At 73.4% G+C, this 222,920-nt stretch carries 220 protein-coding genes and 4 pseudogenes (2 of these 224 cut by a window edge); 139 read left to right on the top strand and 85 right to left on the bottom strand.

The window, feature by feature from the left end:
• The 9 genes from ACQEVZ_RS09935 to ACQEVZ_RS09895 all read left to right on the top strand — a co-directional run.
• Positions 1-640: the 3' portion of an HpcH/HpaI aldolase/citrate lyase family protein gene (locus tag ACQEVZ_RS09935; RefSeq protein WP_433364336.1), read on the top strand. It extends 266 nt beyond the left edge of the window; 640 of the gene's 906 nt are visible here — the last part of the coding sequence; the start codon falls outside the window, past its left edge; its stop codon occupies positions 638-640.
• Positions 641-732: 92 nt separating this feature from the next.
• Positions 733-1,767 carry a hypothetical protein gene (locus ACQEVZ_RS09930; RefSeq protein ID WP_433364333.1) on the top strand — a complete coding sequence of 345 codons (1,035 nt, stop codon included), beginning with the start codon at positions 733-735 and terminating at the stop codon, positions 1,765-1,767.
• Between the two features lie 22 nt (positions 1,768-1,789).
• A complete protein-coding gene (locus ACQEVZ_RS09925; RefSeq protein ID WP_354891850.1) occupies positions 1,790-3,148 on the top strand; it encodes an FAD-dependent oxidoreductase in 1,359 nt (452 codons plus the stop codon).
• A gap of 285 nt (positions 3,149-3,433) precedes the next feature.
• The gene (locus ACQEVZ_RS09920; RefSeq protein ID WP_433364330.1) at positions 3,434-4,498 is read left to right on the top strand and encodes a class I SAM-dependent methyltransferase; all 1,065 of its coding nucleotides are present in this window, start codon (positions 3,434-3,436) and stop codon (positions 4,496-4,498) included.
• 69 nt (positions 4,499-4,567) lie between these two features.
• Positions 4,568-4,819 (top strand): hypothetical protein, encoded by a 252-nt coding sequence (locus tag ACQEVZ_RS09915; RefSeq protein WP_363398207.1) that lies wholly within the window; start codon positions 4,568-4,570, stop codon positions 4,817-4,819.
• Between the two features lies 1 nt (position 4,820).
• Positions 4,821-5,609 carry an SDR family NAD(P)-dependent oxidoreductase gene (locus tag ACQEVZ_RS09910; protein WP_433364326.1) on the top strand — a complete coding sequence of 263 codons (789 nt, stop codon included), beginning with the start codon at positions 4,821-4,823 and terminating at the stop codon, positions 5,607-5,609.
• Positions 5,610-5,648: 39 nt separating this feature from the next.
• Positions 5,649-7,016 (top strand): RidA family protein, encoded by a 1,368-nt coding sequence (locus ACQEVZ_RS09905; RefSeq protein WP_354891857.1) that lies wholly within the window; start codon positions 5,649-5,651, stop codon positions 7,014-7,016.
• A gap of 13 nt (positions 7,017-7,029) precedes the next feature.
• Entirely contained in the window at positions 7,030-8,781 is a 1,752-nt protein-coding gene (locus ACQEVZ_RS09900; protein ID WP_433364322.1) for a CocE/NonD family hydrolase, read from the top strand.
• Between the two features lie 5 nt (positions 8,782-8,786).
• On the top strand, positions 8,787-10,049 hold the full coding sequence (locus ACQEVZ_RS09895; RefSeq protein ID WP_344510752.1) for a PucR family transcriptional regulator: 1,263 nt from the start codon (positions 8,787-8,789) through the stop codon (positions 10,047-10,049).
• Here ACQEVZ_RS09895 and ACQEVZ_RS09890 read toward each other — a convergent pair.
• Entirely contained in the window at positions 10,024-11,160 is a 1,137-nt protein-coding gene (locus tag ACQEVZ_RS09890) for a flavin reductase (protein WP_433364318.1), read from the bottom strand. The two genes, ACQEVZ_RS09895 and ACQEVZ_RS09890, sit on opposite strands and share 26 nt — an antisense overlap.
• A 118-nt stretch (positions 11,161-11,278) precedes the next feature.
• Here ACQEVZ_RS09890 and ACQEVZ_RS09885 point away from each other — a divergent pair, with 118 nt between their 5' ends.
• The 20 genes from ACQEVZ_RS09885 to helR all read left to right on the top strand — a co-directional run bounded on the left by ACQEVZ_RS09885 (position 11,279) and on the right by helR (position 33,558).
• A complete protein-coding gene (locus ACQEVZ_RS09885) occupies positions 11,279-12,379 on the top strand; it encodes an LLM class flavin-dependent oxidoreductase (protein WP_344510748.1) in 1,101 nt (366 codons plus the stop codon).
• The gene (locus ACQEVZ_RS09880) at positions 12,372-12,932 is read left to right on the top strand and encodes a carboxymuconolactone decarboxylase family protein (RefSeq protein WP_433364314.1); all 561 of its coding nucleotides are present in this window, start codon (positions 12,372-12,374) and stop codon (positions 12,930-12,932) included. Before ACQEVZ_RS09885 ends, ACQEVZ_RS09880 begins: the two co-directional genes overlap by 8 nt.
• Positions 12,929-13,732, top strand: coding sequence for an alpha/beta fold hydrolase (locus tag ACQEVZ_RS09875; protein WP_433364311.1), 804 nt, complete (start codon positions 12,929-12,931; stop codon positions 13,730-13,732). The genes ACQEVZ_RS09880 and ACQEVZ_RS09875 overlap by 4 nt, the downstream gene beginning before the upstream one ends.
• Positions 13,729-14,679, top strand: a complete 951-nt coding sequence (locus ACQEVZ_RS09870) for an NAD(P)-dependent oxidoreductase (RefSeq protein WP_433364308.1) — start codon at positions 13,729-13,731, stop codon at positions 14,677-14,679. The genes ACQEVZ_RS09875 and ACQEVZ_RS09870 overlap by 4 nt, the downstream gene beginning before the upstream one ends.
• On the top strand, positions 14,676-15,047 hold the full coding sequence (locus tag ACQEVZ_RS09865; protein WP_433364305.1) for a VOC family protein: 372 nt from the start codon (positions 14,676-14,678) through the stop codon (positions 15,045-15,047). The genes ACQEVZ_RS09870 and ACQEVZ_RS09865 overlap by 4 nt, the downstream gene beginning before the upstream one ends.
• A 118-nt stretch (positions 15,048-15,165) precedes the next feature.
• Positions 15,166-16,554 (top strand): amidohydrolase family protein, encoded by a 1,389-nt coding sequence (locus tag ACQEVZ_RS09860; RefSeq protein WP_433364302.1) that lies wholly within the window; start codon positions 15,166-15,168, stop codon positions 16,552-16,554.
• A gap of 52 nt (positions 16,555-16,606) precedes the next feature.
• Positions 16,607-18,169: a class I adenylate-forming enzyme family protein gene (locus ACQEVZ_RS09855; protein ID WP_433364299.1), complete on the top strand. Its 1,563-nt coding sequence runs from the start codon at positions 16,607-16,609 to the stop codon at positions 18,167-18,169.
• Positions 18,169-18,849 (top strand): aspartate/glutamate racemase family protein, encoded by a 681-nt coding sequence (locus ACQEVZ_RS09850; RefSeq protein ID WP_433364296.1) that lies wholly within the window; start codon positions 18,169-18,171, stop codon positions 18,847-18,849. The genes ACQEVZ_RS09855 and ACQEVZ_RS09850 overlap by 1 nt, the downstream gene beginning before the upstream one ends.
• 273 nt (positions 18,850-19,122) lie before the next feature.
• Positions 19,123-20,802, top strand: coding sequence for an ABC transporter substrate-binding protein (locus ACQEVZ_RS09845; protein WP_344510732.1), 1,680 nt, complete (start codon positions 19,123-19,125; stop codon positions 20,800-20,802).
• Positions 20,799-21,368, top strand: a complete 570-nt coding sequence (locus tag ACQEVZ_RS09840; RefSeq protein ID WP_433364292.1) for a carboxymuconolactone decarboxylase family protein — start codon at positions 20,799-20,801, stop codon at positions 21,366-21,368. The genes ACQEVZ_RS09845 and ACQEVZ_RS09840 overlap by 4 nt, the downstream gene beginning before the upstream one ends.
• A gap of 8 nt (positions 21,369-21,376) precedes the next feature.
• A complete protein-coding gene (locus ACQEVZ_RS09835) occupies positions 21,377-22,096 on the top strand; it encodes an alpha/beta fold hydrolase (protein ID WP_433364289.1) in 720 nt (239 codons plus the stop codon).
• A gap of 58 nt (positions 22,097-22,154) precedes the next feature.
• Entirely contained in the window at positions 22,155-22,898 is a 744-nt protein-coding gene (locus ACQEVZ_RS09830) for an alpha/beta fold hydrolase (protein ID WP_433364286.1), read from the top strand.
• Between the two features lie 19 nt (positions 22,899-22,917).
• Positions 22,918-23,952, top strand: a complete 1,035-nt coding sequence (locus ACQEVZ_RS09825; RefSeq protein WP_433364283.1) for an ABC transporter permease — start codon at positions 22,918-22,920, stop codon at positions 23,950-23,952.
• Between the two features lie 2 nt (positions 23,953-23,954).
• Positions 23,955-24,929: an ABC transporter permease gene (locus ACQEVZ_RS09820; RefSeq protein ID WP_433364280.1), complete on the top strand. Its 975-nt coding sequence runs from the start codon at positions 23,955-23,957 to the stop codon at positions 24,927-24,929.
• The gene (locus tag ACQEVZ_RS09815; protein WP_433364277.1) at positions 24,926-26,935 is read left to right on the top strand and encodes a dipeptide ABC transporter ATP-binding protein; all 2,010 of its coding nucleotides are present in this window, start codon (positions 24,926-24,928) and stop codon (positions 26,933-26,935) included. Before ACQEVZ_RS09820 ends, ACQEVZ_RS09815 begins: the two co-directional genes overlap by 4 nt.
• A gap of 75 nt (positions 26,936-27,010) precedes the next feature.
• Positions 27,011-28,450, top strand: coding sequence for an amidohydrolase family protein (locus ACQEVZ_RS09810; protein ID WP_433364274.1), 1,440 nt, complete (start codon positions 27,011-27,013; stop codon positions 28,448-28,450).
• A gap of 2 nt (positions 28,451-28,452) precedes the next feature.
• Complete coding sequence (locus ACQEVZ_RS09805) at positions 28,453-29,361, top strand: NAD(P)-dependent oxidoreductase (protein WP_433364271.1); 909 nt, start codon at positions 28,453-28,455, stop codon at positions 29,359-29,361.
• On the top strand, positions 29,358-30,317 hold the full coding sequence (locus ACQEVZ_RS09800; protein WP_344510715.1) for a Gfo/Idh/MocA family protein: 960 nt from the start codon (positions 29,358-29,360) through the stop codon (positions 30,315-30,317). The genes ACQEVZ_RS09805 and ACQEVZ_RS09800 overlap by 4 nt, the downstream gene beginning before the upstream one ends.
• A gap of 83 nt (positions 30,318-30,400) precedes the next feature.
• Positions 30,401-31,255 carry an IclR family transcriptional regulator gene (locus ACQEVZ_RS09795; protein WP_433364266.1) on the top strand — a complete coding sequence of 285 codons (855 nt, stop codon included), beginning with the start codon at positions 30,401-30,403 and terminating at the stop codon, positions 31,253-31,255.
• 176 nt (positions 31,256-31,431) lie between these two features.
• Positions 31,432-33,558 carry an RNA polymerase recycling motor ATPase HelR gene (helR, locus tag ACQEVZ_RS09790; protein ID WP_433364263.1) on the top strand — a complete coding sequence of 709 codons (2,127 nt, stop codon included), beginning with the start codon at positions 31,432-31,434 and terminating at the stop codon, positions 33,556-33,558.
• On the opposite strand, the gene ACQEVZ_RS09785 is transcribed toward helR, so the two are convergent.
• The 4 genes from ACQEVZ_RS09785 to ACQEVZ_RS09770 all read right to left on the bottom strand — a co-directional run bounded on the left by ACQEVZ_RS09785 (position 33,536) and on the right by ACQEVZ_RS09770 (position 38,289).
• The gene (locus ACQEVZ_RS09785) at positions 33,536-35,590 is read right to left on the bottom strand and encodes a DNA recombination protein RecN (protein WP_433364260.1); all 2,055 of its coding nucleotides are present in this window, start codon (positions 35,588-35,590) and stop codon (positions 33,536-33,538) included. The genes helR and ACQEVZ_RS09785 overlap by 23 nt on opposite strands.
• Positions 35,587-36,081: a hypothetical protein gene (locus ACQEVZ_RS09780; RefSeq protein ID WP_433364257.1), complete on the bottom strand. Its 495-nt coding sequence runs from the start codon at positions 36,079-36,081 to the stop codon at positions 35,587-35,589. The genes ACQEVZ_RS09785 and ACQEVZ_RS09780 overlap by 4 nt, the downstream gene beginning before the upstream one ends.
• Entirely contained in the window at positions 36,078-37,034 is a 957-nt protein-coding gene (locus tag ACQEVZ_RS09775) for a hypothetical protein (RefSeq protein ID WP_344510706.1), read from the bottom strand. Before ACQEVZ_RS09775 ends, ACQEVZ_RS09780 begins: the two co-directional genes overlap by 4 nt.
• A gap of 148 nt (positions 37,035-37,182) precedes the next feature.
• Entirely contained in the window at positions 37,183-38,289 is a 1,107-nt protein-coding gene (locus ACQEVZ_RS09770; RefSeq protein WP_433364254.1) for an endonuclease/exonuclease/phosphatase family protein, read from the bottom strand.
• A gap of 142 nt (positions 38,290-38,431) precedes the next feature.
• Between ACQEVZ_RS09770 and ACQEVZ_RS09765 the strand changes: the two genes are divergently transcribed.
• Positions 38,432-41,119 (top strand): glycoside hydrolase family 9 protein, encoded by a 2,688-nt coding sequence (locus ACQEVZ_RS09765; protein WP_433364251.1) that lies wholly within the window; start codon positions 38,432-38,434, stop codon positions 41,117-41,119.
• A 54-nt stretch (positions 41,120-41,173) separates the two neighbouring features.
• On the opposite strand, the gene ACQEVZ_RS09760 is transcribed toward ACQEVZ_RS09765, so the two are convergent.
• Positions 41,174-42,661, bottom strand: a complete 1,488-nt coding sequence (locus tag ACQEVZ_RS09760; protein WP_433364248.1) for a pectinesterase family protein — start codon at positions 42,659-42,661, stop codon at positions 41,174-41,176.
• 174 nt (positions 42,662-42,835) lie between these two features.
• Here ACQEVZ_RS09760 and ACQEVZ_RS09755 point away from each other — a divergent pair, with 174 nt between their 5' ends.
• From ACQEVZ_RS09755 to ACQEVZ_RS09735, 5 genes are all read left to right on the top strand, one after another.
• Positions 42,836-43,627 carry an endonuclease/exonuclease/phosphatase family protein gene (locus ACQEVZ_RS09755; RefSeq protein ID WP_433364245.1) on the top strand — a complete coding sequence of 264 codons (792 nt, stop codon included), beginning with the start codon at positions 42,836-42,838 and terminating at the stop codon, positions 43,625-43,627.
• Positions 43,628-43,703: 76 nt separating this feature from the next.
• Entirely contained in the window at positions 43,704-44,015 is a 312-nt protein-coding gene (locus ACQEVZ_RS09750) for a DUF3618 domain-containing protein (protein WP_433364241.1), read from the top strand.
• Positions 44,015-44,287, top strand: coding sequence for a DUF4235 domain-containing protein (locus ACQEVZ_RS09745; protein ID WP_344510694.1), 273 nt, complete (start codon positions 44,015-44,017; stop codon positions 44,285-44,287). The genes ACQEVZ_RS09750 and ACQEVZ_RS09745 overlap by 1 nt, the downstream gene beginning before the upstream one ends.
• A gap of 102 nt (positions 44,288-44,389) precedes the next feature.
• Positions 44,390-46,684 carry an MMPL family transporter gene (locus ACQEVZ_RS09740; protein ID WP_433364238.1) on the top strand — a complete coding sequence of 765 codons (2,295 nt, stop codon included), beginning with the start codon at positions 44,390-44,392 and terminating at the stop codon, positions 46,682-46,684.
• A 17-nt stretch (positions 46,685-46,701) separates the two neighbouring features.
• Entirely contained in the window at positions 46,702-47,166 is a 465-nt protein-coding gene (locus tag ACQEVZ_RS09735) for a hypothetical protein (RefSeq protein WP_344510689.1), read from the top strand.
• A 10-nt stretch (positions 47,167-47,176) separates the two neighbouring features.
• On the opposite strand, the gene ACQEVZ_RS09730 is transcribed toward ACQEVZ_RS09735, so the two are convergent.
• Positions 47,177-47,641, bottom strand: coding sequence for a MarR family winged helix-turn-helix transcriptional regulator (locus ACQEVZ_RS09730; protein WP_354891931.1), 465 nt, complete (start codon positions 47,639-47,641; stop codon positions 47,177-47,179).
• Between the two features lie 28 nt (positions 47,642-47,669).
• Here ACQEVZ_RS09730 and pip point away from each other — a divergent pair, with 28 nt between their 5' ends.
• Positions 47,670-48,626 (top strand): prolyl aminopeptidase, encoded by a 957-nt coding sequence (gene pip, locus ACQEVZ_RS09725; protein WP_433376704.1) that lies wholly within the window; start codon positions 47,670-47,672, stop codon positions 48,624-48,626.
• 273 nt (positions 48,627-48,899) lie between these two features.
• Here pip and ACQEVZ_RS09720 read toward each other — a convergent pair whose 3' ends face one another.
• The 7 genes from ACQEVZ_RS09720 to ACQEVZ_RS09690 form a co-directional block, all read right to left on the bottom strand.
• Positions 48,900-50,393, bottom strand: coding sequence for an alkaline phosphatase PhoX (locus ACQEVZ_RS09720; protein ID WP_354891940.1), 1,494 nt, complete (start codon positions 50,391-50,393; stop codon positions 48,900-48,902).
• A gap of 113 nt (positions 50,394-50,506) precedes the next feature.
• Complete coding sequence (locus ACQEVZ_RS09715) at positions 50,507-51,268, bottom strand: DUF4253 domain-containing protein (protein ID WP_433364233.1); 762 nt, start codon at positions 51,266-51,268, stop codon at positions 50,507-50,509.
• A gap of 241 nt (positions 51,269-51,509) precedes the next feature.
• Positions 51,510-52,697 carry an MFS transporter gene (locus ACQEVZ_RS09710; protein ID WP_433364230.1) on the bottom strand — a complete coding sequence of 396 codons (1,188 nt, stop codon included), beginning with the start codon at positions 52,695-52,697 and terminating at the stop codon, positions 51,510-51,512.
• Positions 52,694-53,389 carry a FadR/GntR family transcriptional regulator gene (locus tag ACQEVZ_RS09705; protein WP_363398283.1) on the bottom strand — a complete coding sequence of 232 codons (696 nt, stop codon included), beginning with the start codon at positions 53,387-53,389 and terminating at the stop codon, positions 52,694-52,696. The genes ACQEVZ_RS09710 and ACQEVZ_RS09705 overlap by 4 nt, the downstream gene beginning before the upstream one ends.
• A gap of 100 nt (positions 53,390-53,489) precedes the next feature.
• Positions 53,490-54,191 (bottom strand): hypothetical protein, encoded by a 702-nt coding sequence (locus ACQEVZ_RS09700; RefSeq protein ID WP_433364226.1) that lies wholly within the window; start codon positions 54,189-54,191, stop codon positions 53,490-53,492.
• A gap of 16 nt (positions 54,192-54,207) precedes the next feature.
• Positions 54,208-54,696, bottom strand: coding sequence for a sigma factor-like helix-turn-helix DNA-binding protein (locus tag ACQEVZ_RS09695; protein WP_360563395.1), 489 nt, complete (start codon positions 54,694-54,696; stop codon positions 54,208-54,210).
• A 120-nt stretch (positions 54,697-54,816) separates the two neighbouring features.
• Positions 54,817-55,737, bottom strand: coding sequence for a M56 family metallopeptidase (locus ACQEVZ_RS09690; RefSeq protein WP_433364222.1), 921 nt, complete (start codon positions 55,735-55,737; stop codon positions 54,817-54,819).
• Between the two features lie 90 nt (positions 55,738-55,827).
• Between ACQEVZ_RS09690 and ACQEVZ_RS09685 the strand changes: the two genes are divergently transcribed.
• From ACQEVZ_RS09685 to ACQEVZ_RS09670, 4 genes are all read left to right on the top strand, one after another.
• Positions 55,828-56,217 (top strand): BlaI/MecI/CopY family transcriptional regulator, encoded by a 390-nt coding sequence (locus tag ACQEVZ_RS09685; RefSeq protein WP_344510663.1) that lies wholly within the window; start codon positions 55,828-55,830, stop codon positions 56,215-56,217.
• A gap of 50 nt (positions 56,218-56,267) precedes the next feature.
• Entirely contained in the window at positions 56,268-56,792 is a 525-nt protein-coding gene (locus ACQEVZ_RS09680; RefSeq protein ID WP_433364219.1) for a hypothetical protein, read from the top strand.
• A gap of 191 nt (positions 56,793-56,983) precedes the next feature.
• A complete protein-coding gene (locus ACQEVZ_RS09675; RefSeq protein WP_433364216.1) occupies positions 56,984-58,216 on the top strand; it encodes a glycoside hydrolase family 3 N-terminal domain-containing protein in 1,233 nt (410 codons plus the stop codon).
• 30 nt (positions 58,217-58,246) lie between these two features.
• A complete protein-coding gene (locus ACQEVZ_RS09670) occupies positions 58,247-59,041 on the top strand; it encodes a DUF4184 family protein (protein WP_433364213.1) in 795 nt (264 codons plus the stop codon).
• Between the two features lie 438 nt (positions 59,042-59,479).
• Here ACQEVZ_RS09670 and ACQEVZ_RS09665 read toward each other — a convergent pair whose 3' ends face one another.
• The 3 genes from ACQEVZ_RS09665 to ACQEVZ_RS09655 form a co-directional block, all read right to left on the bottom strand.
• Positions 59,480-62,476 (bottom strand): hypothetical protein, encoded by a 2,997-nt coding sequence (locus ACQEVZ_RS09665; protein ID WP_433364210.1) that lies wholly within the window; start codon positions 62,474-62,476, stop codon positions 59,480-59,482.
• Between the two features lie 214 nt (positions 62,477-62,690).
• Complete coding sequence (gene recD2, locus ACQEVZ_RS09660; protein WP_433364207.1) at positions 62,691-64,892, bottom strand: SF1B family DNA helicase RecD2; 2,202 nt, start codon at positions 64,890-64,892, stop codon at positions 62,691-62,693.
• A gap of 43 nt (positions 64,893-64,935) precedes the next feature.
• The gene (locus tag ACQEVZ_RS09655; protein ID WP_433364204.1) at positions 64,936-65,730 is read right to left on the bottom strand and encodes a methyltransferase domain-containing protein; all 795 of its coding nucleotides are present in this window, start codon (positions 65,728-65,730) and stop codon (positions 64,936-64,938) included.
• 144 nt (positions 65,731-65,874) lie between these two features.
• Between ACQEVZ_RS09655 and ACQEVZ_RS09650 the strand changes: the two genes are divergently transcribed.
• The 8 genes from ACQEVZ_RS09650 to ACQEVZ_RS09615 all read left to right on the top strand — a co-directional run bounded on the left by ACQEVZ_RS09650 (position 65,875) and on the right by ACQEVZ_RS09615 (position 72,859).
• Positions 65,875-66,399: a PadR family transcriptional regulator gene (locus ACQEVZ_RS09650; RefSeq protein ID WP_344510649.1), complete on the top strand. Its 525-nt coding sequence runs from the start codon at positions 65,875-65,877 to the stop codon at positions 66,397-66,399.
• Positions 66,396-67,067 (top strand): ABC transporter ATP-binding protein, encoded by a 672-nt coding sequence (locus tag ACQEVZ_RS09645; protein WP_433364200.1) that lies wholly within the window; start codon positions 66,396-66,398, stop codon positions 67,065-67,067. Before ACQEVZ_RS09650 ends, ACQEVZ_RS09645 begins: the two co-directional genes overlap by 4 nt.
• On the top strand, positions 67,064-69,220 hold the full coding sequence (locus ACQEVZ_RS09640; protein WP_433364197.1) for an FtsX-like permease family protein: 2,157 nt from the start codon (positions 67,064-67,066) through the stop codon (positions 69,218-69,220). Before ACQEVZ_RS09645 ends, ACQEVZ_RS09640 begins: the two co-directional genes overlap by 4 nt.
• Before the next feature lie 58 nt (positions 69,221-69,278).
• Complete coding sequence (locus ACQEVZ_RS09635; protein ID WP_344510645.1) at positions 69,279-70,037, top strand: thioesterase family protein; 759 nt, start codon at positions 69,279-69,281, stop codon at positions 70,035-70,037.
• A 45-nt stretch (positions 70,038-70,082) separates the two neighbouring features.
• Complete coding sequence (gene lexA, locus ACQEVZ_RS09630) at positions 70,083-71,081, top strand: transcriptional repressor LexA (RefSeq protein WP_433364193.1); 999 nt, start codon at positions 70,083-70,085, stop codon at positions 71,079-71,081.
• Between the two features lie 590 nt (positions 71,082-71,671).
• Positions 71,672-72,049: a DUF1622 domain-containing protein gene (locus tag ACQEVZ_RS09625; RefSeq protein ID WP_433376701.1), complete on the top strand. Its 378-nt coding sequence runs from the start codon at positions 71,672-71,674 to the stop codon at positions 72,047-72,049.
• Positions 72,049-72,315, top strand: a complete 267-nt coding sequence (locus tag ACQEVZ_RS09620; protein ID WP_433364190.1) for a hypothetical protein — start codon at positions 72,049-72,051, stop codon at positions 72,313-72,315. Before ACQEVZ_RS09625 ends, ACQEVZ_RS09620 begins: the two co-directional genes overlap by 1 nt.
• Before the next feature lie 43 nt (positions 72,316-72,358).
• On the top strand, positions 72,359-72,859 hold the full coding sequence (locus tag ACQEVZ_RS09615) for a hemerythrin domain-containing protein (RefSeq protein ID WP_344510642.1): 501 nt from the start codon (positions 72,359-72,361) through the stop codon (positions 72,857-72,859).
• 102 nt (positions 72,860-72,961) lie between these two features.
• Here the strand turns inward: ACQEVZ_RS09615 and ACQEVZ_RS09610 are convergent, their stop codons facing one another.
• Positions 72,962-74,188, bottom strand: coding sequence for an MFS transporter (locus ACQEVZ_RS09610; protein ID WP_433364187.1), 1,227 nt, complete (start codon positions 74,186-74,188; stop codon positions 72,962-72,964).
• Positions 74,189-74,247: 59 nt separating this feature from the next.
• Between ACQEVZ_RS09610 and ACQEVZ_RS09605 the strand changes: the two genes are divergently transcribed.
• From ACQEVZ_RS09605 to ACQEVZ_RS09595, 3 genes are all read left to right on the top strand, one after another.
• Positions 74,248-75,096 carry a Rieske 2Fe-2S domain-containing protein gene (locus ACQEVZ_RS09605; protein ID WP_433364184.1) on the top strand — a complete coding sequence of 283 codons (849 nt, stop codon included), beginning with the start codon at positions 74,248-74,250 and terminating at the stop codon, positions 75,094-75,096.
• Between the two features lie 33 nt (positions 75,097-75,129).
• Entirely contained in the window at positions 75,130-76,212 is a 1,083-nt protein-coding gene (locus ACQEVZ_RS09600) for an NAD-dependent epimerase/dehydratase family protein (RefSeq protein WP_433364181.1), read from the top strand.
• 71 nt (positions 76,213-76,283) lie between these two features.
• Positions 76,284-76,838 carry a hypothetical protein gene (locus ACQEVZ_RS09595; RefSeq protein ID WP_433364178.1) on the top strand — a complete coding sequence of 185 codons (555 nt, stop codon included), beginning with the start codon at positions 76,284-76,286 and terminating at the stop codon, positions 76,836-76,838.
• A gap of 11 nt (positions 76,839-76,849) precedes the next feature.
• Here the strand turns inward: ACQEVZ_RS09595 and ACQEVZ_RS09590 are convergent, their stop codons facing one another.
• The gene (locus tag ACQEVZ_RS09590) at positions 76,850-78,436 is read right to left on the bottom strand and encodes a methyl-accepting chemotaxis protein (protein WP_433364175.1); all 1,587 of its coding nucleotides are present in this window, start codon (positions 78,434-78,436) and stop codon (positions 76,850-76,852) included.
• A 128-nt stretch (positions 78,437-78,564) separates the two neighbouring features.
• Between ACQEVZ_RS09590 and ACQEVZ_RS09585 the strand changes: the two genes are divergently transcribed.
• Positions 78,565-79,179, top strand: a complete 615-nt coding sequence (locus tag ACQEVZ_RS09585) for a dihydrofolate reductase family protein (RefSeq protein WP_433364172.1) — start codon at positions 78,565-78,567, stop codon at positions 79,177-79,179.
• A 113-nt stretch (positions 79,180-79,292) separates the two neighbouring features.
• On the top strand, positions 79,293-79,985 hold the full coding sequence (locus tag ACQEVZ_RS09580; protein ID WP_433364169.1) for a class I SAM-dependent methyltransferase: 693 nt from the start codon (positions 79,293-79,295) through the stop codon (positions 79,983-79,985).
• Here ACQEVZ_RS09580 and ACQEVZ_RS09575 read toward each other — a convergent pair.
• Complete coding sequence (locus ACQEVZ_RS09575; protein ID WP_433364166.1) at positions 79,964-80,662, bottom strand: helix-turn-helix domain-containing protein; 699 nt, start codon at positions 80,660-80,662, stop codon at positions 79,964-79,966. The genes ACQEVZ_RS09580 and ACQEVZ_RS09575 overlap by 22 nt on opposite strands.
• 60 nt (positions 80,663-80,722) lie before the next feature.
• On the opposite strand from ACQEVZ_RS09575, the gene ACQEVZ_RS09570 reads away from it, so the two are divergent.
• Positions 80,723-80,965, top strand: coding sequence for a hypothetical protein (locus tag ACQEVZ_RS09570; RefSeq protein ID WP_433364163.1), 243 nt, complete (start codon positions 80,723-80,725; stop codon positions 80,963-80,965).
• Positions 80,966-80,976: 11 nt separating this feature from the next.
• Here ACQEVZ_RS09570 and ACQEVZ_RS09565 read toward each other — a convergent pair whose 3' ends face one another.
• On the bottom strand, positions 80,977-81,615 hold the full coding sequence (locus ACQEVZ_RS09565) for a hypothetical protein (protein ID WP_344510621.1): 639 nt from the start codon (positions 81,613-81,615) through the stop codon (positions 80,977-80,979).
• Positions 81,616-81,626: 11 nt separating this feature from the next.
• Positions 81,627-81,884: a PspC domain-containing protein gene (locus ACQEVZ_RS09560; RefSeq protein WP_344510619.1), complete on the bottom strand. Its 258-nt coding sequence runs from the start codon at positions 81,882-81,884 to the stop codon at positions 81,627-81,629.
• 145 nt (positions 81,885-82,029) lie between these two features.
• Here ACQEVZ_RS09560 and ACQEVZ_RS09555 point away from each other — a divergent pair, with 145 nt between their 5' ends.
• Positions 82,030-82,503, top strand: a complete 474-nt coding sequence (locus ACQEVZ_RS09555) for a molybdenum cofactor biosysynthesis protein (RefSeq protein WP_433364158.1) — start codon at positions 82,030-82,032, stop codon at positions 82,501-82,503.
• Here the strand turns inward: ACQEVZ_RS09555 and ACQEVZ_RS09550 are convergent.
• Both ACQEVZ_RS09550 and ACQEVZ_RS09545 read right to left on the bottom strand, forming a co-directional pair.
• On the bottom strand, positions 82,487-82,909 hold the full coding sequence (locus ACQEVZ_RS09550) for a nucleotide triphosphate diphosphatase NUDT15 (protein WP_344510615.1): 423 nt from the start codon (positions 82,907-82,909) through the stop codon (positions 82,487-82,489). The two genes, ACQEVZ_RS09555 and ACQEVZ_RS09550, sit on opposite strands and share 17 nt — an antisense overlap.
• Before the next feature lie 10 nt (positions 82,910-82,919).
• Positions 82,920-83,285, bottom strand: a complete 366-nt coding sequence (locus ACQEVZ_RS09545; RefSeq protein WP_433364155.1) for an aldo/keto reductase — start codon at positions 83,283-83,285, stop codon at positions 82,920-82,922.
• A gap of 59 nt (positions 83,286-83,344) precedes the next feature.
• Between ACQEVZ_RS09545 and ACQEVZ_RS09540 the strand changes: the two genes are divergently transcribed.
• The 5 genes from ACQEVZ_RS09540 to ACQEVZ_RS09520 all read left to right on the top strand — a co-directional run bounded on the left by ACQEVZ_RS09540 (position 83,345) and on the right by ACQEVZ_RS09520 (position 87,413).
• Positions 83,345-84,205 (top strand): LysR family transcriptional regulator, encoded by an 861-nt coding sequence (locus ACQEVZ_RS09540; RefSeq protein ID WP_433364151.1) that lies wholly within the window; start codon positions 83,345-83,347, stop codon positions 84,203-84,205.
• Positions 84,175-84,327, top strand: coding sequence for a hypothetical protein (locus tag ACQEVZ_RS09535; RefSeq protein ID WP_433364148.1), 153 nt, complete (start codon positions 84,175-84,177; stop codon positions 84,325-84,327). Before ACQEVZ_RS09540 ends, ACQEVZ_RS09535 begins: the two co-directional genes overlap by 31 nt.
• 10 nt (positions 84,328-84,337) lie before the next feature.
• Positions 84,338-85,537, top strand: a complete 1,200-nt coding sequence (locus ACQEVZ_RS09530; protein ID WP_433364145.1) for a D-alanyl-D-alanine carboxypeptidase family protein — start codon at positions 84,338-84,340, stop codon at positions 85,535-85,537.
• 19 nt (positions 85,538-85,556) lie between these two features.
• Positions 85,557-86,435, top strand: coding sequence for an aldo/keto reductase (locus tag ACQEVZ_RS09525; RefSeq protein WP_433364142.1), 879 nt, complete (start codon positions 85,557-85,559; stop codon positions 86,433-86,435).
• 90 nt (positions 86,436-86,525) lie between these two features.
• The gene (locus ACQEVZ_RS09520) at positions 86,526-87,413 is read left to right on the top strand and encodes a pentapeptide repeat-containing protein (protein WP_433364139.1); all 888 of its coding nucleotides are present in this window, start codon (positions 86,526-86,528) and stop codon (positions 87,411-87,413) included.
• On the opposite strand, the gene ACQEVZ_RS09515 is transcribed toward ACQEVZ_RS09520, so the two are convergent.
• Positions 87,391-87,990, bottom strand: coding sequence for a TetR/AcrR family transcriptional regulator (locus ACQEVZ_RS09515; protein ID WP_354892031.1), 600 nt, complete (start codon positions 87,988-87,990; stop codon positions 87,391-87,393). The genes ACQEVZ_RS09520 and ACQEVZ_RS09515 overlap by 23 nt on opposite strands.
• A gap of 93 nt (positions 87,991-88,083) precedes the next feature.
• Between ACQEVZ_RS09515 and mddA the strand changes: the two genes are divergently transcribed.
• From mddA to ACQEVZ_RS09490, 5 genes are all read left to right on the top strand, one after another.
• Entirely contained in the window at positions 88,084-88,815 is a 732-nt protein-coding gene (mddA, locus tag ACQEVZ_RS09510) for a methanethiol S-methyltransferase (RefSeq protein ID WP_433364135.1), read from the top strand.
• Between the two features lie 16 nt (positions 88,816-88,831).
• A complete protein-coding gene (locus ACQEVZ_RS09505; RefSeq protein ID WP_433364132.1) occupies positions 88,832-90,973 on the top strand; it encodes an alpha/beta fold hydrolase in 2,142 nt (713 codons plus the stop codon).
• Positions 90,974-91,004: 31 nt separating this feature from the next.
• A complete protein-coding gene (locus ACQEVZ_RS09500) occupies positions 91,005-91,343 on the top strand; it encodes an Imm51 family immunity protein (RefSeq protein ID WP_433364129.1) in 339 nt (112 codons plus the stop codon).
• Between the two features lie 101 nt (positions 91,344-91,444).
• A complete protein-coding gene (locus ACQEVZ_RS09495; RefSeq protein WP_433364126.1) occupies positions 91,445-91,735 on the top strand; it encodes a DUF4287 domain-containing protein in 291 nt (96 codons plus the stop codon).
• Positions 91,736-91,965: 230 nt separating this feature from the next.
• Positions 91,966-94,362, top strand: a complete 2,397-nt coding sequence (locus ACQEVZ_RS09490) for a penicillin acylase family protein (RefSeq protein WP_433364123.1) — start codon at positions 91,966-91,968, stop codon at positions 94,360-94,362.
• Here ACQEVZ_RS09490 and ACQEVZ_RS09485 read toward each other — a convergent pair.
• Positions 94,343-94,543 (bottom strand): hypothetical protein, encoded by a 201-nt coding sequence (locus tag ACQEVZ_RS09485; protein ID WP_433364120.1) that lies wholly within the window; start codon positions 94,541-94,543, stop codon positions 94,343-94,345. The genes ACQEVZ_RS09490 and ACQEVZ_RS09485 overlap by 20 nt on opposite strands.
• An 81-nt stretch (positions 94,544-94,624) precedes the next feature.
• On the opposite strand from ACQEVZ_RS09485, the gene ACQEVZ_RS09480 reads away from it, so the two are divergent.
• Both ACQEVZ_RS09480 and ACQEVZ_RS09475 read left to right on the top strand, forming a co-directional pair.
• Complete coding sequence (locus ACQEVZ_RS09480) at positions 94,625-95,149, top strand: universal stress protein (protein ID WP_344510589.1); 525 nt, start codon at positions 94,625-94,627, stop codon at positions 95,147-95,149.
• A 47-nt stretch (positions 95,150-95,196) separates the two neighbouring features.
• Complete coding sequence (locus tag ACQEVZ_RS09475) at positions 95,197-95,559, top strand: DUF2203 domain-containing protein (RefSeq protein ID WP_360572591.1); 363 nt, start codon at positions 95,197-95,199, stop codon at positions 95,557-95,559.
• Between the two features lie 7 nt (positions 95,560-95,566).
• Here ACQEVZ_RS09475 and ACQEVZ_RS09470 read toward each other — a convergent pair whose 3' ends face one another.
• Positions 95,567-96,013: an Lrp/AsnC family transcriptional regulator gene (locus tag ACQEVZ_RS09470; protein WP_344510585.1), complete on the bottom strand. Its 447-nt coding sequence runs from the start codon at positions 96,011-96,013 to the stop codon at positions 95,567-95,569.
• Positions 96,014-96,105: 92 nt separating this feature from the next.
• Here ACQEVZ_RS09470 and ACQEVZ_RS09465 point away from each other — a divergent pair, with 92 nt between their 5' ends.
• Genes ACQEVZ_RS09465 through ACQEVZ_RS09455 form a run of 3 tightly spaced genes read left to right on the top strand, consistent with a single transcriptional unit; the run spans position 96,106 to position 98,266 of the window.
• The gene (locus ACQEVZ_RS09465; RefSeq protein WP_433364115.1) at positions 96,106-96,999 is read left to right on the top strand and encodes a PhzF family phenazine biosynthesis protein; all 894 of its coding nucleotides are present in this window, start codon (positions 96,106-96,108) and stop codon (positions 96,997-96,999) included.
• Positions 96,996-97,421 (top strand): nucleoside deaminase, encoded by a 426-nt coding sequence (locus ACQEVZ_RS09460; RefSeq protein ID WP_433364112.1) that lies wholly within the window; start codon positions 96,996-96,998, stop codon positions 97,419-97,421. The genes ACQEVZ_RS09465 and ACQEVZ_RS09460 overlap by 4 nt, the downstream gene beginning before the upstream one ends.
• Positions 97,418-98,266: a hypothetical protein gene (locus ACQEVZ_RS09455; protein ID WP_433364109.1), complete on the top strand. Its 849-nt coding sequence runs from the start codon at positions 97,418-97,420 to the stop codon at positions 98,264-98,266. The genes ACQEVZ_RS09460 and ACQEVZ_RS09455 overlap by 4 nt, the downstream gene beginning before the upstream one ends.
• A 15-nt stretch (positions 98,267-98,281) precedes the next feature.
• Here ACQEVZ_RS09455 and ACQEVZ_RS09450 read toward each other — a convergent pair whose 3' ends face one another.
• Entirely contained in the window at positions 98,282-98,974 is a 693-nt protein-coding gene (locus ACQEVZ_RS09450; protein ID WP_344510577.1) for a response regulator transcription factor, read from the bottom strand.
• Between the two features lie 43 nt (positions 98,975-99,017).
• Complete coding sequence (locus ACQEVZ_RS09445; RefSeq protein WP_433364105.1) at positions 99,018-100,172, bottom strand: sensor histidine kinase; 1,155 nt, start codon at positions 100,170-100,172, stop codon at positions 99,018-99,020.
• Positions 100,173-100,315: 143 nt separating this feature from the next.
• On the opposite strand from ACQEVZ_RS09445, the gene ACQEVZ_RS09440 reads away from it, so the two are divergent.
• A complete protein-coding gene (locus ACQEVZ_RS09440; RefSeq protein ID WP_433364102.1) occupies positions 100,316-102,493 on the top strand; it encodes an MMPL family transporter in 2,178 nt (725 codons plus the stop codon).
• Here the strand turns inward: ACQEVZ_RS09440 and ACQEVZ_RS09435 are convergent.
• The 4 genes from ACQEVZ_RS09435 to ACQEVZ_RS09420 form a co-directional block, all read right to left on the bottom strand.
• Complete coding sequence (locus ACQEVZ_RS09435) at positions 102,468-103,259, bottom strand: inositol monophosphatase family protein (RefSeq protein WP_433364099.1); 792 nt, start codon at positions 103,257-103,259, stop codon at positions 102,468-102,470. The two genes, ACQEVZ_RS09440 and ACQEVZ_RS09435, sit on opposite strands and share 26 nt — an antisense overlap.
• Positions 103,256-104,275, bottom strand: coding sequence for a hypothetical protein (locus tag ACQEVZ_RS09430; RefSeq protein ID WP_433364096.1), 1,020 nt, complete (start codon positions 104,273-104,275; stop codon positions 103,256-103,258). The genes ACQEVZ_RS09435 and ACQEVZ_RS09430 overlap by 4 nt, the downstream gene beginning before the upstream one ends.
• A gap of 133 nt (positions 104,276-104,408) precedes the next feature.
• Positions 104,409-105,260: an alpha/beta hydrolase gene (locus ACQEVZ_RS09425; RefSeq protein ID WP_433364093.1), complete on the bottom strand. Its 852-nt coding sequence runs from the start codon at positions 105,258-105,260 to the stop codon at positions 104,409-104,411.
• 50 nt (positions 105,261-105,310) lie between these two features.
• Positions 105,311-105,874 (bottom strand): DUF7691 family protein, encoded by a 564-nt coding sequence (locus ACQEVZ_RS09420; protein ID WP_344510565.1) that lies wholly within the window; start codon positions 105,872-105,874, stop codon positions 105,311-105,313.
• A 142-nt stretch (positions 105,875-106,016) separates the two neighbouring features.
• Here ACQEVZ_RS09420 and ACQEVZ_RS09415 point away from each other — a divergent pair, with 142 nt between their 5' ends.
• The 4 genes from ACQEVZ_RS09415 to ACQEVZ_RS09400 are packed head-to-tail and all read left to right on the top strand — an operon-like array spanning position 106,017 to position 109,075.
• Positions 106,017-106,646, top strand: coding sequence for an aspartate/glutamate racemase family protein (locus ACQEVZ_RS09415; RefSeq protein ID WP_433364089.1), 630 nt, complete (start codon positions 106,017-106,019; stop codon positions 106,644-106,646).
• A gap of 38 nt (positions 106,647-106,684) precedes the next feature.
• The gene (locus ACQEVZ_RS09410) at positions 106,685-107,521 is read left to right on the top strand and encodes a siderophore-interacting protein (RefSeq protein ID WP_433364087.1); all 837 of its coding nucleotides are present in this window, start codon (positions 106,685-106,687) and stop codon (positions 107,519-107,521) included.
• Positions 107,518-108,306, top strand: coding sequence for a hypothetical protein (locus ACQEVZ_RS09405; protein ID WP_433364084.1), 789 nt, complete (start codon positions 107,518-107,520; stop codon positions 108,304-108,306). The genes ACQEVZ_RS09410 and ACQEVZ_RS09405 overlap by 4 nt, the downstream gene beginning before the upstream one ends.
• A gap of 1 nt (position 108,307) precedes the next feature.
• A complete protein-coding gene (locus tag ACQEVZ_RS09400; protein WP_433364082.1) occupies positions 108,308-109,075 on the top strand; it encodes a hypothetical protein in 768 nt (255 codons plus the stop codon).
• 26 nt (positions 109,076-109,101) lie between these two features.
• Here the strand turns inward: ACQEVZ_RS09400 and ACQEVZ_RS09395 are convergent.
• From ACQEVZ_RS09395 to ACQEVZ_RS09375, 5 genes and pseudogenes are all read right to left on the bottom strand, one after another.
• Positions 109,102-109,268 (bottom strand): annotated as a pseudogene (locus ACQEVZ_RS09395) (GntR family transcriptional regulator); the annotation flags it as partial.
• Positions 109,269-109,299: 31 nt separating this feature from the next.
• Positions 109,300-110,796, bottom strand: coding sequence for an alkaline phosphatase family protein (locus tag ACQEVZ_RS09390; protein ID WP_433364079.1), 1,497 nt, complete (start codon positions 110,794-110,796; stop codon positions 109,300-109,302).
• Positions 110,797-110,837: 41 nt separating this feature from the next.
• Complete coding sequence (locus ACQEVZ_RS09385; protein ID WP_433364076.1) at positions 110,838-112,235, bottom strand: MFS transporter; 1,398 nt, start codon at positions 112,233-112,235, stop codon at positions 110,838-110,840.
• A complete protein-coding gene (locus ACQEVZ_RS09380; RefSeq protein ID WP_433364073.1) occupies positions 112,213-112,824 on the bottom strand; it encodes an ArsR/SmtB family transcription factor in 612 nt (203 codons plus the stop codon). The genes ACQEVZ_RS09385 and ACQEVZ_RS09380 overlap by 23 nt, the downstream gene beginning before the upstream one ends.
• A gap of 81 nt (positions 112,825-112,905) precedes the next feature.
• Positions 112,906-113,109, bottom strand: a complete 204-nt coding sequence (locus tag ACQEVZ_RS09375; RefSeq protein ID WP_433364070.1) for a hypothetical protein — start codon at positions 113,107-113,109, stop codon at positions 112,906-112,908.
• Between the two features lie 227 nt (positions 113,110-113,336).
• On the opposite strand from ACQEVZ_RS09375, the gene ACQEVZ_RS09370 reads away from it, so the two are divergent.
• The gene (locus ACQEVZ_RS09370; protein WP_433364067.1) at positions 113,337-114,452 is read left to right on the top strand and encodes an epoxide hydrolase family protein; all 1,116 of its coding nucleotides are present in this window, start codon (positions 113,337-113,339) and stop codon (positions 114,450-114,452) included.
• A 201-nt stretch (positions 114,453-114,653) separates the two neighbouring features.
• Here the strand turns inward: ACQEVZ_RS09370 and ACQEVZ_RS09365 are convergent, their stop codons facing one another.
• Together ACQEVZ_RS09365 and ACQEVZ_RS09360 are read right to left on the bottom strand one after the other, a co-directional pair.
• Positions 114,654-115,442 (bottom strand): arylamine N-acetyltransferase family protein, encoded by a 789-nt coding sequence (locus tag ACQEVZ_RS09365; protein ID WP_433364064.1) that lies wholly within the window; start codon positions 115,440-115,442, stop codon positions 114,654-114,656.
• A 20-nt stretch (positions 115,443-115,462) separates the two neighbouring features.
• Positions 115,463-116,398 carry an ABC transporter permease subunit gene (locus tag ACQEVZ_RS09360; RefSeq protein ID WP_433364061.1) on the bottom strand — a complete coding sequence of 312 codons (936 nt, stop codon included), beginning with the start codon at positions 116,396-116,398 and terminating at the stop codon, positions 115,463-115,465.
• 23 nt (positions 116,399-116,421) lie between these two features.
• Here ACQEVZ_RS09360 and ACQEVZ_RS09355 point away from each other — a divergent pair, with 23 nt between their 5' ends.
• Positions 116,422-116,616 (top strand): hypothetical protein, encoded by a 195-nt coding sequence (locus ACQEVZ_RS09355; protein ID WP_433364058.1) that lies wholly within the window; start codon positions 116,422-116,424, stop codon positions 116,614-116,616.
• An 85-nt stretch (positions 116,617-116,701) separates the two neighbouring features.
• Positions 116,702-117,280 (top strand): DUF4142 domain-containing protein, encoded by a 579-nt coding sequence (locus tag ACQEVZ_RS09350; protein ID WP_344510529.1) that lies wholly within the window; start codon positions 116,702-116,704, stop codon positions 117,278-117,280.
• Positions 117,281-117,356: 76 nt separating this feature from the next.
• Here the strand turns inward: ACQEVZ_RS09350 and ACQEVZ_RS09345 are convergent, their stop codons facing one another.
• The 3 genes and pseudogenes from ACQEVZ_RS09345 to ACQEVZ_RS09335 all read right to left on the bottom strand — a co-directional run.
• On the bottom strand, positions 117,357-117,554 hold the full coding sequence (locus ACQEVZ_RS09345; RefSeq protein WP_433376698.1) for a helix-turn-helix transcriptional regulator: 198 nt from the start codon (positions 117,552-117,554) through the stop codon (positions 117,357-117,359).
• On the bottom strand, positions 117,530-117,763 hold the full coding sequence (locus ACQEVZ_RS09340) for a hypothetical protein (RefSeq protein ID WP_433364055.1): 234 nt from the start codon (positions 117,761-117,763) through the stop codon (positions 117,530-117,532). The genes ACQEVZ_RS09345 and ACQEVZ_RS09340 overlap by 25 nt, the downstream gene beginning before the upstream one ends.
• Positions 117,764-117,972: 209 nt before the next feature.
• Positions 117,973-118,164: pseudogene (locus ACQEVZ_RS09335) on the bottom strand (AraC family transcriptional regulator); the annotation flags it as partial.
• 44 nt (positions 118,165-118,208) lie between these two features.
• Between ACQEVZ_RS09335 and ACQEVZ_RS09330 the strand changes: the two are divergent.
• A complete protein-coding gene (locus tag ACQEVZ_RS09330; RefSeq protein WP_433364052.1) occupies positions 118,209-118,763 on the top strand; it encodes a class I SAM-dependent methyltransferase in 555 nt (184 codons plus the stop codon).
• A gap of 9 nt (positions 118,764-118,772) precedes the next feature.
• Here the strand turns inward: ACQEVZ_RS09330 and ACQEVZ_RS09325 are convergent, their stop codons facing one another.
• On the bottom strand, positions 118,773-119,612 hold the full coding sequence (locus ACQEVZ_RS09325; protein WP_433364049.1) for a carbohydrate-binding protein: 840 nt from the start codon (positions 119,610-119,612) through the stop codon (positions 118,773-118,775).
• 142 nt (positions 119,613-119,754) lie between these two features.
• On the opposite strand from ACQEVZ_RS09325, the gene ACQEVZ_RS09320 reads away from it, so the two are divergent.
• Both ACQEVZ_RS09320 and ACQEVZ_RS09315 read left to right on the top strand, forming a co-directional pair.
• A complete protein-coding gene (locus ACQEVZ_RS09320; protein ID WP_433364046.1) occupies positions 119,755-120,897 on the top strand; it encodes an RICIN domain-containing protein in 1,143 nt (380 codons plus the stop codon).
• An 11-nt stretch (positions 120,898-120,908) separates the two neighbouring features.
• Positions 120,909-121,100 carry a hypothetical protein gene (locus tag ACQEVZ_RS09315; protein ID WP_433364043.1) on the top strand — a complete coding sequence of 64 codons (192 nt, stop codon included), beginning with the start codon at positions 120,909-120,911 and terminating at the stop codon, positions 121,098-121,100.
• A gap of 53 nt (positions 121,101-121,153) precedes the next feature.
• On the opposite strand, the gene ACQEVZ_RS09310 is transcribed toward ACQEVZ_RS09315, so the two are convergent.
• A complete protein-coding gene (locus ACQEVZ_RS09310) occupies positions 121,154-123,217 on the bottom strand; it encodes a PQQ-dependent sugar dehydrogenase (RefSeq protein ID WP_433364040.1) in 2,064 nt (687 codons plus the stop codon).
• Between the two features lie 172 nt (positions 123,218-123,389).
• Between ACQEVZ_RS09310 and ACQEVZ_RS09305 the strand changes: the two genes are divergently transcribed.
• Positions 123,390-123,665, top strand: a complete 276-nt coding sequence (locus ACQEVZ_RS09305) for a hypothetical protein (RefSeq protein WP_433364037.1) — start codon at positions 123,390-123,392, stop codon at positions 123,663-123,665.
• A 10-nt stretch (positions 123,666-123,675) separates the two neighbouring features.
• On the opposite strand, the gene ACQEVZ_RS09300 is transcribed toward ACQEVZ_RS09305, so the two are convergent.
• The 7 genes from ACQEVZ_RS09300 to ACQEVZ_RS09270 form a co-directional block, all read right to left on the bottom strand.
• A complete protein-coding gene (locus ACQEVZ_RS09300) occupies positions 123,676-124,422 on the bottom strand; it encodes an SDR family oxidoreductase (protein WP_433364034.1) in 747 nt (248 codons plus the stop codon).
• On the bottom strand, positions 124,419-125,285 hold the full coding sequence (locus ACQEVZ_RS09295) for an SDR family oxidoreductase (RefSeq protein WP_433364031.1): 867 nt from the start codon (positions 125,283-125,285) through the stop codon (positions 124,419-124,421). The genes ACQEVZ_RS09300 and ACQEVZ_RS09295 overlap by 4 nt, the downstream gene beginning before the upstream one ends.
• A 26-nt stretch (positions 125,286-125,311) precedes the next feature.
• Positions 125,312-126,424, bottom strand: a complete 1,113-nt coding sequence (locus ACQEVZ_RS09290) for an amidohydrolase family protein (RefSeq protein WP_433364028.1) — start codon at positions 126,422-126,424, stop codon at positions 125,312-125,314.
• Complete coding sequence (locus ACQEVZ_RS09285; RefSeq protein WP_433364025.1) at positions 126,421-127,314, bottom strand: alpha/beta hydrolase; 894 nt, start codon at positions 127,312-127,314, stop codon at positions 126,421-126,423. Before ACQEVZ_RS09285 ends, ACQEVZ_RS09290 begins: the two co-directional genes overlap by 4 nt.
• The gene (locus ACQEVZ_RS09280) at positions 127,311-128,924 is read right to left on the bottom strand and encodes an FAD-dependent monooxygenase (protein WP_433364022.1); all 1,614 of its coding nucleotides are present in this window, start codon (positions 128,922-128,924) and stop codon (positions 127,311-127,313) included. The genes ACQEVZ_RS09285 and ACQEVZ_RS09280 overlap by 4 nt, the downstream gene beginning before the upstream one ends.
• Before the next feature lie 82 nt (positions 128,925-129,006).
• Entirely contained in the window at positions 129,007-129,402 is a 396-nt protein-coding gene (locus ACQEVZ_RS09275; RefSeq protein WP_433364019.1) for a hypothetical protein, read from the bottom strand.
• On the bottom strand, positions 129,402-129,902 hold the full coding sequence (locus ACQEVZ_RS09270; RefSeq protein ID WP_344510508.1) for a nuclear transport factor 2 family protein: 501 nt from the start codon (positions 129,900-129,902) through the stop codon (positions 129,402-129,404). Before ACQEVZ_RS09270 ends, ACQEVZ_RS09275 begins: the two co-directional genes overlap by 1 nt.
• 249 nt (positions 129,903-130,151) lie before the next feature.
• Between ACQEVZ_RS09270 and ACQEVZ_RS09265 the strand changes: the two genes are divergently transcribed.
• The 4 genes and pseudogenes from ACQEVZ_RS09265 to ACQEVZ_RS09250 form a co-directional block, all read left to right on the top strand.
• Positions 130,152-130,640, top strand: coding sequence for a nuclear transport factor 2 family protein (locus ACQEVZ_RS09265; RefSeq protein WP_433364015.1), 489 nt, complete (start codon positions 130,152-130,154; stop codon positions 130,638-130,640).
• Positions 130,640-131,485, top strand: a complete 846-nt coding sequence (locus ACQEVZ_RS09260) for a fumarylacetoacetate hydrolase family protein (protein WP_433364012.1) — start codon at positions 130,640-130,642, stop codon at positions 131,483-131,485. Before ACQEVZ_RS09265 ends, ACQEVZ_RS09260 begins: the two co-directional genes overlap by 1 nt.
• Positions 131,486-131,508: 23 nt before the next feature.
• A complete protein-coding gene (locus ACQEVZ_RS09255; RefSeq protein WP_433364009.1) occupies positions 131,509-131,913 on the top strand; it encodes a hypothetical protein in 405 nt (134 codons plus the stop codon).
• Positions 131,914-132,070: 157 nt separating this feature from the next.
• Positions 132,071-132,235, top strand: a pseudogene (locus ACQEVZ_RS09250) (aldo/keto reductase); the annotation flags it as partial.
• Between the two features lie 17 nt (positions 132,236-132,252).
• Here the strand turns inward: ACQEVZ_RS09250 and ACQEVZ_RS09245 are convergent.
• On the bottom strand, positions 132,253-132,972 hold the full coding sequence (locus ACQEVZ_RS09245; RefSeq protein WP_433364006.1) for a GntR family transcriptional regulator: 720 nt from the start codon (positions 132,970-132,972) through the stop codon (positions 132,253-132,255).
• Positions 132,973-133,108: 136 nt separating this feature from the next.
• On the opposite strand from ACQEVZ_RS09245, the gene ACQEVZ_RS09240 reads away from it, so the two are divergent.
• Positions 133,109-135,442, top strand: coding sequence for a transketolase-like TK C-terminal-containing protein (locus ACQEVZ_RS09240; RefSeq protein ID WP_433364003.1), 2,334 nt, complete (start codon positions 133,109-133,111; stop codon positions 135,440-135,442).
• Between the two features lie 4 nt (positions 135,443-135,446).
• Here ACQEVZ_RS09240 and ACQEVZ_RS09235 read toward each other — a convergent pair whose 3' ends face one another.
• Together ACQEVZ_RS09235 and ACQEVZ_RS09230 are read right to left on the bottom strand one after the other, a co-directional pair.
• Positions 135,447-136,007, bottom strand: coding sequence for a DUF7158 domain-containing protein (locus ACQEVZ_RS09235; protein WP_433364000.1), 561 nt, complete (start codon positions 136,005-136,007; stop codon positions 135,447-135,449).
• Between the two features lie 2,132 nt (positions 136,008-138,139).
• A pseudogene (locus ACQEVZ_RS09230) lies at positions 138,140-140,461 on the bottom strand (glycoside hydrolase family 38 C-terminal domain-containing protein); the annotation flags it as partial.
• Here ACQEVZ_RS09230 and ACQEVZ_RS09225 point away from each other — a divergent pair.
• Complete coding sequence (locus ACQEVZ_RS09225; protein WP_344510492.1) at positions 140,364-140,717, top strand: RICIN domain-containing protein; 354 nt, start codon at positions 140,364-140,366, stop codon at positions 140,715-140,717. The pseudogene ACQEVZ_RS09230 and the gene ACQEVZ_RS09225 overlap by 98 nt on opposite strands.
• Positions 140,718-140,792: 75 nt before the next feature.
• Here the strand turns inward: ACQEVZ_RS09225 and ACQEVZ_RS09220 are convergent, their stop codons facing one another.
• Both ACQEVZ_RS09220 and ACQEVZ_RS09215 read right to left on the bottom strand, forming a co-directional pair.
• Positions 140,793-141,620, bottom strand: a complete 828-nt coding sequence (locus tag ACQEVZ_RS09220; protein ID WP_344510490.1) for a helix-turn-helix domain-containing protein — start codon at positions 141,618-141,620, stop codon at positions 140,793-140,795.
• 40 nt (positions 141,621-141,660) lie between these two features.
• The gene (locus tag ACQEVZ_RS09215; RefSeq protein ID WP_433363995.1) at positions 141,661-142,785 is read right to left on the bottom strand and encodes a hypothetical protein; all 1,125 of its coding nucleotides are present in this window, start codon (positions 142,783-142,785) and stop codon (positions 141,661-141,663) included.
• 39 nt (positions 142,786-142,824) lie between these two features.
• On the opposite strand from ACQEVZ_RS09215, the gene ACQEVZ_RS09210 reads away from it, so the two are divergent.
• From ACQEVZ_RS09210 to ACQEVZ_RS09200, 3 genes are read left to right on the top strand one after another with little or no spacing between them, the layout of a single operon-like run.
• Positions 142,825-143,451 (top strand): YdcF family protein, encoded by a 627-nt coding sequence (locus ACQEVZ_RS09210; protein ID WP_433363992.1) that lies wholly within the window; start codon positions 142,825-142,827, stop codon positions 143,449-143,451.
• Positions 143,452-143,463: 12 nt separating this feature from the next.
• On the top strand, positions 143,464-144,171 hold the full coding sequence (locus ACQEVZ_RS09205) for a glycosyltransferase family 2 protein (protein ID WP_433376695.1): 708 nt from the start codon (positions 143,464-143,466) through the stop codon (positions 144,169-144,171).
• A gap of 14 nt (positions 144,172-144,185) precedes the next feature.
• Positions 144,186-144,755, top strand: a complete 570-nt coding sequence (locus ACQEVZ_RS09200) for a hypothetical protein (RefSeq protein ID WP_433363989.1) — start codon at positions 144,186-144,188, stop codon at positions 144,753-144,755.
• A 40-nt stretch (positions 144,756-144,795) separates the two neighbouring features.
• Here the strand turns inward: ACQEVZ_RS09200 and ACQEVZ_RS09195 are convergent, their stop codons facing one another.
• Positions 144,796-146,370, bottom strand: a complete 1,575-nt coding sequence (locus ACQEVZ_RS09195; protein WP_433363986.1) for a cellulose binding domain-containing protein — start codon at positions 146,368-146,370, stop codon at positions 144,796-144,798.
• Between the two features lie 262 nt (positions 146,371-146,632).
• Between ACQEVZ_RS09195 and ACQEVZ_RS09190 the strand changes: the two genes are divergently transcribed.
• From ACQEVZ_RS09190 to ACQEVZ_RS09180, 3 genes are all read left to right on the top strand, one after another.
• Positions 146,633-147,652: a hypothetical protein gene (locus ACQEVZ_RS09190; protein WP_433363983.1), complete on the top strand. Its 1,020-nt coding sequence runs from the start codon at positions 146,633-146,635 to the stop codon at positions 147,650-147,652.
• Positions 147,653-147,801: 149 nt separating this feature from the next.
• The gene (locus tag ACQEVZ_RS09185) at positions 147,802-148,182 is read left to right on the top strand and encodes an ATP-binding protein (protein ID WP_433363980.1); all 381 of its coding nucleotides are present in this window, start codon (positions 147,802-147,804) and stop codon (positions 148,180-148,182) included.
• A gap of 72 nt (positions 148,183-148,254) precedes the next feature.
• Entirely contained in the window at positions 148,255-148,737 is a 483-nt protein-coding gene (locus ACQEVZ_RS09180) for a DUF6194 family protein (protein ID WP_433363977.1), read from the top strand.
• Between the two features lie 66 nt (positions 148,738-148,803).
• Here ACQEVZ_RS09180 and ACQEVZ_RS09175 read toward each other — a convergent pair whose 3' ends face one another.
• A complete protein-coding gene (locus tag ACQEVZ_RS09175; RefSeq protein ID WP_433363974.1) occupies positions 148,804-149,070 on the bottom strand; it encodes a CsbD family protein in 267 nt (88 codons plus the stop codon).
• Between the two features lie 47 nt (positions 149,071-149,117).
• On the opposite strand from ACQEVZ_RS09175, the gene ACQEVZ_RS09170 reads away from it, so the two are divergent.
• The 6 genes from ACQEVZ_RS09170 to ACQEVZ_RS09145 all read left to right on the top strand — a co-directional run bounded on the left by ACQEVZ_RS09170 (position 149,118) and on the right by ACQEVZ_RS09145 (position 152,803).
• A complete protein-coding gene (locus ACQEVZ_RS09170; protein ID WP_433363972.1) occupies positions 149,118-149,405 on the top strand; it encodes a hypothetical protein in 288 nt (95 codons plus the stop codon).
• On the top strand, positions 149,333-149,689 hold the full coding sequence (locus tag ACQEVZ_RS09165) for a methyl-accepting chemotaxis protein (protein WP_433363969.1): 357 nt from the start codon (positions 149,333-149,335) through the stop codon (positions 149,687-149,689). The genes ACQEVZ_RS09170 and ACQEVZ_RS09165 overlap by 73 nt, the downstream gene beginning before the upstream one ends.
• 84 nt (positions 149,690-149,773) lie before the next feature.
• The gene (locus ACQEVZ_RS09160; RefSeq protein WP_433363966.1) at positions 149,774-149,956 is read left to right on the top strand and encodes a hypothetical protein; all 183 of its coding nucleotides are present in this window, start codon (positions 149,774-149,776) and stop codon (positions 149,954-149,956) included.
• A gap of 81 nt (positions 149,957-150,037) precedes the next feature.
• Positions 150,038-150,370 carry a YciI family protein gene (locus ACQEVZ_RS09155; protein WP_433363963.1) on the top strand — a complete coding sequence of 111 codons (333 nt, stop codon included), beginning with the start codon at positions 150,038-150,040 and terminating at the stop codon, positions 150,368-150,370.
• On the top strand, positions 150,363-151,604 hold the full coding sequence (locus ACQEVZ_RS09150; protein ID WP_433363960.1) for an RNA polymerase sigma factor: 1,242 nt from the start codon (positions 150,363-150,365) through the stop codon (positions 151,602-151,604). Before ACQEVZ_RS09155 ends, ACQEVZ_RS09150 begins: the two co-directional genes overlap by 8 nt.
• A gap of 5 nt (positions 151,605-151,609) precedes the next feature.
• Positions 151,610-152,803, top strand: coding sequence for an amidohydrolase family protein (locus ACQEVZ_RS09145; RefSeq protein WP_433363957.1), 1,194 nt, complete (start codon positions 151,610-151,612; stop codon positions 152,801-152,803).
• A 22-nt stretch (positions 152,804-152,825) separates the two neighbouring features.
• Here the strand turns inward: ACQEVZ_RS09145 and ACQEVZ_RS09140 are convergent, their stop codons facing one another.
• The 4 genes from ACQEVZ_RS09140 to ACQEVZ_RS09125 all read right to left on the bottom strand — a co-directional run bounded on the left by ACQEVZ_RS09140 (position 152,826) and on the right by ACQEVZ_RS09125 (position 156,745).
• Positions 152,826-153,464, bottom strand: coding sequence for a response regulator transcription factor (locus ACQEVZ_RS09140; protein ID WP_433363954.1), 639 nt, complete (start codon positions 153,462-153,464; stop codon positions 152,826-152,828).
• Complete coding sequence (locus ACQEVZ_RS09135) at positions 153,461-154,657, bottom strand: sensor histidine kinase (protein WP_433363951.1); 1,197 nt, start codon at positions 154,655-154,657, stop codon at positions 153,461-153,463. The genes ACQEVZ_RS09140 and ACQEVZ_RS09135 overlap by 4 nt, the downstream gene beginning before the upstream one ends.
• Positions 154,658-154,667: 10 nt before the next feature.
• Entirely contained in the window at positions 154,668-155,234 is a 567-nt protein-coding gene (locus tag ACQEVZ_RS09130; protein WP_433363948.1) for a hypothetical protein, read from the bottom strand.
• 134 nt (positions 155,235-155,368) lie between these two features.
• Positions 155,369-156,745 (bottom strand): CBM96 family carbohydrate-binding protein, encoded by a 1,377-nt coding sequence (locus ACQEVZ_RS09125; protein ID WP_433363945.1) that lies wholly within the window; start codon positions 156,743-156,745, stop codon positions 155,369-155,371.
• A 226-nt stretch (positions 156,746-156,971) separates the two neighbouring features.
• Here ACQEVZ_RS09125 and ACQEVZ_RS09120 point away from each other — a divergent pair, with 226 nt between their 5' ends.
• Genes ACQEVZ_RS09120 through ACQEVZ_RS09105 form a run of 4 tightly spaced genes read left to right on the top strand, consistent with a single transcriptional unit; the run spans position 156,972 to position 160,697 of the window.
• Positions 156,972-158,372 carry an MFS transporter gene (locus ACQEVZ_RS09120; RefSeq protein WP_433376692.1) on the top strand — a complete coding sequence of 467 codons (1,401 nt, stop codon included), beginning with the start codon at positions 156,972-156,974 and terminating at the stop codon, positions 158,370-158,372.
• Complete coding sequence (locus tag ACQEVZ_RS09115) at positions 158,369-159,361, top strand: hypothetical protein (RefSeq protein ID WP_433363942.1); 993 nt, start codon at positions 158,369-158,371, stop codon at positions 159,359-159,361. Before ACQEVZ_RS09120 ends, ACQEVZ_RS09115 begins: the two co-directional genes overlap by 4 nt.
• 13 nt (positions 159,362-159,374) lie before the next feature.
• The gene (locus ACQEVZ_RS09110; protein ID WP_433363939.1) at positions 159,375-159,503 is read left to right on the top strand and encodes an RICIN domain-containing protein; all 129 of its coding nucleotides are present in this window, start codon (positions 159,375-159,377) and stop codon (positions 159,501-159,503) included.
• Between the two features lie 21 nt (positions 159,504-159,524).
• On the top strand, positions 159,525-160,697 hold the full coding sequence (locus ACQEVZ_RS09105) for a S8 family serine peptidase (protein WP_433363936.1): 1,173 nt from the start codon (positions 159,525-159,527) through the stop codon (positions 160,695-160,697).
• 161 nt (positions 160,698-160,858) lie between these two features.
• Here the strand turns inward: ACQEVZ_RS09105 and ACQEVZ_RS09100 are convergent, their stop codons facing one another.
• Together ACQEVZ_RS09100 and ACQEVZ_RS09095 are read right to left on the bottom strand one after the other, a co-directional pair.
• On the bottom strand, positions 160,859-162,379 hold the full coding sequence (locus tag ACQEVZ_RS09100) for a serine/threonine-protein kinase (RefSeq protein WP_433363933.1): 1,521 nt from the start codon (positions 162,377-162,379) through the stop codon (positions 160,859-160,861).
• A gap of 203 nt (positions 162,380-162,582) precedes the next feature.
• The gene (locus ACQEVZ_RS09095) at positions 162,583-163,569 is read right to left on the bottom strand and encodes an AraC family transcriptional regulator (protein WP_433363930.1); all 987 of its coding nucleotides are present in this window, start codon (positions 163,567-163,569) and stop codon (positions 162,583-162,585) included.
• 76 nt (positions 163,570-163,645) lie between these two features.
• Between ACQEVZ_RS09095 and ACQEVZ_RS09090 the strand changes: the two genes are divergently transcribed.
• Together ACQEVZ_RS09090 and ACQEVZ_RS09085 are read left to right on the top strand one after the other, a co-directional pair.
• On the top strand, positions 163,646-164,446 hold the full coding sequence (locus ACQEVZ_RS09090) for an NAD(P)H-binding protein (RefSeq protein WP_433363927.1): 801 nt from the start codon (positions 163,646-163,648) through the stop codon (positions 164,444-164,446).
• Positions 164,443-164,856, top strand: a complete 414-nt coding sequence (locus ACQEVZ_RS09085; protein ID WP_433363924.1) for a DUF4345 domain-containing protein — start codon at positions 164,443-164,445, stop codon at positions 164,854-164,856. The genes ACQEVZ_RS09090 and ACQEVZ_RS09085 overlap by 4 nt, the downstream gene beginning before the upstream one ends.
• Positions 164,857-164,894: 38 nt before the next feature.
• Here the strand turns inward: ACQEVZ_RS09085 and fabV are convergent, their stop codons facing one another.
• From fabV to ACQEVZ_RS09070, 3 genes are read right to left on the bottom strand one after another with little or no spacing between them, the layout of a single operon-like run.
• Positions 164,895-166,091 (bottom strand): enoyl-[acyl-carrier-protein] reductase FabV, encoded by a 1,197-nt coding sequence (gene fabV / locus ACQEVZ_RS09080; protein ID WP_433363921.1) that lies wholly within the window; start codon positions 166,089-166,091, stop codon positions 164,895-164,897.
• Between the two features lie 55 nt (positions 166,092-166,146).
• The gene (gene tnpB / locus ACQEVZ_RS09075; protein WP_433363918.1) at positions 166,147-167,526 is read right to left on the bottom strand and encodes an IS607 family element RNA-guided endonuclease TnpB; all 1,380 of its coding nucleotides are present in this window, start codon (positions 167,524-167,526) and stop codon (positions 166,147-166,149) included.
• Positions 167,523-168,101, bottom strand: coding sequence for an IS607 family transposase (locus ACQEVZ_RS09070; RefSeq protein WP_433363915.1), 579 nt, complete (start codon positions 168,099-168,101; stop codon positions 167,523-167,525). The genes tnpB and ACQEVZ_RS09070 overlap by 4 nt, the downstream gene beginning before the upstream one ends.
• Positions 168,102-168,230: 129 nt before the next feature.
• Here ACQEVZ_RS09070 and ACQEVZ_RS09065 point away from each other — a divergent pair, with 129 nt between their 5' ends.
• From ACQEVZ_RS09065 to ACQEVZ_RS09050, 4 genes are all read left to right on the top strand, one after another.
• The gene (locus tag ACQEVZ_RS09065) at positions 168,231-168,881 is read left to right on the top strand and encodes a hypothetical protein (protein ID WP_433363912.1); all 651 of its coding nucleotides are present in this window, start codon (positions 168,231-168,233) and stop codon (positions 168,879-168,881) included.
• 94 nt (positions 168,882-168,975) lie between these two features.
• Entirely contained in the window at positions 168,976-170,517 is a 1,542-nt protein-coding gene (locus ACQEVZ_RS09060) for a phytoene desaturase family protein (RefSeq protein ID WP_433363909.1), read from the top strand.
• On the top strand, positions 170,514-171,314 hold the full coding sequence (locus tag ACQEVZ_RS09055) for a fatty acid desaturase family protein (RefSeq protein ID WP_344514409.1): 801 nt from the start codon (positions 170,514-170,516) through the stop codon (positions 171,312-171,314). Before ACQEVZ_RS09060 ends, ACQEVZ_RS09055 begins: the two co-directional genes overlap by 4 nt.
• A gap of 21 nt (positions 171,315-171,335) precedes the next feature.
• Entirely contained in the window at positions 171,336-171,947 is a 612-nt protein-coding gene (locus ACQEVZ_RS09050) for a TetR/AcrR family transcriptional regulator (RefSeq protein ID WP_360560073.1), read from the top strand.
• Positions 171,948-172,011: 64 nt separating this feature from the next.
• On the opposite strand, the gene ACQEVZ_RS09045 is transcribed toward ACQEVZ_RS09050, so the two are convergent.
• A complete protein-coding gene (locus ACQEVZ_RS09045; protein ID WP_433363905.1) occupies positions 172,012-172,959 on the bottom strand; it encodes a DUF1861 family protein in 948 nt (315 codons plus the stop codon).
• 119 nt (positions 172,960-173,078) lie between these two features.
• Between ACQEVZ_RS09045 and ACQEVZ_RS09040 the strand changes: the two genes are divergently transcribed.
• Complete coding sequence (locus ACQEVZ_RS09040; protein ID WP_433363902.1) at positions 173,079-174,638, top strand: PP2C family protein-serine/threonine phosphatase; 1,560 nt, start codon at positions 173,079-173,081, stop codon at positions 174,636-174,638.
• A gap of 31 nt (positions 174,639-174,669) precedes the next feature.
• Here ACQEVZ_RS09040 and ACQEVZ_RS09035 read toward each other — a convergent pair whose 3' ends face one another.
• Together ACQEVZ_RS09035 and ACQEVZ_RS09030 are read right to left on the bottom strand one after the other, a co-directional pair.
• Complete coding sequence (locus ACQEVZ_RS09035; RefSeq protein ID WP_433363899.1) at positions 174,670-175,041, bottom strand: ATP-binding protein; 372 nt, start codon at positions 175,039-175,041, stop codon at positions 174,670-174,672.
• Complete coding sequence (locus ACQEVZ_RS09030; RefSeq protein ID WP_433363896.1) at positions 175,038-175,367, bottom strand: STAS domain-containing protein; 330 nt, start codon at positions 175,365-175,367, stop codon at positions 175,038-175,040. The genes ACQEVZ_RS09035 and ACQEVZ_RS09030 overlap by 4 nt, the downstream gene beginning before the upstream one ends.
• Positions 175,368-175,506: 139 nt before the next feature.
• On the opposite strand from ACQEVZ_RS09030, the gene ACQEVZ_RS09025 reads away from it, so the two are divergent.
• The 6 genes from ACQEVZ_RS09025 (at position 175,507) to ACQEVZ_RS09000 (ending at position 182,576) form a co-directional block, all read left to right on the top strand.
• The gene (locus ACQEVZ_RS09025; RefSeq protein WP_344514398.1) at positions 175,507-176,442 is read left to right on the top strand and encodes an acetamidase/formamidase family protein; all 936 of its coding nucleotides are present in this window, start codon (positions 175,507-175,509) and stop codon (positions 176,440-176,442) included.
• A 70-nt stretch (positions 176,443-176,512) separates the two neighbouring features.
• Positions 176,513-178,381, top strand: coding sequence for a molecular chaperone DnaK (gene dnaK, locus ACQEVZ_RS09020; protein WP_433363892.1), 1,869 nt, complete (start codon positions 176,513-176,515; stop codon positions 178,379-178,381).
• Between the two features lie 58 nt (positions 178,382-178,439).
• Positions 178,440-178,913, top strand: coding sequence for a nucleotide exchange factor GrpE (locus ACQEVZ_RS09015; protein ID WP_433363889.1), 474 nt, complete (start codon positions 178,440-178,442; stop codon positions 178,911-178,913).
• Positions 178,906-179,733, top strand: coding sequence for a DnaJ C-terminal domain-containing protein (locus ACQEVZ_RS09010; RefSeq protein ID WP_433363886.1), 828 nt, complete (start codon positions 178,906-178,908; stop codon positions 179,731-179,733). Before ACQEVZ_RS09015 ends, ACQEVZ_RS09010 begins: the two co-directional genes overlap by 8 nt.
• A gap of 37 nt (positions 179,734-179,770) precedes the next feature.
• Positions 179,771-181,372: a sensor histidine kinase gene (locus tag ACQEVZ_RS09005; protein ID WP_433363883.1), complete on the top strand. Its 1,602-nt coding sequence runs from the start codon at positions 179,771-179,773 to the stop codon at positions 181,370-181,372.
• Between the two features lie 43 nt (positions 181,373-181,415).
• Positions 181,416-182,576, top strand: coding sequence for a sensor histidine kinase (locus tag ACQEVZ_RS09000; protein ID WP_433363880.1), 1,161 nt, complete (start codon positions 181,416-181,418; stop codon positions 182,574-182,576).
• Positions 182,577-182,596: 20 nt separating this feature from the next.
• Here ACQEVZ_RS09000 and ACQEVZ_RS08995 read toward each other — a convergent pair whose 3' ends face one another.
• The 3 genes from ACQEVZ_RS08995 to ACQEVZ_RS08985 are packed head-to-tail and all read right to left on the bottom strand — an operon-like array spanning position 182,597 to position 187,399.
• The gene (locus ACQEVZ_RS08995; protein WP_433363877.1) at positions 182,597-185,326 is read right to left on the bottom strand and encodes an ATP-binding protein; all 2,730 of its coding nucleotides are present in this window, start codon (positions 185,324-185,326) and stop codon (positions 182,597-182,599) included.
• Positions 185,327-185,366: 40 nt separating this feature from the next.
• Entirely contained in the window at positions 185,367-186,323 is a 957-nt protein-coding gene (locus ACQEVZ_RS08990; protein ID WP_433363874.1) for a TIGR03885 family FMN-dependent LLM class oxidoreductase, read from the bottom strand.
• A gap of 41 nt (positions 186,324-186,364) precedes the next feature.
• Entirely contained in the window at positions 186,365-187,399 is a 1,035-nt protein-coding gene (locus ACQEVZ_RS08985) for an aldo/keto reductase (protein WP_433363871.1), read from the bottom strand.
• 86 nt (positions 187,400-187,485) lie between these two features.
• Here ACQEVZ_RS08985 and ACQEVZ_RS08980 point away from each other — a divergent pair, with 86 nt between their 5' ends.
• Together ACQEVZ_RS08980 and ACQEVZ_RS08975 are read left to right on the top strand one after the other, a co-directional pair.
• The gene (locus ACQEVZ_RS08980; RefSeq protein WP_344514380.1) at positions 187,486-188,085 is read left to right on the top strand and encodes a TetR/AcrR family transcriptional regulator; all 600 of its coding nucleotides are present in this window, start codon (positions 187,486-187,488) and stop codon (positions 188,083-188,085) included.
• Between the two features lie 207 nt (positions 188,086-188,292).
• Positions 188,293-190,254, top strand: coding sequence for a PAS domain S-box protein (locus tag ACQEVZ_RS08975; protein ID WP_433363867.1), 1,962 nt, complete (start codon positions 188,293-188,295; stop codon positions 190,252-190,254).
• A 3-nt stretch (positions 190,255-190,257) separates the two neighbouring features.
• Here the strand turns inward: ACQEVZ_RS08975 and ACQEVZ_RS08970 are convergent, their stop codons facing one another.
• A complete protein-coding gene (locus tag ACQEVZ_RS08970; protein WP_433363864.1) occupies positions 190,258-190,569 on the bottom strand; it encodes a hypothetical protein in 312 nt (103 codons plus the stop codon).
• Between the two features lie 186 nt (positions 190,570-190,755).
• On the bottom strand, positions 190,756-191,421 hold the full coding sequence (locus ACQEVZ_RS08965; protein ID WP_433363861.1) for an NAD(P)-dependent oxidoreductase: 666 nt from the start codon (positions 191,419-191,421) through the stop codon (positions 190,756-190,758).
• Between the two features lie 48 nt (positions 191,422-191,469).
• Here ACQEVZ_RS08965 and ACQEVZ_RS08960 point away from each other — a divergent pair, with 48 nt between their 5' ends.
• Positions 191,470-191,823 carry a winged helix-turn-helix transcriptional regulator gene (locus ACQEVZ_RS08960; RefSeq protein ID WP_344514372.1) on the top strand — a complete coding sequence of 118 codons (354 nt, stop codon included), beginning with the start codon at positions 191,470-191,472 and terminating at the stop codon, positions 191,821-191,823.
• Positions 191,824-191,831: 8 nt separating this feature from the next.
• Here the strand turns inward: ACQEVZ_RS08960 and ACQEVZ_RS08955 are convergent, their stop codons facing one another.
• Positions 191,832-192,650 carry a hypothetical protein gene (locus tag ACQEVZ_RS08955; RefSeq protein ID WP_433363857.1) on the bottom strand — a complete coding sequence of 273 codons (819 nt, stop codon included), beginning with the start codon at positions 192,648-192,650 and terminating at the stop codon, positions 191,832-191,834.
• 111 nt (positions 192,651-192,761) lie between these two features.
• Complete coding sequence (locus ACQEVZ_RS08950) at positions 192,762-193,844, bottom strand: LacI family DNA-binding transcriptional regulator (RefSeq protein ID WP_433363854.1); 1,083 nt, start codon at positions 193,842-193,844, stop codon at positions 192,762-192,764.
• 76 nt (positions 193,845-193,920) lie between these two features.
• Here ACQEVZ_RS08950 and ACQEVZ_RS08945 point away from each other — a divergent pair, with 76 nt between their 5' ends.
• Genes ACQEVZ_RS08945 through ACQEVZ_RS08910 form a run of 8 tightly spaced genes read left to right on the top strand, consistent with a single transcriptional unit; the run spans position 193,921 to position 203,780 of the window.
• Positions 193,921-194,820, top strand: coding sequence for a carbohydrate ABC transporter permease (locus ACQEVZ_RS08945; RefSeq protein WP_344514367.1), 900 nt, complete (start codon positions 193,921-193,923; stop codon positions 194,818-194,820).
• Entirely contained in the window at positions 194,817-195,662 is an 846-nt protein-coding gene (locus tag ACQEVZ_RS08940) for a carbohydrate ABC transporter permease (RefSeq protein ID WP_433363849.1), read from the top strand. The genes ACQEVZ_RS08945 and ACQEVZ_RS08940 overlap by 4 nt, the downstream gene beginning before the upstream one ends.
• Positions 195,663-195,692: 30 nt before the next feature.
• On the top strand, positions 195,693-197,030 hold the full coding sequence (locus tag ACQEVZ_RS08935; protein ID WP_344514363.1) for an ABC transporter substrate-binding protein: 1,338 nt from the start codon (positions 195,693-195,695) through the stop codon (positions 197,028-197,030).
• A 10-nt stretch (positions 197,031-197,040) separates the two neighbouring features.
• Positions 197,041-199,032: a beta-galactosidase gene (locus ACQEVZ_RS08930; RefSeq protein WP_433363845.1), complete on the top strand. Its 1,992-nt coding sequence runs from the start codon at positions 197,041-197,043 to the stop codon at positions 199,030-199,032.
• The gene (locus ACQEVZ_RS08925) at positions 199,029-199,412 is read left to right on the top strand and encodes a DeoR family transcriptional regulator (protein ID WP_433363842.1); all 384 of its coding nucleotides are present in this window, start codon (positions 199,029-199,031) and stop codon (positions 199,410-199,412) included. The genes ACQEVZ_RS08930 and ACQEVZ_RS08925 overlap by 4 nt, the downstream gene beginning before the upstream one ends.
• Positions 199,409-200,167: a TIM barrel protein gene (locus tag ACQEVZ_RS08920; RefSeq protein WP_433363839.1), complete on the top strand. Its 759-nt coding sequence runs from the start codon at positions 199,409-199,411 to the stop codon at positions 200,165-200,167. The genes ACQEVZ_RS08925 and ACQEVZ_RS08920 overlap by 4 nt, the downstream gene beginning before the upstream one ends.
• Positions 200,164-201,939: a heparinase gene (locus ACQEVZ_RS08915; protein WP_433363836.1), complete on the top strand. Its 1,776-nt coding sequence runs from the start codon at positions 200,164-200,166 to the stop codon at positions 201,937-201,939. The genes ACQEVZ_RS08920 and ACQEVZ_RS08915 overlap by 4 nt, the downstream gene beginning before the upstream one ends.
• Positions 201,939-203,780 carry a DUF2264 domain-containing protein gene (locus ACQEVZ_RS08910; protein ID WP_433363833.1) on the top strand — a complete coding sequence of 614 codons (1,842 nt, stop codon included), beginning with the start codon at positions 201,939-201,941 and terminating at the stop codon, positions 203,778-203,780. The genes ACQEVZ_RS08915 and ACQEVZ_RS08910 overlap by 1 nt, the downstream gene beginning before the upstream one ends.
• On the opposite strand, the gene ACQEVZ_RS08905 is transcribed toward ACQEVZ_RS08910, so the two are convergent.
• Positions 203,743-204,822 carry a substrate-binding domain-containing protein gene (locus tag ACQEVZ_RS08905; protein WP_354903697.1) on the bottom strand — a complete coding sequence of 360 codons (1,080 nt, stop codon included), beginning with the start codon at positions 204,820-204,822 and terminating at the stop codon, positions 203,743-203,745. The genes ACQEVZ_RS08910 and ACQEVZ_RS08905 overlap by 38 nt on opposite strands.
• Positions 204,823-204,945: 123 nt before the next feature.
• Between ACQEVZ_RS08905 and ACQEVZ_RS08900 the strand changes: the two genes are divergently transcribed.
• From ACQEVZ_RS08900 to ACQEVZ_RS08865, 8 genes are read left to right on the top strand one after another with little or no spacing between them, the layout of a single operon-like run.
• The gene (locus ACQEVZ_RS08900) at positions 204,946-205,974 is read left to right on the top strand and encodes a hydroxyacid dehydrogenase (protein ID WP_354903695.1); all 1,029 of its coding nucleotides are present in this window, start codon (positions 204,946-204,948) and stop codon (positions 205,972-205,974) included.
• 27 nt (positions 205,975-206,001) lie between these two features.
• Positions 206,002-207,252, top strand: a complete 1,251-nt coding sequence (locus ACQEVZ_RS08895) for an extracellular solute-binding protein (RefSeq protein ID WP_433363829.1) — start codon at positions 206,002-206,004, stop codon at positions 207,250-207,252.
• Positions 207,253-207,254: 2 nt separating this feature from the next.
• On the top strand, positions 207,255-208,139 hold the full coding sequence (locus ACQEVZ_RS08890) for a carbohydrate ABC transporter permease (protein ID WP_433363826.1): 885 nt from the start codon (positions 207,255-207,257) through the stop codon (positions 208,137-208,139).
• A complete protein-coding gene (locus ACQEVZ_RS08885; RefSeq protein WP_433363823.1) occupies positions 208,136-208,942 on the top strand; it encodes a carbohydrate ABC transporter permease in 807 nt (268 codons plus the stop codon). The genes ACQEVZ_RS08890 and ACQEVZ_RS08885 overlap by 4 nt, the downstream gene beginning before the upstream one ends.
• Positions 208,942-209,556 (top strand): hypothetical protein, encoded by a 615-nt coding sequence (locus tag ACQEVZ_RS08880; RefSeq protein ID WP_433363820.1) that lies wholly within the window; start codon positions 208,942-208,944, stop codon positions 209,554-209,556. Before ACQEVZ_RS08885 ends, ACQEVZ_RS08880 begins: the two co-directional genes overlap by 1 nt.
• Positions 209,557-209,616: 60 nt before the next feature.
• Positions 209,617-211,008, top strand: coding sequence for a ricin-type beta-trefoil lectin domain protein (locus ACQEVZ_RS08875; protein WP_433363817.1), 1,392 nt, complete (start codon positions 209,617-209,619; stop codon positions 211,006-211,008).
• 2 nt (positions 211,009-211,010) lie between these two features.
• Positions 211,011-211,256, top strand: coding sequence for a hypothetical protein (locus tag ACQEVZ_RS08870; protein ID WP_433363814.1), 246 nt, complete (start codon positions 211,011-211,013; stop codon positions 211,254-211,256).
• The gene (locus ACQEVZ_RS08865; protein WP_433363811.1) at positions 211,253-212,668 is read left to right on the top strand and encodes an RICIN domain-containing protein; all 1,416 of its coding nucleotides are present in this window, start codon (positions 211,253-211,255) and stop codon (positions 212,666-212,668) included. The genes ACQEVZ_RS08870 and ACQEVZ_RS08865 overlap by 4 nt, the downstream gene beginning before the upstream one ends.
• 57 nt (positions 212,669-212,725) lie before the next feature.
• Here the strand turns inward: ACQEVZ_RS08865 and ACQEVZ_RS08860 are convergent, their stop codons facing one another.
• The 3 genes from ACQEVZ_RS08860 to ACQEVZ_RS08850 are packed head-to-tail and all read right to left on the bottom strand — an operon-like array spanning position 212,726 to position 215,931.
• Entirely contained in the window at positions 212,726-214,168 is a 1,443-nt protein-coding gene (locus tag ACQEVZ_RS08860) for a serine hydrolase domain-containing protein (protein WP_433363808.1), read from the bottom strand.
• A 29-nt stretch (positions 214,169-214,197) separates the two neighbouring features.
• The gene (locus ACQEVZ_RS08855; protein WP_433363805.1) at positions 214,198-214,671 is read right to left on the bottom strand and encodes an ArsR/SmtB family transcription factor; all 474 of its coding nucleotides are present in this window, start codon (positions 214,669-214,671) and stop codon (positions 214,198-214,200) included.
• A gap of 18 nt (positions 214,672-214,689) precedes the next feature.
• Positions 214,690-215,931 carry an MFS transporter gene (locus ACQEVZ_RS08850; RefSeq protein ID WP_433363802.1) on the bottom strand — a complete coding sequence of 414 codons (1,242 nt, stop codon included), beginning with the start codon at positions 215,929-215,931 and terminating at the stop codon, positions 214,690-214,692.
• Positions 215,932-216,001: 70 nt separating this feature from the next.
• Between ACQEVZ_RS08850 and ACQEVZ_RS08845 the strand changes: the two genes are divergently transcribed.
• Complete coding sequence (locus tag ACQEVZ_RS08845; protein WP_433363799.1) at positions 216,002-216,610, top strand: class I SAM-dependent methyltransferase; 609 nt, start codon at positions 216,002-216,004, stop codon at positions 216,608-216,610.
• Between the two features lie 36 nt (positions 216,611-216,646).
• Here ACQEVZ_RS08845 and ACQEVZ_RS08840 read toward each other — a convergent pair whose 3' ends face one another.
• Complete coding sequence (locus tag ACQEVZ_RS08840; RefSeq protein WP_433363796.1) at positions 216,647-217,573, bottom strand: LysR family transcriptional regulator; 927 nt, start codon at positions 217,571-217,573, stop codon at positions 216,647-216,649.
• A gap of 56 nt (positions 217,574-217,629) precedes the next feature.
• On the opposite strand from ACQEVZ_RS08840, the gene ACQEVZ_RS08835 reads away from it, so the two are divergent.
• Positions 217,630-218,934, top strand: a complete 1,305-nt coding sequence (locus ACQEVZ_RS08835) for an FAD-binding oxidoreductase (protein WP_433363793.1) — start codon at positions 217,630-217,632, stop codon at positions 218,932-218,934.
• 25 nt (positions 218,935-218,959) lie between these two features.
• On the opposite strand, the gene ACQEVZ_RS08830 is transcribed toward ACQEVZ_RS08835, so the two are convergent.
• Positions 218,960-221,773 carry an AAA family ATPase gene (locus ACQEVZ_RS08830; protein ID WP_433363791.1) on the bottom strand — a complete coding sequence of 938 codons (2,814 nt, stop codon included), beginning with the start codon at positions 221,771-221,773 and terminating at the stop codon, positions 218,960-218,962.
• A gap of 112 nt (positions 221,774-221,885) precedes the next feature.
• Here ACQEVZ_RS08830 and ACQEVZ_RS08825 point away from each other — a divergent pair, with 112 nt between their 5' ends.
• Positions 221,886-222,497, top strand: a complete 612-nt coding sequence (locus ACQEVZ_RS08825) for an adenylate kinase (protein ID WP_433363788.1) — start codon at positions 221,886-221,888, stop codon at positions 222,495-222,497.
• Here the strand turns inward: ACQEVZ_RS08825 and ACQEVZ_RS08820 are convergent.
• A protein-coding gene (locus tag ACQEVZ_RS08820) for a GH32 C-terminal domain-containing protein (RefSeq protein WP_433363785.1) crosses the window boundary here: on the bottom strand, positions 222,494-222,920 show its final stretch. The gene runs 1,997 nt beyond the window's last position; the window shows 427 of its 2,424 coding nt (coding positions 1,998-2,424); its start codon lies beyond the right edge, outside the window — the gene reads right to left on this strand; its stop codon occupies positions 222,494-222,496. The two genes, ACQEVZ_RS08825 and ACQEVZ_RS08820, sit on opposite strands and share 4 nt — an antisense overlap.

Below are 222,920 nucleotides of genomic sequence, written 5' to 3'. Positions count from 1 at the left end.
CGAGGCGCTCGCGGAGGTCCTCGCCGACGTCACCGTGCACTCGATCCGGCTGCCCAAGGTCGAGTCGGCCCAGGACGTCGACTCGGTGCGGGCCTACTTCGAGCGGGACGTGCCGGTGTCTGTCCTCGTCGAGACGGCCGTCGGCGTCGAGCGGCTCGGGCAGATCACCGCGGCGCACGGGGTGGCGTCGGTCGCGCTGGGCGAGGCGGACCTGCGCTCGGACCTGCGGCTGACCGGGGACGGCGGGCTGGACTGGGTGCGCTCGCGACTCGTCGTCGCCGCCCGCGCCGCCGGGCTGCCGCCGCCGATGATGTCGGTCCACCCCCGGCTGAACGACGACGAAGGTCTGCTCCGATCCTGCGCGGCCGGGCGTGCCGCCGGGTTTCTCGGGCGTACCGCCGTCCACCCGAAGCAGCTGCCGCTGATCGTGGAGGGCTTCGCACCCGAGCCGGCGCAGGTCGAGAAGGCCGAGAACATGCTCGCGGCGCTCGCCCGGGGCCAGCAGGTCGCGGCGGGAGTCGTCGTCCTGCCCGACGGTCAGATGGCCGACGCCGCCATGGCCGCGGCAGCCGAGCACGTCGTCGCCGTGCACCAGCGAGTTCAGGTGCTCCGGCAGATGTGCGGCGCGGCGCAGGCGTAGACGGAGCAACAGGTAGCTGACAGGTGTCGTGCCGACGGGGCGGCTGCGGTCGGGGAGCACGGCGTTGACGGATAGGAGGCCGCACGATGCGCATGGACGGGTTCCTTCTCGGGCCTGGCCCCGCAGGCCGCTGTGACGACTACCGGGTGGGTGGCGCCGTCGTGCACCGTACCGACGCCGGTTGGCGCATGTGGTACTACTGCCGTGACCGAGCCTATGACCGCCCGGCACCGGGCACGCTGGGGTCCGGGCGGATCGCGTTGGCCACCTCCCCCGACGGCATCGGGTGGGAGAGGTTCGACGGCCCTGAAGAGCTCGGCTCGGTGTTCGCCCCGAGCAGCGACCCGGCGAGCTTCGACGCCTCGCACGTCGGGCTCACCGACGTCACCTTCGACGGGCGGCTCTGGCACCTGTGGTACTTCGGCGGCGACCTGACCGTGCGGGCGAGCCGGACACGGCTCGGGGCGGTGACGGGGCTCGGGATGCGCCCGGGGCACGCGATCAGCCCCGACGGGGTGACCTGGACCCGCGTCCCCGGCCCGGCCACCGGCGGTGCCATTCTCGACTACGACCCGGACCGGCTCTACCGCGCGTGGCCGAACGCCTTCGGTGACGCCGGCGGGACGATCTACGTCCAGACGACCTCACCGACCCTGGACCTCGGCGTGTTCCACACGGACACCTTCGTGTCCGCCGACGGGGTCGTCCTGACCGGCGTGGGTCCGCTCGTCTGGGCCGACGGCGGGCGCCCCTGGGACTCGCACGGCATTGTGACGCGGCAGGTGCTCGAGAACCCGTTCGGCGTGGGCCGCCGCTGGCTCATGCTGTACACGGGGCTCGACGAGCGCCACGGCCGCTCGGTCGCGACCGCCGACTCCGACGACGGCCGGCACTGGCACCACCAGTCCGACGGCCCGGTGCTGACGGCGGGGGAGCCCGGCGCGTGGGACAGCCTCGGCGCGGCGGCGACCCGACTGGTCCCGGTCGAGGACCGTCTGCATCTGTACTACTACGGCTTCAGCTCACTCGCCGACGACGACTCCCCCCGAGGGATCGGCCTCGCGATCGCCCACCGCCGGCCGGGGTCGCCGTTCCGACGCGTGACGACCCCCGATGACCAGTACTGACGCGTCCGAAGGAGAAAACGAGATGGCGGACGTCAACCTGCTCGTGGCCGGTGCGGGCGGCGGCATCGTCGCGGCGCTGCGGGCCCAGGAGCTCGGCCTCTCGGTCGCGGTGATCGACGCGAACGAGCACTTCCTGCGGGCGAACAACACGGCGATGTCGACGGCCATGATTCCGGGTGCCGGATCGCTGTTCCAAAATGAGGCGGGAGTCGAGGACTCGCCGGAGATCTTCGCCGAGGATGTCCGGTACAAGACCAAGGGTCGCGCCAACCCGGTCGTCACCGACGCGCTGAGCCGGATCTCGGCCCCGCTCGTCGAGTGGCTGGCCGGCTCGCTCAAGCTGCCACTCGAGCTCGTCACGGATTTCGAGTACCCCGGGCACACGCGGCACCGTTGCCACACCGTGCCGGGACGGCACGGCACGATCCTGCTCGGCATGCTCCACCGGGTCGCCCGGGAGCGGGGGATCGACATCGTCGTCCCCGCGCGGCTCGTCGCGGCCCGGCACCAGGACGACGCCCTCGTCGCCGTCACCGAGGCGCCGGACGGGACGACCGAGGAGATCTCCTGCGACGCCCTCGTCCTCGCGACGAACGGCTTCGGGGCCGACGCGGCGCTCGTCGCCGAGCACATCCCGGAGATCGCCGGCGCCGTCTACCACGGCAGCGAGGCCTCGCGCGGCGACGCGCTGAGCATCGGGCGGACGTTCGGTGCGGCCGTCGACTGCCTCGACGCGTACCAGGGCCACGGGGCGCTCTCGCTCAGCAGCATCCTGGTCGGCTGGGCGACGGTGATGCACGGCGGGTTCATCGTCAACACGAGCGGAGGCCGCTTCGCCGACGAGACCCAGGGCTACTCCGAGTTCGCCGCGCTCGAGCTCACGCAGCCGGACCACCGCGCGTTCATCATCTTCGACCAGCGGATCCATGACGCGTGCCTCGCCTTCGAGGACTTCCGTCAGACGAAGGCGTCCGGGGTGCTGCGCCAGGGCGACTCGGCCGCCGAGCTCGCCGGGCGGCTCAGCCTGCCCGCGGACCGGCTCGAGGCCTCGTTCGCGCAGGCCGCGGCCGGACGCCGCGGCGCGACCGACCCGCACGGGCGCTCCCGATGGGGCGACGCGGACCTCGCCGCTCCGTTCTACGGGGTCGAGGTGCGTCCCGCGCTCTTCCATACCCAGGGCGGGCTCGCTGTCGACGCGGCGGCCCGCGTCCTCGACGCCGCCGGCGAGCCCATCGCGGGGCTCTACGCGGCGGGTGGCGCCGCCGTGGGCATGAGCGGCCGGGGAGCGGACGGCTACCTGGCCGGCAACGGGCTGCTCGCGGCACTCGGGCTGTCCTTCATCGCGGCCGAGGACGTGGGCCGCCGGCTGGCGGGCCGCTGACCGTAACAAAGCCGCTGACCGTAACAAAGCCGCTGACCGCAGCAAAGCCGCTGACCGCAGCAAAGCCGCTGACCGCAGCAAAGCCGCTGGACGTAACAAAGAGGCCGGTGTTCGTAACAACGGTGCCGGCAACCGAAACACAGGGGCCGGTGACCGTGACGAAGTGGCCGGACGAGTTGTCACAGGCCCCTTGTTCGGCGGATATCTAGATCGCTATGGTGCATCCAATGGAACGGTGTTACGCATAGCGGAATTGATGACCGGCTCACCCATGGAGGGATGAACGTGAAGACAGGTCTCAAACAGCGCGGCCGGGCCAACTTCAACCTGCTGGCGGATCTGGCCGCATGGAGCGGCCGGGAGCTCCAGGCCTCGGCCGAGCGGACGCTGGACGAGCGGCTCGAAGGCCAGACCCTTCCCGAGGGTGACCGCGAGCGGCTGCGTCTCGGCTACGAGCTGCTCGACGGCTCCAGATCCTTTGCCTGGGACCGCTTCTACACCCGTCTCATCGCCGAGCGTCAGTTCGTGGCAGGCCTGGAGGCGTACGAGGACGGGGCGGCGGAGATCCGGGCGGAGTACGAGGCGAACGCCGGCAAGGGTGGCGTGCTCGAGCTCGACCCGGACGTCGAGATCCCCGAATACTGGACGACAGAGTTCCACCTCACGCCCGGCGGCTGGGACGGCCACGAGCACATGGGCTTCATCATCCACGACTACGTCTACGACCTGATCTTCGCGACCGGCGGGATCGGCGCCATCAAGCCGGGCAGCCACTTCTCCGACCTGCGCTACGTCACCGCCGTCGAGGGCAACCGCGACCACTACGACAACATCCTCGAGCTCGGCGTCGGGACCGGCCGTTACGCCCTCGCGCTGCAGCACGCCTACCCGAACGCGAAGATCCACGGCGTCGACCTCGGCCCGAGCGAGCTGCTGCACGCCAAGCTCGTCGCCGCGCGCAACGGCTTCGAGTGGAACCTGCGCCAGGCCCAGGCCGAGGCCACCGGCTACGACGCGGACACCTTCGACCTCACCACGGCCTTCATCCTCTTCCACGAGATCCCGGCCCCGGCCGCCAAGGCCGTGGTCAAGGAGGCGTTCCGGGTCACCAGGCCCGGCGGGGAGTTCCTCGTCGCCGACGTCGCGCCCTACAGCGAGCACGAGAACCTCTTCCGCTCGGTCGTGCTCGACTGGGAGACGGACCACCGCAACGAGCCGTTCTGGCGCGGCGCACTCCTCACCGACCGCAAGGCGCTGCTCGAGTCCGCCGGGTTCGTCGACGTCCAGGAGTACGGCGTGGGCACGGCCAACTACCCGTGGATCACCAAGGGCGTCAAGCCCGCAGCCTGAGACACCACGCTTCGGGCCCGACACGCTGCCCCCGGCGAACGCCCTCGCCCCACCCCCTGAGAGGAAGCCATGGAAGTTCCTAAGTACTTGGAGAAGGCGACGATCGACGATCTCGCCCGGATGATCGAGGGCCTCGTCGAGGAGTTGTGGGTGACCAAGGACCGGCTGTTCGTCCTTGAGGAGGTCCTCGCCGGCAAGGGCACGCTGTCCGACTCGACCGTCGACGAGCACCTGCCCTCCGAGCCGCTGCAGGCCGTGCTCCGGCGGGAGCGGATGCGTCTCATCCAGCGGGTCCTCGGCGCTCCCCAGATGGACCACTGACATGGCCATCCTCATCGCCCCCGCGCTGCGCTCCTCGCTCGGGCAGGCCCTCGGCCTCGCCGGGCGCACCATCGTCGTCACCGGCGCCAACTCCGGCATCGGGCAGGCCGTGGCCCTCGGCCTCGCCGAGCTCGGCGCCAACGTCCTCGGTCTCGCCAGGCGTGAGGAGGGACTGGCCGCGGTCGCCGAGCAGGCCGAGCAGGCCGGCATCTCGTTCGCCTACGCCGTCGCCGACGTCACCGACGAGGCCTCCGTCGAGGCGGCCATGGACCGCGCCGTCGAGACCTTCGGCGGGCTGCACGGTGTCGTCGCGAACGCCGGTATCGCCGTCGTCCAGCCCGCGCTCGAGGTCGGCGCCGACGACTTCCGTTCCGTCGTCGACACGAACCTCAACGGCGTGTTCCTCACGGCCCGCAGCGCGGCCAAGAGGATGACCGACGGCGGCTCGATCGTCCTGACCAGCTCGAGCTTCGCCCGCCGCGGTTTCCCGGACTGGTCGAGCTACAACGCGAGCAAGGCCGCCGTGTCGATGCTCGCCGAGACCCTCTCCGTCGAGTGGGCGCCGCGCGGCATCCGGGTCAACGCGATCGGCCCGACCGCGACGCTGACGCCGGTCAACGAGGCCCTCTTCGCCGACCCGGACTTCACCGCGGCGGTCGTCGCGGGCATCCCGGCCGGCCGCATCCTCGATGCCCGTGAGCTCATCCTGCCCACCGCGTTCCTGCTCAGCCCCGTCAACGGGATGATCCTCGGCCAGACCCTCATGGTCGACGGCGGCCAGACCCTCTGAAAACGCCTTCCGAGCAGCACAACCCCTGGAGGCCTCGCCATGACCCACAACAGCCCCCGCGTCGTCCACGACGTGCCCGACGCGTCCTTTCCTGACTGGTACCCGAGCAGCCCGGTCGTCACCGCCGGCCCGTTCGCATTCACCGCCTCGATGAGCGCCACCGACTTCGACAACGGAGGGCTCGCCGAGGCCGCGCAGGTCGAACCGGGCCTGCCGCTGCACAGCGGCCACCCGGTGAAGAAGCAGGTCCGTGAGGTGTACCGCCGCCTCGACTCCGCGCTCACCGTCGCCGGGTCGAGCCTCGAGCAGGGCGTGTGCATCAACCAGTGGCAGCCGACCTTCCACACCGACGGGCACCTGGAGCCGGGGTGGACGCCGCGATACCAGACCCACTGGGAGGACTGGCGCTTCGTCGCGCACTCGTACATCCAGGGCCGCGACGAGTTCCTCCTGTCCGACCGCCCGGCGAGCTGCCTGCTGCCCGTCGAGCGCCTCGTCGCCACCGACACCCACGTCGAGATCCAGCTCATCTCGTTGCTCGACGGGTCCGGTATCGAGAAGCGCGCCTACGCTCACGACGTCCACAGCCCGCTCGGTGGCTACTCGGTCGGCGTCGAGTCCGGCCCCTACCTGTTCAGCGCGGGCTTCATCCCGACCGACTTCGAGTCCGGCCTGCACCCGAACGCCCGTGTGCCACAGCACATCTGGTACGGCAACCAGGTCGCCGCGGAGACCGACGAGACGTTGCGCCAGATCCGCATCACGATGGAGGCGGCCGGCGGGGACTGGCGTGACGTCGTCAAGGTCGTCATCTACCTCACGCCCGAGGGCGTCCGGCAGCTGCCCGCCATCGACGAGGTCTGGGCCAGGCACTGGCCGACCGAGCCGCCCGCGCGCACCATCGTCCCCGTCTCCGGCATCGGTGGGGTCAAGGGCGGCAACGTCGAGATCTACGTCATCGTCGCGCGTCCCGGGCACGGCGGCGACCGCCACATCATCCGCGCGGACAACGCGCTCGCGCCGATCGGGCACCAGGCCCAGGCCGTGCGCAGCGGCTCCCTGCTGTTCCTGTCCGCGCAGCTCGGACGCACCGCTTCCGGCGCGCCCGGCGGCGCCTTCGCCCGCAGCCTGCCACACACCCGCCGCCACATCGTCGACCAGGTGCGGCGCATCCACGAGGACGTGGCGGCGATCTGCGAGGCGGCCGGCACCTCGATCGAGAACGCGGTCCGCGCCGACCTGTTCCTGTCCGACCTCGAGGACCTGCCGACCGTCTTCCAGGCCTGGCCCGAGCCCTTCACGAACGGGCTGCCCGCGGCCGGGTTCTACGAGGTCCCACGGGACTTCCAGGAGGTACCGGGCTGCGCCCTCAGCGTCGACCTCATCGTCCACATTCCTGAGCAGTGAGGTTCGCAGGCCCGTGACCGAGACCGCCGCCCGAATCAAGGAGGTCCGCGACGGCATGCGGATCCTGTGGGACGTCACCATCACGATGGACGACGGCCTGCCGCTCGCCGCCGACGTGTTCCTGCCGGAGGAGCCCGGACGCTACCCGGTGCTCCTCAGCTACGGTCCCTACGCCAAGGGGCTGCCCTTCCAGGTGGGCTACCCCACGGCGTGGGAGTCGCTGTCGGGCGACCACCCTGACGTCGCCGCGGGCAGCTCCTGCGCGTACCAGAACTGGGAGGTCGTCGATCCGGAGAAGTGGGTGCCGCACGGTTACGCCATCGTGCGGGTCGACTCCCGGGGCTGCGGCCGCTCGCCCGGCTACATCGACCACTTCTCCGCGCGCGAGACGAAGGACTTCGTCGCGTGCGTCGAGTGGGCGGCGGACCAGCCCTGGTCGACCGGCAAGGTCGGCACCTCGGGCGTGTCCTACTTCGGGATGAACCAGTGGCAGGTCGCGGCGGAACGGCCGCGCGGCCTCGCCGCGGTCTGCATCTGGGAGGGCGCGAGCGACTTCTACCGCGACGCATCCCACCACGGCGGCATCCTGTCGACGTTCTGGGAGCACTGGTACGACAAGCAGATCAAGGTCGTCCAGTACGGTCTCGGCGACCGCGGCCCGGTCAACCCCATCACCGGCCTCAACGTCTGCGGCGACGAGACGCTCAGCGAGGAGGAACTCGCCGCGAACCGGTGCGACTTCGGCACCGTCATCCGCTCCCACCCGCTGCTCGACGACTGGCACGGCGAGCGCTCCGGCGTGCTGGAGAACATCGAGGTGCCGTTGCTCAGCGCCGGGAACTGGGGCGGCTCCGGGCTGCACCTGCGCGGCAACGTCGAGGGCTTCCTGCGCGCCGGCAGCGCGCAGAAGTGGCTCGAGATGCACGGCCTGGAGCACTGGACGACCTACTACACGGACTACGGACGGCAGATCCAGCTCGCGTTCTTCGACCACTTCCTCAAGGGCGTCGACAACGGCTGGGACCAGCGCCCGCCCGTGAGCCTGCTCGTCCGCTCACCCGGCGAAGCCTACGAGGAGCGAGCCGCGTCCGCGTGGCCGCTGCCCGAGACGGCATGGCGGCGTCTCGAGCTCGACCCCGACCTGCTCCAGTTCGTCGAGCAGAACGACGCTGAACCGGGATCCGTCGAGTTCTCCGGTGGCCGGGAGGTCACCTTCCGGCTGCCGGCGACCGACGCGGACCGTGAGATCACCGGCCCGGTCTCGGCGAAGCTGTTCGTGTCCACCGACTCGGACGACGCCGACGTCTTCCTCACCGTGCGGCTGTTCGACCCCGGCGGCAAGGAGGTCACCTTCGCCGGTGCCGTCGACCCCAACGCGCCGATCAGCATGGGGTGGCTGCGCCTGAGCCATCGCGAGCTCGACGAGTCCGCCTCCACCCCGTGGCGGCCGATCCACTCCCACTCGCGCACCCTTCCCGTCGAGGCGGGCGAGGTGTACGAGGTCGACGTCGAGGTCTGGCCGACGTGCATCGTCGTCCCCGCCGGCCACACGCTCGCGGTGACCATCGGCGGCCGGGACTACGAGAACCCCGAGCTCGAGGACGCGGTGACGATGTCCAACTTCAAGAACGCCATGAAGGGCTGCGGGCCGTTCCTGCACGACGACCCGGTCGACCGTCCGCAACGGCGGGACGCCGCGCGGGTTCGCGTCCACTGCGGCGGTGACCACCGGTCGAGCGTCCTGCTGCCCTTCCAGGAGCGCTGATCGCCGTGTCCGCGGAGTCCGCCTGCCCCCCGCCGCTGCCCGTGTGGCTGCGGGAGGCCCTCAGGTCCGCCGTCTCGGCCGAGCTCATCGCGGAGGTCGTGGCCGTCGACCTCGACGCGGCGTTCGATCACCTGCGCGACGACGAGGAGTTCGTCGCCGCGCTGACCGCGAGCGTCACGGAGAACGTGCGAACCCTGCACCGGGTCGCGATGGGCGAGGTCGAGCTCGACGAGCTCGACCTCGTGCAGCCCCGGCGCCTCGCCGTCGTCCAGGCCCGGCGGCGCGTCGTGCAGGCATCCCTGCACCTGTCCTACCGCGTCGGGTTCCTCACCATGTGGCGGGACTGGGTGGGCCGCCTCGACGCCGTCGAGGCGGACCCTGCCCGCCGCTGCGAGGGCGCCCGCCTGCTCACCGAGCTCGTCATGGCCTACCAGAACGCGGCGCTGGCCCAGGTGGCCCGCGAGCACATGCTCACCGAGGAGAGCCTGCAGCGGTCGCGGGACCACCTCCGCTTCCGCCTCGTCAAGGACCTGCTCAACAGCGACCACGTCCCGGACAAGTTCGAACTGCTCGGACTCGGCTATGACATCGACGCCGACCACATCGCCGTCGCGTCGCGTGCCGATGCCGGCAGCACCGACTGGGTGCGCCGCGCTCAGGCGACCTGTGCCGTGACGGACGTCCTGCACCACACGGAGCCGGACGGCATCCACGTGCGGTTCCTCGCCCGGCGGGCGTGGACCGCCGAGGCGCGGGCGGGGCTGCGCCGGCTGCTCGCCGAGCACGGTGTCGCCGCCGAGGTGAGCGCGCCCGCGCGTGGCCTGGAGGGACTACGCCACGCCTACGGCCAGTTGGGGCGGCTGCGCCGGATTCGAGGGGCGTTCGCCGGGAAGCATCAGCGGTACCAGCTCGCCCGTGACGGGGTCATCGAGTACGCCGACGTCCGTCTCGAGGCGATCTTCCTCGACGACCTGCCCATCGCGGCCCAGCTCGTCGAGGAGGAGCTCGCGACCCTGAGCGGCACCGGCAGCGGGCTCGACGTGCTGCGCGAGACCCTGTGTGTCTGGCTGCGTGAGCGCAACTACGCCGCGACCGCGAGAGCCCTGCACCTGCACGAGAACACCGTGCGCAACCGCGTCCACCGCATCGAGGAGCTGCTCGGTCACGACCTGCAGTCCCGCCATGCCGAGCTCATGCTCGCGCTGCGCCTGCACGACCTGCTCGCCGGCCTGAACGAGACGGCTACACCGATCCGCCGTGCGATGTGAGCAGCTCCCGGGCCCGCTCGGTCGCCAGCGTGGTGTAGAGCCCGATCGCTGCCTTGACCGCCGTCAGGTCACGCTCACGGTAGCCGCTGACGATCCGCTGGTGGACGTCGACGAACTGCGAGGAGCTCTTCCGGGTCATCCCGAAGCTGTGCGCCATGATCGTCGGCATGGCCAGCGCCTCGTACTGGGCGATGGCGCGCCGGTTGCCCGAGAGCCCGATGAGGAAGCGGTGGAACCGGTCGTTGGCCTCGAGGTAGGCCTCGAAGTCGGTGAACTCGTCGTTGAGGATGAACCGGGACAGCTCGCCGCAGTGCTGGTCGAGGGCGACCAGGTCGTCCTCGGACACGGAGCCGACGGTCAGGTCGGCGACCCCCTGCTCGATGATCGCGCGCGCCTCGAACGCCTCCGCGGCGTCGTCGGCCGTGAAGGGGGCGACCCGATGGCCGTGCCGCGTCGGCATGATGAGCCCTTCACGGCGCAGCGTCGACAGCCCGGCGAGGACGGCGGCCGGCTCGACGTCGAGGCGTCGCGCCAGCTTCGGAACGTCGATGTCGTCGTGCCCGTCGATCTCCCGCGCGAGGATCATGTCGCGCAGCCGCTGGTACACCTGGTTGAAGCGGTCGAGCGTGAGCCCGCCGAACCCGCCGCGGAAGTACGTCAGGGGCAGGCCCTCACGCGCCTGGGCATCCCGCGCCCGGCCGATGAAGATGCTGTGGCTGCCCGCCTGCACCGTGTCCGACACCTCGCACTCGATCGAGGCCAGGGCGTCGGTGAGGACGGGATTGCCGAGGACTCCTTCGTGGACGCGCACCCCGGTGAACTTGTCGTCGCTCGGACGGGCGAACTGCAGTGCGAGCTGTTCCTGTCCCTCGGCGAGGATGTTGAGGCAGAAGGTGCCCGCCTCGGCGACGGTCCGCTCGGTCGGCACCGAACGGTTGACGCAGACCAGGACCATCGGCGGGTCGAGCGACAGTGACGTGAGCGCACTCACCGTCATGCCGGCCCGTGCCTGGACGCCTCGTGACGTGAGGACGGCGACGCCGGTGGCGAAGCGACCGGCGACGTTGCGGAAATGGTCGCGGTCAACGTTTGGCGTCCGAACGACGGTCATGTCCCGAGTCAACCTCCCGCGCCGGCAGCGGGGCAATCACGGCTTCCCACATCCCGGCCCGGTCAGGTTGTGAGAAGCCGTAATTGTTCCGGGGTTGACCAGCGGATTGACTGAGCCGGTGAGACTTGGATACTTCGCGATGCCACTGCACCGCCCCGGACGTCCATGGGCGGAGACGCTCCGCGAGGACCGCGAGGCGGTCATCCTCGCCGATCGGCTCGGATTCCACGACGCCTTCATCGGTGAGCACCTGACGGACACGCTGGAGAACATCACCAACTCGATGCTGTTCCTCGCGACGCTCGTCGGCGACGCTCCCCGGATCAAGCTCGCGACCGGCACGACGAACCTGTCACACCAGCATCCGGCGCTCGTCGCGGCCAACGCGGCGATGTTCGACCACCTGACCGGCGGCCGGCTCATCTTCGGCATCAGCCCCGGGGCGTTGCCGTCGGACGCCGAGGTGCTCGGCATCCTCGACGAGGACCGGGGCGCGATGTTCGCCGACGCCATCGAGGTCATCCTCAAGATCTGGGAGGGTGAGCCGCCCTACGACATCGTGTCCGGGAGCGGGCGCTACAGCGTCTCGACGCGGCGGTCGATGGACCTTCCGCTCGGTGTGGGCGTCCTGCCGAAGCCGCTGCAGAGCCCGCGCCCCGAGGTCGTCGGCACCGTCGTCGCGCCCTTCTCCAAGGGCGTCGTGGAGATGGGCCGCAAGGACTTCCACCCCCTGTCGGCCAACTTCCTGCTGCCGCAGTGGGTGGCCACGCACTGGGGCAAGTACGTCGAGGGCAAGGAGGCCGTAGGGGTCAAGGCGGACACGGCCGACTGGCGGATCGCGCGGACGGTCTTCGTCGCCGACACCGAGCAGGCGGCCCGCGCCTACGGGCGTGACGACCGGAACAGCCCCTACCGGTTCTACTACGAGCAGATGCTGCGCAAGATGACCAAGCTCGGGCGGCTGGGCCTGTTCAAGCGCGACCGCAGTGAGCCGGACGAGGCGATCACCCTTGACCGGGTCCTCGACGACCTCGTCATCTGCGGCACGCCCGAGCAGGTGGCCGAGCAGCTCGTCGCCTTCGAGCAGCAGACCGGACCCTTCGGGGAGCTCGTCTACGCCGGCCTCGACTGGGTCGACGAGGGGCTCGCGCGCCGGTCGATGGAGCTCATGGCGACCGAGGTCATGCCCCTGGTCGAGAGGTACGGCAGCGGTGCGTGACCGGATGCCGCAGTTGCCGGCGACGGCACTGACGCCGGCGCAACAGGAGGCTGTCGCGGCGATCACCGCCGGCCCCCGGGGTGAGCTCTTCGGGCCCTTCGTCCCCCTCCTGCGCAGCCCCGGCGCCATGGTCCGGCTGCAGGAGGTCGGCGCCCACCTCCGGTTCGGGTCCACCCTGCCCAAGGCGGTGCTCGAGATGGCCGTCCTGCAGGTGGCCCGCGCCCGGAACCAGGTCTTCGAGTGGGGCTACCACTGTCAGCTCGCCCTCGACGCGGGCGTCCCCCGGGAGGTCGTGGAGGACATCGCGGCCGGCCGGGAGCCGGGTCCGCCGGCGGAGCCGCTGGCGACGGGCTACGCGGTCGTCGCCGGCGTCCTCGCCGGCAACGACATCCCCGACGAGCTCTACGACCGGGCGCTCGACGTGCTCGGCGAGGAGGGCCTCATCGACGTCATCGTCTGTGCGGGCTACTACACGACCCTCGCCATGGTGATGAACGCGACCCGGACCGACGCGGGTGCGCTCAGCCCGCCCGTCGAGATGAGCCTGTCATGAGCGGGGTGGCCGTCCGCGGCCGGACCCTGCGGGAGGGCCAGGGCCCGACCGTCGTGCTGCTGCACCCGCTCGGCGCGGGCGCCGACTTCTGGCAACCGGCCGCCGCCTCGCTCGACGGCCTCGGCGTGTACGCCGTCGACCTTCCGGGGCACGGCGGCTGCCCGGTCCCCGGCGACCCCTACGGCACGGCGGACGTCGCGGCCGCGCTCGCGACGCACCTGCGCGGTCTCGGTCACGAGCGCGTGCACGTGGTGGGGCTGTCCCTCGGCGGCCTCGTCGCCCTCGAGCTCGCGGCGCACGATCCCGGTCTCGTCGCCGGCCTCGTCGTGGCGGCCACCGTCCCGTCCTACCCCGAGGACTGGCGCGAGAAGTGGCGGGCCCGGGCCGCCGAGGCCGGACGCCTGGGCGTGACCCCGTTCGTCGAGCCCACGCTGCAGCTGTGGCTCACCCCCGCCGCCCTCGCCGCCGACGGGCCCGAGGTCGCCTATGTGCGGCGCACCCTCGGCGGCACCGACCCGCGCGGCTACGCCCTCGCGTGCCTGGCCCTCGCCGATGCCGACGTCACCCCGCGGCTCGGCACGATCACGGCGCCGACCCTGCTCGTCGACGGCGAGCTCGACGCGCCGATGTTCCACGACGGCGCCGCCCGCCTCGCCCGGTCGATCCCCGGCTCCCACCGCGCCGTCATCGCCGGGGCACGGCACGCCAGTGCCCTCGAGTTCGCCGAGCCCTTCGCGCGGCTCGTACGGGACTGGGTGCGGCCTGGGAATGACAGCCCGGACGAAGGGAGCCGGTCATGAACGCGACCGGTCGACCAGTCGTCGGGTTCGTCGGGCTCGGAGTCATGGGCTCGGCCATGGCGGGCAATGTCCTCGCCGGCGGGGCGTTCGAGGTCCACGGCTACGACATCGACGCAGATCGGCGCCGGGCGTTCGCCGACGCCGGGGGCACGGTGCACGACGACCTCGCTTCGCTCGTCGCCGCCTGCGACCTCGTGCTCACCTCCCTGCCGAGCGCGGCGGCCTTCGATTCCGTCCTCGGTGGGCTCGTCGAGCACGCGCGTCCGGGGACGGTCGTCGTCGAGACGAGCACCCTGGATCTGCGCACCAAGCTCGACGGGGCGGCCCGCCTCGCCCGGGCGGGCGTCGAGATGCTCGACTGCCCGTTGAGCGGAACCGGTGCCCAGGCCCGGGCCGGCGACCTCGTCGCCTACGTGAGCGGCGCACCGGAAGCGGTCGGACGGGCCAGGAGCCTCGTCGAGGCGTTCACGCGTGCCCACTTCGAGCTCGGCAAGGTCGGCAACGGCACCCTGATGAAGCTGGTGGCGAACCATCTCGTCGCGGTGCACAACGTCGCCGCGGCCGAGGCGCTCGGGTTCGCCCAGGACCTCGGCCTCGACCTGTGGCAGGTGCTCGCCGCCGTCGGCGACGGCGCGGGAGGCTCGCGGATGCTCGGTGTCCGCGGCCCCGACATGGTGCGGGGGCGCTACGAGCCGGCGAGCATCCGCATGGACGTCTTCGCCAAGGACCTCGAGATCATCGGGGCGGCCGCGGCCGAGGCGGGCACCGTGACGCCCCTGTTCGACGCCGCCCGGGCCATCTACCGCGACGGCCTGTCGGACGGCCTCGTCGCCAGCGACACGGCCGTCGTGTTCGAAGTGCTTCGTGGGCACCCTCGCCCACGCGACCCGGCGCCCAGCGGGCGACGGGTATCGGAATCGGTCGACAACGGAAGGGAACACGCATGATCACCGGAATCCGCGGTGTGAACATCAAGGTTCGTGACCAGGATCGGTCGGCGAATTTCTGGACCGAGCAGGTCGGCCTGGAGGTCGTCAGCGACGTCGTCATGCCCGACTTCGCCCCGCGTCGCTGGTTGGAGACGGCCCCCGCGTCGCGCAACTCAATGATGATCCTGCACTGGCCGGTCTTCGACGAGGTGGAGTTCTTCTCGGGCATCACCTTCACCTGCGACGACATCCACCAGACCTACGAGGAGCTCAAGGCCAAGGGCGTCGAGTTCGTCTCCGAGCCGTTCCTGGCCGGCTTCGGCTGGTGGGCGACCTTCAAGGACCCCGACGGCAACGTGTTCGTCCTGCGGCAGGAAAAGGGCTGAGCGCAGCCATCGTCGCGCGCCCGCCGACGGCGGGCGCGCATCAGCGACAACGAAAACTCACGACGGGGCCGGAAGGCGGTTGACGATGGTGGAACGTTCGGTCATTTTCCCTCGCTGGGTGTACCTCGGTGGCGGTGAGGTGCGCACGGGCGCGGCGGTGGTCGTCGAGGGCGACCGGATCGCCCAGATCCTGCCGGCCGACCAGGCCGAGGGCATCGACGCCCGGCGGATCGAGCTGACCGACAAGGTCCTGCTGCCGGGGCTGGTCAACATGCACACCCACGCGGGTGCCGGCCCCGTCGGCCGGGCCGTGTCGGAGGACTACGAGCTGCCGACGGGCATGCCGTTCTACGTGCCGCTGTCGCGGCTGTGGCGGCACGCCTACCGTGACGAGCTGCGGGAGCAGTTCCGCGCGGTCATCGAGTGGGACGTCCTCGGCATGATGCGGACCGGGACGACGACGATCCTCAACCACGCGTCGACCGACATCGAGGGCTACCTGCACATCGCCGATCGCGTCGGGGTGCGGACCTTCGCCGGTCCGACGATCCCGCTCGACGTCACCGCCCGCCTGGGCCAGCTCTCCGGCGGGCGGGAGGACCGCAAGCAGACCACCTCGGAGGAGGTCCAGCTGGCGGAGCTCGAGGAGCTCGAGCGGATGTTCGGGGAGTGGGACGGTGCGGCGGGCGGGCGGATCACGATGGTCCTCGGGCCGGCCGCTGTGCACACCGACGAGTTCAGCGTGCTGGCCGGGGTAGGCGTGGCGGCGAAGCGGCTCGACTGCCTCGTCACGACCCACCTGTGCCAGGCGCCGAGCGAGCTCGCCGCGACGCAGGAGCGCTTCGGCACGACCCCGCTGCGGGTCCTGCAGCGGGCCGAGCTGGCCAACGAGCGGCTCATCGCCGCGCACGGCACGTACCTGCCGGACGGGGACCGCCAGCTCGCGGCCGACTCCGGGATCACCATCGTCCACTGCGCCTCGCGCAAGGCGAAGGAGGCCGTCATCTCGCCGTCGGTGTCCTTCATGGACTCGGGCATCTCCATCGCGCTCGGCACCGATGGGTTCAACTGCGACATGGTCGAAGAACTGAAGTTCGCCGCGATGCTCGGCAAGATCGGCGTCGCCCAGTCGCACCGGCCGACCGCCGCCGAGGTCCTCGACCTCGCGACGAGCCGCGCCGCCTCGATCCTGCGCCGGTCCGACCTCGGCGTCATCAAGGAGGGCGCACGGGCCGACCTCATCGGCGTCGCCATCACCGACCCGTCGATCGCCCCGGCGCTCGACGTCCTCCAGTCGCTCGTCTACTACGGCAACGGGCGTGACGTCCAGTTCGAGATGGTCGACGGCCGGGTCCTCATCCAGGACGGCGCCTTCCTCGACGTCGACCTCGACGGCGTCCGCGCCCGCGCGGAGGCGGCCCTCGCGTCGATCTGGGAGTCGGCGATCGACGCGGGCGTCATCGCCGAGGTCCTCCCGAGCATCAACCGCACGCGGCCGTTCGCCTAGCCCGTCGGCCCGGGCCTTTCCGATCACACTCAGCACATCCAGGAGGCGATCCATGACCGATCTGCTCCTCAAGGTCAGACAGAACATCAATCTGCTGTCCGGCAGCCCCGCCATCGTCGGCGACGTGACGACCGCGTCGCGCCGCACCCTGACGTGGGGAGAGCTCGGGACACGTCTCGACGGTCTCGTCGGCGGCTTCCGGGAGCGGGGCCGCAAGCCCGGCGACCGCATCGGCATCGCCCACTACCAGGGCACGTTCGGACTCGAGCTCTATCTCGCCGCGCAGGCGGCGGGCCTGCAGCCGGTGCTGCTCGGCATCACGCTGAACAACCACCTCGACGCCGCCGCGCGCGCCCTCGATCTCAAGGAGCTGTTCACCGGCCCGGAGCTGCTGGAGGCGGCCCGGCGGGCGATGGGTTCGGCGCCTGTCTGGTTCACCGAGCCCGGCACCGACACCTACGACGAGGTCGCGCGGCAGGACGGCGACACCGAGTGGGTCGGCCTCCGGGCGCCCGACACGGTGTCCGGGATCCAGTACTCGACGGGCACGACGGGCGTGCCCAAGGGGATGGTCCGCTCCGTCGGGGCGGACTACTGGGACGCCGTCAACCGCTCACTGTGCATGCGGCTGCGGCATTCGGAGCGGTGGCTCGCCGCCAGCCCGACGAACATCAACGTCTCCGTCGGTGCCCTGCGGGGCATGACGCTCATGGGTGGCACGACGATCGCCCTCGACGACGTCTCCATCGCCTCGATCGAGCGCAACAGTCAGGACGGCGTCACCGTCCTGCCGCTGCAGGCGCCCGCCTGGCGGGCGATGCTCGACTCCGGCGCGGCCGAGCGCCTGCTCGACAAGGGCCTGCGGGTCCTCGTCGCGACGGGCCAGCGGACACCGCGCGCGACGCTGCGCCGCCTCGGCGAGCTCGCCGCGGGACGGGGCGAGGTCGTCAACAGTTACGGCCTCACCGAGACCAGCACGCTCGCGATCCTCACGTCCTCGATGCCGGAGTACGGTGACTCGTCCTCGGTCGGGCGTCCCGCACCGCTGAGCACCGTCGACATCGCGCCCCGGCAGGACGCTCGCGGCGACACGCGCGGCGCCGGGGAGGTCCGGGCGAGCGGCCCGGGCATCTCGCCCGGCTACGTTCTGGCGTCCGAGCTCCACCAGACGGCCACGTCCAACGTCGGCGCGGCGGTCGACGGGTGGTTCTACACCGGTGATGTCGGTCGCTGGGACGAGCGGGGCAACCTGCAGATCCTCGGTCGCTGGAAGGACGCCTTCGTCCTCAACGGCGCATACGTCTACCCGTATGAGATCGAGGGGATCCTCGGTGAGATCCCCGGGGTGCTCGACTCCGTCGTGATCGGCCTGCGGACTGACGGGCAGTCCGCCGGCGGCGAGCTTCCCGCGGATTACATGGCCGTCGTCGTCCATTTCAAGGGCGATGTCGCCGAGCAGCGGGCCGCCATCGGGGCCGCCGTCGCCGAGTTCCCGGGCGCGCTGACGCGGCTGTTGCTCATCGACGAGATGCCCCGCAACTCGAGCGCCAAGATCAACCGGGCCGAGGTCGCCGGCCTCGTCGTCGCGGGCGTCCCGTCGGCCCTGGAGCTGTGATGGAAGGCGTCGAAGCGGTGCCGCTGCGCATCTGCATGATCTCGCCGATCCACCTCTCCGAGCCGGTCACCGCGGCCCGGGCGGAGCGGCTGCGCGAGCTCGGCGGGCCGGACCTCGACGTGGATCTCGTCGGTCTGCCTCCCGAGGCGCCGGTCGGTCTCGACCGGCCGGAGGACATCGAGGCCGCGACGGCGCACATCACCGCTGTCGCGGCGGGTCTGGACCCGGCGCGCTACGACGTCGTCGTGCCGGACTGCGTCCTCGACCCCGGCGTGGAGGCCGGTGCCGACTGTGAAATTCCTGTCCTCGGCCTGCTCCGCCTCATCGCCTCGGGTCTGTACGGGCTCGGCAGGCCGTTCTCGGCGGTGACCCGCAACGAGACGATCGCGGCCGAGCTCGAGGCGCGACTGCGTGGCTACGGCCTTGCCGAGGGCTTCAGAGGGACCGACATCCTCAACCTCGGAGTTGAAAAGGTGTTCCACGGAGAGGAATGGTCGAACGCCATGGGTCAGGTCGTGCGCGAGCGCGCCCAGGCCGGCGTCACCATCGTCCTCAACGGGTGCAGCGCTGTCGCGACCGGGCCTTCGCCCTGGTCCGGCAGCTGGGTGGTCGATCCCACCACATACGCGTTTGACCTCATTCGAGCCCGCCTGCACAACGGGGTGCGGCCGGCCGGCTGAGGCCCGAACGGGCCGCCTCGGGAGGTGTCGACGGCACCTCCCGAGGGGGTGGCCGCTGCCCTTCAAGCCATGGTCTTGACGGCCGTTGACATCGCTTCAGCGGCTTCATAATCTCATCTAGAGGAAAACAGTTCCGACAGATGAAACACGAGCGGTCGATCCCCCGCCCGGCGGACCGGAACACCATTCCCGCGACCGGCTCTCGCAGTCCTTTTGAGACACCACCTTCCTTCCCGGCTGCTGAACCGGGCCATCTCCTCATCGGAGGACAGAATGAACGACTTCCCCCCGGCTCGGCTCAGCCGAAGGAGCGCGTTGCTCCTCGGGCTGTCCGGCGCCGCATCCCTCGCCCTCGCCGCTTGCGGCAGTGTCGACGACGCCGCGTCCGGCGCCGGTGACGACATCAAGGCGCTCTCGCCCGACGGTGCGCCGGGCGACACGCCCCCGGCCGGCGTGAAGCTGGCCGCGACCCAGAACGCGACCATCGCCGTGTCGAACCTGCCCTCGTCCATCGACCCGATGGTCGTCGTCAGCGGTGGCGCCCGGCGATTCGACATCTACGAATCGCTCATCGACACCCACCCCAGCACCGGCGAGCCCCGCCCGTTCCTCGCGACGGAGTGGAAGCAGGTCGACCCCAAGACCTGGCAGTTCACCCTGCGTCAGGGCGTCAAGTTCCATGACGGCACGCCGATGACGGCCGAGGACGTCGTCTTCAGCTTCCAGCGGGCCGCGACCCAGGGCTACGGCATCGCCACGCACTTCTCGACGATGGCGAGCGCGCGCATCGTCGACGACAAGACCGTCGAACTGGTCACCAAGACCCCGGACGTGCTCATCCTCAAGCGCCTCGCTCAGGTCGCCATCCTGCCGAAGAAGTACTACGAAGGCCTCGGGACGGACCAGAAGGCGCGTGACGCCGCGTTCGCCAAGGCTCCGATCGGCACCGGCCCCTACAAGTTCGAGTCGTACGCCTCGGACAAGGCGGTCGTGAAGAAGGCCGGCGACACGACGTGGCGCAAGCCGACCCTCGAGAAGATCACCTTCCTGCAGGTCACCGACGCCGGCACGCAGCTGAACTCGCTCCTCGCCGGGGACGTGCACTACATCAACATCCAGCCGCTCAACAACCTGCCGACGCTCAAGAACGCGGGCGCGACGCTCGTCCAGCTGACCAAGGGCAACGACCTCGGTGCCTTCATGGACTCCGTCGACAACAAGGGCAAGCCCAAGACCGGCCCGATGGGTGACAAGCGGGTCCGCCAGGCGATCCAGTACGCGCTCAACAAGGAAGAGCTCGTCAAGTCCGTCCTGCAGGACCGCACCGTCGCCGACGACGGCCAGCTCATCGGCAAGGGCCTGCCGGGCTACACGGAAACCGTGAAGGACTACCCGTACGACGTCGCGAAGGCCAAGGCCATGCTCGACGAGGCGGGCTACCCCGTGAAGGCCGACGGCACGCGCTTCACCATCACGATGGCCTCCGCCTTCGCGGGCACGGGCTCGGTGCGCCGTCTCATCGGCGAGTGGATGCAGTCGTCGATCAGCAAGCTCGGCATCAAGGTCGAGTTCACCGCGCTGACCGACACCGCGCTGCAGCTCGAGTACTTCTACAACACCAAGCAGCGTCCCGACATCTACCACTTCGGTCTGTTCACGCGCCCCTACATGGACGCCGCGCGGGCCTACAGCCGGTTCGTCTCCGACAGCGGCTCGTTCCACATGAACAACCCCGAGTTCGACAAGCTCTACAAGGAGCAGCTCGGTGAGCAGGACCCGGCCAAGCGTCAGGCGATCCTCGCCAAGGTGACCGAGATCTTCCACGAGGAGTCCTGCTTCCTGTTCGCCTGCGCCGACGTCTGGGTGGACGCCGCGGCGAAGAACCTCAAGGGCCTGGTCCAGTGCGACGTCCAGACCGAGCAGTACTACGACCGGCTCTACATCACCGCATGACCTCGATGCCTTCCGGCGGGTCGTCGGCGCTGTTCACCGCGGTCCCCGAGTCCACACAGGACCCGGAGACGATGGAGGCCTACGAGAAGTCCCGCGAGCTGTTCGGGCACGTCTCCGAGCTGTTCTCCATCCTCGCGAACGCGCCGACGGCCCTGTCGGGCTGGATCGACCTGCTCCGCCGGCTGCGCCGTGAGCTGGCGGTCGCACCGCGGCTCACGGAGCCGGCGATCATCACCGTCGCGCGGCTGTACGGCAACGGGCGGGTGGCCGCGTCGCACGAGCGGCTGGCCGCCGCTGCCGGGGTGGACGCACAGGTGCTCCGCGCGGCGGCCTCCGGCGAGACGGATCGGCTCGACGCCGACGAGCGCCTCGCCTGCGACCTCGCCGCGGCGGTCGTCGGCGGTGGGGCCCCGGAGCCGCTCGTGCGGGAGTGCCAGTCGCGCCTCGGGGTCAGGGAGACGGCCGAACTCATCATCCTCACCTCCTTCTACTGCATGGTCTGTCGCGTCAACGCCTCGATGCAGGTCTACGTCGACCTGCCGCCGGCGCAACCGGCCGGGCACTGACGAGCGCCGTGTCAGCTGTACTCGCGTACGACCGGTACCCCGGAGAGGGGCCGCTCGCGGTACTGCTCCACGGCTGGGCCTGTGCCGGAGAGGACCTGCGGCCGCTCGCCCTCGAGCTCGCGGGCCGGCACGACGTCGTCGTCCCCGGGCTGCCGGGCCATCCGCGCACGGGGGCGGCGCTCGGTCCGGCCTACGGGGTCGAGGCGATGGCGCGGTGCGTGCTCGACCTCGTGCGCGCACTGGACCGCGGGCCGGCCCTCCTCGTCGGCCACAGCCTCGGTGGCGCCGTCGCGCTCGCCGCGGCCCGGCTCGAACCGGCGCTCGTCACCCGTGTCGTCACCGTGGAGACGTCGTGGGCCTGGGTCGAAGCATCCATAGGGCCCATCGATCTCGCTGACGCGGAACGCCGTTCCGCAGGTGTGAACCTGAAGCGGGAGCAGCTGGGTCTGTCCGCGGTGACCGGACGGCTCGACCCAGCGGCCATGGCCGAGGCGCTGTCCTCGGTGCTGGAGTGGTCCAGGGAGCCCTCCCGGGACTCGCCGCTGCACGGTCTCGGCATCTTCGGCGACCCCGGCTGGGCGGCAGTGAGCAGCTCAGGAGTGCCTGGCGCTCGGGAGGGTGGAGTCCGGCGCGCCCATCTGGCGGGCTGTGGGCACTGGCCGCACGTCGAGCGTCCGGCCGCGGTGGCCCGGCTGATCGCCGCGACCGGGGGCGACGAAAAGCATTGACCGCCCAGTAGCTCTGGATTACGTTGTGCGGAACGCCGTTCCGACTGATGGAGGTGCCGTGAATCGCCTGAGGGTCGTGCTCGTCCACGGCGCCGGCCGCGGAGCCTGGTGCTGGCAGCGCCTGACCCCGCTGCTCGACGCGGCGGGGGTGGAGTGGGAAGCGCCGACGCTGACCGGACTCGCGGACCGCGCGCACCTGCTCGGTCCCGAGGTCGGCCTGCAGACGCACGTCGACGACGTCCGCGCCGTCGTGGCCCGGCAGGCTCCGGCCGCGGTATGTCTCGTCGGCCACAGCTACGGCGCGGTCGTCGTCGCGGGCGTCGTCGGGGCCGAGGCCGAGCATGTCGCGCGGGTCGTCCTCCTCGACGGTCCCGTCGTCGAGGACGGCGAGAGCGGGGCGGACGTGCACCCGAAGGGCGACGCGATCCGGGCCCGGGCGAGGCGGCACGGAGACACCGACATCATCCCCATCGCCGGCGGGCCCGACGACCGGCTCTCCCCGGCGGACAACGCCTGGATCGCCGGCAGCGTCACCCCTCAGCCCCTGCGGTGCGTGACCGACCCGGTCCGCCTGCCCGGCGGGTGGCCGCTCGACCTGCCCAAGGACTACGTCCTGTGCGGCCGGCCAGGGGAGTCCCCGGACCGTCCGTACCTCTCCCGCGTCCGGTCCGGCGAGGGGTGGTCCACGCATGTCGTCGACAGCCCTCACGACGTGATGATCGCGCGGCCGGACTGGCTCGCGGAGCTGCTCGTCCGTCTGTCCGTGAACCCCATCGACGACTCCCGACGCCCGTGCCCGTAGCGACGGAAAGGCTGATCGCATGACTCTGAACGTCGCGCCCATGGGCACCGCCCCCGCGACGACCCGTGGCGGTGACCGGGCCCCTCAGGCCCCTGTCTGGTCCCGGCTCCTCTCGCATGGCGTCGTCCGCTTCGCGGTGCGCAGTGTCGTGCGGCTCGTCCTGGTCGCCGTCGGCGTCCTCACGCTCCTGTTCGTCCTGCTCCGGATCGCCGGTGACCCGGCCAAGGCCCTCGCCGGGCAGGACGCGACACCTGCCGACCTCGCGCGGATCCGCACCGGCCTCGGGCTCGACCGGCCGATCATGACGCAGTACTGGGAGTTCGTCTCCCGGGCGTTCCTGTTCGACTTCGGCGACTCGTACCGGCTCAACAGCGACGCGATGGCGGAAGTGCTGCACCGGCTGCCCGCCACCCTCGGCCTCATTCTGGCCGCGCTCGCGCTCGCGCCGCTCATCGGCATCCCGCTCGGCATGATCGCCGCGCTCGCCCGCAGCCGGATCTACGACAAGCTGATGGACGTCATCGTCGTGGGCGGCCAGGCCATCCCCGTCTTCGCCGTCGCGGTCCTGCTCGTCTACCTGTTCGGCGTCCAGCTGCGCTGGGTGCCCACACTGGCGACGGCCGGCTTCGCCTCGGACCCACGGGCGATAGTCCTGCCGATCCTCGTCCTCGCCATCCACCCCATCTCCCGCATCCTCGAGGTGACCCGGGCGGGCCTGGCCGACAGCATGCAGGAAGACTTCGTCCGGACCGCGCTGTCCAAGGGCGTCCCGCCCGCCCGGCTCGTGACCCGTCATGCGATCCGACCGGTGCTCAACAGCCTCATCACCGTCCTCGGCGTCGACTTCGCCGGGATGCTCTCCGGAGGCGTCGTCGTCGAGTTCATCTTCGTCTGGCCCGGTCTCGGACACGTGCTCATCTCCGGCGTCTCCAACCGCGACTACCCCGTCGTCGGCGCGGCGACCTTCGTCGCGGCCGTCCTCGTCGTGCTCGTCAACCTCGTCATCGACATCGCCTACCGCCAGCTCGACCCGCGGATCCGAAAGGGGCGCTGACCATGGCTCAGCCACCGCAACCGGCCGGCGTGCCGGGTCCGGCCGACCGCATCGACGCGGTCGCGGCCGCGGCCGAGGTCCCGACGGCCGCGGCAACGCCCGCCGGCCCGTCCGTTCCCGAGCGCCGCGACCCGTCACGGACACTGCTGCGCTCGTTCCTGCGCTCCAAGGCCGGCGTGCTCAGCCTCGTCGTGCTGCTCGGCATCGTCGTGGTGTCCCTGCTGGCCGGCCAGGTCGCGCCCTACGACCCCGGGCAGCTGAACCCGGCGAAGTCGCTGCTCAAGCCGGTGTGGGCCGGCGGCAGCAGCGACCATCTGCTCGGCACCGACGAGCTCGGCCGCGACCTGCTCTCACGGCTCATCTTCGGCGCACGGACGGCGCTCGCCCTCGCCTTCGGTGCCGCCACGATCAGTGCCGTCGTCGGCACCGTGCTCGGACTCGTCGGCGGCATGAACCGCCGGTGGATCGGGCCGGTCGTCGACTGGCTCTGCGACGTGCAGCTCGCGTTCCCCAACATCGTCCTCGCCCTCGTCGTCATCACGTCCCAGGGCAACAGCATCACCTCGCTGCTGGTCGTGCTGTCGATCTTCGGGTGGGTGCACTTCGCCCGCGTCGTGCGCAGCGCGGTGCTCACCCTCCGGCAGGCCGACTTCGTCCTCGCGGCGCGCGGCAGCGGCGGGTCGACCCTCAGCATCACCTTCCAGCACATCCTGCCCAACGTCATGTCGTCCGTGCTCGTCCTGTGGACGTTCGCGGTCGCGACGGTGCTCCTGCTCGTGAGCGGCCTCAGCTTCCTCGGCCTCGGCGTGCAGCCCCCGGCCTCCGACTGGGGCCAGCTGTTCGCCTCCGGGCGCGCCTTCCTCATCCAGAACCCGTGGTACGCGTTCATGCCCGCCGTTGCCATCACCGTCACGGTGCTCTGCGCGACCGTGCTGGGCCGGACGCTCCGCACGACGCTGAACCCGAGGACCCGATGACTGCCACCCCGAACGCGCCCCTGCTCGCGGTGCGCGACGTCACCGTGACGATCACCAAGGGCAAACGCCAGACCGACGCCGTCACGGGCATCGACTTCGACGTCGCAGCCGGAGAGATCGTGGCCATCGTCGGCGAGACGGGGTCAGGCAAGTCCCTGTCGGCGCTCTCGGTGCTCCAGCTGATCCGGAACCCCGTGCGGCTCGCCCGCGGCAGCGTGCTGCTCGAAGGGCGGGACCTCACCGATCTCAAGCCCGCCGACCTGCGCCGGGTGCGTGGCGGCGACATCGGGATGATCTTCCAGGACCCGATGACCGCGCTCAACCCGTTCCACACGGTCGGGCAGCAGATCGGCGAGGCCATGACGGTCCACCGCAAGCTGTCCAGGGAAGCCGTGCGCGAGCGGACCCTGCGCCTGCTCGGCGACGTCGGCATCGTCAACCCCAGACAGCGGATCGACCAGTACCCCCACGAGCTGTCCGGTGGCACCCAGCAGCGAGTCATGATCGCAATGGCGCTCGCCAACGAGCCCAAGGTGCTCATCGCCGACGAGCCGACGACCGGACTCGACGTGACCGTCCAGGCCCAGATCCTGCGCCTGGTCCGCGAGGCCGCCGTGTCCTGGGGGATGGGCGTGCTGCTGATCACCCACGATCTGGGCGTCGTCGCCGGTTACAGCGACCGCGTCGTCGTCATGTACGCCGGCAACGTCGTCGAGAGCGGGCCCACGGAGGAGGTGCTCGCCGCGCCGGCCCACCCGTACACCCGGGCCCTGCTCGACGCGCGACCGGAGAACGGCCGTCCCGGCATGAAGCTCAACGCCATCTCCGGCGGGCCGCCGGAGCTGTTCAAGTTCCCCGGCGGCTGCCGGTTCCAGCCGCGCTGCGCGGTCGCGACGGCCGAGTGCGGCGCGGCCAACCCGGCGCTCGTGCCGGCGCCGGACGCGTCCGAGGACCGCCTCGTACGCTGCATCCACCCCTTCGCCGCGCCCGTGCCGAGCGATCCCGTCCGGAAGTCCGGCGTGTCGATCTCGCTGCCCCCGGCCCCCGCCGAACCCGGCGTCCCGGCCATCCGCGTCGAGGGGCTGCGCCGCGTGTTCGCCGGCGGTGGGCACGTCACCAAGGCGGTCGACGGCGTCGACCTCCAGCTCGCGTTCGGCGAGACCCTCGGCATCGTCGGCGAGTCCGGCTGCGGCAAGTCGACGACGGCACGGATTCTCGCCGGGCTCGACCAGCCGTCCGACGGCCTCATCCGCTACGCCGACGGCAGGGAGCTCACGCACCGGCGCGGCGGCGTCGACCACACCTTCGTCCAGTACGTCTTCCAGGACACCTTCGGCTCGCTCAACCCCCGGCGCACCGTCTGGCAGATCATCGAGGAGCCGCTCAAGCGGCTCACCGGCCTTTCGAAAGCGCAGCGCGCCAAGCGGATCCGGGAGTACATGGCCGAGTGCGGCCTCATGCCGAGCATCGAGTCCCGCTACCCGCACGAGCTCTCCGGCGGCCAGCGCCAGCGCGTCGGCATCTGCCGGGCGCTCGTCGTCCAGCCCAAGGTCGTCGTCATGGACGAGCCGATGTCCGGTCTCGACCTGTCGGTCCAGGCGCAGATCATCAACCTGCTGCAGGACCTGAAGAAGGATCTCGGGCTGACGGCCGTGCTCGTCTCCCACGACATCAGCGTCATCCGGCACCTCTGCGACCGCGTCGCCGTGATGTACCTCGGCCGCGTCGTCGAGGCCGGGCCGGCGAGCAGCCTGCTCACCGACCCCCTGCACCCGTACACGGCGGCCCTGCTCAGTGCCGTCCCGCAACTGGAGACCGAAGAGCGCCGCCCCGAGATCCCGCTGCGCGGGGATGCCGGCGATGTCGACCCGGCGTCCGCCTGTGGCTTCGCGCCGCGTTGCCCGATTGCGCGCCCCGACTGCCGCACCGACGAGCTGCGCCTGACGCCTCGGCGGGACGGCCTGCTCGTCGCGTGCCACTACCCAGGTCAGTTCGACCAAGCCTGATTCCCGTCCTGCGACCGCGGATCGCGTCGTCCGTCACCGGACGGCGCCGCCGTGGCGCCAGAGGAAGGTCCCCACATGAACGAGCCATCACCGTGTGACGTCCTGATCCGGGGCCGGATCATCACCATGGACACCAACCGGCGCGTCCTCTCCGACGGCTGGGTCGCCGTCACCGACGGCGCCATCGTCGGTGTCGGCACCGGGCCGGCCCCCTATCAGCCGCGCGAGACCTGGGGCGGGGACGACCACCTCGTCATGCCCGGGCTCGTCAACACGCACACGCACCTCGTCCAGGGCTGCATCCGCAGCATGGCCGAGGGGACGAGGTTCCAGGAGCGGCTCTTCGGGTTCTACTACCCGATGACCGGTGCCTGCGACGAGGAGCGGTCCTACTGGTCGGCGATGACGCCGACGCTCGACCTGCTGCGTTCGGGCGTGACCACGACGACCGACGACCATTTCACCCACGCGAACAAGCGCTCGATGGACGGCGTGCTGCGCGCCCTGACCGACGCGGGCATCCGCGCCCGCGCCGCGCGCCTGCTCGTCAACGACCCGCTCGCGGTGCCGGAGGAGCTGCGCGAGGACATCGAGACCGCGCTCAGCGAAACCGACCGGCTCGCCGCGGCATACGACTCGGAGACGATGTCGGTGACGGCGAGCACCATCGGCATCACCTACGTCAGCGAGTCCGACCTGCGTGCGCTGTACAAGTGGACCCTCGACAACGACAAGCAGTTCGACATCCACGCACCCTCGATGATGGACGGCGCCTACCTCAAGGACGTGCGCGGCTGGTCCGGCGGCTCCTTCGAGTGGCTGCACGCGGAGGGCATGCTCGACAAGCACGTCATCGGCATCCACGCCCAGAACATCCGGCAGGGCGAGGCCGAGCTGCTGGCTCGCGCCGGCGCCAGTGTCTCCCTCGTGCCGGACATGGAGCTCATCCTCGGCATGGTCACCTTCGACTCGCGTCAGTACCTGGACGCGGGGGTCACCGTCGGTCTCGGTCTCGACGGCCCGGTGGTCTCCTACGGCCACAACTTCTGGCTCGGGATGCGGTCCTACCTCATGGCCCAGCGCATCGGTGACAGCGCGCGCAAGCTCGTCCGGGGCGACAAGGGCCACTTCGGCGACGAACTGCTGTTCGGCAGCGCGGAGGAGGCGCTCGAGCTCGGCACCATCGGCGGCGCCCGGGCGCTCGGCCTCGGCGACCGGATCGGGTCGCTCGAGGTGGGCAAGGAGGCCGACCTGCTCGTCATCGACCTGTCGACCGAGCCGACCGCCGCTCCCGAAGGGGCGCTGCTGGCCAACCTCGTCTGGTCCGGCGGGCCCGCCCCCGACTCCATCGACCGGGTCGTCGTGCGCGGCCGCACCGTGATGCGCCGGGGTCAGCCGGTCCAGGTCGATCTCAAGGAGGCCGTGCGCCGCGCGAACGAGGTCCAGCTCGAACTGTTCCAGGAGACCGGCTGCGACAGCTTCCTCCGGCGCGGCTCGACCTGGCAGTGGTCGTGACCATGAGCGGCGCGACACCGGGAGCCCACGCGGAGCCGGCCATCGGGTGGATCGGGCTGGGTGCCATGGGCGCGGCCATGGCCGCGAGGCTGGTCGACCGGGGCCGTCCCGTCCTCGGATGGAACCGCGGCGCGGCGCGCGCGGCCGACGCCGCCGCGCGCGGGGTCACCGTCACGTCCGACATCGCCGAGGCGGCCTCGCGCGACATCGTCGTGAGCATGCTGCCGGACGACGAGGTCGTGCGGGAGGTGCTCGGCGGCGCCACGGTCCTCGCGGCCGTCAAGCCGGGCAGTGTCCACGTCAACTGCGCGACCATCTCTCCCGGTCTTTCGCGCGAGCTCGACGGGCTGTACCGCTCCCGCCGCGCCCACTATGTCTCGGCGCCGGCCTTCGGCCGGTCCGCGGCCGCGGCCGGAGGTCAGCTCACGATCGTCGCGGGTGGCGACGCCGAGCCGGTGGGCCTGATCCGTCCGGTCCTCGACGACCTCGCGGTCAGCGTCCACGCCTTCCCCGAGCCGGCGCAGGCCAACCTCGTCAAGATCCTGGGCAACTACCTGATCGCGGTGACGGCCGGCTCGCTCGGCGAGGTGGCCGGGATCGCCGAACGTGGCGGGCTCAAGGCGGACCAGCTGCTCGACGTCCTCACCGAGCGGCTGTTCTCCGGGCTGATCCATCGGGCCTACGGTCAGATGGTCGCCGAACAACGGTATGAGCCGGTCGCGTTCACGATGCGACTCGGGAAGAAGGACGTCGACCTCGCCCGGGCGGAGGCCCAGCATCACGGGGGACACCTGCCCCTCGGTGACGTCATCGCCGGCGCGCTCGGCGAGGGGGTCGCGGGTACGGCGGCCGAGCAGGACTGGGCGTCCGTCGCGGAGTGGTTCCGGACGCGGGCCGGAGGTGTGCGATGAGTCGCTGGCTGATCGTCGGTTACGGCCGGGCCGGCGAGGTGCACGCGGCCGCGCTCTCGCGCGTCCCGTCGGCCGTCGTCGCCGGTGTCGTCGACTCCGTGCCGGAGGCCCGCGAGAAGGCCTCCGCCGCCGGCTACGCCGTCCACAGCGATCTCGAGGCGGCGATCGAGCGGACCCGTCCCGACGCGCTCTCGGTGGCGCTGCCGCACGACCTGCACGAGTGGACGGTCGATGTGGCGGCGGCCCACGGGCTCGCCGTCCTCGTGGAGAAGCCACTCGCCCGTGACGCCGAGGAGGCGGAGCGGATGGTGTCCACCGCCAGAGCCGCCGGTGTCGAGCTCGGGTGCCTGATGAACTACCGGGCCTACGCCCAACTGCGTTGGGTCAGGGACCTCATCGCCGGCGGCACGCTCCGGGTGCGCAGCGTCACCGTCGAGGTCAACCTGCCGGCGCCCGTCCAGGTGCCCGGCTGGCAGACGGACAGGGCGCGGGCCGGAGGCGGCCTCCTGCGCACGGTCGGGGTCCATTACCTCGACCTGCTCGTGTGGTGGCTCGGCGTGCCGGAGCGACTCGTGGGCCAGGTGACCGGACCGAACGACGAGGTCGCGACGGCGCTGATCGCGCTGCCCGGCGACGTCAGCGCGGCCGTGTCGGTGGCGGCCGTCGCGGCACGCGGTGCCGGGGTGCGGATGACCCTGTTCGCCGATCAGGGAAACGTCGTCATCGATGGTTCGCGGGTGGTCTCCTCACCCGAGGGGATGATCCCGCCGGCACCTGAGGCCGATGGTGTGGACCTCCTTTACGGCTCAGGTCATCTAGAGTATTTTCGGGCAGCCGACCGGGCCGTCGGGCTGAGGGAACCGTTCCCGGTGCGGGGGGACGAAGGACTGGACGCCGTTCGTCTCGTGGATCTCTGGTATGCCTCCGCGCGGACCGGCGGATGGGTCAGGCTGTAATCTCGCTACCCACCACGACGGGCTTTACCGGCACCGTGCTCGATGCCACTGACGGCGGCCGAGGGGCACGACTTGGAAAGGGAATGACGTTGTCGCAGGACAGCCAGCTGGCCGACCTCGAGCTCGAACTCGGAGCGGGGGCGAAGGTCTCGAGCGCCACCATCGCGACGGTCGTGCGGGCCGTGGATCTGCTGATGTACTTCAAGGACGCCCCGACCCGTGACCTCGGCGTCAGTGAGATCGCCGACGGGCTCGGCATGTCGAAGGCGGCCACGCATCGCATGCTCGCGTCGCTTCGGGTGCGCGGCCTGATCGAGCTCGACGAGACGACCCGCAGGTACACCCTCGGCATCGGCATCATGCAGCTCGGCCTCGCCTACATGGACCAGATCGACATCCGTCGCATGGCTCACCCGGAGCTCGCCCGGCTGTCCAACCGGACGAACGAGACAGCGACCCTGTCCGTCCGGGTGGATCAGCGCCGGCGCATCTACGTCGACGAGGTGCTGCCACGACGCGAGGTCATCATGTCGGTGAGCCTGGGCATCCCCTACCCGCTGCACGCGGGTGCGTCGTCGAAGGCGTTCCTCGCGTTCTTCACGGAGGACGAGGTCGACCGCTACCTCGACAGCACGCTCGAGGCGGTGACCGACGGCACGATCACCGACACGGCGGCCCTGCTCAAGGAGCTCAAGGCCGTCCGTGAGCAGGGCTGGGCGCGATCCATCGGGGAGCGCCGCAGCGGTGCGGCATCGGTCGCCGCCCCGGTCTTCGACCACCACGGCAAGGTCGCGGCCGTCATCAGCGTCTGCGGACCCAAGGAGCGGTTCGAGGCCGAGTTCGACGCCTGCCGCGATGCGTTGCTCGAGGCGACCGCGCGCCTGTCCGTGCGTCTCGGGTGGACGCCGGGGCGTACGGGTGAGGCGACCGCTCGCTGATCACGCGGCCGGGCGCAGCGGGAGCAAGGGGAGCGGTGGGGGAGTTGGGGAAGGGCGCCGCACAGAGCGCGCACTGTTCCCTTTCTAAGGTATAGCGGACCCCGGGGCTTGCGGCAAGAGGTGGGTCAGGGCGCAGAATCGCTGGCCGGAGCCGGAAGCAGAGGATGTGCCTGACCATGCAACCGTTGCGGACCAGTGTGTTCGAGCTTGGGGGGCGGCTTGCCGTCAAGGGCGAGCCGGGGCTGATCGACAGGGACGAGCGGCACTTCGCGGTGATCGCGGAGAGCCTGGACGGGACGATCGCGGAGCTGCGGGAGCGGCTGGACGCGGAGCGGAGAGCGCCCGGGGGGATCGGGCAGGCGGCGATGGACCGCGACGACGAGGTGCGGCGGCTGTCGGGGCGGTTGCGGGCGTTGCGGCGGTTCGGGATGGACCTGTGCCTGGGCAGGATGGTGCCGGAGTCGGGCGAGCCGGTGTACGTCGGGCGGCTCGGGCTGACCGACGGCGGCGGGCGGCGGTTGCTGCTCGACTGGCGGTCGCCCGCGGCGGAGCCGTTCTTCGGGGCGACGCACGCGAACCCGATGGGGCTGGTCAGCCGGCGCCGGTACCGGTGGACGCGCGGCAGGATCACCGACTACTGGGACGAGGTGTTCACGCCGGAGGGGCTCGAGGGGCACGCCGCGCTGGACGACCAGTCGGCGTTCATCGCCACGCTCGGGAGCAGCCGGTCGGCGAGGATGCGGGACGTGCTCGGGACCATCCAGGCGGACCAGGACGCGATCATCCGGGCGGGGTCCGGCGGTGCGCTGGTGGTGGACGGCGGTCCCGGGACGGGGAAGACCGTTGTCGCGCTGCACCGGACGGCGTACCTGCTCTACGCCGATCCGCGGCTCGGGCACAGGCGGGGCGGCGCGCTGTTCGTGGGGCCGCACCAGCCGTACCTGGCGTACGTGGCGGACGTGCTGCCGAGCCTCGGTGAGGAGGGTGTGCAGACGTGCACGCTGCGGGACCTCGTGCCGGAGGGGGCGGCGGCCACGGCCGAGACCGATCCGGAGGTGGCCCGGCTGAAGGCGTCGGCGCGGATGGTGGGGGCGGTCGAGGAGGCCGTCCGGTTCTACGAGCGGCCGCCGGCGAAGGGGATGACCGTCGAGACCCACTGGGCGGATCTCTGGATCGGCGCCGAGGACTGGGCGGAGGCGTTCGAGGCGGCGGAGCCCGGGATCCCGCACAACGACGCGCGGGACCTGGTGTGGGAGGAGCTGGTGCGGCTCCTGCGGGAGAAGGAGGACGTCCCCGAGGCGCAGCTACGGGCGAACCGCGAGCTGGTGACGGCGTTCAACCGGGCGTGGCCGCTGATCGACGCGAAGGACCTCGTCGGTGACCTGTGGTCGGTGCCGGCGTACCTGCGCAGGTGCGCGCCGTGGCTGTCGGTGGAGGAGGTGCGCCGGCTGCAGCGGGCGGACCCGCAGGCGTGGACGGTCAGTGACCTGCCGCTGCTGGATGCGGCCAGGCAGCGGCTCGGCGACCCGGCGGCAGCGGCGCGACGGCGGCGGCGGGCGGCGGACGTGAAGGCGCGGCGGGCGGGCATGGACCGGGTCGTGGACGACCTGATCGAGGCCGCCGACGACGAGTACGGCACGGGCCTGGTGACGATGCTGCGCGGCGAGGACTTCCAGGAGGCGCTGGTCGACGAGGCCGGCCTGGCGGAGCGCGACCCGGACCGGCTGGCGGGGCCGTTCGCGCACATCGTGGTGGACGAGGCGCAGGAGCTGACCGACGCGGAGTGGCAGATGCTGCTGCTGCGCTGCCCGTCGCGGAGCTTCACGATCGTCGGGGACCGGGCCCAGGCGCGGCACGGGTTCGCCGAGTCGTGGCAGGAGCGGCTCGGGCGGGTCGGGCTCGACCGGGTCACCATGGCGTCGCTGAGCATCAACTACCGCACGCCGGAAGAGGTCATGGCCGAGGCGGCGCCGGTGATCCGGGAAGCGTTGCCGGACGCCAACGTGCCGGTGTCGATCCGAAAGAGCGGCCTTCCCGTCGTACACGCGAAGAAAACGGACATCAAGACCATCATCGGCGAGTGGCTCGCGGCGCACGAGGAGGGCACGGTGTGCGTCATCGGCGACCCGGAGTTCGCCGCGACGGAGCGCGTGCGGTCGCTGACGCCGGAGCTGTCCAAGGGGCTCGAGTTCGACCTGGTCGTGCTCGTGGATCCGGAGGCGTTCGAGAGCGCGGTCGACCGGTACGTCGCCATGACGAGGGCGACGCGGCAGCTGGTGATCAGCCGGTCTCGTCGTCGATGAGGCCGTAGGGCGGCTGGTCCGGCCGGCGGGTGAAGCGGACGATGACGTCGTCGGCGGCGGCGGGGGGCGGGGCGTTGTCGGCGACGATGATCTGCGCCCCCACGCCGCGGCCGGCGAGCCACTGCTCCAGGTGCTGGTAGATGCGCTCGATCGTGACGGTGTCGGCGAGATCGCCGGCGACGCCGAGGTTCTTCTGCGGGCTGTCCAGCATGAGGAACCCGGGGTGCGACGAGCGGCTCTCCCACGCGATCTCGAACAGGGCGAGCTGCCAGGCGAGCGCGATCAGCGTCCGCCCGCCCGACGACGCGGCCGTGTAGGGCTCGCCGCGCATGTACGGGGTCAGGTCCTCGGCGAGGTAGGCGTCGGCGACCTTCGGGTAGTGCCACTCCTGCAGGATCTCCCGGTAGCGTTCGCTGACGAGCCGGATGACCGCGGTCCGGTCCGCGCGCCGCGCCTGCGGGCCGGCGGCGGCGAGCTCCTCGCGGTACGCGGCGACCTGGTCCATCTGGTGCAGGATGCCGGCGGCGCGCCGCTCCAGGCTCTGGATCAGCCGCAGCCCGCTCAGCGCCCGTTGCAGCGTCGCGGCGGCCTCCTCGCGGCGCCGGGCGAGGGCGTCGCGCTGGGCGAGGAACGGCGTGATCGTGTGCGCCGTCGCCTCGTCGACCTCCGCGGCGGCGCGGGCCTCGTCGCGCTGGGCGCGTTCCGCGGCGTCCCGCAGCCGCGGCAGCTGCTCCTGCAGCTCCTCGGTGTAGCGGTTCAGCTCGGCGAGGCGGGTCTTCGCGGAGCGCAGCTCGGCGGTCACGTCGACCGAGCCGCCGTCGGTGATCGGCAGCTGGCAGGCGGGGCAGCGGTCCTCGCCGCCGGTGGCGGCAGCTGTCCCACTGCCACCGGTGGCGGCAGCTGTCCCACTGCCACCGGTGGCGGCAGCTGTCCCACTGCCACCGGTGGCGGCAGCTATCACACTGCCATCGGTGGCGGCAGCTGTCCCACTGCCACCGCTGAGCGGCTCCAGGCACGACGGGCACGCCGAGACGCGCATGGGCTCGAAGAGGTGGTCGGCCTCGGTGAGGATCGTCCACTTCGCGACGTCGTCGGCGTAGGTGCCGTGCAGGGTCTGCATCCGCTGCAGCTGGGTCTCCCGGTCGCGCAGCTCCGCCGCCGTGCGGCGCGCCTCGGCGGCCGCGGCGCCGTGCCGCTCGCGCAGCTCCTCGGCGAACATGGTGTCGGCGCGGGCCTGCGCGTCCAGCGCCGCGAGGGCCTGCGCGCACGCGGCCAGCTCGTCCTTCGCGGTGCGGTGCAGGGTCTCCAGGTCCTCGCGGCCGCCGACGTGCTGCTCGTCGACGATCTGCTCCGCCGCCCGGTACGCCGCCCGGGCCGCGGACAGCTCCGCCTCGACCGCGCGGATCCGCCGGCCGATCTCCACGGAGTGGTCGTCGTGCACGTCGAAGACCACGTCGACGACCTGCCGCAGCTTCAGGTGCTTCATCGGCACGCTGCGGAAGAGCAGGTCCTTGCCGTCGAGGCGCTCGTTGGGCAGGAAGCACAGCCACATCAGGTCGCGGAAGCTCAGCGGGTCGGTGTCGACGCCGCTGTCGCGCAGCCGGACGCCCTCGAGCTTGCAGTGCGACAGCAGCATGGTCGACAGGCTCTCCGGGTGGCTCGCCGGGCGCAGCGGCCGCCGTGCCGGGGGAGTGGCGCCCGGCTCGTCGAGGCGGCCCGCTCGCACGTACGCGAACATCGACGGCTCGCCGACGGTCCGCTCGATGAGGTACGGCGAGCCGGACAGCTCGACCTCCAGGGTCGCCGCGCGCACCTTCGGCATGATCTCCGGGTGGCGCGGGTGGTCGGAGGCGCCCAGGCAGTAGTCGACGAACTCCAGGATCGTGGTCTTGCCGGTGCTGAAGGCGCCGGCGAGCACGGACAGCGGCCGGGGCGAGTCGTCGGGCGCCCGGAAGTCGACGTCATAGGTGCGGTCGCCGCTGTGCAGGCGCAGCCGTCTGAGCCGGATGCCGTGTGCTCGCAAACCGATCATGTCAGGTCCTTCAGCGCGGACGAAGGGACCGGAAGGAGCCACAGCCGCAGGCCTTCGCGCAGCCTCCGCGTGCTCAGGCGACGAAGGCGGCGGATGACGATGCGCGCCGCTGTGCGGTACACCTGAGCGTACATCGCGGTGAATCGATCGGCCATCCTCGCGCCCTCCTGGGTGAGCCGGTAGGTCACCCGTCCGGTGGCCGTGACCTCGACGAGCCCCCGCCCGACGAGGGCGGCGAGGTCGTGGGACAGGTGCAGCTGGGCGGTGACGAACCGCTGGCCCGGGCTGGCGTAGGCGACGGCCCGGTCGTCGAACCCGGCGAGCCGCAGCGTGGTCCGGTCGGCGTCGTCGTCGGACCGCGCGAGGAGCAGCGGGTGGGCGGCCAGGAAGTCGTAGACGCCGAGGCGTTCGGCGTCGAGGGGCTCGGCGGCGCTGGCCAGGAGCAGGAGCAGCCTGGTCTGGCGGAAGACGGAGACGTCGTCTGGGGTCATGCGATGTCCCGCCAGTGGATGACCCAGCCCGCGCGGCGGTCCTCGACGACCCGGTGCATGAGACCGCACCGGTGCACCGGCCCGGCCCGCAGCTGGACCGGGAACGCGCCCGACTCGCGGATGTCGTGCATCACCTCGGCGTGCAGCCCCGGCAGCCGCGGGTCGCCGGCGAACGCCATCGCGTTGAACCGCGCCTCCCAGATGCTGTGCACGACCCCGTCGGCCTCGCTCAGCGCCGCGACCTCCGCCGGCACCCGCTTGTCGAGGACCTCACGGGCCAGCAGGTCGGCGTTGAAGTACTCGCGCTTCGCGGCGCCGACCTCGACGTGCCCCGCCGCCCGCAGCTGCCGCACGAACAGCGCCCGGTCCAGGGCCGTGTCGTCGTCCTCGCCGAGGTCCCGCACGGGGGTCCGCTGGGTCTGCGCGGGCACGTACGGGTCGTAGAAGTGCCGGCGCACGTGGGCGCAGTCCGGCCGCACGAGATGGTTGCGCAGCACGTTCTCGTGCCACAGCTCGATCGAGACGCCGGTCTCCCGCTGCCGCCGCGCCCGCCAGTTGTCCCACCACTGGGCGGTCGGCGCGTCCATGCTCGCCGGCACGCACAGCACCCACTGGCTCAGCCGGTACCCGTTGCGGGCGGCCGCGGCGAGCGCCGAGTCGAACGACTCGCGGATCTGCCCCTGCTGCGACCGGCCGACGACCGGCCAGAAGTACTTCGACTGCCAGATGATGACGAGCCCGGACAACTCGCCGAGGAGGATGTCGATGCCCCAGTCGCCGGGGTTGGCGGTGATCGCCCGGGCACCGGGGTAGATCGCCGCGAGCAGCATCGCCAGCATCTGCTCGAAGTCGTCGCGGGCGCCCGCGAGGTTGCCCGCCCGCAGCTGGTGCGCGGCGAAGTTGATCGGGGGCTCTCCGGAGGCAAGACTCATCGCGGCCGCGGTAGCGGTCATCCCCGCTCCTCCCACTCGCGCCCTGACCCCCATTGATCTTCGCGACTTTCAGACTGTCACGCAATGCAATAGATCCGCTACCCAGTGCGCAGTGTTTGTGCACTTTTCACCGTTCGTTTGTCGCTCGAACCGGTGACACGAGCGCCGTTCAGGGCTGGGGGAGGCGGGACAGGTCGATGTCGGCGTAGATGGCGGCGTGGTCGGAGCCGGCGTGGACCGGTTGGGTCATCGTGTCGTAGATCGGCCACAGGGCGCCGCGGCGGCCGCCCCACACGCCCTTGCGCAGGATGCCGCCGCCGGTCGTCGCGGCGAACAGGGCCGGGGACAGCAGGACGTAGTCGAGCTTGTTGGGGGCGGTGCAGTAGCCGTAGGTGCCGGGGCGGCCGCCGTCGTCGAAGCCGGGGTGGGTGCTGACGTCGCGCAGGTCGGTGTCGCGCAGCAGTGGCGCGAGGGGGTCGCCGGCCGGGGTGTCGTTGAGGTCGCCCACGACGGCGACGAGCGGGAAATCCAACGCGCGGTAGATTTCCGCGACCCGGGCGGCCTGCCGGCGGCGGCGGGCGTCGGAGGCGACCTTCCCGCCGTAGCCCTTGCTCTTGAGGTGGTTGACGAGGACCGCGAGGCGCTGGCCGTCCGGCAGCCGGAAGTGGTACTCGGCGCAGTCGCGGCTGAAGACGCGGCCGTGCTCGTCGGTGTCGTCGACGTGGGTGCGCTGGCCGACCGGCGGGTATGCCGCGGTGGACATGACGCCGACGTCGATGCCGCGCTCGTCGTTGCCGTCGACGACCATGAAGTGCTCGTACATGCCGCCGAGGCCGCCCTCGGCGAACCGCTTCAGCGCGAGGCGGCTCTCCGCCTCGATCACGCCGAGGATGTCGGCGCCGACGTCGAGGATGACCCGCGCCGTGTTGAGCAGCGCCAGCTCGTCCACCCGGTCGGTGGTCAGCTCCACCCAGCCGATCCAGTCGGCCCGGCCGCCGGCGACGACCTCGACCACGCCGGTGCGCCGCCGCACCAGCAGCCGCCCGCGGTTCTGCCGCAGGCGGGCGAACTTCGCGGTGTCGCCGTTGCGCAGCCCGAGCCGGCCCAGCTCGCGCAGGATGTCGTGCTTGACCTCGTCGGTGTACACGGGCTCCTCCAGCAGCTCGCAGGCCCGCTGGAACGCCTCGAGGATCGGGCGCCCGGCCGCCCACGTGCGCTGGTCCAGCGCCTTGGCCCGGTTGAACAGGTTCTCGACGTTGTAGCTGGCGAGCCGCATGGGCCGTAAGTTACATGCCCGCGGCACCGGCCGGACGGCATCGACGCGACGGATGCTTTACAGCGTGTCGAAGGTCCGCCTACGGTCCGGCACGCCGGCGCCCGCCAGTGCCGGCACCCTTTGCCGCAGGAGGACTCCCGACATGAGACGCCGTACCGTGGCGATCGCCGCCGCGGGCGCACTGTTCGCACTGTCCGTGTGCGCGCCGCCCGCCACCGCCGCGCCGGACCCCGGGTCGCCGGTCAAGGTGAACCAGGTCGCCTACGTGCCGGGCCTGCCGAAGCAGGCCACGATCGTCAGCTCCGCCACGACGCCGATCGGCTGGACGCTGCGCAACGCCGCCGGCGTGACCGTCGCGAGTGGACAGACGACCGTGAAGGGCGCCGACGCCCTGTCCGGCGACAACGTCCACATCGCCGACTTCTCCGCCTACGACACCCCGGGCAGCGGCTACGTGCTGTCGGCCGGCGGGTCGGACAGCTACCCGTTCGACATCTCCGCCGCGCCGGTGCAGCAGCTGCGGAAGGACTCGCTCGCCTTCTTCTACCACCAGCGCAGCGGCATCGCGATCGAGTCGCAGTACGTCGGCAGCCGCTACGCCCGCCCCGCCGGGCACGTGGGCGTCGCGCCGAACCAGGGCGACACGTCCGTGCCGTGCCGGACGAGCTGCGGCTACTCCCTCGACGTGCGCGGCGGCTGGTACGACGCCGGCGACCAGGGCAAGTACGTCGTGAACGGCGGCATCGCCGCGTGGCAGCTGCTCAACATCTACGAGCGGAGCACCGACCGGGCCGCGCTCGGCGACGGTACCCTCGCCATCCCGGAGCGGGCCAACGGCGTCCCGGACGTCCTGGACGAGGCCCGCTGGGAGGTCGAGTTCCTGCTGCGGATGCAGGTGCCGGACGGCCGTACCGACGCCGGCATGGTCCACCACAAGATCCATGACGAGAACTGGACCGGGCTGCCGATGCGCCCGGAGGCCGACCCGCAACGGCGCCTGCTGTCGCCGGTGAGCACCGCCGCCACCCTCAACCTCGCCGCCGTCGCGGCCCAGGCGGCCCGGATCTGGCGCACGATCGACCCGGCGTTCTCCGCCCGCGCCCTGACCGCCGCCGAGAAGGCGTACGCCGCCGCGAAATCCAACCCCGGACGGATTGCCAGCGGCTCCGACAGCACGGGCGGCGGCGCGTACGACGACAGCACCGTCAGCGACGAGTTCTACTGGGCCGCGGCGGAGCTGTTCACCACGACCGGCGGCGCGTCCTACCGCACCGACGTGACCGGCTCGCCGCTCTACAAGGGCGCCGGCTTCAACCAGGGCGGCTTTTACTGGGGCTGGGTCGCCGGCCTCGGCGACACGACCCTCGCGATCGTCCCCAACGGCCTGCCCGCCGCCGACGTCACGGCGACCCGCGCCAGGATGGCGACGTTCGCGGACGGGCTGCTGAGCCAGATGGCGACGCAGGGCTACCCGGCGCCGAACGGCGGCACCACCTACAACTGGGGCTCCTCCGGGCAGATCGCCGACAACGCCGCCGTCCTCGGCCTCGCCTACGACTTCACCGGCCTCGCGAAGTACCGCACCGGCGCGTTCCAGGCCCTCGACTACCTCCTCGGCCGCAACCCGCTCAACCAGTCCTACATCGCCGGGTACGGCGAGAAGGCCGTCCGCAACGTGCACCATCGGTTCTGGGCCAACCAGGCCGACGCGTCGCTGCCGACCGCGCCGCCCGGCGCGCTGTCCGGCGGCCCCAACAGCGGCCTGCAGGACCCGGTCGCGCAGGCACAGCTCGCCGGCTGCAAGGCGCAGAAGTGCTTCGTCGACGACATCGGCGCGTACTCCGTCAACGAGGTCGCGATCAACTGGAACTCGGGGCTCGCGTCCCTGGCCAGCTGGGCCGCCGAGCACACCGGCACCGTCCCGCCGCAGGACACGACCCCGCCGTCCGCGCCCGGCACGCCGGTCGCCTCCGACGTCACCTCGACCTGGCTGCGCCTCACCTGGGCCCCGTCCAGCGACCCGGAGAGCGGCGTCACCGGCTACGAGGTGCGCCGCGTGTCCGGCTCCACCTCGACGGTCGTGGCGACCACCACCACCGCGTCCGCCTCGATCACGGGCCTGACGCCCGCCACCGCCTACACGTTCGTGGTCGCCGCCCGCAACGGCACCGGCCTCACCTCCGCCGCGTCGGCGCCCGTCACCGTGACCACGGCGGACCCGCCCGCGGATGCCCGGCCCTCCACGCCCGGCCTGCCCGTCGCCTCCGCGGTGACGGCCACCGGCTTCACGCTCACCTGGGCCGCCTCCACCGACGACAACGGCGTCACCGGCTACGAGATCCACCGCCGGCAGGGCGACGCGCTGTCGATCCTCGCCACCAGCACCGGGCCGTCGGTCACGCTGACCGGCCTCACCCCCAACACCGAGTACATCCTCATGGTCCGCGCCAAGGACACCGCGGGACAGTTCTCCCTGTTGTCGTCGCCCGTCACGGTACGGACGGCGGCCGCACCGACCGGCGGCTGCACGGTGGCCTACTCGGCGAACAGCTGGGGCGCCGGCTTCACCGGCAGCGTCACGATCACGAACACCGGCACCACGGCGTGGACCTCGTGGACGCTGGGCTTCACGTTCCCCGGCGACCAGCGCGTCACCCAGGGCTGGTCCGGCCGCTGGTCGCAGACCGGCGCCGCCGTCACCGCCACGAACGAGTCCTGGAACGGCGCGGTGCCCGCCGGAGGCACCGTCAGCCTGGGCTTCAACGGCTCGTACACCGGCAGCAACACCAACCCGACGGTCTTCACCGTCAACGGCACCACCTGCTCCTGACCCGCACCGCCCAGACGCCGGCCACCGCACTGGTGGCCGGCGTCGGTGCGACGGTTACATGGGGTTCCAGCCGTCGGTGCCGGCCAGGTACTTCTGCGGGGTGTAGTTGGCGGCCTGCGAGTCGCTCAGCTGGGGCCGGTTGCCGTTGACCGTGGCACCGGCGCCGGTGTTCTTGTACTCGAAGAACCGCGCCTGCTTCCAGGTGGCGTCGCCCATGTCGTTCCACGGCTGGGCGAGCTTGATGGTGGCGCTGAGGCTCGACTCGCGGTAGAGCACCTGCGCGCCCTGCCGCCACGGCCGGCCCAGCTGAGTGACGTTGTTCGAGGCGCCGGTGATGGTCGACCTGTAGAACAGGAACCCGTAGGTCTTGGCGGGGTCGGTGCTGGCGGCCGTGATCGGGCCGCCGGTGCTGCGCTTCTCGAAGATCGAGCAGGCGTTGAAGACGGCCGTGCCGCCGCTGTAGATGAAGTCGACGGTGCCCTCGATGTAGGAGCCCACCACGTACAGCCGGGCGTGGTCGTTGATCTGGAACGTGTCCTGGTCGCCGAGCAGCCGGACGTTCCTCAGGATCGACCGGTCGGCGTCCAGCTGCAGGGCGACCGCCTGCTGGCCGCTCGTCTGCGTGCTCTCGTCGAAGTCGTTGCTGACGGTCAGGTTCGTCAGCACGCTGTCGTGGCCGTTGACGAACATGGTGGCGCTGCCGCCGGGGAAGCCGCCGCCGGCCCAGTGGTTGTTCACGATGACCGTGCCGGCCGGGGCGGAGCCGAGGCCCTGCAGCGTGATGTACGGCTTGTTCGCCGGGATGGTGACGATCTCGCGGTAGGTCCCCGGCTTGATGGTGATGGTGACCCGGCCGCTGTTGTTCGCCGGCACCGCGTCGATGGCCGCCTGCACCGTCCGGAACGTGCCGGTGCCGTCCGCCGCGACCGTGGGCTTGCCGCTGGTCGGGGGCGGGCTGGCGGTCGCGGTCGCGCCGCCGACGTGGTTGAACGACCACTGCATGCGCGCGATGTCGGCGCACGTCTCCTGCACGATCGGGTTGCCGCCGGCGGTGGAGCCGTCCTTGTCGCTGAGGCAGAGCCCGGAGGAGACGCTCTTCACGATGTACTTGCCCGCGGCCGCCGAGGACGCCGTGAAGGTCCACTGCTGGTTGGTGGAGACGCCGCAGGTGTACTGCCACAGCTGGGTGCCCGAGGTCGTGGACGCGTACGGCACGTCGACGCACTTGCCGCTGTTGGCGTTGACCAGGTTGAACGCGCCGCCCTGGACGATCACGGTGAACCGCTGGTCGGCCGCGGCGCTGTTGCACGCGATCTGGACCAGCAGGGCGCTGTTGCCGGTCGCGGCGCCGGCGACGTCGACGCACTTGCCGCTCGCGCCGCTGGCCAGGGTGTAGACGCCGCCGGCCGCCGGGCTGGCGGCCGCCTCCGACGGCCACACCGACACCGCGAGCACGGCGATCGGCACGGCCAGCGCCGCCGCCGCGACTCCGGCGACCCGGACGGTGAGCCGGCGCCACCGCGCCGATGGTTGTGGATGCACGGGAACCTCCTGAGCGGGGTGTGATCTCGTCGATGCGATAGATGCCTCGCCCGGCGCCCGGATTACGGAAAGTTCGCGGCGGCGGCGCGGGTCCCCGGCCGGCGGCGGAAACTTTCACGCCCCCGGCGAGATACCCCGTGGCGCCCCGCGCGGTGCGGGTGGTGAAATCGGCCGATGATCGACGTGCGGCTGCTGACGTTCAACACGCTCATGCGCGACGACGTCCCGGCCCGGCTGCGGGCGCTCGGCCCGGTGCTGGAGCGGGCCGCGTACGACCTGGTGTGCCTGCAGGAGGTGCTGCACGGCGGCAGCGTGCGCCTGCTGCGGCGGGGCGCCGGCTACCGGCACGTGGCGGTCACGCGGGCGGCGCTGCCGTCGGGCGGGCTGATGCTCATGTCGCGGTGGCCGATCCTGCGGTACCGGTTCGCGCGGTTCCGGATGGCCGGGCCGTTGCGCACCGAGCAGCTCATGCGCAAGGGGGCGCAGCTCGCGGTCGTCGAGACGCCGGCCGGACCTCTCGCCGTCGTCAACACCCACCTGTCCGCGAACCGCGACGACGACTGGTCGGACGGCAACCGGTTCACCCGCGTCATCCGCCAGGAGCTCGACCACCTGGCGCGGCTGGTCCGCGGGTTCGAGCCGGAGCTGCCGGCGGTGGTCGTCGGCGACTTCAACGTGCCCCGCGACTCGGCGGCGTTCACCGGGTTCGCCGCGGCGGCCGGCCTGCGCGACGTCCTCGCCGGCGACCCGACGACGACGTTCCGGCCGACGCCGCGCTGGCCGGCGCCGCCCGCCCTGGACCAGGTCCTCGTCCGCGACGGCGCGGGCCGGCCGGTCGTGGCGAGCGCCCGGACCGTGCTGCGGGACGCCGTCCGCGTCTCCGACGGGCGCGAGCTGTTCCTGTCCGACCACTACGGTCTCGAGGCCGATCTGTCCCTTGCCGGGCCTTCCATAGGGATGGAGTGACCCTCGAACGCTCCCTGCGGGTGTTTGATCGCCGGACGGCAAGGGAACCACGCGTGCACATGAACGGAGGTGCCGCATGGCCATGCCACGATCCGACGGCGACGACCCGCGGCTGCTGCGGGAGCAGATCGCGCGGACCCGCGCCGAGCTCGGCAGCACGGTCGAGGCCCTCGCCGCGAAGGCCGACGTGAAGGCGCGCGCCAAGGACGCCGCGGCGCAGGCCGCCGAGCGCGCCAAGGGCGCCGCCGCCGACGCCGCCAGGAACCTCGCCGGGACCGTCTCGGACAAGGCGGTCGCCGTGCGGCGGCCGCTGCCCCTCGCCGCGATCGGCGCCGCCGTGCTCGCCGTGGTGCTCGTCGCCGTCGCCGTCCGCCGCCGGGGGCGATGATGAGCGGCTGGGGCGCGAAGCTCGCGTACAAGCCGGTCGGGCTCGCCCTGGGCGTCGGCTCCGGCCTGGTCGCCGGGCTGGTCTTCAAGCAGGTCTGGAAGGTGCTCGGCAACGACGACGATGCGCCGAACGCCACCGACGAGGACCGCGGCTGGGGCGAGATCCTCGTCGCCGCCGCGCTGCAGGGCGCGATCTTCGCCGTGGTGAAGGCGACCGTGGACCGGGCGGGCGCGGTCGCCGTCCACCGGGCCACCGGCCGCTGGCCCGGCTGATCCCGCCACGACGTCGCCCGATCAGGGCGCACCGTTTTCCTCTCCCGGCGCCGGGGTACTGCCCGATCCACACAGCGAACTCCTGGAAGAGGGGGCCGGACCGTGACCGACGTCGTGGAGCCTCGCAGCCGGTGGCGGCCCAACGTGCTGATGCGTGGATACGCGGCGCTCGTGGTCGCGCTGCGCTGGCTGATCGTCGGCGGGTGGGCCGTCGCGGTCGTCCTGTCCGTGCAGTACCTGCCGGCCACCAACCAGGGCGGCAGCGACCTGGAGCAGCTGGTGTCCGCCGGCAACCCGGCCGTCGCCAGCGAGGTCCGCTCGTTCGAGAAGTTCGGCTTCCCGCTGCTGAGCCGCGTCGCCGTGGTGCAGCGCAAGGCCGACGGGCTGCCGCAGGCCACCCAGACCGAGGCGGTCGCCCGCGCGCGGGCGGTCAGCGACGGCACGTACACCGACGTCGCGCCGATCCGCGCGGCGGTCCCGGTCATGAACACCCTCGGCCTCTTCCCGGGCTCCGCCGAGGACGGCACCACGATCGTGACGCTGCTCTTCACGGACCCGGACGTCACCTTCGCCGACCAGGTCGCCGCCGCGGAGAAGTTCGTGGCCGCGCACTACAGCGCGGACGACGCCGTCGTCGGGATCACCGGCTCGGTGCCGGCGCGGGTCGAGCAGACCCGCATCCTGCAGTCGAAGGTGCCGACCCTGGAGCTGATCACCGTCGGCGCGGTGTTCCTCATCGTGGCGTTCGCGTTCCGGTCGCTGATCGCCGCGCTGCTCGCGCTCGGCGCCGCCGGGGTCGCGACGCTGCTGACCCTGCACGTCGGCGGCGCGCTCGCGGAGCGGCTCGGGGTGCCGGTGCCGCAGGAGACCCAGCCGCTGCTGGTCGCGCTGCTGCTCGGCGTCGTCACCGACTACGTCGTGTTCTACCTGTCGGCGGCGCGCCGGCAGCTGGCCGCCGGGGAGTCGCGGCTGGACGCCGCGCGGCACGCGACCGCGCGCTACACCCCGATCATCGCGATCGCCGGGGCGACCGCCGCCGCCGGCACCGGCGCGCTCATCGTCGCCGACGCACCGACCTTCCGGGCGTTCGGCCCCGGGATGGCGCTCGCCATCCTCATCGGCGTGCTGGTGTCGGTGACCCTGGTCCCGGCGCTGCTGGCGATCTTCGGCCGGTTCGTCTTCTGGTCGCCGCTGCGCCGCCCGCTCGGCACCCGCGGCGCCGAGCCGGCCCCGGTCGGCGGGCGCTGGTGGGCCAGGCTGCTGACCCGTCGCTGGTTCGCGCTGCCGGTGCTGCTGCTGTGCGTCGGCGGGCTGGTCGCGGCCGCGCTGCCGCTGCAGCACATCCGGCTCGGGGTGTCGTTCGTCGAGGCGCTGCCGCCGGGGCACCCGACCCGGGTCGCGGCCGACGCCGCGGAGACCGGCTTCGCCGACGGCATCCTGTCGCCGACCGAGGTGCTCGTCGAGGGCGCCGGCGTCGCGGGCCGCCAGGCGGAGCTCGCGAAGCTGCAGCAGGCGCTGTCCCGCGAGCCGGGCGTCGCCGCCGTCCTCGGCCCCGGCACCCAGGGCCTGCCGGAAGGGCTCAGCGTCTTCCAGTCCGGCGACGGCTCCGCCGCGCGCTTCCTGCTCGTCCTCGCCGACGAGCCGCTCGGCGCCCGGGCCGTCGACACCGCCGGCCGGCTCGACCGCGACCTGCCGGGCCTGCTGCGCGACGCGGGCCTCGACGGCGCGACGGCGAGCCTCGGCGGCGACACCGCCGTCGCCCATGTCATCGTCGACCAGACCGTGCGCGACCTGGGCCGCATCGCGATCGCGGCGCTGCTGGCCAACCTGCTCTTCCTGGTGCTGTTCCTGCGGGCCCTGATCGCCCCGGTCGGCCTGCTGGTCTGCAGCGTCCTCGCCATCGGCGCCACCCTCGGCCTGACCACGTACGTCTTCCAGGACCGCCTCGGCGGCGACGGCCTCACGTTCTACGTCCCGTTCGCGGCGGCGGTGCTGCTCGTCGCGCTCGGCTCCGACTACAACATCTTCGGCATCGGCCCCGCCTGGCGCGAGGCCCGGACCAGGCCGCTGCGCGAGGCGCTCGCGATCACCCTGCCGCACTCGGCGAAGGCCATCCGCACCGCCGCCTTCACGCTCGCGGTGAGCTTCGGCCTGCTGCTGATCGTGCCGCTGCGCCCATTCCGGGAGCTCGCCTTCGCCCTCGCGGTCGGCGTGTTCATCGACGCGTTCATCGTCCGGTCGCTGCTCGCCCCGGCGCTGCTGAGCGTCCTGGGGTCGACGGTGGCCCCGACCGTCGACCCGCCGCCCTCCGGTGCCGGGGAGCCGCTCGTGGTCGAGCAGCGCGCGCGCTCAAGAGACGCTCAAGACCTGCGCACCGCGGGCTCGTACGACGGCTGAGTGGCTACGCTCGATACATGCTGATCGCGAAGCGGACCAGCGTCTGGCGGGCGCGCTATACAGTCACGCAACAGGGCCACGCCGTCGCCGCGTGGGAGGGCGGGGTCTGGCGCAGCGGCGGCCAGCTGACCGTCGCCGGCCAGTCGTTCCTCGTCCGCGGCAACGCGTGGGGCAGCCGCTTCGTGATGCAGGACAAGGCCGGCGAGTCCGTCGCCGCAGCCGACCGGGTCGGCCGCAAGCAGTGGACGGTCACCGCGGGCGGCGTCACGTACCAGTTCCAGCGCGCCTCGGTGTGGAGCCAGGCCCAGGACCTCTACGCGGGTGGCCGCAAGGTCGGCTCGGTCCGCAAGACCAGCTTCTGGGGCAGTGACGTCGAGGTCGACCTGCCGGGCCTCCCACTGCCGGTGCAGGTCTTCGTCCTCGGTGTCGTCGTCACCATGTGGGAGGCCCAGTCCGCGGCCGCCGCGTCCGCCTCGGCCTGAGCCGCGGCGGTCACGGCTTCCCGTCCACCACCACCTCGCCGATCCGGTCGCGCATCGGGCGCTGCTCGAGCAGGGCGATGGCCTCCTCGACGAGGCGGCTCAGCGGGAACGGCAGCTGCGCGTCGAACGCCTCGGCGGCCGCGTCCGTCGCCGCCATCTCCGCCTCGATCGCCGGCATGAGGCGGGCCGCCCGGTCGGTGAGGTGGACGATGCGCTGCCTGGCGTCGGCGCCGGGCTCCAGGCGCACCAGGTCCTGCCGGGCCATCTCCGCGACGGTCTGGCTCGCCGCCGAGTGGGTGACGCCGATCGCGGCGGCCAGGTCGCGGATCGTGCCCGGCCCCTGCCGGGCCAGGGTGCGCACGACCGGGGCGAACCTGGGCCGGATGTCGGGCAGGCCGAGGTCCGCGTAGACGCCCGCGACGTCGCCGTCGAGCAGTTCGAGCAGGTGCCGCAGCCGGCTGCCAAGGAATGTCACAGCGCTAATATAACAGCGCTGTTGTATTCTGCTCGGCATGTACCCACCCATCGAGCCGCACGACGAGGGCATGCTCGACGTCGGCGACGGCAACCTCGTGCACTGGTCCGTCAGCGGCGACCCGGCCGGGCTGCCCGCCGCCGTCGTCCACGGCGGGCCGGGCTCCGGCAGCAGCCCGCGGACCCGGCGCTACTTCGACCCGGAGCGCTACCGGATCGTGCAGTTCGACCAGCGCAACTGCGGCCGCAGCACCCCGCACGCGTCCACATCGGACGCCGACCTGCGGCACAATACGACCGGCCACCTCGTCGCCGACATGGAGCGGCTGCGCGAGCACCTCGGGATCGACCGGTGGCTGCTGTTCGGCGGGTCGTGGGGGTCGACGCTGATCCTCGCGTACGCCGAACGCCACCCGGACCGGGTCGCCGGCATCGTCATCGACGGCGTGACCTCCACCCGCCGCCGCGAGCGCGACTGGCTCTACGAGGGCGTCGGCCGCTTCTTCCCCGCGCAGTGGGCGGCGTTCCGCGACCACGTGGCGCCGGCCCCCGCCACCGCGGAGGACCTGGTCGCGGCGTACGCGCGGCTGATGAGCTCGCCCGACCCGGCCGTGCGGGCCGCCGCGGCGCAGGCGTGGTGCGCCTGGGAGGACACCGCCGTCTCGCTCGAACCGAACGGCGTGCCGGACGCGTACAGTGGCCGCCCCGACGACGCGAAGCTCGCCATGGTGCGCATCTGCACCCACTATTTCGCCAACGCCGCCTGGCTGGAGGAGGGCGTCCTGATCCGCGACGCCGGCCGGCTCGCCGGGATCCGCGGCGTGCTGCTGCACGGCCGGTTCGACATCAGCAGCCCCCTGGAGACGGCCTGGCTGCTCGCCGAGCGCTGGCCGGACGCCACGCTGACGGTCGTCGAGGACTCCGGCCACACCGGCAGCGACACGATGCGCACCCTGATCCGCGAGGCCCTCGACTCGTTCGTCTGACCGGCGTTCAGTGCAGCCGGGCGGCGAAGTCCCGGAACCGGGACACCGCGTCGCCCCGGACCGCGGCGCCGTGGCCGAAGACCGCGACCTGGAAGTCGAGCCCGGCGAGGCGGGCGGCGCTGCGCACCGCAAGGGCCTGGTCGGCGTTGGTCAGCCGCGGCGCCGGCCCCTTCCGTCGGCCCCCAGCTTGCGCGACCGCCGGCACCGCCCGCCACGCGACGGTGGAAAATTCACTCCGGGGCCCCGGATTCCGCCGGGGCCCCGGAGCGCTGGTCAGCCGAGGTAACGGCCCCACGGGCCGGTGATGGCCAGGGTGATGCCGGGGACCTGGATGTTGACGAACAGGACCTTGCCGTCCGGGGAGAACGTCGGGCCGGTGAACTCGGAGTAGGTCGGGGCGCCGTTGGAGGTGCCGTTGCTGAGCATGTTGCGGGCGATGGCGTAGGTCGGGCCGCCGGGGACGGAGCTCAGCACGTGCGAGGCGCGGACGCCGTCCTCGGCGAGGACGAGGGTGCCCCACGGGGTGACCGTGACGTTGTCGGGCCCGTCGAAGGTCATGTCGGCGTACTTCGGCGCCGGGCCCTCGCCCTCGGCGGCGGCGTTGTGCGGGAAGTACGTGACCAGGGTGATGGTCTGGTCGGAGTAGTCGTAGAACCACACCATGCCGTCGTGCTTGGTCGCGTCGGCGGGCAGGTCGTTGGCGCCGAAGGCGAAGCTGTTGACGATGTAGCAGCCCTTGCGGGTGCTCCAGACGCCCTCGAACTTCTTGCCGCGGGTGACCGTGCCGTCGGCGAACTGGGTGCGGACCGGCTTGGTGGTCGCGTCGCGGTCCGGCACCTCGAGCCAGGTCACCTTGAACGGGCGGCCGATCTGGGCGGAGGTGAGGTACGCGACGTCGGGCAGGATGCTGCCGTCGTCGAGGCGGATCTGCATCGCCTCGAGCTTGCCGGCGTCGTCGGCCAGCGAGTTGGCGATGCCCGCGCCGAGGCGCTTGCCGTCGGTCGAGCGCCAGCGGTAGAACAGGCCGTTGGGGCTGCTGGCGTCCTCGGACAGGTAGACGTGCTTGAGGTCCGGGTCGACGGCGAGGGCCTCGTGGTCGTACCGGCCGAACGCCTTGATCGCCTTGGGCAGCTGCTTCTTGGACTCGGCCGGGAAGACCTCGAAGACGTAGCCGTGGGCCTTCTCGTAGGTGCCGGTCTGGCCGCCGGCGGTCCAGGTGGCGCCGGCGTTGGCGGTGGTCTCCTCGCAGGTCAGCCAGGTGCCCCACGGGGTCACGCCGCCCGCGCAGTTGCGCAGCGTGCCGGAGATGCCGACCCACTCGCCGGTGCGCCGGCCCTGCCCGTCGGTGGTGATGACCGTGCAGCCGCCCGCGTTCGGGGCGCCCGGGTCGTACACGGTGCCCTCGATGTGCGGCACGCCGTACACGATCGTGTGCGGGTTGAGCTCGTGGTTCTGGATGATCGTGAGCTTGTTGTGGCCGTCGGCGACGACGCCCGTGCCGTCGTGGTAACCGGGCGTCTTGCCCTGGTTGCCGGACATCTCCGTGCTGCCCTCGCGGGTGACGATCGTGTAGGAGAAGCCCTCGGGCAGCGCGAGGATGCCGTTCGGGTCGTCCTTCAGCGGCGGGAACGGGCGCCCGCCGGAGGACGGCCGGTGCTCCTCGTGCGCGAGGGCGGGCTCGGCGAGGGTCGGCAGGGCACCGGCGACGGTCAGGCCGACGCCCGCCGCGGCCGTACCACTGAGAACTTGACGGCGAGAAACAGTCACGCTGGCACGCTCCAAAGAAGTCAGCTTGATTCCTTGGCAGCCTCGGAGACGCCGGTGAACCGTGGGGAAATACAAGGCGAACGATGCGCGTCGCCGACCCGCACAGCGTGCGGTCAGTCCCACCAGAAGTGCCAGGCGGGCGCGCCGACGAGGCCCGCCGCGTATCCCTGCAGATCGTCGTCGGTCCATGCGGTGTCGGGGCAGAAGGCGACGTGCTCCGCGGCGACCGTCAATGCCTCGTCCACCGTGGACGGTGGCGCGGCGACGCTCAGGAACAGCTCGGCGAAGCCGACCCCGACGACCCGGACCCCGAAGCGCTCCTCCCAGCTGCGCAGGACCGCGCTGATGTGGGCGGTGTCGTCGGTGTGGTTGGCGGGGCCGTCCCAGCCGACGACGGTGAGCGCGTCGGCGCCGCGGCCGGCGGCGACCAGGCCGAGCCGCCACGGCCGGCGGGACGCGACGAGCGCGGCAGCCTCCCGGTCGGCGGTCGCGTCGGCGTCGGCGGGGTCGACGCCCGCCGCGGGTGCCAGCCCCGGCCACGGGCCGCGTCCGTCGCCGGTCTCCGCCCACCACTTCGGCAGCAGCGCCGCCGGGTCGTGGTCCGCGGGGTCGGACATGTCTTCGGGGACGAGCTCGCCCTCGATCCACGGGCGGCACGGGTCACCGTCGAGGTGCGTCAGCAGCAGGGGCCACAGGCCGGTGGCGGGGTGCGCGGCGCGCAGCTCCTCCCACAGCCCCGGCGGCGGGGACGTCTTGCTCAGCCAGAGCACCGCCGGCTCGTCGTCGTCGAGGTCGGGCCGGATGGTCTTGCCCGGGGGCAGCGGCACGGTGAGGGCCTTGACCCGGGCGGGCAGCGTCAGACGCTTCACGGACACCCGCACGACCGTATCCGATCGGCGCCGGGTGGGACAGCCGCCGGGCGCCGTGTCCATCGACGAACTCGGCCACTCCGGCGGGCTTTCAACGAGGTGCAGCGGTCCCCGGCCGTCCGTGGCGGGCCGCCCGCCGGGTCGGCCGATCCTGTTGCGGGCGGCCCGTCTTGGTTGGCGGGCCGCCCACAGGGTCAGCCGATCCTGTTGCGGGCGGCCCGTCTCGGTTGGCGGGCCGCCCACGGGGTCAGCCGATCACCCTGTCCCGGCCGGCGAGGACGGCGAAGCCGCCCATCACTGCGATCAGTGCGCACATCGTCGCCAAGGGCAACGTCCACGAGCCGCTCGCGTCGCGCAGCGCGCCGATGAGGACAGGGCCGCACGCGGCCAGGAGGTAGCCGACCGACTGCGCCATCCCCGACAGTGCCGCGGCCTGGCGGTGGTCGACGGCACGCAGGCTGAACAGCGACAGGCACAGCACGAGCGACAGGCCCGCACCGAGGCCGGCGCTCACCAGCCACACGACGGACAGGCCGGGCGCGAGCAGCAGCCCGCCCACGCCGAGCAGGATCACCGCGGCGCACAGCAGCGCGACGAGCCGCTGGTCGGGCAGGCGGCGCATGAGGTGCGGGGCGGCGAGGTTCGCCACGACCGCGGCGATCAGGTACACGAACAGGTGCCAGCCGGCCGTCGTCGCGCTGACCCCGTGGTCCTGCTCGATGCTCGGCAGCCAGGCGACCATCACGTAGAAGACCAGCGACTGCAGGCCCATGAACAGCGTCACCTGCCAGCCGATCGGGCTGCGCCACGGCGAGCGGTGCGCGGCCGCCGCGCCGGCGCCGCCGTCGGGGCCCGCCAGACGGGTGCGCAGCCGGGGCAGCCAGACCGCGGCGGCGATGACCGTGAGCCCGACCCAGCAGCCGAGCGCGATCCGCCAGCCGGCGGTGGACTGGCCGGCGATGGGCACGGCGACGCCGGACGCGATCGCCGCGACGATGCTCTGCGTCGCGGAGTAGCCGCCGGACAGCTGCGCGACCCGGTCCGGGAAGTCCCGCTTGACCAGGCTGGGCAGCAGCACGTTGAAGAACGCGATCGCCGCGCCGATGGCGACCGTGCCGGCCCAGATCCCGCCGGCGACCGGCACCGACCGCAGCACGATGCCGGCGGCGAGCACCGCGAGGCCCAGGCCGAGGGTGCGCTCCAGCCCGAGCCGCCGCGCCACCAGCGGGGCGACCGGCGAGAAGCCCGCGAACGCGAGCAGCGGCAGCGCGGTCAGCACACCGGCGGCGGTCGCGGTCAGGCCGAGGTCGGCGCGCACGTCGTCGAGCACCGGCCCGACCGACGTCAGCGCCGCCCGGAGGTTGGTGGCGATCAGCAGGATGCCGACCACGAGCAGCCCGGTGCGGGCCCGCACGGGGGCGAGGGTGGCGGTCACGACGCGCTCCCGCGCAGGATGTCGCGGCCCTCGGCGACCAGCGCGACGCTGCACGCCTCGGCGGCGTCGGGGTCACCGGCCTCGATCGCGTCGACCAGGTGGTGGTGCAGGTCGTGCACGGTGCTGTCGTGGTCCAGCCCGGCGCTGTCACTGATCGTCTGCGTGATGACGGGGCTCAGGTGCTGGTAGAGCTCAGCGAGCAGCGGGTTGCCGCCGGCGATGACGACCGCGCGGTGGAACGCGAAGTCGGCCTCGACGAATCCCGCCAGGTCGCCGGTCCGGGCGGCGTCCCGCCGGTCGAGCAGCTCGCGCAGATGGGCGACGTCCTCGGCGGTGGCGTGCAGCGCGGCCCGGCGCGACCCGCGGTGCTCCAGCAGCGCCCGCACCTCGAAGGCGTCGTCGGGGTCGGCCTCCGCGACCCGCCGGCCGAGGGACACCTGCAGTTCGCTGTCGGCGCGCACGTAGGTGCCGTCGCCGGGACGCGCTTCGAGGAGTCCGAGGTGTACGAGCGCGCTCAACGCCTCCCGGACGGTGTTGCGACTGACGCCGAGCTGCTCGGTGAGCCGGTGCTCGGGCGGGATCCGGGAGCCGACCGGCCAGTCACCGGCCGCGATCAGCTGCTTGAACTGACCGGCGACCTGCGTGGCGAGGGGCACGGCCCGTTGCGGGCTCGACAGCACTCCGACCTCCAAATGTAGGACATTTGGATGGTAGGACAGATCGAACCTTTGCGCGAGCGTGGATGCACGACTGCCCCGGCACCAACCGGCGCCGGGGCAGCAGGTGGACGGGTTACTTGACGGGCTTGGCCGACGGGTCCTTCTCGGTGCCGGCCGCGCGGCCCTCCCGCGGAGGAGCCACGGTGGTGCAGGTCAGCGGCGTGTCGATGGGCACCAGGCGCTCGACCGAGCCGGGGGAGCCGCCCGTGACCTCCAGCTGGGCGGGGTTCAGGTATCCGATGAACAGCTGCTTGCCGGGCGGCAGGGCCGAGGCGTCGAAGACGAACGTCGCGTCGGCGCCCGGCAGGGGCCGCACGACGTCCGTGACGCCGGGGCCGGTGCCGTGCACCAGCGTCAGGTCGTCGCCCGGGCCGGCGCAGAACTCGCCGACCTTGACGACCACCGGGAAGCCGGCCTGCCGCAGGGCCGCCTCCAGACCGGCGGGGTCCGCGAACCACTGTTGCTTGGTCCAGGTCACCTGGACCGTGCCGTCGGCCCGGGAGTCGACGGTGTAGGCGACCGTCCGGACGTGCACCTCGCCGGCCGCGTTCGCGCCGGGTGCCGTGGCCGGGGGTCCCGCCGGGGGGTTGGCGAGGCTCGCCACGCCGAGCGCGACGCCGGCCACCGCCACGGTGCCGGCGGCGACGGTCGCCAGCCGGCGGCGGTTGCGGCGGGCCCGGCCGGTGCTCACGATGTCCTCGACGGGCGTGCCCATCGTGACCGCGTCGAGCGAGCCCCGCAGGGTGTCGAGGACATCGGTGTCGTGGTCGTTCATGACTGCTCCTGACTGTTCATGACTGCTCCTGGCTGTGGTTGACGACGAGATGGCCGCGCAGCGTCGCGATCGCCCGGGACAGGTGCGCGGTGACGGTGCCCGGGGCCATGCCCAGGGCCTTGGCGGTGGCGGCGGTGTCGAGGTCGAGGAAGACCCGGAACGCGATGACCTCCCGCTGCCGGGGCGGCAGGGCGCGCAGCAGCCGCAGCAGCGCCGGGTCGAGGCCGCCGCCGGGCTCGCCGGTGCCGTCGGCGGTGTCCACGTGCCCGTCGCCGAGGTCGACCTCGCGGCGGTGCCGGCGCCACCACGACACCCGCAGGTTGAGCGCGGTGCGCACCACCCAGGCCCGCGGCGCCGGATGCCGCCGCACCTTGTGCCACGACATCCACGCCCGGGTGAACGCCTCGGCCACCAGGTCCTCGGCGACCTGGCGGTCCGCGACGCCGGCGAGCACTGCCCGCAGGCACCGGTCGCGCTCCGACCGGTAGAACTCGGTGAACTCCATGTGCCCCACGCCTCATGAACGCTTCAGGGCCCGGAATCACTTACCCGGGTTTCGCGAGGCCGTCGGTGACGGCGCCGGCGCGGACCGCTCGGCGTCGCCCGGCGCCGGTCGCGGACCCGTTCAGCGCCCGCTGGCCGCCATGAGCAGCTCGACCAGGTCGATGGCGGCCTCGACCGACCAGACGACGCTGAACGCGGCGAGCGCGGCGGGCAGCAGGCTCAGCAGCCCCGCGGCGGGCCAGGTGCGCGGGGTCAGCAGCAGCGACACCCGGCGCGGCACGATGCCCTGGGGGATCGCGACGTGCAGCACCGACCAGCCCGATCCGGCCGGGGTCGCGCCGGCACCGGAGGTCGCCAGCGCGGCCGCGCCGATGGCGTGCGCGACCGTGCGACGGCTGCCCACCTCGACGGCGGCATGCTCGTCGGCGGCCCGCTCGAGGAGGTAGTCGACGTGCTTCGCGACCCACCACAGCGCCGGGTGGGCGGCGGCGGCAGTGTCCGCCAGGCGGGCCAGCCGGTGGTGCCGGCCGGCGAGGTGCGCCTGCTCGTGCGCGAGCAGCGCGTCGAACTGCCGGTCGGTCAGCAGCGACCGCATGCCGGTGGTGACCACGACATAACCGGGCCGGCCGGGGACCGCGAACGCCTTCGCCTCCGCGTCGGGCAGCACGACGAGCGCCGTGCCGTCGCCGGCGGACCGGCCGAGCGCGAGGACGTCGCGGTGATGGCGCCAGCGCCGGGTGACGGAGACGACGACGGCGGCCAGCAGCGCGACGCTGAGCCACGGCGCCCACGGCTCCGCGGCGGTGTCGGCCGTGACGACCGTCGCCGACCAGCCGGACACGCCGGCGACGGCCGGCACCTGGGCGAGCGCCTTCAGCGCGAACAGCAGCAGGTTGACGGTGCTGGCGGCGGCGACCACGGCCGCGGACCAGGCGACGGCACGGGCCGCGCCGGCGGGCGGGAGCCGGTCGGCGAGCAGGCGCACGACGAGCAGGATCAGCGGTGGCACCACGAGCACCGACCACACGAAATGATCGAACATGTGCCTCCCCCCGCGCGGTGAGTCCGTGCCCCTCGCACTCTAACCAGATCGGTCAGCGACGACCGACCACGGCTCGATAGAGTCGTCGCGATGAGTACACCACCGCCTCCGGGAGACCGCCGGCGCCGGCCCGGACAGCTCGAGGCGCAGGTGATCACGGTCCTCGGTGCCGCTGCCGGTCCGCTCACCCCGGGCGAGGTCCGCGACCTGCTCGATCCCGCCGGCGCGCTGTCGTACAGCGCCGTGGTGACCACCCTGACCCGGCTGCACGAGAAGGGCTCCGTCACCAGGCACCGCGACGGCCGGGCGTTCCGCTACGGGGCGCTCCGCGACGCGGCCGGGCTGGTCGCGGAGCGGATGAGCCGCCTGCTCGCCGAGGAGCCCGACCGGGCGACGGTGCTGCGCCGGTTCGTCGGCACCCTCGACGACCGCGACGAGCAGACCCTCCGCGCGCTGCTGCGGGAGCACCCCGAGGCGTGACCTCTGCTAACTTCTACGTCGTGTAGAAGTTCGGCGGGAGGTGCCTGGCATTGGTGCTCGACGACGTGCTGCTCGCCCTGCTGGGCGGCCGTGACAGCAGCGCGTGGGAGCTCATGCGGCGCCACGACGAGATCTTCGGCAGCGCCCGGCGGATGGACATCGTCCGCGTGATGGCGTCGGTGACGCGGCTGGAGCGGGCCGGCTTCCTGCGGGTCGACACCGCCGTCCCGGCCCGCATGGCCAGCAGCAACCGGCGCACCTGCTCGCTCACCGCCGCCGGCCGGCAGCGCCAGCGGACCTGGCTGTGCGCCCTGCCGCCGGACGTCAGCATCGAGGACGTGTACGTGCGGGGCATGCTCGCCGTGGAGTCCGCCGACGAGGCGACCTTCGACATGTTCATCCGCAGCGGGCTCGCCGTCACCCGCGCCCGCATGCACGCGCTCGCCGACGACGTGGCCGGCGCGGCCGCCGTGACCCGCGCGAAGGCGGCGTTCGAACGGGAGACCGTCCGCGCCCTCGCCCTGTGGCTGCACCAGCTGCCCGACCACCGCCTGCCCCGCTCCGCCGCGGGCTGACCTACCTCCGGCCGCCTGGCTGCTGGCCGCCCCGCTCCGCTGCGGGCTGACCACCTTCCGTCGTATGGCTGTCGGCCGCCTTGCTCCGGCGGTCGGACCGGTCCGCTGCGGGCTGGCGGGGGGCGGCCGGTGCGGGCCGGGTAACGTCCATCGGGTCGGGCATCCTGCGAACCCCACGGACGGAGCGGCCCATGGCTCGCCATCGTGGCCGGATCGGCCCGTTCCCCAGGTGGACCGTCGCCGTGGCTGCCGTGGTGCTCGTCGCGGCCGGGGCGGCGCTGTGGTTCGTCGCGGCCGGTCGCGGTACACCGGCATCCGACGCGCGCACGCCCGCCGGTGCCGGCACGCATGCCCCGGTGTCGCCGTCCGCCTCGCCGAGCGGTGACTGTGCCGCCGCGCTGGTCGCCAAGCTCACCCTGGAGCAGCAGGTCGGTCAGCTCCTCATGATCGGCACACCGATCGGGACGCCGCTCAACGCCGTCCAGGCGATTCAGCGGTACCAGTTGGGCGGCATCTTCCTGGCCGGCCGCAGCACGGCGTCGGCGGCGTCGCTGCGCCAGTCGATCGAGCAGCTGCAGGCGGCCGCGGCCAAGTCGGGGCTCGGCCTGCAGATCGGCGTCGACCAGGAGGGCGGGCAGGTCCAGACGCTGAAGGGCGCCGACTTCCCGGCCATCCCGTCCGCGGTCAACCAGGCCAAACTGGACGACGCGACGCTGAAGGCCAACACCGCCGAGTGGGTCGGCCGGCTCAAGGCCATCGGCGTCACCATCGACCTGGCTCCGGTCGCGGACGTCGTCCCGGCCTCCGTCGGCAAGGCCAACCCCCCGATCGGCGGCTTCGACCGCCAGTACGGCGCGACCCCCGAACCCGCCGCCGCCGGCGTCGCCACCGTCGTGACCGCGATGCAGGGCGCCGGCGTGCTCGCCACGCTCAAGCACTTCCCGGGCCTCGGCCGCGTCCGCGTCAACACCGACACCTCCACCGGCGCCCGCGACGACATCACCACCGCCGACGACCCGGCCCTGCAGCCCTTCACCAGCGGCATCGCGGCCGGCTCGGCGGCGGTCATGATCTCCTCGGCGACGTACCCGAAGCTCGACCCGGCCAACATCGCCGCGTTCTCCGAGCCGATCGTCACCGGCCTGCTGCGCCAGAAGCTCGGCTTCGACGGCCTCGTGCTCTCCGACGACCTCGGCGCCGCCACCGCGGTCGCCTCGGTCCCGCTCGGCCAGCGCGCCGTCCGCTTCATCAAGGCCGGCGGCGACATGGCCCTGTCGGTGAAGCTGTCCGACGCCGGCCCGTGGACCGAGGCGCTCGTGACCGCCGCGAAGGGTGACCCCGCGTTCGCCGCCCGGGTGACCGAGTCCGCGACCCGGGTGGTCCGCGCCAAGCTCCGCGCCGGGCTGGCCCGCTGCGGCACCTGAACCGCGGCGGACCCGGCTACAGTCGCGATCATGCCGGCCACCTTCCCCTCGCACGCCGCCGCCGTCCTGCCGCTGAAGCTGTGGCGGCCCGCGTGGTTCGACGGGGTCGCCCTGGTCATCGGCTCGGCCGCGCCCGACCTGCCGTACGCGATGCACTGCCGCCCGCCGTTCACCAAGGGCCACACGTGGTGGGGCGTGCTGGCGTCCGTGCCCGTCACGACCGCGGCGACCCTGCTGGTGCGCCGGGCGGCACCGGAGGTCGCCGCGCACCTGCCGGGCCTCGGCCCGTTCGCCGTCCGTGACTACGGCGCCCTCGCCCGGGCCCGGCACCCGTGGTGGGTCACGGCCGGCTCGGCACTCATCGGCGCCGCCAGCCACGTCGCGTGGGACCACCTGACCCACGACACGGTGACCGGCACCAGGGTCGGTCTGCCGCGCCTGGCCCGGGAGGTGCTGCCGGGGGTGCCGGCGTGGGTGCCGCTGCACCTGGCCTCCAGCGCGGTTGGTGCGGCGGCGTGGCTCGCCATGTCGGCGAGGCTGGGCCGCACCCGCAGGATCGCCGCGTGGCACGGCCCGGCGCCGCACGTCCAGCGGCGACCCGGGGCGTTCTGGGGCACCGCGGCGGCGGTCGGCGCGGCAGGCGCTGCGGCAGCCGCGCTCGCACCGCAGCCCCGCCGCCGGTACGTGCGCTTCCTGCCAGCCGTGCCTCAGCCAGCGGTGGTCTCCGCGCGCCTCCTCGGCGTGACCGCGGCCGCCCTCATGACTGCCGCCGCCGTGCACCGCGCGATCACGGCAAGGCGACACCCTGCCGCCGAGCTCCACTGACCGCCGCTGCCGTCACGCCCGGCGGCACCCAGCACTGCCCCACGCCGAGTGGTGTGCCTGTTCGCCGTGTTCGCTGACCGCCGCCGCTGTCGCCGACCGCCGACCCAGCACAACTGCCCGCCTGCTCTGCCCGCCTGGTTTGGCCGCCTGGTCTGGCCGCCTGGTCTGGTCACTTGGTCTGGTCACTTGGTCTGGTCGTATGGTCTGGTCGCTTGGTCTGGCCCTCAACGAGCCCTCGATGCAGGAGACGCAGCCGTGGCGCTGGCGTATCGACCGGGACAGGCCCGCCCTCCACGCGGACGGGAATCAGCGGCTGGCCGACGCCTGACCCGACGGCGCCCTGGTCTGGTCGCCCCCGGTCTCTTCGCTTCGTCCGGTTGCCTTGCTCACGCCATGACATTGGTCAGTGCCACCGGGCCGCCGCCCGCGGCGGCGGCGTCAGCGCCACCAGGCCGCCGTCTGCAGCACGGCGTCCAGGCAGGGGCCGACGCCGGCGCCGGTGACCGTCCCCACGAATCCGGCGAGCCCGGCCAGGCCGGCCAGCGCCGTCGCGCGATCCGGCGCGGCGAGCGCGTGCCGGAGCACCGCGAGCGCCAGCGGCGTCTGCGCCGGGTCGGCCGCGACGCAGGCGGCCGCCTGCCGCGCCATTGCCGCCATCGTGACGTCGTCGGACGCCTCGGGGGCGTACCGGGCGACGAGCGCGGGCGGCAGGTGCGGCGCGAGCCCGGCCATCGCCCACGTGCGGTCGTGCTCGCCGGGCAGCGCGACCGCGACCGCCATGGCGCGGTCGAGCCGGCCCGGTGACAGCACCGGGCCGAGCGTCACCAGCATGCATGCCTGCCGATGGTCGGCCGCGGCGACGAGGACGGTCGCCAATGCCTCGCCGACGAGGGTGTCGCGCTCGTCCACCGGCAGGTGCGGCAGCAGGACGGTCAGCGCGTCGAGCCGGTAGGGCAGGTCGACGATCGAGGCGGTCGCGGCGAGCGCGTGGGCGAGCACGTCGGCGCGCCGGTCGCCGGACAGGTACGGCAACAGTGCGGTGAGCGCCTCCACGCTGCTGACGTCCAGGTCGAGGGTGGCGGCGACGGCCCGCTCCAGCTGGTCTGCCGAGAGCAGGGGCAGCAGCGCGGGCAGCTCGCCGGGCAGCGCGTAGCCGCGGTCGCCGGCGGTGGCTGCCGCCAGGGCGACGGCGACGGCCGACTGCCGGTGCCCGTCCGGAAGGTGCGGGGCGAGCGTGGCGAGTGACCGGACGAACGGCACCGGCGCCGCCGCCCGCGTGTACAGCTCGTGCAGCAGGTCGGCGGGCAGGTACCGCACGAGCCCGGCGAGCGCGGCCGCATGGTCGTTCATGACGCGGATGGCGGCGAGCGACTCGACGGCCGTGGCAAGGACGGCGGCACGGTCCTCGGCCGGCAGGTACGGCAGCAGCGCGCCCAGCGCCTCGGCCCGCAGGCGCCCGTGTGCGACGCCCAGGACCGCGCCGGTCGCCCGGCGCAGCAGGTCCGGGGGCAGCGACGGCGCCAGCCGGGCCAGCAGCCCGGTCCGGGGCCCGGGGTGCTCGACCGCGACGGCGGCGTCAAGGGCCGGCGCCGTCGCGGCGGGCAGGTGCGGGACGAGCGCGACGAGCACCTGCGCCCGGTGGTGCGCGTCGCCGAACGCGGTCGCGGCGCGCAGGACGTCGCCGAGCCGGTCAGTGCGCAGGTGCGGCACGAGCGCGACGAGGACCCGCACCCGGGCGGCGTCGTCACCGACGACGACGGCGGTGTCGGCGAGTATCCGGCGGAGCAGGGCGCCGCGCCGCTCGGCCGGCAGCCGCCGGGCCAGTGCGACGCGCACGGACACCGCACCGCTCCCGGGCGGGCCGCCGGCGGCGACGGCCAGGGCCGGCTCGACCTGGTCGGGCGGCAGATGGGGCACGAACGACAGCAGCAGCCGCTCCCGCTTGTGCCGGTCGGCGGCGGCGACGGCCAGGGCCGCGGGCCAGTGCCGGTCCGCCAGGTGCGGGGCGAGGCGGGCCAGGTCTGCGGCGTCCGGGTCGGCCGCGAGGTCGGCGAGCACGGCGTCGAGGCAGCGGTGGAGCCGGTCCGGTGGCAGGTGCGGGACGAGGGCGAGCAGCGCCGCCGTGCGCTGGTGCCGGCCGTTGACGGCGGTGGCCGCGGCCACCGCACGGTCGATGACGGTGGTCCCGGCCCCGTCCGGCGCGTGCGGCAACAGCGCGGTCAGCACCGCCGCGCGGGCGGACGGGTCGGCCAGCGCGTCGGCGGCGGCGAGCACGCCGCGGCGGGGCCCGGCCGGCAGGCGCGGTGCCAGGGCGGCGAGGAGGTGGGCCCGCGCCGGCTTGTGGTTGCTCGCCAGCGCGGTCGCGAGCAGCTGGGGCAGCCACCTGTCCGGCGCGTGCGGCACGAGCAGCGCCAGCATCCTGGCGCGGTGGTACGGATACGGGCTGTCCGCCGCGGCGACCGCGGCCCGCTCCAACTGCCGGGTCGAGAGGTACGCGGCGACCCCGGCGAGCGCCTCCTCGCGGTCCACGTCGGGGCAGGCGACGGCCGCGTCGAGGGCCTCGGCGACGACCCCGGCCCGCAGCTCGGCCGGCAGGTGCGGCAGGAACGCGGTCAGGATCCCGGCCTGCCAGGCCGGCACGCCGATGCCGGCCGCCACCGCCATGGCCTGCCGCAGCTGCTCCTGCGACAGCATCGGCGCCAGGACGGCGACCAGCTTGCACCAGATCCCCTCGTGGTGGTCGGCCGCGACCTCCAGCACGTGCCGCACCTGGTCCGTCGACAGGTGCGGGGCCAGATCGGGCAGGACGTTGCGGAAGCCTATCTCGTCCATGGCGAGGACCGTGTCGAGCGCGGCGGCGACCGCGGCGGCGCGGTCCCCGGGCACCAGATGCGGCAGGAGCGCGACCCATCCGTAGACCCGCTGGTACGGATCCCGTGTGCCCGCCACCGCCGCCGACGCCAGGGCGAGCAGTTCGGGCCGGTCCGCGACCGGCGCATGGGGCAGGAGGCCGAGCAGGCCCTGGCCGTGCCCGGGGCGGATCCGGCGGTCGCGGTGCAGGTGCGCCACGGCCTGGCGCACCGTCCAGAGGCCGTCGGCCACCGCCAGCTCGAGCAGGTCGGGTGCGACGGCGGTACGCCTGCCGCGCAGGCTCGCGGTGACCAGGCCGAACCAGATCTCGTCGTGCAGGGCGGGTGCGGGCCGCCCGGCCTCGACGGCGGCGTCGGTCCGCGCGGCGGCGGCGCGCCGGGCCGGCTCGACGTCGTCGAGGTAGTCCTCGATCGAGCCGTGCGTCTCGTGGGCCCGGCACCAGGCGTTGACCGGCCCGGTGTCGGTGTCGACCGAGGTGAGCAGCAGCTGGCGCAGGTCCTCCCACCGGCCGTCGCGGGCGAGACGCCGTGCCGCGTCCCGGTCGTTGATTGGCGTCTCGGACATGCGGCGCACTGTGTCAGACCCGGTCAACTCCCGTGCCGGTCATCCGCCTCGCGCGGCGTCGTGCACCCGCTGCGTGACGGTGAACGGCTCCACGCCGGCCAGGGCGACCGCGGCCCGGAACCCGTTTCCGCCGCTCGCCATTGCTCAAATCACCACGCGCCACACCGGTTCAGCGAACGAAACCCATGATCCGCGAGACAGAACCCAGACGGGGTTATGGGCTGAGGCGGTGGGTGAGGGCGGTGTGGCGGCCGCTGCCGACGGTGCGGACCGCGGCGGCGAGGGCGCGGCGCGAGCCGACCAGCACGACGAGGCGCTTGGCGCGGGTGACGGCGGTGTAGAGCAGGTTGCGTTGCAGCATCATCCAGGCGCTCGTGGTCAGCGGGATCACCACGGCGGGGTACTCGGAGCCCTGGGAGCGGTGGATGGTCATCGCGTACGCGTGCTGCAGCTCGTCGAGCTCGTCGAAGTCGTAGTCGATGGACTCGTCCTCGTCGGTGCGGACGGTGAGGGTCTGCTCGTCGGGGTCGAGGGCGGTGACGACGCCGAGGGTGCCGTTGAAGACGCCGGCCTGGCCCTTCTCGTAGTTGTTGCGGATCTGCGTGACCTTGTCGCCGACGCGGAACACCCGGCCGCCGGCGCGGCGCTCCGGCTGCCCGTCGCGGGACGGGGTGAGGCGCTCCTGCAGCAGGGCGTTGAGCGCGCCGGCGCCCGCCGGGCCGCGGTGCATCGGGGCGAGCACCTGCACGTCGCGGCGCGGGTCGAGGCCGAACTTCGCCGGGATCCGGTGGTGCACCACGTCGACGGTGAGCTGCGCCGCGGCCTCGGTGTCGTCGCACGGGAAGAGGAAGAAGTCCCGCATGCCCTGCACGACCGGCGGCAGGCCGGCGTTGATCCGGTGCGCGTTGGTGACGACGCCGGAGTCGGCGGCCTGCCGGAAGACCTGCGTGAGGCGTACCCGCGGGACGGCCTCCGCATCGAGGACGTCGCGCAGCACCGCGCCGGCGCCGACGGACGGCAGCTGGTCGACGTCGCCGACGAGGAGCAGGTGCGCGCCGGGCGGCACCGCCTTGACCAGCTTGTTGGCGAGGATGAGGTCGAGCATGGACACCTCGTCCACGACGAGGAGGTCGACGTCGAGGGGGTTGTCCCGGTCGAAGCTGGCGTCGCCGCCGGGCTGGAGCTTCAGCAGCCGGTGTACGGTCGCGGCGGGCTGCCCGGTCAGCTCGGACAGGCGTTTGGCGGCCCGCCCGGTCGGGGCGACCAGCAGGATCTTCGCCTTCTTCGCGGCGGCGAGCTCGACGACCGACCGGACGGTGAAGCTCTTGCCGCAGCCCGGGCCGCCGGTGAGCACCGCGACCTTCGAGGTGAGCGCCAGCCGGACCGCCTGCTCCTGCTCGGGTGCCAGGTCGGCGCCGGTGCGCGAGCGAAGCCAGGCGAGCGCGCGGGTCCAGTCGACGCCGTGGAAGTGCGGCATCCGGTCGCCCCGCCCCCGCAGCAGGGTCAGCAGCGCGTTGGCCAGGGACTGTTCCGCGCGGTGGAACGGCACCAGGTACACGGCCGGCCCGTCGTTGCCGGGGACCGTCTCGCGCACCACCCCTTCCTCCGTGACGAGCTCGTCGAGGCAGCGGGTGGCGAGGTCCGCGGGCACGTCGAGGATCTTGGTGGCGTCGGCGACCAGCTGCGCGGCGGGGAGGAAGCAGTGCCCGTTGTCGGTGGCCTCGGAGAGGGTGTACTGGAGCCCGGCCTTCACCCGCTCCGGGCTGTCGTGCGGGATGCCGACGGCCTGGGCGATCGCGTCGGCGGTCTTGAACCCGATGCCCCACACGTCGGTGGCCAGCCGGTAGGGCTCGGTCTTCACGACGTCGATGGACTTGTCGCCGTACTGCTTGTAGACGCGCACCGCGATCGACGTCGACACGCCGACGCCCTGGAGGAAGACCATCACCTCCTTGATGACCTTCTGCTCCTGCCACGCCGCGGTGATCTTCGCGGTGCGCTTCGGTCCCAGGCCGGGCACCTCGACGAGGCGCTCGGGGTGCTCCTCGATGACGGTGAGCGTGTCGAGGCCGAAGTGCTCGACGATGCGTTCGGCGAACACCGGGCCGATCCCCTTGATGAGCCCGGAGCCGAGGTAGCGGCGGATGCCCTGGATCGTGGCGGGCAGCACGGTGGTGTAGGAGACGACCTCGAACTGCCGCCCGTACTGCGGATGCGACGACCACCAGCCCCGCATCCGCAGGCTCTCGCCGGGCTGCGCCCCGAGCAGGGCCCCGACGACGGTCAGCAGGTCGGTGCCGCGCCCGGTGGCGACGCGGGCGACGGTGTAGCCGGTCTCCTCGTTCGCGTACGTGAGCCGCTCGAGGACCGCTTCGAGCACCTGCGGCGCCGGGCGGGAGGCGGCAGGTGGCGGCACGCGCACCATGGTGCCCCGGCCGCCACCGTCCTGGCAATCCGGCTCAGCGGGGCAGGCGGCGCGCCACGTAGACGACGTTCACCGCGTACCGGTCGGTGCCGGGCAGCACGCTCGCCGCCGAGTCGACGCCCCGCGCGATCCGGTCGAGCCCGCGCCGCTCGTACCAACCCTGTGTCAGCATCGAGAAGCCGCGCCGCTCCACGGTCTCGAACCCGTGCCTGGCCAGCAGCCGGTCGACGTCGTCGTGCGACAGCTCGGCGAACCACCGCTGCCCCCGCAGCCGGTGCGCCCGCAGGTGCCTCAGCGAGTTGGCGTTGCCGTGGTTCTCGATGACGAGCAGCCCGGCGCCGGGGTCGGGCAGGGCCTTGGCCGCGAACGCGAGGGCCCGGTCGCGGACGGTGTCGTCGACGTTGAGCAGCAGCCGGAACATGGTGACGAGCGTGGGTCCGTCCGCCGGTGCGGGCTGCGGCACGGGGCCGTCGGCCGGGATCGCGTGCAGCCGCGCCCGGGTGCCGACCTCGGCGGCCTTGGCGAGCATGTCGGTGGACGTGTCGTAGCCGTGGGCCTCCCGGACGAGCCCGTGCAGGCTGCGGATCGCCCGGCCGGTGCCGCAGGCGAAGTCGTGCTGTACCGGTCGCTGGTCCGGTCGCTGGTCCGGTCGCTGGTCCGGTCGCTGGTCCGGTCGCTGGTTCGGGAACGACCGCCGGACCAGGGCCCGCAGGTACGCCCGCTGCCGCTCGTTGATCCGTGACGCGTAACTGCCGGGTGCGTAGGTGACGTGCTCGTACTTGTCGACCGCGCCGGTGTGCTGGAACACCCGCGCGTAGTTCGTGTCCAAAGCTGATCCCCGTTCAGTTGTGCCGCCCTACCCAGGCCAACCGCGCCATGACGGATCGGATACGGCCAGCTACGGTCCGCAATCTTTCGAGACCTACGCTGAGGGTATATACGCGGCGTATACTCTCGGCGTATGGTGATCGGCATGAGCGTTCCCCTCACGCTGCTCGGGCTCCTGGAGCGCGAGCCCAGCCACGGCTATGACCTCAAGCGCGACTACGACACCTTCTTCGGCCGCGGCAAGCCGCTGTCGTTCGGGCAGGTCTACGCGACCCTCGGCCGCCTCGCCCGAGACGGCAAGGTCGTCATCAGCGACGTCGAGCCGGGGGAGGGGCCCGACCGGAAGCGGTACGTCATCACCGACGCCGGTGCCACCGAGGTCGACGCGTGGCTCGCCGAGCCCGTCGAGCCCGAGCCGCACCTGCAGACGGTGCTGTTCGCCAAGGTCGTGCTGTCGCTGATGCTGGGCCGCTCCGCCGAGGACTACCTGGACATGCAGCGCAGCGCCCACCTGCGCCGCATGCAGCAGCTGACCGAGATCAAGCGCGCCGGCAACCTCGTCGACGCGATGCTCGCCGACCACGGCCTGTACCACCTCGAGGCCGACCTGCACTGGATCGAGACGACGGTGGCTCGTCTCGACGCACTCACGAAAGAGGTCCGTCGATGATCGAGGCCCGTGATGTACGGCTGTCGTTCGGCCAGACACCGGCGCTGCGCGGCGCCACCCTCGCCGTCGAGGAGGGCGAGATCGTCGCCGTGATGGGCCCCAGCGGCTCGGGCAAGTCGACGCTGCTGCACTGCCTCGCCGGCATCCTGGTCCCCGACGAGGGCGAGATCCACTTCGACGGCGCCCGCATCGACCGGCTCGACGAGACCCGCCGCAGCACCCTGCGCCGCGACCGGTTCGGGTTCGTGTTCCAGTTCGGCCAGCTCGTGCCGGAGCTGACCGCCGAGGACAACATCGCCCTGCCGCTGCTGCTCGGCGGCGCCCGCCGCGCCGACGCCGTCGCGCAGGCCCGGCCCTGGTTCGCCCGGCTCGGCCTGGACGGCCTCGAGCAGCGCCGCTCCGGCGAGCTGTCCGGCGGCCAGGCGCAGCGCATCGCCCTCGCCCGGGCGCTGGTCGCCAAGCCCCGCGTCCTGTTCGCCGACGAGCCGACGGGCTCCCTCGACTCGCTCACCGGCGAGCAGGTCATGGACCTCATGGTCGACTCCGCCCGGGCGCAGGGCACGACCGTCGTGCTCGTCACCCACGAGGCCCGGGTCGCGGCGTACGCCGACCGCCAGGTCGTCGTCCGCGACGGCCGCGTCCACGCCCTCGCCAGGAGCGCGTCGTGATCCGGTTCGGGCTGCGCCTCACCCTCGCGAGCGGCCGCGAGGCCGCGATCAGGCTCGCCGTCATGGCCGGCGCGGTCGCGCTCGGCGTGTGGCTGCTGCTGAGCACCCTCGCCGGCGTCAACGCCGTCGACGGGCAGTTCGCCAGGCTGGCCGCCCTCGGCGCGCACACCCCGTCCGACGGCGGCCCGCTGTGGTGGGCCGAGCGGAACGGCGAGTACCACGACGGGCAGAGCATCACCAGGATCGACGTCGCCGCGCTCGCCGCCGGTGCGCCCGTTCCCCGGGGGCTGCCGCGCTTGCCGGGGCCGGGGGAGTACTTCGTCTCGCCGGCTCTCGCCGACCTGATCGACGCGACCCCCGCGGACCAGCTCGGCGACCGTTTCCCGGGCCGCCGGGCGGGGTTCATCGGCGACGCCGCGCTGCCCTCGCCCGGCACGCTCAGCATCGTCGTCGGCGGCACCCCGGAGTTCGTCTCGCAGCTGTACAACGCGCGCCGCGTCAGCGCGTTCCCCACCGATGCGATGGGTGTGCCCGTCGCCGCGCTCGACCTGATCCTGTCCGTCGTCGCCGGCGGGCTGCTCTTCCCGGTGCTCATCTTCATCGGCACCGCGACCCGGCTCAGCGCCGCCCGGCGGGAGCAGCGCTTCGCCGCGATGCGCCTCATCGGCGGCACGCCCCGGCAGATCTCCGTCGTCGCCGCCGTCGAGTCGACCGTCGCGGCACTGCTCGGCACCGCCGCCGGGTTCGCGCTGTACCTCGCACTCCGCGAGCAGGTCGCCGGGATCCCGTTCACCGGCATGCCGTTCCAGCCCGACGATGTCACCCTCGGCCCGCTGATGGCCGTGGCGGTCGCGGTCGGCGTGCCCGTCGCCGCCGCAGTCGCCGCCCGGGTGGCGCTGCGCCGGGTCCGCATCTCCCCGCTCGGCGTCGTGCGGCGTGTCACGCCGAAGCCGCCCCGCTGGTTCCGCCTGCTCCCGCTGCTGCTCGGCATCGGCGAGCTCGCGTTCTTCATCGGCCGGGTGCCAGAGAGCTCCAACAAGCAGGTCGCGGTCTTCCTGCCCGGGCTGCTGCTCATCATGGTCGGCCTGGTGATCGCCGGGCCGTGGCTGACGATGGTCGGCGCCCGGGTGCTCGCCCGCCGGGCGCAGCGGCCCGCGACCCTCATCGCCGCCCGCCGCCTGAGCGACAACCCGTCGGCCGCCTTCCGGGCGATCAGCGGCGTCGTCATCGGCCTTTTCGTCACCACCACGGCCGTCGGCATCATCCGCACCGTGACCGAGGAGCGCGGCCGGCACGTCGACGCGCTCTCCGCCGCCACGCTGGTCACGAAGTTCGAACGCGATCCGGACAGCATCCCCGCGCCGGTCATCGCCTCGCTGACGGCCCAGTCCGGGGTCCGCTCCGTCACGATCGTGCGGGGCGACCCCGAGCGCGACGGCGACTACGCCGGGTTCGCCCTGTGCGCCGACCTCGCCAAGGCGCCCGAATACGGCCGCTGCGCCGACGGGGCGACGGTCGCCTGGGTCCACGATGACCTGCTGGGGTGGCGAATCGCGCACGGCGCCGGCGTCGTCTGGCCGGCGGCACCCCTGACCGAGGCGCAGCTGGCCGCGCTGCCCGTGATGGCGGTCGTCACCAGTACCGACGGCGCCACCGCAACCCTGGAGCGGGCCCGCACCACGCTGGAGCGCGCGTTCCCCGACCTGCGGATCCAGCCGGTGACCGAGCGGGACCGCGCCGAGGACCAGAACTCGCAGCTCGCCGGCTTCGAGCAGCTCGCGGCGGTCGTCATCTTCGCGAGCCTGCCGATCGCCGGATGCAGCCTCGCGGTCGCCGTCATCGCCGGTCTCACCGATCGCAAACGGCCCTTCAGCCTGCTGCGGCTCACCGGTGTACCGCTCGCGGTGCTGCGACGGGTCGTCGCCCTGGAGAGCGCGGTGCCGTTGCTGGCCGCCGCCGCCCTCGCGATCGGGGCCGGGCTGCTGGGCGCGCAACTGTTCCTGAAGGCGCAGATGGACTACACGCTGCACCCGCCGTCACCGACCTACGCCGCGATCGTCGCCGGTGCGCTGCTGATGTCCCTGGCCATCATCGCCGCGACGTTCCCGCTGCTGCGGCGCATCACCGGCCCGGAGACCGCCCGGAGCGAGTGAGCCCCTTGTCGCCGCGCCACCCGCAGGTTGACGGCAGGCGTCGATCTACGATGTCCCGATGGCGTTCTACCTTCCGCTGGGCTCCGGCCGGTTCGCTTCGACAGCACACACGCGGGGGCCGTGGGACGCGGGATCGCAGCACGCCGGGCCGCCGGCGGCGCTGCTCGGCCGGGCGGTGGAGCAGATTGCGCCGCCCGGCATGCGGGTCGCCCGGCTGACCTTCGAGATCGCCAAACCGGTCCCCATCGCGGAACTGTCCGTGGAGGCGCGGATCGTCCGGCAGGGGCGCAGTGTCGCGCTCGTCGAGGCGGCGATCGAGCCGTTCATGCGCTGCACCGCGCTGCTGATCCGCGCGGGGGCGGACGTGGTGCCCGCCGCGGTCCCGCCCCCGACCGTCCACCTCGACGGCGCCACCGTCAAGCCGCTCTACCCGACGACCCACGACGTCGGCTACCACACGGCGATGGACTTCCGCTTCTCCGAGGGCTCGTTCCTGGAACGCGGCCCGGCGACCGCCTGGCTGCGCATGAACGAGTCCCTTGTGGACGGTGAGGAGCCCAGCCCGCTGACCCGCGTCCTGGTCGCCGCCGACTCGGGCAACGGGATCAGCAACGAGCTGGAGCTGCGCAGCTTCCTCTTCGTCAACGCCGACCTGACCGTACATCTGCTGCGGCACCCGATCGGGGAGTGGGTGTGCCTGCGCTCGGCCACCTCCATCGACCCCGCCGGCATCGGCCTCGCCGACACCGCCCTGCACGACCAGCACGGCCCCATCGGCCGATCGGTCCAGAGCCTTTTTGTCGCACCCCGCCGGTAGGGTGATTCTCGTACAGGTGATCGAATATTGGCGTATGGTGATCGCATGGTGGACAGTGGACTCAGTGACCGGCAGCAGCGCGTTCTGACCGTGATCCGCGGCTGGGTCGAGGAGCACGGCTATCCACCCACGGTGCGCGAGATCGGCGCGGCCGTCGGCCTGGTCTCGACGTCGTCGGTGTCGCACCATCTCAAGTCGCTGGAGCGCCTCGGCTATCTGCGCCGCGACGGCCGCTGGCCCCGGGCGATGGACGCCAGGGAGGGCGTGCGCGCCGAGTCGGGCGACGCTCAGCCCGGCACTGGCTCCGGTGCCGCGGCGTGCGAGGTTGGGCCGGGTGCCGGCGGCGACGGCCGCGCTGGGGCGGACCGTGGTGACGGCGGCGCTGACGTCCGGCTCGGTCCTTGGGCCGGGCTCGCGGGTGACGTGCGGTTCGGTGCTCGCGGTGATGACGGGGCCAGGGGCCGCCGCAGCGGTAGTGGCGCTGACGTCCGGCTCGGGCCCTGGGCCGGGGTGGCGGATGCCCTCCGATCCGGGACCCGGAGCGACAATCGTGCCGAGGGCGGCCAAGTTGACGACGTGACCGACGTCCGGACTGGGAGCCAGATCCGGGCCAGATCCGGCGGGCGGGCCGGTGCCCACGGCGCGTCGGGCACCATCCACCGTGACGCCGGGGTCAGCGTGCCGGTGCTCGGTGCGATCGCCGCCGGTCAGCCGATCCTCGCCGAGGAGCAGGCTGACGACGAGCTGACCCTGCCGTCCTCGCTCGTCGGCCACGGCAGCCTGTTCGCCCTCCGGGTCAAGGGCGACTCGATGATCGAGGCCGCCATCTGCGACGGCGACTTCGTCGTGGTCCGCCGCCAGCCGGTCGCTGACAACGGCGACATCGTCGCCGCGATGATCGACGGCGAGGCCACCGTCAAGGTCTACCGCCGCCGCGACGACGGTCATGTCGACCTCATGCCCCGCAACCCTGCGTACGACATCATCCCGGGCGACGAGGCCACCATCCTCGGCCGCGTCGTCAGCGTGCTGCGCCGCCTCTGACCCCTGCCGCCACCGCGCCGCCGTCCGGCCCGTGTCCGCGGCCGGCGTCTGTGGCCCGTGCCGGTGGGCGGCGTCGCGGCGTCGCGGCGTCGTCCAGGGCGTGTCCTGGCTGGATCGTGTCCGCACGTGTCCGCACGTGTCCGCCGGGACCTGCCTTGGGCCCGCGCCCGCCGACAGTGCCGCGGGTCGTGTCCGCAGGTCGGTGCCGCGCCGCGTTGCCGGGCGGTGTTCCTTGCCCCGCCGCCCGCCGCCCGCCGCCCGCCGCCCGCCGCCCGCCGCCCGCCGCCCGCCGCGGGTCGTGGGTCGTGGGTCGTGTTCGCAGGGTCGGTGCCCGGGCCGCGTTGCCGGGCGGTGTTCCTTGCCCGTGTCCGCAGGGTGTGGTCTGGGTTGTGTTCCCGGGCTCCGTCGGCAGACAGTGCTGTCCGGGCGGTGTTCCCGGGCAGTGTCCGCAGGGGGCGCTGTCCGGTTGTGTTCCCGTGGTCGGGTCCGCAGGGGGCGCTGTCCGGTTGTGTTCCCGTGGTCGGGTCCGCTGGGGCGTGGGCTGGTGGGCGGCGGTGGTTGTGTGGCGGTGGGGTGGGCAGAAGGGGCGGGTGGAGCTGGAGTTCGGCGAGGCGGGGCTGTCGGGTGTGGTCGACCTGATGGTGCGGGTGGTTGAGGCGGCCGGCGCGGTGGTCATCTTCGTCGGGGCGGTGGTGGCGTTCGCGCGGTTCGTGGTGGTGGCCGTGCGGACTCGGCGGGTCGAGGGGTTCACGCAGGTCAGGCTGGGGCTGGGGAGGTTTCTGGCGTTGGGGCTGGAGTTTCAGCTCGCCGGGGACATCCTGCGGACGGCGATCGCTCCGACGCTGCGGGAGATCGGGGAGCTTGCCGCCGTCGCGGCGATCCGGACGGGGCTGAACTACTTCCTCGGCCGCGAGATCAAGGAGGAGCGGGAGGAGCTCGCCCGGGGGAAGGACGCGGCCGCGCCGTGATGCGGGTGCTGGTGGAGTACGCGGCGCTGGGGTGCGTCGCGGCGGGGGTGGTCGCGGGGTGGGTGACGTTCGCGGTCGGGCGGGACCTGCGGGGCGCGCTGGGGGTGGCGCTGGACTTCTGGCTCGCGGGCGGGATGCTGCGGCTCTCCGTCGGGACGGACTGGCAGCCGCTCGCGGCCGCGGCGGCGATCCTCGTGGTCCGGAAGCTGCTCGTGGCGTCGGTGGGCCGGTCCCGGGGTCGTTTGCGGAAGCGCAAAGAAGGGTAGCCATAACAGCGTTAACCAGGTATGTCCACGTTTGGAGGGACTCGTGTCGACCGACGCGATCGTTGTGCTCAAAGAGGACCACAAGACCGTCAAGCGGCTCTTCAAGGAGTTCCAGTCGGTGGGGGACGCGGCGAAGCGGCGCAAGGCCGAGATCGTCGGCAAGATCCTGGAGGAGCTGACCGTCCACACGTACCTCGAGAACGAGGTCATGTACCCGGAGGTCCGCAAGCTGCTGCCGGACGTCGAGGACGACGTGCTGGAGTCGTACGAGGAGCATCACGTCGCGGACGTGCTGTGCTTCGAGCTCGCCACGATGAGCCCGGACGACGAGCACTTCGACGCGAAGGTGACGGTGCTCATCGAGAGCGTGACGCACCACATCGACGAGGAGGAGCAGGAGTGGTTCCCGAAGGTCCGGGCGGGCCTCGGTCGCAACCAGCTGCAGGAGATCGGCGCCCGCATGGAGGAGCTGCGGCCCAGCGCGCCGAAGAAGCCGACCCAGCCGAAGGCGCTGAAGAAGGCGCTCGACGCGATGACCGCCTGACGGCGAAGACACCCCCGCGCCCCGCATCGGCCCGAGGTCGACAGCGGGGCGCGTGCCGTCTCAGGAGGCCGGCACCAAACCTCACGAGGCCGGCACCGAACTTCAGGACGCCGGCACCAGCGCGGGCAACCTCGGCAGGAGCAGCAGGGCGAGCGCGGCGGTGGCGACGGTGACGATGCTGGCGAGGACGGCCGGCGTGGTGAGGCCGGCGGCCTGGGCGAGCGCCGGGCCGGCGACCGCGCCGACCAGCGTGGCGAGGGCCTCGCCGCTGAGGAAGACGGCGCTCACCCGGCCGAGGACGGCGTTGGGGAGGGTGCGCTGCACCGTGGTCTGCGGCACAGCCCACGTCATCGAGCCGGAGACGCCGATGCCGACGGCGGCGGGCAGCGCGACGGGCAGGCCGTCGGCGGTGAACAGCGCCAGGAAGCCGGCGGCGGTGCAGAGCAGGCTCAGCGCGTACAGGTGCCGCGGCTGGACCCGGTCGACCAGCAGCCTGATGAGCGGGGCGCCGAGCAGGAACCCCGCCCCGAGCGCCGAGACGACCAGGCCGGCCTGGCGGGGGCCGCCGAGCTCGGTGACGCCGAGCGGGACGAGCAGGGCGCTGAGGGAGCCGTTGGCGAGGGTGAAGAGCGTGCTGATGACCAGCAGCCACCGGGTCATCCGGTCGCCGCGGATGGTGCGCAGGCCGTGCCGCAGCTCCTCGCGGATCGCCGCGACCGTCGTCCGGGACGCCCGCGCGCCGGGGCGGCGGGTGGTGAGGAAGATGGCCACGGCCGAGCACAGGTAGGTGGCGACGTCGGCCCAGATGAGCACGGGGAAGCCGTAGGCCAGGAGCAGGACGGCGCCGAGCGGGGCGCCGACGAGCCGGACGACGCCGTCGGTGCCGGCGGTGAGCGCGTTGGCGCTGCTGAGGCGGGTGCCGGTGCCGACGACGGCGGGCGTGAAGGCCTGTGCGGCCGGGCGGAACAGGACCGAGCCGGTGCTCTCGGCGGCGAGGGCGGCGTAGACGATCCACACGGTGCCGGGGGAGTCGGCGAGGAGCATCGTGGCGACCGCCGCGGCGCGGACCACGTCGGTGGTGAGCATGACCCGGCGGCGGTCCCAGCGGTCGCTGAGCACCCCGGCGAGCGGCCCGAGCAGCAGCACCGGCAGGTACTCCGCGGCGAGGGTGAGACCGGTGGCCATGAGCGAGCCGGTGATCTGCAGGACGTGCGCGGGGACGGCGACGGTCAGCAGCCAGCTGCCGAGCAGGCTGACGAACCGGCCCGTCCACAGCAGCCTGAAGTCCCGCACCCGCAGCGCCTCGGGCATCCCGGGCAGCTTCGGCATCCGTCGATCCTTGCACGGGCCCGGTGTTTCGGCGGACCCGTGCCGGGCATGGGACCCGCATGCGTGTGCTGGCCAGGCTGGAGAACGCCCGTTGGCTCGACCGGATCGGCGACGCCGTCCGGCGGGTCGTGCTCGCCACCGTGGGCAAGGGGCAGGTCGGCGAGGCACTGCACGGGCGGCAGCTGGGGCATCCGGCGCACCCGGCGATGGTGCAGCTCCCGGTCGGCGCGTGGATGAGCGCGGCCGTGCTCGACCTGCTGCCCGGCACCGAGCCCGCCGCGACCGCGCTGCTCGTCGCCGGCACCGCCGGGACGCTGCCGTCGGTCGCGACCGGCGCCGCCGACTTCGGCACCCTGTCGCGGGAGCAGCGCCGGGTCGCGCTGGTGCACGCTGCCGCGAACACCGTCGCGGTCGGCCTGTTCACCGCGTCGATCGTGGCGCGACTGCGCGGCGACCACCGGCGCGGGCGGGCGCTGTCGTTCGCGGGGCTGGGCGTCGCCGGGACGAGCGCGTATCTCGGCGGGCACCTGGCGTTCGCCCAGGCGGCCGGGGTCAACCATGCGGCTGCGGCGTTGCCTCGTGTACCGCGGGAGTGGCAAACCGTCGACTCCGTCGACAGCTTCGCGGACCGGAAGGTCGGCACGAGGGCGTTCGGCGACACGACCGTGCTCGTGTACCGGGAGAGCGACCGCTTCAGCGTGATGGTGGGCGAGTGCGCGCACCGGGGCGGCCCGCTGACCGACGGTCGCACCGTCGACGTCGACGGGCAGGTGTGCGTCCAGTGCCCGTGGCACGGCAGCGTGTTCGCGCTCGCCGACGGGCACGCCGTGCACGGGCCGGCGGGCTCCGACCAGGTCCTGCTGCGCACCCGGGTCCGCGGCGGCCTGCTGGAGGCGACCCGGCCGTAAACGGAGGCGGCACTTCGACAGGGGGAGCACGGCATGCGCATCGTCATCGTCGGCGCCACCGGCAACGCCGGGACCGCGCTGCTGCGCCGCCTGCACCAGGACGGCACGCACGACCTCGCCGGCGTGGCCCGCCGGCTGCCGGGGCCGGCTGCGGGCGCACCGTACACCGGCGTCGACTGGTACCAGTGCGACGTCGGCGCGAAGGGTGCCACCCACCGGCTCGAGCCGATGTTCGCCAACGCCGACGCGGTCGTGCACCTCGCCTGGCAGATCCAGCCGAGCCACGACCGCCAGGTGCTGCGCCGCACCAACGTCGACGGCAGCCGGGCCGTCATCGGCGCCGCCGTCCGGGCGGGCGTGCCGGCGCTCGTCGTCGCCTCGTCCGTCGGCGTCTACGCGCCCGGGCCGAAGGACCGGCTCGTCGGCGAGGACTGGCCGAAGACCGGGGTGGCGGCATCGTCGTACAGCCGGGACAAGGTCGTCGTCGAAGGCATGCTCGACACCGTCGAGCGCACCGACCCGTGGCTGCGGATCGTGCGGGTGCGGCCCGGCCTGATCTTCCAGCGGGACGCCGGCACCGAGATCGCCCGGTACTTCCTCGGCCCGCTCGCACCGACCCGCCTGCTGCGCTTCGGCCGGCTGCCGATCGTGCCGGACAACCCGCGGCTGCGGCTGCAGGCGGTCCACGCCGACGACGTCGCCGACGCGTACGCGCGGGCGCTCACCTCGGACGTGCGCGGCGCGTTCAACCTCGCGACGGACCCGGTCCTGACCCCGCGGGTCGCCGCCGAGCACTTCCACGGCAGGACGGTGCCGGTGCCGGGCGTGCTGCTGCGGGGCGGGGCCGCGCTCTCCTGGTGGCTGCGCCTGCAACCCGTCGACGCGGGCTGGGTGCAGCTGGCCCTGAGCGCGCCGCTGATGTCGAGCGAGCGGGCCACCACCGAGCTCGGCTGGCACCCGTCGGTCGACGCGGTCGCGGCGCTGCGCGAGCTCGTCGACGGCATGGCGGCCAGGGCGCACACGAAGAGCCCGCCGATGTCCGCCGGCCGCCTTCTTCCGGGCCGCACCGGCGGCCTGCTCCGGGGCCGGCTGCCGGGGACCGGCAACCCGTACTGAACCGGCGGGAACCACCACCGCCGACGAGCCGTCAGAACGGCATGAGGAGCAGCAGGCAGGTCATGGGGGCGATGCTCGGACTTCTGTTGGTGGCGGCGGGCTGCGCCCGGCAGGTGCCGCCTGACCTCGTGGCGGGACCGCCGGCCACGACACAGGCAGGGACACCGGCGGGGACACCGGCCGGCGACATCGCGGTGCAGGTGCTGCGGCGGTATCTCGGCACGCCGTCGGAGAACTCGTTCCCCGAGCGGGCGTTCCCGACGGTGTACGTCATGGACCACACGTTCGGCGACGCCGCCGACCCGAGCGGGAAGCAGGCCGGCGGCGTGCCGATCCCGGCCGGGACCCAGCAGCGGATCGCCGACGCGCTGGCGCCGGCGACGAAGGTCGTGTTCGTCGCCGACCGCGAGACCGTGCTCGAGCACAAGGAGAGCTGCGCGCGGGTCAAGGACGACGCGATCCTGATCACGCTGGGCCCGCCGGTCGGGGACGCGCGACGGGTGACGGTCGGCGTCAACGGGTTCGTCGCCTGCCTCGGCGCGACCTGGCTGACCTACGTCGTGCAGTACCAGAGCGGCGACGGCTGGCAGGTCACCGGGACGACCGGGTCGATGTCCATCGCCTGAGGCGCGAGCCGTCAGACGCGGAACTGGCCGGCCAGCGACTGCAGCTCGGAGGCGAGCCGGGCCAGGTCGTGGGTGGCGGTGCGGACCTCCGTCACGCCGCGGCTGGTCTCGTTGGCGGCGACGGCGATGCTGCTGATGTTGCTCGCGATGACGCTGGCGCCCTCGGCCGCCTCGGTGATGTTGCGCCCGATCTCGGCGGTGGTGCTGGTCTGCTGCTCGACGGCGGTGGCGATCGTCTGCTGGTAGCTGTTGACCTGGTCGATCACCTCGGCGATCGCGGCGATCGCCGAGGTGGCGTCGGTGACGCCGCCCTGGATGGCCTGGATGCGGCCGGCGATGTCACCGGTCGCCCGCGCCGTCTCCTCCGCGAGGTCCTTGACCTCGGCGGCGACCACGGCGAAGCCCTTGCCCGCCGCGCCCGCGCGGGCCGCCTCGATCGTGGCGTTCAGGGCGAGGAGGTTGGTCTGCGCGGCGATCGCGGTGATGACCTTCAGCACGGCGTTGATCTCGTTGGAGGCGGCGCCGAGCGCGTTGACGGTGCCGGTGGCGGCGCGGGCGGAGTCGACGGCGGTGCTGGAGACGCTCGCGGCCTGGCCGGCGTTGCTGGCGATCTCGCGGACCGACATGTTCATCTGCTCCGCGCCGGCCGCGACGGTCTGCACGTTGTGCGACACCTCCTCCGCGGACCCGGCGACGAGGTCGGACTGGGTGCCCGCCTCCACGGCCGCGGCCGCGATCTGCTGGGTCGTCGCGGACAGCTCCTCGGCGCTGGCGGCCACCGCGCGGGAGTGCTCGGAGATCGCGGTGACCACGCCGCGGGTGCGCTCGTTGGCGCGGTTGAGCCCGGCGGCCATCTCGCCGAACTCGTCGCGGCCGCGCACGACGGCCGTGCGGGTGAGGTCGCCGTCGGCCACCGCGGCGAGGACCGACGCGACGGCCCGCAGCGGCGGCAGGATCGACGAGCGCAGCAGCCACAGGCTGGCGGCGGTCAGCGCCAGGGCGAGGGCGCTGATGGTGAGGATCCACCGGCGGGCTGTCGCTCCGGCGTCGTCGAGCCGCTCGTTGCTGCGCCGCGCCTGCGCCCGTGCCTCCGCGACCGCGTCGTCGCCGGCCTTGGCGATCCGGGTGAAGAGGTCGATCTCGGCCCCGAGGATGAGCTTGTCCGCCGCGGCGCGGTCCTGCGCGGTGCCCGACCGGTAGAGCGCGACGATCTGCTGGTCGACCTTCATGAAGTCGGCGAACGTCTGACGCATCAGGGTGATCTGTTCGTTGATGATGGCGTCGGTACGCCACGCGTCGAGCGAACCGAGCTCCCGCTCGAACGCGGCCGCCGAGTCCAGGAACGCCTTGCGGCTGCCGGACGAGTCGGTGGCGGCGGCGGGGCCCTCGCGGGCGACGTCGAACGCGTAGGCCGTCTGCCAGCCGTTGAGGTCCGCGCTGCGGAACTTGACCTGCAGCGCCGCGCCGACCGCCCGTTGGGCGTCGGCGGCCGCGGCGGCCTTGTCCCGCTGGCTCAGTGTGACGACGTAGCCGAGCGTGGCGACGCCGAGCACCAGCACCATCGTGACCACGCCGCTGGCGAGGAGCCGCGTTCCCACCCGGATGTCCCGGAACCCACTCACATCACGGCGGATCGGCACCGAACTCCGACACTTCAGACATACCCGTCGGTAACTTCCGGTTCGGACTAGGCTGGCCCGGTCACCGACTCGAAGGGATCACCGCGATGGCGAAGGTCATCTCCACGTTGTTCATCTCGGCCGACGGCGTGGCTGAGATCGACCCCGACTGGCACTTCCCGTACTTCGACGACAACATGGGCCGCTGCGTCGGCGAGGACTACGACACCTCCGACGTGCTGCTGATCGGCCGCGAGACCTACGACAGCTTCGCCGGGGCGTGGCCCGAGCGGGAGGCCGCGGGCGGCGAGGACGCCGGGTTCGCCAAGCAGCTCGGCGACGTGCGCAAGGTGGTCGTGTCGCGGCAGCCGCTGGAGCTCACGTGGCGCAACTCCGAGCTGATCGTCGGCGACCTCGTCGAGGCCGTCACGGCGCTCAAGGCCGACCCCGGCGTCAAGGGCATCCTCATTCCAGGCTCGATCTCGGTGGTGCAGCAGCTGCTCGCCGCCGGTCTGGTCGACGAGGTGCGCCTGCTGGTGCACCCGGTGGCGGCGCGCAAGGGCCGCCGGCTGTTCGACGAGGGTGACGCCCCGTACCACCTGAAGGTGACGGCGACGGAGGTCTTCCCGACGGGCGTGATCCGGGTGATCTACGCGCCCGGCGAGCCGCCGGCGAAGGCCGGCTACGACGACGTCAAGAACCAGGTGCCCGCCGGCGAGTAGCCCCCCGAGCAGCCCCGGGGGCGCCGGTGCCCGTCGCGGCGCCGGCGCCCTCGGGTCCGCGGCGAGCGTTCGGTGCAAGCCGGGCCGCCGCCGGGTCGCGCAGACTGCCCGGCATGAGCGATGACTTCACCCCCGCGCTCGGCCGCCTGGCGCCGACGAGGTTCTACGATCCGGTGGTCGCACTGACCCGCGAGCGGCGCTGGCGGTCGTCCGTCGTCATGTACTCGTCGCCCCGGCCCGGCGAGACCGTCATCGACGTCGGCTGCGGGACCGGCTCGCTCGCGCTGCTCCTGGCCCGCGCCGAGCCCCGCGCCACGATCGTCGGCGTCGACCCTGACCCGTCCGTCCTGGCCGCCGCCGAACGCAAAGCCGCCACCGAACGCAAAGCCGCCGCCGAACGCAAAGCCGCCACCGGCCGGCCGGGTGCGACGGTGCGGTGGGAGCGAGGGATGGGTGACGCGCTGGTGTCGTTGCTGGGCACCGGATCCGTCGACACGGCCGTGTCCAGTCTCGTGCTCCACCAGTGCCCGGTCCCGGTCAAGCGGGCGCTCCTCGCGTCCATGCACGCGGTGCTGCGCCCCGGCGGCCGGCTGGTCGTCGCCGACTACGGGTGGCAGCGCACGAGGCTGATGCGTCTGGCGTTCCGGACCGTACAGCTCGCCGACGGCAGGGCCGACACCCAGCCCAACGCCGACGGCGTCCTGCCCGAGTTGATCGCCGGTGCCGGGTTCGGCGACGTCCGCGAGGCGGAGGTCGTGCCCACGGTCACCGGGTCGATCTCGCTCTACGTCGCGCGCCGCCCCTGACGGGGCACCGGACCGGCGAGGGCCGCGACGGCGACGGCGGGGGTCAGGCCGATCATCTCGCGCATCCGGCGGGTCAGGTGGGCCTGGTCGGTGAAGCCCGCCTCGGCTGCCGCGTCGGCCGGTGACCGGCCCCGCTGCAGCGCCTCCGCCGCCCGGCGCAGCCGCGCCCACCCGCGCCAGCGGGCCAGCGGCATGCCCAGCTGCGCCTGGGCGAGGGCGCGCAGCCGCTGCGGGGACAGGCCCACCGCGGCGGCCAGGTCGGCCATCGGCGGCGCGTCGCCGCGCAGCGTCTCCATGACCCGCAGCAGCCGCGGGTCGATCCCGCCGGCCGGGCACACGCTCGCCGGGCCGAGGTCGCCCTCGCTCATGGCGTGCAGCTCGGTCGCGTGCGCGATGCCTCCACCGTACCGCCGCCGCAACCGACCGGCGAAGACGCACTGCGGCTCGACGAAGAACGTGACGAGGCGCGCCGTCGCGAGCATCCTGTGCCGCACCATCGGCGCCACCACCAGCACCGCACCCCGGTGCTCGGTGCCGTCGGCGTCCACCATCCGCACCTCGCCCCGCGCGGCGATCGCCACCTGAAACGCGGCGTGGCGGTGCGGGGCGCTGTCCGCCGCGGGTCCGCGGTACACCGCGTACCCGTCGCCGACGCTGAACCGTGCGCTGGTGTCCATGCGCCGATCCTGCACTGCCGTGCGATGGGACGCGGGGCCGCCAGTGGGTATGCGGGAGGTATGAGCGACGAGAAGACGGACGAGAACGCCACGATGGGCACCACCGGCACGCCCGGCACCGCGGGCGCCGAGGCGATCGACGACCCGGACCGCCCGAACGCGTCGGCCGTGGGAGCGCGCACGACGCTCGGCCCGGGCGGGCAGGCGGACGCGCCGGGGCTGCCGTTCGACCGCAAGCCCGACTCCGGCGACCCGGTCCACTCCGCGCAGACCGCGACCGAACGCGGCGAGGGCGGCAGCTGAGCCGGCGCCGCCTAGAGCCTGACGACGGCCATGTCCCACTGGAAGCCGGCCTCGTCGGACCACGACGCGACGACGGTGCCGCGGGGGACCTTGAACGGGCCGGTGCCGTTGAAGACCATGCCGGCGGTGCCGTCGGCGCAGCACCAGCGCAGGTGGGCGAGCAGCTCGTCGTCGACGCCGGCCTCGGCCAGGGCGGCCTCCCACTCCTCGTCGGCGTCGAACTCGAACTCGAACAGGTCCTCGGGTCCGTCGCCGACCTGGGTGGCGACGCGCATCGCGTCGAAGAGCGTGCCGTCGGAGGCGAGCCGCACGTACGCGACGCGCCAGTCCTCCGCAGGGGGCAGCTGGAGGTCCTTGAGGTCACTGCCCTCCAGCAATCCATCCGCCGATGGAATGTCGAACAGTGAACCGGCCGCGTCGACCCGTAGCGGCCCTTCGTCGTTCATCGCCAGGTGCTGGTGCACCAGGACGGTGTCGCCGCGCAGGGCCGCGGGGTCGAGCCACGCCGGCAGCCGGTCGAGGCCGGTCTCACCGAGGAAGTTGCCCCACGCGAAGGTGGCGTAGGTCGCGTCCTGCGGGTGGTCGGACAGCGGGGCGCCGAGCAGCGCCTCGAACGCGGGGGTGAGCCTGGCACGCCATTCGTCGGACATGCCGGTTGATCTTAGTGAGTGGTCTTCGCCCAGACATCGACGGGCGGCGTCGCGGTCACCGGCTCGGCCGGCATGATGATCCACAGGATCGGGTAGATCAGGATCTGGCTGCCCGGGATCAGCAGCAGGATCAGGATGAACAGCAGCCGCGCCGGCCAGGGGTCGATGCCGAAGCGCCGTCCGAGCCCGGCGCACACGCCGCCGAGCACGCGGCCCTGCGCCGGCCGGACCAGGCCCTGTTGTCGCATCGACTGGTGCACGCTTTCCATCGTCTCGCTCCTTCGTCGCGTGTTCGCGTTGTTCCTCAAGCGTGCGCCGCCGGGACCCTGGACGGCATCAGGGATCGGCCCCGGTCGCCCCCTGAGACCCGGCCGTGGGACCGACAGGGGAAGCGGGCGGTGGCAGACTGCCGTCATGGCGGAGATCGTGGAGCTGCTGTCGTCGCCGTCGCACCGGTACGTGGGGCGCCCCGCCGACGGTCCGCTGCCGGCATCCGCCGGTGAGCTGGTCGGCGAGATCCGGATCCGGGCCGGGCTGGGGGTCGTCGGCGACCGGTACTTCGGCAGGCCGGCGCACCGGGAGGCGAGCGTCACCGTCATCGCGCGGGAGTCGCTGCCCGTCGGGGCGGGGCTGACGCAGGTGCGGCGCAACATCATGGTCGCCGGGATCGCCGTCGACGAGCTCGTCGGCGCGGAGCTGACCCTCGACAGCGGCGACGGGCCGGTCCGGCTGCGGGTGCGGCGGGCCGCGCACCCGTGCGCCTGGATGGACGCGACCATCGGGCCGGGCGCGTGGAAGGCGTTGCGGGGCAAGGGCGGCGTGCGCTGCGAGCCGCTCGACGACGGGGTCCTGCGGGTCGGCCCGGTGGCCTTCACCGTGTCGCGCTGAGCTCCCGCCGGATCGCGTCGAACAGCGGCGACTCCCGCAGCTGCCGCCAGGGCAGGAAGAGCGGCTCGGGGAGGTCGTCGAGGTCGTGCCAGGCGAGGCTCACGCACTTGTCGGGCTCGAGGATCGCCGGCTCGCCCGCGAGATGGTCGGCGAGCATCCAGACGGTGACGTAGTGCCGGTCCTCGTCGGCGAAGACGTCGTTGGTGACGGCGCCGAACCGGACGTTGGTGATCTGGACGCCGGTCTCCTCGAGGACCTCGCGGACCGCGGTGTCCTCGAACGACTCGCCGAACTCAAGGTGCCCGCCCGGCACCGACCACGTGCCGGCGCCGTGCGCGCCGCGGCGGCGCCCCATGAGGAACCTGCCGCCGCGGCACACGAAGACCGCGATCCCCACCCTGACCACGGCAGGGAGCCTACTCGAGCTCGTCCAGGTCGGCGGGCCCGAGCGTGATGCCGGCGGCGGCGACGTTCTCCTCGAGGTGCGCGAGCCGGGACGTGCCGGGGATCGGCAGCACGACGGGGGAGCGGTGCAGCAGCCAGGCCAGGGCGACCTGCGTCCGGGTCGCGCCGAGCCGCGCGGCGACCCGGCTGACGGCGTCCCCGCTGATGTCGGAGCCCCTGCTCAGGGGCGCCACCGGCAGCCACGGCAGGAACGCGATGCCGTGCCGCTCGCAGTGCTCCAGCACCGGCTCGGAGGCGCGGTCGGTGAGGTTGTAGCGGTTCTGCACGCTGGCGATCGGCATGATCCGCGATGCCTCGACGAGCTGCTCGACGGTCACCTCCGACAGCCCGACGTGCCGGACCTTCCCCTCGTCGCGCAGCCGCCGCAGCGCTGCACGTGACCACGTCGGCCGTGTCGCAGCAGATGGCCCGCCTGGAGCGGGAGGTCGGCCAGCGCCTCGTCGAGCGGCAGGGCCGCGGCATCCGGGTCACCGAGGCCGGCGCCGTCCTCGCCCGCAGCGCCGCCGACGTGCTCAACCTGGTCGAGCGGGTCGAGGCGGGCCTCGCCGAGCACCGCGGCGTCGTCGCCGGGCCGCTCGCCGTCGCCGCGTTCGCGACCGCGGCCCGGGGGCTGCTGCCGGGCGTCCTGGCCGAGCTGACCGGCCGTTTCCCCGACCTGGACGTGTCGCTGTCGGAGCGGGAGCCCGACGCGGCGGTCGCCGCGCTGCGCCGCGGCCACCTGGACGTCGCCGTCGTGCAGGACTGGTCCGACGACGTCCTCGGCGTCCCGGACGGCGTGTCCCGCCGGCATCTGCTGGACGACCCGTTCGACGTGGCGCTGCCCGCCGGGCACCCCCTCGCGGGGCGGTCGGCGGTCGCCGTCACCGACCTGGCCGGCGACGACTGGATCGGCTGGAGCACGGGCCAGATCTGCCATGACTGGCTCGCCGCCACCCTGCGCCGGCACGGCGCCCAGGCCCGGATCCGGCACACCGCGTCGGAGCACTCGACGCAGCTGGCGCTCGTCGCCGCCGGTCTCGGCGCGGCCGTGATCCCGCGGCTCGGCCGCGACCCCGTGCCGGCGGGGGTCCGGCTGGTGCCGATCGACCCCCAGCCGGCCAGGCGGGTGTTCGCCCTGTGGCGGGACAGCGCCGCCGCCCGCCCGGCCGTCGCCGCCGCCGTCGACGCCCTTGCCGCCCACGCCGCGGCCATGGACACGGATCGCTCATGGGTGGCAGGCCATGGGGGCTCCACCTGATCGTCGCCTGGTTCACCCTGGCGCCGCGCCGGACCGGCCAGGCCGTCGGCCTGCTGGTGTCCGGGGTGGTGTCGATCGTGGTTGGCGGTGGTGCGGGGGCGTACCTCGCCGCGGAGCGTTAGTCTGCCCGCCATGAGAGCGACGGGTCTGGTGGCGGCCGTGGTGAGCGCGGGGTTGTTGGCGTGGCCCGCGCCGGTGCTCGGTGCGGCGCCTCCCGCGGTGGTGCCCTGCCCGTACGCCTCGATCCCCACCATCCCGCCGACGCCGCCGTCGCCCGTGCTGGACCCCGCGGCCCAGGCCGTCGGCGGGGACCAGCTCGGCACGACCGGGCTGGCCGTGGCGGCCGGGACGGCGGCGCCGCCGACGCTGTCGGCCATGTCGTGGATCGTCGCCGACCTCGACACCGGCGAGGTCCTCGGCGCGTGCGCGCCGCACCTGCGCCGCCGGCCGGCGAGCGTGCAGAAGCTGCTGCTCGCCGCGACCGCCCTGCCGAAGCTGGACCCCGCGCAGGTCGTCGAGGCGACCGCCGAGGACCTCGACCTGCCCAAGGACAGCTCCGCCGTCGGCATGATCGTCGGCGGGAAGTACCCGGTGTCGACGCTGTGGCTCGGGCTGCTGCTGCAGTCCGGCAACGACACCGCCAACGCCCTCGCCCGCGTCGCCGGCGGGGAGGGCGGGGTGGCCGCCACGATCGACGCGATGAACGCCGAGGCGCGTCGGCTCGGCGCCGACGACACCCACGCCGTCACCCCGTCCGGGCTCGACGCCCCCGACCAGCTCACCAGCGCCTACGACCTGGCCCTCATCGCCCGCGCCGACTTCGCCCGGCCGGACTTCATCACGTACGACACCACCCTCGCCTACCAGTGGCCCGCGCAGCCACCGAAGGACCCGAAGGGCTTCCAGATCCAGAACGAGAACAAGCTCCTCACCAGCTACCAGGGCGCGATCGGCGGCAAGACCGGCTTCACCGACGAGGCCCGGCACACGTACGTCGGCGCCGCCCAGCGCAACGGCCGGCGGCTCGTCGTCACCGTCATGGGCGCCGAGATCGTGCCCGCCCGTGCATGGAAGCAGGGCACGATGCTGCTCGACTGGGGGTTCGCCCTGCCGACCGGGACGTCCGTCGGGCACCTCGTCACCCCGGAGGAGGCGGCCAAGCTGCACGCCGCCCCGCCGTCCGCCGCGCCCGCGACGGCGGTCGCCCAGCCCGCGACCGGAAAGACCGGAGGCTACTCGATCTGGCCCACGATCCTCGCCGTCGGCGCGGTGGCGCTGACCGCCGGCGTGGTGGGCGTCGTCATGCTCATCCGGCGCCGCCGCCTGGAGTAGGACTGGCATAGGATCGGTCATGCCGTTCGAACCGCCCGCGATGCGCATCGGCCTCGGGCTCGCCGCCGTGGGGCGGCCCGGGTACATCAACCTCGGCCGGGAGCGGGATCTGCCCGCGGACCGGTCGGTCGAGGCGCTGCGGGCCCGCAGCCACGAGCTGCTCGACGCCGCGTACGCCGCCGGGGTCCGGTTTTTCGACGTGGCCCGCTCCTACGGGCTGGCGGAGGAGTTCCTCGCCGGCTGGCTGCCCGGGAAGGCGGGCGCCGTCGCCGGGTCGAAGTGGGGCTACACGTACACGGCCGGATGGCGGGTCGACGCGCCCGTGCACGAGGCGAAGGACCACTCCGTCGCCACGTTCGACCGGCAGGTCGCCGAGACCCTGGAGCTGTTCGGGGACCGGCTCGACCTGTACCAGATCCACTCCGTGACACCGGAGAGCACCGCGCTCACCGACGCCACCCTGCACCGGCGGCTCGCGGACCTCGCCGCCACCGGCGTCACCGTCGGGCTGTCCACCAGCGGGCCGCGCCAGGCCGACGCGATCCGGGCCGCGCTGCGCGTCGAGGTGGGCGGCGAGCCGCTGTTCCGCACCGTGCAGGCGACGTGGAACCCGCTGGAGCCGTCCGCCGGGCCGGCCCTCGCCGAGGCGCACGCGGACGGCCGCACCGTCATCGTCAAGGAGTCCCTGGCGAACGGGCGGCTCGCCGGCTGCGACGCGGCCGCCATCGCCGCGGCGCTGCGCCAGCCGTGGGCGGGCGTGGTGCTGTCCGGCGCGGCCACGACCGCGCAGCTGGCCGCCAACCTGCGCGCCCTGGACGTCGACGACCCCGGCCCGCTCCCGCCCGCCGAGACCCCCGCGGACTACTGGGCCCACCGGGCATCCCTGACATGGTCATAAGGGCGCCCGGGCGGGCGTGACCGGCGCTACCGTGTCGCGATCCAGACGGAGTGCGGCGGCGGGAGTGCATGACGCTCGATGCTGTTGCGCGTGCCGACCATCCGCCTCGCCCGCGCCGCGGGCACTCTGCTGATCATCGCCGTGCTCGTCGGTGCCGCCCCCGCCGCCGCGGAGCCGACCCCCGGGCCCGACTGCCCCGAGACCCGGGCGCAGCTCGCCGGGCAGCACATCACCACCACCGAGGGCCTGCCCGACCTCACCTGCGCCGACCTGCACGGCGCCGTCCTCGACGGCCTCGACCTGGGCCAGGAGGACCTGTCCGGCATCGACGCCCACGGCGCCTCGTTCCGCGGCACGGACCTGGTGCAGGCCACGCTGACCGGCGCCGACCTGCGCGGCGCCCGGTTCGACGACGCCGACCTCACCCAGGCGCACCTGGATCTCGCCGACGCCCGCGACGCGTCGTTCGCCGGCGCCGACCTCAGCCAGGCCGACCTGCCGAAGGCGGACCTGCGCGGCGCCGACTTCACCGGCACGTCACTCACCCAGGCCGACCTCGGCGGCGCCGACCTGCGCGGCGCCCGCACGCTCTTCGCCGAGGCGATCCAGGCCGACACGTCCGGCGCGAAGGTGGACATCCTCGACCCGCGCACCTTCCAGGCCGCCCTGCTGGCGATCCTGCTCGGCCTGGTGCTGCTGGTGAAGTCGCTGATCAACATGCTCAGGGGGCTCACGCCGGGCGGCAAGCCGCTCAAGCGGGGCCTGACCCGCCTGGCCATCTATGCGGTGGCCAGCCTGATGGTCTGGATCTTCGCCGGGATGCTGCTGCCGTTGATGTTCGTCTCCGTCCTGTACCCGTGGCTGGTCGGCGCCCTTCTCGTCTACCTCTCGGGTGCCGTGCGCGGCCACCGGCCCGCCCGGTTCGACGCTGACCCGAACCCGGCGAACCTCAGCATCAACTTCGGGACGGCCCGCTGACGTCGCCCTCCTCGAAGTGGCGGATCAGGTCGCCGACGCTGCGCAGCCAGCCGCGGACGCGCCCGCTCCAGTCCTCGCTGCCGAGCAGGACGACGGCCTCACCGCCGAGGAACGACAGGCCGATGAGCCCGGCGACGTCGCCCGGGCGCATCGGCCCGAGCGACCCGAACCGCTGCTCGGCCTCCGTCGACACCTGCACCAGCACGGCGAACCACGCCTCCAGCATCGCGGTCACCCGCGCCGCCACCTGCGGGTCGGACCAGCCGGCCGCGATCATCTCCTGCAGCACCCGCACGTAACCGGAGGCGAGGTCGTCGTCGAGGAAGTCGCACGCCTGCTCGTAGCGTTTCCAGAGGGGGGTCTCGGCGCCGTACATGCGGACCTGGCGTGCCACGAGCTGCTGATTCTCATGGTCGAGCAGGGCGAGGATGACGCCCTGCTTCCCGCCGAAGTGGTAGTGGATCTGGCTGAGCGGCACACCCGCCCGCTCGGCGACCCGGCGGGTGGACAGCGCGGCGTATCCGTCCGCGAGCAGGCACGTCCTCGCCGCCTCGATGATGCGGCCCTGCGTGTTCAAACCGTCCCCAATCGATGCGTGCTTGTTCGGTCGGTCGACCGAATGCTACCTTGCTGAATGTCGGTCGGTCGACCGAACAAGGGAGGTGGCACCATGATTCGCAAGATCTCGGTCGTCGGCTACGGCGCGGCGGCCTACCTGGTCTTCGTCGCCGCGCTGCTCTACGCGATCGGGTTCCTGGCCGGCGTCGCCGTGCCCAAGGGCATCGACGACGGCACCGCCGGTCCGGCCTGGCGGGCGCTGCTCGTCGACTCGGCGCTGCTGACGCTCTTCGCCGTCCAGCACAGCGTGATGGCCCGCCCGTGGTTCAAGCGCTGGTGGACCCGCTTCGTCCCGGCCGCGATCGAGCGCAGCACCTTCGTCCTCGCCTCGACCGCGGTGCTGGTCCTGCTGTTCTGGCAGTGGCAGCCGCTGCCCGCCACCGTCTGGTCCGTCGGCCCGGCCTGGGCCCGCGGCATCCTCTGGGCGGTCTACGCGCTCGGCTGGGCGATCCTGGTGTTCAGCACGTTCGCCGTCGGCCACTTCGACCTCTTCGGCCTGCGCCAGGTGCTGGCCCGCGCCCGTGACCGGCACTACGCCGAGCCGGGCCTCCGCGAGCCGCTCGTCTACCGGCTCGTCCGGCACCCGCTCATGGTCGGCTTCCTGATCGCGTTCTGGGCGGCGCCGGACCTGAGCGTCGGGCGCCTGGTCTTCGCCCTGGCGTCGACCGGCTACATCATGGTGGGTGTCCGCCTGGAGGAGCGCGACCTGCGCGTCCAGCTCGGCGAACCCTACGAGGACTACCTGCGCCGGGTGCCGCGCTTCGTGCCCCGTCCGGTGCGCTGAGGGAAGGGTACGGGCGATGCGGGCGCGACAGGCCGACGTCGAGGGGTTCGTCGAGCACGACGGCGTCAAGATTCACTACGAGGTGCACGGTGCCGGCGGCCCGACGATCCTGCTGCTGCCGACGTGGACGCTGGTGCACAAGCGGGTCTGGAAGCTGCAGGTGCCGTATCTGGCCCGGCACTTCCGCGTCGTCACGTACGACGGGCCCGGCAACGGGCGGTCCGACCGGCCGCCGACCCCGCGGGCGTACGGGCAGGCGGCGCAGGTCGCCTACGCGCTCGCCGTGCTCGACGCGACCGGCACGGACCAGGCCGTCGTCGTCGGGCTGTCCCGCGCGGTCAACTGGGCGCTGGAGCTCGCCGCCGAGCATCCCGGGCGGGTGCACGGCACGGTCGCGATCGGCGCCTCGATCGCGCTCACGCCGCTCTCGCAGGCGCGCGCGGCCTCCGGCGGGCTGGACGACCGGACCGCGCCCGACCTGCCACCGTCGGCGGTGCCCCGGCTCGGCGCCGACCCGGCGAACCACTGGCGCAAGTACAACCGGCGGTACTGGCGGTCGCGGTACGAGGACTTCGCCTGGTTCTTCATGGGGCAGTGCTTCAGCGAGCCGCACTCCACGAAGCAGGTCGAGGACGGCGTCGCCTGGGCCCTCGAAACCACCGGGGCCGTGCTCGACGTCGAGAGCCAGGCCGACCGGCCCGGGCGCGAGGAGATCGAGGACTGGTGCGGCCGGCTGCGCGGCCCGGTGCTGGTGCTGCACGGCAGCGACGACCGCGTCGCCCCGCCGGCCCGCGGCGAGGCGCTCGCCGAGCTCACCGGCGGCGACCTGGTGGTCATCGACGGCGGCGGCCACATCCCGCTCGCCCGCGACCCCGTCCAGGTCAACCTGCTGGTGCGCGGGTTCGCCGAGCGGTTCCGCCCGGCGGCGCCGGTCCGCCGCGCCTGGGGCCGCTGGCAGTCCCGGCCCCGGCGGGTGCTCTACCTGTCCTCGCCGATCGGTCTCGGTCACGCCCGGCGCGACCTCGCCATCGCCGCGAAGCTGCGCGAGCTGCGACCCGGCATCGAGATCGACTGGCTCACCCAGGACCCCGTGACCCGGATGCTCGCCGACGCGGGCGAGCACGTCCACCCCGCGAGCCGCTTCCTGGTCAACGAGTCCGCGCACGTGGAGAGCGAGTCCGGCGAGCACGACCTGCACTGTTTCGAGGCGCTGCGCAGGATGGACGAGATCCTCGTCGCCAACTTCATGGTGTTCCACGACCTGCTGGAGTCGGAGCGCTACGACCTCGTCGTCGGCGACGAGGCGTGGGACGTCGACCACTTCCTGCACGAGAACCCCGAGCTGAAGCGTTCGGCGTACGCGTGGCTCACCGACTTCGTCGGCTTCCTGCCGATGCCGTCCGGCGGCGAGCGCGAGGCCCTCGTCGCCGCCGACTACAACGCCGAGATGATCGGCCACATCGACCGGTACCCGCGCCTGCGCGACCGGTCCATCTTCGTCGGCGACCCCGGCGACGTCATCGACGAGCCGTTCGGGCCCGGACTGCCCCGCATCAAGGACTGGACCACGGAGCACTACGACTTCGCCGGCTATGTGACCGGCACGGTGGCCGGTGAGGCGCGGAGCGCGGTGCGGGCGTCGCTCGGGTACCGGCCCGGCGAGCGGGTCTGCGTGGTCACCGTCGGCGGGTCCGGGGTCGGCGGGCACCTGCTCCGGCTCGTCGCCGCGGCGTTCCCGGAGGCGGCCAGGCGGGTGCCGGGCCTGCGGATGATCCTGGTGGCCGGCCCCCGCATCGACCCGGCCACGGTGGCGGCCCCGCCGGGGCTGGACGTCCTGCCGTACGTGCCGGGGCTGGACCGGCACCTCGCCGCGTGCGACCTGGCGGTGGTGCAGGGCGGGCTCACGACGTGCATGGAGCTGACGGCGGCGGGGCGGCCGTTCATCTACGTGCCGCTGCGCAACCACTTCGAGCAGCAGTTCCACGTCACGCACCGGCTCCGCCGGCACGGCGCCGGGCGGCGGATGGACTACGACACCCTCACCCCCGACTCGCTCGCGGCGGCGATCGCGGAGGAGATCGACCGCCCGGTCGCCTACCGCGCCGTTCCGGCCGACGGCGCCGCTCGCGCCGCCGCCCTGCTCGCCGAGCTTTTCTGACCCGGTGTGCGGCGCCTGTCAGGATGTGCGGATGAATCCTCTGCGCTTGATCGAGACGTCGCCGGGCAAGTACTCGCTGCTGTTGAACGCCGGGAGCACCCAGGTCGACACCGCCATCGAGTCCCTGGGGCACGAACCGCACGGCTACTTCTGGGAGGCGATCGCGCGGCTGCTGGTGAGCGTCGAGGCGCCGGACCTGGGCGGCCGGTTCTCCTACGACCCGGAGGCCGGCATGTTCTGCGCATACGGGACCGACCGGGGCGCGCTCGAGGCCCTGTCGAAGCTGCTGACCCCCGTCGTCACGGACGTCGAGCAGGCCAGGAAGGCGGTCGCCCTGGCCGTGGCGAAGGGGGTCGACCTCGACGACTGAGGCCGGTCGAAAAAGTTCCGGGGCGGATGTCGAAAGCGCGGCGAGCCGTTCGACGCGTCTGTAGCGGCACGGTGAGCGTGCCGGTGCCAGAGGAGACCGACATGTCGTTCCAGGCGTACCTCGACAACATCGAGACCAAGACCGGCAAGACCCCGCGGGAGCTGCTCGGGCTTGCGGCGGCGCGGGGGCTGGACGCGCCCGGGGTCAAGGCCGGCGCGATCGTCGACTGGCTGAAGGCGGACTTCGATCTCGGGCGCGGCCACGCGATGGCGCTCGTCCACGTGATCAAGAACGGCCCGAAGATCCCCGGCAAGCACGTGGGCGCGACCGGCACCCACCGCGACGGCAGCGACACCCTGTGGCTGGACGGCAAGGCCACCCGCCCAGCATGAACCGGCGGACCGGCGAATTCGATCAATCTCTGAGTTGATCAGCGAATCTCGATAGATCCGGCATTGACGGTAGTACAAAGGTCACTGATTGCAATATGGTGGCCTGACGTGTCGCGCACCCCGGCGGCCGGGGAAAACGCCGCATTCGTCATTGAAACGCGTCTTCTTGCACATGGTGAAAAGCGCAGATTCGAGCCACCGTCAATCAGCTGCGTCACATCGGAGGAGCCGTGCACCGCGTCCGTCGGATCTTCACATTGTTATCGGCAGCAGGCCTGCTCGCGCCGGCGTTCGTCGGCGTGCCCGCCGGCGCGGGCGCCGCGGAGACCGTCACCTCCGGGGCCTACACCGCGGTGATCAGGCGCACGAGCTACGGCGTGCCGCACGTGCTGGCCACCAGCGTCGGCGGCGCCGCGTTCGGGCAGGGCTGGGCCTACGCCGAGGACCGGTTCTGCGACCTCGCCGACCAGGTCGTCAAGGTCCGCAGCGAGCGGTCGCGGTGGTTCGGCCCCGGGCCTGACGGCGCCAACCTGGCGACCGACTTCGCGTACCAGTCGCTGGGCCTCGTCGACCGCGCCCGGGAGCAGCTCACCAGGCTGCAGCCCGAGGAGCGCGACGTGCTCAACGGCTACGTGCGTGGCTTCAACGCGTTCCTGGCCGCCGCCGGCCCCGCCAGGGTGCCCGGCTGGTGCGCCGGCCAGCCGTGGATCGCGCCGATCTCCGCGGTCGACGTCCTCGCGTACCAGCGCGACATCGCGCTGCTGGCCAGCGGCGGCGCGCTGCTCGCCCCGATCGCCTCGGCCACCCCGCCGGGCAGCGCGAGCGCCGCGCTCGCGATCGCGCCGGAGGTCACCACCGACGGGCTGGCCGCGCTGCGGCAGCAGAAGGCCCTGTCCAGCAACGGCTGGGCGCTGGGCGCGGACAAGACCCAGACCGGGCGGGGCATGCTGGTCGGCAACCCGCACTTTCCGTGGGAGGGCGAGCTCAAGTTCTGGGAGTCGCAGCTGACCGTCCCCGGGAGTCTCAACGTGTACGGCGCGAGCCTCGGCGGCATCCCCGGGGTGCAGATCGGCTTCACCGACAAGGTCGCGTGGACGCACACGGTCGCGGAGGGGTCGCGCTTCACCTTCTACTCCGTCGACCTCGTCCCCGGCTCGCCGACCACGTACCTCGTGGACGGGCGGCCCGAGGCGATGACGTCGAAGCAGGTGACGATCCGGGTCAACCAGGGCGGCGCGCTGCAGACCGTCACCCGCACCATGTGGTTCACCCGGTACGGGCCGGTGCTGGACCTGTCGGCGATCGACCCCGCGTTCGGGTGGACGGCGACGACGGCGTACACGTACCGCGACGCCAACATCGACAACGACCGGCTGCTGCGGGTGTGGATGAACATGGCCCGCGCCACCGACGTCGCCGGCCTGCGCGCGTCGATCGGCCGCGACCAGGGCATCCCGTGGGTGAACACGGTCGCGACCGACTCTGCCGGCAACGCCTGGTACACCGACTCGTCGCCGACGCCGAACCTGTCCGTGGCGTCGCTGACGGAGATGGCGAACCACCCGCTCGGCGCGCTGAACGGCAGCGACAGCGCCAACGCGTGGGTCGTGCAGCCGGGGGCGCGCTCGCCGGGGCTGATCCCGTTCGCCCAGCAGCCGCAGCTGCAACGGCGCGACTACGTCTTCAACTCCAACGACAGCCACTGGGTGCCGAACCAGAACGCCTTCCTGACCGGCTTCTCGCCGTTGCAGGGCTCGGAGGGCACGCCGCTGTCGGCGCGGTCGCGGCAGAACCTGCGGCTCATCAACGGCACGGCCCGCTTCGACCTCGCCGGCCTCGGCACCGCCATCCTCTCCGGCGACTCGCTGACGGCCGCGGAGCTCGCCGGATACACGGTGGCGTCCTGCCGCGCGCAGGGCACCCGGCCCGTGAACGTGGACGGCACGCCGGTCGACATCAGCGCCGGTTGCGCCGCGCTCGCCGCCTGGGACCGGCTGTTCGACCTGCCGAGCCGCGGCGCGGTGCTGTGGCGGGAGACGATCGGCGCGGTCCTCGCCGAGCACCCCGACGCGCTCACGACCGCGGGTCCGCTGTTCGGCGTGGCGTTCAACCCCGCGGACCCCGGCCGCACCCCGCGCGGCGCACCGGCCGACCCGGCGCCGCTGCTGACGGGGCTCGCCCGCGCCATGCTGCGGATGCGCGCCGTAGGCCTGCCGCTGAACGTGCAGCTGCAGTCCGTCCAGTACACCGTGAAGGCCGGCCAGCGGATCCCGGTGCCCGGCTCGACGGAGAACGTCGGCATCGCCAACATGGCGCAGTACGAACCGTTCCCGGGCTCGTCCCGTGAGCCGTTCATGAACCCGGGCACGTTCGCCGAGGGCAGCGACCTCACCGACCGCGGGTACGTCGTGAACTACGGCACCAGCTTCCTGCTGACGCTCGCGTACACGTCCTCCGGCCCGTCGGCGCGCTGCGTCCTCACCTACAGCGAGTCCACCGACCCGTACTCGCCCAACTACACCGACCAGACGCTGCTGTTCCGCAACAAGCAGCTGCGCGACTGCCGCTACTCGGAGGCGTCGATCGCCGCCGACCCGAAGCTCTCCGTCAGGACAGTGCGGGGGTGATCGCGGCGACCCGGGCCGCCGCCGACCGTCGCAGCCATGCGACCGCGTCGGCGGCGGCCGGGTTCGCGCCGAACGCCGCCGCCAGGGCGACGCACTGCTCCGGCGGCAGCGGCACCCCGTCGCGGCTGGTGAGCGGGGCGGCGACGGTGTGCGTGCCGCCGCTCCGAGTCCATCCGGCCATTCTGCCGGCCCTCCCGGGCGGGGCGCCGGACCACCTTGCGCTCACCCCGCCGGCGGTGGATCCGTCGGTACGGTGGGAACGGTGACCACAGGAGGACCGGTGATCCTCGGTTTCGACGGCTCCGCGGCCGCACGGCAGGCGGTGCGCGACGCGGCGGCCCTGCTCGGCCCGCAACCGGCGCTCGTCGTCACGGTGTGGGAGGCCGGGCGGCGCTTCGAACCCCTGACGCTGCCCGTGCCGGGCTTCGAGCTCCCACCGGCCGCCCTGGACCTGCGCAGCGCCGCCGAGATGGACGAGGCCGCGTACGAGTCGGCGAAGCAGACCGCCCGGCAGGGCGCGCAGCTCGCCCGGGAGGCCGGCTTCACCACCGCCACCGCGCTCGCCGTCGCCGACGACCTGACCCCCGCCGACACCCTGCTGCGCGTGGCCCGGGAGCACGACAGCCCCGGCATCGTGGTCGGCGCGCACGGGCACCGCAAGCTCAGCGAGCTGCTGCTGGGCAGCACCTCCGACACCCTCGTGCACAAGTCCGACCGCCCGGTCGTCGTGGTCCGCGCCCGGGCCAGGGACCATTCCGGCACCCCGGAGACGACCGCTTCGGGCTGACCCGGTCCGGATCACCCGGTGCGGGTGGCGGGTGCCAGACTTGGTGCATGGGTCTGTACACAGTGGCGGAGGCGCGGGCGGCGCTCGGCCGGCTGCGGCCACTGCTCGACGAGCTCGTCGCCGTGCGGGCGGACGCTGCGGAGCTGGCGGCGGCGCTCGCACCCGGCGGCGCCGCGACGGCGCTGGGTGGGCTGCCGGAGTGGAAGGCCAGGTCCGCCAGGTTCGACGAGCTGGTCACCGAGGTGCAGCAGAGCGGGGCGCACCTCAAGGGCGTGGCGCCGCTGCTGCTCGACTTCCCGGCCGAGCTCGACGGGGTGCCGGTGCTGCTGTGCTGGCTGGAAGGCGACCGCGACCTCGCCTGGTATCACCGCGCCGACCTCGGCTTCGCCGGCCGCCGCCGGCTCGACTGAGCCGGGTCTACCGGGCGGGGATCGCGCGGTCGGCCACGACCTCGTAGACCATGTCGGTGGTGATGGAGCCGACGCGGGCGAGCTCGGAGGTGATGCGGGCGAGGTCCGGCATGTCGGCGGCGACGATCTCGGCGACGTAGCACGCCTCGCCGGTCACGCGGACGCAGCGCACGATCTGCGGCTCGCGGTCCAGGACGGCGGCGACCTTGTCGTACAGGGCGCCGTGCACCTTCATGCGCACGACCGCGCGCAGCGGCAGGCCGCAGGCGACCGGGTCGACCCTGGCCGTGTAGCCGGTGATGACGCCCCGCTCCTCCAGGCCGCGCAGGCGGGCCCGCGTCGCGGACACGCCCAGGTGGATCGCGGCCGCGAGGGACGTCAGCGACGCGCGGGCGTCCCGCTGCACCGCCGCGAGCAGCTGCCGGTCCACCTCGTCGAGCCCCGGTGCGGTCATCGCGGCAGGCTACCGCAGATCCTGCGGCGAACCGCCCGCGATGCCGCACGAACGGCCTCCACCCGGTGGGTGGCGGGCCGTAGCGTCGAGGTGTGCCTGAAACCTCGTTCGTCTATGTCGACGTGTTCGCCTCGGCCCCGCTCACCGGCGCGCCGCTCACCCTCGTGACCGACGCCGACGGGCTCACCGACCCCCAGATGCGGGCGATCGCCCGCGAGTTCAACCAGTCGGAGACCACGTTCGTCCAGTCGCCCACGCGGCCGGGGGCGACGCGGCGGCTGCGGTCCTTCACGCCGACCGGGGAGGAGGTGTACGGCGCCGGCCACAACGCCCTCGGCGCCTGGCTGTGGCTCGCCGGCCCGGGCGGCCTGGACGGCGGTGGCGACTTCACGCAGGAGATCGGCGAGGACGTGCTGCCCGTCCACGTGCGGCACGACGACGGGCGGGTGGTGGTGACCATGGAACAGTCGCCGCCCGTCTTCGGCGCCGTCGTCAGCGACCGGGCCGGGCTGGCCGCCGCGCTCGGGCTGCGCGAGGAGGACCTCGTCGCCGACCGGCCCGCCCAGGTGGTCTCCACCGGCGCGGGGCACCTGCTCGTGCCGGTGCGCGACCGCGCCGCCGTGGACCGGGCCGCGCCCGACGACGCCCGGCTCACCGCCGCGCTCCGGCAGGTCGGGGGTGAGGGCTGCTACCTGTACACCGGCGACACCGTCGACAAGGACGCCACGGCCTACGCGAGGTTCTTCAACCCGGCGATGGGAATCGCGGAGGACCCGGCGACCGGCACCGCCGCCGGCCCCCTCGCCGCGCTGCTGGCGGCCGGCGACCAAGGTGACCAGAGTGAGGTCGCCGTCGTCGTCGAGCAGGGGCACTCGATGGGCCGGCCCAGCCGGATCACCGTGACCGTCGCCGGGTCCCGCGTCCGGGTCAGCGGCTCCGGCCTGGTCGTCGCCCGCGGCACCATGACCCTGCCGGAGGCGTCGTGACCCCGGACGACGAGCGGTTCCTGCGCCGGGCGATCGCGATCGCCGTCGAGGCCCGCGCGGCGGGTGAGGCGCCCTTCGGGTCGCTGCTCGTCGCCGGCGGCCGGGTCCTCGCCGAGGAGCACAACACGGTCCTGTCCGACGACGACATCAGCGCCCACCCGGAGCTGAAGCTGGCCCGCTGGGCCGCCCGCCACCTGACCCCCGAGGACGCCGCCGCCACCACGATGTACACCAGCTGCCAGCCCTGCGGCATGTGCACCGGCGCCATCGACCGCTCCGGCCTCGGCCGGGTCGTGTACGCCCTGTCCGCCGGGCAGCTCGACGCGCTGAAACCCGCCGGCGGCTTCCCGCGGGTCCCGCAGGAGGGGCCGGCCCTGCTCGACGCGGCCCGGGCGGCCGTCGAGGGCTACTACACCGCGTGACCGGGGTGGCCTGGGAGCGGGTGTACGGCTGCGACGGCACCTCCGAGCACGTCCCCGCCCTGCTGGAGGCGTTGACGGCGGCCGAGCCGGAGACCCGTGCCCGGGCCCGGAACGAGCTGTCCGCGCACCTGTACCACCAGGGCACCCGGTGGCAGGCCAGCGCCGTCGTCGTGCCGTTCCTGGTCGCGCTCGCCGACGACCCGGCGACCCCGGACCGGGCCGACCTCCTGCGGATGCTCAGGAAGGTGGCGATCGGCGACCACCGCGACGACGCCCTGCCGTTCGACGCGCGCGCCGCCTACCCGGCGGCGGACGCGGTCACCGACGAGCAGCTGCTGCGGCTCAACCTGTGGCTCACCGGCGACGACGAGGCCGGCGACGACGAGGCCGGCGACGCGGGAGCCGACCGCTGGGCCCGGGACGCCTACGACGCCCTCGCCGCCCACGCCAGGACCGTCACCGGCTGGGTGGGTGACGCGGACCCGGCGGTCGCGGAGCTGGCCGCCGGGCTCCTGGCGTGGCTCCCGCCCACCCCGTCGGCGGTGGCGGCGCTGCTGGGGACGGCGAGCGCCGCGGCCAACCTGACCCTCGCCCACCTGCCGGTCGACGACCCGGCCGTCGACACGCACCTCCGGGGGCGGCTCGACCATCCGGATCGGCAGGTGGCGCTGACGGCGGCGATCGCGCTGGCGTACCGGCACCGCGCCGCCACCCCGGAGCCCGCCCTGACGATGATCGCCGTCGCCGCCGACCCGGACGGGCCGCTCCCGCCCGACGTGCCCGGCTGGGACGACCGGGCGCTGCGCGGCTTCGTGGCCCTCGCCCTCGCCCGCATCGGCTGGTGACACCCGGCCCGGCCGTCAGCGGTTGGGTGGGTCGGGCAGCGGGTCGCCCTGGCGGACCAGGCCGCTCTGGTACGCGAGGACCACCAGCTGCGCCCGGTCCCGGACGTTCAGCTTCGTCATCGCCCGGTTGACGTGCGTCTTGGCGGTCAGCGGCGACACGAAGAGGCGCTCGGCGATGTCGTCGTTGGACAGGCCGTGCGCGACGAGGACGAGGACCTCGCGCTCCCGGTCGGTGAGCAGGTCCAGCGCCGGCAGCGCCCCGTCGGCGTCCGGCCGGAGGCTGGTCAGGAAGCGGCTCACCAGCCCGCGGGTCGCCCGCGGCGACAGCAGCTGCTCGCCGCCCGCCACCACCCGGATCGCGTGCAGCAGGTCGGCGGGGGCGACGCCCTTGCCGAGGAACCCGCTGGCGCCCGCCTGCAGCGCGAGGACCACGTTGTCGTCGGTCTCGAACGTGGTGAGCACGAGGATCCGCACGCCGGCCAGGTTGTCGTCGGCGCCGATGCGGCGGGTCGCCTCGAGGCCGTCCATGCGCGGCATGCGGATGTCCATGAGGACGACGTCGGCGCGGGCGGTCCGGGCCAGGTCCACGGCCTCCCGCCCGTCGGCCGCCTCGCCGACGACCTCGAAGCCGGGCTCCGAGTCGATGATCATCTTGAAGCCGGCGCGGATCAGCGCCTGGTCGTCCGCGAGCAGCACCCGGATCGTCACGCGTGCTCCGCCGGCAGGACCGTGTGGATCCGGAACACCATCGTCATGCGTGCTCCGCCGGCAGGACCGCGTGGACCCGGAACACCGAGGCGCCGACCGGGCACGCGGTCACGCTCCCACCGGCGGCCGCGGCGCGCTCGCGCATGCCGAGCAGTCCGTAGCCGGCGCCCTTCTGCGCGGCCGCCCGCATCCGGTTGCTGACCTCGAGGACCACGTCGTCCGGGGTGTACTCGACGAGGAGCTGCGCCGAGCCGTCGCCGTAGCGGTGGGCGTTGGTCAGGGCCTCCTGCACGATGCGGTACGCCGCGAGATCCACCATCGCGGGCAGCTCCCGCGCCTCCCCGACCTGCCGGAGCCGCACCGGGAACCCGGTCGTCTCCAGCGTGGCGAGCAGCTCCGGCAGCCGCGCGAGGCCGGGGGCGGGCTCGGTGGTCTCACGCTCGTCGGCGCCGCGCAGCACCCCGACCACCGACTGGATCTCCTTCAGCACCGTGTCGGACGCCTCGCGGATGTGGTTCAGGACCGGGCCCACCTGGTCCGGCCGGCGCTGCAGGACGTGCGCGGCGGCGCCCGCCTGCACGCTGATGACCGCGATGTGGTGCGCGACGACGTCGTGCAACTCCCTGGCGATCCGCAGCCGCTCGTCCATGACGCGGCGCCGGGCCTCGTCCTCGCGGGTCTGCTCCGCCCGGCGGGCGCGCTCCTCGACCTCGGCGACGTACGCGCGGTGGGTGCGCGCCGCGTCGCCGACCGCGGCCGCCATGAAGATCCACGCGAAGATGCCGAGCGTCTCGCCCCGCCACCAGTCCTCGGCGGCGACGATGAGGCCCGTCAGGTACACGAACCCGGACGCGGCGAGCGCGCACACCCAGCCCTTGCGCCGGTCGGTGTGCGCCGCGATCGAGTACGTGATGACGCCGAGCGCCACGATCAGCCCCGGGTTGCTGACGCCCTGCAGGATCGCGCCGATGGTCGCGGACGTGGCGATGCCGAGCGCCGCCAGGGGCCGCAGCCGGCGGATGAGGACGGCGACGAACGCCACGCCCGCGACGATCACGTCGCCGTTGGTGGCCCGGTCGTCGGCGGCGGCGCGCAGCACGGCGAACGCCAGCACGAGGGCGAGCAGCATGTCCAGCAGCAGCGGCCTGCCCGCCGCGTATCTCCACACCCTGGTGAGCGCGGTCTCGCTGGCGTCCATGCTCTGCACCGTACGCGGCCTTTCGCGGCGGCGGCGTCGTCTGGCCGCAGTAGCCACCACCCGGGCGGCTACCACGCCCGTGGTAGCCCGGTGTCTGCGCCGGGACGACGCTTTCCGGCCCGCCGCCCGGGACCGTGGTCGGCATGGCAACCTACCTGTACCGGCTCGGGAAGCTGAGCTTCCGCCGCCGGAAGCTCGTCCTCGTGCTCTGGCTGGCACTGATCGCGGCCCTCGGCGCCGGCGCGGCGACCCTGTCGGGCCCGACGGCCGGCTCGTTCGAGATCCCGGGCACGCAGGCGCAGGAGGCGCAGGACCTGCTCGCGCAGCGCTTCCCGCAGGCCGGAGCGGGCGGCGCGCAGGCGCGGGTGGTGTTCGCCGCGCCGGCCGGCCAGAAGCTCACCGACCCCGGCAACGCCGCCGCCGTCGAGCGGACCGTCACCGCGCTGAAGGCCGGCGGTCGGGTCGCGAGCGTCTCCGACCCGCTGCGGGGGACCGTCAACCAGGCCGGGACCGTCGCCTACGCGCAGGTGACCTACACAGTGCAGCCGATCGGCCTGACGGACGCCGACCGGGCGGCGCTCGTGGACGCGACCCGCGCCGGGCGCGACGCGGGCCTGACCGTCGAGATCGGCGGCGACGCCCTGCAGGCGCCGGCGGAGCAGGGCATCGGCGAGGTGATCGGCCTGCTCATCGCCGCGCTCGTCCTGCTGGTCACCCTCGGGTCGCTGGTCGCGGCCGGCCTGCCGCTGCTGACCGCGCTGCTCGGCGTGGGCGCCGCGATGGCCGGCATCCAGATCGTGACCGGCTTCGTGGACCTCAGCAGCACCACGCCGACCCTCGCGCTGATGCTCGGCATCGCGGTCGCCATCGACTACGCGCTGTTCATCGTCTCGCGGTTCCGCCACGAGGTCGCGCTCGGCCGGTCGCCCGCCGAGGCGGCGGGGCGGGCCGTGGGCACTGCCGGGTCCGCCGTCACGTTCGCCGGGCTGACGGTCGTCATCGCCCTGGCCGCCCTCGCCGTCGTGAACATCCCGGTCCTGACCCAGATGGGGCTCGCCGCGTCCGGTGCGGTCATCGTCGCGGTGCTCATCGCCCTCACCCTGCTGCCGGCGCTGCTCGGCTTCGCGGGCGACCGGGTGGCCAAGGGCCGCGTCGCCGCCCGCAGGCACGGCAACGGCACCATGGGCCGCCGCTGGGCGGCACTCGTCACCCGGCGGCCGGTCCTGACGCTCGTCGCCGCGGTCCTCGGCCTCGGGATCGTCGCCATGCCCGTCCTCGACATGCGCCTCGGCCTGCCCGGCGACAACATGGCCGGCCCCGCCACGACCCAGCGCAAGGCCTACGACCTGCTCACCGAGGGCTTCGGCCCCGGCTTCAACGGCCCGCTGCTGGTCGTCGTCGACGCCGCCGCCAGCCCCGACCCGCAGGCCGCCGCGACCGCCGCCGCCGCGCGCATCGCGGAGCTGCCCGGCGTCGTCACCGTCAGCCCGCCGGCGCTCAACCCGGCCGGCGACACGGCGATCCTGCAGGTGATCCCCGCGACCGCGCCCGACGCGGCACAGACCACCGACCTCGTGCACGCCATCCGGGCGCTGCCGCCGTCCGGCGGTGCCGCGCTCGCCGTCACCGGCACCACCGCCGTCAACATCGACATCTCGGCGAAGATGGGGTCGGCGCTCGGGCCGTACCTGGCGGTGATCGTGGTGCTCGCGTTCCTGCTGCTGACGCTGCTGTTCCGCTCGGTGCTCGTGCCGCTGAAGGCGATCGTCGGGTTCCTGCTGAGCGTCGCCGCCACGTTCGGCGCCGTCGTCGCCGTGTTCCAGTGGGGCTGGCTCGCCGACCTCATCGGCGTCGAGCAGACCGGCCCGATCGTCAGCCTGCTCCCCGTCATCCTCATCGGGATCGTGTTCGGCCTCGCCATGGACTACGAGGTGTTCCTCGTCAGCCGCATGCGGGAGGAGCACGTGCACGGCGCCGCGCCCAAGGACGCCGTCGTCAACGGGTTCAGCCACGGCGCCCGGGTCGTCACCGCCGCCGCGATCATCATGATCAGCGTGTTCTCCGGCTTCATCCTGTCGCCCGAGGCCATGATCAAGTCGATCGGGTTCGCGCTCGCCGCGGCCATCCTCTTCGACGCGTTCGTGGTGCGGATGACGCTCGTCCCGGCGGTCATGACGCTCCTGGGCCGCCGCGCCTGGGCGCTGCCGCGCTGGCTCGACCGCCTCCTGCCCGACGTCGACGTCGAGGGCACCCGGCTGCACGGCGAGGAGCCGCCGGCGGTCGAGCCGGAGCTCGTCAGCGCTGGAACTGCCGCTCGATGAGGTCGAGCAGCGCCGCGTGGGTCCGCTGATCCGCGGCGGCGACGAGGCCGCCGGCCCCGGTGTGCATCGGCTGCCCCCGCAGCCCGGTCACCACGCAGCCGGCGGCCTCGCACAGCGCGATCCCGGCCGCGAAGTGGACGCTGTCGCGCAGGTCGCCGTCGGTCACGTACGCCGCCCGCCGGCCCGCGGCGACCCACGCGACGGCGAGGGTGCTCGACACGACCCGCGGCCGGAACAGCTCGCCGAACCCCGGATCCGCGAGGAGCCGCGCCGGGTGGAAGGCGGGACCGTTCGGGAACGGCGGGTCGAGGTTCACGTCGACAAGAGCGGACCGCGGCGTCGGTACGAGGTCCGCCTCCACCCCGTCGCGGCGCACCCGGGCCACCCCGGCGGCCGCCGAGAACGTCTCCCGGGCGAACGGGTCCACGGACACGGCCACGGTGGTGCCCGCGGGCGTGCGCAGCGCCACGTTGACGGCCACGAGCATCGCGCCGGCCGCGTAGTTGAGCGTGCCGCACAGGGGGTCGACGAGCCACGTACGGTCGCCGCCGCCGATGCGGCCGGACTCCTCGCCGTGCACGGCGTCGCCGGGCCGGGCGGCCCGCAGCACCGCCAGGATCGCCCGCTCCGCCTCGATGTCGGCCTCGGTGGCGAAGTCGCCGCCGCCCTTCGCGAACCGGTCCAGGCGGGTCCCGAAGCGCGAACGGACCACCGCCGCGCCCGCTTCGGCGGCGGCGATGGCCAGTTCGAGATCGTCTGTCGTCACGCCCCGACGATAGCCGGGGACTTCTCCACGATCGGCGTCCTCCCGCGACCGCGCAGGGCGATCCCGGCGGCGCACAGCACGGTCACCGCGAGGACGCCGGCGGCGAGCAGCGTCCTGCCGTCCGGGTCGAGCAGCGGCTGGCCGCGCAGCGCCTGCCAGGTGAGCAGGGCGATGAGGCCGCCGTACCCGAGCGCCGCCGCCCGCACGAGCCCCCGCGCGACCCGCTGCTCCCCGAGCACCGAGGACAGCCGACCCCGCGCGGCCTGCTGCTCGCCGGGCGCCGAGGACGGCCGGCGCCGGGCGGCGGCGGCGAGCAGGAGCGCCAGCAGCGGCAGGGCCTGCAGGGCGTGGATGCCGACGAAGTGCGCGACGCGCAGGTCGCCGCCGGTCGTCGACCAGCCGGTGACGGGCATCGCCGGGCCGCCGTCGGCGACGCCGACGCTGTGCGCGCCGATGATGCCGACCGTCTCGCCCCGGTCCAGGGCCGCGTCCTGCTCGGCGGTCGGCTGCGTCATGAGGAACGCGACCAGCATCCCGGCGAGCGACAGCGTGAAGCCGAGCCGGGCCGCGGACTTCAGCACCGGGTCGCCGCCGCGCTGGAAGGCGACCACGATCGCGACGACGAGGCTGGCCGTCCACAGCACCACGACCAGGTTGCCCATGAGCGACCACACGGTCTCGTCGAACGGGGTGGAGTTGTTGAAGTGGCTGGGCCGGCCCCGGACCCCTTGCAGCACGATCAGGGCCATCTCGACGGTGGCGGCGACGGCGACGACCGTCCCGGCCCACCAGCCGGTGCGCCGGCCGCGCCGGGCGGCCCGGAGCAGCCACGCCAGGGTCACCGCGTACACACCCATGGAAACGGCGAACTTGAACGGCTTGAGCCAGGTGGGGCTGCCGACGACCAGCCGGTCGTCGACGAAGATCCCGACGAGGGACACGAGGGCGAGGACACCCATCGCCGCCGCGAACCACAGCAGCGGACGGTGCCATCGGACGGGCTGCGGACCGGTCATGGTGGACTCCACGAAAGAGGGCTGATGATGCGTCCACGGTCCCAATCCGGGGGTGCCCCGCACATGCCCGCCGACCCCCTCACTCCGCGTCCCGCCTCCCTCAGGCGCCGTGGTGGGGCTGTCCCTACCAACGTCAGGTGAGCGTGCCCGCGACGAAGGCGAACGCGGCCGGGACGACCCTGCTCCAGTACCCGAAGTTGTGCCTGCCGCCGGTGTACGAGCCGGCGACGGGCGCCTCGGGCAGCTGCCGGTGCAGCGCACGGACGTCGGGGTGGAGCGGGTCGTCGCGGCCGCACCAGAGGCCGACGGGTGTCCCGCGCAGCCGGTCGCGGCCGGCGAAGACGGCGTCCCCGGGCGCGACGGCCGGCGAGAACGCGGCGACCGCGCGCACGAACCCGGGAAACGCCTCGGCGAGCAGCAGCGCCCCGGCCCCGCCCATCGACCAGCCCCACACCGCGATCCGCGTCGTGTCGAACCCCCGCTCGGCGCACCACCGCGGCACCTCGTCGTGCACCATCCGCTGCGGGTCGTCACCCCCCGAAGGCCGCCAGCCGAGGCGGTCACCGGTCGCGCCCGCCAGCACGAACGGCGGCGCGCCCCCTGCGACGGCCGCGGTCAGGAACCGGCCGAGACCCATGGCCGGGAAGTCCCGGACCGTCTTCGACCCGCCGTGCAGGACCAGGCACACGGGCAGCCCGCGCCCGTCGCCGTGCCCGGCGGGCACGCACGTGTAGACGTCGACGCTCCTGCCCCGCGCGGCCGACACCCGCCGCTCCAGCCGCTCGTCGCCGACGGGCGCGTCCGGCACGACCGGCTTGTCCCCGCCGCCCGCTCCGAGCAGCCGCCCCAGGTCACCGAACCCGACGCGGGCCGCGGACGGCAACCCGCCGCCGGACCGCACGTCGACGAACCGCGCCCCACCGGCCGCCACCGCCGCGGCGACGCCGATCCCGGCCACCCCGGCGAGCACAACCCGTCGCCGCATCCGGCCCTCCGTCACTGTCGCCCTGCCGGGTTCAACGACGGACAGGCCGATCAGTGGTAGAAGCCGACGATGCCCTTCTGCTCGGCGGCGGCACCGGCGGTCCAGGCGGCGACCGCGCGCACCTCGTCCGTCGTGCCGGACTTCAGCGGCTCGGCGGCGGCGGCGACCTCGGCGGCGGTCCAGTAGCCGATGGACGGGAAGTCGTCCGGCGACGGGAAGCTGACCGGCGCGCCGCGGAAGATGAGGTCCGACATGCTGATCGCGGCGCCGGTCGCCTTCATGGCCGGGTCGACCGTACTGTCCAGATAGGACGACGGGCACGGGTAGAACTGCGAGTTGTCCAGGAACCGGCCGGAGAACTCGACCATGTACTTGAAGCCGTAGCCGTACAGGTGGCCGGGCAGTGTCTTGTCGCCGCCCATGACGAGGTGCTCGATCGCGGTGAAGACCGACGGCGCGCCGCGGTCGTTGGAGCAGTCGAGGTCGTCGTTGAGCCGGGCGATGTCGGTGCGGAACCTGCCGCAGATCGCCCGCCGTGCCTGGTTGTCGCCGCTGCCGCACAGGGCGGCCAGCCTGTCGATGTCGACCCGGTAGGCCATGACGCCGTACCCCATGGAATCTCCCTCTGTCCGTTACGTCGTCGGGTCCGGCGAGCGCGGACAAGCGGGAAGCCGGGCGCGGAGCCGCCGGAGACGGGCATGACTCCGGCGACTCCGCTGCAACCAGCTTGACAGCAATCGTGGAATGCTGGGGGGCGTGCCGATCATCGGGTTCCTGCACACGGCCGACGTCCACGTCGCGACGTTCCGCACGCTCCTCGCCGGCGCCGCACCCGACGCGCGGGGGCTGCACGTCGTGGACGCGGCGCTGTTGGAGGACGCGCGGGCCGGCGCCGACGTGGGGGAGCGGGTCGTGGCGCGCCTGCGGGGACTCGCGGCGGACGGCGCGGACGTCATCGTCTGCACCTGCTCCACGATCGGCGGGCTCGCCGAGACCGTCGACGCCGGCGTGCCGGTGCTGCGGGTCGACCGGCCGATGGCCGAGGCGGCGGTCGCCGGGGGAGGCCGGATCGCGGTCGTCGCCGCGCTCGCCTCGACCCTCGCGCCCACGACCGGCCTGTTGCGCGAGTGCGCGGCGCTGGCCGGTGTGACCGTCGAGATCGTCGAGGCGCCGTGCCTGGACGCGTGGGCGCTGTTCGAGTCGGGGGACCTCGACGCGTACGTCCGGCGGGTCGCCGGGCACGTCCGGACCGTCGCCGCGACCGCCGACGTGGTCGTCCTCGCACAGGCGAGCATGGCCCCGGCCGCCGACCTCGTGCCGGACCTGCCGGTGCTCAGCAGCCCCAGGACCGCCGTCGCCCGCGCCGTCGCCGTCACCCCGACCTGACCTGCGGGGAAGATCCGCCGGGCGTATACCGTGGACGGGTGACGGCAGAGCGACCCGCCCGGCGGGCACCACAGGCACACACGGGCCGGGTGGTCCGCACCGAGCGGCTCACCCCGAACATGCACCGCGTCGTGCTCGGTGGCGAGGGTCTCGACAGGTTCGACGCCGGGCAGTACACCGACCACTACGTGAAGCTGATGTTCCCGCCCGCCGGCGTCGTCTACCCGAGCCCGTTCGACCTCGCCGCGATCCGCGAGCAGCTGCCCCGCGAGCAGTGGCCCGTCACCCGCACGTACACGGTGCGCGACTGGGACCCGGTGACGCGCCAGCTGACCCTGGACTTCGTCATCCACGGCGACACCGGTCTCGCCGCCCAGTGGGCGGTCGCCGCCCACCCCGGCGACGAGGTGTCCTTCGGCGGACCCGGCGGCAAGTACGCGCCCGACCCGGCCGCCGGCTGGCACCTCCTCGCCGGCGACGAGAGCGCCCTGCCGGCCATCGCCGCGGCCCTGGAGCGCCTTGCCCCGGACGCCGTCGTGGAGGCGTTCGTCGAGGTCGCCGATGCCCGCGAGGAGCAGAAGATCCCCGGCGTCACCTGGCTGCGCCGCGGCGGCCGGCCCGTCGGCGCGGCGCTCGTCGAGGCCGTCACGGCCGCCGAGTGGCGCGGCGACGACGTCCACGCGTTCGTCCACGGCGAAGCCGGCTTCGTCAAGGAGCTGCGCCGCTACCTGCGCCTCGACCGCCGGGTGCCCATGGAGCGGCTGTCGATCTCCGGGTACTGGCGCCTCGGCCACGACGAGGACGGCTGGCAGGCCTCCAAGCGCGACTGGAACACCCAGGTCGAGGCGGAGCAGGAAGGCGACCGGCAGCAGTGACCCTGCTGCTGAAGCTGCTGCTCGCCCCGCTCCTCGTCGTCGCCTCGTCCCTCGCCGGCCGCCGCTGGGGCGCCCCCGTCGCCGGCACCCTGGTCGCGCTGCCGATCGTCGCCGGCCCGATCCTGCTCGTCACCTGCCTCGAGCAGGGCCCCCGGTTCGGCGCCCGGGCCGCGTCGTCGGCGCTGCTCGGCCTGGTGTCCCTCGCGGCGTTCACGGTCGTCTTCGCCTGGTGCTCGCGGCGCACCGGCTGGGTCGGCTCCCTCGCCGCCGCATGGCTCGCGACGCTCGCCCTGGACCTCGCCCTCGCCCGCCTGACCGTTCCTCCGTTCGCGGGTTTCGCCATCGTGCTGGCGGCGGCCTGGCTCGCCCTCCGCGTCTTCCCCGCGGCACCGGTCTCGTCCGCGGAGCAGTCGCCGTCCTGGCCCTGGTGGGACCTGCCGGGGCGGGCCTTCGCGACCGCGGCCCTGGTCGTCACCGTCACGACCGCCGCCGAGACGGTCGGCCCGTCGTTCACCGGTGTCCTCGCCCCGTTCCCGATCGCCACCAGCGTCGTCGCCGCCTTCGTCCTCGCCCAGCAGGGCACCGACGGCGCGGTTGAGACGCTGCGCGGCGTCCCGCGCGGCCTGCTCGGCTTCGCCGTCTTCTGCCTGCTCGTAGCCGTCCTCGTCGAGCGCCTCGGCACCCCGGCCACGTTCGCCGCCGCGCTCGCCGTGACCCTGGCGGTGCAGCTCGCCTGGCGCTGGGCCCTGTCCCGCCGCGCCGAGCCCGCCCTGGCGTCGGGCTGACATGCTCTCCGCCCGCGCCAAGCGGTTCCTGGCCGAGCACGCCACCCGGCACCCTCCGATGCCCGAAGCCGCGATCCGGGCCGCCGCGGGAGACCTGCCCGGCGACGCCGTCGAGGCGCTCGTGCGGTTCGAGGCGAGCTACGGCGGCCTGTGGTACCGGGTCATCGGCGGCAACCCGATGGAGCACGGCCTCGACGGCGAGGTCGAGGTCCACGACACACCCCTGGGCCCCGCGTTCACCGGCATCCTGGACGGCGCCTGGACCTGGCCCGTCGACGTGCTCCTCGACGGCCGCACCGCGCTGGACCTGGGGAGCTGGCCGTTCCGCGTCATCGACCGCTCCGTCGAGCAGCGCATCGAGAAGCACGCGCTGCTGGTCGAGGTCAAGGGGTGGCCGCACCGCACGTACACCTGCCGGACGCCGCCACTCGTCGCACCGGTCGCGGACGAGCGGCTGCTGCCGCCCGCGGTGCCCGAGGCGAGCGGCCCGGCCGACCTGTGGTGGCGCGACGACGACACGGCCGTCGAGGCGACCCTGCACGCCTGGGGCGGCGGGCAGGACCTGTGGACGGTCCGGCACTTCGGCCGGGTGCCGCACCTGGCGCACCACGCGGACCCCATCGTCTACGCGGCGATGGGCCACGAGACGGTCCCCGCCACCTGGTGCATCCTGTGCTCCGAACCCGTCGCTCCGGAACGGATGTGCCCGCCGCCGCCGGCCTCGCCTCAAACCTCCGGCGGCAGGCTCAGGAGGCGCGCAGGCGGGTGACGAAGCCGATCCGGTCGCCGCGGTGGAGCGAGCGCGGCCCCCGCGGGGATCCGCTCGGTGGTGACGACCCGCCGGCCCGGCCGCTGCCCGTGTCGCGCAGCGCTTCGGTGCACGACACCAGCTCCAGCGGCTGGATCAGCTCCGGGGCGGCGACGAACGTGCCACCGCCCCGGTAGGCGCGCAGGCGGCCCTCACGGCCGTCGTGAGGGCCCCGCGGGCAGGGGTTACGCGATGCGCAGGTCGTCGATCGCCCAGTACCAGTTGTTGTTGGCGTCGTAGTAGCGGAACTTGACGACCATCCGGGTCGCCCCGGCCGGGACCGTCACGGGCAGCGACTCGACCTTCGCCCGCGCGTCGGCGCTGTAGCGCTTGACGAGCACGTCGGCGCCGCCGTTGAACGACACGAGGACGTCGGCCTTCTGGGCGCCCTCCTGCCGGTAGTGCGTCACGTAGTTGAGCCGGACCGTGCTGCCGGCGGTCACGGTGTAGGACGGGGACAGCAGCGTCGAGTCATAGCTGGTGCCGCCGGCCTTGTCGTTGAACTCGTCGGAGTCGGCGACGGCGAAGACGCCGCGGGTGCGCAGCGCGTTCTCCCGCTCCTGGCCGCTCTGCGCCCGGCTCCAGAACTCGTCGGTGGTGAAGCTCCAGCCGCGCCACTCGGTGACCCCGCCGGACGGCATGCGGCTGCGGTCGACCGACCAGCCCGCGGGCGCGGTCGGCGTCCAGCCCTTGAGCGTTGCCGGGATGCCGGTCTCGTCGACCCGCGTCTGCAGTGACGGCGCGAGGGTGTCGAACGCATCGGTGGACCGCACGGAGACGGGCTTGCCGTCCAGGGCGGCGCTCACGCCGAAGTGGCCGAGCGCGGTCGAGGCGACGTCGGCGAGGCGGGTGTCGACCGGCCGCGCGCCGGCCGCGACGCCGGTGCCCTTGGCGAGGACGAACGTGCGACGCTCGTCGATGCCGCAGCCGCCGTGGCCGCCGCCGGGGTTCGCGTGGCCGTGGTCGGTGGTGACGACGACCAACCAGTCCTCGCCGCTGTACGTGGGGCGCGCCGCGATCGCCGCGAGCAGCTGGCCGAGCTGCTGGTCCTGCTTCTCGATCGCGGTCCGGTACGCGGTGCCGGTGCCGCTGGCGTGCGCGACGACGTCGGTGTTGCCCAGGTAGACGAAGGACGCGTCAGGGTTCTCGTTGCGCAGCCGGTTGACCGCGTCGGAGGTGATCTTCGCGTCGGCGCTGACGTAGCCCTCGGCGTCGCCGTCGAACGTGACGCGGGTGTCGATCGCGGTGCCGAACGTGCCCTGCGTGTGCAGCACCGCCCAGTCGACCGCCGAGTAGGTGCGGTAGGCCGGGTTCGCGCTCTCCAGGCGGGTAAGGAAGTCCGGGTAGGTCCCGTACTGCTTGCCGGCGAACGTGTTGTCCTTCACGCCGTGCTTGTCGGGGAACACGCCGGTCGCGATCGTCGACCAGCCGGGCCCGCTGGAGGAGGCCGCGACGCCCGGGCAGTACACCAGGCTCTCGCCGAGGGTGCCGCCGGCGGCGAGGGCGTCGAGGTTGGGCGCGTTCGCGGCGACCACGGCCGCCCAGTTGAGCCCGTCCATGCCGACCACCAGCAGCTTCTTGACGGGCGCGGCCGCGTGCGCGGGCGTTGCGGTGGTGACGAGCGCGGCGCCGGTGAGCGCCAGGCCGGTGGCGAGGGCGCCGGCCACGATCGATCGTTGCATCGAAAACCTCCGAGTCGGGGTCGCGTCGCAACGCATCGAAATCAATCAGGATGAACGGCGTCCCCCCGCAAGGCGGGCTCCTGGATAACAGGTCCGGACCAATTCGCGTTTTCGGCAGGTGTACGAACTGCCGCCACGCCGGCCGCTTCGCCGGATGCGACGGGGAGCGGCTCCGCGGGCCGTGGCGGAGCCGTCGCGGTCGCGGGATTCGGCTTGGTGGGGGTCGCGTTCGCGGCGTGCGGCTTGTCGGGGGTCGCGGTCGCGGGGTGCGGCTTCGCGGGGCGCAGGAGGGCTGTCGCGGTCGCGGCGGCGGTGAGGTACAGCAGGGCCTGGCCGTTCAGCAGCGGCACGACGCCGAGCCGGTCGGCGAGCAGGCCGGCGGCGAGCATGCCGGCGCCGCTGCTGCCCTCGAAGACCGCGCCGAACACCCCGAACACCTTGCCCCGGGCGCCGTCGGGGGTCTCCTGCTGCAACAGGCTCACCAGCCCGGTGATCATGACGACGCCGGGCGCGCCGACCAGGATGAACAGCGCGACGTACACCGGAAGGGCCGTCGTCACGAGCGGCCCGTTCCACACCGCCAGCGACAGCAGCCCGAAGGCGCCGGCGCCGACGGCGATCAGCGTGCCGGGCGCCGGCGAGCGGCGGGCCACGGCGAGCAGCAGGCCCAGCGTGATCGCGCCGATCGCCTGGACCCCGCGCAGCAGGCCGGTCTCGGCCGCGCCGCCGCCCAGCTCGCGGGCGACCCACACGACGAACAGCACGACGAAGACGCCCTGCGCGGTGCCGCAGAGCGCGGCGACCCCCAGCGCGGACCAGACCCGGCGCCCGCCGAGGCCGCCGCCACCCGGGGTTTGCGGATCCGCGGCCTCGCGTGCCCCGCCGGCGACGCCCGCGATCAGCAGGCCGGCCGCGAGGAACGTGACCAGGTCCACCGCCACGATCACGGGCAATCCGCTGACCGCCAGGAGCAGGCCGCCCAGCGGGCCGCCCACCAGCCGGCCCGCGTTCTGGCCGAAGCCGAGCAGGGCGTTGGCCGGCACCAGCTCCGCGGCGGGGATCAGGGTCGGCAGCAGCGCGTTCCTGGCCGGGCCGAACACCGCGAGCGCGGCCGCCTCGACGGCGATCACCGCGTAGAGGATCGGCAGGTCGCCCCGGTCGTGGACGAACAGGAGCGGCAGCAGCGCGGCCGCCTGGACCGTCACGACCGTGACCAGCAGCCGGCGGCGGTCCCACCGGTCGGCGAGGTGCCCGGCGACGGGGCCGAGCAGGACCGCGGGTGCCAGCTCGATCAGGAACGCGAACGACGTCTGCAGGGACGAGCCGGTCAGCTGGTACACGAGAATCGGCAGCGCGACCAGCAGCAGCCAGTCGCCCGAGTCGGAGATCAGGCCGGCGAGCCAGAGCCGCCGGAAGTCACGGTGTCGCAGTGGCCGCATCGGGCCCCTCCTCGTTGTCGCGCATGAGCGGAAAGCCGTGGAAGCCCAGGTGGGCCATCTGGGCGCCGTCCGGGTCATCGTCGCGGGTCGCGGCGATGAAGGGGCGGATCAGCGCGTCGATCTGGTCGCCGAGGACCCGCAGCTCGTCCGGGGTGACCTTCAGCGTGTAGAGCCCGTAGTGGTCGGCGTCCCGCCACCGCGCGGGGGCGTTGTCGCGGCGGGCCAGCCAGTCGCGCACGAGGCGCTGGTCGCGCTGGACGCTGAGGGCGGCGATGGTGGCCGCCTGCCGGCCCTCCGGGGAGTCCGCGTCGGCGTCCGGCTGCACGGAGAAGCCGGTGACCAGGGCCCGCCAGGGCCGCTCGCGTCCGTCCCGCTCGCTCGTGTCGTCCGGCGCGACGAGGCCCGCCTTGGCGAGGGCGCGCAGGTGGTAGCTGCAGTTGGACGGGGTGTCGCCGACCGCCCGCGCGCACTGCGACGCCGTCGCCGGGCCGGTGGCGATGAGGTGGCTCAGCAGCTCGTAGCGCACCGGGTGGGCCAGGGTCCGCAGCTCCTCCGGCTCGCTGAGCGTCCGCCGCGCTTCTCTGCCCACCGTGTCCTCCAACTCCTTCAACTCTGAAAGTGACTTTCAGAGTGCCACAGATCAGTGCGATGTGAAAGAGTCTTTCAGACTTCAGATCCAGCCGGTCTCGGTCGCGATGCGGATCGCGTCGACGCGGTTGCGCGCGTGCAGCTTCGTCCCGGCGGACATCAGGAGGTCACGGACCGTGCCGACCGACAGCACGAGCGTCGCGGCGATGGCGGGCGGCAGCGGCGGCACTGCACCGGGCGCGTCGAGCCGGACGCCGGCGGTCATGAGCACCGGACTCGGCGTCATGGACTTCGTGCTGTTCCTCCTCCTGACCGTCCTGCTCTGCGGGCTGGCTCGACCAGTCGCCGACCACGGAACGTCCGGCCGCCGGCTCGAAGACCCGCGTCGCGATGATGGCCCCGAAACTTCGCCCCCGGCGCCGACAAATCAGGCCCGAAGCTGGCCGCATCTGCGAGCAGGCTGTGCCGTAGCGGGCAGGGATGCCCGAAGCTGATGACCGAGGAGTGCGTGCGATGGGCAACGAGATCACCCCGTTCCGGATCCATGTCGACCAGGCGGAGCTGGACGACCTGCGCCGGCGGCTCGCCGGGGTCCGCTGGCCGGCGCAGGTGCCGGGGGTGGGCTGGGAGCGGGGCGTGCCGGTCGAGCACCTGCGGGAGCTCGTGGACCAGTGGACGAAGTTCGACTGGCGCGCGGTCGAGGAGCAGATCAACCGGCACCCGCAGTACACCACCCGCATCGACGACCAGGACATCCACTTCCTGCACGTCAGGTCCCCTCACGACGGCGCGCTGCCGGTGCTGCTGGCGCACGGCTGGCCCGGTTCGTTCGCCGAGTTCCTCCAGGTCATCGAGCCGCTGACCAACCCCGCCGACCCGGCCGACGCGTTTCACCTGGTGATCCCGTCGCACCCCAACTTCGGCTTCACCGGGCCGGCCGGGGCCGGCTGGGACGCCCGGCGGATCGCCACCGCGTACGCGGAGCTGATGGCCCGGCTCGGCTACGACCGCTACGGCGCGCAGGGCGGCGACTTCGGCGCGTTCATCGCCCCCGACCTCGGCCGCGTCGCACCCGAGCACGTCGTCGGCGTGCACGTCAACGCCGCGACGGCCGGCTTCATCCCGTTCGGCGGCCTGCCCGAGGGCACCGTGCTCACCGACGCCGAGCAGGCGCGCCTCGACCGGATGCAGCGCTTCCTCGACTCGGGGAACGGCTACTTCCAGATCCAGGCCAGCAAGCCGCACACGCTCGGCTTCGGCCTCGCCGACTCACCCGTCGGGCAGCTCGCCTGGATCGGCGAGAAGTTCCACGACTGGGCCCACCCGGCCGGCTCGATCGACGCCGAGCACGTGCTGACCCACGCGACCCTCTACTGGCTCACCAACACCGGTGCGTCGTCGGCGCAGATGTACTACGAGTCGATGCACACCCACAACTGGCCGACCCCTTCCACGGTGCCGACCGGCGTGGCGAACTTCGCCGAGGACATCGCGATCCGCCAGTTCGCGTCGCAGCTGAACAACATCACCCACTGGGCCGAGTACGACCGCGGCGGCCACTTCGCGGCCCTCGAAGTGCCCGACCTGTTCGTCGACGAGGTCCGCACCTTCTTCCGCACCGTGCGCTGACCCGGCCCGCGGCTGCCCTAGCTGCGGCCGCCCTGGCCGCTGTCGCCCCGGTCCCGCCGTCCGAATCGCTGCCATTGCCGCGGGCAGTCAATTCAGGCGCCTCGTCGCGGGACCGGGTCGACACCGATCACGCCCCCCACTGTCCACAGTGGAGAACAGGTGCTCGTGGCGACGGGCTCGCCGCTGAGCCTGCCTGCCGCCTCAGCCGCGCGCGTTGACCACCGGCACGGTGTCCAGCGTGATGCCGAACGTGTCGCGGTACACCGCCAGCACCTCGGCATCGTCCTTCAGAACGCGCTCCGTCCGTCCACCACCGCCACCGTGATCACCATTCCCGCCGACGGGAGCGGTCGTGGTGATCAGGGTGCGCCCACTGAGCGTGACCCGGCCGGTGTCCGTCACGACCGAGCAGGTCAGCTGCCGCGTGAAGTGCGACGCCGGCGACGTCCGGTGCCACCAGCTCAGCGGCGTGAAGTCGCTCAGCTCGTACGGCCGCTGATCCAGCAGGTACTCCCATCCTCCGTCACCGCGGACCGCCAGGTCGGCCCCGTCGGGCAGCACCTCGAAGACGCCCGCCGGGTCGGCCTGCGGACCGGCGACGTCCATCCGCAACGGGTGCTGGGCGAACCTGCCGAACCCGACGTCCACCAGATACGGCGCATCCAGCTGCACCCGCAGCGCCATGTGATCCAACGGCACCCCGAACCGCTCACCCGTCCACACCCGGCACGAGTGCAACGTCACCTCGTACCCGAGCGACGCCAGCAACGCCGCGAACGCACCGTTGAGCTCGTAGCAGAACCCACCGCGCCGCCGGTCGACGACCTTCGCGACGAGCGCGGCGGACTCCAGCACGATCTCTTCTCCGTGGTGCACGCTCAGGTTCTCGAACGGCACCGCCATCAGGTGCGCCCGCTGCAACACCCGCAGCGCGGCCAGGTCGGCGACGGCTGGCCGTGCCACGCCGATCCTCTGCAGGTAGGAGTCCATCGCGCCAGCCTACGTCGCCGTCACGCCACCCTGATCCGCCACAGCGCGAGCGCGGCGAGCAGGAGCGCCGCCGTCACGTACAGCAGCGACTCCAGCCACTGGAAGCGCCAGTAGCGTTCACCAGGGTGATAGGCGACCTCGACATGCAGGTCCAGGGCGGCGAGGCGCTGCGCCATGACGTCGAACTGCCCCGACAGGCAGCCGTTGTACCGATCGAGCCCGACCGCCTCGCCGTCCGCGGTCAGCAGCCGGCTGTTCGACACGATCCAGGTGTTCGGCACGCTGAGCCCCTCGACGTCCGCATCCTTGCCGAGGAAGCTCAGGTTTCGGATGGCCTCCGCGGACATGACCTGCGACCCGTGCACCGGTGCCGCGAGGTGCGGCCGTGCCACGATCGGCATCGCGATCTGCACCGCCGCGAACAGCAGCGCCGTCAACGCCATCGCCGGCACCGTGCGCCGCAGTAACAGCCCGCACAGCGCACCCAGCACGACGCCGCAGCAGGTGTACGCGACCGGCACCAGGTTGCGCGTGCCGAACATGACCGCGTCGAACCGATCCGCGGCGACCGCGTCGTAGGGACGCGCCGCCCACGTCAACAGCAGGCTGAACACCCCGGTCACCGCCGCCGCCGCGACGCACACCACGCCCAGGCGCACGACCAGCCAACGGCGACGGGTCACACTCTGGTTCCAGACGAGCCGATACGTGCCCGACTCCAATTCCCGGGCGACGAGCGGCGCCCCCCAGAACATGCCGAGCAACGCAGGCGTCACGACCAGCAACGCGTCCACGAGATACAGCCGCCCCTCGAACCGCGACTGAAACTCCCGCAACGCCGATCCACACGCATCCCCGCACCCTGCGACAGCGTCGTGATGCCCGTCGCGGATCTGCACCCCGAGCACGATCAGATACACGGCGAGCACTGCGACCGCACCCCCCGTCACCAGCACGGCTGGAGCATTTCGGGCGGCGGTTGCTCTGGTACGAGCCGCCGCCCCTCCCACGCGTCGGCGACGAGCTCCAGTTCCCGGGGGTGCCGGGCGAGCGGCGGACCGTGGTGGCGGTGCTGCCGCAGCGGGCCGGTGACGAGGACCTGTACTGGGTGCGGCTCGCGGGGCATGACTTCCCGATCAGCTGGGACGCCGTCTGGCAGTACGTGACGGATTGAAGTTGCACCCGTACTGAGAGTTAGTGGCGTCGTGGGTTGGAAAAGGGTACGTGAGACAACGCCGCCAACATTGGAGGTCAATGCCATGCGTGCCGCACTCATCCGGCTCTGTGCCCTGCCCGCCGCCGTCGCGCTCGCCGCCACCGGGGCCGCGGCCCCGGCGTCCGCCGCGGGGGGACGGGTCTCGGCGCAGGACCGGGCGTTCGTCGCGGAGGCCGGGCACGGGGGCGCGTTCGAGGTCGCCGCCGGCCGGATGGCCGCGCAGCAGGCGCACGACAAGGGGGTGCGCGCCTTCGGCAACCGGATGGTCGCGGACCATACGAAGGCGGGCGCGGAGCTGACCGCGCTGGGGAAGGAGCTGGGCCTGGAGGTGCCGGACGCGCCGAGCGAGGAGCAGGACGCGATCCTGACGCTGTTCGGGACGACGACCGGGCCGGTGTTCGACTGCTCGTACGCGCCGGTCGAGTACTTCGACCACGTGGCGGCGATCGGGGCGTTCGAGAAGGAGGCGGACCAGGGGCGCAACGCGAAGCTGAAGACGTTCGCGCGGAAGGCGCTGCCGCTGCTGCGCGAGCACCAGACGATGATCGCCGACACGCTCGCCGACGTCCGGTGTACCGCGCCCGTGCCGCTGCCGACGCCCATCCCGATCCCCGGCGACTGAGGCCCGGATCGGCGGGCGACTGCGGCACGGATTTGAGCGCGGCTGCGGCGCGGATCTGAGTGTGACTGAGGCGGAATCAGAGGCTGAAGTAGGCGCCGGGGGAGACGCCGAACGCCTGCCGGAACGCGGCGATGAACGCGCTCGGCGAGCGGTAGCCGACCCGTCGCGCCACCACCGCGACCGGCGTGCCGGTGGCGAGCAGGGACAGGGCCGCGCGGAGCCGGACGTTGGTGCGCCAGCGGCCGAAGCTCATCCCCGTGCCGTCGGTGAACAGCCGCGCCAGGGTCCGGGCGCTCGCGCCGGCGTGCCGGGCCCAGCCGTCGAGGTCGCGCCCGTCGGAAGGCGGGCGACGACCGCCTCGGCGACCAGGAGCGCCCGCGGGTCGGCGGGCATCGGCACGTCGATCGTCGCGACCCCCGCCGACTGGAGGAGATCCAGCAGCACCGCCTCCGCCCGCCGCCGCGCGGCCTCAGAGGACCGCACAGGCCCAGCGAAAGCGGCATCCGAAGCCGAAGCCGAAGCGGCAGCGGCAGCGGCATCCGAAGGGGTAGCAGGAAGTGGCGGGAACGTCGCGAGGTGCGCGGCCAGCTCCCGCAGCAATGCCGTGACCAGACGGTCGGGGCGTGGAAGCCGCGCGGGGCCCGGTCCACGTAGACGGCCCGGGCCACCGCCGGCCCACCTTCCAGGGCGTGCGGCGTGCCCGCCGGGATCCACAGCGCCCGCGTCGTCGGCAGCACCCAGACCCCGCCGGGCGCGGTGACGCTGACGACACCCTTCGCCGCCCACGTCAGCTGGTGCGTCGCGTGGCGGTGCACGGGGAACCTGGTGCCCGCCGCGAGCTGGAAGTCCCGCGCGACGATCACCGGATGGCCGGAACTCGACATCGGTTGGCAGTGTAGCGGCGGGCGGCCATCGTACCGTCGCAACCATGAACGGCATCCACAACGTCCTGTGCCGCTCCGCCCGCTGGGGCAGGACCGTCGAGCGCCGGTTGCTGCCGTGGGCGCTCAACGGTGTCCCCCTGCACGGCCGGGTGCTGGAGATCGGGCCGGGGTTCGGCGCGACGACCCGCGTCCTGGCGCGTGCCTGTGCGGACCTGACCGCCGTGGAGATCGACCCACGGCACGTGGCGCGGCTGCGGGCGACGTTCGGCAACGTCGTGCGGGGCGACGGGACGGACCTGCCGTTCCCGGACGGCAGCTTCGACACCGTGGTGTGCTTCACGATGCTGCACCACGTGCCGTCGCGCGAGCTGCAGGACCGGCTGTTCGCCGAGGCGTGCCGGGTGCTGACGGCGGGCGGTGTGTTCGCCGGCAGCGACAGCCTCGTGAGCCGTCGCTTCCGGCTGCTGCACCTCGGCGACGTCATGGTGCCCGTCGACCCCGCGACCCTCCCGGAAAGGCTGCGCCGGGCCGGTTTCCCCGACCCGGCCGTCAGCACCGGCGGCCCCTCCCTGCGATTCCGTGCCGCGAAGCACCCATGAATCCAACAGTCAGAGGCGTTGCCACAGGGCCGGCACGTTCGGCGGCTCCCAGCCGGGCTGCGCGGTGTGCCCCTGCAGGCAGCGGTACGCCACCCCGGCGTAGGTGACCTGGGCGCCGGCGGCGTACACCTGACCGGCGGCCCACGTGCCACCAGGGGTCGACGGAGGCGTGGTGGGAGGCGTGGTCGGCGGGGTGGTCGGCACGTCCAGCACGAAGTCGAACGTCGCCTCCCGGCCGCCGCTGACGGACCGGACGGTCATCAGCAGCCGCGGGTCGTAGAGGCTGTCGGTCGAGTTGCGCGGCTCGCCCGGGAAGTACAGCTGCGTGGTGAGGATCGGCTGGCCGGGCGCCTGCACCTTCACGTGGATGTGCCGCGTCCGCCCCGGGTAGAGTCCCGGCACGATCGTGGTGAGGCTGAACGCCCCCTGCCCGTTGGTGTACTGGTGGCCGCGCAGCCGGTATCCCGCGTTGTCGTACGCGCCGGCGTTGTCCGCCTGCCAGAAATCCAACAACGCGTTGGCGACGGGGCTGCACGACGTACCGAAGACGTAGCCGGACACCGTGAGCCGGGTGCCGGGCAGGCCGGTCGCGATCGCGGTCCGCTGCGGCGAGTTGGGCTTGAAGTAGGGGCCTTCCATCTGCGGCGGCGTCTCGTCGTCGCCGTCGTCGCACATCGGCGTCGGTGCCAGGCTCACCTGGTCGGTGTCCCGGGCGAGCGCGGGCACCCCCGCGAGCAGGATCGGCACCGGCGCGGCGACGAGCGCGGCGCGCAGCAGCTGCTTGCGGGTCAGAGCGGGTCCGCCCGGACGGTTCTCGTCCAGGGCGGCGTCGTCGTGCTGGCCTGTCATTGCCGGCTCCTCGGTTCGCTGGTCGGCCCGCTCGTAACGGGCCCGACCGCGACACTAGGCAAGGCAATCGGCACTGGTCGATGGACGTAACACCGCGATCATGGTGCATTTGCAGCAGCGCACATTCTGTAAATGCCTGGACGTGAACCTGCAACAGGCCGGCACCGTCACGCTGCTCGGCCGGGCCGGCGTGCAGAAGCGGCCGCAGCGCAACCAGTCCGCGTACCAGCTGCGGATCAGCGACACGGGTGCCTGGTCGATCGCGAAGAACTCCACCGGCGGCGTCCTGACCACCCTCGCGTCCGGCACCCGCGCCGCGCTGGGCCTCAACACCTGGCACAACCTGAAGCTCGGCTTCAGCGGCAACCAGATCACCGCCACCGCCGACGGCGCCACGCTCGGCACCGTCACCGACCGGTCGTTCGTGTCCGGACAGGTCGGCGTCGGGGTCGTCGGCTACCAGACCGACCAGTTCGACAACCTGAGCGTCACCCGCAACGCCGACGGCAACCTCGGCGGCGTCCTCAAGGGACAGGAGTCCGGCCTCTGTGTCGACGTCCCGGGCGCCGGCACCACCAACGGCACCGCCGTCAACCTGTGGAACTGCAACGGCGGCGCCAACCAGAGCTGGAGCCTGACGCCGTCGCGGCAGCTGCAGGTGTACGGCACCAAGTGCCTCGACGTGAACGGCGGCGGGACCGCGGACGGGACCGTCGTGCAGATCTACGACTGCAACGGCTCCGGCGCGCAGCAGTGGGCCGTGAACGCGGACGGCGGCGTCGTCAACACCGGCTCCGGCAAGTGCCTGGACGCGACCGGTCACGGCACCACCAACGGCACCGGGCTCGTCATCTGGGACTGCAACGGCGGCGCCAACCAGCGGTGGGCGCGCGCCGACGTCGACGGCGTCCTGCGCGGCACGGAGTCCGGCAAGTGCGTCGACGTGCCCGCCATCAGCCAGGCCGACGGCACGCGGCCGGCGCTGTGGGACTGCAACGGCGGCACCAACCAGGCGTGGACGTCGACGGCCACCAACGCGTTGAAGGTCTACGACACGAAGTGCCTGGAGGCCGCCGGCGGCGCCACCGCCGACAACACCCCCGTGCAGATTTGGGACTGCAACGGCACCGCCGGCCAGCAGTGGCAGGTCCGCGGGGACGGCGCGGTCATCAACGTGGGCTCCGGCAAGTGCCTCGACGTAGTCGGCCACGGCACCGCCAACAACACCCAGTTCGTCATCTGGCCCTGCAACGGCGCCGCCAACCAGAAGTTCGCCCGCTCATGAGGAGGACCGCCATGCTCCGCAAGCGCATCACCATCGGGCTCTCGCTCGTCCTCGCCGGCGCCATGACGCTCGTGGCACCGGCCGCCGCACACGCGGAATCCAACGGCGGCGTCGACGTGAACGGCGGCGGCGCGGCCGACGGCACCCTCGTCCAGCTGTGGGAGTGCAACGGCAGCGCCGCGCAGGTGTGGTCGGCGCGCTGAGCACCAAGCGCAACGGCCCGCCCGACGAGGGCGGGCCGTTGCGCTCAAAACCATCAGGCGCCGAGCGCGACGTGGAAGAGCTTCTCGTTGCTGTTGTTCGGGATGCTGTCCTTGTCGCCGGTGGTGCTGGTGGTCAGCCACAGGCCGCCGTCCGGCGCCGGTTCGACGGTGCGGAGCCGGCCGTACGTGCCGTTGAAGTACGCCTGCACGTTCGTCAGCGAGGTGCCGCTGATGACCGCGCGGTACATGCGGGTGCCGCGCTCGCAGGCGATGTACAGCACGTCACGGACGATCGCGATGCCGGAGCAGGAGCCCTCCGCCGTCGGGTACGTGCGCTTCGGCGCGATGAACCCGGCGGTGCCGCACGTGCCGCTGGTGCCCTCGCACGCCGGCCAGCCGTAGTTGCCGCCCTTCTGGATGAGGTTGGTCTCGTCCATGATCGCGTTGCCGAACTCCTGCTCCCACAGCCGTCCCTGCGAGTCGAACGCGAGCCCCTGGGGGTTGCGGTGCCCGTAGCTCCAGACGTAGTTGCCGAACGGGTTGTCCGACGGCACGGTCCCGTCCGGGTTGAGCCGCAGCACCTTGCCGTTGAGGCTGTTGAGGTTCTGCGCGTTGTCGCCGTTCTGCGCGTCGCCGGTGCTGGCGTAGAGCTTGCCGTCGGGGCCGAACCGCAGCCGGCCGCCGTCGTGGAACTTGTTGCGCAGGATGCCGCTGAGCAGGACCTGCTCGCTGCCGGTGTTCAGGGTGCCGTTCTCGTACCTGATCCGCACGATCCGGTTGTCCGACGGCGAGGTGTGCATGATGTACAGCCAGTGGTCGCTCGCGTGGTTCGCCGAGATCGCCAGTCCGAGCAGGCCGCCCTCGCCGTCGGTGTTCTGCACGTTCGGCACCGTGCCGATGCTGTTCTTCGCGCCGGTGGCGGGGTTGAGGTGGACGATGTCGTGCGCGTCGCGCCGGGTGTAGAGGATCGTGCCGTCCGGCAGCGTGACGAGGCCCCACGGGATGTCGGTGTCGGTGCCGATCTGCGTGACGGCGCAGACCGAGCTGCCGCACGCGGCGCCCGTGGTGACGGTGGCGGTGTTGCTGCGCGGCGACGCGTTGCCCTGCGCGTCGCGGGCGACGACCTGGTAGGCGTAGGCCCGGTTGGCGGCCAGGGCGCTGTCGATGAACGTGGTCGCGGGGGTGGTGGTGCCGGTCCCGGTGATCGTGCCGACCTTCGCGTTGTCGCGGTAGACGTCGTACGCGCGGACCTGGATGTTGTCGGTGGCGGCGGTCCACCGCAGGGTCACGGTCGTGCCGGACGCGGACCCGGTGAGCCCGGTCGGCGCGGTCGGCGGCGTGGTGTCGGCCTGGCACTGCGGCGGCGTGATCGGCACCGTGGTGCTGGCCTGCGAGACGTTGCCGGCGGCGTCGCGGGCGTTGACGTACAGGCCCCAGGTGACCCCGGGCACGACTGTGAGGTCGGTGGACAGCGTGGTCACCGACTTCATCAGCTGGCCGTCGTGGAAGACGTCGTAGAACGCGACGCCCACGTTGTCGGTGGACGCGTTCCAGGAGAACGTGACGGCGTCGCAGACGAGGTTGCTGACCCGGGGGTTGCCGGGCACCGTCGGCGGCTGCGAGTCACCGGCCGCGGTCGTCCACCGCTGGTTGCTCTGCCCGTTGCAGGTCCACAGGGCGACCGGCGTGCTGTTGGCGGTGGCGGCGCCGGTCACGTCGAGGCACAGGCCCGACTCGACGCCGGTGATGGTGCCGTTGGTGTTGATCCGCCACTTCTGGTTGGCGCCGCCGTTGCAGGTGTAGATCTGCGCGGTCGCCGGGGCGGTGGTGTCGTGCCCGGCGACGTCCAGGCACTTGGGGGAGTCGTACACCCGCAGCTCCCCGGCGGCCGTGAAGGTCCACGCCTGGTTGGCCTGGCCGTTGCAGTCGTAGATGTTGACGAGGGCCTTGTCCGCCTGCGACTGGCCGACGACGTCGAGGCAGCGGCCGGAGGCGGCGCTGACGACGGTCGAGCCGGTCGCCGCCTCGGCCGGTGCCCGGACCGCGACGATGACGACGGTGATCACGCCCGCGGCGGCGATCCCCGCCGCCAGCAGCCGTTTCGGGATGCGCATCATGCCTCCAATGCATTGATCAGTGCAAAGTGCGACAACTCCGATCGAAGAGCAAAAATAGGCGTGTGTCAACGTTGTCAGTACAGCTCGGGGCAGCATTTAAGGCGTATTTCAGGCCCCCCTCAAGTGGGCCTTCCGTGGACCCGGACGGCCGCCGGCCGATACCGTCGACAGCATGGCCACCTACTCGGGACCCGCGACGCTGATCCTCACCACCGGGGCGCGGGTCGGCGGCATGGCGTCGCTGAACACCAACAACCGCGGCGCGCCCGGCGGCTGGAGCGGCACGTTCCGCCCCAATGAGGTCAGCACGGAGGTGCGCGACGCGACCGGCGGGCAGATCGAGCTGCCGTACGAGCAGGTCGGCACGGTCGCCGTCACCGGCGTTCGGCGCCTCCTGGCGACCCAGGTGCTGATGTCGCTGACCGGCAGCGGCCCCGCCCCGTTCTGATCGGAAGCGGTCAGCCGCCCATCAGGTCGTTGAACCGGGTGGTGAACCCGACCTCGTCGGGGCGCTGCGCGTCGCGACGCTCCGCCGCCCGCCGCACGAGGATCTCGACCTCGTCGGTGGCGAGGACCGCCATGGTCTCGTCCAGGTAGTCCCGCAGCGGCATCGCCCGGGGATCGGTCAGGTTCACGTCCATGAGGTGGGTCTGCGTGTAGGGCGGCGCGATCTCCAGCACCGACACCGGGGTGCCGCGCAGGCGGTACCGCAGCGACAGCGTGTAGGAGTGCAGGGCCGCCTTCGTCGCCGAGTACAGCGTCGAGGAGGCGAGGGGCGCGTAGCCGAGCATCGAGCTGACGTTGACGATGGTCGCCGACGGCAGCGACCGCAGGTGCGTGACGAACGCCGAGTTGAGCCGGATCGGGCCGAGCAGGTTCGTGGCGACGATCGCGGTCAGCGCCGCGTCGTCGATCGGCTCGGCCGGGTCGTCGCCGAACATGATGCCGGCGTTGTTGACCACTACGTTGAGGTCCGGATACGTGGCGATCAGCTGCGGCACGACGACGGCGATCGACGCCGGGTCCGACACGTCGAGCCGCACCCACCGCATGCCGGGGTTGGCGGCGGCGACCTCCTCCAGGGCGGCGACGCGCCGGCCGGCGACGATGACCGTGTTGCCGCGCCGGTGCAGCTCCTCCGCGAGCCCACGGCCGATGCCGCTGCCGCCGCCGGTGATGAGGACGGTGTTGCCGGTGAGCTTCATGCGACTCCGTTCGCGTGCTTGCGCACGTACGCCTCGAAGGTGGTGGGCGGGCGGCCGAGCAGCCAGGTGAGCACGTTGGGGTTGCCGACGAAGTCGTGGCTGCTGTACCGCTCGGTGATGGAGCGCAGCACCCGCAGCTGGTGGGTCACCTCGCGCGGGTCCGCGTCGCCGACCCACACCTTCAGGTAGGTGTCGGCGTCGATCCGGCGCACCTCGACGGGCCGCCCGAGGACCCGGGAGATGATCTCGCCGAGCTCGTGCGCGGTGTACCGGCCGGGCCCGGCCAGCTCATAGGTGGCGCCGTAGTGGCGCGCACCGTCGGCGAGGACGGTGCGCGCCACGTCGGTGACGTCGTCGAGGTCCACCATGGACTGGCGGCGCTCCAGGGACCACGACAGCTCGAACACGCCGCGGGAGAAGACGGGCTTGAGCTTCAGCGGCAGCATGTAGTTGGCCGGCTGGAGGATGGTGAACTCCAGCCCCGAGGACAGCAGGTGCTCCTCGACGTCGCGCTTGATCTCGTGCTGGACGAGGTCGGTGGTGATGGCGTGCAGCACCGAGCTGAAGACGAAGTGCCGCACGCTGGCGGCGCGGGCCGCGTCGACGACGGTGCGGCCCATCTCGCGTTCCCGCGGGTGCAGGGTCGGGCCGATGTGGTAGACCTGCTGCGCGCCGTGCACGGCCCGGGCCGCGACGGCCGGGTCGCTGACGTCGCCGACGACCACGTCCGGCACCCCCATCTGGTGCAGCCGCCGGGCCGACTCGACGCTCCGCACGCACGCGCGGACCGGCAGCTTCGCGTCGAGCAGCTTGGGAATCAGCAGCCGCCCCTGGTTGCCGTTGGCGGCGGTGACCACGATCATGTCGGTGCCTTTCCGTCAGGGGGCGGTCAGCGGACCCGCGTGCCGCCGATCCACACGCCGCGGATGTCGCGGGTCGCGGTGATGTCAGCGGTGGGGTCGCCGCCGACGAGCAGCAGGTCGGCGCGGCGGCCGGGGGCGATCACGCCGCGGTCGGTCAGGCCGAAGGTGTCCGCGGCGGCCGACGTGGCGCCGCGCAGCGCCTCGGCCGGGGTGAGGCCGGCGTCCACCAGCCGCCGCAGCTCCTCGTGGATCGACTCGCCGTAGGGCACCTGGCAGGGCGTCTTGACGTTGTCGTTGCTGTCGGTGCCGACGAGCACCGTCATGCCCGCCTTCCGGAACGTCGACACGGTCGCGGTGGCGTGCTCGTACCGCATCCGCATCCCCGGCATCAGGGTGCCCAGCACCCGCATGATCAGCTTGCCGCCGATGTTGCGCACGACGCCGTCCATCATGGTCAGCGTCGGCACGATGACGACCCGGCGCCGGGCGAGCAGCGCCTCGAACGCGGCGTCCAGCTCGCTGGTCAGCGCCGTGTGCGTGACGATGTCGGCGCCGGCCCGGACGGCGACGGTGAGCGTGTCGGCGCTGACCACGTGCGCGATGGTCAGCAGCCCGGTGGCGTGCGCCGCCTCCACGACAGCGGCGACGGTCTCGGGGCTCAGCGCCTTCGTGCCGGGGATCTTCGGGTCCTCGACCGCGATCTTGATGTAGTCGACGCCCTCGGCGACCCGGTCCGCGACGAACCGGGTCGCGTCCTGCGGCCCCGTCACGGTGCTGGACGGCCCGAACCCCATGTGCTTCACGAAGTGCGAGCCGGGCGCGTTGGCGAGGTTGCCGGCGATGCGGACGTCCGGCAGGCCCGGCAGGCCCTTGAGCCTGCCGGGGATGCCCGCGTCCCAGCACCCCATGTCGAGCGCGGTGGTGACGCCCCACCGGGCGGCCGCCTCCAGGTGCGCGACCTCGGTGACGTGGACGTGCGTGTCGATGAGCCCGGGCAGCAGCGCGGCTCCCCGGGCGTCGATCGTTTCCGTGGCCGCCGTGCCCGGTGGTGCGATGAGACCGTTCGCGATCACGACCGTGGCGGGGTCCCCCAGGCGTGACCCGTCGAACACCCGGGCGTTCAGCAGAGCAGTGCTCAACTGGGGTCCTTGGCCACGCTGACCTCCAGGGCGAACGCGAGCTGGCTCAGCTGCAGGGCCGCGCCGGCGTTGTGGAAGTCGACGCAGTGCCCGGCGTTGCGCACGAGGCGCCCGTCGACGACCGGTGCGGACGTGAACGACGCGGCGTAGTCGGCGGCCTGGGCGGCGTCGGTGATCCACAGCGCGTCGAACTCGCCCTGCCGGGCGTGCACGGGCACGGTGACCTGGGCGTTGACCTCGCGTACCCGGGAGATCCAGCCGTTGTTGATGTCGATCAGCTCGGCCCGCGGCACGGACGTGTCGGAGCTGTGGCTCAGCTCGGGCATCGTCGTGTCGTGCGTCCAGGCCGGGCCGAACATGACGCTGTCCTTCATCGGGCCGGGCAGGTCGATCATCAGGATGTCGGGCAGCGCGTCGAACGCCATCCGCGGGCCGTCGGGCACCTGCAGCAGGCAGCCGGAGACCGCGATACCGAGCAGCGGCCAGCTCGGCTGCCCGGCGGCGATGGCGGTGGTGACGGCGCCGCCGATGGAGTGGCCGATGACGAACACGCCGGCGTGGCCCTCGCCGTGCCGCTGCCACAGCTCGCCGATGACCCGGTCGAGGGCCTTCGCGTTGGCGAGGATGATCGACTCGCCGGGCTCCACGTGGGTGCTGCCGAGGTAGCCCGGGCGGTCGAGGGCGATGACCGGGATCCCGAGCGCGGCGGCCCGCTCCAGCAGCGAGTAGCCGGGGATGTCGAAGTACTCGGAGGTGTACGTGCCGCCGTGGATCGCGATGATGAGCGGCACCTGCGCGGCCGCGGCCGGCGTCTGCGGGGTGTTCCGGCGGCCCGTGACCGTCAGGCCGTCGGCGCCGGTGTGGGTGAAGGGAGTGGCGGTGGGTGTCATGGTTGGTGTCTCCATTCTCCGCGGATCGCCTCGTCGACGATCCGCTCGGCCTCGGCCTCGGCGTCCGGGACCGGACGGCCGATCCATGCGATGTGCTGGTCGGGGCGCACCAGCACCAGTCGTCCGCTGAAGAACGCGTCCAGTCCGAGCGAGGGGTCGTCGAGCACGGCCAGGGGGATGCCGTGCCGCTCGGCGTGGCGGATGAACGCGGCGGCGTGCCAGGCCGGGCCGATGATGGTGAGCTCGGGCCCGAGCCGGTCGAACAGGGACTGCCCGTCGGGCAGCCAGGTGTGGGGGAGCCGGTTGCCCGGGGCGGCCACCGGCAGGTAGTCGGATCCGTTGGTGGTCTGCACGTCGGCGTACTCGGTGTAGCCGACGCCGAGCACCAGGCCGTCGCTGTGGAACTCGGTGCGCTTCGCCGCCTGGATGACCGCGGCGGCCTCCTCGGTGGCGCCACCGCTGGTCAGGCCGGCCGCGGCGGAGAGGACCGCCGGCCCGCTCTTGCCGTTCTCCGCGGCGGCCGCGACGAACCGCTGCGCGACCGGGCGGCGCTCGGCCTCGTAGCTGTCCAGGAGCGCCTCCGGCGCCCACTCGTTGATGACGGCGGCGAGCTTCCAGCCGAGGTTGACCGCGTCGCCGATGCCGGTGTTGTACCCGTGGCCGCCCCACGGCGGGTTCTGGTGCGCGGCGTCGCCGGCGACGAACAGCCGCCCGCGGCGGAACCTGTCGGCGATCAGCGTCCGTGCCCACCACGGGTCGGTCGCGATCACCTTGATCGGCAGCTCCCGGCCGAGCAGCCGGTGCACGAGCGCGGTGGCGTCGACCTCGCCGGTGTGGTCGTCGTCCTCGTCCTCGTCCGGGCGGACCGTGGCGATCGCCCACCAGGTGCCGTCGAGGTCGAGGCGGCCGACGAGCCCGGGTGCGGCGGGGTCGAGCACCCAGTACTGGACGGCGTTGCCGTGCGGGATCAGGTCGCCGAGCTCGGCGCACTCGAACGTGATGCTGACGTTCGGGCGGGGGAGGCTGGACCCCTCGTACACCGCGCCCATCGCGGTGCGGACGGCGCTGCGCGGCCCGTCGGCGCCGACGACGTAGTCGGCCTCGACGGTCGACGTGGTGCCGTCCGCGTCATCGAGCGTCACCACCACCGTGCTGCCGCGCTCGTCGAACGCGACGGCCCGCCGGCCGAGCAGGAGCGTCGCGTGGCTCTCCGGGCGGCCGAGGGCGTCGCGCATCGCCTGCTCGACGATCGGCTGCGCCACCTGCTGGCCCGGCTCGGCGGCGACGTCGGTGCCGGCGAGGGCGAGCCCGAGCGTGCCGGTCAGCCGGGTCACCTCGCGGCCGGTGACCGACATGCAGAAGACGATGTCCTTGGACCACTCGACGTGCAGCGGGGCGCGCTGCCGGACGGTGCCGGCGAGGCCCCACCGGCGGAACAGCTCCATCGTGCGCGCCGACGTCGTCTTCGCGCGGGGGCGCAGGTAGGAGACGTGTTCCCGCGGCTCGACGACCACCGACGCGACGCCGTGATGGTCCAGCTCCATCGCCGTGGCCAGCCCGACCGGCCCGCCGCCGACGACCAGCACGCTGGTCCTCAGGTCCGCGCTCATGCCGTCACCTCCGCTGCGCTCCGGCGCCGGCCTGAGCCAACCTGTACCGCCGATGAGCGGGCCGAGCCGCTCCGCTGCCCGCTCATGCGGCGGTCGGGGTCGACACGGCCAGCTCCTGGAGGTAGTCCTCCACGGTGCGGGGGGCGCGGCCGAGGACCCGTTCGACGTCGGGCGTCACGAACTCCGACTGCCCATCGCGGAACAGCTGGTACATCTCCTGGAAGTGCTCGGCCTCCCACAGCGCGGTGCCCCGCTCCAGCAGCGAGGCGCGCACGTCGGCAGGGGTGATGTCGACGGTCTCGGCGCCGAGCAGGCCGGCGATCTCGCGGTACGTGACCGCACGCCCGCCGGTGAGCACGACGGTCTGCCCGGTCCAGCGGTCCTCGGTGAGCAGCTCCGCGCAGACGTCGCCGACGTCGCGCGTGTCGACCAGGCTGATGCCGGCGTTGCCGGTCGCGCCGATGAGCAGGACGGCCATCAGTCGAACACCGTTACCTTCGCGTCGGCCGGGATGTCGTCGTTGACGCGGTCGGTGTCGTCCGCGCGGCGCCACAGCTCGTAGCCGTTCTCCCGGCAGATCTTGCCGTCGCGCATCTGGAACGCGTGAATCAGCCGCATGCTGCACCGGGTCCCGGGCGGGAACGGGCAGTTGCGGAACCCGTCGGTCTTCACCGTGATCTCGAAGATGCTGTCGTCGAACACCCACTCCTCGGTCGCGAACCGGTAGAGGTTGGTGATCCTGTGGACGTGCATGGCGTCGAAGATCTTCAGGTATTCGGCCTTGACCTCGGCCTTGTCCTTGAGCAGGAGGCCGCGGGCGGGGACCTCCCAGATGATGTCGTCGGTGTAGACCGCGATGGCGAGGTCGATGCCCTCGGGGTTCTCGTTGTGGAAGTGCTGGTCCACGGTCGCGTTGTTCCGGGCGATGATCGCCTCGCGGATCAGCTCGGGGGACCCGGCGTCCATCTCTACAGACATGGGGCAACTCCATCCTGTGGCGGCGCTAGGATATACGTTTGACTCCAGACGTTCGCACACGATCCGTTCTCGCACAACCAGCGTAGGTGGAGTTCCTCGCATCGCGTGGCCAGTGCTGCAGCTTCCGCCGTTCGGGCGAGATCCGGAAGGTCTTGTGCTCGCCTCGGCAGCGTGTCAGGCTAGAAAATATATTCTAGCGTCCGCCCCCTGCCGGGCGCGTGCACTCCTTTGCAAGAAACGGAGCCACCCATGTCTGCCCAGACCGAGGCCGAGAAGCGGGAAGCGATCATCGCGTTGAACAACGCGACCGTGGACGAGCACTTCCACAACGAGAACCCGGAGAGCATCGACCAGGCGATCGCCGTCTACACCGACGACATCGTCTGGGAGGTCCCGGCCCGCGGCCTCGTCCACCGGGACAAGGAGACGGTCAAGGCCGAGTACCTGCAGATCTTCGCGGCGATGCACGTCCACAAGATCACCAACCTGCACCGGTTCGCGACCGAGGAGTGGGTCTTCGACGACAGCATCTTCGAGCTGACGATCACGCAGGAGGGCTTCCGCAACTGCCCGTTCCCGCCCGGGACCCGGTGCAGCATGCGGCTGATCCACGCGTTCCAGATGCGCGACGGCAAGATCTGCCGGGAGAACGGCTACGAGCTGTGGCGCCGCGCGGACGACACCGACCGGGTCAACGACGACATCCACGCCGACGCCGTCGTCACGGTGTTCGACTGATGCGGCTCGCCAACGTCGCCGGCCGCCTCGTCAGCCAGGAGGGCGCCGACCTGGTCGACGTCGCGTCCGCCAGCGGCGGCCGGTTCGGCCCCGACCCGCACGACGTCCTCGACCACTGGGACGAGTTCCTGGCCTGGGCCGACACCCGCCCGCCGGCCGGTCCGCCGCTGCCCCCGCCGCCGGACGCGGGCCCGCCGGTGCCGCGGCCGTCGCAGGTGTTCGGCGTCGGGCTCAACTACGCCGACCACGCCGGCGAGTCCGGCATGGTGCTGCCGTCGCAGCCGATGGTCTTCCCCAAGTTCAGCTCCTGCATCACCGGCCCCGGCGCCGTCGACCTGCCGTCCTCGACGGTGGACTGGGAGGTGGAGCTGGTCGTGGTGATCGGCCGCCCCGCCCGGCACGTCGCCGAGGCGGACGCATGGTCGTACATCGCCGGACTGACGATCGGGCAGGACCTCAGCGACCGGACGCTGCAGTTCGCCGGCGGCACGCCGCCGCAGTTCGGCCTGGGCAAGTCGCTGCCCGGCTTCGGGCCCATCGGCCCGTGGCTGGTGACCCCCGGCGAGCTCGGCGACCCCGACGACCTGGAGATCGGCTGCCGCCGCAACGGCGACGAGGTCCAGCACTCACGCACCAGGCACCTCATCTTCACCGTGCCCGCGCTGGTGGCGTTCCTGTCGTCGCACCTGCCGCTGCGCCCCGGCGACCTCATCTTCACCGGGACCCCGGCCGGCGTCGGTTTCGGCCGCGACCCGGCCGTCTACCTGCGCCCCGGCGACGAGCTCGTCAGCACCATCGAGGGCCTCGGCGCGCTCGTCACCCGCGTCACCGGGAGCGCCTCGTGACCGCCGGCTGCACACCCTGCGAGATGGAGGCCCTCGAGGATGCCGCGGTGGTCTTCCGTGACGACCTCTGGGCGTGCGAGGTGCTCGACGGCTTCGACGTCCCCGGCTGGTTCGTGCTGCGGGTCCGCCGCCACGCCCTGCGGATCGGCGGCCTGAGCGACGCGGAGCTGGCCACGTACGGCCGCCGCGCCCGCGACCTCTCCGCCGCCGTCAGCGAGGTGACCGGCGCCCCGGCCACCTACCTGCTCACCTTCGGCGAGGCGAACCCGCACTTCCACACCCTCGTCGCCGCCCGCGGCGACGACGTCCCGCCGGAGCGCCGCCTGGGAGCCATCATGCAGCAGCGCACCGACAAGCTCGACCACGCGGCCGCCCTGGCCCTCGTCCCCGCCGTGGCCCGGGCTTACGCCCGCCACGCCGGCCGCTAGCACGTCGAAGACCGCCGGCCGGGGCGCCCCGCGCGCCGCAGCGACGCCCCGGCCGGCCCATGCGGCGGACATCGACGCGATGTGAAGCCGGAAGCGCTCACGTGGGCAGGAGGCTCCCGGCCGACCACAATGGCGGCGCGAGCACATCATCGCCGCCCTGCACGCGAGCCTGCGCCCGCTGGGCACCGACCACGTCGACCTGCTCCAGCTGCACGCGTTCGACGAGTCGACCCCGCTGGAGGAGACGCTGTCGACCCTCGACGGGCTGGTGCGCGCCGGGAAGGTCCGGCACCTCGGGGTCAGCAACTACGCGAGCTGGCAGCTGCATGGGGCGCCTGGTCAGGGCGACGGGGGGAGGGCGGCCATCCACTCCAGGCAGGCCAGCTCGTGCTCGGCGAGGTGCTCGTTGACGGCGAGCTTCAGCTCGGCGGGGGAGCCGGTGCGGGCGGCGTCGATCAGGAGGCGGTGGGCGATCTCGCGGCGGCGGCGCTCCTCGCGGTCGATCTGGTAGGTCTCGTAGACGACGCGGGTGTAGCGGTCGCAGGCGTGCCACAGCTGCTCCAGCAGGCGCAGGTCCCACTCGGTGAGGGCGGGGCGGAGCAGCGCGAGGTGGAACTGCTTGTGGATCTCCCAGGACTCGTCGGCGTCGAGCTCGTAGTGGGTGAACGCCTTGAGCAGGCGCTCGGCCTCGTCCAGGTCGGCGGGGGTCAGGCCGATGCAGGCGCGGGCGGCCAGGTCGCATTCGATGAGCTTGCGCAGCCGGTAGATCGAGCGGAGCTCGTCGCGGTCGAGCGGGTTGACGATCGCGCTGCGGCCGGGGCGCAGGGTGATGAGCCCCTGGGTCTCCAGGCGCCGGAGGGCCTCGCGGACGGGGATGTGGCTCACCCCGAGCTGCACGCTCAGGTCGGCGATCGAGAAGCTCGAGCCGGCCTTCAGTGTGCCGTTGAGGACGCCGCGCCTGATCTCGGCGGTCACCCGGTCCACGGCGGAGTTCGGCCCTGCGACGGACCGCAGTCCGACCCGGCCGGCTGACTTCTCGAGCGACGCCTCAGACACCACGAATATACGGTAGCGCATCCGCGTGCGTTTCGGTGTGTTGCCTGGATCGCCTTGCCACGCAGGGGAGTCGTACACCTGCAACGGCGGCCACAGGAGACTCTTGCGTCTATTATATATTCCACCCTACTGTGGCATCATGACCAGCATTCTCCACACACCGGTGGTGCCCGTGACGGATCAGGCCGAGCCCGACGCCCTGCAGCAGGTCCAGGACCGGGTGCTGTGGCTGTCCACGGCCATGGTCCACCATGCCAACCGGGTCCGGCCCAACCCGAGCGGGCTCAAGGTCGGCGGGCACCAGGCGTCGTGCGCGTCCATGGTGTCGATCATGACGTCGCTGTGGTTCGAGCAGCTGCGGCCGGGAGACCGGGTGTCGGTCAAGCCGCACGCGTCGCCGGTCCTGCACGCCGTCAACTACCTGCTCGGCGAGCTGGACGAGTCCTACCTGCCACGGCTGCGGGAGTTCGGCGGGCTGCAGTCCTACCCGAGCCGCGCGAAGGACCCCGACCCCGTCGACTACTCGACCGGCTCGGTCGGCATCGGCGCGACCGCACCGATCTGGGGCGCGATCGCCAGGCGGTTCGTCGACGCGCAGACCGACGCGAGGACCGGCGGCGGCCGGCAGTACTCACTCGTCGGCGACGCCGAGCTCGACGAGGGCGCCGTGTGGGAGGCGATGCTCGACGCGTCCGTCGCGGAGCTCGGCGAGGTCGTCTGGATCGTCGACCTCAACCGGCAGTCCCTGGACCGGGTCGTGCCGCACATCGCCGCCGGCCGGCTGGAGCAGATGTTCGCCGCCGCCGGCTGGCAGGTGATCACGGTGAAGTTCGGCCGGCTCCTGGAAGAGCTGTTCACCCGGCCGGGCGGCGCCGAGCTCAAGCGCCGGATCATCGACATGCCCAACCCGGAGTACCAGCGGCTGCTGCGCTGCGGCGCCGACGAGCTGCGGGCCCGGCTGCCCGGGACCGACCCGAAGGTCGCCGCGCTGGTCGCGGACCTCGACGACGACACCCTGACGAAGGCGATCCGCAACCTCGGCGGCCACGACCTCGACGCGCTGCGCGCCGCCTTCGCGCAGATCGACGACACCCGCCCGACGGTCGTCATCGCGTACACCATCAAGGGCTACGGCCTGCCCACCCAGGGCCACCCGCAGAACCACTCCTCGCTGCTGACCGTCGAGCAGTACGAGCAGCTCGCCGCCGGCCTGGGCATGGACGCCGGCCGGCCGTGGGTGCGGTTCGCCGCCGACTCCGCCGCGGGCAGGCTGTGCCGCGACGCGGCGGACCGGCTGCGGCGCGATACCCCGGCGGCCGTGACGCCGCCCGCCATCCCCACCGACATCGGCCGGACGCCGTCCGGCACGTCCACCACGCAGGCCGCGCTCGGCCGGGCGCTGCTCGACCTGACCCGCGAGGCGCCCGAGGCGGCCCGCCGGGTGGTCACCGTCAGCCCCGACGTCAGCTCCAGCACCAACCTCGCCGGCTGGCTCAACAAGGTCGGCGTGTGGTCGCCGACGGAGCGGCACAACTGGTTCGCCGACGACAGCGAGACCACCATGCACTGGCGGGAGCGCCCCACCGGCCAGCACATGGAGCTGGGCATCGCCGAGGTCAACCTGGTGGGTCTCATCGGCGAGCTCGGCGCCACCTGGAGCCGCTGGGGCCAGCCCCTGTTCCCGATCGGGGTGCTGTACGACCCGTTCGTCGAGCGGGCCCTCGAACCCTGGTCCTACGGCATCTACGCCGGAGGCCAGTCGATCCTCGTCGGCACCCCGTCCGGGGTGAGCCTCGCGGCCGAGGGCGGCGCGCACCAGTCGATCAAGACGCCGTCGATCGGCCTGGAGCAGCCCGGCTGCGTCAGCTTCGAGCCGGCGTTCGCGATCGAGGTCGAGTGGACGCTGTTCGACGCGATCTCCCGCCTCGGCCGGCCCGACGGCAGCTCCTCCTACCTGCGGCTGTCGACCCGCCCGGTCAACCAGGCCCTGGCCGCGGTCCCCACCGACCCGGCCGCCCGCGAGCGGCGCCGCCGCCAGGTCCTGGCCGGGGCGTACACGCTGCGCGCCGCGACGGGAGCGACCCCGGCGGTCACGCTCGTCGGGATGGGCGCGATGGTCACCGAGACCCTGGCGGCCGCGGACCGGCTCGCTGGCCTCGGCGTCGACGCCGAGGTCATCTGCGTGACCAGCCCCGGCCGCCTGTTCGAGGCGGTCCAGGCGCGCCGCGGGCAGGGCGACGGGCCGTCGTGGATCCTCGACCAGGTGTTTCCCGAGCACCGGGCCGCGCCGATGGTGACGGTCCTCGACGGGCACCCGCACACACTCGCGTTCCTGGCCACGGTCAACCGGGTGCGGACGCTGTCGCTGGGCGTGTCACGGTTCGGCCAGGCCGGCGGCCTGGAGGACGTCTACCGCTACCACGGCATCGACACGGACTCCGTCGTCCGGGCCGCGCTGGACCTGACCGGCTGACCGGTCAGTGCCGGTGCACGGCGTCTGGGTGCCTCGGGTCGCCGGGGTGCTCGTAACCGGGCGCCAACCGCACCAGCGCGGCGCAACGCTCCTCGAGCCACCGCGCGAACCGCCGCTCGGCGTCCTCCGCGCCGAGCCGGGCGGCGAGCGCGTCACGCACCTGCGCGAAATCCAGCGGGAAGAGGTCCCGGTTGCGGTCGTAGTACGCCGCCGTATCCGCCTCGGTTGCGGGCACCGGCGGCGCCACGACCGCGCGGAGCGACCGTGCGAGGGGATGGGCCGCGACGACCGCCGCGGTCACGCCGCCGGACCGCAGGGCCTCCGCGAGCGTCACCTGCCGGGGCGCGTCGCCGGAGGCCGCTGTCAGCCCGAGCGCGTGCGCCTCGTGGGCGACGACCGCCTCCACGGTCAGCACCTGCACCAGCCAGCGGCGGAGGTTGCGGCCCTCCGCGGTGGCCGGGTCGGGGAGCCGCGCCGCGTAAGGCCCCTGGCGCATCGCCGCGAGCCGGGCGTCCACCGCGGCGACGTCGAGCGGCCTGCCGGCCACCCAGGCGACGGCGGTCATGGCAGCACCGTGACGGTGACCGGCGCCGTGTAGTGCAGCTCGCCGGCGTGGGCGACCTTGCACAGCGCCCACCAGTTGCCCGGGTCATGCCCGTCCGGGACCGTGACCGGGATCCGCAGCGTCGTCCGGCCGCTCAGATCCACCCGGTGCGACGGTGCCGGGAACACGTCCCAGGTGTGCCACGGGCTGACGAGCTGCACGTCGACGACGATCGGCCCAGCGGCGTCGGTTTCGAGCGAGAGCTCCAGCTGGCTGGACTGCCCGGGGCGCAGTCGCAACGGGCCGGGGTCGCTCCAGGCGGCCGTCACGGTTTCGGGTCCGTTGACGCCGACGAGCAGTCGCACGAAGTCCTCGACACCGTGCGAGGTGCTGGCGCGCAGCCAGTACACCCCCTGCCGAATATCCAACGGAGGATGGATTACGACCTGGTGCCGGACGAATTCGCCCGGCGGAAGGTCGAACGCGAACCCGCCCGGCTCCGCCCCGAACCCCGGCGGCACCTCGAGCGAGACGGTGCCGGCAGCGCGGTCGCGGGCCAGATCCGACGCCACGGTCACCGTCACGGCCACCGCCCCGCCGCCGCTCACGACATCAGTGGCGGGTGTGACGGCAGCAGCCAGCGCATCGGAAGCTGCCGACGTGACGGGAGTTGCGGTCGCGTCGGAAGTTGCGGGCATGGCGGACACGGCGGGCGCTGTGGGAGTTGCGGTTGTGTCGGGCGCGGCGGGTGCGGTGGCCGTGTCGGGCGTGGCGGAAATTGCGGTTGTGTCGGGCGCGGCGGGTGCGGTGGCCGTGTCGGGCGTGGCGGAAATTGCGGCTGTGTCGGGCGCGGCGGGTGCGGCGGCCGTGTCAGGCACGTCGGGCGGGGCGGTTGTGGTGGGCGGGGCGGTCGGCGTGGGGGTGATGGTGGCGACGGGTGGGTTGAGGTGGACTGTCACCGGGAGGTTGCCGGTCGGGGCCGGGCCGGTGTTGTGCAGCCAGTACTTCGCGTAGGCGGGGGCGGCCGGCGCCGGGGCCGGGGCGATGGGGTCTGTGTCGGCCGTGAACTGCGCGATGCTTGCACCGTCCAGCGACAGCAGCACCGCGCCGTCGCGCAGGCGGAGCGCGGCGGCGGGTGATTCCAGGAGGTCGGTCGAGTGGGCGGCCGTCACCGGGGTCCACAGGGCGAGCCGGACGTCGGTGGGGGAGCCGGACGCCTCGTAGAGGCGCACCGTGACGTTGTTGACCGTAGCTGGGGGGATTCCAATGGCGAGTGGATTTCCTGAAGGCTTGAGCGCGGTGACGACGATGTCGCCGGTGGATGAGACGGTCAGGTAGCTTGCGGACTCAGCGGAGGAGCCGGGGACCACGCGGGCGTGCAGTGGGTGGTTCACCTCGTGGCCGTGCCGCACCAGGGCGGTGGCCCGCCAGTCGCCGGGGCCGGCGACGAGGGCGGCGTCGAAGGTGTGGGTCCAGTGCTGCTGCTGAAAGGTCGAGCCGTCGGGTGCGGTGCGGCGCGGCGGGTCGATCCACACCCCGGACGGCCAGCCGGTGCAGGAGCGCAGCAGCGACAGGTGCAGCGCGCCGGTGGTGTCGACGGCGAAGCCGGGGATGCCGCGGTTGACGATGGCGACGGTCCGGTCGTCGAGATCGGGGTCGGGCATGACGGTCAACGGCTGCGTCACCGGCACGGTCCCGGTGGCGGCGAGGTCGTCGCACAGCGCCTCGACCGCGCCGGCGCCGATGACGATGAGCACCGGCAGGTCCAGGACGCCGGTGAGGTCCGCGTTGGGCACCCACACGTCCGTCAGCGGCCGAGCCGCGGGCACCAGCACCCGGGCGCGGCCCGCGGCGGCGAGCTGCCGGTCGACCTCGCCGGCGTACGAGGGGTCCGCGGCGGCGAGGACGGCCTCCGTGAACGCGGTCCGGCCGACGCTGATCCGCACGTCCGGCAGGTTGGAGTCGACGGCGAGCCGCCCGTAGCGCGGGCCGCCGGGCCGGGACGTCGTGGCGGTGACCCCGCGCCGCACCAGCGCGACGGCGAGGTCCCGCACGTCCTGCGCGGCGACGATCTCGGCGATCCCGATCGCTCTGGTGTGCCGGCGTACGCCGGACAGGTCGTGCACGTCGACGCGGGCGGTGCTGGAGACCGCGAACCAGTGCTGCGCCGGGTTGTCGAGGGTCCACGGCGCCTGCTCGCTGTCGACCTCGACGAGCCCGAAGCCGCGGCCGACGACGGCGTTGCCGACCTCGCTGACGGGCAGCCCGCCGGGGACGTCCACCGGCCAGCACAGCCGGACGAGGTGGTCCTCGCCGGTGAAGTCGTCGACCCGGGTGGCGAGGCCGAGGCGCTCGTCGCCGTGCCAGAGGGTCAGGGTCTGCGTGAACCGCAGCGGGCCGGCCGCGCCGGTGACGGTGATCCGCTCGCCGAGCGGGCCGTGCTCGACCAGGACGCCGGTGGCGGGCTCCCGGGCGGAGCCGTGGGTGGCGGGGCCCTTCGGCAGCAGGTGCCAGGGCCCTTCGTGGAAGCGGGGGTGGGCGGAGTACTCGTCGTAGACGAGCAGCTCGTTGCCGACCCGGCCGGGCCGCAGCAGCTCGCGGCCGGTGCGCAGGTCGACGAGGCTCGACACGCAGCCGCCGCGGGCCGGGTCGACCGTGAGGCGGTAGACGTCGTTGGCGATGACCGGCTCGCCCCCGGTCGCAGTCCAGCCGAATGCCGGGGCGGAGGCCGGGGCGGAGGAGAGCGCCAGGGGGAAGGCGCGGTAGCCCAGCGACGGCACGTCGGTGGCGCGGAAGACCACGTCGACCGAGGCGAGGGTGCCGTCCTCGTGGTGGCGCGGGTGCTCCAGCTGGACGGGCACGTCGCCGACCGTGAGGCCGGTCGTGCCGGGGTGGGGCAGGTCGACGCGGACCCGGACCAGGTCGGTGCGGGGCCAGGCCGACGGGTTGAAGACGACCACGGACCGGTCCGGCCCCCCGCCGGGTCGCGGGCCGAGCCGGTCCAGCGCCCCGTCCAGCACGGACCCCGCCAGGTCGTGCGCCTCCCGCCAGCCGGTCAGCAGGTCCAGGTACACCTGGTCGGACTCGCTGCCGGTGATGGCGTCGTGGTGGGCGCCGTACACGAGCTGCCGCCACGCCTTGTCGACCTCGGCGTGCGGGAACTGCGCGCCGTGCAGCGCGGCGGCGACGGTCGCGAAGAGCTCCGCGTCGACCAGCAGTGCCTCGACGTGCCGCTGCGCCTGCTTGGTGTCGATGAACGACACGTCCTTGCCGGTGTAGACCGGGTTCATGTCGCGGGTCTGCGGTGCGGCCGGGACACCGTCGGCGGCCAGCTGCGCGCGGACCGCGGCGAAGAACTCGCGGGGCAGCCCGCACACGAAGCGGGGCCAGGCGTAGCGGGAATTCCACTCGCGATGGATTTCCGTCACCCACTTCGCCGGCGGCGTGTAGTCGGTGCCGACGGGCAGCAGCACGTTGCGGGTCGCGGCGACCTTCTTCAGCAGCAGGAACAGCTCGTAGACGCTCTGCTGCGCGCCGGCGAGGGTCGGCTGGGCGTCGATGTGCCAGCCGGCCGAGTAGTGCGCGGGCATGTAGTGGGTCAGCACGCCGCGGCCCGAAGGGGAGATCCACTCGAACTCGGAGCTGAACTGCATCGCCGACGGGTCGCCCCAGCCGTCGCGCGGCTCGTACGTCCACAGCATCGGCCCCCACTGGTGGAACGGGCCGCGCGCCCACGACGACGAGTCGAGGCCGGCGTCGGCGACGAGCCCGGGGAACTGCGGGTCGTGCCCGAAGACGTCGAGCTGCCAGGCGGTGCGGGGGTCGCCGCCGATGACGTCGCGCTGGAAGCCGATGCCGTGCACCAGGTTGCGGATCGTCGACTCGGCGGAGGTGAGGTTGGTGTTGGGCTCGTTGTAGGTGCCGCCCATGAGTTCGAGGCGGCCCTCGGCGAGCAGGGTCCGCAGGTACCGGCGGTCCTCGGGGTGACTGTCCCAGTAGGGTTTCAGGTAGTCGAGCTCGGCGAGGACGAACTTGTAGTCCGGGTCGCGGCGGGCGGTCTCCAGGTGCAGCCGGACCAGGTCGAAGCCGGTGTGCTGGAACGCGGCCCGGAACTCGGTGCCGAGGCGGCCCTCGCGGTCCCACGTCGCCGTGTAGGCCGCCTGGGTGTTCCACCAGACCGGGTCGTAGTGGAAGTGCGGGACCATCCACACCGTCCAGCCCGGTTCGGCGACGACGAGGGAGGCCTCGACCGTGTGCCCACCGGCGGCGGTCACCCGGATCGGCACCGTCGCGCCGGGCGGCGCTGTACACGAGACGCCGACCTCAACCAGAGGTCCACTGTGGACGTCGGCGTGGCCCGCGACGCCGTCGCCGGTGATGTCCAGCCGTCCCGGCCAGTCCTCGACCTCGACGCGGACGACCTGCAGCGGGCCGGTGAGAAACAGTTCGGTGCCGGTGACGCCGACGATGCGCATGTGCTGGTTCAGCCTTTCACCGCGGAGCAAGTGCCTGGACGTGAATGGCGCCGCCACCGCGGACGGCACGCCGGTCATCATCTACGACTGCCACACGGGCGCCAACCAGCAGTGGAGCGTCAACGCCGACGGCACCGTCGTCAGTGTCGCATCCGGCAAGTGCCTCGACGCGACCGCGCACGGCACGGCCAACGGCACCCCGCTGGCCATCTGGACCTGCAACGGCGGCGCCAACCAGCGCTGGTACCGCACCTGAGACCCCGGCCCGCCCGGGCGCCGCACCGGGCGGGCCGGCTCCTCCCCAGGAGGCACGTGTACTGCAAGTTCGGGGTCACTCCCGGTTGAGCTCCCGGAACCGGCCGGGGGTGACGCCGACCTCGCGGCGGAAGAAGCGGCAGAAGTACGCGGGGTCGGCGAACCCGACGGCGTGCGCGACCTGCGCGACGCTCAGCCCGGTCCGGGCCAGCAGTCGCCGCGCCTCCAGGGCCTGGGCGCGGCGGATCAGCCGGCCGGGCGGCTCGCCGGTTGACGCCTTCACCGCCTCCGTCAGGTGGCTGGTGGAGACGCCGAGCCGCGCCGCGTAGGCCCGCACGGTCGGCGCGATCCCCGTGTCGTGGGTGAGCAGCCGGCCGAACCGCTCCGCCACGCCCGGCGCCGGATCCGCGGGCCTCGGCGCGCCGAGGCGCAGCGCGCGGACGACGAGCACGTGCAGCAGTGCGGCCAGGACGGTGGTGAAGCCCGGCCGGCGTTCGGTGTACTCGAGCGCCATCGCGGCCAGCAGCGACTCGAGGCCGGCCGCGTCGCCGGGGGCGGGTCGCAGCCCGGGCGCGGCCGACAGGGCCGTCAGGGCGCGGCGGTCCTCCGGGTGCTGGTGCAGCGCGTCGTCGGCGAAGACGATCACCCAGCCGTCGAGCCCGCAGACGTCCCGCCAGTGGTGCACCTGCCCGGGTGCGACCGCGAAGAGCTGCGGCGGCCGCAGGCGGTGCGCGGCGAGGTCCACGACGTGCGCGCCGGTGCCGCGGGTGACGTAGACGATCTCGTGGAAGCTGTGCCGGTGCGGGAAGCCGGCCCGCGCCATCGGCCCGAACCAGTCGAACGAGCCGATCGCGAACGGCAGCGGCGCCGGGTCCGGCACGTCCAGCTCGTGCCTCGGCAGCACGTCCTCCACCTTTCTGTAAAGAATCCTCAAAGTAACGCGCTCATGTACCGCGGTCAATGCCGAGCATTCCGTCGAGCACCTCGTGGAGGAACGCGGTGCGGTCGGCGGAAGGGCCCCACGAGTCCTCGACCCGGCACAGCAGCAGCACCCGCGCCGGGACGCCGTGCCGCGCGTACGCGACGAGCTTGTGGTGCCCGTCGAGGACCACCCCGACGAAGAACCGCTCGGGGTGGTCCATCCGCACGTCGCGGTCCTCCACCCACGCGGTGACCACGGCGGTGGGCCGTTCACCCGCGGCGATCCTCGCCGTGTGTGCCGCCACGGTACGCGGATCGACGGCCGCGAGGTCCTGCGACGGCAGCACCACGGCGAACGTCGGCCGCACCCCCGGCACCGTCGTGCGCAGCTGGAGATGGCCGGTGCCGGGCCAGTCGACCTCCGGCACGTCGAAGGGCTTCTCGTCGACGCGCAGCTCGTGGCGCCGCACGCACCAGGACGCGGCCGGGTCGCCGACCAGCTCCAGGTCCAGGTCGGCGAGCGCGGCCAGGTAGTGCCCGGAGCGCAGCCCCGTCAGCAGCGGCGCCACCGCGTCCAGCACGTCCCGGTCCAGCGCGGTCACGTCGCCGAGCCGCTCCCGCACCAGCTGCGACAGCGCCGCCGCGGGCCGCTCCGGCCACCCGATGAGGTGCAGCGTGGTCTCGCACGTGCCGCAGTCGGAGCCCACCCCGTACAGTGGCGACCCGCCGACGAGGAGCGACTTGAACCAGCGCGGCCAGGTCGAGCCGGGTGGCGTCGGGTCGTAGTCGATGCCGACGACGCCGCGCCCGTCGGCGACCACGAGCCTCGCCCGGTCGTCGCCGAGCGGCTCGACGTCCTCCACCCGCGGCCGGGCCTCCGTCGCCGGCGTCCAGGCGGCCCACGCCATGCGCACCGCGTGCGGCCAGGCGTCGCGGTCGAGGGGGAGCACCGGGTCGTGGCCGGTCAGCCGGACCAGCGCGTGGTGCAGTCCGAACAGCGCCTCCCCTGGCGCCTCACCCACCCGTGCCCGCAGCGGCCCGATCGCCGCGGGGTCGCCGCGTTGCTCGACGGTCACGACGAGCCGGTCGTGCTCGAGCCCGGTGAGCCGCGGCAGCCGCGCCAGCAGCGAGGCGAGATCGTCCGTCACCCGCGCAGTCAAGCACGGCGCGGTGAGTACGGTGGGATCGTGACGGCGCCGGTGACGACCGTGCTGCTGGTGTTCGGGCGAGGGGTCGCGACCGCCGGCGGGGAATGGGTGCTCACCCCGGCGGGTGCCGCCAGGGTTGACGCCGCGGTCGGCTACGTCTCGGCGCACCGGGACGCGTTCGACGCCGCGGCGGCGCCGCTGGTCGTGTTCAGCGGCGGGTGGGCGGAGGCGGCCGAGGGCGCGCCGCGACCGCCGGAGGGCTGCCGGGAGGGTGACCTGATGGTGGCCCGGGCGCGGGCCGCCGGGCTCGACCGCCACGCGGCGCTGCGGACCGAGTGCCGGTCGCGGAGCACCCTGGAGAACCTGCTGCACACGGTCGAGGACGGCCTGCTCGCCGGGCACGAGTTCGGCCCCGGGCACCCGCTCGGGCTGGTCTCGCACGCGTGGCACCTGCCGCGGATCCGGTTCCTCGCCCGCAAAGTGCTGCGGCTGCGTGGTGCGGCGCTGCTCGACGTGCCCGCGACCGGCGGCGAGCCGGCGTCGCGGCGGGAGCGGGCGCTGCACGTCGCGTCGCGGCTCTGGTTCCTGGGCGTCGCCGACCCCGCCGGGCTGCTGCGCCGCGAGCGCGCGGCGGTGGCGGCATTGCGCCGCCGCCCGGCTGGGTAACAGGCATCCGTGATGTTTCTGCTGCCGGTGTACGAGCCGGGCCACGGCCTCGTCAGCACCGTCGTCGCGCTGTCCGGGGCGCGGCCGGGGGCGCACGTCGTCGTGGTCGACGACGGCAGCGGACCGGCCGCCGCGGGCCTCCTGCACCGCGCCCGGGAGCTGGGCTGCACGGTGCTGCGACACGGGACGAACCGCGGCAAGGGCGCGGCGCTGAAGACCGGCTTCCGGCACATCGCCGCGGCGCACCCCGGCCAGGCGGTCGTCTGCGCGGACCCCGACGGTCAGCACCTCCTGGCGGACATCCTCCGGGTCGCCGAGCACGTGGAGGTCGGCGGCCAGATGGTGCTCGGCGTGCGCCGCTTCGAGGGCCGGGTGCCGCTGCGCAGCCGCTTCGGCAACGCCGTCACCCGCGTGTTGTTCCGCGCCGCGACCGGCCGCGGCGTCCGGGACACGCAGACCGGGCTGCGCGGCTACCCGGCGGACCTGCTGCACTGGCTGTGCGGGATCCCGGGCGAACGGTTCGAGTACGAGATGAACGTCCTGCTGCACGCCGCGCGCGCCGGCCGGCAGATCAACGAGACGGTCATCGCCACCACGTACATCGGCGACAACGGCACCTCGCACTTCGGTTCGCTGTCCGACTCGGCCCGCGTCTACCGCCCGCTGCTGCGTCACGCGCTGTCATGGAGGGGTGCGCGTAGCCGGCCGGTCACGCGATGAGGGATCATGGAGGCATGGAACCGACCACTGGCCGCCGCCCGACCCAGAAGACCGCAGTGAACGGGGGCGAGGCTGGGTGGGTGCCGATCGCGGAGCTGACCGACCTGGCGCGGGCGCTGCTGGGTGAGCGGCCGAGCGGCCGCGACGTCGTGCCCATGGCGGTCGCGGAGCGGATCAGCCGGCTCGCGGCGCAGTGGGCGTCGGCCGGGTTCACCGCCGCGACCGTGCGCCCGTGGGTGGACCTGCAGCCGGCCGCGGCCGCCGTGCTCGCCAAGGCCGGTGCGACGCCGGAGGCCCTCGACCGGCAGGTCGTCACCGTGTCCGGCGCCGCCATGACCCTGTGGCGGGCGGTCTGCTCCGGCGCGATGCCCGCCGCCGACGCCGCCGCCGCACTGCGACCCGCCGGCGGTGCGCCCGCGCCCGCCGCCGCTCCCAGCGCCGCCCCTGCCCCCGTCGGCGTCGAGGCGCCGGCGCGGGCGAAGATCGCTCCGGCGCTGTTCTCCCACCCCGCGACGGAGACGGTGCACGACACGGCCGAACAGCGCCGCCGGTCCGCTCCACCGGCGACGCCGTTCAGTGCGTGAGCCGTCTCAGCGCGGTGCGTGAGCCGACTCAGCGCGGGTCTCAGCCGGTGTACGCGGCGAAGATGCGGCTGAACTCGTAGGGCTGCTGCGGGATGTTGGTGCACATGTAGAGCGCGCCGGTGCACGCGTTGCGGTCCCGGGTGGTCTCCCAGAACGACAGCATGCCCAGGTGGTTGGCCTGCGCGAACGCCACCAGCTGCCGGGCGTCGGCCTGGTCGTAGGTGCCGCCGTCGTCGTTCTTGCCCAGCATCGGCGTCACGCCGACCATCCGCCACAGCTGCGCGTCGGTCTTCGCCGGGTACAGGGTCTTGAGCTGCGCGAACGTCGACTGCGCCGCCTGCACGGCGAAATTGCCGTAGTCGCCGCTGCTGCGCTGGTAGTCCATCGCCATGACGTTGACCAGGTCGAGGTTCACCCCGGCGTCGCGGGCGGAGCGGACCACGGCCACGCCGTCGGCGGTGAGGCCCTCCGGCAGGACCGGCAGGGTCAGCGAGATCTTCAGGTTGGGCCGGGCGGCCTGCAGCAGCGCGAGGGCCTGCGACCGGCGCGCCACCGTGGTCGGGTCGGCCACTGCCGCGCCCTCGATGTCCAGGTCGATGTAGTTGAGCTGGTACGCGTCGACGACGGCCTGGTACTCTGCCGCGACGGCCGCGGGGGTGCCGCAGGCCTGGGCGAGCTCGATGCCGCTCGCACCGCCGAAGGAGATCTTGACGTCGCCGCCGCGGGCGCGGATCGCGTCGATCTGGTCCTTCGCCCACGCGGCCCTCGGGTCGTACGCGTTGAACCACGACGCCTTGCAGCCGGCGCTGTTGACGAACGCGAGGGTGAAGCTCTTCATGTTGCCGGCGGTCGCCATGTCGGGGAGTGACGGGGTCGGCCACGCGCCCATGTCGACGTACGGTGCGACGGGCACCGCAGTGCCGCCGCCGCCGCCACCCGCGGTGGTGCTGACGCTGACCTGGTTGCTCGCGGCGGAGGTGTTGCCCGCGGCGTCGCGCGCCTTGACCGTGAACGTGTAGGCCGTCGACGCCGACAGCCCGCCGACCGTGCCGCTCGTGCCGGTGACGGTGGTGGCCAGGGTGCCGCCGCGGTAGATGTCGTACGCGGTGACGCCGACGTTGTCGGTCGAGGCGTTCCAGGCGAGGCTGACGCTGGACGAGGTGGCACCGGTGCCGCGCAGGCTCGCCGGGGCGGTCGGCGCCTGCGTGTCGGCCACGCCGGCGCAGCTGGCGCCGTTGAGCTTGCAGTTGGCGGGCTTGCCGCCGCCGGAGACGAGGAACCCGAAGCTGGTCGACGCGCCCGGCGCGAGCGTGCCGTTGTAGGTCCGGTTCGTCGCGGTGACGTGGGTGCCGGCCTGGCCGGCCAGGGCGTCCCAGTAGCTGCCGAGCGTGGTCCCGGCCGGCAGGTCGAACTCGACCTTCCACGACGTGACGGTCGCCGCGGAGCCGTTCGCGATCGTGTACTTCGCCTGGTAGCCGGAGCCCCAGTCGGAGTCGTACGTGAGGGTGGCGGTCAGCGAGCCGGCCGCTTCCGCGGTCCCGGCGAGGACGGCCGTGCCGCCCGCCGCCAGGATCGTCGCGGCGGCGACCAGCACCAGCCGGTGTCGTAGCGCCATCTATGCCTCCAGCGTTGGTCTGATTGATGCCCAACGATAAAGAAAGTTAACTAAAAGTCAATGGGTCGTTCCCGGCGCTCGATCTTTGCTTCGCGAGCCCCCGGATCGGAGGAGGATGGGTGTCGCGCCGCCGAAGCTGGGTAGCGCTTCCTTGTCACGCGTTCCGCGTCACGCCTGGTTCGGATTCGCCGCGCGAGCTTGCTGGTTTGTCACGCTTTGTTCGGATTCGTCACGCCTGGTTCGGTTTGCCGAGGGAGGGCCCATGTTCAACCCGCTGGAGCACCCGGGACTGCCGGTAGGCCGCCAGGGCCGGCACTGGCACGAGCTCGACGTCGAGGCGACCCAACTGCGCTCCGCCGAGCCCGGCGCGAGCGGCCGGGTCGACGAGATGGAAGCCCTCCAGGCGGCCGCCGCCCTGTTCAACCGCCGTGCCGCCCTGCGCTGCCCCGACCTGGAGTCCCAGCGTGCCGTGCAGCGCCTCGGCCTGGCCGCCACGGCCCGCCACGACACGCTCGCCGCGCTGCACCCGTTCGCCGGGGCCGCCCTGTCCCCGGGTGGCGACCAGAGCCTCTGGGCCCAGCTGGTCGTCCAGGAGTGCGCCGCCTGCGCCATGTACCACACGTTCCTGGAGCAGGAGACCGACCGCCGGCTGCGCCAGCTGTGGGAGCTGCACCTGCAGATGGAGCTGGCCGCCCTCCACACCGCCGGCGACCTGCTCCGCCTGCACGAGGACCGTGACCCGCAGGAGCTGATGGCCGCGATGCCGGCCGCCGGCGTGGCCGACCTGCCGGCGATGCTCACCGAGCACCAGTCCCGGATCGACGAGCAGTTCGACAGGACCGCGGCCGCCGCGGGGGAGGACCGCTACACCGCGTTCGGCGAGCTCGCCTGGATGATCGCCGTCCACGAGACGATCGAGGAGGAGATCGTCCACCCGCTCACCCGGCACCTCGACCCCCCGGACCACCTCGCCGACCACCTGCTCGACGAGGAGCGCCGGATCAGCGAGGCCCTCGCCGACGTCTCCATCGGCCTCGGCGACGTCGACGGCCTGGCCGCCGTCCACGCCATGCTGCTCGCCCACACCCGGCGCGAGTCGACCGAGGAGTTCCCGCTGCTGCGCGCCGGCATCCCCGCCGCCGAGCTCGCCGACCTGGCCACCGCCGCCCGGGCCGCCGAGTCCCAGGCCTGTGCCGGCGCGACCGCGCGCCCGGGCATGCCGCAGGCCTCCGACCTCGTCCGCGACGTCCTGCGACCCACCGCCCAGCAGCTGCCCGTGTGACCGCCGGCCAGCACGGGTCCGGCAGGGTTCGGGAGCGCGCCTGATGGGTACTGTCCTGCTCGGGGGACGAATTGGCAGGCCACGAGTTGGCAGGCCACGAGACGGGCGTAAGGACGCGGTAACCGATGGCACGCGACCGGATACGCTCTGTGACTCGGGAGTTCACCGGTGATGGTCTGCGCCGCGTCCGGGAGCTCGTCGAGCAGACCGCCCGCCTCGCCGGCGTCTCCGCGTCCAACGTGCGCGATCTGGTGATCGCGGTCAGTGAGCTCGCCGCCAACGCGATCCGCCACGGCGGCGGCAGCGGGCGGATCGTCATCGAGCAGACGGATGAGGGCGTGCGGGTCGAGGTCAGCGACCACGGGCCGGGCCTGCCGGAGTCCGTGCCGCGGGACCTGCCGGCGCCCGAGGAGATCAACGGCCGCGGCCTGTGGATGGTCCGGAACCTGTGCCAGGACCTGCACATCACCAGCACCGCCCGCGGGGTCACGGTCCGGCTGTTCATGCCCCGTGCAGGGCGCACCGCTTGAGGCTTTCGCCGCCACTGTACTGGCAGAGCGCGCCAAACCTTCACCGGGTGGTTCAACGATACGGTTGAAGTCATGACTGACGCTGCCACCCCGGAGGCGATCGCCGGCCGGATCCTCGCCCTGCCCGGCGTCGAGCTGCTGCTCGCGACGGAGGAGTCGGGGGCGCCGGAGACGAGCTGGGGCGACCGGTTCTTCTACGTCGGCCCGGACCGCAGGATGCCGTTCGCGACGATCGTCGGGCGGGACACCCCCGGCTGGGACGAGGCGTCGCGGCTGGACCGGCCGGGCGTGTTCCGGGTCAACGTGCACGCCGGGCGCGAGGCGTTCGAGGCGCACCTCGGCTATCCGCCCGCGGAGCTGCCCGAGCGGCAGGCGGGCATCGACTTCGCCGGGCTCGACGAGATCCTGCCGCATCCCGCGTACGGGCGGCAGGGCTGGGTCTGTGTGCTCAACCCCGGCGCCCGTACCGCCGCCGACCTCGACGACCTGATCGCCGTGGCGCACCGGCACGCCACCGAGGCCGACCTGCGCCGCCGCGGGAGACACCCGGGCTGAGCGGCCGGTCATGGACAGGTCAAGGGCCCGCGCCCCGGCGGGACGCGGGCCCTTTGGCGACCGCGCTCAGTCCTTGAACGCGTCCTTGACCTTCTCACCGGCCTGCTTGAGGCTGCCCGAGGCCTTGTCGACCTTGCCCTCGGCCTCGAGCCGCTCGTTGCCGGTGGCCTTGCCCGCGCCTTCCTTGACCTTGCCGGCGGTCTCTTCCGCCTGGTTGTCGATCTTGTCGCTCAGTCCCATGGCGAACCCCAATCGCAGAAGGTCGGTGCCGCTGCCGGCACCCACCAGTAGTGGTGCCCCTGGTGCAGCGGGCGAAACGGTGCGGGGAGTCACCTCAGGCGCACCTGACCGCAACCGATCTGAACCTCGAGGTGATGGCGATGACGCGCTGGCTCGCGAACCGGGCGGTCCGCACCAAGGTGCTGCTCGTGGTGGCGATCCTGGGCGTCGTCGCGGTCGCCGGCGCGGCCCTCGCGTCGGTGCGGCTGCACGAGCTCAAGACGGAGGCGAAGGCGCTGTACGTCCGCGGGCTGCTGCCGGTCGCCGGGCTCAGCGAGGCAGCAATGTCCAGACGGTGGCCGCCGGCACCGAGGAGATGGGTGCCGCCATCGCCGAGATCGCCCGCAGCGCCGCCGACGCCGCCCGGGTCGCCGGCGGCGGCGTGGTGACCGCGCAGCAGGCGTCGGAGACGATCCGCAAGCTCGGCCACTCCAGCGGCGAGATCACCACCGTCCTGAAGGCGATCACCGCGATCGCCGAGCAGACGAACCTGCTGGCGTTGAACGCGACGATCGAGGCGGCGCGGGCCGGCGACGCCGGCAAGGGCTTCGCCGTCGTCGCCGGTGAGGTGAAGGACCTGGCGCAGGAGACCGCGAAGGCGACCAGCGACATCTCCGCCCGCATCGACGCGATCCAGCAGGACGCGGCCGCCGCCGTCGCCGCCGTCACATAGATCGCGGCCGTCATCGACGAGACCAACCAGTACGCCACGACGATCGCCGCCGCCGTCGAGGAGCAGAGCGCCACCACGAGCGAGATGACCCGCAACGTCGCCGAGGCCGCGTCCGGCGCCAACGAGATCGCCAGCAACATCAGCGGCGTCGCGCAGGCGAGCCAGGTCACCAACGACGGCGTCACGCAGACCCGCACGTCGGCCGACGACCTCGCCCGCATGTCGGCGGAGCTGCGGCAGGTCGTGTCCCGCTTTCAACTCGCGTAATTTTTTCCGCGCATGCTGTCCGGTCGGCGGGGTCCCGCTCGTCACCATGGTGAGATCCCGTCGAACGAAGGGCCCGTCACCATGAAGTACATGATGTTCGTCTGCACCGACACCGAGCCCGACACCGACCCGGCGCCCGAGCCGGACATCGTCGCCTGGGTCGCCGGGCAGGACGGCGCCGGGCGGCGGGTGACGGGCCACCAGCTGGCCGCGACGTCCGCCGCGACGACCGTCCGGGTCCGCAACGGTGAGCTGCTCGTCTCCGACGGCCCGTTCACCGAGACCAAGGAGGTCATCGTCGGGTTCGACATCCTGGAGTGCGCCGACCTGGACGAGGCGATCGAGGTCGCCCGGGCCCACCCGATGGCGCGGGCCGGGCGGCTGGAGCTGCGGCCGTTCGCGACCTTTGCATAACCCGCCGGCTGACGGCGATCCGGTCGCGGCGGCGGCTGTCGGCGCCTACTCGAGGATCGTCGCCACGCTGATCAGGGTCACCGGCGACTGGGCCCTGGCCGAGGACTGCGCGCAGGACGCCCTCGCCGCGGCCCTGGAGCGGTGGCCGCGCGACGGCGTGCCGGACAACCCGGGCGGGTGGCTGATGACGGCCGCCCGCAACCGGGCCGTCGACGTGCTGCGCCGCGCCGCCGTGGAGCGCCGGAAGCTGCAGGAGATCGCCATGCTGACCCCTGCCGAGGAAGCGGTCCCGGGCGAGCTCGACGACCGGCTGCGGCTCATCTTCACCTGCTGCCATCCGGCGCTGCCGCTCGAGGCGCGGGTGGCGCTGACGCTGCGCACCATCTGCGCGGTGCCGACCGCCGACATCGCCCGGGCGTTCCTCGTCACCGAGTCCGCGATGACCCGGCGGCTCACCAGGGCCAAGTCGAAGATCGCGGCGGCCGGCATCCCGTTCCGGGTGCCGGCCGGCCGGGCGCTCACCGAACGCCTCCCCGGCGTCCTGGCCGTGCTGTACCTGCTGTTCACGCAGGGCTACAACGCCGACGGCGAACCCGCGTTCGCGGACGAGGCGATCCGCCTGGCGCGGCTCGTCGACCGGCTCATGCCGGACCAGCCGGAGGTGCCGGCGCTGCTGGCACTGTTCCTGTTCCAGCACTCGCGGCGCGCCGCCCGCCGCGGCGCGGACGGCGAGCTGCTCACCCTCGACCGGCAGGACCGCGACCGCTGGGACCACGCCGCGATCGCCGAGGCGGTCGAGGTCCTGCGGCGGGTGACGGCCGACGGCCCGTACGCGCTGCAGGCCCGCATCGCCGCCTGCCACGCCACCGCCCCGTCGCCGGACCTGACCGACTGGGCGCGGATCGCCGCGTGCTACGACCGGCTCGCCGCCGCGCAGCCGTCACCGGTGATCGAGCTCAACCGGGCCGTCGCGCACGGCTACGCGTACGGGCCGCGGGAAGGCCTGGCGCTGCTCGCCGCGGTCCGCGCGCTCGACGGGCACCCGCACGCCCTGGCGGTGGAGGCCGACCTCACCGGGCGGCTCGGCGAGCACGCGCGCGCCGCGGAGCTGTTCCGGCGGGCTGCCGCGGCGGCGCACAGCGACGAGGAGCGCCGCGCCCTCTCGGCCCGCGCGGCTGAGTGGCACCTCCGTGGTAGCACTGATGCGCCGAACGGCGGTGCGGGCGCATCCTGAGCGCCGTGACCATCGTCCTGCGCGCGGCGCGGCTGTTCGACGGCGCCGCCGGCTCCCTGACCCCCGACCCGGTCGTGATCGTCGACGGCGGCCGGATCACCGCCGCCGGCACCGGCGTGCCCGTGCCCGCCGGGGCGGCCGTCGTCGACCTCGGCGACGCGACGATCCTGCCCGGGCTCGTCGACACCCACGTGCACCTGGCGCTCGACGCGTCCACCGACCCGGTCGGCGCCCTCGCGGGCCGCGACGCGGCGGCGGCGCTCGCCGCGATGACCGCCGCCGCCCGGCACGCCACCCGCGGCGGCGTGACCACGGTCCGCGACCTCGGCGACCGCGGCTACCTCGCCCTCGCGCTGCGCGACGCGGTGGCGGGCGACCCGACGCTGCCGACGATCGTCGCCGCCGGGCCGCCGATCACCACACCCGGCGGGCACTGCCACTTCCTCGGCGGTGCCATCGGCGGCAACTCTGGCGGCGGCGCCGCCGGGGTCCGGGCCGCGGTCCGCGAGCGCGCCGAACGCGGCGCCGACATCGTCAAGATCATGGCGAGCGGCGGCAACCTCACGCCGGGCACCCTGCCGGAGCGGTCCCAGTTCGGCGTCGCCGAGCTGCGGGCCGCGGTCGACGAGGCGCACCGGCTCGGGCTGCCCGTCACCGCGCACGCGCACGGCACCCAGGCGATCGCCGACGCCCTCGCGGCCGGGGTCGACGGGCTGGAGCACGTGTCGTTCATGACCGCGGACAGCGTCGACCCGGTCCCCGACGCGGTGCTCGCCGCCATCGTGGCGCGGCGGGTGGCGCTCGGCATCACGATCGGCGTCAGGCCGGTCCCGGGCTTCACCCCGCCGCCGGCGGTCCTGTCCCGCCTGCCGCTGCTGCATGCCGGGAATCGCCGCATGTACGAGGCGGGCGCCGTCATCACCGCCGGCACCGACGCGGGCATCGCACCGATCAAACCGCCGGACGTCGTGCGGTGGGCGGTCGCGCAGCTCGCCGGGATCGGCATGACGCCGGTCGACGCGCTCCGCGCGGTCACGTCGGTCGCCGCGGGGGTGTGCGGGCTCGGCGACCGGAAGGGCCGCGTCGCGCCCGGCTTCGACGCAGACCTCCTGGCCGTCGCCGGCGACCCGCTGCGCGACCCCGCGGCCCTGCACGACATCCGCGCCGTCTACGTCCGTGGCGTGCCGGTCAGCCACTGAAGGCGGGACCGCGGCGGTGTGCTCATTCAGCGAGGAGGCCGTGCTCGCGGGCGTAGAGGGCGGCCTGGGTACGGTCGCGCAGGCCGAGCCGGGTCAGCACCCGCGACACGTGGTTCTTCACCGTGCCCTCGCTGACGAACAGGGCCCGGGCGATCTCGCGGTTCGTCGCGCCCGTCGCGACCAGGCGCAGGATCTCCACCTCCCGGGCCGTGAGCGCGCCGCCCGCCGGGGCCGGCGGGTCCGGGGTCGCGGCGGCGAGCCGGGCGGCGACCCCGGCGGCGAGCGGTGCCACCCCGGCGTGCGTGAGGCGGACCGCGGCGGCCAGGTCGGCGGCGGCCAGGTCCTTGAGCAGGTAGCCGCCGGCACCGGCCCGGAGCGCCCGCGTCACGTACTCGTCGTCGTCGAACGTCGTGAGCATCACGACCCGGCAGCCCGGGAGCCGCTCGCACAGCTCCCGGGTGGCCTCGACACCGTCCATGACCGGCATACGGACGTCCATCAGCACCACGTCCGGCACGGCGTCGAGGGCCTTCGCGACCGCCTCGGCGCCGTCCGCGGCGGTGCCGACGACGTCGATCCCCGGCTGGATGCCCAGCAGCGACGCGATGCCGTCGCGGACCAGCTGCTGGTCGTCGACGACGAGGACCCGGACCGCCGTCATGCCGCCGGCACCGTCACGGTGAGGGTGACCCCGGGCCCGCCGCCGGCGCGCTTCGTGGCCGCGCCGCCGCCGCTGTACGTGGTGGCCACGCCGCCGTTGCCATGCTCGGTGGCCGTGGGGCTGCCCTCGCCGCTGCGGCCGGTGTCCGCGTCTCGGCTGGTGTGGCCGGTGGTGACGGCGACGCTGCCGCCGACCGCGGCCAGCCGCTCCCGCATGCCCCGCAGCCCGAAGCCCTCGGCCGCGCCGGCCGCGAAGCCGTGGCCGTCGTCGGCGACGACCAGCCGCGCCGTGCCGCCGCCGAACGTCGCCCGGACCGTGACCCGGCCGGCGCCCGCGTGCCGGCGGGCGTTCGTCACGCCTTCCTGCGCCGCGCGGAGCACCGCGATCCGCGCCGCCAGCGGCAGGTCCGGCTCGTCGCCGAGGACCGCCACGTCCACCCCTTCGCCGGCGAGGTCGGCCAGCGCGCCGGTCAGCGAGAACGGCGCCGTCAACGCCCGTACCGCGCCGCGCACCTCGTGCAGGGCGCGTGCCGCCGAGTCGCGCGCCGCCCGTACCGACTGATCGGCCGCCGCCGGGTCCCGGTCGCGGAACGCCGCCGCCTTCTCCAGCTGGATGCTGACCGCGGTCAGGTGGTGTCCGAGGCTGTCGTGCAGGTCCCGGGCGACCCGTCCGCGCTCCGCCGCCGCGGACAGCTCCGCGACCTCGTCGAGCGCCAGCCGCAGCCTCGCCCGCGAGTCGGACTCGCCGACCGCGGCCGCCGCCATCGCGACCGCCAGGCACATGCCGACGGCCAGCATCAGCACGTCCCTGACGCGTTCGCCGTCGGTGTGCCAGTGGGGGTCGGCGACGCTCAGCCACCCGACGGGCACCGCCACGCCCGCCGCCGCGAGCGTGACCGCGACCTTCCTTCCGTAGGCGAAGTATGCGGCGAACGGCACCAGCAGGAACAGCAGGTTGGACAGCCCGTCGCCGTCGAGCGTCGCGACCAGCACGAACAGCGCGGTCCTGGCGGTCAGGAACACCGCCGCCGGCGCCGCGACGCGGCGCTCGACCAGCTCCAGGCCGGCGAGCGCCCCGATCGCGGCGACGAGCGCGGCGGCCTGCGCGACGCCGCCGGCCCTGACCTGATGGTGCAGACCGGCGGCGAGGACCGCGCCGTACACGACGAACGGCAGCCACGGCGGGCGCATCATGCGATTCAGGCTACTGTCCGCCGGAGGCCGGCAGCACGGACAGTGCCAGCCATCCGATCGACGCCGCGGCCAGCACGTGCACCAGGCTCGTCGCCGGCGTGTCCGGCAGCGGTGCGAGGGCCGCGAGCAGCGTCAGCGACACGCCGTAACCCGCCGCGGGCAGCCTCGGGAAACCGCCGGAGCGCAGCATCGAGACGCTGAAGAGGATCGTGCCGACGACGAACACCACGGCACTGATCAGCAGCGCCGTGCCGAACGGTCCGTCCCGCAGCGTGTCCACAGTGGACTCGTCGAGGTGGAACAGGACCAGGTTGAGCGCGAACGCGACGCCGGTGAACAGCCCGAGCCCGAGCGCGTTCACCGCGTAGGCGGCCGCCCCGAACCTGCCGGCGGTGGCGCGATGGTGCAGGTAGAGGGCGGTGACCGCGGGCGCGGAGAGCGCGGTGCCGAGCCCGAGGACGAAGCTCGTCGCCGACGTCTCGCCGGTGAACGCCTCCACCGCGCCCGGCACGCCGATCGACAGCCCGAGCAGGACGCCGCTGGCGGCGCCGAACCGTTGCAACCACGTGAGATCCATGCCGAGGACCGTATTTTCGCGGGTGGCACGCGGGGGAGTGCCGGACGGCCAAGGTTCCGGCTGCCGTTCGTCATGTGCCGGGCCGCCGGGGCGCACGGAACGCGTGCACCCCGGCGGACGGTGGAGCGGTGCGGTCAGTGGCAGGAACCGGTGCCGCTGTCGCTGTAGGACTGGCCGGCGACGGGGACGAACTGCCAGTCGTACGTGTTGGCGTGGAGCGTGAACTTGAGGACGCCGTAGGCGGAGCTGTTACGGGCCTCGCTGTTGGGCTGGATGGTGCCGAAGGCGTAGTGGCTGGCGCCACCCATGCCGGCGACCCAGGTGCGCAGGCCGCGGGCGTTGTCCAGGGCGCCGTTCGGGTTCATCGGGGCGAAGCGCTCGTAGACGTGGTTGTGGCCCCACAGCACGACGTCGGCGTTGTAGTCGTACAGCGCCTGGTAGAGCGGGCGCGTCGAGGTCGACGGGGCGTGGTTGGAGCTGGACGTGAAGAGCGGGTGGTGCCAGTACGCCAGGGTGCACGGCTTGCCGCTGGCCGCGAGGTCCGAGCGCAGCCACTGCTCCTGCGCCGAGCCCGCGGACATGCTGATGTTCGAGTTCAGCGACACGATGTGCCAGTTGCCGAGGTCGAACGAGTAGTAGCCACGGCCGGACGGGCCGGCGACGGAGCCGAAGTAGCTGTAGTACGCCGAGGCGCCCGACGTGACGTAGTCGTGGTTGCCGGGGGAGGGCCGGGTGCGGGCCTTGAACCGGCCCCACGTCGGCTCGTAGTAGGAGTTGAACTCGCTCGCCGTGCCGCTGTCGTACACGTTGTCGCCCAGCGTGTAGACGGTGCCCGGGATGTTGTCGATCAGCGCCGCGGTGGCGCTGTCGCCCGAGCCGGAGTTGGCGATGTCGCCGGCGCCCACGAACACGGGGTCGCCCGAGGGCGGCGTGGTCGTGCCGGTGGTGATGACCAGCTGCGGGGCGTCGGCGCCGCTCTCGCGCGAGTCGTAGTAGGCGCCGTCGGAGTTCGTGGAGCTGCCGCCGATGCTGAACGTGCCGTTGCCGGTCACGAGCGCCTTGACGTCGACCTCGTACCAGCCGTCCTTGGTGACGGAGCCGATGGTGCCCAGCGTCGCGCCGTCGATCGCGGGCTGGTTGTTCCAGGTCGTGCCCGTCTCGGACCAGGTCGTGTTGCTCATGGCCTTGAACGTGCCGCCGGCGGGGCTGCCGTCGTTGCCGCTGATGGTGCGCAGGCGCAGCTTGGCGGCGGTGACCGTGCCGCTGACGCCCGACACCGTGAACCGCAGGAAGACGCGGCGCACCGGCGAGTTGTCCACGACGATCTGCGTCGCCGTGCCGTAGTTGGTGGACGCGGTGTCGCTCTGGACGTACGTGTCGGCGACGGGCGTGAACGTGGCCGTGGCGGCCGACGCGGGGGTCGCGGCGGCCACGACGACGGTGGCGGTGGCGGCGACCAGCGCCGCGACCGTCGCCATCGTCACCTGTGGGCGGGTGAGACGGATGCCCATCCAGAAACCCTTCTCTGGGCGTGTGCAGAAGCGCAAGGAACATAGGGACGCCGATGGGCCGCACCGGTACCGTAAGGTAAACATATAACGAAATACTTCGATGTAAAGTCCCGTTCATGTGCTGCACACCGGCCCGCCGTTTCCGGGGCGTTGCGGGAAGATCCGCCGCCGTCGGACGATGGCGCACCGTTGCCCGCAGGAGCCGCAGGAGAGGGAGACCACCGGGGTGTACCTGTCGACCGTGACCAGCCCGGTCACCGCGCCACCGGGCGGTGACCCGCGCCGCCGGCGGATCGCGCTCGTCAGCGGCAACGTCGTCGCCCTCGGCACGGTCAGCCTCATCACCGACGTGTCCGCCGAGATGGTCACCGCGGTCCTGCCCCTGTACCTCGTGCTGGGCCTGCACGTCAGCCCGCTCGCCTACGGCGTCGTGGACGGCGTCTACACCGGCGCGACCGCGGTCCTGCGCCTCGCCGGCGGGTTCGTCGCCGACCGGTTCCGCTCCCGCAAGCTGGTCGCCGGCTTCGGGTACACGCTGTCCGCCGTCGCCAAGCTCGGCCTGCTCCTCGCCGGCCGGTCGGTGCCGGCGATCGGCGCCGTCATCGCCGTCGACCGTCTCGGCAAGGGCGTGCGGACCGCGCCCCGCGACGCGCTGATCACCGAGTCGACGCCGCCGGAGGCGCTGGGGCGGGCGTTCGGCGTACACCGGACGATGGACAGCATCGGGGCGTTCCTCGGCCCGCTCGTCGCGCTCGCCGTCCTGGCCGCCGCCGGCGAGTCCTACGACGCGGTCTTCGTGACCAGCTTCTGCATCGCGGCGCTCGCGGTCGTCGTGCTGGCCCTGTTCGTCCGCGAACGACCGGCGGCAGCGCTCGAACGCGCGGCAGCGCTCGAACGCGCGGCAGCGCTCGAACGCGCGGCAGCGCTCGAACCCGCGTCGGCGCCCGAGTCCGCGGCAGCGCTCGAACCCGCGTCGGCGCCCGAGTCCGCGGCAGCGCTCGAACCCGCGGTGGCGCCCGAGTCCGCGGCGGACAAGGTGTCGCTGAAGGCCGCGTTCGGGTTGCTGCGCGACGCGCCCGTCAGGCGGCTCGCGGCGGCCTCCTGCCTGCTCGGGCTCGCCACGATCGGCGACGGTTTCGTGTACCTGATGCTGCAACGCCGCGAGGAGCTCAGCCTCGTGTGGTTTCCGATGCTGGCGGTCGGCACGAGCCTGGCGTACCTGCTGCTCGCCGCGCCGCTGGGCATCCTCGCCGACCGGATCGGCCGGCTGCCGGTGGTCCTCGGCGGCTACACGGCGCTGGGCCTGGCCTACCTGCTGCTCTTCGGCCCGGTCGGCGGGTGGCCGCTGCTCGTGTTGACCCTGGCGCTGCACGGGCTGTTCTACGCCGCCACCGACGGGGTCCTCATCGCCCTCGCCGGGCCGGTGCTGCCGGCGCGGCTGCGCACCACCGGCATCGCGGTCGTCCAGACGGGACAGGCGCTCGCATACCTGGTGTCGTCCGTCCTCTTCGGACTCGCGTGGCAGGCGTGGGGCCCGCAGACCGCCAGCCGGGCCGCGGCCGCCGGTGTGGCGGTGGTCGTGGTCGCGACACTGCTGCTGCTGAGGAAACGGGGACCGGTGCGATGACACGGCTGTCGAACAAGGCGCGGATCGGCGTGCTCGCCGCCGCCGTCGTCGTGCTCGCGGGCGTCGCGGCGGGCTACACGGCACTCGCCGCCGACCGCGCCGAGCCCGCGGCCGCGACCGGGCCCGGGCGGGACGCCGCCGTCACGCTCACACCGGGGGCGCGCCTGCTCACGATCACCGACCGGCACCTCGCGACCGTGGCCGCCGCGGACCCCACCGGTCCGCGGACCGTGTCCACAGTGGAGTGCCTGCGGGTGTACGCGGCCGCCGGCACGGGCGTGTGCCTGCGACCGCAGACCGCGTGGGCCTACGAGGTGGTCGTCCTCGACGCCGACCTGCACCCCCGGCAGACCGTGGCCGTGCCCGGCCTGCCCAACCGCGCCAGGGTCTCGCCGTCGGGCCGGTTCGTGGCGTGGACCGTCTTCGTCGGCGGCGACTCCTACACCAGCAGCGGGTTCTCCACCCGCACCGGAATCCTCGACACCAGGACGGGCACGACCATCAGCTCGCTCGAGGAGCTCACCGTCATCCACGAGGGCAAGCCCTACCGCAACGTCGACGTGAACTTCTGGGGCGTCACGTTCGCCGCCGACGACAACCGGTTCTACGCGACGATGTCGACGGCCGGCCGCCGGTACCTCGTCCGTGGGGACCTCGCCGCCCGCACCGTCGAAACCCTGCGCGACAACGTCGAGTGCCCCTCGCTGTCGCCGGACGGCACCCGGATCGCGTTCAAGCAGGCGATCGACGCCGACCCGCAGCGCGGCTGGCGGCTGTCGGTGCTCGACCTCGCCACCATGCGGGTGACGCAGACCGCGGAGCAGACGAGCGTCGACGACCAGGCGGCCTGGCTGGACGGGTCCACCCTCGGGTACACGCTGCGCCAGGACGACGGCCGCCCCGACGTCTGGTCGGTGCCCGCCGACGGCACGGGCGCGCCCCGCCTGCTGATCCCGGGCGCGGAGTCGCCGGCGCCGCTGGCGGTCTGAATCCTGTCACCGTGTGGGTGACCGGGTGCGGCGCCGCCCCGCCGGGCGCCTCACTGTGTGCCGGGTCCGCACGGCCGACTCCACCCCGGTCGGCCAGTACGACTGCCACGGCGGCGCCGACCAGAAGTGGTGGTGGTCCTGACCCTGCCGGTACGGTCGCGGCGTGAGAACGCGCAGCGCCGTGGCAGCGCTGGTGGCCGGGGTGTTGATCGGGGGCGCCCCGGCGCCGGCACAGGCTGAGACCGTCCGCGAGCAGCAGTGGTGGCTCGGCGCGCTCGGCATGGCGAAGGCCCAACAGGTCAGCAAGGGCGAGGGCGTCGTCGTCGCGGTGATCGACACCGGCGTCGACGGCGCCCAGCCGGACCTGTCCGGCGCGCTGCTGCCCGGCGCCGGCACCAACGGCGTGGCGAGCGAGAAGGGCTGGGACGACCCCGACGGCCACGGCACCCAGATGGCGACGGTCCTGGCGGGCCGCGGCGGCGACGGGGCGAACCATGTGCTCGGCATCGCCCCGAAGGCCAAGGTCCTGCCGATCGCGATCCCGATCGGCAACAGGGCGGCCGGCGCGCCCGCGGGCACGCTCGCCGAGCCGATCCGCTACGCCGCCGACCACGGCGCGAAGATCATCAACATGTCGTTCACGCTCACCGACGACGAGCTGAAGCAGCCGGAGCTGGACGCCATCGCGTACGCCCGCGCCAAGGGAGCCGTCCTCGTCGCCGCCGGCGGCAACCGCCCCCAGGGCGACGACCACGTGCCGCTCCCGGCCCGCTACCCAGGCGTCATCACCGTCGCCGGCACGACCCGCGCCGGCGGGCTGTGGGACGGCTCGATCGCCGACCCGACCGTCGACATCGCCGCGCCGGCGCAGGACATCATCGGCGCCGCCCCGAAGTCCCGCTACCCCTCCGGGTTCGCGATCGGCTCGGGCACGAGCGGCGCCGCCGCGATCGTCTCCGGCCTCCTCGCGCTGATCTGGTCCAGGCACCCCAAGCTGGACGCGGCCAACGTCGTCAACCGCCTCTTCGCCACCGCCCGCGACAAGGGTGCCCCGGGCCGCGACGACAGCTTCGGCCACGGGCTGATCGACCCGTACGCGGCCCTGACCGCCAACGTCCCACCGGTCACCGCCGACCCGCTCGGCCCGCTCGGCCCGACCGCTTCGCCGTCCCCGCCGCCCACCACCCACGCGCCGCCGCCGCGGGCTTCCGGCGACGGCCCGGGCACTCCCGCGATCCGCGCCGCGGTCGTCGGCGGCGGATCGCTCCTGCTGGCGCTGCTGCTCGTCTTCGGCGTCGCCCGCCCGCTGCTGCGCGGCCCACGCCGGCGCCGCTGACCCACCTTCGCGGCGCCGGGGCCGTCGCCGCGGGCGCCGTCGCCGTCGCCGTCGCCGAGGCGGAGTGGGCGGCCCACGTGGGCCCGCCGGATGGCACAGCTCCGTGCGATCCTCGCCGGCCTGCGGGGGATCACCGATCCGTACGCGTGACGCCGCCCGCGTCAGCCGGTCGTGGTGGTCTTCGTCGTCGTGGCGGTCGGGGCGCCGTCGTCGCAGGTGACGGACATCCGGATCGTGACGTTGCCGCGCTTGAAGGCGACCTCCGCCGTGCCCGCCGGGCCGCCGTTGAAGGTCGTGACCTTGTAGCCGTCCGCCGGGTCGGGGGACGTCAGCCGCACGCGCCCGGCGCCGTCGCAGGTGCCGGTGACCGTGCCACCGGCGGAGGTGAGGGTCTCCGAGCGCGGCGGGTCCGAGGCCGGGGGCGGGGGTGGCGGCTCGGTCGTGGGCGCCGGGTCGGTGATGTCGGCACCGCCGGAGGAGCCCGCCGGGGCGGGCCCGCCCGTCGCGCCGCCGCCATGGGTGCCGCCGCCCGGGGTGCCGGCGCCGCCGCGTGGAACGCCGGTGCCGCCGGACCTGGGGGCGCCCGTGGCCGCGAGGCCCGTCGCGGCCGCCACTGCGGGCCGGGACCTGCCCGGCGGCGGCGTGTCTTCGTCGGACCGGCCCGAGGCGATCGGCGGGGAGCCCAGCGCCACCCAGGCCACGACCGCGGCGACCGACACGATGCCCACGCCCGCCGCCGCCGTCACCCGGGCGCGCGACCGCCGGGCCGGGGTGGGCGGGATGACCAGTGCCGACGGTTCGCCGTCCGCCGAAGGCCCGGCCGCCGTCCCCAGGGCCGTCAGGGCCAGCAGCGCCGGGGTGGACGGGACGACCTGCAGCCCGGCGGCCGCGGCGAGCGCCGCCGCGACCTCCGGCGCGTCGGGGCGCTCCGCCGGGTCCTTGCGCAGGCAGCGGTGGCACAGGTCGGCGATCTCCGGCGGGACCCCCGGCGTCTCCGGCAGCGGCGCGGGCGGGAGGTACACGTGCGCGGTGAGCACCTGCGTCGTGCTGTCCGCGGCCCAGGGCAGGTGCCCGGCGAGCAGCTTGTAGAGGATCACGCCGAGCGCGTAGACGTCGGAGGCCGGCTCGATCGCGTCGTCGGTGAGCCGCTCCGGCGCCAGGTACGACGGTGTGCCCAGCACCTGGCCGGACAGGTCGCCGTCGCCGCCGGGGCTGACGGAGGCCGCGATGCCGAAGTCGACGACCTTCGCGCCGCCCGGGGTCACGATCACGTTGGCGGGCTTGATGTCACGGTGCACGAGCGACGCGGCGTGCGCGGCGGTCAGCGCGGCGGCGATCTCGGCGCAGATGCGGAAGGCGACGCTCGGCTCGACCGGCCCGGCGGCGATCCGCTGCGCGAGGGTCGGGCCCGGGACCAGCTCCATCACGACGTACGGGACGAGCTCGCCGTCGTCGGACGCCTCACCGTAGTCGTGGACCTGGGCGATGTTGGGGTGCGACAGGTTCGCCGCGGCCCTGGCCTCGGCGCGTATCCGCCGCAGCGAGTCGGGCTTCGTGAGGTGTGCCCCGTTGAGCATCTTGACCGCGACCGCCCGCCCCAGCACCTCGTCGGTCGCCGCCCACACCACTGCCATCCCGCCGCTGCCGAGCTGCTCCTCCAGACGGTAGCGACCGCCCAGCACCCGCCCCTGCACCTCGAGCCGTCCCTCCGATCCGGTAGCCGTCCTCCGGCGGGCGTCTGGCCGTCTCCACGCATCGACGCTCACCGTGCAGGGCGTATCCTGCCGTGAGCACCCCTCGCGACGCCAGCCACCCCTTGGCCAGTTCGGTCCGGCGCCTGGTCAGGAGGCTTCGAACCGCAGGTCGGTCGACGAGCAGCGACACCTCATCGGCCGGTGGTGCCCGTGGCGGCGCGGACCGCGCCCGGCGACACGCCGAAGGTCCGGCTGAAGGCCCGGGAGAAGGCGGCCTCCGACGCGTAGCCGAAGCGGTGCGCCACCTGCGAGAGTGGCTCCGGCGACTGCTGCAGGTGGGTGTGGGCGAGCTGCATCCGCCACTGGGTCACGTACTGCATGACGGGCTCGCCGAGCAGCGCCGTGAACCGGGCGGAGAACGCCGAACGGGACATCGCCGCCTCGCGGGCCAGGGACTCCACGCTCCACGGCGCCTCCGGGGCCCGGTGCATCGCGGCCAGCGCCCGGCCGAGGTGCTCGTCGCGCAGCGCCGCGAGCCAGCCCTGGTGCGCCTCGGGCGCGGTGTCGAGCCAGCCGCGGATCGCCTGCACCACCAGGACGTCGGCGAGGCGGGTCAGCACCGTCTCGCCGCCGGGCCGCAGCGCGGTCGCCTCGGCGGCGATGAGCTGCAGGGTGCTGTGCAGCCAGCCGCCGTCGTCGTCCCACCCGTCGACGTGCAGCACCAGCGGCAGCTGCGCGACCAGCCGCCGGGCCGGGACGTGGTCGCAGCGCAGCACGCAGTAGGTGACCCGGGTCAGCGCGCCGCCGCCGCCGTGGCGCAGCAGCTCATACCGCTCGCTGACCCGCTCGACCGGGATGTCGAACAGCGGCGTGGCGCGGGACCCGCTGTGTCCGCCGTGTCCACTGTGGACGCGGTGCGGGGTGCCGTGCGGGATCAGGGTCAGCCCGCGCGGCCGCAGCGTCCGCGGCGGCTCGCCGTCGACCTCGAGGACGGCCTCGCCGGCGGTGACGACGAGCAGCGCCATGAGCCCGTCCAGCGCGGGCACGGCGATGTCCCACGGCGCGGTCAGCTCCGAGCGGCAGTACAGCGTGCCGGTGAGCCGCAAGAGGTGCAGCGCCTCACCGAGCGGGTCCGCGGCCGGCGGGAGGATCGTCGTCGTCACCTCGTCATCGTCCATGATGCTGGACGATCTGCAAAGACTTCCGGTGTTCCTGTGATTCAGGATCTCGCCGGTACCGGCGAAGCTTGACCACATGAGCAACCTTGTCATCGGCTCGACCGGCAAGACCGGCCGCCGGATCCTCCGCCGCCTCACCGACCTGGGGCACCCCGTGCGTGGCGCCTCCCGCCGCAGCGACCCGCCGTTCGACTGGGAACGGCGGGAGACCTGGCCGGCCGTCCTGGACGGCGTCGACGCCGCGTACGTCTCCTACTACTCCGACCTCGCCGCCCCCGAGGCGCCCGCCGCGGTGGAGGCGTTCACGAAGGCGGCCGCGGCGGCCGGCGTCCGGCGGCTCGTGCTGCTGTCCGGCCGCGGCGAGCACCACGCCGAGAGCTGCGAGGACATCGTCCGGGAGTCCGGGCTCGACTACACGCTCGTGCGGGCCTCGTGGTTCGCGCAGAACTTCGGCGAGGGCGAGCTGCGGCAGGGGGTCATGGACGGCGCCGTCGTCCTGGCCGCCGGCGACGTCGCCGAGCCGTTCGTGGACGTGGAGGACATCGCCGACGTGGCGGTCGCGGCGCTGCTCGACGAGCGGCACGACGGCCGCGTGTACGAGGTCACCGGCCCGCGGCTGCTCACCTTCGCCGAGGCGGCCGCGGAGATCGCGCTGGCAGCGGGCCGGCCGGTCACGTACGTGCCGGTCAGCGTCGAGGAGCTGCGGGCGGCGCTCGCCGGGCACCCGCAGGGCGACCTGTTCGCCGACCTGTGCGGCGAGGTGTTCGACGGGCGCAACGCCAGCCTCGGCACCGGCGTCCAGGACGCCCTCGGCCGGCCGCCGCGGGACTTCGCCGACTACTGCCGCGCCGCCGCGGCGGCTGGGGCCTGGCGGTGATCCGGCGGATCCTGCTGCTCGTCTCGGGGGTCGTGGCCGTCGCGGTCGGGGGCGCCAGCCTGTTCGCACCCGTGGCCTTCCGCCGCCAGTACGGCATCAGCATCGGCACCGACCCCAACCTCCTCAGCGAGACCAGGTCGGCCGGTGGGGCGGTGCTCGCCGTCGGGGTGCTGCTGCTGGCCGGCGCGTTCGTGGCGCGGCTGGCGTTCCCGGCGGCGGTCGCCGGGGCCGTGTTCTACCTGGCGTACGCGGTGTCGCGCGGGATGTCGGCGGCGCTGGACGGGGCACCGGCGAGCGGCCTCGTCGTCGGCGGGATCGTCGAGCTGGCCCTCGGGGTGGCGTGCTGGTTCGCCGCCACCCGCCCGGCGCCGGACGCTCACCTGGGCGCGGGCCACTCCAGGCTGGGGTAGCCGGGCGTCGACCACTCCGGGGCGGGGTGGCCGGGCGCTCACCTGGACGCGGGCCACTCCAGGTCGGGGTCGACGGGCGCCGCGTAGTCGACGCCGGGGACGTCGAAGCCGTACAGGCCGCGGAACTGGGCGCGGAACCAGTCGACGTCGGCGACCTCGGCGATCGTCGCCGGGGTGATCGCGTGCCAGCGCTCCGCGACCGCGGCCTGCACCGCGGGGTCCAGCTCCCACCGGTCCAGCCGCAGCCGGCCCTGCTCGTCCAGGTCGAGCGGGGCCGCACCGGTCAGCTGGTCCCACAGCTGCACCGACTGCTCGACCGGCGACTGGAGGGCGTCGCCGAGCACGGCGCGCAGGACGCTGACGTACAGGGCGATGCCCGGGATGGCGGTCGACGCCTGCGTGACGGCCGCGCCGTTGACCGACGTCAGCGCCCGGCCGCCGTGCCCGGCGAGTCGCTCGTCGAGCTCCTTTGCGGTCCGCTCCAGGTGCAGCTTCGCCGCGCCGATCGTGCCGTCGCGGTAGATCGCCGAGGTGAGGCCGGATCCGATGTACGACAGGGCCACCGTGCGGAACCCGTCGCGCAGCATCCCCCGGTCCTGCAGCGCGGTGACCCAGCGGGACCAGTCCTCGCCGCCCATCACCTGCACCGTGTCGGCCGCCTCCTGCTCGCCGGCGGGGGCGGCGGTCACGTCCCGCAGAGCCGCCGTGCCGTCGGCGTCGAACTCGAGCGTCCGCGTCGTGTGCGCCTCGCCGAGCGGCTTGATGACCGACTGGAACGTGGTGCCGGTCCGCGGGTCCGTCCGTCGCGGCGCGGCGACGCTGTACACCAGGACATCCACCTGACCGAACCGCTTCTGCAGCAGGTCGAGGACCTCGTCCTTGGTGGTGTCGGCGAACGCGTCGGCGTTGACGAAGGTGAAGTCGCTGCCGACCTCCGCGGCGACCGCGTCGGTGGCGATCGTGCGATACCAGCCGGCGGTCGCGGTGCGCCGGCCCGGCGGGCGCTCGAACGCGACGCCGACGCCCTGCACGCCGTGCCGGACCAGGCCCGCCAGGGTGGCGGCGAGGCCGTAGCCCGCGCTGGAGCCGATGATGAGCGCGGTGAGCTTCGACGGCTGCCGCTGCGGCGCCGGGATCTGCGCGACCATGTCGGTGACGCTGCGGAAGCAGCCGGCGGGGTGCGCGTCGAGCAGCAGGAACCCTCGCCCGGTGGGACTGACGACACGTGCGGCCACGACTGCTCCCTCGATCATCCGGCGGTGCGTTCACATCCTGTCATGCCGTTGTCTTTCAGTGCGCTTTGGCGAGCACACGATCGATAGCCCCGCCTTGCGGTGGGACAGTCCCGGTCTTAACGGCGGATGCCGTGCCGGGTTGACGCTTCGCAGCCACCTGCCCGCGTGCGTGGGTCTTCTGGTCGGCTCCACGTCCAGCCACCGAGCCACTCCCGGCGGTGTCGAACTGAGCCGCTAGAGCGGCCAGATTCAGCGCGGCGTTATGGTCGCGGTCGACGACCAGACCGCACGCCTGGCAGACGAATTCACGCTCGTGCAGGGCGAGTTTGGTTTTCACCGCGCCGCAGCCCGAGCAGGTTTTCGAGGATGGATACCAGCGGTCGGCGACCAGCAGCCGGCCGCCGTTCCAGGTGGTCTTGTATGCCAGCTGGCGACGGATTTCGGCGAAGCCGGCGTCGGTGATGTGCCGGGCCAGGCGCCGGTTGGCCAGCATGCCGGTGACGTTGAGGTCTTCGACCACGACGGTGCCGTGCTCACGGGCGAGGCCGGTGGTGAGCTTGTGCAGCCCGTCGCGGCGCAGGTTCGCCACACGTGCGTGCACACGGCCGAGCCGGGTCGCTGCCCGCTGCCATCGTCTCGAGGCGTGCTGGCCGGTGCGCCGGTCCGGGCCGGTCTTGCGCGACAGCGCCCGGCCGAGCGCCCGCATCCGCTGCTGTGCAGCGACAAGGTGGCGCGGATTGTCGACCAGCTCACCGGTGGACAGCACCGCGAGGTGCTTGATGCCGACGTCCACGCCGACCACCGACTTCGGCCGCACCGGTTGCCGTTCGGCGCGCTGAACTTCGACGGTGAACGACGCATGCCAGCATCTACCGTCACGCCGCACGGTCGCCGACATGATCCGCGCGGTCTCGGCCTCGATGCGCCGAGCGAGCTTACGGGCGGACTCGTGCAGCTTCAACCGGCCCAGGCGAGGCAGAACAACGTGCATGCGGTCGGGCTCGATCCGGATCGCGCCGGTGGTGAACCGCACTGACGGTGTGGTGCGGCGGCGCGACTTGAACTTCGGAAACCCGACCCGCCGCCCGGCCCGTTTGCCGGTGCGGGAGTCGGCCCAGTTCTTCAACGCTCCGGCGAGGGCGTCCAGGCCGGTGTTGAACGCTTCCTTGGACACCTCGGGCCACCACGGCGCGACGTCGGGCTTGGCGGCGTTCCACGCCTTGCGCAGCCCGGCCAGGGTCCACGGCAGCGATGGCGTCAGCAGTTCGTCCGGCATGCCGTAGGTGCGTTCCGCGGCGCGCTGGTCCATCATCGCCTTCACCCGGGCCAGTGCCCAGTTGTGTGCGACACGAGCTGCCCCGGCGTGGGCGAGGACGGCGCGTTCCTGAGCCGGGGTGAGATCGAGCGCGAACCGGTACGCCTGGATCGTCTTCATGCCGGGTCCCTGGTCGCAGCCTCGACCGCGCGGCGGGCACGGTTCGCGGCGGCGCGGCGGCCGTACAGCCTGGCGCACAGCGACGTCAGGATCTCGGTGACGTCGCGGACCAAGTCGTCATCGACCTCGGCCGGGTCGACCACCAGCAGGCGGCGGCCCTGCGCGGACAGGGCGGCTTCGACGTATTCCGCGCCGAACCGGGCGAACCGGTCCCGGTGCTCGACCACGATCGTCGACACCTGCGGGTCGTACAGCAGTGCGAGGAACTTCTTGCGGTGCCCATTCAGCGCGGAACCGACCTCGGTTACCACGCGGTCAACGGCGAGGTGCTGCCCGGTGGCCCAGGTAGTGACCCGCGCGACCTGCCGGTCCAGATCGGACTTCTGGTCGGCCGACGACACCCGGGCGTACACCACGGTCTGCCCGGACGTTGAAGCCGAGCCGGTCAGCGGTTCACCAATCATGATCAGGCGCCCAAGCCGGTATGCGGGAACGGGTAGCGTCCCGGTCTCGTAACGCCGGCGCGCGGTCGCGTACGAGATGCCGGTGGCCGCTGCCCATTCCTTGAGGTTCACAATGCAAATTATAGCTAACTAGTGAGCACTATTGACCATTTACTCGTCGGCAGTTGGCAACCCCCGGCGGTGTCCAGTTTCCGGCAGCGCCACTGTGATCGACGCCCGTCACTGCCTACCTTGGCCGCCATGGACCTCATCGCCGGCGCCGACGTCAGCGCGGACAACATCCTCGACTACTCGGTGACGCCGGCGTGCCAGGCGTACGTCATCGGCGAGCACGTGGTGCGGATCCCCCGCTGCCAGGTGCTCGCGGTGGCGAGCCTGTCCAACCACCAGCCGCCCGCGTACCCGTTCCCACAGGTGCCCTCGGCGCCGTGGACCTACACGGCGGGCGCGCACGCCTACGTCGGGGTCCGCGACGGCGCCACGGGCGTCTGGGACCACACGCTGCGCGCCCGGGTGGAGTCCGGCGACTGCCGCGCCGTGAGCTTCCGCGTGTACGTGGAGCAGGGCTGGGCCGCGGTGAACGGCCTGGTCTTCCGGACCGGTGGCGTGATCCCCGTCTACGACCGGGTCAGGCTGGAGTCGCACCGGATCGTCTTCGACGCCATCACCGGCCTCATCGTCTTCAGTGTGACGACGTCGCGGGCCGGCGAGGCGGGCGACGACGACACCGACCCCGACGAGTACGCCCTCACCGCCGCCCGTGCCGTCGCTCCTGAGGGCATGCACCTGCGGGTCCGCGCGCTGGACCAGCCGCTGCCGCCCGGCCGCAGCTTCCGGGTGGACCTCGACTCGGGTGCCGTCATCGAGGTCCGCGACCGGACTCAGCCGTAGTGCATGCCGTCGGCCTCGACGACGGTCTTCTTCGCCGGAGCGACCGATATCGACCGCTGTTGACACGGTGGTGGGGTGGTCCTACGTTGAACATATGTTCAGAACTTCTGTTCAGGACGATCGGTTCGACGTCGCGGTGGTCGGGGCGGGGCTGGCGGGCCTGGCCACGGCGCTGCGGCTGCAGGCGGCCGGCCGCACGACGGTGGTGCTCGAGGCGCACGGCCACGCGGGCGGCTGCGCCGGCTACTACCGCCGTCGCGGCTTCTCCTTCGACGTCGGCGCCACCACGCTCGTCGACTTCGAGCCCGGCGGCGTGGGCGCCGAGCTGTTCGACGCCGTCGGCATGCCGCCGCTGCCCGGTGAGGCGCTGCCCGGGTATGTGGCGTGGCTGCCCGATCGCACCGTCGTGCTGCACCGCGACGCCGGCGCCTGGCACCGGGAGCGACTGCGGGCGCTCGGCGACACCGACCGGCACCGCCGGTTCTGGGCGCTGCTCGACCGGCTCGCCGACGCGTTCTGGCTGGCCAGCCGCGCGGGCGCGAGGATGCCCGTGCGAGGCCCGGCCGACCTGGTGCACAACGCGCGGGCGATGCGCCTCACCGACCTGCACCTGGCCCGGCACGTCACCGGCACGCTCGGCGGGGCGCTGCGGCGGCACGGGCTGCGCGACGACGCCGCCCTGGTCGGGCTGCTGTCGATGCTCGTCGAGGACACCGTGCACAGCACCGTCGACGACGCCCCGCTGGTCAACGCGGCGCTCGGCATCACCATCCGCGGCGCCGGGCTGACCCGCGCGACCGGCGGCATGCGCGGCTTCTGGCGGGCCGCCGTGGCGCACTACCGGTCGCTCGGCGGCGACCTGCGCTGCGGCTGGCGGGTCACCGGCGTGACCGGCGCCGCCCCGCACTTCACCGTCGACGGGCCGCGCGGCACCGTCCGGGCGGCGCAGGTCGTCAGTGCGGTGCCGGTCGCCACGACCGCGTCGCTCGCCCCCGCCGCCCGGCCCGCCCTGGAGCGCTTCCTGCGCCGCGACGCCGGCGACCTCGGCGGCGCGGCCATGGTGTGCCTCGGCGTGCCCGAGGAGGAGGTGGCCGGGCAGGAGTTCACCCACCACCAGCTGCTGCGCTCCTACGCCGAGCCGCTCGGCGACGGCAACAACATGTTCGTCTCCGTGTCGGCGGCAGGCGACCACGACAGCGCCCCGCCGGGCCACCGCGCCGTGATGCTGTCCACCCACACCGGCCTCGCCGGCTGGGAGGACCTGGACGACGCCGGGCACGCCCGCCGCCGCGCCGCCCTCGGCGACCGGCTCGTGGCCGAGGCCCGGCGGGTCTTCCCGCGGCTCGGCGAGCGGGCCGTGGTGCGGGAGGTGGGCACGCCGCGGACCTATGCGCGGTTCACGTCCCGCCCCCTCGGCGCCGTCGGCGGCGTCCGGCAGCGCCCCTCCAACGCCAACCAGCACGCCGTCCCGCACCGCTCGGCCGTGCCCGGCCTCTGGCTCGTCGGCGACTCCACCTGGCCCGGCCTCGGCACCGTCGCCTGTGTCCTGGGCAGCCGCATCGTCGCCGAAGGCGTGCTCTCTGGCCCCGGCGCGGAGCGCGGCGTGCCCGTCACGGACAGCCTGGTGCGGGCATGAAACCGGCGCTGGACGACCTCGGCACGGACCTGCTCGCCACCCGGCCGGGGCAGCGGCGGCTGGCCCTCACCCGACCGGCGCTCGGCGTCGCCGTCTACGTGGTGGTCGCGGCCCTCGGATGGTGGTGGGTGACCCCCGTCGTCATGTTCGGGATCTTCGTCGCGGTCGTCACCGTCACCCACGACGTGGTGCACCGGTCGATCGGGCTCGGGCCGCGGGCGACCGAGTGGGCGCTGTTCCTGTGCGGCCTCGTCCTGGTGGAGAGCGGGCACGCCTACCGGGCGACCCACCTGCAGCACCACCGGGCGTTCCCCGCGCCGGAGGACGACCCGGACCGCGATCCGGAGGGCTATCCGGCGCACATCAGCCTGCTCGGCGCCGCCTGCTACGGGCCGGTGTTCCTGGTGCGGTTGTGGCGGTGGGCGTACCGTCGCAGCCGCCGGGACCGCGGGTGGCTGGTCGCGGAGGCCGCCGCGCCGGTCCTCGTCATCGCCGGCGGGGTCGCCCTGCTGCCGGTCACGCCGATGCTGCTCTGGTATGCGGTGATGGCGGTCGTCGGCAGCTGGGTCTATCCGGTGCTGACGGTGTACCTGCCGCATCACGACTTCGGGGACACGCCCCTGACGCAGACGCGGACCCTGCGCGGGCGGGTGATCCCGGCCGTGTTCCTGGAGCTGACCTACCACCTGGAGCACCACCTGTACCCGCAGGTGCCCAGCCACCGGCTCGCGGAGCTGGGGCGGCGGCTCGACCCGTTCCTCGCCGCGTCCGGAGTCCGGCCGCACCGGGTGATCTGACATCGCCTACCGTTGCCGGTGATGCCGCGCCGAACCGAGACCCGCGAGCGCATCCTGCGCGCCGCCGTCGACACCCTCGCCACCCAGGGCTTCTCGACCAGCACCGCGAGGGCCATCGCGGCCACCGGCGGCTTCGCGCCCGGCGTCATCTACTACCACTTCGAGGACCTCGAGGACCTGCTGCTCGCGGCCATGCGGCACAGCAGCGACAGCCGGATGGAGCGCTACACCGCCCGCACGAGCGGCGTCCGCGGTGCCCGGGAGCTCCTGCCGGCGCTGCGGGAGCTGTACGAGGAGGACGTCGCCACCGGTCACATCGCCGCCGTGCAGGAGCTGGTCGCCGGGGCGGTCGGCGCCACCCGCCTCGCCGAAGGGGTCCGCGCCGAGATCCGGCGCTGGGAGGACTTCACCGAGGCACTGATCGGCCGCCTGCTCGGCGACAGCCCCCTCGCCGCCCTCATCCCCGGCCGCGAGGCCGCCATGGCGGCGATGGCCTTCTACCTGGGCCTGGAGATGCTGACCCACCTCGACGGCGACCGCAGCCGCAGCGACACCCTGTTCGCCGCGGCCGCCGGCCTCGCCGACATGCTCGACGCCCTGACCGGCCTCACCGGGGGCGACGAGCAGGGCTGACCCTCCCACAGCCGCGCTGCGCCGCAGGCCCGGGGACCGTCGACCGCCACCCCACGCGTGCGGGCTACGGCAGCGGTGACGGCACGACGATCGAGCCGATGGAGGCGTCGCCGAGGCCGCAGTACAGGCGGACGGTGCCGCCGTCGAGGACCTCCATCGAGCCGGGGAAGACGACGTCGGCGAGGTCGGCGCGCTTCGGCGGCGCGGGCGGGAAATCGGCGCGCATCGCGATGACCGCCGGCGCGGTCGTGGTGCAGGCGGCGGGGTCGATGGTCCACCAGGCGCCGGCGTACTCCTGCGGGCCGCCCTCCTCGCCGACGGCGACGTGACCGAGGACGCCGATGCGGTCGCCGAGGTCGTACAGCTCGTTGACGCCGAGCTTGGTGTCCTCGGCGACCTGGTCGTGGAAGATGTGCGCCTTGGCGATGAGCTCCGCGGACAGTTGCGTGTAGTCGTCGGTGAGGATGAGGCTCACCCGGCCGCGCCCGGCGGTGCCGCCCTGCGGCCGGCCGCACACGGCGAGGCCGTCGCGGCGCTGCAGCAGCCGGATGTCCTTCATGCCCGGCACCTCGACGAACGGCCGGGCCGGGTCGAGCCGCTCGACGTCCGGTGCGGCGTAGAAGCGGGTGACGACGCCCGGCGGGTCGGTGCCGAAGTCCAGCGAGACCACGCCGAGGACCAGCACCGGCGAGCCGTCAGGACCCAGGACCCAGGCGGCGAACGGGTCCTCCGCCGCCGTGAACACCGGCATGCCGGGCGCCTCCCGCCAGCCGTCACCGGTGCGCTCGTAGAAGCGGACCTCGGGATCCCACGACGACCCGTCACGCCAGTAGCTGCCGGGCGACTCGACCCGCACCGCGAGCAGCGCCCGGCCGGCCTGCCGGATCAGGCAGGGGTTGTACGCGAGGCGGTCGCCGACGCCCGGGATCGGCTCGGCGACCCCGGTCGGGCGGCCGGGGCGGCGCAGGTGGGCGGCGACGAGGTCGCGGTACCCGGCGGGAGACAGCGTCACACAAGCACCGTAACGCCGTCACCGGGTGCGGAAGGCGGGAAACCGGGGTGAACGTCGGAAGCGGCGGCACCCGCCGCGCCGGGGCGGCCACGGTGCGTGCCCGGCACTAAGCTTTGGTGATGGCACACGACGGCGCGCGGCGTGCGACCTCGCCGGCCACGGCGGACGGTGCTGCCGGCACCGTGCCCTCCGTCGTGCGGGCGCTGCTGGCGGCGGTGCCGGTCGGGTGCTCGTGGCTGCTGCCGCTGACCGGCGAGGACGGCGAGGTCGCCGACTTCCTCGTCGCCGCGGTGGGCGGCCAGGCCGGGGACATCTACGGCCGTGGTCTCGAGCGGGTGGGGGAGCGGGTCAGTGACCTGTACCCGAGCATGGTCGGCGGACCGTTGTGGGACCTGTACCTGCGGGTGCTCGCCGACGGGGTGCCCGCGGAGCTGCCCGCCTTCCGGTATGCCGAGCGGCAGGCCGGGATCGTGGCCGACTCGCTGTTCGAGGTGAGCGTCCATCCGGTCCTCGGCGGGCTGCTGGTGTGGTGGCAGCGCACCGACGAGGCCCGCCGCCGGCTGGAGCGCACCGAGCAGCTCGGCAGCCTCGGCTGGGCCGAGCACGACCTGATCACCGGGTGCAGCGACTGGTCGCCGGGGATGTTCCGGATCTTCGGGCGGGATCCGGCGCTGGGGCCGATGACACGGTCGGAGCAGGCCGCGGCGCTGCTGCCCGACGACCGCGGGGTGAGCGAGACCGCCTGGCAGACCCTGGACAGCGGCGCCGCGTCCGACGTGACCGTCCGGTTCCGGACCGCGGACACGGTGAAGTACCTGCGGATCCTGTCCGACGTCGCCCGCGACGCCGACGGCAGCCCGCTGAAGGTCTACGCCGTCGTGCAGGACGTCACCGCCCGCGAGGACGCCCGCACCGCGATGGATCGGCTCCGCGACCAGCTGCGCACCCGGGAGATGACGGCGCTCGCCGAGCACCGGCTCGCCGCGCAGCTGCAGAACCTGATCCAGCCGGTGCCGCCGGAGCCGTTCCCCCTGGCCGGGCTGTGGGCCGTGGTCAGCTACCTGCCCGCGGAGAGCGCCGTGCAGGTCGGCGGCGACTGGTACCACGCGCAGAGCCTGCCGGACGGGCGCGTGGTGCTCGCGGTCGGCGACGTCGCCGGGCACGGGCTGGACGCCGCCAACGGCATGGCGCACCTGCGGTTCTCGCTGGTGGCGTGGCTGTCCATCGGCATCCGTGACCCCGGCACGCTGCTCGCCCACATGAACCAGCTGTCCCTGCAGCTCGGCATCACCGGCACGGCGGCGATCGGGCTGTACGACCCCGCCACCCGCACCCTGGCGTGGGCGCGGGCCGGGCACATGCCGCCGCTGCTGGCCCGGGCCGGGGTGACCACGGAGCTGGACCGGCCCGCGGGCCTGCTGCTCGGCGCCGCCGGCGACTCCGCCTATCCGGTCGTCACGGCGGCACTGCGCGACGACGACCTCGTGCTCTTCTACACCGACGGCCTGATCGAGCGCCGGTCCACCGACAGCGACGTGATGCTCGACCGCGTCAAGCAGACCCTGTCCGCCGTCTCCGCCGAGGCGGGGCCCGAGCAGCTGACCCGGCTCCGCGGCCTGCTGCACTACGCCGGCCCCGATGACGACACGTGCACCCTGGCGGTGTGCGTACAACCCTGACGGTGCCCGCTACAGGCCCGCTACAGGCCCGCTACAGGTGCAGGCGGAGGCGGACCGTGGTGCCGTCGGGGCCGCTGACCGTGTCGACCTGGTCGCAGATCCGCTCGACGATCGCCAGCCCCCGGCCGCGGACCGCGTCCACCCCCGGCATCGGCCGCGGGAACGCTCGCGGCGGACCCTGATCCACGACGTCGCAGACGACCTGCCCGTCGTCGGCCCAGAGGCTGACCCGGCCGCCGCCGGTCGTGTGCTGCAGCGTGTTGGTCGCCAGCTCGTTGACGGCGAGCATCAGCAGCTCCGTGCGGGTCGGCGACATGCCCGACGCGAGGGCCTGGGTCCGCACGAACGCCCGCACCGCCCCGAGGTCGCCGGGCACGCTGTAGTCGACCGACGGGGCGCTCATGCCGCCATATCCGTCTCCGTGGGCGGGGCCAGCAGGTCGCCGACGCCGGTCATGTCCAGGACGTGGGCGACCACGCCGGCGGCGTTGACCACCTCCAACCTGCGGCCCTGCCGCTGGGCGGCGTGATGGCCGGCGACCAGCGCGTGTATGCCGCTGGAGTCGATGAACCGCAGGGCGGCCAGGTCGACGACGACCACCGGCGCGAGGTCGACGGCCGCCAGCAGCGCCGACGTGAGCTCCTCGCGGCAGGCCAGATCGCACTCGCCGGCCAGGGCCACGACGGCCCGGCCGTCCACCTCGGACGTCTTCACCTCGAACTGTGCCATCGACCTCAGCACCCCTCGCCACCGACCCGGCACCCATCATGGCACCTGAGACCGGGCGGCAGGGCATCAGCCGACCGCCCGACCCGCCGAGAGGACGCGGGGGCGCGGCGACGTGACCGGGCCTGCTTCACTCGTATCCGTGGAACACGTGCTGGACCCCGACGACCGGACGCTGCACGGCTACTTCTCGCGGGACCGCCCGCCGGCGCTGACCGTGCGGCCCGGCGACACCGTGACCTTCCGGACCCTGGACTGCTGGTGGTCCGCCGGCCGCTACGCCGGCGAGCCGGTGCCGGACCGGCCGCGGGTGCCGCAGTACCGCGACGGGTACGGGCACGCGCTCACCGGGCCGGTCGAGATCGAAGGCGCCACGCCCGGGCAGACCCTCGAGGTCCGCATCGACGAGGTGGTGCCGGCGGCGTGGGGCACCACCGTCGCCGGCGGCTGGCCGAGCGGCCCGAACCGCCGGTACCACCTGGAACACGACGGCGTCGTGCACGCCTGGGACCTCGACCCCGTCGCGATGACCGGCCGCAACCAGCACGGCCACACCGTGCCGCTGCGCCCGTTCATGGGCGTGATGGGCATGCCGCCGGCCGAGCCGGGGGAGCACTCGACGATCCCGCCGCGGGCGCACGGCGGCAACATCGACTGCAAGGAACTCGTCGCCGGCACCACGCTGCTGCTGCCGGTCCCGGTCGACGGCGCCCTGTTCTCCGTCGGCGACGGGCACGCCGCGCAGGGCGACGGCGAGGTCAGCGGCACCGCGATCGAGTGCCCGATGGACCGGGTGACGCTCACGTTCGGGCTGCGCGACGACTTCCCCGTGTCCGGCCCCGTCGCCCGTACCGGCGACGCATGGCTGACGATGGGCCTCGGCGACACCCTGGACGACGCCGCCTACGCCGCGCTGGACGCGATGTTCGCGCTGCTGGAGCGGCTGCACGGGGTGCGGCGCGCCGACGCCGTCGCGCTCGCCAGCGTCGCGGTCGACCTGCGGGTGACGCAGATCGTCAACCAGGTCGTCGGCGCGCACGCCGTCCTGCGCGACGGGGCGCTCACCACCGGTGGGTGAGACGCGGCCTGTGCACCCCGGCGAGCCTTGAATCGGCTGCAGCAGCCGGAGGCTCAGGAGGGATGCACACATGGCACGCGCTGTGGGAATCGACCTCGGCACGACCAACTCCGTGATCGCCGCGTTCGAGGGTGGCCGTCCCACCGTCCTGCCCAGCGAGGAAGGCAGCAGGACGACGCCGTCCGTCGTCGCGTACACCGGCACCGGCGAGCGGCTCGTCGGGCAGCTCGCCCGCCGGCAGGCGGTGCTGAACCCCAAGGGCACGATCTACTCCGCGAAACGCTTCATCGGCCGCCGCTTCGACGAGGTCAGCGAGGAATCGCGCGGCGTCACCTACGACGTGGTGCCGGGCCCCGACGGCATGGTGCGCTTCGACGTGCGCGACAAACAGCTGTCGCCGGAGGAGGTGTCCGCGCAGATCCTGCGCAAGCTCGCCGACGACGCCGCCAAGCACCTCGGCGAGAAGGTGACCGAGGCGGTCGTCACGGTCCCGGCGTACTTCAACGACGCGCAGCGGCAGGCGACCAAGGACGCGGGGAAGATCGCCGGGCTGAACGTGCTGCGGATCATCAACGAGCCGACGGCGGCCGCGCTCGCGTACGGGCTGGACAAGCAGGGCCACGAGACGGTCCTCGTGTTCGACCTCGGCGGCGGCACGTTCGACGTCAGCATCCTCGACGTCGGCGACGGCGTCGTGGAGGTCCGGGCGACGTCCGGCGACACGCACCTCGGCGGCGACAACTTCGACCACCGGCTCGTCGAGCACATCGCCGACCAGTTCCAGCGGGAACAGGGCATCGACGTGCGCACCGACCCGCAGGCGCTGCAGCGCCTCACCGAGGCCGCCGAGCGCGCGAAGATCGAGCTGTCGTCGGTGACGCAGACCCAGGTGAACCTGCCGTTCATCACCGCCGACGCGACCGGCCCGAAGCACCTGACGATGACGCTCACCCGGGCCACGTTCGAGGAGCTGACCCACGACCTGCTCGAACGCACCATGGAGCCGGTCCGGCAGGCGATGCAGGACGCGAAGGCGGGCGCCGGCGACCTCGACGAGGTGATCCTCGTCGGCGGGGCGACCCGCATGCCGGCCGTGCAGGCCCTCGTCCGCCGGCTCACCGGCGGCAAGGACCCCAACATGTCCGTGAACCCGGACGAGGTCGTCGCCCTCGGCGCCGCCATCCAGGCGGGCGTGCTCAAGGGCGAGGTGCAGGACGTGGTCCTGCTCGACGTGACGCCGCTGTCGCTGGGCGTGGAGACCCTCGGCGGGCTCATGACGAGGGTCATCGAGCGCAACACGACGATCCCGGCCCGGCGCGCCGAGACGTTCTCCACCGCCGACGACAACCAGCCGGCCGTCGACGTGGTCGCGCTGCAGGGCGAGCGGGAGCGCGCCGCCGACAACCGGGTCCTCGGCCGGATGCGGCTGGAGAACATCCGGCCCGCGCCGCGCGGCACCCCGCAGATCGAGGTCACGTTCGACGTCGACGCCAACGGCATCCTCAACGTGTCGGCGAAGGACAAGGACACCGGCGCCGAGCAGAAGATCACCATCACCGAGAGCGGGACCCTCGACGCCGCCGAGGTCGAGCGGATGGTCCGCGAGGCCGAGGAGCACCGGGCCGAGGACCGGCAGGTCCGGGAGCGGATCGACGCCTCCAACGAGCTCGACAGCGTGGCGTACCAGCTGGAACGCGCCCTGCAGGAGCACGGCGACGTGCCGGAGCACGAGCGGGCCCGCGCCACGATGCTCGTCGCGGACGCCCGCCGGGCGGTGGAGGAGCAGGCGCCGGCGGCCCGCATGCGGCAGCTCACCGAGGACCTGCGGCAGATGACCCTGGCGCTGGGCAGCCGGGCCGCCAGGCCGTCCCAGGCCGGCGCCGCGGCACCGCAGGACGCCGACGACGTCATCGACGCCGACTTCAACACCGGATCATGAGCGGGCCGGCGCGGAGCTCCAGGTCAGGGCGGCGCCGGAGCGTGGCGGAGGTCAGGTCATGACCCAGGAGCACGAGGTCGCGGAGCTCACCGAACGGTGGCAGCGGGCCGCGGCGGACGTGGAGAACACCCGCAAGTGGGCCGAGCGGCAGGCGGTGCGGCAGCGGCAGGAGGAGCGGGTCGCGATCTCCACCGCGTGGCTGCCCGTCCTGGACAACCTCGACCTGGCGCTGCGGCACGGCGACGCCGACCCCCGCACGATCGTCGAAGGCGTGGAAGGCGTCCGCGAGCAGGCCCTCGCCGTGCTCGCCGGCTTCGGGTTCGTGCCGTTCGGCGAGGTCGGCGAGCCGTTCGACCCGGTGCGGCACGAGGCGGCCGAGGTCGTGCGCGACAGCGACGCGCCGCCCGGGACCGTCGTGCGGGTGCTGCGGCCGGGGTACGGCGACGGCGAGCGGCTCCTGCGGCCGGCGGTCGTCGCGGTCAGCGCGCCGGTGCTGCTGGGCGACAGGGAGAACGGGCCCGACGGTGAGTGAGCGGCGCGACCCGTACCAGGTGCTCGGCGTGGCCAGGACCGCGACACCGGAGGAGATCCAGCGCGCGTACCGGACCCTGGCCCGCCGGCAGCACCCAGACATCAACAAGGAGCCCGGCGCCGAGGACCGCTTCAAGGAGATCAACGAGGCGTACCACGTGCTGTCCGACCCGGAGCGCCGGGCCCGCCACGACAAGGCCGGGCGGGAGCGGGCCCGTCCGCGGGGGGTGCAGACCGTCGACATCGACGACCTATTCAGCAGCATGTTCGGCGGGCGGTACGGCACGGGCGTCGACACCGAGGCGCACATCACGGTCGGCGTCGAGGAGGCGTTCCGCGGCGGGCGCCGAACGGTGACCCTGCCGGACGCCGACGGCCGCCCCCGCCGCTACGACGTGAACATCCCCGCCGGCGTCGTCGACGGCCAGCGGATCCGGCTCGCGGGCCAGGGCGCCCCCGGCGTCGCCGGTGGCCCGCCCGGGGACCTGTACCTCGTCGTCGCGCTCGCGCCGCACCCCCGGTTCCGGGTCCAGGGCCGGGACGTGGTGCTCGACCTGCCGGTCGCGCCGTGGGAGGCGGCCCTCGGCGCGCGGGTGCCGCTCGACGCCCCCGGCGGTCCGGTGCGGGTGGACGTGCCGGCCGGCACGTCGTCCGGGCGGCGGCTGCGGCTGCGCGGGCAGGGGCTGCCCAACCCGCGCGGCCGCCCCGGCGACCTGTACGCCGAGGTGCGGATCATGGTGCCGGCGACGCTGAGCACGCGGGAGCGTCACCTGTTCGAGGAGCTCGGCAAGGCGTCGGCGTACGACCCGCGGGGCCGCTGAACAGGCGCCGCCGCACCGGATCGCGTACCGTGCTGCTGTGATCGGCTCGGACGGATACCCGGCCACCAGAGTGTGGGACCGGTGGAGCAGCACCCGGTGGTTCGCATCGGTGCTGATCGCGATGGTGGTGCTCGTCGTGTGCGGCGCGGCCGTCGGCGCGGGGGTGCTGAGCCACACCGCGGGGGTGTCCAACCGGCTCAGCGACCGGATCTCCCCGGCCCGCACCGCGGTCGTCGAGCTGACCGCCGCCCTCGTCGACCAGGAGACCGGCGTCCGCGGCTTCCTGCTCAGCGGCGACGAGCGGTTCCTGGAGCCGTACGCGCGGGGCGTCGACGGCGAGCGGACCCTGCTGACCCGCATCCGGCAGCTGCTCGCCGGCGAGCCCGTCGCCCTCGCCGACCTCGACCGCGCCGAGGCGCAGGCCCGCGAGTGGCGGACCACCGTCGCGGACCCGGCGATCGAGACCCGCCGCCGCGGCAGCGACCCGGGGGCCGCGGTCGACACCGTGCTCGCCGGCAAGGCCGCCTTCGACGCGGTCCGGGACCGGGTCGCGGCCCTCGACAGGGACCTCGCCGCCATCCGGGACCAGGCCCGCGCGGACCTCGACGCGGCCCGCCGGCTGCGTGACGGCGTGTTCATCGGGATGATCGGATTCCTGCTGCTGTTCATCGTCGCGATCGCGGTGCTGCTGCGTGTGGTGGTGCTGCGGCCCCTCGACAGGCTCAGCGCCGGCGTGCGGCGGGTCGCCGGCGGCGACTTCGACCACCGGCTCGCCGCGGCCGGTCCGGCGGACCTGGCCAGGCTGACCGGCGACGTCGAGACGATGCGCCAGCGGGTCGTCGACGCGCTCGTGGACAGCCAGCGGGCCCGGGCGAAGCTGGAGCAGCAGCAGCTCGAGCTGCACCGCTCCAACGCCGACCTGGAGCAGTTCGCCTACGTCGCCTCGCACGACCTGCAGGAGCCGCTGCGCAAGGTCGCCTCGTTCTGCCAGATGCTGCAGCGCCGCTACAGCGACCAGCTCGATGACAAGGCCCGGCAGTACATCGCCTTCGCCGTCGACGGCGCGACCCGGATGCAGCGGCTGATCACGGACCTGCTGACCTTCTCGCGCATCGGCCGCGTGTACGACGACAGCCGCTCCGTCGACCTCGACGACGTGGTCGCGCAGGCGGAGGCGAACCTCGCGGGCGCGATCGCGGACCGCGGCGCCCGGGTCGAGCGGCCGCGGCTGCCGACCGTGCCGGGCGACGTGACCCTGCTGACGATGCTGTGGCAGAACCTCATCAGCAACGCCATCAAGTTCCGCCACCCGGACCGGGACCCGGTGGTGCGGGTGGCGGTCGGCGAGGCCGGCGACATGTGGCAGTTCAGCGTCGAGGACAACGGCATCGGGATCGACCCGAAGTACGCGGACAAGATCTTCGTCATCTTCCAGCGGCTGCACTCGCGGGAGACCTACACCGGCACGGGGATCGGGCTGGCGGTGTGCAAGAAGGTGGTCGAGTTCCACGGCGGCGAGATCCGCCTCGACGACACGTACCGCGACGGTGCCCGCTTCGTGTTCACCCTGCCCCGCGAGGCGGCGGCCGCCGACGACCTGGACGCCGCGGGCGAACCGGAGGCGCTGGCCGTGCACTGATGCGGGACGAGCACGGTGCGTAGCGCCATACAATCGTTGCGTAATGTGGCGGAGCATCGGTTTTGACGGGAGCGCCGGAGCGGCCCGTGCCGCCGCCGGCCTGTTCCTGCTCGCCGGCGTCCTCGCCGTCCTCGGCGTCGCCCAGCCGCACAGCCGCGGCCGCGACCTGCTCGTCGTCGCCGTCGCCGACTTCTGCATCGCGGCGGCCGCGTGGTGGGCGCCGTGGCAGCGGCTGCACCCGCGGGCGACCGTGGCGTTCGCGCTCGCGGGGCTGGTGGTGCTGGCGTTCTCGACGTGGGCGTTCGGCGGGACCGCCGCCGGCACCGGGCCGTTCTTCGTTCTGCTCTTCGCGTGGGTCGGGCTGCACCACCCGCCCTGGATCGCGTACGCGCTGTCGCCGCTGACCGCCGCCGCCTACATCGCACCGCTGATCGCCACGCACCAGCCGCCCGAGGTCGTCGGCAGCGCCGTGGTGTTCGTGCCGGTCGTGACCGCCGTCGCGGTGCTCATCGCGGGCCGGGTCCGGCAGTGGCGGCGGGCCCAGGACGAGGTCGCCGCGGCCGAGCGGTGGCGGGCGTCGCTCATGCTGACCCTGGCGCACGACGTACGGTCGCCGCTGACCGCCGTGCAGGGTGCCCTGGAACTGCTCGACGAGGACGCGGGCCTGCCGCCGGAGCACCGGGCCCGGCTGACCGCCGCCGCGCTGCGCCAGGTCGCCCGGATCGCGCGGCTGGCCAGCGGGCTGCTCGACGTCGGCCGGGTCGAGGACGGCAGGCTCAAGCTGGACCTGCGCCCCGTCCTGGTGCGCGCTGCGGTCGCGGACGCGGTCCTGCTCACCCCGCAGGCCGACGCCGTCGTCGACGTCGAGCCCGGCCTGACGGTGGTCACCGACCCCGACCGCCTCGAGCAGATGCTGGTCAACCTGATCGGCAACGCCATGCGGCACGGCGCCGCCCCGATCTGCGTGAGCGCGTCGGCGTCCGGCGGGACCATGACGATCGCCGTCCGCGACCACGGACCAGGGGTGCCGCCGGACGCCGTGAGCGCGTTGTTCAGCCGGTACGGCGGGGGAGCCGCGCCCCATTCCGTCGGCCTCGGCCTGTGGATCGTGCGCGAGCTGGCCCGGGCGCACGGCGGCGACCTCACCTACGAGCCCGCCCACCCCGGCGCGTGCTTCGTCATCAGCCTGCCCGCCCGGCCGTGAGCGGCCGTGAGCGGTTCGGTTCAGCCGAACGTCTGGTCCGAGGGGACGCGGGACCGCGCCGTGAAGCGGGCCGACTGCGCGACGGGCAGCGTGAAGGACAGCCTGGCCCCGCCGCCCGGGTTGTCGTTGGCGGTGATCGTGCCGCCGTGCCGCTCCACGACCCGCTGGCAGATGGCGAGCCCGAGGCCGGTGCCGGCGTAGTCCGCGGTGCGGTGCGCGCGGTGGAAGCCGGTGAAGATCGCGTCGTGCTCGCCCTCCGGGATGCCGATGCCGCGGTCGGCGACGTCGACCCGGACCCACCCGGTGCCGTGCGGCGTCGCGCAGACGTCGACCCGCGCGGGCTGCCCCGGCGGCGTGTACTTCAGCGCGTTGCCGATCAGGTTGTCGAGCAGCTGCCGCAGCAGCGCCGGATCCGCGTGCACCGACGGCATGGCGCCGACGAAGATCTGCGGCGGCGGGCTGGTCAGGTCGGCGGCCAGTGCCGCGAGCCGCTCGGTGACCACGTCGTCGACGACGGCGCGCAGGTCGAGGTCCCGCGCGTCCAGCACGGCGTCGCGGGCCGCAGCGTAGCCGAGCAGGTCGTCGATGAGCCGGCGCATCCGGGCCGTCGTCGCCAGGGCCCGGTCCAGCACCGCCCGCTCCTCGCGGTGCTCCTGCCCGCACAGCCCGTCGCCGAGCGAGTCGCGGACGAACTCGGTGAACCCGCCGATCGCCGTCAGCGGGCTGCGCAGGTCGTGGGCGACGATGCCGGCGAACGCGGTCAGCTCGGCCTCCCGCTGCCGCAGCGCCGTGATCGTGTACGACGACGCGACCGCCCCCATGATCTGCCCCTCCCGGTCCCGCAGCGGCCGGGCGTGCATCATCACCACCTGCTGGTGCCCGTCGGCCTGGGTCACGTGCGCCTCGACCCCGTCGACCCGCCGGCCGTGCAGCGCCACGAGCAGCGGCAGGTCGTGCTCGGCGAACGGGGTGCCGTCCGGGTGCGCCATCCTGACCCGGCGGCTGCTCTCGACCGCCGGCAGCGGCCCGCCGGACCCGGCGTCGGCGCCGGCGTCGAGGCCCGGGATCGCGACCCGCGCCGCGCGGTTGGTGTGCACCAGCATGCCGTCGGCGTCGCAGGTGATGACGGTGACGTCCAGCGCGTCGAGGACCTGCCGCAGGTACGCCCGCTCGGTGGCGAGCTCGTCCCGCGCGGCGCGCAGCCCGGCCTCCGCCGCCTCCCGCAGCGCCAGCTCCTCGCGCATCGCGGTGTTCGCCTCGGCGATCGCCCGGTCCGCGGCGGCGCGCGCCGTGACGTCGTGGAACACCGCGACCGCGCCCGGCCGGCCGGCGCTGCCGTGCAGCGGCCGCGCCGACACGGTGATGACGACCCCGTCCGGGTTGCCGCCGTTGCGGATCACCATCGGCACCTGGTCGCTGGCCTCCCCGGCCAGGGCCCGGGCGAGCGGCAGCTCCCCGGTGGGGAACGGGGTGGCGCCGTCGGGCCGGAAGATCCCGTAGTGCGCCTGCCACGTGTCCGCGCCGTCCTGGCTGTCCTCCTCCACCCCGAGCAACGCCTTGGCGGCCGGGTTGTGCAGCAGGAGCCGGCCGTGCTCGTCGACCACCCCGACCCCGTCGCTGACGCTGTCGACCACGGCGGTGAGCAGGGCCGCGTGGTCGCGGGCGTCCGCCTCGGTGCGGCGCAGCCGTGCAGTCGCGGCCGCGACCCGGGCGTCCGCCCTGGCCCGCCCGGTGCCGAGCACGAACGTCAACAGGGCCAGCAGGCCGCCGAGGCCGAGGCCCGCGGCCGTCATCGCCGCCGGGAACGGGCCCGCGCCCGGCAGGTCCGCGGCGACGACGCTGATCCGCAGCCGCCACCGCGCCTGCGCCACCGCGACGTCGACGGTCCGGTGGTCGGTCCGATGCCGGTCGGACTCGGCGCGGACCGCGGCCACGGTGCCCTCGGTGCCGTCGGCGTCGCGCGCCGACAGCGTCACGTCCGCGCTGTTCTGGGCGCTGCGCCGCACCGCGGCCGTCATGAAGTCCTGCCCCCGCAGCCCCATCAGCACCCAGCCGAGGAACGGCCGCTCCGCGGCGGCGCCCGACGCCGGCGGCGGGCCGGGCGTGCCGTAGACCGGGGCCGTCAGCACGAACGACTGCTGCCGCTGCTGCTCCGGCAGGTTCCGGTCGCGGATCAGCAGGTACGTGTCGGACACCGTGATCCGGCCGGACCGCCGGGCCTCGGCGAGGGCCCGCGTCGGCGCCGCCGCCTGCGTGACGTCGACGCCCAGCCCGCCGGCGGTGGAGCCGTCGAACGGCTCGCTGAAGATCGAGAAGATGTGGCCGGTCCCCGACCCGACCGGCGTGAGCGTCAGGCCCGGCACCCCGCGCTCGCGCCACAACGCCTGCACCCGGCCGATCTCGCCGTCGTCGGCGGGCACCATGAACGCGATCGACGTGGCGCCCGCCAGCCCCATGTGCCGCAGCGGGTCGACGGCCCGGGCGAACTTCGCCGCGGTCAGCGGCTCGAACGCGCCGGTCGCGGCCGCCACGGTGCGCAGGGTGTCGACGTAGCGGCCGGTCTCGTGGACGACGGCCGCCGCGACCGAGCCGACCTTGCGGTCCAGGGCCTGCGTCATCGCCCGGTGCTGCGCGCGGTCCAGCACCACCCCGGCGCTGACCGCCATCGCCGCGGTGAGGACCGCGACGAGGCTGGCGAGGGCCCCGGCGCGCGACATCGCCCGCCCGGCCCGCCGCAGGACGGACCACACACCCGGTTATCGGAGCGCGCCGCCCCGACCTTCGGACTTTCTACCGCAGTTGTGGCAGGACCTTCGCACCGAACGCGTCGATGAACTCGTCCTGCCGCTGCCCGACGTGGTGCAGGTAGATCTGGTCGAAGCCGAGCTCGGCGTACCCGTGCAGGATCTCGGCGTGCCGGCGCAGGTCGGCGCCGACGTGCACGGTGCCGGCGACCTGCTCCGGGGTCACGTGCTCGGACACCGCGTCGAAGTGCCCGGCGGTCTCCAGGTCCCAGCAGACGGGCGGCGCGAAGACGTTGCTGCGCCACTGCTCGTGCGCGACGGCGAGGGCCTCCTCGTCCGTCGGCGCCCAGCTCAGGTGCACCTGGAGGCAGAGGTCACCGCGCCCGCCCGCGGCCCGGTACGCGTCGATCATGCGGCGCAGGTGCCCGACCGGCTGGTTCACGGTGATCAGGCCGTCGGCCCACGCCCCGGCCCAGCCGGCGGTCTCCACGCTGACGGCCGCGCCGACCAGCCTGACCGGCTCGTCGGGGCGCGTCCACAGCCGCGCCCGGTCCACGGTGACGAGCCCGTCGTGGCTGACCTCCTCGCCGGCGAGCAACGCACGGATCACGTCGACGCACTCCCGCAGTCGCGCGGCGCGGACGTCCTTGCGTGGCCAGCCGTCGCCGGTGATGTGCTCGTTGCTGGCCTCGCCGGTGCCGAGCGCCGCCCAGAACCTTCCCGGGTACATCGCCGCGAGTGTCCCGATCGCCTGCGCGATGATCGCCGGGTGGTACCGCTGGCCGGGCGCGTTGACGATCCCGAACGGCAGCGACGTCGCCTGCAGCGCCGCGCCGAGCCACGACCACGCGAACGCCGACTGCCCCTGCCGGGCGCTCCACGGCGAGAAGTGGTCGGAGCACATGGCCGCGCCGAACCCGGCGGCCTCCGCCCGCCGCACCGCGGCCAGCAGCGCGGACGGGTGGATCTGCTCGTGCGAGTTGTGCAACCCGTAGACCGTCATGCCGGCTCTCTTACCCACCCCGTCCCCGTCCCCATGCACGGTCAGACCGGTGCGGGGTTGAGCCGGGCGAAGGCTTCCTGACGCTGGTACGGGAAGTGCGGGTACGGCGCGGTGCGGGCGCTTGCCGCGTCGAGGCGGGCCAGTTGCTCCGGCGTGAGCGACCAGCCCACGGCGCCCAGGTTCTGGCGGAGCTGGGTCTCGTCGCGGGCGCCGACGACGACGGACGCGACGGTCGGGCGGTGCAGCAGCCAGTTGATGGCGATCTGCGGCACGGCCCGGCCGGTTTCGGCGGCGACCTCGTCGAGCGCGTCGACCACGGTGTACAGGTGCTCGTCGTCGACGGGCGGGCCGAAGCCGGCCGTCTCGTGCAGGCGGCTGCCGGCCGGCGGTGGGGTGCCCCGGCGGATCCGGCCGGTGAGCCGGCCCCAGCCGAGCGGGCTCCACACGACGGCGCCGAGGCCCTGGTCGAGAGCGAGCGGGAGCAGGTCCCACTCGTAGTCCCGGCCGACCAGCGAGTAGTAGACCTGGTGGGCGACGTAGCGCGGGTAGCCGTGCCGGTCGGCGGCCGCGAGGGACTTCATGATCTGCCAGCCGGCGAAGTTGGAGACACCGAGGTAGCGAACCTTGCCCGCGCGGACCAGGCCGTCCAGCGTCGAGAGCACCTCCTCCACCGGTGTGCCGGCATCGAACGCGTGCAGCTGGAACAGGTCGATGTGGTCCGTGCCGAGGCGGCGCAGCGCCGCGTCGCAGGCGCGGATCAGCCGGGACCGCGACGAGCCGGCGTCGCCGGGGCCGTCGCCGGTCGGCAGGCTGGTCTTCGTCGACAGCAGGACGCGGTCGCGGCGGCCCCTCACGGCCTGCCCGAGCACCTCCTCCGAGGCGCCGTCGGAGTAGACGTCGGCGGTGTCGAACATCGAGACGCCGGCGTCGAGGCAGATGTCGACGAGCCGGCGGGCCTCGCGGGCGCCGGTGCTGCCCCACGCGCCGAAGAGTGGCCCGCTGCCGCCGAAGGTCCCGGCCCCGAAGCTCAGCGCGGGCACCTGCAACCCCGACGCACCCAGCCGGCGGTACTCCATGATCGCACTCCTAACGGGTCTGTAGTTCCGTTAACGCTTCCGTTACGCTAGCACCGGCACCGGCTAAACGGAACTGGAGCACCGTTATGACGAGCAACACGCGACCCGGCGGGCGCACCGCCAGGGTGCGGGACGCGGTGCTGCGCGCCGCCGGAGACGCCCTCGCCGAGCACGGCCTGGCCGGCCTCGACCTCGCCGACGTGGCCCGCCGGGCAGAGGTGGGGAAGACGACCGTGTACCGCCGCTGGGGCACCGTCACCGGGCTCGTCGCCGACCTGCTGCTGGACATGGCGGAACAGTCGCTGCCCCGCTCGGACACCGGCTCGCTCGACGGTGACCTGCGCGCCAACGCCAGGCTGGTCCAGCGGACGCTGAGCGATCCGCGGCAGGGGCCGCTCTTCAAGGCCGTCATCGCCGCGGCCACCTCGGACCCGCGGACCGCCGCGGCGCTGCACGGCTTCTACGACACCCGCATCCGCGAGTGGGCGTCCTGCGTGGAGCTCGCCGTCCGGCGCGGCGAGGTCCCCGTGGGCACCGACGCGCACGAGGTGGTCCGCGCGGTCTCGGCGCCGCTGTACTACCGGCTGCTGGCCAGCGGTGACCCGGTCGACGTGGCCGCCGCCGACCGGGCGGCCGCCGCAGCCGCCGCGGCCGCCCGCGCGGGGATCTTCGTCCGCACCGCGTAGTCGCCCTGCGGCGATGGCGAGGCGCTCGGCGATCCGCGGGGCGAACGGGCCGACGGCGGTCGACCGGCGCGGTCACCAGATGAACGCCGTCGCCAGGACGGGATCGTGGCCGGCGGCCCGCCCGGACTGTCCGTCGGCGCCGCCGCCGGTTCCGCGTCGAACGACGTGCCCGCACGGACGCCTAACCGGCGTATCCAGGCTGCCGATATGGCAGGCATGCCGGAGGAGCTGTACCTGCTCGGCAACGTCGTGATCATGCTGGCCTACGCCGCCATCATGGTCGCGATCGTCGTCCCGGTCGCCAGGGCCGGTCAACTGCGCACCAACAAGCTCGCCGTGGCGACCGCGCTGATCTTCTTCAGCTGCGCCGTCGGGCACGGGCTGCACGCGCTGACGGCCGCGCGCGGCCTGGCGACGGGTGCCGGTCATCCGGCGTCCTGGACGGCGGCGCTGTGGGACGTGCTCACCGCCGGTGTCGGCGTCTACTACTGGACGCTCCGGCGCGGATACGGCGTGCTGCTCGACAAAGGCGCCATGTACGTCGACCCGTGGCGGCAGCACCGTCTCGACGCCGCCGGTGCGCGCGAACGGGCCGCGCGGGCCAGCGCCGAGAACCACCGGGCGACCCTCGCCGCCGTCGTCGAACACACCGCCGACGCCATCATCGGCGCCGACCCCGACGGCACCATCACGGCCTGGAACAGCGGCGCGGAGCGGCTCTTCGGCTACACCGCCGCCGAGGCGATCGGCCGGCACGCGCTGATCGTGACCAACAGCGAGAGCACGGACGAGCAGGCGCGGCTCATGGACCGCATCCGCGCCGGCGAGCGGAGCCTGTCCTACGAGGCGCAGCGGGTGCACAAGGACGGCTCGCCGCTGGAGGTCGCGTTCACCGTCGCCCCGATCCAGGACGGTGCCGGGACCGTCATCGGCATCTCCGTGGTCGCCCGCGACATCGCCGCGGCGAAGGAGGCCGCGGAGCGGCAGCGCGCCATGCAGGAGCGCACCCATCAGGCGCAGCGTATGGAGAGCCTCGGCAAGCTCGCCGGCGGCGTCGCGCACGACTTCAACAACCTGCTCGCGATCATCGTCAACTACACCGACTTCGCCATGCAGGGCGGCAAGGGCGACGCGACCGTCCAGGCGGACCTCGCCCACGTGCGCACCGCCGCGGACCGCGCGATCAACCTGACCCGCCAGTTGCTGACGTTCACCCGCGGCGACGCGATCCAGCCGCAGGACGTCGACCTCAACGCCGCCGTCGCCGAGGTCCAGACCATGCTGGAGCGCACGATCGGCGAGCACATCACGCTCATCACCGTGCCGTCGGCGCAGCCGCTGACCGTGCGCGCCGACCCCGGCCAGCTCCAGCAGGTGCTGCTCAACCTGGCGCTCAACGCCCGCGACGCGATGCCCGACGGCGGCACGCTGGTGATCGAGGCCAACACCGCCGACCTGACCGGCGACGAGCTCGCCGTGCAGCCGCAGCCGGCGCCCGGCCACTACGCCCGGCTGCTCGTCAGCGACACCGGCGAGGGCATGTCCCCGGAGGTCGCCGCGCACGTCTTCGAGCCGTTCTACACGACAAAGCCGCGCGGGCAGGGCACCGGCCTGGGGCTGGCCACGGTGTATGGCATCCTCGCCGAGGCGGGCGGCAGCATCAACCTGTACACCGAGGCCGGTGTCGGCACCACGTTCCGCGTCTACCTGCCGCTGGTCACATCGGCCGGACCGGCGCCGGGCAGGCCGGCCCGCGCCGCCACCCCGCCGCACGGGGGTGGCCGCACCGTCCTCGTCGTGGAGGACGAGCCGGCGCTGGCCCGGGTCGTTACCCGCATCCTGGGCAACGCGGGCTACCGCGTCGTGGCGTGCGCGAACGGCGAGGAGGCCCTCGCGGCGGACGGCCAACGCCCGTGCGACATCCTGCTCACCGACGTCATCATGCCCGGCATGTCCGGCCGCCGCCTCGCCGAGTGCCTGCACGAGCGCCGGCCGGGCCTGCCGGTGCTGTACATGTCCGGGTACAGCAACGGCCTGCTCGGCACGACCCACGTGCTGGACGGGGACATCGCGTTCCTGGAGAAGCCCTTCACGGCCGACCAACTGCTGGTGAAGCTGGGCGAGGCGGCGGTCGCCTCACAGGTTGACCGTGCTGCCGTGGCCGGTTGACGGTCAGGCCGGGATCGGCAGGACGGTGCCGGTGCCGCGTTCGACGGCGGCGACGACGGTGTGCCCGCGGGCCGGGATGTAGACGTCCATGCCGGTGATGAACGTCTGCGCGTAGAACTCCGGCAGCGGCGCCGACAGGTCGGTGACGCCGTCGCTGCCCTTGTCGAACGCGAAGATGCCGATGATCCGCTTCACCCGCAGGCTGTTGGCCTCGTTGAGCTGTCGCTGCCGTGGGACACGATGCCCGACACGCCGGGCGCGCCGCGGGACCGCACGGCGCGGCCGTCGCTGGACGAGGTCCTCGAACTGCGCCACGACCGCATGGCGACCGTCCGCACCCTGGTCGACGGCCTGGCCGACGCGTCCCTCGCCGCCGACACCGTGCCCGTGCGGGCGCCGGGCCGGCCGCCGCCGCGCGCCTTCGCCGTGCACGACTGCCTGTCGGTGGCGCTCAACGAGGAGTGGGAGCACTGCCTGCACGCCGAGCGCGACCTCGACGCCCTATTCGAAGACCGACACCCGGCGGCGGTGCATCGTCGGCGTCTCGATCTCGTCGAGCACGGCGACCGCCAGGTCCGCGTACGACAGTCCCGACGCGGGCAGGGTCTCGCCGCCGATCCGGTACCGCCCCCGCCGTGGGCCTGCCGGGTCCAGCCCCGCGGGTGGCGTCAGCATCAGCCAGTCGACGTCTTCGCCGGCCGTACGCCAGCGATCCAGACCCGCGGCGTGCGACAGTGCGAACGGCCGCAGGTGCGCCGGGAACGCCGCGGGATCGTCGTGGACCGGCCGCCCGTCGGCGCCGAGCAGGTTCGCGAACAGGCCGATCGGCACGGCCCGCCGCACCCCGGCCAGCGGCAGGCCGTGCAGGAGCGCGTCGGCGGCGTCGGCGAAGAACCGGGCGTCGAGCGGGCCGAGCGCGGCGAGCGCCTCGGGGCCCGACGCCGGGGTGACCGCGCTGACCACGGCCGAGTGTCCGCGCGCGATCGACGCCGTCGCCGGCCCGTCGCGCACGTCGCCCCGCACCACACGCACGCCTTCTGCCGCGATGCCCGGGTGCCGGGACGGGTCGCGGACCACCGCGGTGACCTGATGGCCGCGGGCGAGCGCCTCGGCGGTGACCGCCCGCCCCGCCCTGCCGCCCGCTCCGAAGATGACGATGCCGCTCATGGGCCGGACGGTAGCCGCGCCGGCACCGGTTACTGCAAACATACCGGGATGGACCTGGACCCGCGGATGTTCGACCCGGTGTGCCCGTCCGGCGCGCTGCCGTTCCAGATCGGCGACAAGTGGACGGCGATGGTGGTGCTGTGCCTGGAGCACGGCCCGCGCCGCTTCACCGAGCTGCGGGTCCCGCTGCGCGCCGTGACGCCGAAGGTGCTCACGGAGACGCTGCGGGCGATGGAGCGCGACGGGCTCGTGGTGCGCACCGCGTACGCGGAAAATCCACCGCGCGTTGAATATGCGCTGACCGATCTCGGTCGCACGCTGCTGACGCTCATCGAGGCGGTGCGGGCCTGGAGTGCCGAGCACCTTCCCGCGCTGCTGGCCGCCCGCGCCGCCAACTCCTGACGCCCCGGCTACTCCTGTGGCGGTTGCGGCGTCTGTACGACTGGCGCCGGCGGTTCCGCTGCCGTGGGCTCTTCCTGCGGCGTCTGCGGTGCCGGCGGTTCCGTTGCCGTGGGCTGATCCTGCGGCGTCTGCGGCGCCGGCACGACGTGCGCCGGTGCCGGCACGACGTGCGCCGGTGCCGGTGCGACGTGCGCCGACGGGTCCGGGCAGATGAAGTACGGGCCGGGGTACGCCGGCCACGCGGGCGGCACCGGCGCGGCGGCCCGCGGCACGAAGTACCGGTGCGCCGGCGGCAGCGCGAGCAGCAGGACGACCGCCACGCTGAGCGTCACGACGAGGAACAGGCCGAGGGCGCCGCCCAGGAACGCGAGGTCGGAGAAGTCCTCGACGCGGTCCCAGAGGATCGACTGGAACTGCGACGCCTCCGGCGAGTCCCACGACGCCCCGTCGTCGACGACCACTTCGGAGTCCCAGTCGGCGGTGGCGAGCAGCGGCAGCATCAGGAGTCCGCCGCACATCTGCAGCGTGATCAGCAGCAACTGGCCGGCGGCGGCGACGAAGACGAAGATCCGGGCGACGTTGCTGCCGCGCAGCACCGGCAGCGCCGTGATCCCGAGCCACAGCGCCAGGACCAGCGCGGGCACCCCCACGAACAGCGCGGAGAACAGGTTTCCGGTGCGCTCGGTGTCAACCTCCCGCGGGTCCACGCCCGGCACCATCCCGGCCGCCCGCGAGATCTCCGCGTCGTAGTGCACCGCGTACGCGACGACCATCCCCACCACGGTCAGCAACACCGCCGAGGCGGCCAGCTGCAACCAGAACGCCACGGTCACCTGTGCGGGCCGCGCCGGCCGCGCCGGCCGAACTACCTCAACAGTCACAGCAAGCGACCCTACGGGCGGGCCGCCCCCGCGGCCTACAGCCGTTCGGACAGCCCGTCAACGGCCGATGTCCGGCGGCGGGGCGGTGCTGGCGCGAAGGACGATGCGGGTGGGGACGAGGTCGGTGCCGGGGTCGGCGGGCTCGTTGCGGAGCTGGCGGAGCAGAGCCTGGACGCAGCGGCGGCCGACCTCGGCGAAGTCCTGGTGCACGGTGGTCAGCGGCGGCAGGTAGGACGACGCGTCGGCGATGTCGTCGAAGCCGACGACGCTGACGTGCGCGGGGACCGGGCGGCCGCGCTCGTGCAGGGCGCGCAGGACGCCGAGGGCCATCTGGTCGTTGGCGGCGAACACGGCGGTGCAGTCGGGGCGGGCGGCGAGCCGCAGGCCGGCCCGGTAGCCGGACTCGGCGGACCAGTCGCCGCTCTCGACCGGCGGCACGGGGCGGCCGGCCGCCTCCAGCTCGGCGCGCCACGCCTTCGCGCGGCGGTCGCTGGCGAAGGACTCGGCCGGGCCGGCGACGTGCCAGACGGTGCGGTGGCCCAGATCGAGCAGGTGCCGGACGGCCTGGCGGGCGCCGTCGGCCTGGTCGGTGTCCACGACCGGGTAGCGGTCGCCGGCGTCGGAGTCGACCACGACCACGTGGACGCCGGGCGGCAGGGAGACGGTGCTGGCGTCGAGCAGATGGATCTCGAGGATGACGATGACGCCGTCGACGGCGAGCTCGCCCATGCGCGTGAACGCGCCCAGCACGTTGTCCTGGGTCGGCATGTCGACGGGGATCAGCGTGATGGCGTAGCCCTCGGCGGCGGCGTGGGCGGCGATCGCCTCGACGGTGCGGCTGTTGCCGGTCGAGGAGAGCCCGAACAGGATGACGCCGATGGTGTTGAACTGCCCGTAGCGCAGCGAGCGGGCCGCGCTGTTGGGCCGGTAGCCGAGCTCCCGCATCGCGGCGAGGACCTGCTCGCGGGTCGCCTCGATGACGCCCGGGTGGCCGTTGGAGACGCGCGAGACGGTCTGCGACGACACGCCGGCGAGGGCGGCCACGTCGGCCATCGAGACGCGCTGCTTGCGGCGGCCGCCGGGCACGTCCGAGCCGCCGCGCTGCACGCCGGCGGCCGGGCGGATCGCGTCGACGTCCATCGCTTGCTCCTTGACGGTCCTGGTGAGGGGTGCCACTATACCGGCACCCACGTTTACGTAAACATCGTTCACCGCGGTGCGCGATGTTTACGTAAACACCGACGTAGAGGAGGTCATCGTGGCGCGGGTCGGCTGGCTGTTCACGGCCCCGTTCCTGGCGGTCTTCGCGCTCGTGTTCCTCGCCCCGATCGGCTACGGCGTCTACCTGAGCCTGTTCGACACCAAGTTGATCGGCGGCACCACGTTCGCCGGCGCCGGCAACTACGCCAAGGCGCTCAGCGACCCGCAGTTCTGGTCCTCGTTCGGCCGGGTGGCGCTGTTCCTCGCCGTCCAGGTGCCGGTGATGCTGTTCCTGGCGCTGCTGCTCGCGCTCGCCATCGACAGCGGCCGGCTGCACGGCGCCGCGTTCTTCCGGATCTCGGTGTTCCTGCCCTACGCGGTGCCGGCGGTCGTCGCCGCGCTCATGTGGGGCTTCATGTACGGCGACCGCTTCGGCCTGGTCGGCAACCTCGAACGGGCCCTGCACGTGACCCTGCCCGACCTGCTCTCGCCCGACGTCGTCCTCGCGTCCATCGGCAACATCGTGACCTGGGAGTTCGTCGGCTACAACATGCTGATCCTGTACTCGGCGCTGCGGGTGGTGAACCCGTCGCTGTACGAGGCCGCGGAGATCGACGGCGCCGGGCAGATCCGGATCGTGCGGGTGATCAAACTGCCCGCGCTGCGCGGGCCGCTGCTCATCGCGACCATCTTCTCGATCATCGGCAGCTTCCAGTTGTTCAACGAGCCGAGCATCCTCAAGACCCTGGCGCCCAACTCGATCAGCACGTTCTACACACCCAACCTGTACGCCTACTCGCTGTCGTTCTCCGGGCAGCAGTACAACTACTCCGCCACGATCGCCGTCGTCATGGGCGTCATCACGATGGTCGTCGCCTACCTGGTGCAGCTGCGTGGCCTGCGGAGGGCGTCATGAGGCGCCGCCGCAGCGTCACGCTGACCGCCGCCTGCTCCCTGATGCTCGTCTACAGCCTGCTCCCGCTGGTGTGGCTGCTCATCAACGCGACGAAGACGCAGGACGGGCTGCTCAGCTCGTTCGGCCTGTGGTTCGCCGACGACTTCGCGTTCCTCGGCAACGTCGCCGACACGTTCACCTACGACGGCGGCATCTTCACCCGCTGGCTGCTCAACACGCTGTTCTACGTGGTCGCCGGCGCGGGTGGGGCGACCCTGCTCGCGGCCCTGGCCGGCTACGGGCTGGCGAAGTTCGACTTCCCCGGGCGCAGGGCCGTGTTCGCGGTCGTCCTCGGGGCCGTCGCGGTGCCGGGCACCGCCCTCGCCGTGCCGACGTTCCTGATGTTCTCCGGGCTCGGCCTCACCAACACCCCCTGGGCGATCATCGTGCCCTCGCTGGTCTCCCCGTTCGGCCTGTACCTGATGTGGAACTTCGCCGGCGACTCGGTGCCCGACGATCTGCTCGAGTCGGCGCGCGTCGACGGCGCGGGGGAGCTGCGCACGTTCTTCTCCATCGGGTGCCCGCTCATGGCGCCCGGCGCCGTCACCGTCCTGCTGTTCAACGTCGTCGCGACCTGGAACAACTACTTCCTGCCGCTGATCATGCTGAAAGACCCTGACTGGTATCCGCTCACCCTCGGGCTCAAGTCCTGGAACCAGCAGGCGACGACCGCCGGCGGCGAGGCCGTCTTCAACCTCGTCATCACCGGCTCACTGCTCACGATCGTGCCGCTCATCGCCGCGTTCCTGCTGCTGCAACGGTTCTGGCAGTCGGGCCTCAACGCCGGGGGCGTCAAGGAATGACACCCCACCCCAATGAGAAGGGAATCCGCCATGCCGGCATCCCGCCGCACACTCCTGCTCGGCGCAGCGTCGCTGACCGCGTCGCTGCTCATCTCCGGCTGTACCGGCGACGACACCTCTGAGAAGGCCCAGGGGAACGTGTCCGACGCCGACCTCACGGCCGCCCTCGACAAGGGCGGCGAGCTCACCGTCTGGGCCTGGGAGCCGACGCTGAAGAAGGTCGTCGCCGACTTCCAGACGAAGTACCCGAAGGTGAAGGTCAACCTGGTCAACGCGGGCACCGGCAACGACCAGTACACGGCGCTGCAGAACGCCATCAAGGCCGGCTCCGGCGTCCCCGACGTCGCGCAGGTCGAGTACTACGCGCTGCCGCAGTTCGCCCTCGCGAAGTCGCTGACCGACCTCAACCCCTACGGTTTCGGCGCGCTGCAGAGCACGTTCACGCCCGGCCCGTGGAGCTCCGTGCACGCCGGGGCCGCCGCGTACGGGCTGCCGATGGACTCCGGCCCGATGGCGCTGTTCTACAACAAGGAGGTCTTCGACAAGCACGGCGTCGCGGTCCCCGCCACCTGGGACGAGTACGTCGCCGCCGCCCAGAAGCTGCACGCCGCCGACCCGAGTGTGTACATCACCAGCGACACCGGCGACGCCGGCTTCACCACCAGCATGATCTGGCAGGCCGGCGGCAGACCGTACACAGTGGACGGCACGAAGGTCGGCGTGAACTTCGCCGACCCGGGCACGCAGAAGTTCACCGCCATGTGGCAGAAGCTCATCGACGGCAAGCTGCTGTCGCCGGTGAACGGCTGGAGCGACGCCTGGTACAAGGGCCTCGGCGACGGCACCATCGCCTCGCTCGTCATCGGCGCGTGGATGCCCGCGAACCTGGAGTCGGGGGTGAAGGCCGCCGCCGGCAAGTGGCGGGTCGCGCCGATGCCGCAGTGGGAGGCCGGCGGGAAGGCCACGGCGGAGAACGGCGGCAGCTCCCTCGCGCTGCCCGCCGCCGGCGGCAACAAGACCCTCGCCTACGCGTTCAGCAGGTACGCCACGGTCGGCGACGGCGCGCAGTCCCGGGCCGACAACGGCGCCTTCCCCGCCACCACCGCACAGCTGGACGCGGCGGCGTTCAAGAACAAGGAGTTCGCGTACTTCGGCGGGCAGAAGGTCAACGAGGTCCTCGCCCAGGCCGCCGGCCAGGTCGTGCCCGGCTGGACCTACCTGCCGTTCCAGGTCTACGCCAACAGCGTCTTCAACGACACCGCCGGCAAGGCGTACCTCGGCGGCGGCGTCACCCTGCAGAACGGCCTCAAGGCCTGGCAGGACTCGTCGGTGAAGTACGGCAAGGAACAGGGCTTCACCATCCAGTAAGGGAGTTGCCGTGCACAACGACTGGCTGCGCTGGCCGACGGATCCCGCGCGGGCCCGCCTCGGGTTCGGGGCCGACTACAACCCCGAGCAGTGGCCCCGGCACGTGTGGGACGAGGACATGCGCGCGATGCGCGCCGCCGGGGTGAACATCGTGTCCCTCGCCATCTTCTCCTGGGCCAGGATTCAACCGGCCGAGGACACGTGGGATTTCGCCTGGCTCGACGAGGCCATGGACCTGTTGCACAGCAACGGCATCGCGGTCGATCTGGCCACGGCGACGGCCTCCCCGCCGCCGTGGCTGACCACCCTGCACCCGCAGATCCTGCCGGTGGACCGCGAGGGGCGCACCGTCTGGCCCGGGGCGCGGCAGCACTGGCGGCCCACGTCACCGGTCTTCCGGGAGCACGCCCTGCGGCTGACCCGCGCCCTCGCCACCCGCTACGGCCCGCACCCGGCGCTCGCGGCGTGGCACGTCAACAACGAGCTCGGCTGCCACAACGTCTACGACTACTCCGACGACGCGGCGGCGGCGTTCCGGCGGTGGCTGCGCGACCGGTACACCACCCTGGAAGCGCTGAACGAGGCCTGGGCGACCACGTTCTGGTCGCAGGGCTACAGCGACTGGGGGCAGATCATCCCGCCGCGGCTCGTGACGTCGCACCCGAACCCCGCGCAGCAGCTGGACTTCAAGCGCTTCTCCTCCGACGCGCTCAAGGAGCACCTGCGGGCCGAGCGGGCGGTGCTGCGCGAGCTGACCCCCGAGGTGCCGGTCACCACCAACTTCCTGCTCATGGGCGAGACCAAGGGCATGAACTACGCCGACTGGGCGGCAGAGGTCGACTTCGTCGCCAACGACCACTACACGCTGCCCGGCCCGCAGTCCCGCGACGAGCTGTCGTTCTCCGCGAACCTCACCGGCAACCTGGCCGGCGGGCGGGCGTGGTACCTCATGGAACACTCGACCAGCGCGGTGAACTGGCAGCCGGTCAACGTCGCGAAGGCCCCCGGTGAGCTGGCCCGCGACTCCCTCACGCACGTCGCGCACGGCGCCGACGCCGTCTGCTTCTTCCAGTGGCGGCAGTCGGCGGCCGGCGCCGAGAAGTACCACTCGGCGATGGTGCCGCACGCCGGCGAGGACAGCGCCGTGTTCCGCGCCGTCGTCGACCTCGGCGCCCGGCTGCGCGCGCTCGACGGGGTCGCCGGTCGCCGCCGCATCCCGGCCCGCGCCGCCGTCGTCTTCGACTGGGAGTCGTGGTGGGCGGCGGAGCTCGACTCGCACCCCACCGACCGGCTCCGCTACCGGCAGGAGGCGCTCGACTGGTACACGGCGCTGCTGGACCTCGGCATCCGCGCCGACGTCGTGCCGACCGGCGCGCCGCTGGAACGCTACGACCTGCTGGTCGCGCCGATCCTGCACGTCGTCCCCGCCGGGCTCGCCGCGCGGCTGCGCGGGTACGTCGACGGCGGCGGGCACCTCGTCACCACGTACTTCTCCGGCATCGTCGACGAGCACGACCGGGTGTGGCTCGGCGGCTACCCGGGAGCGCTGCGGGACCTGCTCGGCATCCGCATCGAGGAGTTCGCGCCGCTGCTCGACGAGCAGCGCGTCGAGCTCGACAACGGCACGACCGGCACGCTGTGGACCGACCGGATCGACGTGACCGACCCGGCGACGGAGGTGCTCGCCTGGTACAAGACGGGCGACCAGGCGGGGCGGGCGGCGGTCACCCGGCGGCAGGCCGGCGCGGGCTCCGCCGCCTACGTGTCCACCCGCCTCGGCTCGGCGGGCCTGGCCCCGGTCCTCGCCGACCTGGCCGGGCGGGCCGGCGTCACCAGCGAGCTGCCGGAGCCGCTGTGCGGGCGCGTGGAGCTCGCGGTCCGGGGCGGGCACTGGTTCCTCATCAATCGGACCGGCGCGCCCGTCGACATCAGCGCCGTCACCGGGATGCCCTCGACCCTGGAGCCGCACGGGGTCCACGTCGTGCGGACGGGGGGCACATGAGCACGGAGGTGCTCGCCGCGGTGCGGCACCGGCGGATCCTGGCGCTGCTCGCGTCGCGGGAGTTCGTCACCGTCACCGAGGTCCGGGCGGCGACCGGCGCGTCGCTCGCCACCGCGAACCGGGACCTGTCGGTGCTCGCCGCCGCGGGTGCGCTGACCCGCATCCGGGGCGGCGCGACCAGGGCGGCCCCGCCCCCGGCCGGGCCGTCGGGTCAGGAACGCGTCCTGGTGGCCTGCCTGGTGCAGGCCCGGCGGGCGGCCGAGCGCCACGACCTGGCCGCGGTCGAGGGTGCGCTGCATCAGGCGCTCACCACCTGCCGGCAGCTGCGGGATCGCCATGTGAGCGATAACATTTGTCCGCCACGGAAGGAGGCCTCATGACGTTACAGACCGGGATGTGCTCGGTCACATTGCGGCGCCTGCCGGCGGGCGCGGTGCTCGACCTGGCCGCGGCGGCCGGGCTGGCGTGCGTCGAGTGGGGCGCGGACCGGCACGTCCCGCCCGGCGACCCGCGGGCCGCCGTGGCGCTGCGGCAGCGCGGGCTCGACCTGGGCGTGGCGGTCGCCGCATACGGCTCCTACTTCCGGGCCGGCGTCGACGACGTCGCGGATTTCGCCACTGTACTGGCGGCGGCGGTCGCTCTCGGCGCGCCGCGGGTGCGGATCTGGGCCGGCGCGGCGGGGTCGGCGGGGGTCTCCGCCGACGAGCGCCGGGCGGTCGTCGCGGGCGCCCGGGCCGCCGTCGAGCGCGCCGCCGACGCGGGGATCCTGGTGGCGTTCGAGTTCCACGGGGACACGCTCACCGACACGGTCGCCTCGACGCTCGACCTGCTCGGCGAGGTCCCCGGCGCCGCCACGTACTGGCAGCCGCCGGTCGGCGCCCCGGATGCCGAGGCGCTCGCCGGACTCGCGGCGGTGCTGGACCATCTCGCGGCGGTGCACGTCTTCTCGTGGTGGCCGCGCACCGAACGGCTCCCGCTGACCGCCCGCGAGCGGCTGTGGCGTGAGACTTTCACGCTGCTGCGCGGCTGTGAACTCGACCGCGACCTCGACGCGCTGCTCGAGTTCGTCCCCGGCGACGACCCGGCCGTGGTCGCCACCGAGGCCGCGACCCTGCGCGACCTGGCCGGCGCATGAGTCTCCGCGAGCGGTGGGACGGGCTGCCGGCAGGGGTACGGGCGCGCGCCGTGAGCGACGCCCGCGACCGGATACCCGTACCTTCCGCCGACGTGCGGGAGGCATGGGCGGGGCTGCCCGCACCGGCGGTCGACCACGACGCGCCGTGGCCGCAGCCGCTGCTGTCGCAGTACGGGCGGTACTGGCGGGACGGCAACCGCACCGGCTACGAGGGCCCGGCCGCCGCGCTGCGCGACCGTGCCGCGACGGCCGTCCTCGCCGCCGCGGTCACCGGCGACCTCCGCGACCTGGACGCCGCCGCGGACGGGCTGCAGCTGCTGTGCGAGCAGAGCACCTGGTGCTGGGCCGCACACGAGACCTTCGCCGCCGAGCGCGGGCACGTGGTGCCGGACCCGGACCGCCCGTACCTCGACCTCGGCGCCGCCGAGACCGCCGGGCTGCTCGCGTGGGCCGACCTCGTCCTCGCGCCCGCGCTCGACCGGCGCGTGCCCGGACTGCGGGAACGCGTCAGGTGGGAGGTGCGGCGGCGGGTCCTGCGACCGTTCCGCGAGGTGCGGGACTGGCACTGGCTCGGCCTCGACGGGCACCAGCACAACTGGAACCCGTGGATCCACGGACACGTCCTCGCCGCCACGCTGTTCCTGGACCCCGACCCGGCGGTGGTGGACCTGGTCGTGGACGGCCTCGACCGGTACCTGGCCGCCCAGCCCGCGGACGGCGGGTGCGACGAGGGGTACGGGTACTGGTGGAACGGGCCGGCCCGGCTCGCCGAGGCGCTGCAGCTGCTCGACTGGTCCACCGGCGGCCTCCTCGCCCCGTGGACGATCCCTCCGCTGGCGGAGATGTCGCGGTACCCGCGGCACACCGACCTCGGCGGCGGATGGGCGGTCAACGTCGGCGACGGCCCCGCCCGCCCCGATCCGGCGCAGCCGTGGCACGTGCTGCACCGCTGGGGCGCCGCCTGCGGCGCGGCCGACGTGGTCGGCTACGCGGTCTCACGCAAGGGCCGGCCGGGCGGCGCCGGGCTCGGCCGGGCGCTGGTCGAGCTGCACGACCCCGCCTGGCGGGCGGCCGTCCCCGCGCCCGCGCCGCTGCCCGAGCGGTCCTGGCTGCCGGACGTGCAGCTGCTCGTCTGCCGCGCGCCCGGGATCGCGCTCGCCGTCAAGGGCGGCCACAACGACGAGAACCACAACCACAACGACGCCGGCTCCTATGTCGTCGCCGTCGGCGGTGTGCCGGCCGTCATCGACCTCGGGCAGCCGACGTACACCGCGATCTCCTTCACGGAGCGCCGCTACGAGCAGTGGGTGACCCGCAGCGAGTGGCACAACCTCCCGGTGATCGGCGGCGCCGGCCAGGAGCCCGGCCATGCGTTTCGGGCCACGGACGTCCGCGCCGACGGCGACGCGCTGCACCTGGACCTGAGCCGCGCCTACCCGCCGGAGGCCGGCTGCCGGTCGTGGCGGCGCACGGCGCGCCTCGACCGGGCGCGCGGCGCCGTCGTCGTGTCTGACGACTGGGACCCCGCGGTGCCGGCCGTGCTGCACCACGTCCTGTCCGGCGAGCCCGTGACGCACCGCGCGGGCGAGCTCGTCATGCGGTTCCGCTCGCCCGTACGCCTGTCGTGGGACCCCGCCCTCGGCGCCGGTCACCTGGAGCGGCACCCGGTCGACGACCCGCTCCTGCGCGGCGTGTGGGGCGACGCCGTCCACCGCCTCGTCATCGCCGCCACCGCCACCTTCGAACTGACCGTCACCAGTGGAGACCCCTGATGGACGCTGCCGAGCGCTCCCCGTACACCGGCTACACCCGCGAACACTGGACGGCCGCCGCCGACCGCCTGCTCGCCGCGGTGCGCCCGTACGCGTCGCCCGACCACGCGCGGATCGACCTGCCGGGCCGCACCAGCAGGTACGGGCGGGACAGCGACGCGCTCGAAGGGTTCGCCCGCACCTTCCTGCTCGCCGCGATCCGGCTGCGCGGCGAGGGCGGCGCCGACCCGGACGGGCTCGCCGGCTGGTACGCCGACGGGCTGCGCGCCGGCCCGGACGTGTGGCCGCGGCCGGACCGCCTCGACCAGGCGAAGGTCGAGGCCGCGTCGATCGCGCTCGGGCTGCACCTGAGCCGGCCCTGGATCTGGGACCGCCTCGACGACGCCGGCCGGGAGCGGATCGCCGGCTGGCTCGGCACCGTCGTCGGCCAGGCGTACCCGCCGATCAACTGGGTCTGGTTCCAGCTCACCGTCGAGGCGTTCCTCCGCGGGACCGGCGGCGACTGGTCCGAGGCGGACATCCACAGTGGACTGGCGGTGCACGAGTCGCTGTACCGCGGCGACGGCTGGTACGCCGACGGCCCCGAACGCTCCTACGACCACTACAACGGGTGGGCGCTGCACACGTTCCCGCTGCTGTGGGCGGACCTCGCCGGCGGCCTGTGCCCGGAGCACCTGCGGCAGGCGTGGCGCGAGCGGTTGCGGCGGTTCCTCGGCGACGCCGTGCACCTCGTCGGCGCCGACGGCTCCCCGCTGCTGCAGGGCCGCAGCCTCATCTACCGGTTCGGCGCCGCGGCGCCGTTCTGGATGGGCGCCGTCACCGGCGCGACGCCGCTGTCCCCGGGCGCCACCCGGCGGGCGTGCAGCGGCATCCTCCGGCACTTCCACCAGCACGGCGTGCCCGGCCGGCGCGGGCTGCTGACGCTCGGCTGGCACCGGGAGTGGCCGGCGATGGGGCAGTCCTACTCGGGGCCCGGCTCGCCGTACTGGGCGGTGAAAGGCATGCTCGGCCTGCTGCTGCCGGCGGACCATCCCGTGTGGACGGACGTCGAGGAGCCGCTGCCGGTCGAGCGGTCCGACTTCACGCGGGCGATCGGCCCGCCGGGCTGGCTCGCCGCGGGCACCCGCGCCGACGGCGTGGTCCGCGTCGCCAACCACGGCACCGACCACGCCCTGGAGGGCGACGGCGGCACCGACGCGCCGCTGTACGCGCGGCTCGGCTACTCCACCGCGACGTTCCCGGCCGGCGACGACAACTCGATCGCGCTGGTCCGCGACGGCGAGCCCAGCCACCGCAGCGGGTTCCGGACCGTCGGGTGCACCACGGACGGCGCGGTCAGCGTCGCCCGGCTGCACTGGGTCGGCACGCCCGACACGGCGGCACCCGACCACGGCTCCGGCCGCACCGGCACCGTCACGTGGGGTCCGCACATGACGATGGCGTCGCTGATCCGCGGCGCCGTCGAGGTGCGGGTCGCCCGGATCGACGACGAGGTCGACGACGAGGAGCCGGCCCCCGGCACGGTGCTCGAGTTCAGCGGCTGGCCCATCACCCGCGGGCTCACGTCGCTGCTCGTGCCGCTGCACGGGTTCGAGGGGGCGGCGCTGTCGGAGCGCACCGTCGCGTCACCGCTCGGCGACGAGGTGCGGGTGCCGGTGCTGCGGGCCGCCGAGCCCCCGCGCGCAGGGCGGGTCTACGCGGTCGCCGTGCGGCTCAGCCGGGCCCCGTCGGGCGGGCTGCCGACCGTGACCGCCGCCGCGGGGACGGTCACGGTCCACTGGCCGGACGGCTCCACGGCGACGGTCACCCTCCCTGCCGTGGCACGGAGGAGTCCCGGATGACCAGCTCCGGGGTGACGAGGACGCGCTGCACCGGCCGGCGCGGCTCCGTCAGCCGGGCCACCATCAGCTCGACCGCGACCCGGCCGACGTGCCCCTTCGGCGGCCGCACCGCCGTCATCGCCGGCTCGGCCAGGTGGGCCACCTCATCGTCGTAGGACACCAGCGCGAGGTCGTCGGGAATGGACAGCCCCAGCTCGATGCAGAACTGCGCGATCGAGATCGCGTCGGGGTCGCCGTGCACGATCAGCGCCGTCGTGCCCGACTCCCGGCAGCGGCGCATGATCCCGGCGATGATGTCGCGGTGGCCCGGCACGTCCAGGCCCACCGACTCCCGCACCACCAGGTCGTCGGGGATGCCGAGGTCCGCGCAGGCGAGGCCCCAGCCGACGGCGAGGTGCGCCGACGTCGGTGACCCCCGCGACAGCACGAGGCCGATCCGGCGGTGGCCGTGCTGATGCAGGTGCCGCACCGCCATCTCCAGGCCGAGCGAGTGGTCGCTGCGGACCCACTCCAGCTGCCGGCGCGTCGGCGTCCAGCGCGGCGCCTGCCGCTCGACGAGGATCGTCGGCACCGGCAGCCCGCTGATCCAGTCGACCATCTCCGCCACCCCGCCGCCGTCGAGGCTCGGGGCGAGCAGCAGGCCCTGCACCTGCTGGGCGTCGACGAGCCGGCCGATCTGGCGGCGGTCCTCCTCCGGGTCGTAGCTGGAGCCGCGCAGTTGGATGTGCACGCCCAGGGCGGCCGCGGCGGCGCGGGCGCCGGTGACGATCGGGGGCCAGTAGTAGTCCAGCGACGGCACCACCATGCCGACCGTGAACCGGGTCTTCGGCGGCCGAGGGCGGCGCGGCGACGGCAGCAGCTGGGTCGGCAGGGTGGCGCCGCCGTGGACCTTCGTCAGCAGGTTGCGCTCGGCGAGCGCGGCGATGTCGCGGCGCACGGTCAGCTCGCTGACCCCGAGCACCGGCGCGAGGTCCTTGACCCGCACGGCGCCGAGCCGGCGCAGCTCGTCCATGAGCCGTTCCTGGCGCTGCACGTTGAACATCCGCGCTCCTGGTTGTTTGACTCTGTTCGTTTCGGATCGAACGAGATCGTGCTCTTCCGGACATGTTCGAACGCGGCTATCCCTGTTCCTACACGAATCTCAACGGAAACAACAGGAGCCGCGTTGCCGAAGCCGAAGGCGTTGGTGGTGATGAACCCGGAGTCGTTCCGGGCCCACTTCGACGACGCACGCACCGCCCGGCTGGCCGCGCTGGCCGACCTCGGTGACGGCGGCGTCGACGGTGGCCCGGTGTGCCTGCACGAGCTCGACTCGCCGGCCGCCCGCCGCCGCCTCCGGGGCGCCGACGTGCTGCTGACGTCGTGGGGCGCCCCGGCGCTCACCGCGGAGCGGCTGCGGGACGCGCCGGCGCTGCGGGCGGTGTTCCACGCCGCGGGCAGCGTCCGGCCCCTCGTCACGAGCGAGGTGTGGCGGCGCGGCATCCGCATGACGAGCGCCGCGGACGCCAACGCGATCCCTGTCGCCGAATACACCCTCGCCGCGATCATCTTCGCCGGCAAGAAGGTGCCGTTCATCGCCGCCGACCCCGAGGCGGCCTACCGGGGCTGGAGCCACCTCGGCGGCTACGGCAACCTGTCCAACTACCGGCGCACCGTCGGCGTCGTCGGCTTCTCCCGGATCGGGCGGCGGGTCGTCGGCCTGCTCGACCGGCTCGACGCGACGGTGTGCCTCGTCGCCGACCCGCACGCCGACCCGGCCGAGGTCGCCGCGGCCGGCGGCGTCCTGGTCGACCTGCCGGAGCTGCTGGCCCGCAGCGAGACCCTGACGCTGCACGCGCCGGCGCTGCCCAGCACCCACCACATGATCGGCGCGGCCGAGCTCGCGCTCCTGCCCGACCACGCCACGGTCGTCAACACCGCGCGGGGCAGCCTCATCGACTCCGCGGCCCTCGCCGCCGAGTGCCGGTCCGGGCGGCTCTTCGCGATCCTCGACGTCACCGAGCCCGAGCCGCTGCCGCCCGGCGACCCGCTCCGTTCGACGCCGAACGTCCTGATCACCCCGCACCTGGCCGGCTCGCTCGGCACCGAGATCCTCCGCCTGACCGACCACACCCTCGACGAGCTCGCCCGCTGGATCGCGGGCGAGCCGCTGCGCGCCGAGATCACCCCGCAGGCGTTCGCCCTCAACGCCTGACCACACCCCCCATCGAAGGAGACCGCCATGCACCGCTCCCGGTTCGGTATAGCCGCCGCAGTCGCCCTCGCGTTGACGCTCACCGGATGCGGCAACGGCGACGACCCCGGCGCGGCCGGCGGCAAGACCGTGCTGACCGTGTCGCTGTGGAACTACGCCAGCACCCCGGAGTTCAAGGCGCTCGTCGAAGGCTTCGAGGCCGAGCACCCGGACATCGACGTGCAGCCGGTCGACATCCTCGCCGACGACTACGCCAAGAAGGTCACGACCATGCTGGCCGGCGGCGACACCACCGACGTCATCACGATGAAGAACGTCACCGACTACGCCCGCTACGGCACCCGCGGCCAGCTCGCCCCGCTGACCGACGAGGCGAACAAGCTCGACAAGAGCGCCTACCTGGGCCTGGAGCCGTTCAACCTCGACGGGAAGTACTTCGCGCTGCCCTACCGCTCGGACTTCTGGGTCCTGTACTACAACAAGAAGCTGGTGAAGGACGCGGACCTGTCGAAGCTGACCTGGCAGGACTACGCGCAGCTGGCGAAGGCGTCCACGACCGGCAGCGGCGCCGACAAGGTCTACGGCACCTACCAGCACGTGTGGCGCTCCGTGGTGCAGGCCGTCGCGGCCGCGCAGACCGGCGGCGACCTGCTCGGCGGCGACTACGGCTTCATGAGCGCCCAGTACACGATGGCGCTGGACCTCGAAAAGGCCGGGGCGACCCTGCCGTGGGGCACCGCCTCCACGCAGAAGGTCTCCTACAACACGATGTTCTCCACCGGCAAGGCCGCGATGCTGCCGATGGGCACCTGGTACGCGGCGGCGCTGCTGCAGGCCAAGGCCGACAAGAAGTCCGATGTGGACTGGGGCATCGCGCCGCTGCCGCAGGTGGGCGGCGGCACGGTGACCACCTTCGGCTCGCCGACCGCGTTCGCCGTCAACAAGAAGGCCAAGCACGCGGACGCGGCGAAGCGCTTCGTGCTGTGGGCGTCGGGGGAGAAGGGTGCGGCCACGATCGCGAAGATCGGCGTCACCCCGGCCTACCACAGCGCCGCCATCACCGACGCGTACTTCGCGGTCGCCGGCATGCCGGGCGACGCCCTCGCCAAGAAGGCGTTCCAGCCCGACAAGGTGGTGCTGGAGATGCCGGTCAGCGACAAGTCCTCCGACGTCGACGCCATCCTCACCGAGGAGCACCAGCTCATCATGACCGGCAGCAAGACGGTGAGCGCCGGCATCGCCGAGATGGGCAAGCGGGTCAAGTCCGAGGTCCACTGAGCATGACGACCCACGCCGCGAGGCGCCGCAGCCGGACGCTCGTCGGCTGGGCGTTCATCCTGCCCAACTTCCTCGGGTTCGCCGCGCTCACGCTGGTGCCGGTGGTGATCGCCCTCGCGCTGTCGTTCATGCGGTGGGACTTCTACTCCGACCCCGAGTGGGCCGGGCTGGACAACTTCCGCCGCATGGCCGGCAGCGACACGTTCTGGACCGCGCTGACCAACACCACGTACTACGCGGCCGGCCACATCCCGCTCACCCTGGCCGCGTCGCTCGGGTTCGCGGTCCTGCTCAACCGGAAGCTACGCGGGGTGCGGTTCTTCCGCACCGCGCTCTTCTTCCCCTACATCACGTCGCTGGTCGCCGTGGCGGTCGTCTGGAACATGCTGTTCAGCCCCGAGTTCGGGCCGGTGAACCAGCTGCTGCGGGCGGTCGGCGTCGACGACCCGCCGGGCTGGACGACGTCGACCACCTGGGCGATGCCGGCGGTGATCCTGACCAGCGTCTGGCGGGACATGGGCTACTACATGATCATCTACCTGGCCGGGCTGCAGGGGATCCCGGCGTACCTGTACGAGGCGGCCGAGATGGACGGCGCCGGCCCGTGGCAGCGCTTCCGCCACATCACGGTGCCGGCGCTGCGCCCGACCACGTTCTTCGTGGTCATCATGCTCACCATCGCCAGCTTCAAGGTCTTCGACCTGGTGCAGGTCATGACCGAGGGCGGGCCCGGCCGCTCCACGCTGGTGCTGTCGCAGCTCATCTTCCGCGAAGGCATCACCGAGGGCCGCTTCGGCTACTCCTCGGCGATCGCGATGGTGCTGTTCGTCGTCGTGCTGACCGTCACCGTCGTGCAGTTCCGGCTCCAGCGCAGGAGCGAGCGGTGAGACGGGTCGCGCTCCACGCCCTGCTGGCCGGCCTCGGCGCCGCCGTGCTGATCCCGTTCCTGTGGATGCTCGTCTCGTCGCTGAAGCGCGACAACGAGGTGTTCACCGTGCCGGTCCAGTGGATCCCCGAGGAGCTCCAGTGGGGCAACTACGGCCGGATCTGGCAGGAGATCCCGCTCGGCACGTACCTGGGCAACTCGCTGATCCTCGCGGTCAGCATCACCTTCCTGCAGGTGCTCACCGGCAGCTTCGCCGCCTACGGCTTCGCGAAGGTGCGCTTCCCCGGGCGGGACGCGCTCTTCCTCGCCTACGTCGCCACCATCGCGGTGCCGTGGCAGGCGTACATGGTGCCGCAGTACATCCTCATGGAGAAGGCCGGGCTGGTGAACACCCGCACGGCGCTGATCCTGCTGCAGGCGTTCGGCGCGTTCGGTGTCTTCCTGATGCGGCAGTTCTACCTCAGCATCCCCGACGAGCTGATCGAGGCGGCGCGGCTCGACGGGCTCACCGAGTTCGGCATCTGGGCGCGGGTCGCGCTGCCGCTGTCCAAGCCGGCCCTCGCCAGCCTCGCGCTGCTCACGTTCGTCAACACCTGGAACGACTACATGGGCCCGTTCATCTACCTGACGAGCAACGACCTGTGGACCGTGCAGATCGGCCTTCGCTCGTTCGTCGGGGTCTACGACTCGGAGTACGCCATGATCATGACCGGCTCCGTCATCTCCGTCCTGCCGATCCTCGCCGTGTTCCTGCTCGGTCAGCGGTACTTCGTGCAGGGCGTCGCCACCACCGGGATGAAGTGATGCTCGCCCGGCTGAACGCGCCCGCGGACACGTGGGAGCTGATCTGGGCGTGGGTCGGCCGGGTCCTGGTGGTGAACCTGGGCCTGGCCGTCACCAACCTGCCGCTGCTGCTCGCGCTGTTCGTGGTGGACCGGCCCTGGCGCTTCCCGGTGTTCTTCGCCGTGCTGTCGCTCGGCCTCGGCCCGTCCCTGGCGGCCGCGTTCGCGCACCTGCACGGCGACCCGTTCGTGCGGTCCTACCGCCGCCACTTCGCCAGGGCCGCGCTGCGCTGGTCGGTGGTCATCGCCGGGCTCGGCATCCTCGCCGCCGACGTCGTCGCGCTGCACGACGCCGACCCGGGCGCGCTGCTCGTGCCGATGCTCGCCGTCCTCGCCGTGCTGCTGCTCGCCGCCGGGGTCCTCTGGCTGGCGATGCTGCCGCTGCACCACCCCGGCGGCGCCCGCGGGGCGCTGTGGGTCGCGGTGCGCCGGTGGCCGCTCAGCCTGCTCAGCCTCACCGTCCTGGCCGCCGCCGCGGCCGCCGTCAACCAGGCGCCCGTGGCCGGTCTCGCGACCGTGCCCGGCTGCGCCCTGCTCGTCGCCTGGCACAACAGTCGGGTCGCCCTCACGACCTGACGCACCCATTCCGTCAGGGGCGGGGCCGCCAACCCCTCCCACACCCCACAAGGAGTGCCGATGTCCGCACCCCACCCACGATGGCGCCGGCTGGTCCTCACCGCCGCCGTCCTCGCCGCCAGCACCGTCGCCGCCGTGCTGCCGGCCGCCACCGGCCACGCGGCGACCTCGGGCTTCCACGGCGTCAACTGGGCCGACCCGCGGGACAACTTCACCGACGACGCCGTCGTCCCCAGTGGACTGTCCACCGCCGACAGCTACGCCACCACGAAGGCCAAGGCCGGCCGGATCCTCGACGGCTTCCGCACCGACCTGGGCGCCAACACCGTCCGGCTGCCCGTCAACGCCGCCAGCGTCGGGACCGCCTGGTGGAACTCGTACACCGGCGCGATCGACGCCGCCACCGAGCGCGGGATGAACGTCATCCTCAGCTACTGGGAAGGCGACTCGTCCCGCGACGGCAAGGTCGACAACACGACCGCGTTCTGGTCGATGTGGCAGACCGCGGTCGGCAAGTACGCCGGCAACGCCCGCGTCTACTTCGAGCCGATGAACGAGCCGCACGGCTACAGCTTCACCGACTGGAGCGCCATCTGCGCCACCTGGCTCGCCAACCACGCGGCCGTGCCCAGGGGGCGGGTCATCCTGTCGGGCACCGGCTACAACCAGGACGTCAAGCAGCTCGGCGCCGACGGCCGCTTCACCGGCACGCTGCTGTCGGTCCACCTCTACAAGTTCTTCTCCAGCAACACCACCTACGCCCAGTTCAAGGCGCAGCTCGCCAACGAGGTCGGCGCCTACGCGAGCCGCACCATCCTCGACGAGTGGGGCGCGCCGATGACCGACGGCACCAACTACCACGCGGCCGGCAGCACCAACCCGTTCGTCACCTACCTGCAGGCGTCGTCGGACTTCGCTCGGGAGAACGCGATGGGCACCGTCTACTGGCCGGGCCTGCGCAACGGCGACCCCTACTCGATGGAGACGCTCGTCGGCGCCTACCCGAACACGACGCTGCTCAACACCAACTCCTCCGGCCGGCACCTGCTGCTGGCCAGCTGGGGTGTCAGCGCCGCGCGGACCGGCACCGTCAAGGGGCTCGCCGGCAAGTGCCTCGACACCGCGGCCAGCGGCACCGCCAGCCCGAAGGTCGTCATCGCCACCTGCACCGGCGGCGCGAGCCAGAGCTGGACGCTCGACGGCGGGGCGCTGAAGTCCGGCGGCCGCTGCGCCGACGCGACCGGCGGGGCGACCGCCGACGGCACCCGGATCATCACCTACGCGTGCAGCGGCGCGGCGAACCAGCAGTGGATCCTCGTCGGCAACCAGCTGCGCAACGGCAAGTCCGGCACCTGCCTCGACGTCCCGGCGTCCAACAGCGCGGACGGCACCCAGGTGACCATCTACAGCTGCAACAACGGCGCCAACCAGCGCTGGACCCTGGGAGGCTGACGATGCAATCCATCATCCGCTGGTTTACCGCCGGCATCGCGCTGCTGGCCGGGGTGCTGGTGGCGCCGGCTCCCGCGGCCGCGGCCACCACGCTCGTCTACGCGACCTTCAAGGGCGACGCCGCCGCCGACGAGGAGCTGTGGCTCTACCAGTCCACCAACGGCGGCACCAGGTACCTCAACACGTGGACCGGCCTCAGCGCCGTCGGCTGCTCCGGCTGCCGGCACGGGACGGCGATCCCCCGATGAGACGACTTCTCGTGCTTGCCGTGCTCGCGCTCCTGTGCGTGGCGACGCCCGCCCGGGCCGCCACCGTGACCGTCGCCAGCGGCGGCCAGTTCCGCGACACCGCCGGCAACGTCGTGCACGCGCACGGCGGCGGCGTGCTCAAGGTCGGCCAGTATTACTACTGGTTCGGCGAGAACCGCAACACCGACAACACCTTCCGCAGCGTCTCCGTCTATCGGTCCTCCGACCTGCGGACCTGGGAGTTCCGCAACAACGTGCTGACCCAGTCGTCGCACGCGGAACTGGCGTCGGCCAACATCGAACGCCCCAAGGTGATCTACAACAGCTCGACCGGGCAGTTCGTGATGTGGATGCACAAGGAGAGCGCCACCGACTACTCGGAGGCCCGCGCCGCCGTCGCCACGTCGTCCACCGTGGACGGCGCCTACACGTACCGGGGCAGCTTCCGCCCGCTCGGGCACATGTCGCGGGACATCACCCTGTTCCGCGACGACGACGGCACCGCGTACATGATCTCGGCGGCGAACGAGAACGCCGACCTGCACGTGTACCGGCTGACCGCCGACTACCTCGGGGTCGGCACCCTGCTGCACCGGCTATGGCAGGGTTCGTGGCGCGAGGCGCCCGCGATGTTCAAGCGCAACGGCGTCTACTTCCTGCTCACCTCCGGCGCGACCGGCTGGGCGCCGAACCAGCAGAAGTACGCGACCGCCACCTCGGTCGCGGGGACGTGGACCGCGCTGCAGAACGCCGGCGACAACACGGCGTTCGGCTCGCAGACCGCGTACGTCCTGCCGGTGCAGGGCAGCACGACCACGTCCTACCTGTACCTCGGCGACCGCTGGGCCGGGGCGTGGAGCGGGCGGGTCAACGACTCGCAGTACGTGTGGCTGCCGCTGCAGTTCCCGACGAGCACCAGCCTGTCGCTGAGCTGGTCCCCGGCGGTCAGCATCGACACCGCGACCGGGGTGGTGCAGGGCACCGCCGGGCCCGCCGAGCAGCTGGTCGCCCGGCACAGCGGCAAGTGCCTCGACGTGGCCTCCGGCTCCGCCGCGGACAGCGCCCGGACCCTCCAGTACACCTGCGGAAACGGTCTGAACCAGCGCTTCACCGTGCAGGACCTGGGAACCGGCTACGTGCGGCTCGTCGCGCGGCACAGCGGCAAGTGCCTGGACGTCACCAGCGCCTCGACGTCCGACGGTGCGACCGTCGTGCAGTACACCTGCGGCGGCGGCACCAACCAGCAGTGGCAGGTCCAGGACGCCGGCGGCGGCTACGTCCGGTTCGTCGCGCGGCACAGCGGCAAGTGCCTGGACATCAACGGCGCCTCGACGTCCGACGGCGCCGGCGGCATCCAGTGGACCTGCGGATCGGGCACCAACCAGCAGTGGACCCGACGCGTGGCGGCGTAAGGGCTCCACCGGCCAAAGCCGTGCCGCCGCGGCTGGGAACGCGGCGGCACGGTCAGGTCACATCACCAGCAGCACCGCGGCGACCGCCGCCGCCCCGGAGAAGGCGGCGGCGGTCCAGCGCCACCACGGGCGGCCCGCGACGAGCGGCAGGTCGCGCCAGCGGGGGACGGCCACGCAGAGCACGGCGGCGGACGCGGCCACGCCGAGCGCCCAGACGAGGCCGGGGACCGCCAGCCAGTCGCCGGCCCGGTGCGCGAGCAGCGGCATCACCACCGCCCACGCCATCGACGTGGCGAGCCTGACGCGGTCGGTGCGGCTTCTGGCCGTGATGAGCAGGCCGGCCGCGCCGAGGAAGCTCAGGCCCACGGCGAGCAGCACCGCGAGCGGCGTCCGCTCCGGGCCGGTGGCGCCGGCCGGGGTGACGCCGAGCAGGCGCCGCCCGATGGGGTCGACGTCGCGGTCGGTGTTGCCGAGCACGACGACGCCGCGGCCGGTGGCGCGGTCCACGGCCAGGAACGAGCGGAACCCGCCGGTGCCCCCGTTGTGCCACGTCAGTGCGGTGCCGCCGTAGCGGGTGGTGAACCATCCGTAGCCGATCCGCTCGCCGCCATCGCCCGTGTCGAACCGCGGGGTCAGCGCGTCGATGCCGGGCGCGGTGCCGGCCTGCACGGCGGTCACCAGCCGGGCGAGATCGACGGCGGTCGACCAGACGCCGATGCCGGCCGGCGCCCAGCCCTCGCCCCGCCACGGATCCATCTCCCGCCCGGCCGCCGTCCCGCCGGTCGCGTGCCCGGCCGGCAGCGCGGTGCCGTCGGGGTTGACCGTCGTCGCCGCCATCCCGAGCGGGTCGAGCAGCCGGCGGCGCAGCAGGTCCTGATACGGCACGCCGGCCCGCTCGGCGAGCGCCTGGCCGAGGACGGCGACCCCGAAGTTGGAGTAGTGCACGGTGCCCGTGTCGCCGGGGCGCTGCCCACCGGCGGTGTGCAGCAGCCATTCGCGGTGTTGTCGCCGGTACGGGTCGGCGCCGCTGACCCTGGCGGACCACAGGCGGGCGGCCTGTCCCGCCGACCCGATCGGCACGCTGCGCAGCCCGGCCCGGTGGCTCGCGAGCTCCGCGACGGTCACGTCGCCGGTGGGGCCGCCGATCGACGGCACGAGCGCCCGCAGCCGCTCGTCCGGCTCGACACCGGAGTCCGCGAGCAGCATGCCGGTGAACGTCTTGACGATGGAGCCGATCTCGAACGGGGTGTCCGCGGTGACCGGCGTCCCGTCGCCGCGGTCGCCGATGCCCGCCGTCCGGACCCCGCCCGGCCCGATCAGCGCGACGGCGAGCCCGCGGTAGCCGTCGGGGTCACCGGCGGCCGCTCTGAGGTCGGCGGCGAGGGCGGCGTCCCCGGTGGTGCCCCGGCCCAGGTGCGGTGGCCGGGGCGCGGCCAGGAGCGCGGCGAGCACCCCGGCGAGCAGGGCGGTCACGACGGTCACGACGACACGGTGCGGCATGGTCTGGCTCCCTTCCGGCAAAGGACTCCTCAGCGGCGGGCGGCCGCCAGGATGGTCAGCAGCGGCACGACCCGCTCCGGCGGCACGCTGTAGTGCCCGCGGCCGGCGGTCCGCAGCCAGCCCGCGGCGGTCAGCTGGCGCAGGTGGTGGTAGAGCTGGCCGCTGGTGCCGAGGCCCTCGGTGGCGGCGAGGTCGGTGCTCGCCCGCACGCCGCCGAGGATCTCCCGCAGCAGCCGCAGCCGCATCGGGTGCGCGAGCGCCGCCAGCGCCGCCGCGAACTCCTGCCAGTCCTCGTCCAGCAGCTGCCCGACCGGCGTGCCGAGCTGCCAGTCGTAGTGCTCGCCGGTTGGCAGGTCGACGGTGCCGGTGAAGAGCACCGCACCCTCGTCCGGCGCCAGCTCCCGCAGCCGCTCCAGCGCCCAGAACGCCGACCCGTCCACCTGGGACGGCTCGCCGAACACCCGGGCCTCGAGCGCGGCCACCCGCTCCTCCAGCGACGCCATGAGTACGATATTACGTAATTACGTAGTAGCGTTCAAACCCTGCGCCGGCTGTACGGGGGCCGCGGTGGTCATGTGCCGGACGGTGGGCCACCAGATGAGCAGCTCCGCGACGGCCAGCGCGAGCGCGAACGGGGCGAGGGTCCACAGCCCGGACCGGTCCGCGATGGCGCCGGCCAGGAACGGGAAGAGCGCGCCGCCGAGCACCGACACGCCGTTGAGCAGGCCGATCGCGGTGGGGGCGAGGTCGCCCGGGGCGAGGGCGGGCGCGATCGCCATCGTGGTGGGGAAGACGGGTCCCAGCCAGAAGCCGAGGAGCGCGAAGGCCGCCACGGCCGTCGCGGGCACGAGCCACAGCAGCGCCGCCGCCAGGGTGACGCCGATCAGGCACGCGGTCATCAGCCGGTTCGCGGTCCAGCCGAGGCGGGCCGCGGCCGGGCTGAGCACGAAGCGGCCGGCGGTCAGGCCGAGCCAGTAGCCGCTGACCGTGTAGCCGGCGAGGAGGTCGCCGTGGCCGCGTTCGGCGACGAGGTAGCTGAAGCCCCAGTTGCCGACGCTGATCTCCAGCCCCACGTACACCGCGAGGAACACCGCGCCGAGCAGCACCGCCGGCCGCCGGCCGGCCGTGCGGACCAGACCCCGGGCGGGCGGCGGGTCTGGAACGCCGGTCGGGGCACCGGCCGGGGCACCGGTAGGAGCGCTGCCGGCGGTGGCGCGCAGCGTGAGCTGGAAGCCGGCGACGATCGGCACGCACGCCAGGGCGAGGACCAGCCACACCGAGGTCCACGCGGTGAAGCCCAGCATCCAGGTCGCGAGGGGCGGGCCGATCAGCGCCCCGACGCCGAAGAACGCGTGCAGCCAGTTGAGCAGCGTGGTGGAGCCGGGCAGGGCGGCGAGGTACGCGTTGAGCACCGACTCGAGGACGCCGGTGCCGTACCCGGCGACGACCTGCACCCCGACGAGCACCGCGAACGCCGGGCGGGTCGCCGTGCCGAGCCCCGCGGCGATGAACGCGGCGCCGCCCGTGGTCAGCGCCGCCCTGGTCCCGAGCCGATGGATGAGCGTCCCGGCGGTCGCCCCGGCGAGCAGGAACCCGGCCGAGAACGCGAAGAACGTGACGCCTATCGTCGCCTTGTCGAGGTGATAGTCCAGCAGCTGCGCGGGCAGCAGCACACCGCCGACCCCGGCGCTCAGGCCGGCGAGGACGAAGGTGGCGTAGGCGAACACGATCGGCGCCAGGGCGCGCGGATGAGACGCTGACACCGGCTCATCATGCCGAACCATCGACGCCGGGTCGCCGGTTCGGTTTTTCGAAAGTGAAGGGGAACAGCGGATGTCGGACCGCAACGCCTGGCGCGAGCTCATCGAGGCCGACCCGGAGCACTCGCAACGCTACATCGAGCGGTTCCGGTCGATGGCCGAGGCGGGCGCCGACCTCGTCGGCGAGGCCCGCCTCGTCGACGCGATGCTGCCCCGCTGCGCCCGGATCCTCGACGCGGGCTGCGGCCAGGGCCGGGTGGGTGGCCACCTCGCCCGGATGGGCCACGACGTGATCGGCGTCGACCTCGACCCGGTGCTGGTCGCGGCCGCCCGGGACTCCTACCCGTCCGCGACCTGGCTCGTCGGCGACCTGTCGGAGCTCGACCTGCCGGCCCGCGAGGTCCCCGACGGCTTCGACGCCATCGTCTGCGCCGGCAACGTGATGACGTTCGTCGCGAGGGACACCCGCCGCGCGATCCTGCGCCGGATGCGGGCCCACCTGCGGGGCGCCGGCCGGGTCGTCATCGGCTTCGGCGCCGGCCGCGGCTACGGGTTCGACGACTTCCTCGCCGACGCCGACGCCGCCGGCCTGGCCCCGGACCTGCTGCTGGCCACCTGGGACCTCCGCCCCTTCACCCCGGACTCCGACTTCCTCGTCGCCGTCCTGCGCCCGGCGGGGTAGCGCGCCGGCCGGTCCGCCGCGGTGTCGCGTCGCGGGTCACGGGTCGTGGGTGGTCAGGTCGTCGGCGGCGCGGGCGAAGGCCAGGACCTTGGCGGTGGCGCGGTCGCGGTGCCAGGCCAGGCCCCACTCGACCGGCGGCGCGTCGCGGAAGGGCACGTAGGCGACGTCGGGGCGCACGTAGTAGCGCCGCACGTGCGCGCCGACCGGCAGGACGCCCCGCCCGGAGCCGGCCAGCATCAGCGCCTCCTGGAACGTGGCGGCCGGCGGGCCCGGCGGGATGGGGCGGCCCGCCGGGGTGCTGCCGGGGTTGCGGTCGCGCAGGGTCGACGCCGGCAGGGTCTCCGGCAGCTGGAGCACCGGCACGCCGGCGAGGTCCTCCACGGACACGGTGTCGCGGCGGGCGAGCGGGTGCTGCGACGACACCGCGAGCATGCGCGCCTCCCGCACCAGGGCGCGGCCGGTGTCCAGGAGCGGGTCGTCCACGGGGAGCCCGGTGAGCGCCACGTCCACGGAGCCGTCGTGCAGCCACGGGACGACCTCCGCGATCTGCGCCTCCCGGATCCGCACCTCGCAGCCGGGGTGCCGGCGCCGGAACAGGTCGGCGACCTGGATGACCAGCTGGCCGGCGGCCGCGCCGACGAAGCCCACGACGAGCTCGCCGGCCATGCCCCGCCCGGCGGCGACGGCCCGCCGCACCGCCGCCTCGATCTGCGCCCACGCGGGCTGGACGTCGTCGTGCAGCCGCCGCCCGGCCTCGGTCAGCTCCACCCGCCGGCTGGTGCGGTGAAACAGCGGCACCCCGACCCGCCGCTCCAGCTTCCGGATCGTCTGGCTGACCCGGGTCGTCGACACGCCGAGCCGTCCGGCGGTCCGCCCGAAGTGCAGTTCCTCGGCGAGGACGATGAAGGCGTCCAGCTCGTGCCGCTCCAGCATGCCGCCCCCGATCGTGAAGTCCCGCTTCATGATCGTGCCACAGAAGTGCGTTGATCATCGTGCGGGTCCGGCCGAGACTGGAGCGCATGCCGAAGCTCACCGCACTGCGTACAGCCGTCGAGGGCCGCGTCCTGCTGCCCTGCGACGACGGGTTCGACGCCGCCCGCCGCCCCTGGAACCTCGCGGTCGACCAGCCGGCCGCCGCCGTCGTCGAGGCCGCTCACGCCGCGGACGTGGCCGCCGTCGTGCGGTTCGCGGCGGCGGAGGGGCTGGCCGTGGCGCCGCAGCCGACCGGGCACGGCGCCACCGGCAACACCGGCGACGCGATCCTGCTGCGGACCGGCCGGCTCGACCAGGTCCACGTCGACGCCGCGGCGCGCACCGCACGGGTCGGCGCGGGCGCGACCTGGGGCGCGGTCCAGGCGGCCGCCGGCCCGCGCGGGCTCACCGGCCTGGCCGGCAGCTCGCCGGTCGTCGGTGTCACCGGGTACACGCTCGGCGGCGGGATGAGCTGGTTCGGCCGTGCGTTCGGATGGGCCGCCGACAGTGTCACCGCCTTCGACGTCGTCGATGCCGCCGGTGTACCGGCGAAGGTCACCGCGGACAGCGACGCCGAGCTCTTCTGGGCGCTGCGCGGCGGTGGCGGAGACGTCGCGGTCGTCACGGCCGTCGAGTTCCGCCTGCACCCCGCCCCGGTCCTGTACGGCGGCCGGATGCTCTGGCCGGCGGACCGGGCGCCGCGGGTCCTCGCCGCGTTCCGGGACGTCGCCTGGGAGGCGCCCCGCGAGCTGACCCTGTGGTTCGAGCTGATGCGGTTCCCGGGCGGGCCGCCGCTCGTCGCCGTCGACGTCACGTACCTCGGCGACGCGGCGACCGGCGCGGCCCTGACGAAACCGTTCGCGGACGCCGGCCCGCCGATGAGTGACAGCCGCGCCGTGCTGCCGGTCGCCGACCTCGGCTCGATCACGGCCGAGCCGGTGGACCCGTCGCCGGGGCTGTCGTTCAGCGCGCTGCTGCACGACCTCGACGGCGTGGCCGGCGCGCTGCTGGACCGGCCCGTCGACCCGCTGCTCGCCATCCAGGTGCGGCAGCTCGGCGGCGCGTTCGCCGGCCCGTCGGACAGCCCGTTCGGCCCGCTCACGGAGCCGTACTCGCTGTACACGCTGGGGATCCCGGCCACGCCGGAGCGGGCGGCCGCGATCCGGGAGCGGCAGCGCGAGATCGTCGCCGCGCTCGGCCCGGCCGTCGCCGGTCGCAAGCCGCTGACCGCGCTCAGCGGCGGCGAGTCGGTCGGGGACGCGTTCGTGCCCGGCGTCCTCGCCCGGCTGCGCGAGGTGAAGCGGCGCCGCGACCCGGCCGGGGTGCTGCGGAGCAACTACCCGGTCGCGTGAGCGCGGCGGCCTGGAGCGGCGCGATTCAGAGCGCCGGAGCGGAGGTGCCGGCCCGCGAATCGAGGGCGCCGGCGAGCGCGGCGCGCGAGGTGATGCCGAGCTTCGGGAAGGCCCGGTGCAGGTGGGCGCCGACCGTGCGGTGCGACAGGAACAGCCGCTCGCCGATCTGCTTGTTGGTCAGCCCGGTCGCGGCGAGCGTGGCGATCTGCCGCTCCTGCGGGGTCAGCGCCGCCGGTCCGGACCCGACGGTGGCCACGCCCGCGGCGCGCAGCTCGTTGCGGGCCCGGTCCGCCCACGGCTGGGCGCCGAGCCGGTCCAGGCTCTCCAGAGCGTCCCGCAGCTGCAGCCGGGCGCTGGTGGTGTCGCGGGTACGCCGCAGCCATTCGCCGTACGCGAGCCGGATCCGCGCCTGTTCGAACGGCCACTGGTCGGCGCACGGGAGCGCGAGCGCGGCCGCGTAGAGCCGCTCGGCGTCGTCGTCGGGGGCGGCGATCGCGGCGGCGCCGGCGGTGAGCAGCGCGGTGCGGGACGACACGTCGGCGAGCCCGGCCTGCCGCGCGGCGTCGACGTGCGCCCGCGCCTCGTCGAGGTGTCCGATGTGGACGGCCGCGTCGACGGTGTCGAGGACCATCCACCGGCCGGGCACGCCGAGGCTCGGGTGCCCGGGCCCGTCGATCCGGGCGGCCTGCACGTAGGCGTCCTCGTAGTCGCGCCGGCCGAGCGCGGCGACGGCGCGGGCCTGCCACGCGAGGGCCTGCGTCAGCCCGACGCCGCGCGGCGCCGCCCAGCGGGTCACCTCGTCGGTCAGCATCCGCGTGCGGGCGGCGTCGCCGCGGTACGCCCCGATCAGCGCCAGCCGGCACCGCAGCTGCCCTTCGAGCAGGTGGTAGCCGTCGGCGCGGGCGATCTCGAGGGCCTCCTCCGCCAGCCGCTCGGCCTCGTCCCACTGCCCGTGCGTGATCGAGTCGACGCTGAGCATCAGCAGCCCGGCGATGACCACGGTGACGATGCCGCCGTCGCGTTCCCGGTCGATGACGCGGTGGCACAGGTGCCGGTAGGCGGCGAGCGCGTCGAGCTCGACGGCGGCGTACGTGAGCGGGATGAACTGCCACGGCGCCGGGTCGCTGGACAGGTCCTCGAACGCGGTGGAGAGCCGGTGCCGCAGCGGGTCGGCGGTGCCGACCGGGTCGGCGTACGCGTCGTAGCACAGCTGCAGCGCGGTGACGGCCCGCGGGTCGAACCTGGTCAGCGCCGCCCGCAGCAGCTCCCACGGCCCGGGACGTCCACTGTAGACACACACGAACAGCAGCGCGTAGAGCACGCCGTACGCGTCCCAGCCGTCGCCCGGCGTGCCGTCGAGGTCGTCGAGCGCCCTGGCGAGGAGGCGGTGGGCCGCGTCGACGTCGCCGCTGCCGTTGGTCAGCAGGTGCGCGGTGGCGGCGAACACGAGACCGGTGGCGGTGTGGGGGGTCTGCCCGGCGTCGTTGAGCAGCTGCGGCACCCGGTCGAGCTGGCCGGTGACGTTGGCGAGAAACGCCGCCTCGACGAGCCGCCGGGACCGCTGCCCGGGCCGGTCGCTGAGCTCGCTGGCGCGCACGAGCGCGCTGACCGCACCGGCGGCGCCGCCGCGGGGCCGGCCGCCGCGGCCACCGGTCCAGGCGGCCTGTGCGACCTCGTCCAGCGCGCGGGCGACGACCTCGTCGGGTCCGGTCGCGGCGTCGGCCAGGTGGCGGGCGCGGCGCTCCGGTGCGGTCCCGCGGCACCCCGCCGGCGTCGCCGCGACGGCCGGTCCGAGTGTCCGGGCGAGGGCGAGGTGCGCGTGCCGCCGCTCGTCGGCGGTGGCGAGCTGGGCGACCGCGGCGCGGATCAGCGGGTGGCGGAACTCCAGGCGGCCGCCCTCGACCACGCGGATCAGCCCGGCCCGCTTCGCCGGGGACAGGTCGCGGAGGTCGGCGTGCGGGCGGGCGGCGGCCCGCACCATGGCGACGTCGGCGTCGGGGTCGAGCGCGGCCAGCAGGAGCACGGCCCGGGTCGGCTCCGGCAACTCGGCGAGCCCGGCGGCGAACGCCGCCTCGAGGCGGTCGCCGGGCGGCAGGAACGCGGGCAGCGCGGCCTGACCCGACCGCTCCCGGGGCGTGAGCGCCGCCGGCAGCTCCAGCAGCGCGAGCGGGTTGCCGGCGGCGTCGTCGAGCAGCCGCCGCCGCACGACGCCGGGCAGGCCGGGGTGGTGGGCGTCCAGCAGCGCCGCCGCGGCCCGCGCGGCCAGCGGGCCGACGGTCCGCTCCGGCAGCCGCGTCTCGTCGAAGACGCCACCCGCGCCCGACCGGACGGCGGCGAGGAACCGCGCGTGGGTGCCGGCGACGCGCCGCGCGAGGAACCCGAGGACGGTCGCACTCGCCGCGTCGATCCACTGGACGTCGTCGACGACCAGCAGCACCGGGCGGCCCGCCGCGACCTCGGCGACGAGGGCGAGCACGGCCGTGGACAGCACCAGCGGCTCGGCCTCCCGGGCGCCGGCGCGGCCGAGCACATGGGCGAGGGCGTCGCGCTGATCGTCGGGGAGCTGCCCGGCGAAGTCCCGGGTGGCGTACAGCAGCTGGTGCAGCGTCGAGAAGCGGATCCCGGACTCGAACGGCGCGCCCGCCGCCCGCAGCACCCGCATCCCGGCCGCGCCGGCCCGTGCGGCGGCGGCGTCGAGCAGCGTGGTCTTGCCGGTGCCCGGGTCGCCGCGCAGCAGCAGGCTCGGGCCGGGCGGGTCGGCGCCGGCGAGCACCGCGTCGATCGCCCGCAGCTCGGGTGCCCGGCCGCGTAGTTCACCCTGCTCCGCTGGAAGCGTCACGGTCATCCCCCGCCCCCAACGGTAGCCAGGGAAGCAGTCATCTGACCCATGCCGCGGCGCCGGGGCCGCCGCAGGATTCATGGGTAGCCACGCACCAGCGATTGGAGAGACCATGCGGGTACTGATGATCGCGCCACCAGGAGCCGGCAAGGGCACGCAGGGAGCCCGGATCGCAGCCCACTTCGGCGTGCCGCACCTCGCGACCGGCGACCTGCTGCGCCGCCACGTCGCGCTCGGCACGAGCCTGGGCCGCGCCGTGCAGGAGCATCTGGACCGCGGTGATCTGGTGCCGGACGGCGTCATGCAGGACCTGGTCCGCAGGTCCCTCGCCGACGCGACGGCCGACGGCGGCGGTTACGTGCTCGACGGCTACCCGCGCACGCCCGCGCAGGCGTGGGCCGCGTACCGGATCGCCGTGTCGCTCGACGCGACCGCGCACGTCGCGCTGCACCTGCGCATCGACGACGACGAGGTGGTCCGCCGCCTGCTGGCCCGCTCCGCGATCGAGCACCGCACCGACGACACCGAGCCCGTCATCCGCCGCCGCCTCGCCCTGTACCACCGGGTGACGGAGCCGATCCTGCACTGGTACCACAGCCGCGGCATCCTGCTGTCGGTCGACGGCATGCCGGAACCGGACCGGGTCACGTCGACGGTGGTGTCGGCGCTGCGGTACAGAAGGCCGTGTCCCGGTCCGGTTCCCGCGCTGGTGGCCGCGGCCTAACCGCGGGTGAGGCGCTGCACCACCCCCGTGCCGTCGTAGACGTTGGCGCCCAGGTAGCCGCTGCTGTAGGCGGTGTCGGTGGCGTCGATGACCGGCGTGGTGCCGCCGCCCAGGTAGACCTTGATGCTCGCGCCCGAGGCGACGACCTTCAGGTGGTAGGTGCGGCCCGGGACGATCGCCGTCGGGTAGGTGGCGATGTCGCGGCCGGGTCGCCACAGCTTCACCACCCCGGACGCGTCGATGTTCGCGGTGTAGTGCTGGGTGGCGTCGGCGTTGGCCCGGAAGGTGAGGGCCGCGGCGGTGCCGTTGACGATCGTGACGTCGCCCTCGTAGGTGAAGTCGGCGGCGACGGTCCGGCTCAGGTAGAACGTGTCGCCGGCGCTGGTGCCGCGGGCGCCGGCCCGGGCGGTGGTCGTCGTCCAG

This window comes from Dactylosporangium sp. CA-152071, from assembly GCF_050936335.1.
GTDB lineage: Bacteria > Actinomycetota > Actinomycetes > Mycobacteriales > Micromonosporaceae > Dactylosporangium > Dactylosporangium maewongense.
The sequence above is the reverse complement of the archived record's forward strand: the minus strand, read 5'-3'. Positions and strand labels throughout refer to the sequence as shown.

Bases quoted from the DNA above. Each gene is read 5' to 3' on its own strand.
- ACQEVZ_RS09170 (WP_433363972.1), top strand. From the start codon at position 149,118: ATGACGCGCTGGCTCGCGAACCGGGCGGTCCGCACCAAGGTGCTGCTC.
- ACQEVZ_RS09160 (WP_433363966.1), top strand. From the start codon at position 149,774: ATGACCCGCAACGTCGCCGAGGCCGCGTCCGGCGCCAACGAGATCGCC.
- ACQEVZ_RS08890 (WP_433363826.1), top strand. From the start codon at position 207,255: ATGACGACCCACGCCGCGAGGCGCCGCAGCCGGACGCTCGTCGGCTGG.
- ACQEVZ_RS09690 (WP_433364222.1), bottom strand. From the start codon at position 55,737: ATGTTCGATCATTTCGTGTGGTCGGTGCTCGTGGTGCCACCGCTGATC.
- ACQEVZ_RS09445 (WP_433364105.1), bottom strand. From the start codon at position 100,172: ATGGACGCCAGCGAGACCGCGCTCACCAGGGTGTGGAGATACGCGGCG.
- ACQEVZ_RS09295 (WP_433364031.1), bottom strand. From the start codon at position 125,285: ATGATCGTGGTCACCGCCGCCAACGGCAACCAGGGGCGGCTGCTGATT.
- ACQEVZ_RS09255 (WP_433364009.1), top strand. From the start codon at position 131,509: ATGGAGGCCCTCGAGGATGCCGCGGTGGTCTTCCGTGACGACCTCTGG.
- ACQEVZ_RS09795 (WP_433364266.1), top strand. From the start codon at position 30,401: ATGACGTTGTCGCAGGACAGCCAGCTGGCCGACCTCGAGCTCGAACTC.
- ACQEVZ_RS08950 (WP_433363854.1), bottom strand. From the start codon at position 193,844: ATGGACGTCGACGCGATCCGCCCGGCCGCCGGCGTGCAGCGCGGCGGC.
- ACQEVZ_RS09240 (WP_433364003.1), top strand. From the start codon at position 133,109: ATGACCAGCATTCTCCACACACCGGTGGTGCCCGTGACGGATCAGGCC.
- ACQEVZ_RS08940 (WP_433363849.1), top strand. From the start codon at position 194,817: ATGAGGCGCCGCCGCAGCGTCACGCTGACCGCCGCCTGCTCCCTGATG.
- ACQEVZ_RS09375 (WP_433364070.1), bottom strand. From the start codon at position 113,109: ATGACGCCGAGTCCGGTGCTCATGACCGCCGGCGTCCGGCTCGACGCG.
- ACQEVZ_RS08880 (WP_433363820.1), top strand. From the start codon at position 208,942: ATGCTCGCCCGGCTGAACGCGCCCGCGGACACGTGGGAGCTGATCTGG.
- ACQEVZ_RS08865 (WP_433363811.1), top strand. From the start codon at position 211,253: ATGAGACGACTTCTCGTGCTTGCCGTGCTCGCGCTCCTGTGCGTGGCG.
- ACQEVZ_RS09650 (WP_344510649.1), top strand. From the start codon at position 65,875: ATGAGCGTTCCCCTCACGCTGCTCGGGCTCCTGGAGCGCGAGCCCAGC.
- ACQEVZ_RS09675 (WP_433364216.1), top strand. From the start codon at position 56,984: ATGGCTCGCCATCGTGGCCGGATCGGCCCGTTCCCCAGGTGGACCGTC.
- ACQEVZ_RS09735 (WP_344510689.1), top strand. From the start codon at position 46,702: ATGCTGATCGCGAAGCGGACCAGCGTCTGGCGGGCGCGCTATACAGTC.
- ACQEVZ_RS09330 (WP_433364052.1), top strand. From the start codon at position 118,209: ATGAACGGCATCCACAACGTCCTGTGCCGCTCCGCCCGCTGGGGCAGG.
- ACQEVZ_RS09775 (WP_344510706.1), bottom strand. From the start codon at position 37,034: ATGACCGCTACCGCGGCCGCGATGAGTCTTGCCTCCGGAGAGCCCCCG.
- tnpB (WP_433363918.1), bottom strand. From the start codon at position 167,526: ATGAAGACGATCCAGGCGTACCGGTTCGCGCTCGATCTCACCCCGGCT.
- ACQEVZ_RS09165 (WP_433363969.1), top strand. From the start codon at position 149,333: ATGGGTGCCGCCATCGCCGAGATCGCCCGCAGCGCCGCCGACGCCGCC.
- ACQEVZ_RS09670 (WP_433364213.1), top strand. From the start codon at position 58,247: ATGCCGGCCACCTTCCCCTCGCACGCCGCCGCCGTCCTGCCGCTGAAG.
- ACQEVZ_RS08925 (WP_433363842.1), top strand. From the start codon at position 199,029: ATGAGCACGGAGGTGCTCGCCGCGGTGCGGCACCGGCGGATCCTGGCG.
- ACQEVZ_RS09040 (WP_433363902.1), top strand. From the start codon at position 173,079: ATGGCACACGACGGCGCGCGGCGTGCGACCTCGCCGGCCACGGCGGAC.
- ACQEVZ_RS09665 (WP_433364210.1), bottom strand. From the start codon at position 62,476: ATGTCCGAGACGCCAATCAACGACCGGGACGCGGCACGGCGTCTCGCC.
- ACQEVZ_RS08870 (WP_433363814.1), top strand. From the start codon at position 211,011: ATGCAATCCATCATCCGCTGGTTTACCGCCGGCATCGCGCTGCTGGCC.
- ACQEVZ_RS09200 (WP_433363989.1), top strand. From the start codon at position 144,186: ATGGAACCGACCACTGGCCGCCGCCCGACCCAGAAGACCGCAGTGAAC.
- ACQEVZ_RS09050 (WP_360560073.1), top strand. From the start codon at position 171,336: ATGCCGCGCCGAACCGAGACCCGCGAGCGCATCCTGCGCGCCGCCGTC.
- mddA (WP_433364135.1), top strand. From the start codon at position 88,084: ATGATTCGCAAGATCTCGGTCGTCGGCTACGGCGCGGCGGCCTACCTG.
- ACQEVZ_RS09570 (WP_433364163.1), top strand. From the start codon at position 80,723: ATGAGCGACGAGAAGACGGACGAGAACGCCACGATGGGCACCACCGGC.
- ACQEVZ_RS09235 (WP_433364000.1), bottom strand. From the start codon at position 136,007: ATGACCGCCGTCGCCTGGGTGGCCGGCAGGCCGCTCGACGTCGCCGCG.
- ACQEVZ_RS09350 (WP_344510529.1), top strand. From the start codon at position 116,702: ATGCGTGCCGCACTCATCCGGCTCTGTGCCCTGCCCGCCGCCGTCGCG.
- ACQEVZ_RS08910 (WP_433363833.1), top strand. From the start codon at position 201,939: ATGGACGCTGCCGAGCGCTCCCCGTACACCGGCTACACCCGCGAACAC.
- ACQEVZ_RS09485 (WP_433364120.1), bottom strand. From the start codon at position 94,543: ATGGCCGGATGGACTCGGAGCGGCGGCACGCACACCGTCGCCGCCCCG.
- lexA (WP_433364193.1), top strand. From the start codon at position 70,083: ATGGTGGACAGTGGACTCAGTGACCGGCAGCAGCGCGTTCTGACCGTG.
- ACQEVZ_RS09195 (WP_433363986.1), bottom strand. From the start codon at position 146,370: ATGGCGCTACGACACCGGCTGGTGCTGGTCGCCGCCGCGACGATCCTG.
- ACQEVZ_RS09575 (WP_433364166.1), bottom strand. From the start codon at position 80,662: ATGGACACCAGCGCACGGTTCAGCGTCGGCGACGGGTACGCGGTGTAC.
- ACQEVZ_RS08990 (WP_433363874.1), bottom strand. From the start codon at position 186,323: ATGACGGTCTACGGGTTGCACAACTCGCACGAGCAGATCCACCCGTCC.
- ACQEVZ_RS09495 (WP_433364126.1), top strand. From the start codon at position 91,445: ATGTCGTTCCAGGCGTACCTCGACAACATCGAGACCAAGACCGGCAAG.
- ACQEVZ_RS08840 (WP_433363796.1), bottom strand. From the start codon at position 217,573: ATGAAGCGGGACTTCACGATCGGGGGCGGCATGCTGGAGCGGCACGAG.
- ACQEVZ_RS09280 (WP_433364022.1), bottom strand. From the start codon at position 128,924: ATGAGCGCGGACCTGAGGACCAGCGTGCTGGTCGTCGGCGGCGGGCCG.
- ACQEVZ_RS09365 (WP_433364064.1), bottom strand. From the start codon at position 115,442: ATGGACTCCTACCTGCAGAGGATCGGCGTGGCACGGCCAGCCGTCGCC.
- ACQEVZ_RS08860 (WP_433363808.1), bottom strand. From the start codon at position 214,168: ATGCCGCACCGTGTCGTCGTGACCGTCGTGACCGCCCTGCTCGCCGGG.
- ACQEVZ_RS09780 (WP_433364257.1), bottom strand. From the start codon at position 36,081: ATGACCCCAGACGACGTCTCCGTCTTCCGCCAGACCAGGCTGCTCCTG.
- ACQEVZ_RS09585 (WP_433364172.1), top strand. From the start codon at position 78,565: ATGGCGAAGGTCATCTCCACGTTGTTCATCTCGGCCGACGGCGTGGCT.
- ACQEVZ_RS09500 (WP_433364129.1), top strand. From the start codon at position 91,005: ATGAATCCTCTGCGCTTGATCGAGACGTCGCCGGGCAAGTACTCGCTG.
- ACQEVZ_RS09925 (WP_354891850.1), top strand. From the start codon at position 1,790: ATGGCGGACGTCAACCTGCTCGTGGCCGGTGCGGGCGGCGGCATCGTC.
- ACQEVZ_RS09065 (WP_433363912.1), top strand. From the start codon at position 168,231: ATGGACCTCATCGCCGGCGCCGACGTCAGCGCGGACAACATCCTCGAC.
- ACQEVZ_RS09030 (WP_433363896.1), bottom strand. From the start codon at position 175,367: ATGGCACAGTTCGAGGTGAAGACGTCCGAGGTGGACGGCCGGGCCGTC.
- ACQEVZ_RS09800 (WP_344510715.1), top strand. From the start codon at position 29,358: ATGAGTCGCTGGCTGATCGTCGGTTACGGCCGGGCCGGCGAGGTGCAC.
- ACQEVZ_RS08975 (WP_433363867.1), top strand. From the start codon at position 188,293: ATGGCAGGCATGCCGGAGGAGCTGTACCTGCTCGGCAACGTCGTGATC.
- ACQEVZ_RS08980 (WP_344514380.1), top strand. From the start codon at position 187,486: ATGACGAGCAACACGCGACCCGGCGGGCGCACCGCCAGGGTGCGGGAC.
- ACQEVZ_RS09125 (WP_433363945.1), bottom strand. From the start codon at position 156,745: ATGGGCATCCGTCTCACCCGCCCACAGGTGACGATGGCGACGGTCGCG.
- ACQEVZ_RS09770 (WP_433364254.1), bottom strand. From the start codon at position 38,289: ATGCGGCTCGCCAGCTACAACGTCGAGAACCTGTTCAACCGGGCCAAG.
- ACQEVZ_RS09700 (WP_433364226.1), bottom strand. From the start codon at position 54,191: ATGAACGACCACGACACCGATGTCCTCGACACCCTGCGGGGCTCGCTC.
- ACQEVZ_RS08835 (WP_433363793.1), top strand. From the start codon at position 217,630: ATGCCGAAGCTCACCGCACTGCGTACAGCCGTCGAGGGCCGCGTCCTG.
- ACQEVZ_RS09095 (WP_433363930.1), bottom strand. From the start codon at position 163,569: ATGGACGATGACGAGGTGACGACGACGATCCTCCCGCCGGCCGCGGAC.
- ACQEVZ_RS09810 (WP_433364274.1), top strand. From the start codon at position 27,011: ATGAACGAGCCATCACCGTGTGACGTCCTGATCCGGGGCCGGATCATC.
- ACQEVZ_RS09285 (WP_433364025.1), bottom strand. From the start codon at position 127,314: ATGACACCCACCGCCACTCCCTTCACCCACACCGGCGCCGACGGCCTG.
- ACQEVZ_RS09910 (WP_433364326.1), top strand. From the start codon at position 4,821: ATGGCCATCCTCATCGCCCCCGCGCTGCGCTCCTCGCTCGGGCAGGCC.
- ACQEVZ_RS09000 (WP_433363880.1), top strand. From the start codon at position 181,416: ATGTGGCGGAGCATCGGTTTTGACGGGAGCGCCGGAGCGGCCCGTGCC.
- ACQEVZ_RS09430 (WP_433364096.1), bottom strand. From the start codon at position 104,275: ATGACCGGTCCGCAGCCCGTCCGATGGCACCGTCCGCTGCTGTGGTTC.
- ACQEVZ_RS08935 (WP_344514363.1), top strand. From the start codon at position 195,693: ATGCCGGCATCCCGCCGCACACTCCTGCTCGGCGCAGCGTCGCTGACC.
- ACQEVZ_RS09685 (WP_344510663.1), top strand. From the start codon at position 55,828: ATGAGTACACCACCGCCTCCGGGAGACCGCCGGCGCCGGCCCGGACAG.
- helR (WP_433364263.1), top strand. From the start codon at position 31,432: ATGCAACCGTTGCGGACCAGTGTGTTCGAGCTTGGGGGGCGGCTTGCC.
- dnaK (WP_433363892.1), top strand. From the start codon at position 176,513: ATGGCACGCGCTGTGGGAATCGACCTCGGCACGACCAACTCCGTGATC.
- ACQEVZ_RS09610 (WP_433364187.1), bottom strand. From the start codon at position 74,188: ATGCCGAAGCTGCCCGGGATGCCCGAGGCGCTGCGGGTGCGGGACTTC.
- ACQEVZ_RS09305 (WP_433364037.1), top strand. From the start codon at position 123,390: ATGGCCACCTACTCGGGACCCGCGACGCTGATCCTCACCACCGGGGCG.
- ACQEVZ_RS08895 (WP_433363829.1), top strand. From the start codon at position 206,002: ATGCACCGCTCCCGGTTCGGTATAGCCGCCGCAGTCGCCCTCGCGTTG.
- ACQEVZ_RS09560 (WP_344510619.1), bottom strand. From the start codon at position 81,884: ATGGAAAGCGTGCACCAGTCGATGCGACAACAGGGCCTGGTCCGGCCG.
- ACQEVZ_RS09400 (WP_433364082.1), top strand. From the start codon at position 108,308: ATGCTCTCCGCCCGCGCCAAGCGGTTCCTGGCCGAGCACGCCACCCGG.
- ACQEVZ_RS09390 (WP_433364079.1), bottom strand. From the start codon at position 110,796: ATGCAACGATCGATCGTGGCCGGCGCCCTCGCCACCGGCCTGGCGCTC.
- ACQEVZ_RS09420 (WP_344510565.1), bottom strand. From the start codon at position 105,874: ATGGGGTACGGCGTCATGGCCTACCGGGTCGACATCGACAGGCTGGCC.
- ACQEVZ_RS09815 (WP_433364277.1), top strand. From the start codon at position 24,926: ATGACTGCCACCCCGAACGCGCCCCTGCTCGCGGTGCGCGACGTCACC.
- ACQEVZ_RS08875 (WP_433363817.1), top strand. From the start codon at position 209,617: ATGTCCGCACCCCACCCACGATGGCGCCGGCTGGTCCTCACCGCCGCC.
- ACQEVZ_RS09505 (WP_433364132.1), top strand. From the start codon at position 88,832: ATGCGGGCGCGACAGGCCGACGTCGAGGGGTTCGTCGAGCACGACGGC.
- ACQEVZ_RS09140 (WP_433363954.1), bottom strand. From the start codon at position 153,464: ATGACGGCGGTCCGGGTCCTCGTCGTCGACGACCAGCAGCTGGTCCGC.
- ACQEVZ_RS09315 (WP_433364043.1), top strand. From the start codon at position 120,909: ATGCTCCGCAAGCGCATCACCATCGGGCTCTCGCTCGTCCTCGCCGGC.
- ACQEVZ_RS09370 (WP_433364067.1), top strand. From the start codon at position 113,337: ATGGGCAACGAGATCACCCCGTTCCGGATCCATGTCGACCAGGCGGAG.
- ACQEVZ_RS09595 (WP_433364178.1), top strand. From the start codon at position 76,284: ATGCTCGGACTTCTGTTGGTGGCGGCGGGCTGCGCCCGGCAGGTGCCG.
- ACQEVZ_RS09930 (WP_433364333.1), top strand. From the start codon at position 733: ATGGACGGGTTCCTTCTCGGGCCTGGCCCCGCAGGCCGCTGTGACGAC.
- ACQEVZ_RS09745 (WP_344510694.1), top strand. From the start codon at position 44,015: ATGAGCGGCTGGGGCGCGAAGCTCGCGTACAAGCCGGTCGGGCTCGCC.
- ACQEVZ_RS09270 (WP_344510508.1), bottom strand. From the start codon at position 129,902: ATGTCTGTAGAGATGGACGCCGGGTCCCCCGAGCTGATCCGCGAGGCG.
- ACQEVZ_RS09850 (WP_433364296.1), top strand. From the start codon at position 18,169: ATGGAAGGCGTCGAAGCGGTGCCGCTGCGCATCTGCATGATCTCGCCG.
- ACQEVZ_RS08905 (WP_354903697.1), bottom strand. From the start codon at position 204,822: ATGTTCAACGTGCAGCGCCAGGAACGGCTCATGGACGAGCTGCGCCGG.
- ACQEVZ_RS09130 (WP_433363948.1), bottom strand. From the start codon at position 155,234: ATGGATCTCACGTGGTTGCAACGGTTCGGCGCCGCCAGCGGCGTCCTG.
- ACQEVZ_RS08985 (WP_433363871.1), bottom strand. From the start codon at position 187,399: ATGGAGTACCGCCGGCTGGGTGCGTCGGGGTTGCAGGTGCCCGCGCTG.
- ACQEVZ_RS08960 (WP_344514372.1), top strand. From the start codon at position 191,470: ATGGACCTGGACCCGCGGATGTTCGACCCGGTGTGCCCGTCCGGCGCG.
- ACQEVZ_RS09440 (WP_433364102.1), top strand. From the start codon at position 100,316: ATGGCAACCTACCTGTACCGGCTCGGGAAGCTGAGCTTCCGCCGCCGG.
- ACQEVZ_RS09820 (WP_433364280.1), top strand. From the start codon at position 23,955: ATGGCTCAGCCACCGCAACCGGCCGGCGTGCCGGGTCCGGCCGACCGC.
- ACQEVZ_RS09890 (WP_433364318.1), bottom strand. From the start codon at position 11,160: ATGACCGTCGTTCGGACGCCAAACGTTGACCGCGACCATTTCCGCAAC.
- ACQEVZ_RS08855 (WP_433363805.1), bottom strand. From the start codon at position 214,671: ATGGCGTCGCTGGAGGAGCGGGTGGCCGCGCTCGAGGCCCGGGTGTTC.
- ACQEVZ_RS09865 (WP_433364305.1), top strand. From the start codon at position 14,676: ATGATCACCGGAATCCGCGGTGTGAACATCAAGGTTCGTGACCAGGAT.
- ACQEVZ_RS09275 (WP_433364019.1), bottom strand. From the start codon at position 129,402: ATGGCCGTCCTGCTCATCGGCGCGACCGGCAACGCCGGCATCAGCCTG.
- ACQEVZ_RS09155 (WP_433363963.1), top strand. From the start codon at position 150,038: ATGAAGTACATGATGTTCGTCTGCACCGACACCGAGCCCGACACCGAC.
- ACQEVZ_RS08825 (WP_433363788.1), top strand. From the start codon at position 221,886: ATGCGGGTACTGATGATCGCGCCACCAGGAGCCGGCAAGGGCACGCAG.
- ACQEVZ_RS09015 (WP_433363889.1), top strand. From the start codon at position 178,440: ATGACCCAGGAGCACGAGGTCGCGGAGCTCACCGAACGGTGGCAGCGG.
- ACQEVZ_RS09135 (WP_433363951.1), bottom strand. From the start codon at position 154,657: ATGATGCGCCCGCCGTGGCTGCCGTTCGTCGTGTACGGCGCGGTCCTC.
- ACQEVZ_RS08845 (WP_433363799.1), top strand. From the start codon at position 216,002: ATGTCGGACCGCAACGCCTGGCGCGAGCTCATCGAGGCCGACCCGGAG.
- ACQEVZ_RS09765 (WP_433364251.1), top strand. From the start codon at position 38,432: ATGAGACGCCGTACCGTGGCGATCGCCGCCGCGGGCGCACTGTTCGCA.
- ACQEVZ_RS09265 (WP_433364015.1), top strand. From the start codon at position 130,152: ATGTCTGCCCAGACCGAGGCCGAGAAGCGGGAAGCGATCATCGCGTTG.
- ACQEVZ_RS09225 (WP_344510492.1), top strand. From the start codon at position 140,364: ATGTCCAGCCGTCCCGGCCAGTCCTCGACCTCGACGCGGACGACCTGC.
- ACQEVZ_RS09385 (WP_433364076.1), bottom strand. From the start codon at position 112,235: ATGCGGCCACTGCGACACCGTGACTTCCGGCGGCTCTGGCTCGCCGGC.
- ACQEVZ_RS09525 (WP_433364142.1), top strand. From the start codon at position 85,557: ATGCCGTTCGAACCGCCCGCGATGCGCATCGGCCTCGGGCTCGCCGCC.
- ACQEVZ_RS09915 (WP_363398207.1), top strand. From the start codon at position 4,568: ATGGAAGTTCCTAAGTACTTGGAGAAGGCGACGATCGACGATCTCGCC.
- ACQEVZ_RS09535 (WP_433364148.1), top strand. From the start codon at position 84,175: ATGGGTGGCAGGCCATGGGGGCTCCACCTGATCGTCGCCTGGTTCACC.
- ACQEVZ_RS09300 (WP_433364034.1), bottom strand. From the start codon at position 124,422: ATGAAGCTCACCGGCAACACCGTCCTCATCACCGGCGGCGGCAGCGGC.
- ACQEVZ_RS09530 (WP_433364145.1), top strand. From the start codon at position 84,338: ATGAGAGCGACGGGTCTGGTGGCGGCCGTGGTGAGCGCGGGGTTGTTG.
- ACQEVZ_RS09115 (WP_433363942.1), top strand. From the start codon at position 158,369: ATGACACGGCTGTCGAACAAGGCGCGGATCGGCGTGCTCGCCGCCGCC.
- ACQEVZ_RS09425 (WP_433364093.1), bottom strand. From the start codon at position 105,260: ATGCGGCGACGGGTTGTGCTCGCCGGGGTGGCCGGGATCGGCGTCGCC.
- ACQEVZ_RS09620 (WP_433364190.1), top strand. From the start codon at position 72,049: ATGCGGGTGCTGGTGGAGTACGCGGCGCTGGGGTGCGTCGCGGCGGGG.
- ACQEVZ_RS09905 (WP_354891857.1), top strand. From the start codon at position 5,649: ATGACCCACAACAGCCCCCGCGTCGTCCACGACGTGCCCGACGCGTCC.
- ACQEVZ_RS09035 (WP_433363899.1), bottom strand. From the start codon at position 175,041: ATGAGCGCCCCGTCGGTCGACTACAGCGTGCCCGGCGACCTCGGGGCG.
- ACQEVZ_RS09805 (WP_433364271.1), top strand. From the start codon at position 28,453: ATGAGCGGCGCGACACCGGGAGCCCACGCGGAGCCGGCCATCGGGTGG.
- ACQEVZ_RS09555 (WP_433364158.1), top strand. From the start codon at position 82,030: ATGGCGGAGATCGTGGAGCTGCTGTCGTCGCCGTCGCACCGGTACGTG.
- ACQEVZ_RS09840 (WP_433364292.1), top strand. From the start codon at position 20,799: ATGACCTCGATGCCTTCCGGCGGGTCGTCGGCGCTGTTCACCGCGGTC.
- ACQEVZ_RS09565 (WP_344510621.1), bottom strand. From the start codon at position 81,615: ATGTCCGACGAATGGCGTGCCAGGCTCACCCCCGCGTTCGAGGCGCTG.
- ACQEVZ_RS09470 (WP_344510585.1), bottom strand. From the start codon at position 96,013: ATGACCGCACCGGGGCTCGACGAGGTGGACCGGCAGCTGCTCGCGGCG.
- ACQEVZ_RS08920 (WP_433363839.1), top strand. From the start codon at position 199,409: ATGACGTTACAGACCGGGATGTGCTCGGTCACATTGCGGCGCCTGCCG.
- ACQEVZ_RS09055 (WP_344514409.1), top strand. From the start codon at position 170,514: ATGAAACCGGCGCTGGACGACCTCGGCACGGACCTGCTCGCCACCCGG.
- ACQEVZ_RS09205 (WP_433376695.1), top strand. From the start codon at position 143,464: ATGTTTCTGCTGCCGGTGTACGAGCCGGGCCACGGCCTCGTCAGCACC.
- ACQEVZ_RS09325 (WP_433364049.1), bottom strand. From the start codon at position 119,612: ATGACAGGCCAGCACGACGACGCCGCCCTGGACGAGAACCGTCCGGGC.
- ACQEVZ_RS09845 (WP_344510732.1), top strand. From the start codon at position 19,123: ATGAACGACTTCCCCCCGGCTCGGCTCAGCCGAAGGAGCGCGTTGCTC.
- ACQEVZ_RS09635 (WP_344510645.1), top strand. From the start codon at position 69,279: ATGGCGTTCTACCTTCCGCTGGGCTCCGGCCGGTTCGCTTCGACAGCA.
- ACQEVZ_RS09605 (WP_433364184.1), top strand. From the start codon at position 74,248: ATGCGTGTGCTGGCCAGGCTGGAGAACGCCCGTTGGCTCGACCGGATC.
- ACQEVZ_RS09190 (WP_433363983.1), top strand. From the start codon at position 146,633: ATGTTCAACCCGCTGGAGCACCCGGGACTGCCGGTAGGCCGCCAGGGC.
- ACQEVZ_RS08965 (WP_433363861.1), bottom strand. From the start codon at position 191,421: ATGAGCGGCATCGTCATCTTCGGAGCGGGCGGCAGGGCGGGGCGGGCG.
- ACQEVZ_RS09600 (WP_433364181.1), top strand. From the start codon at position 75,130: ATGCGCATCGTCATCGTCGGCGCCACCGGCAACGCCGGGACCGCGCTG.
- ACQEVZ_RS09750 (WP_433364241.1), top strand. From the start codon at position 43,704: ATGGCCATGCCACGATCCGACGGCGACGACCCGCGGCTGCTGCGGGAG.
- ACQEVZ_RS09180 (WP_433363977.1), top strand. From the start codon at position 148,255: ATGACTGACGCTGCCACCCCGGAGGCGATCGCCGGCCGGATCCTCGCC.
- ACQEVZ_RS09825 (WP_433364283.1), top strand. From the start codon at position 22,918: ATGACTCTGAACGTCGCGCCCATGGGCACCGCCCCCGCGACGACCCGT.
- ACQEVZ_RS09475 (WP_360572591.1), top strand. From the start codon at position 95,197: ATGGGTCTGTACACAGTGGCGGAGGCGCGGGCGGCGCTCGGCCGGCTG.
- ACQEVZ_RS09695 (WP_360563395.1), bottom strand. From the start codon at position 54,696: ATGGAGTTCACCGAGTTCTACCGGTCGGAGCGCGACCGGTGCCTGCGG.
- ACQEVZ_RS09855 (WP_433364299.1), top strand. From the start codon at position 16,607: ATGACCGATCTGCTCCTCAAGGTCAGACAGAACATCAATCTGCTGTCC.
- ACQEVZ_RS09580 (WP_433364169.1), top strand. From the start codon at position 79,293: ATGAGCGATGACTTCACCCCCGCGCTCGGCCGCCTGGCGCCGACGAGG.
- ACQEVZ_RS09785 (WP_433364260.1), bottom strand. From the start codon at position 35,590: ATGATCGGTTTGCGAGCACACGGCATCCGGCTCAGACGGCTGCGCCTG.
- ACQEVZ_RS09260 (WP_433364012.1), top strand. From the start codon at position 130,640: ATGCGGCTCGCCAACGTCGCCGGCCGCCTCGTCAGCCAGGAGGGCGCC.
- ACQEVZ_RS09645 (WP_433364200.1), top strand. From the start codon at position 66,396: ATGATCGAGGCCCGTGATGTACGGCTGTCGTTCGGCCAGACACCGGCG.
- ACQEVZ_RS09090 (WP_433363927.1), top strand. From the start codon at position 163,646: ATGAGCAACCTTGTCATCGGCTCGACCGGCAAGACCGGCCGCCGGATC.
- ACQEVZ_RS09310 (WP_433364040.1), bottom strand. From the start codon at position 123,217: ATGATGCGCATCCCGAAACGGCTGCTGGCGGCGGGGATCGCCGCCGCG.
- ACQEVZ_RS09875 (WP_433364311.1), top strand. From the start codon at position 12,929: ATGAGCGGGGTGGCCGTCCGCGGCCGGACCCTGCGGGAGGGCCAGGGC.
- ACQEVZ_RS09870 (WP_433364308.1), top strand. From the start codon at position 13,729: ATGAACGCGACCGGTCGACCAGTCGTCGGGTTCGTCGGGCTCGGAGTC.
- ACQEVZ_RS08915 (WP_433363836.1), top strand. From the start codon at position 200,164: ATGAGTCTCCGCGAGCGGTGGGACGGGCTGCCGGCAGGGGTACGGGCG.
- ACQEVZ_RS09755 (WP_433364245.1), top strand. From the start codon at position 42,836: ATGATCGACGTGCGGCTGCTGACGTTCAACACGCTCATGCGCGACGAC.
- ACQEVZ_RS09060 (WP_433363909.1), top strand. From the start codon at position 168,976: ATGTTCAGAACTTCTGTTCAGGACGATCGGTTCGACGTCGCGGTGGTC.